The sequence below is a fragment of the Rhodococcus sp. HNM0569 genome (assembly GCF_012726205.1).
Taxonomy (GTDB): Bacteria; Actinomycetota; Actinomycetes; order Mycobacteriales; family Mycobacteriaceae; genus Rhodococcus_F.
In genome coordinates this window covers 56,663-261,894 of record NZ_JAASAE010000007.1, presented here as the reverse complement: position 1 = coordinate 261,894, position 205,232 = coordinate 56,663, and the positions used below count along the sequence as shown (strand labels likewise).

193 protein-coding genes, 5 tRNA genes, 1 other RNA gene and 2 pseudogenes (1 of these 201 cut by a window edge) are annotated in these 205,232 nt (G+C 69.0%); 110 read left to right on the top strand and 91 right to left on the bottom strand.

Going from position 1 to position 205,232, the window contains the following annotated elements:
- The coding region (locus HCA44_RS20785; RefSeq protein ID WP_240945470.1) for a phosphopantetheine-binding protein at positions 1 to 1,262 on the top strand (1,262 nt) is incomplete at its 5' end.
- Positions 1,263 to 1,324: 62 nt separating this feature from the next.
- Positions 1,325 to 4,825 (top strand): bifunctional proline dehydrogenase/L-glutamate gamma-semialdehyde dehydrogenase, encoded by a 3,501-nt coding sequence (locus HCA44_RS12495; RefSeq protein ID WP_169648869.1) that lies wholly within the window; start codon positions 1,325 to 1,327, stop codon positions 4,823 to 4,825.
- Positions 4,826 to 4,838: 13 nt separating this feature from the next.
- On the opposite strand, the gene HCA44_RS12490 is transcribed toward HCA44_RS12495, so the two are convergent.
- Positions 4,839 to 5,423 (bottom strand): TetR/AcrR family transcriptional regulator, encoded by a 585-nt coding sequence (locus HCA44_RS12490; RefSeq protein ID WP_169648868.1) that lies wholly within the window; start codon positions 5,421 to 5,423, stop codon positions 4,839 to 4,841.
- Between the two features lie 92 nt (positions 5,424 to 5,515).
- Here HCA44_RS12490 and HCA44_RS12485 point away from each other — a divergent pair, with 92 nt between their 5' ends.
- The 6 genes and pseudogenes from HCA44_RS12485 to HCA44_RS12460 form a co-directional block, all read left to right on the top strand.
- Entirely contained in the window at positions 5,516 to 6,526 is a 1,011-nt protein-coding gene (locus tag HCA44_RS12485) for an ABC transporter permease (protein ID WP_346764696.1), read from the top strand.
- Between the two features lie 59 nt (positions 6,527 to 6,585).
- On the top strand, positions 6,586 to 7,104 hold the full coding sequence (locus HCA44_RS12480) for a hypothetical protein (protein ID WP_169648867.1): 519 nt from the start codon (positions 6,586 to 6,588) through the stop codon (positions 7,102 to 7,104).
- Positions 7,105 to 7,274: 170 nt separating this feature from the next.
- The gene (locus HCA44_RS12475; RefSeq protein ID WP_169648866.1) at positions 7,275 to 8,681 is read left to right on the top strand and encodes a PepSY-associated TM helix domain-containing protein; all 1,407 of its coding nucleotides are present in this window, start codon (positions 7,275 to 7,277) and stop codon (positions 8,679 to 8,681) included.
- On the top strand, positions 8,678 to 9,190 hold the full coding sequence (locus HCA44_RS12470) for a copper chaperone PCu(A)C (RefSeq protein WP_169648865.1): 513 nt from the start codon (positions 8,678 to 8,680) through the stop codon (positions 9,188 to 9,190). Before HCA44_RS12475 ends, HCA44_RS12470 begins: the two co-directional genes overlap by 4 nt.
- The gene (locus HCA44_RS12465) at positions 9,183 to 10,385 is read left to right on the top strand and encodes a Dyp-type peroxidase (protein ID WP_169648864.1); all 1,203 of its coding nucleotides are present in this window, start codon (positions 9,183 to 9,185) and stop codon (positions 10,383 to 10,385) included. The genes HCA44_RS12470 and HCA44_RS12465 overlap by 8 nt, the downstream gene beginning before the upstream one ends.
- Positions 10,386 to 10,387: 2 nt before the next feature.
- Positions 10,388 to 10,844 (top strand): annotated as a pseudogene (locus HCA44_RS12460) (enoyl-CoA hydratase/isomerase family protein); the annotation flags it as partial.
- 50 nt (positions 10,845 to 10,894) lie between these two features.
- Here HCA44_RS12460 and HCA44_RS12455 read toward each other — a convergent pair.
- From HCA44_RS12455 to rfbA, 4 genes are all read right to left on the bottom strand, one after another.
- Entirely contained in the window at positions 10,895 to 11,971 is a 1,077-nt protein-coding gene (locus HCA44_RS12455) for a trypsin-like peptidase domain-containing protein (protein ID WP_169648863.1), read from the bottom strand.
- A gap of 14 nt (positions 11,972 to 11,985) precedes the next feature.
- Positions 11,986 to 12,393, bottom strand: coding sequence for a PPOX class F420-dependent oxidoreductase (locus tag HCA44_RS12450; RefSeq protein ID WP_169648862.1), 408 nt, complete (start codon positions 12,391 to 12,393; stop codon positions 11,986 to 11,988).
- 147 nt (positions 12,394 to 12,540) lie between these two features.
- Entirely contained in the window at positions 12,541 to 13,131 is a 591-nt protein-coding gene (gene rfbC / locus HCA44_RS12445; RefSeq protein ID WP_169648861.1) for a dTDP-4-dehydrorhamnose 3,5-epimerase, read from the bottom strand.
- Positions 13,132 to 13,133: 2 nt separating this feature from the next.
- A complete protein-coding gene (gene rfbA / locus HCA44_RS12440; protein WP_169648860.1) occupies positions 13,134 to 14,009 on the bottom strand; it encodes a glucose-1-phosphate thymidylyltransferase RfbA in 876 nt (291 codons plus the stop codon).
- A gap of 84 nt (positions 14,010 to 14,093) precedes the next feature.
- On the opposite strand from rfbA, the gene rfbB reads away from it, so the two are divergent.
- Complete coding sequence (gene rfbB, locus HCA44_RS12435) at positions 14,094 to 15,101, top strand: dTDP-glucose 4,6-dehydratase (protein WP_169648859.1); 1,008 nt, start codon at positions 14,094 to 14,096, stop codon at positions 15,099 to 15,101.
- Here the strand turns inward: rfbB and HCA44_RS12430 are convergent.
- The 4 genes from HCA44_RS12430 to HCA44_RS12415 form a co-directional block, all read right to left on the bottom strand.
- Complete coding sequence (locus HCA44_RS12430) at positions 15,088 to 16,620, bottom strand: glycosyltransferase family 39 protein (protein ID WP_169648858.1); 1,533 nt, start codon at positions 16,618 to 16,620, stop codon at positions 15,088 to 15,090. The two genes, rfbB and HCA44_RS12430, sit on opposite strands and share 14 nt — an antisense overlap.
- Before the next feature lie 4 nt (positions 16,621 to 16,624).
- A complete protein-coding gene (locus HCA44_RS12425; protein ID WP_206038039.1) occupies positions 16,625 to 18,184 on the bottom strand; it encodes a hypothetical protein in 1,560 nt (519 codons plus the stop codon).
- A gap of 65 nt (positions 18,185 to 18,249) precedes the next feature.
- Positions 18,250 to 19,281, bottom strand: a complete 1,032-nt coding sequence (locus HCA44_RS12420; protein WP_346764695.1) for a lysylphosphatidylglycerol synthase transmembrane domain-containing protein — start codon at positions 19,279 to 19,281, stop codon at positions 18,250 to 18,252.
- 55 nt (positions 19,282 to 19,336) lie between these two features.
- On the bottom strand, positions 19,337 to 20,041 hold the full coding sequence (locus HCA44_RS12415; protein WP_169648898.1) for an acyl-ACP--UDP-N- acetylglucosamine O-acyltransferase: 705 nt from the start codon (positions 20,039 to 20,041) through the stop codon (positions 19,337 to 19,339).
- A gap of 107 nt (positions 20,042 to 20,148) precedes the next feature.
- Here HCA44_RS12415 and HCA44_RS12410 point away from each other — a divergent pair, with 107 nt between their 5' ends.
- Together HCA44_RS12410 and HCA44_RS12405 are read left to right on the top strand one after the other, a co-directional pair.
- The gene (locus tag HCA44_RS12410) at positions 20,149 to 21,249 is read left to right on the top strand and encodes a DegT/DnrJ/EryC1/StrS family aminotransferase (protein ID WP_169648857.1); all 1,101 of its coding nucleotides are present in this window, start codon (positions 20,149 to 20,151) and stop codon (positions 21,247 to 21,249) included.
- A complete protein-coding gene (locus HCA44_RS12405; RefSeq protein WP_169648856.1) occupies positions 21,246 to 22,232 on the top strand; it encodes a Gfo/Idh/MocA family oxidoreductase in 987 nt (328 codons plus the stop codon). Before HCA44_RS12410 ends, HCA44_RS12405 begins: the two co-directional genes overlap by 4 nt.
- A 27-nt stretch (positions 22,233 to 22,259) precedes the next feature.
- Here the strand turns inward: HCA44_RS12405 and HCA44_RS12400 are convergent, their stop codons facing one another.
- Positions 22,260 to 24,509 carry a hypothetical protein gene (locus tag HCA44_RS12400; protein ID WP_346764694.1) on the bottom strand — a complete coding sequence of 750 codons (2,250 nt, stop codon included), beginning with the start codon at positions 24,507 to 24,509 and terminating at the stop codon, positions 22,260 to 22,262.
- A gap of 120 nt (positions 24,510 to 24,629) precedes the next feature.
- On the opposite strand from HCA44_RS12400, the gene HCA44_RS12395 reads away from it, so the two are divergent.
- Together HCA44_RS12395 and HCA44_RS12390 are read left to right on the top strand one after the other, a co-directional pair.
- Entirely contained in the window at positions 24,630 to 25,439 is an 810-nt protein-coding gene (locus HCA44_RS12395; protein WP_169648855.1) for a glycosyltransferase, read from the top strand.
- Positions 25,440 to 25,574: 135 nt separating this feature from the next.
- Positions 25,575 to 27,476: a glycosyltransferase gene (locus HCA44_RS12390; protein ID WP_169648854.1), complete on the top strand. Its 1,902-nt coding sequence runs from the start codon at positions 25,575 to 25,577 to the stop codon at positions 27,474 to 27,476.
- 15 nt (positions 27,477 to 27,491) lie between these two features.
- Here the strand turns inward: HCA44_RS12390 and HCA44_RS12385 are convergent, their stop codons facing one another.
- Positions 27,492 to 28,367: a TylF/MycF/NovP-related O-methyltransferase gene (locus tag HCA44_RS12385; RefSeq protein WP_169648853.1), complete on the bottom strand. Its 876-nt coding sequence runs from the start codon at positions 28,365 to 28,367 to the stop codon at positions 27,492 to 27,494.
- Positions 28,307 to 29,281, bottom strand: coding sequence for a DMT family transporter (locus HCA44_RS12380; protein WP_346764693.1), 975 nt, complete (start codon positions 29,279 to 29,281; stop codon positions 28,307 to 28,309). The genes HCA44_RS12385 and HCA44_RS12380 overlap by 61 nt, the downstream gene beginning before the upstream one ends.
- Before the next feature lie 46 nt (positions 29,282 to 29,327).
- Here HCA44_RS12380 and HCA44_RS12375 point away from each other — a divergent pair, with 46 nt between their 5' ends.
- On the top strand, positions 29,328 to 30,734 hold the full coding sequence (locus HCA44_RS12375; RefSeq protein WP_169648851.1) for a PLP-dependent aminotransferase family protein: 1,407 nt from the start codon (positions 29,328 to 29,330) through the stop codon (positions 30,732 to 30,734).
- A gap of 4 nt (positions 30,735 to 30,738) precedes the next feature.
- Here the strand turns inward: HCA44_RS12375 and HCA44_RS12370 are convergent, their stop codons facing one another.
- A complete protein-coding gene (locus HCA44_RS12370; protein WP_169648850.1) occupies positions 30,739 to 31,359 on the bottom strand; it encodes a TetR/AcrR family transcriptional regulator in 621 nt (206 codons plus the stop codon).
- Between the two features lie 84 nt (positions 31,360 to 31,443).
- On the opposite strand from HCA44_RS12370, the gene HCA44_RS12365 reads away from it, so the two are divergent.
- Both HCA44_RS12365 and HCA44_RS12360 read left to right on the top strand, forming a co-directional pair.
- Entirely contained in the window at positions 31,444 to 32,289 is an 846-nt protein-coding gene (locus HCA44_RS12365; RefSeq protein WP_169648849.1) for an alpha/beta hydrolase, read from the top strand.
- 104 nt (positions 32,290 to 32,393) lie between these two features.
- Positions 32,394 to 33,653, top strand: coding sequence for a hypothetical protein (locus tag HCA44_RS12360; RefSeq protein ID WP_169648848.1), 1,260 nt, complete (start codon positions 32,394 to 32,396; stop codon positions 33,651 to 33,653).
- A 34-nt stretch (positions 33,654 to 33,687) separates the two neighbouring features.
- On the opposite strand, the gene HCA44_RS12355 is transcribed toward HCA44_RS12360, so the two are convergent.
- A complete protein-coding gene (locus HCA44_RS12355) occupies positions 33,688 to 34,275 on the bottom strand; it encodes a M15 family metallopeptidase (RefSeq protein WP_169648847.1) in 588 nt (195 codons plus the stop codon).
- A gap of 87 nt (positions 34,276 to 34,362) precedes the next feature.
- On the opposite strand from HCA44_RS12355, the gene HCA44_RS12350 reads away from it, so the two are divergent.
- The 3 genes from HCA44_RS12350 (at position 34,363) to HCA44_RS12340 (ending at position 37,100) form a co-directional block, all read left to right on the top strand.
- Positions 34,363 to 35,040 carry a response regulator transcription factor gene (locus tag HCA44_RS12350; protein WP_169648846.1) on the top strand — a complete coding sequence of 226 codons (678 nt, stop codon included), beginning with the start codon at positions 34,363 to 34,365 and terminating at the stop codon, positions 35,038 to 35,040.
- Between the two features lie 10 nt (positions 35,041 to 35,050).
- Complete coding sequence (locus tag HCA44_RS12345) at positions 35,051 to 36,121, top strand: HAMP domain-containing sensor histidine kinase (protein WP_206038037.1); 1,071 nt, start codon at positions 35,051 to 35,053, stop codon at positions 36,119 to 36,121.
- Between the two features lie 103 nt (positions 36,122 to 36,224).
- Positions 36,225 to 37,100, top strand: a complete 876-nt coding sequence (locus tag HCA44_RS12340) for an AraC family transcriptional regulator (protein ID WP_169648844.1) — start codon at positions 36,225 to 36,227, stop codon at positions 37,098 to 37,100.
- A gap of 19 nt (positions 37,101 to 37,119) precedes the next feature.
- Here HCA44_RS12340 and HCA44_RS12335 read toward each other — a convergent pair whose 3' ends face one another.
- The 4 genes from HCA44_RS12335 to HCA44_RS12320 form a co-directional block, all read right to left on the bottom strand.
- On the bottom strand, positions 37,120 to 38,031 hold the full coding sequence (locus HCA44_RS12335) for a glycosyltransferase family 2 protein (RefSeq protein WP_169648896.1): 912 nt from the start codon (positions 38,029 to 38,031) through the stop codon (positions 37,120 to 37,122).
- 26 nt (positions 38,032 to 38,057) lie between these two features.
- Complete coding sequence (locus HCA44_RS12330) at positions 38,058 to 38,873, bottom strand: ABC transporter ATP-binding protein (protein ID WP_169648843.1); 816 nt, start codon at positions 38,871 to 38,873, stop codon at positions 38,058 to 38,060.
- Positions 38,874 to 38,882: 9 nt separating this feature from the next.
- The gene (locus HCA44_RS12325) at positions 38,883 to 39,755 is read right to left on the bottom strand and encodes an ABC transporter permease (RefSeq protein ID WP_169648842.1); all 873 of its coding nucleotides are present in this window, start codon (positions 39,753 to 39,755) and stop codon (positions 38,883 to 38,885) included.
- Positions 39,756 to 39,827: 72 nt separating this feature from the next.
- A complete protein-coding gene (locus HCA44_RS12320; RefSeq protein WP_169648841.1) occupies positions 39,828 to 40,394 on the bottom strand; it encodes a bacterial proteasome activator family protein in 567 nt (188 codons plus the stop codon).
- A gap of 141 nt (positions 40,395 to 40,535) precedes the next feature.
- Here HCA44_RS12320 and HCA44_RS12315 point away from each other — a divergent pair, with 141 nt between their 5' ends.
- A complete protein-coding gene (locus HCA44_RS12315; RefSeq protein WP_169648840.1) occupies positions 40,536 to 41,738 on the top strand; it encodes a cysteine desulfurase-like protein in 1,203 nt (400 codons plus the stop codon).
- Positions 41,739 to 41,744: 6 nt separating this feature from the next.
- Here the strand turns inward: HCA44_RS12315 and HCA44_RS12310 are convergent, their stop codons facing one another.
- Positions 41,745 to 42,734, bottom strand: a complete 990-nt coding sequence (locus tag HCA44_RS12310; protein ID WP_169648839.1) for an NAD(P)H-quinone oxidoreductase — start codon at positions 42,732 to 42,734, stop codon at positions 41,745 to 41,747.
- Between the two features lie 189 nt (positions 42,735 to 42,923).
- On the opposite strand from HCA44_RS12310, the gene HCA44_RS12305 reads away from it, so the two are divergent.
- On the top strand, positions 42,924 to 43,328 hold the full coding sequence (locus HCA44_RS12305) for a MarR family transcriptional regulator (protein ID WP_169648895.1): 405 nt from the start codon (positions 42,924 to 42,926) through the stop codon (positions 43,326 to 43,328).
- 53 nt (positions 43,329 to 43,381) lie between these two features.
- Positions 43,382 to 43,469: transfer RNA gene (locus HCA44_RS12300), tRNA-Ser, on the top strand.
- A gap of 55 nt (positions 43,470 to 43,524) precedes the next feature.
- Here HCA44_RS12300 and HCA44_RS12295 read toward each other — a convergent pair.
- Positions 43,525 to 43,701 (bottom strand): hypothetical protein, encoded by a 177-nt coding sequence (locus HCA44_RS12295; RefSeq protein ID WP_169648838.1) that lies wholly within the window; start codon positions 43,699 to 43,701, stop codon positions 43,525 to 43,527.
- A 262-nt stretch (positions 43,702 to 43,963) separates the two neighbouring features.
- On the opposite strand from HCA44_RS12295, the gene HCA44_RS12290 reads away from it, so the two are divergent.
- Complete coding sequence (locus tag HCA44_RS12290; RefSeq protein ID WP_169648837.1) at positions 43,964 to 44,986, top strand: alpha/beta hydrolase family protein; 1,023 nt, start codon at positions 43,964 to 43,966, stop codon at positions 44,984 to 44,986.
- Between the two features lie 4 nt (positions 44,987 to 44,990).
- On the opposite strand, the gene HCA44_RS12285 is transcribed toward HCA44_RS12290, so the two are convergent.
- The gene (locus tag HCA44_RS12285) at positions 44,991 to 46,715 is read right to left on the bottom strand and encodes a bifunctional UDP-sugar hydrolase/5'-nucleotidase (protein WP_346764692.1); all 1,725 of its coding nucleotides are present in this window, start codon (positions 46,713 to 46,715) and stop codon (positions 44,991 to 44,993) included.
- Between the two features lie 190 nt (positions 46,716 to 46,905).
- Positions 46,906 to 47,976 (bottom strand): histidinol-phosphate transaminase, encoded by a 1,071-nt coding sequence (gene hisC / locus HCA44_RS12280; protein WP_169648836.1) that lies wholly within the window; start codon positions 47,974 to 47,976, stop codon positions 46,906 to 46,908.
- Positions 47,977 to 48,113: 137 nt separating this feature from the next.
- Between hisC and HCA44_RS12275 the strand changes: the two genes are divergently transcribed.
- From HCA44_RS12275 to HCA44_RS12250, 6 genes are all read left to right on the top strand, one after another.
- Positions 48,114 to 48,836: a dienelactone hydrolase family protein gene (locus HCA44_RS12275; protein WP_169648835.1), complete on the top strand. Its 723-nt coding sequence runs from the start codon at positions 48,114 to 48,116 to the stop codon at positions 48,834 to 48,836.
- A gap of 97 nt (positions 48,837 to 48,933) precedes the next feature.
- Positions 48,934 to 49,025: transfer RNA gene (locus HCA44_RS12270), tRNA-Ser, on the top strand.
- Positions 49,026 to 49,070: 45 nt separating this feature from the next.
- Positions 49,071 to 49,143, top strand: a tRNA-Arg gene (locus HCA44_RS12265).
- 229 nt (positions 49,144 to 49,372) lie between these two features.
- A complete protein-coding gene (locus HCA44_RS12260; RefSeq protein ID WP_169648834.1) occupies positions 49,373 to 50,965 on the top strand; it encodes an FMN-binding glutamate synthase family protein in 1,593 nt (530 codons plus the stop codon).
- A gap of 118 nt (positions 50,966 to 51,083) precedes the next feature.
- Complete coding sequence (locus tag HCA44_RS12255; RefSeq protein WP_169648833.1) at positions 51,084 to 51,764, top strand: HemK2/MTQ2 family protein methyltransferase; 681 nt, start codon at positions 51,084 to 51,086, stop codon at positions 51,762 to 51,764.
- Positions 51,761 to 51,976 (top strand): CDGSH iron-sulfur domain-containing protein, encoded by a 216-nt coding sequence (locus tag HCA44_RS12250; RefSeq protein ID WP_169648832.1) that lies wholly within the window; start codon positions 51,761 to 51,763, stop codon positions 51,974 to 51,976. Before HCA44_RS12255 ends, HCA44_RS12250 begins: the two co-directional genes overlap by 4 nt.
- A 3-nt stretch (positions 51,977 to 51,979) precedes the next feature.
- Here the strand turns inward: HCA44_RS12250 and HCA44_RS12245 are convergent, their stop codons facing one another.
- The 4 genes from HCA44_RS12245 to HCA44_RS12230 all read right to left on the bottom strand — a co-directional run bounded on the left by HCA44_RS12245 (position 51,980) and on the right by HCA44_RS12230 (position 54,501).
- Positions 51,980 to 52,981 (bottom strand): iron-containing redox enzyme family protein, encoded by a 1,002-nt coding sequence (locus tag HCA44_RS12245; protein ID WP_346764691.1) that lies wholly within the window; start codon positions 52,979 to 52,981, stop codon positions 51,980 to 51,982.
- Between the two features lies 1 nt (position 52,982).
- Entirely contained in the window at positions 52,983 to 53,291 is a 309-nt protein-coding gene (locus HCA44_RS12240) for a hypothetical protein (protein WP_169648830.1), read from the bottom strand.
- A 44-nt stretch (positions 53,292 to 53,335) separates the two neighbouring features.
- Complete coding sequence (locus tag HCA44_RS12235; protein ID WP_169648829.1) at positions 53,336 to 53,542, bottom strand: hypothetical protein; 207 nt, start codon at positions 53,540 to 53,542, stop codon at positions 53,336 to 53,338.
- A gap of 119 nt (positions 53,543 to 53,661) precedes the next feature.
- On the bottom strand, positions 53,662 to 54,501 hold the full coding sequence (locus HCA44_RS12230; protein ID WP_169648828.1) for a sigma-70 family RNA polymerase sigma factor: 840 nt from the start codon (positions 54,499 to 54,501) through the stop codon (positions 53,662 to 53,664).
- A gap of 150 nt (positions 54,502 to 54,651) precedes the next feature.
- Between HCA44_RS12230 and HCA44_RS12225 the strand changes: the two genes are divergently transcribed.
- The gene (locus tag HCA44_RS12225; RefSeq protein ID WP_169648827.1) at positions 54,652 to 55,323 is read left to right on the top strand and encodes a GAP family protein; all 672 of its coding nucleotides are present in this window, start codon (positions 54,652 to 54,654) and stop codon (positions 55,321 to 55,323) included.
- A gap of 456 nt (positions 55,324 to 55,779) precedes the next feature.
- Complete coding sequence (locus HCA44_RS12220; protein WP_169648826.1) at positions 55,780 to 56,079, top strand: hypothetical protein; 300 nt, start codon at positions 55,780 to 55,782, stop codon at positions 56,077 to 56,079.
- A gap of 66 nt (positions 56,080 to 56,145) precedes the next feature.
- On the opposite strand, the gene HCA44_RS12215 is transcribed toward HCA44_RS12220, so the two are convergent.
- From HCA44_RS12215 to dcm, 3 genes are read right to left on the bottom strand one after another with little or no spacing between them, the layout of a single operon-like run.
- Positions 56,146 to 57,195 carry an NAD(P)-dependent alcohol dehydrogenase gene (locus tag HCA44_RS12215; protein WP_169648825.1) on the bottom strand — a complete coding sequence of 350 codons (1,050 nt, stop codon included), beginning with the start codon at positions 57,193 to 57,195 and terminating at the stop codon, positions 56,146 to 56,148.
- A gap of 60 nt (positions 57,196 to 57,255) precedes the next feature.
- Positions 57,256 to 57,678 (bottom strand): very short patch repair endonuclease, encoded by a 423-nt coding sequence (locus HCA44_RS12210; protein WP_169648824.1) that lies wholly within the window; start codon positions 57,676 to 57,678, stop codon positions 57,256 to 57,258.
- 12 nt (positions 57,679 to 57,690) lie between these two features.
- Entirely contained in the window at positions 57,691 to 58,836 is a 1,146-nt protein-coding gene (dcm, locus tag HCA44_RS12205) for a DNA (cytosine-5-)-methyltransferase (protein WP_169648893.1), read from the bottom strand.
- Between the two features lie 202 nt (positions 58,837 to 59,038).
- Between dcm and HCA44_RS12200 the strand changes: the two genes are divergently transcribed.
- From HCA44_RS12200 to ppk2, 3 genes are all read left to right on the top strand, one after another.
- On the top strand, positions 59,039 to 60,640 hold the full coding sequence (locus HCA44_RS12200; protein ID WP_169648823.1) for a sodium:proton antiporter: 1,602 nt from the start codon (positions 59,039 to 59,041) through the stop codon (positions 60,638 to 60,640).
- Between the two features lie 67 nt (positions 60,641 to 60,707).
- Positions 60,708 to 61,295: a putative glycolipid-binding domain-containing protein gene (locus tag HCA44_RS12195; RefSeq protein WP_169648822.1), complete on the top strand. Its 588-nt coding sequence runs from the start codon at positions 60,708 to 60,710 to the stop codon at positions 61,293 to 61,295.
- Between the two features lie 57 nt (positions 61,296 to 61,352).
- A complete protein-coding gene (gene ppk2 / locus HCA44_RS12190; protein WP_169648821.1) occupies positions 61,353 to 62,357 on the top strand; it encodes a polyphosphate kinase 2 in 1,005 nt (334 codons plus the stop codon).
- 15 nt (positions 62,358 to 62,372) lie between these two features.
- Here ppk2 and HCA44_RS12185 read toward each other — a convergent pair whose 3' ends face one another.
- Positions 62,373 to 63,353 carry a prephenate dehydrogenase gene (locus HCA44_RS12185; RefSeq protein ID WP_169648820.1) on the bottom strand — a complete coding sequence of 327 codons (981 nt, stop codon included), beginning with the start codon at positions 63,351 to 63,353 and terminating at the stop codon, positions 62,373 to 62,375.
- A gap of 49 nt (positions 63,354 to 63,402) precedes the next feature.
- Between HCA44_RS12185 and HCA44_RS12180 the strand changes: the two genes are divergently transcribed.
- The 5 genes from HCA44_RS12180 to HCA44_RS12160 all read left to right on the top strand — a co-directional run bounded on the left by HCA44_RS12180 (position 63,403) and on the right by HCA44_RS12160 (position 65,335).
- Positions 63,403 to 63,918, top strand: coding sequence for a tRNA adenosine deaminase-associated protein (locus HCA44_RS12180; RefSeq protein ID WP_169648819.1), 516 nt, complete (start codon positions 63,403 to 63,405; stop codon positions 63,916 to 63,918).
- A gap of 13 nt (positions 63,919 to 63,931) precedes the next feature.
- A complete protein-coding gene (locus HCA44_RS12175) occupies positions 63,932 to 64,393 on the top strand; it encodes a nucleoside deaminase (protein ID WP_169648818.1) in 462 nt (153 codons plus the stop codon).
- 89 nt (positions 64,394 to 64,482) lie between these two features.
- A complete protein-coding gene (locus HCA44_RS12170; protein ID WP_169648817.1) occupies positions 64,483 to 64,674 on the top strand; it encodes a CsbD family protein in 192 nt (63 codons plus the stop codon).
- A 66-nt stretch (positions 64,675 to 64,740) separates the two neighbouring features.
- A tRNA-Ser gene (locus tag HCA44_RS12165) sits at positions 64,741 to 64,831 on the top strand.
- A gap of 156 nt (positions 64,832 to 64,987) precedes the next feature.
- Positions 64,988 to 65,335 (top strand): hypothetical protein, encoded by a 348-nt coding sequence (locus HCA44_RS12160; RefSeq protein WP_206038036.1) that lies wholly within the window; start codon positions 64,988 to 64,990, stop codon positions 65,333 to 65,335.
- Between the two features lie 60 nt (positions 65,336 to 65,395).
- Here HCA44_RS12160 and HCA44_RS12155 read toward each other — a convergent pair whose 3' ends face one another.
- Positions 65,396 to 66,001 carry a PepSY domain-containing protein gene (locus HCA44_RS12155; RefSeq protein WP_169648815.1) on the bottom strand — a complete coding sequence of 202 codons (606 nt, stop codon included), beginning with the start codon at positions 65,999 to 66,001 and terminating at the stop codon, positions 65,396 to 65,398.
- Between the two features lie 220 nt (positions 66,002 to 66,221).
- On the opposite strand from HCA44_RS12155, the gene HCA44_RS12150 reads away from it, so the two are divergent.
- Positions 66,222 to 67,331: a type I restriction enzyme HsdR N-terminal domain-containing protein gene (locus HCA44_RS12150; protein WP_169648814.1), complete on the top strand. Its 1,110-nt coding sequence runs from the start codon at positions 66,222 to 66,224 to the stop codon at positions 67,329 to 67,331.
- A 73-nt stretch (positions 67,332 to 67,404) separates the two neighbouring features.
- Here the strand turns inward: HCA44_RS12150 and HCA44_RS21020 are convergent, their stop codons facing one another.
- The 3 genes from HCA44_RS21020 to HCA44_RS12135 are packed head-to-tail and all read right to left on the bottom strand — an operon-like array spanning position 67,405 to position 72,471.
- Positions 67,405 to 68,913 (bottom strand): siderophore-interacting protein, encoded by a 1,509-nt coding sequence (locus HCA44_RS21020; protein WP_240945468.1) that lies wholly within the window; start codon positions 68,911 to 68,913, stop codon positions 67,405 to 67,407.
- Between the two features lie 7 nt (positions 68,914 to 68,920).
- Positions 68,921 to 70,672 carry an ABC transporter ATP-binding protein gene (locus HCA44_RS12140; RefSeq protein WP_169648813.1) on the bottom strand — a complete coding sequence of 584 codons (1,752 nt, stop codon included), beginning with the start codon at positions 70,670 to 70,672 and terminating at the stop codon, positions 68,921 to 68,923.
- Entirely contained in the window at positions 70,672 to 72,471 is a 1,800-nt protein-coding gene (locus tag HCA44_RS12135) for an ABC transporter ATP-binding protein (protein WP_169648812.1), read from the bottom strand. Before HCA44_RS12135 ends, HCA44_RS12140 begins: the two co-directional genes overlap by 1 nt.
- 120 nt (positions 72,472 to 72,591) lie before the next feature.
- On the opposite strand from HCA44_RS12135, the gene HCA44_RS12130 reads away from it, so the two are divergent.
- Both HCA44_RS12130 and HCA44_RS12125 read left to right on the top strand, forming a co-directional pair.
- On the top strand, positions 72,592 to 73,590 hold the full coding sequence (locus HCA44_RS12130) for an ABC transporter substrate-binding protein (protein ID WP_169648811.1): 999 nt from the start codon (positions 72,592 to 72,594) through the stop codon (positions 73,588 to 73,590).
- Between the two features lie 185 nt (positions 73,591 to 73,775).
- Positions 73,776 to 74,051, top strand: a complete 276-nt coding sequence (locus HCA44_RS12125; protein ID WP_169648810.1) for a Rho termination factor N-terminal domain-containing protein — start codon at positions 73,776 to 73,778, stop codon at positions 74,049 to 74,051.
- A 20-nt stretch (positions 74,052 to 74,071) separates the two neighbouring features.
- Here HCA44_RS12125 and HCA44_RS12120 read toward each other — a convergent pair whose 3' ends face one another.
- On the bottom strand, positions 74,072 to 74,362 hold the full coding sequence (locus tag HCA44_RS12120) for a hypothetical protein (protein ID WP_169648809.1): 291 nt from the start codon (positions 74,360 to 74,362) through the stop codon (positions 74,072 to 74,074).
- Positions 74,363 to 74,394: 32 nt separating this feature from the next.
- Here HCA44_RS12120 and HCA44_RS12115 point away from each other — a divergent pair, with 32 nt between their 5' ends.
- The 13 genes from HCA44_RS12115 (at position 74,395) to HCA44_RS12055 (ending at position 88,802) form a co-directional block, all read left to right on the top strand.
- Positions 74,395 to 74,871 carry a PPOX class F420-dependent oxidoreductase gene (locus HCA44_RS12115; protein WP_169648808.1) on the top strand — a complete coding sequence of 159 codons (477 nt, stop codon included), beginning with the start codon at positions 74,395 to 74,397 and terminating at the stop codon, positions 74,869 to 74,871.
- Positions 74,872 to 74,971: 100 nt separating this feature from the next.
- Positions 74,972 to 77,755, top strand: a complete 2,784-nt coding sequence (locus tag HCA44_RS12110; RefSeq protein ID WP_169648807.1) for a DUF4040 family protein — start codon at positions 74,972 to 74,974, stop codon at positions 77,753 to 77,755.
- The gene (locus tag HCA44_RS12105; RefSeq protein ID WP_169648806.1) at positions 77,752 to 78,102 is read left to right on the top strand and encodes a cation:proton antiporter subunit C; all 351 of its coding nucleotides are present in this window, start codon (positions 77,752 to 77,754) and stop codon (positions 78,100 to 78,102) included. The genes HCA44_RS12110 and HCA44_RS12105 overlap by 4 nt, the downstream gene beginning before the upstream one ends.
- Positions 78,099 to 79,634, top strand: a complete 1,536-nt coding sequence (locus HCA44_RS12100) for a monovalent cation/H+ antiporter subunit D family protein (protein ID WP_169648805.1) — start codon at positions 78,099 to 78,101, stop codon at positions 79,632 to 79,634. Before HCA44_RS12105 ends, HCA44_RS12100 begins: the two co-directional genes overlap by 4 nt.
- Positions 79,631 to 80,014 carry a Na+/H+ antiporter subunit E gene (locus HCA44_RS12095; RefSeq protein ID WP_169648804.1) on the top strand — a complete coding sequence of 128 codons (384 nt, stop codon included), beginning with the start codon at positions 79,631 to 79,633 and terminating at the stop codon, positions 80,012 to 80,014. The genes HCA44_RS12100 and HCA44_RS12095 overlap by 4 nt, the downstream gene beginning before the upstream one ends.
- The gene (locus HCA44_RS12090; RefSeq protein WP_346764690.1) at positions 80,011 to 80,271 is read left to right on the top strand and encodes a monovalent cation/H+ antiporter complex subunit F; all 261 of its coding nucleotides are present in this window, start codon (positions 80,011 to 80,013) and stop codon (positions 80,269 to 80,271) included. Before HCA44_RS12095 ends, HCA44_RS12090 begins: the two co-directional genes overlap by 4 nt.
- On the top strand, positions 80,268 to 80,582 hold the full coding sequence (gene mnhG / locus HCA44_RS12085) for a monovalent cation/H(+) antiporter subunit G (RefSeq protein ID WP_169648803.1): 315 nt from the start codon (positions 80,268 to 80,270) through the stop codon (positions 80,580 to 80,582). The genes HCA44_RS12090 and mnhG overlap by 4 nt, the downstream gene beginning before the upstream one ends.
- Positions 80,583 to 80,654: 72 nt before the next feature.
- Complete coding sequence (locus HCA44_RS12080) at positions 80,655 to 81,338, top strand: YceI family protein (protein ID WP_169648802.1); 684 nt, start codon at positions 80,655 to 80,657, stop codon at positions 81,336 to 81,338.
- 55 nt (positions 81,339 to 81,393) lie between these two features.
- The gene (locus HCA44_RS12075; protein ID WP_169648801.1) at positions 81,394 to 81,849 is read left to right on the top strand and encodes an Rrf2 family transcriptional regulator; all 456 of its coding nucleotides are present in this window, start codon (positions 81,394 to 81,396) and stop codon (positions 81,847 to 81,849) included.
- A 195-nt stretch (positions 81,850 to 82,044) separates the two neighbouring features.
- Positions 82,045 to 82,632: a TetR/AcrR family transcriptional regulator gene (locus HCA44_RS12070; RefSeq protein ID WP_206038071.1), complete on the top strand. Its 588-nt coding sequence runs from the start codon at positions 82,045 to 82,047 to the stop codon at positions 82,630 to 82,632.
- Between the two features lie 54 nt (positions 82,633 to 82,686).
- Entirely contained in the window at positions 82,687 to 85,026 is a 2,340-nt protein-coding gene (locus HCA44_RS12065; RefSeq protein ID WP_169648799.1) for an MMPL family transporter, read from the top strand.
- Positions 85,027 to 85,155: 129 nt separating this feature from the next.
- Positions 85,156 to 86,889 carry an ABC transporter ATP-binding protein gene (locus tag HCA44_RS12060; RefSeq protein ID WP_169648890.1) on the top strand — a complete coding sequence of 578 codons (1,734 nt, stop codon included), beginning with the start codon at positions 85,156 to 85,158 and terminating at the stop codon, positions 86,887 to 86,889.
- A complete protein-coding gene (locus tag HCA44_RS12055; protein WP_169648798.1) occupies positions 86,886 to 88,802 on the top strand; it encodes an ABC transporter ATP-binding protein in 1,917 nt (638 codons plus the stop codon). Before HCA44_RS12060 ends, HCA44_RS12055 begins: the two co-directional genes overlap by 4 nt.
- A gap of 21 nt (positions 88,803 to 88,823) precedes the next feature.
- On the opposite strand, the gene HCA44_RS12050 is transcribed toward HCA44_RS12055, so the two are convergent.
- A complete protein-coding gene (locus HCA44_RS12050; protein WP_206038034.1) occupies positions 88,824 to 89,519 on the bottom strand; it encodes a TetR/AcrR family transcriptional regulator in 696 nt (231 codons plus the stop codon).
- Positions 89,520 to 89,600: 81 nt separating this feature from the next.
- Here HCA44_RS12050 and HCA44_RS12045 point away from each other — a divergent pair, with 81 nt between their 5' ends.
- The 5 genes from HCA44_RS12045 to HCA44_RS12025 all read left to right on the top strand — a co-directional run bounded on the left by HCA44_RS12045 (position 89,601) and on the right by HCA44_RS12025 (position 95,570).
- Positions 89,601 to 90,506 (top strand): alpha/beta fold hydrolase, encoded by a 906-nt coding sequence (locus HCA44_RS12045; protein WP_169648797.1) that lies wholly within the window; start codon positions 89,601 to 89,603, stop codon positions 90,504 to 90,506.
- Positions 90,507 to 90,531: 25 nt separating this feature from the next.
- On the top strand, positions 90,532 to 91,080 hold the full coding sequence (locus tag HCA44_RS12040) for a TetR/AcrR family transcriptional regulator (protein WP_169648796.1): 549 nt from the start codon (positions 90,532 to 90,534) through the stop codon (positions 91,078 to 91,080).
- 168 nt (positions 91,081 to 91,248) lie between these two features.
- A complete protein-coding gene (locus HCA44_RS12035) occupies positions 91,249 to 92,856 on the top strand; it encodes a GMC oxidoreductase (RefSeq protein WP_169648795.1) in 1,608 nt (535 codons plus the stop codon).
- Positions 92,856 to 94,172: a lipase family protein gene (locus tag HCA44_RS12030; protein WP_169648794.1), complete on the top strand. Its 1,317-nt coding sequence runs from the start codon at positions 92,856 to 92,858 to the stop codon at positions 94,170 to 94,172. The genes HCA44_RS12035 and HCA44_RS12030 overlap by 1 nt, the downstream gene beginning before the upstream one ends.
- A 111-nt stretch (positions 94,173 to 94,283) precedes the next feature.
- Entirely contained in the window at positions 94,284 to 95,570 is a 1,287-nt protein-coding gene (locus tag HCA44_RS12025; protein WP_169648793.1) for a hemolysin family protein, read from the top strand.
- On the opposite strand, the gene HCA44_RS12020 is transcribed toward HCA44_RS12025, so the two are convergent.
- Together HCA44_RS12020 and HCA44_RS12015 are read right to left on the bottom strand one after the other, a co-directional pair.
- Entirely contained in the window at positions 95,545 to 98,340 is a 2,796-nt protein-coding gene (locus HCA44_RS12020; protein ID WP_169648792.1) for a cation-transporting P-type ATPase, read from the bottom strand. The genes HCA44_RS12025 and HCA44_RS12020 overlap by 26 nt on opposite strands.
- Before the next feature lie 46 nt (positions 98,341 to 98,386).
- Positions 98,387 to 98,764 carry a nuclear transport factor 2 family protein gene (locus tag HCA44_RS12015; protein WP_169648791.1) on the bottom strand — a complete coding sequence of 126 codons (378 nt, stop codon included), beginning with the start codon at positions 98,762 to 98,764 and terminating at the stop codon, positions 98,387 to 98,389.
- Positions 98,765 to 98,841: 77 nt separating this feature from the next.
- On the opposite strand from HCA44_RS12015, the gene tgt reads away from it, so the two are divergent.
- On the top strand, positions 98,842 to 100,086 hold the full coding sequence (tgt, locus tag HCA44_RS12010; RefSeq protein WP_169648790.1) for a tRNA guanosine(34) transglycosylase Tgt: 1,245 nt from the start codon (positions 98,842 to 98,844) through the stop codon (positions 100,084 to 100,086).
- Positions 100,087 to 100,092: 6 nt separating this feature from the next.
- On the opposite strand, the gene HCA44_RS12005 is transcribed toward tgt, so the two are convergent.
- The 9 genes from HCA44_RS12005 to HCA44_RS11965 form a co-directional block, all read right to left on the bottom strand.
- Positions 100,093 to 100,818 (bottom strand): queuosine precursor transporter, encoded by a 726-nt coding sequence (locus HCA44_RS12005; protein ID WP_346764689.1) that lies wholly within the window; start codon positions 100,816 to 100,818, stop codon positions 100,093 to 100,095.
- A 154-nt stretch (positions 100,819 to 100,972) separates the two neighbouring features.
- Positions 100,973 to 101,704 (bottom strand): RDD family protein, encoded by a 732-nt coding sequence (locus HCA44_RS12000; protein WP_169648788.1) that lies wholly within the window; start codon positions 101,702 to 101,704, stop codon positions 100,973 to 100,975.
- A 153-nt stretch (positions 101,705 to 101,857) separates the two neighbouring features.
- Positions 101,858 to 102,835: a hypothetical protein gene (locus tag HCA44_RS11995; protein WP_169648787.1), complete on the bottom strand. Its 978-nt coding sequence runs from the start codon at positions 102,833 to 102,835 to the stop codon at positions 101,858 to 101,860.
- A gap of 108 nt (positions 102,836 to 102,943) precedes the next feature.
- Positions 102,944 to 103,861: a tRNA glutamyl-Q(34) synthetase GluQRS gene (gene gluQRS, locus HCA44_RS11990; RefSeq protein WP_169648786.1), complete on the bottom strand. Its 918-nt coding sequence runs from the start codon at positions 103,859 to 103,861 to the stop codon at positions 102,944 to 102,946.
- Positions 103,858 to 104,466, bottom strand: a complete 609-nt coding sequence (locus HCA44_RS11985) for a TetR/AcrR family transcriptional regulator (protein WP_169648785.1) — start codon at positions 104,464 to 104,466, stop codon at positions 103,858 to 103,860. The genes gluQRS and HCA44_RS11985 overlap by 4 nt, the downstream gene beginning before the upstream one ends.
- Positions 104,467 to 104,562: 96 nt before the next feature.
- A complete protein-coding gene (locus HCA44_RS11980) occupies positions 104,563 to 106,302 on the bottom strand; it encodes a sodium:proton antiporter (RefSeq protein ID WP_169648784.1) in 1,740 nt (579 codons plus the stop codon).
- A 37-nt stretch (positions 106,303 to 106,339) separates the two neighbouring features.
- Positions 106,340 to 107,434: a metallophosphoesterase gene (locus HCA44_RS11975; protein ID WP_346764688.1), complete on the bottom strand. Its 1,095-nt coding sequence runs from the start codon at positions 107,432 to 107,434 to the stop codon at positions 106,340 to 106,342.
- A gap of 413 nt (positions 107,435 to 107,847) precedes the next feature.
- Complete coding sequence (locus tag HCA44_RS11970) at positions 107,848 to 108,429, bottom strand: TIGR03086 family metal-binding protein (RefSeq protein WP_169648783.1); 582 nt, start codon at positions 108,427 to 108,429, stop codon at positions 107,848 to 107,850.
- A 51-nt stretch (positions 108,430 to 108,480) separates the two neighbouring features.
- Positions 108,481 to 109,257, bottom strand: a complete 777-nt coding sequence (locus HCA44_RS11965) for a helix-turn-helix domain-containing protein (RefSeq protein ID WP_169648782.1) — start codon at positions 109,255 to 109,257, stop codon at positions 108,481 to 108,483.
- Positions 109,258 to 109,443: 186 nt separating this feature from the next.
- Between HCA44_RS11965 and HCA44_RS11960 the strand changes: the two genes are divergently transcribed.
- Entirely contained in the window at positions 109,444 to 109,962 is a 519-nt protein-coding gene (locus tag HCA44_RS11960) for a hypothetical protein (protein ID WP_169648781.1), read from the top strand.
- 43 nt (positions 109,963 to 110,005) lie between these two features.
- Here HCA44_RS11960 and HCA44_RS11955 read toward each other — a convergent pair whose 3' ends face one another.
- A complete protein-coding gene (locus HCA44_RS11955; RefSeq protein ID WP_346764687.1) occupies positions 110,006 to 110,587 on the bottom strand; it encodes a TetR/AcrR family transcriptional regulator in 582 nt (193 codons plus the stop codon).
- A 131-nt stretch (positions 110,588 to 110,718) separates the two neighbouring features.
- Here HCA44_RS11955 and HCA44_RS11950 point away from each other — a divergent pair, with 131 nt between their 5' ends.
- The 13 genes from HCA44_RS11950 (at position 110,719) to HCA44_RS11890 (ending at position 124,657) form a co-directional block, all read left to right on the top strand.
- Entirely contained in the window at positions 110,719 to 111,303 is a 585-nt protein-coding gene (locus HCA44_RS11950) for a MaoC family dehydratase N-terminal domain-containing protein (protein ID WP_169648780.1), read from the top strand.
- Positions 111,300 to 111,722, top strand: coding sequence for a Zn-ribbon domain-containing OB-fold protein (locus HCA44_RS11945; RefSeq protein ID WP_169648779.1), 423 nt, complete (start codon positions 111,300 to 111,302; stop codon positions 111,720 to 111,722). The genes HCA44_RS11950 and HCA44_RS11945 overlap by 4 nt, the downstream gene beginning before the upstream one ends.
- The gene (locus tag HCA44_RS11940; protein WP_169648778.1) at positions 111,719 to 112,129 is read left to right on the top strand and encodes a MaoC/PaaZ C-terminal domain-containing protein; all 411 of its coding nucleotides are present in this window, start codon (positions 111,719 to 111,721) and stop codon (positions 112,127 to 112,129) included. Before HCA44_RS11945 ends, HCA44_RS11940 begins: the two co-directional genes overlap by 4 nt.
- Positions 112,126 to 113,322 (top strand): lipid-transfer protein, encoded by a 1,197-nt coding sequence (locus HCA44_RS11935; RefSeq protein WP_169648777.1) that lies wholly within the window; start codon positions 112,126 to 112,128, stop codon positions 113,320 to 113,322. The genes HCA44_RS11940 and HCA44_RS11935 overlap by 4 nt, the downstream gene beginning before the upstream one ends.
- A 59-nt stretch (positions 113,323 to 113,381) precedes the next feature.
- Positions 113,382 to 114,587 (top strand): DegT/DnrJ/EryC1/StrS family aminotransferase, encoded by a 1,206-nt coding sequence (locus HCA44_RS11930; protein WP_169648776.1) that lies wholly within the window; start codon positions 113,382 to 113,384, stop codon positions 114,585 to 114,587.
- An 8-nt stretch (positions 114,588 to 114,595) separates the two neighbouring features.
- Positions 114,596 to 115,432: an SDR family NAD(P)-dependent oxidoreductase gene (locus HCA44_RS11925; RefSeq protein ID WP_169648775.1), complete on the top strand. Its 837-nt coding sequence runs from the start codon at positions 114,596 to 114,598 to the stop codon at positions 115,430 to 115,432.
- Positions 115,429 to 116,565, top strand: a complete 1,137-nt coding sequence (locus HCA44_RS11920; protein ID WP_169648774.1) for a steroid 3-ketoacyl-CoA thiolase — start codon at positions 115,429 to 115,431, stop codon at positions 116,563 to 116,565. The genes HCA44_RS11925 and HCA44_RS11920 overlap by 4 nt, the downstream gene beginning before the upstream one ends.
- Positions 116,565 to 118,766 (top strand): acyl-CoA dehydrogenase, encoded by a 2,202-nt coding sequence (locus HCA44_RS11915; RefSeq protein WP_169648773.1) that lies wholly within the window; start codon positions 116,565 to 116,567, stop codon positions 118,764 to 118,766. Before HCA44_RS11920 ends, HCA44_RS11915 begins: the two co-directional genes overlap by 1 nt.
- Positions 118,767 to 118,795: 29 nt before the next feature.
- Positions 118,796 to 120,007 carry an acyl-CoA dehydrogenase family protein gene (locus tag HCA44_RS11910; RefSeq protein WP_169648772.1) on the top strand — a complete coding sequence of 404 codons (1,212 nt, stop codon included), beginning with the start codon at positions 118,796 to 118,798 and terminating at the stop codon, positions 120,005 to 120,007.
- Between the two features lie 2 nt (positions 120,008 to 120,009).
- Positions 120,010 to 121,140, top strand: coding sequence for an acyl-CoA dehydrogenase family protein (locus HCA44_RS11905; protein WP_169648771.1), 1,131 nt, complete (start codon positions 120,010 to 120,012; stop codon positions 121,138 to 121,140).
- On the top strand, positions 121,137 to 122,819 hold the full coding sequence (locus HCA44_RS11900) for a class I adenylate-forming enzyme family protein (RefSeq protein WP_169648770.1): 1,683 nt from the start codon (positions 121,137 to 121,139) through the stop codon (positions 122,817 to 122,819). Before HCA44_RS11905 ends, HCA44_RS11900 begins: the two co-directional genes overlap by 4 nt.
- A 19-nt stretch (positions 122,820 to 122,838) precedes the next feature.
- Positions 122,839 to 123,762: an SDR family NAD(P)-dependent oxidoreductase gene (locus tag HCA44_RS11895; protein WP_169648769.1), complete on the top strand. Its 924-nt coding sequence runs from the start codon at positions 122,839 to 122,841 to the stop codon at positions 123,760 to 123,762.
- Between the two features lie 85 nt (positions 123,763 to 123,847).
- Positions 123,848 to 124,657 carry a helix-turn-helix domain-containing protein gene (locus HCA44_RS11890; RefSeq protein WP_240945467.1) on the top strand — a complete coding sequence of 270 codons (810 nt, stop codon included), beginning with the start codon at positions 123,848 to 123,850 and terminating at the stop codon, positions 124,655 to 124,657.
- 105 nt (positions 124,658 to 124,762) lie between these two features.
- Here HCA44_RS11890 and HCA44_RS11885 read toward each other — a convergent pair.
- Together HCA44_RS11885 and HCA44_RS11880 are read right to left on the bottom strand one after the other, a co-directional pair.
- Positions 124,763 to 124,847: transfer RNA gene (locus tag HCA44_RS11885), tRNA-Ser, on the bottom strand.
- A gap of 72 nt (positions 124,848 to 124,919) precedes the next feature.
- Complete coding sequence (locus HCA44_RS11880; protein ID WP_240945466.1) at positions 124,920 to 125,468, bottom strand: DUF3558 domain-containing protein; 549 nt, start codon at positions 125,466 to 125,468, stop codon at positions 124,920 to 124,922.
- A 142-nt stretch (positions 125,469 to 125,610) separates the two neighbouring features.
- On the opposite strand from HCA44_RS11880, the gene ffs reads away from it, so the two are divergent.
- An RNA gene (gene ffs / locus HCA44_RS11875) (signal recognition particle sRNA small type) lies at positions 125,611 to 125,707 on the top strand.
- 43 nt (positions 125,708 to 125,750) lie between these two features.
- Positions 125,751 to 127,037 carry an aminotransferase class I/II-fold pyridoxal phosphate-dependent enzyme gene (locus HCA44_RS11870; protein WP_169648768.1) on the top strand — a complete coding sequence of 429 codons (1,287 nt, stop codon included), beginning with the start codon at positions 125,751 to 125,753 and terminating at the stop codon, positions 127,035 to 127,037.
- A 130-nt stretch (positions 127,038 to 127,167) separates the two neighbouring features.
- Here HCA44_RS11870 and HCA44_RS11865 read toward each other — a convergent pair whose 3' ends face one another.
- Positions 127,168 to 127,758 (bottom strand): TetR/AcrR family transcriptional regulator, encoded by a 591-nt coding sequence (locus HCA44_RS11865; RefSeq protein ID WP_169648767.1) that lies wholly within the window; start codon positions 127,756 to 127,758, stop codon positions 127,168 to 127,170.
- A gap of 134 nt (positions 127,759 to 127,892) precedes the next feature.
- Between HCA44_RS11865 and zapE the strand changes: the two genes are divergently transcribed.
- The 3 genes from zapE to HCA44_RS11850 are packed head-to-tail and all read left to right on the top strand — an operon-like array spanning position 127,893 to position 130,715.
- Positions 127,893 to 128,870, top strand: a complete 978-nt coding sequence (gene zapE, locus HCA44_RS11860) for a cell division protein ZapE (RefSeq protein WP_169648766.1) — start codon at positions 127,893 to 127,895, stop codon at positions 128,868 to 128,870.
- A gap of 40 nt (positions 128,871 to 128,910) precedes the next feature.
- Positions 128,911 to 129,519 (top strand): WHG domain-containing protein, encoded by a 609-nt coding sequence (locus tag HCA44_RS11855; protein ID WP_346764686.1) that lies wholly within the window; start codon positions 128,911 to 128,913, stop codon positions 129,517 to 129,519.
- Positions 129,520 to 129,563: 44 nt separating this feature from the next.
- Positions 129,564 to 130,715: an SGNH/GDSL hydrolase family protein gene (locus HCA44_RS11850; protein ID WP_240945485.1), complete on the top strand. Its 1,152-nt coding sequence runs from the start codon at positions 129,564 to 129,566 to the stop codon at positions 130,713 to 130,715.
- A gap of 4 nt (positions 130,716 to 130,719) precedes the next feature.
- Here the strand turns inward: HCA44_RS11850 and fepB are convergent, their stop codons facing one another.
- The gene (fepB, locus tag HCA44_RS11845; RefSeq protein WP_169648763.1) at positions 130,720 to 131,727 is read right to left on the bottom strand and encodes a Fe2+-enterobactin ABC transporter substrate-binding protein; all 1,008 of its coding nucleotides are present in this window, start codon (positions 131,725 to 131,727) and stop codon (positions 130,720 to 130,722) included.
- Positions 131,728 to 131,776: 49 nt separating this feature from the next.
- Here fepB and fes point away from each other — a divergent pair, with 49 nt between their 5' ends.
- A complete protein-coding gene (fes, locus tag HCA44_RS11840; protein ID WP_169648762.1) occupies positions 131,777 to 133,108 on the top strand; it encodes an enterochelin esterase in 1,332 nt (443 codons plus the stop codon).
- Between the two features lie 4 nt (positions 133,109 to 133,112).
- Entirely contained in the window at positions 133,113 to 133,727 is a 615-nt protein-coding gene (locus HCA44_RS11835) for an HhH-GPD-type base excision DNA repair protein (protein WP_169648761.1), read from the top strand.
- Positions 133,728 to 133,736: 9 nt separating this feature from the next.
- Here HCA44_RS11835 and HCA44_RS11830 read toward each other — a convergent pair whose 3' ends face one another.
- From HCA44_RS11830 to hpnC, 8 genes are read right to left on the bottom strand one after another with little or no spacing between them, the layout of a single operon-like run.
- On the bottom strand, positions 133,737 to 135,557 hold the full coding sequence (locus HCA44_RS11830; protein WP_206038064.1) for a 1-deoxy-D-xylulose-5-phosphate synthase: 1,821 nt from the start codon (positions 135,555 to 135,557) through the stop codon (positions 133,737 to 133,739).
- Between the two features lie 11 nt (positions 135,558 to 135,568).
- The gene (gene hpnH, locus HCA44_RS11825) at positions 135,569 to 136,573 is read right to left on the bottom strand and encodes an adenosyl-hopene transferase HpnH (RefSeq protein ID WP_169648759.1); all 1,005 of its coding nucleotides are present in this window, start codon (positions 136,571 to 136,573) and stop codon (positions 135,569 to 135,571) included.
- A gap of 1 nt (position 136,574) precedes the next feature.
- Positions 136,575 to 138,059 (bottom strand): 4-hydroxy-3-methylbut-2-enyl diphosphate reductase, encoded by a 1,485-nt coding sequence (gene ispH / locus HCA44_RS11820; protein WP_169648758.1) that lies wholly within the window; start codon positions 138,057 to 138,059, stop codon positions 136,575 to 136,577.
- The gene (gene shc, locus HCA44_RS11815) at positions 138,056 to 139,960 is read right to left on the bottom strand and encodes a squalene--hopene cyclase (RefSeq protein ID WP_169648757.1); all 1,905 of its coding nucleotides are present in this window, start codon (positions 139,958 to 139,960) and stop codon (positions 138,056 to 138,058) included. The genes ispH and shc overlap by 4 nt, the downstream gene beginning before the upstream one ends.
- A 34-nt stretch (positions 139,961 to 139,994) precedes the next feature.
- Positions 139,995 to 141,017, bottom strand: coding sequence for a polyprenyl synthetase family protein (locus HCA44_RS11810; protein ID WP_169648756.1), 1,023 nt, complete (start codon positions 141,015 to 141,017; stop codon positions 139,995 to 139,997).
- On the bottom strand, positions 141,014 to 142,378 hold the full coding sequence (gene hpnE / locus HCA44_RS11805) for a hydroxysqualene dehydroxylase HpnE (protein WP_169648755.1): 1,365 nt from the start codon (positions 142,376 to 142,378) through the stop codon (positions 141,014 to 141,016). Before hpnE ends, HCA44_RS11810 begins: the two co-directional genes overlap by 4 nt.
- Positions 142,375 to 143,259, bottom strand: a complete 885-nt coding sequence (gene hpnD, locus HCA44_RS11800) for a presqualene diphosphate synthase HpnD (protein WP_169648754.1) — start codon at positions 143,257 to 143,259, stop codon at positions 142,375 to 142,377. The genes hpnE and hpnD overlap by 4 nt, the downstream gene beginning before the upstream one ends.
- A complete protein-coding gene (gene hpnC, locus HCA44_RS11795) occupies positions 143,256 to 144,170 on the bottom strand; it encodes a squalene synthase HpnC (RefSeq protein WP_169648753.1) in 915 nt (304 codons plus the stop codon). Before hpnC ends, hpnD begins: the two co-directional genes overlap by 4 nt.
- A 128-nt stretch (positions 144,171 to 144,298) precedes the next feature.
- On the opposite strand from hpnC, the gene HCA44_RS21260 reads away from it, so the two are divergent.
- On the top strand, positions 144,299 to 145,495 hold the full coding sequence (locus tag HCA44_RS21260; protein ID WP_206038032.1) for a helix-turn-helix domain-containing protein: 1,197 nt from the start codon (positions 144,299 to 144,301) through the stop codon (positions 145,493 to 145,495).
- On the opposite strand, the gene HCA44_RS11785 is transcribed toward HCA44_RS21260, so the two are convergent.
- Complete coding sequence (locus HCA44_RS11785) at positions 145,408 to 147,492, bottom strand: phosphatase PAP2 family protein (protein ID WP_169648752.1); 2,085 nt, start codon at positions 147,490 to 147,492, stop codon at positions 145,408 to 145,410. The genes HCA44_RS21260 and HCA44_RS11785 overlap by 88 nt on opposite strands.
- A 140-nt stretch (positions 147,493 to 147,632) precedes the next feature.
- Between HCA44_RS11785 and HCA44_RS11780 the strand changes: the two genes are divergently transcribed.
- Both HCA44_RS11780 and HCA44_RS11775 read left to right on the top strand, forming a co-directional pair.
- Positions 147,633 to 148,079 carry a MaoC family dehydratase N-terminal domain-containing protein gene (locus HCA44_RS11780; protein WP_169648751.1) on the top strand — a complete coding sequence of 149 codons (447 nt, stop codon included), beginning with the start codon at positions 147,633 to 147,635 and terminating at the stop codon, positions 148,077 to 148,079.
- Positions 148,076 to 148,507 carry a MaoC/PaaZ C-terminal domain-containing protein gene (locus HCA44_RS11775; RefSeq protein ID WP_169648750.1) on the top strand — a complete coding sequence of 144 codons (432 nt, stop codon included), beginning with the start codon at positions 148,076 to 148,078 and terminating at the stop codon, positions 148,505 to 148,507. Before HCA44_RS11780 ends, HCA44_RS11775 begins: the two co-directional genes overlap by 4 nt.
- Positions 148,508 to 148,564: 57 nt before the next feature.
- On the opposite strand, the gene HCA44_RS11770 is transcribed toward HCA44_RS11775, so the two are convergent.
- The 3 genes from HCA44_RS11770 to HCA44_RS11760 form a co-directional block, all read right to left on the bottom strand.
- A complete protein-coding gene (locus HCA44_RS11770; RefSeq protein WP_206038030.1) occupies positions 148,565 to 149,269 on the bottom strand; it encodes a VC0807 family protein in 705 nt (234 codons plus the stop codon).
- A 73-nt stretch (positions 149,270 to 149,342) separates the two neighbouring features.
- Entirely contained in the window at positions 149,343 to 150,254 is a 912-nt protein-coding gene (locus HCA44_RS11765; protein ID WP_169648749.1) for a DMT family transporter, read from the bottom strand.
- Complete coding sequence (locus HCA44_RS11760) at positions 150,251 to 151,063, bottom strand: SDR family NAD(P)-dependent oxidoreductase (protein WP_169648748.1); 813 nt, start codon at positions 151,061 to 151,063, stop codon at positions 150,251 to 150,253. The genes HCA44_RS11765 and HCA44_RS11760 overlap by 4 nt, the downstream gene beginning before the upstream one ends.
- A 159-nt stretch (positions 151,064 to 151,222) precedes the next feature.
- Here HCA44_RS11760 and HCA44_RS11755 point away from each other — a divergent pair, with 159 nt between their 5' ends.
- From HCA44_RS11755 to HCA44_RS11740, 4 genes are all read left to right on the top strand, one after another.
- Positions 151,223 to 153,610, top strand: a complete 2,388-nt coding sequence (locus HCA44_RS11755) for a DNA polymerase III subunit gamma and tau (RefSeq protein ID WP_169648747.1) — start codon at positions 151,223 to 151,225, stop codon at positions 153,608 to 153,610.
- 283 nt (positions 153,611 to 153,893) lie between these two features.
- Positions 153,894 to 155,108, top strand: coding sequence for an acetyl-CoA C-acetyltransferase (locus HCA44_RS11750; protein ID WP_169648746.1), 1,215 nt, complete (start codon positions 153,894 to 153,896; stop codon positions 155,106 to 155,108).
- A gap of 36 nt (positions 155,109 to 155,144) precedes the next feature.
- Positions 155,145 to 157,298, top strand: coding sequence for a 3-hydroxyacyl-CoA dehydrogenase NAD-binding domain-containing protein (locus HCA44_RS11745; protein ID WP_169648745.1), 2,154 nt, complete (start codon positions 155,145 to 155,147; stop codon positions 157,296 to 157,298).
- Positions 157,299 to 157,513: 215 nt separating this feature from the next.
- On the top strand, positions 157,514 to 158,020 hold the full coding sequence (locus HCA44_RS11740; RefSeq protein ID WP_169648744.1) for a nuclear transport factor 2 family protein: 507 nt from the start codon (positions 157,514 to 157,516) through the stop codon (positions 158,018 to 158,020).
- Positions 158,021 to 158,041: 21 nt separating this feature from the next.
- Here HCA44_RS11740 and HCA44_RS11735 read toward each other — a convergent pair whose 3' ends face one another.
- Both HCA44_RS11735 and HCA44_RS11730 read right to left on the bottom strand, forming a co-directional pair.
- Positions 158,042 to 159,349, bottom strand: coding sequence for a class I SAM-dependent methyltransferase (locus tag HCA44_RS11735; RefSeq protein WP_169648743.1), 1,308 nt, complete (start codon positions 159,347 to 159,349; stop codon positions 158,042 to 158,044).
- On the bottom strand, positions 159,346 to 160,749 hold the full coding sequence (locus HCA44_RS11730; RefSeq protein ID WP_346764697.1) for an FAD-binding oxidoreductase: 1,404 nt from the start codon (positions 160,747 to 160,749) through the stop codon (positions 159,346 to 159,348). The genes HCA44_RS11735 and HCA44_RS11730 overlap by 4 nt, the downstream gene beginning before the upstream one ends.
- A 320-nt stretch (positions 160,750 to 161,069) precedes the next feature.
- On the opposite strand from HCA44_RS11730, the gene HCA44_RS11725 reads away from it, so the two are divergent.
- The 8 genes from HCA44_RS11725 to HCA44_RS11690 all read left to right on the top strand — a co-directional run bounded on the left by HCA44_RS11725 (position 161,070) and on the right by HCA44_RS11690 (position 167,363).
- Positions 161,070 to 161,504 (top strand): SRPBCC family protein, encoded by a 435-nt coding sequence (locus HCA44_RS11725; protein WP_169648742.1) that lies wholly within the window; start codon positions 161,070 to 161,072, stop codon positions 161,502 to 161,504.
- A 72-nt stretch (positions 161,505 to 161,576) separates the two neighbouring features.
- The gene (locus HCA44_RS11720) at positions 161,577 to 161,915 is read left to right on the top strand and encodes a YbaB/EbfC family nucleoid-associated protein (protein WP_169648741.1); all 339 of its coding nucleotides are present in this window, start codon (positions 161,577 to 161,579) and stop codon (positions 161,913 to 161,915) included.
- A 9-nt stretch (positions 161,916 to 161,924) separates the two neighbouring features.
- Positions 161,925 to 162,533 (top strand): recombination mediator RecR, encoded by a 609-nt coding sequence (gene recR / locus HCA44_RS11715; protein WP_169648740.1) that lies wholly within the window; start codon positions 161,925 to 161,927, stop codon positions 162,531 to 162,533.
- On the top strand, positions 162,530 to 163,087 hold the full coding sequence (locus HCA44_RS11710; RefSeq protein WP_169648739.1) for a TetR family transcriptional regulator: 558 nt from the start codon (positions 162,530 to 162,532) through the stop codon (positions 163,085 to 163,087). Before recR ends, HCA44_RS11710 begins: the two co-directional genes overlap by 4 nt.
- A 93-nt stretch (positions 163,088 to 163,180) precedes the next feature.
- Positions 163,181 to 164,614, top strand: coding sequence for an MFS transporter (locus tag HCA44_RS11705; protein ID WP_169648882.1), 1,434 nt, complete (start codon positions 163,181 to 163,183; stop codon positions 164,612 to 164,614).
- 57 nt (positions 164,615 to 164,671) lie between these two features.
- Positions 164,672 to 165,625 carry a calcium/sodium antiporter gene (locus tag HCA44_RS11700; RefSeq protein ID WP_169648738.1) on the top strand — a complete coding sequence of 318 codons (954 nt, stop codon included), beginning with the start codon at positions 164,672 to 164,674 and terminating at the stop codon, positions 165,623 to 165,625.
- Positions 165,626 to 165,704: 79 nt separating this feature from the next.
- The gene (locus tag HCA44_RS11695; protein ID WP_169648737.1) at positions 165,705 to 166,307 is read left to right on the top strand and encodes a TetR/AcrR family transcriptional regulator; all 603 of its coding nucleotides are present in this window, start codon (positions 165,705 to 165,707) and stop codon (positions 166,305 to 166,307) included.
- Between the two features lie 48 nt (positions 166,308 to 166,355).
- Entirely contained in the window at positions 166,356 to 167,363 is a 1,008-nt protein-coding gene (locus HCA44_RS11690; protein ID WP_169648736.1) for a zinc-binding alcohol dehydrogenase family protein, read from the top strand.
- 295 nt (positions 167,364 to 167,658) lie between these two features.
- Here HCA44_RS11690 and HCA44_RS11685 read toward each other — a convergent pair whose 3' ends face one another.
- The 8 genes from HCA44_RS11685 to HCA44_RS11650 form a co-directional block, all read right to left on the bottom strand.
- The gene (locus tag HCA44_RS11685) at positions 167,659 to 168,834 is read right to left on the bottom strand and encodes a pyridoxal phosphate-dependent aminotransferase (RefSeq protein WP_169648735.1); all 1,176 of its coding nucleotides are present in this window, start codon (positions 168,832 to 168,834) and stop codon (positions 167,659 to 167,661) included.
- Positions 168,835 to 168,853: 19 nt separating this feature from the next.
- Positions 168,854 to 170,341, bottom strand: a complete 1,488-nt coding sequence (locus HCA44_RS11680; protein ID WP_169648734.1) for an aldehyde dehydrogenase — start codon at positions 170,339 to 170,341, stop codon at positions 168,854 to 168,856.
- Between the two features lies 1 nt (position 170,342).
- A complete protein-coding gene (locus HCA44_RS11675; RefSeq protein ID WP_169648733.1) occupies positions 170,343 to 171,518 on the bottom strand; it encodes an MFS transporter in 1,176 nt (391 codons plus the stop codon).
- Positions 171,515 to 171,970, bottom strand: a complete 456-nt coding sequence (locus HCA44_RS11670; protein WP_169648881.1) for a YbhB/YbcL family Raf kinase inhibitor-like protein — start codon at positions 171,968 to 171,970, stop codon at positions 171,515 to 171,517. The genes HCA44_RS11675 and HCA44_RS11670 overlap by 4 nt, the downstream gene beginning before the upstream one ends.
- A gap of 82 nt (positions 171,971 to 172,052) precedes the next feature.
- Positions 172,053 to 173,246 (bottom strand): putative PEP-binding protein, encoded by a 1,194-nt coding sequence (locus HCA44_RS11665; RefSeq protein ID WP_169648732.1) that lies wholly within the window; start codon positions 173,244 to 173,246, stop codon positions 172,053 to 172,055.
- Positions 173,243 to 174,358 (bottom strand): hypothetical protein, encoded by a 1,116-nt coding sequence (locus HCA44_RS11660; protein WP_169648731.1) that lies wholly within the window; start codon positions 174,356 to 174,358, stop codon positions 173,243 to 173,245. The genes HCA44_RS11665 and HCA44_RS11660 overlap by 4 nt, the downstream gene beginning before the upstream one ends.
- Positions 174,359 to 174,425: 67 nt before the next feature.
- On the bottom strand, positions 174,426 to 175,148 hold the full coding sequence (locus HCA44_RS11655; protein WP_169648730.1) for a Sua5/YciO/YrdC/YwlC family protein: 723 nt from the start codon (positions 175,146 to 175,148) through the stop codon (positions 174,426 to 174,428).
- A gap of 649 nt (positions 175,149 to 175,797) precedes the next feature.
- Complete coding sequence (locus HCA44_RS11650; RefSeq protein ID WP_169648729.1) at positions 175,798 to 176,271, bottom strand: ArsI/CadI family heavy metal resistance metalloenzyme; 474 nt, start codon at positions 176,269 to 176,271, stop codon at positions 175,798 to 175,800.
- Between the two features lie 95 nt (positions 176,272 to 176,366).
- Here HCA44_RS11650 and HCA44_RS11645 point away from each other — a divergent pair, with 95 nt between their 5' ends.
- Positions 176,367 to 176,726, top strand: a complete 360-nt coding sequence (locus HCA44_RS11645; RefSeq protein ID WP_169648728.1) for an Rv2640c family ArsR-like transcriptional regulator — start codon at positions 176,367 to 176,369, stop codon at positions 176,724 to 176,726.
- Between the two features lie 13 nt (positions 176,727 to 176,739).
- Here HCA44_RS11645 and HCA44_RS11640 read toward each other — a convergent pair whose 3' ends face one another.
- Genes HCA44_RS11640 through HCA44_RS11630 form a run of 3 tightly spaced genes read right to left on the bottom strand, consistent with a single transcriptional unit; the run spans position 176,740 to position 179,681 of the window.
- Positions 176,740 to 177,459, bottom strand: a complete 720-nt coding sequence (locus HCA44_RS11640) for a glutamine amidotransferase (RefSeq protein ID WP_169648727.1) — start codon at positions 177,457 to 177,459, stop codon at positions 176,740 to 176,742.
- Entirely contained in the window at positions 177,452 to 178,729 is a 1,278-nt protein-coding gene (locus tag HCA44_RS11635) for a MurT ligase domain-containing protein (RefSeq protein ID WP_346764685.1), read from the bottom strand. Before HCA44_RS11635 ends, HCA44_RS11640 begins: the two co-directional genes overlap by 8 nt.
- The gene (locus HCA44_RS11630; RefSeq protein WP_169648725.1) at positions 178,716 to 179,681 is read right to left on the bottom strand and encodes an EamA family transporter; all 966 of its coding nucleotides are present in this window, start codon (positions 179,679 to 179,681) and stop codon (positions 178,716 to 178,718) included. The genes HCA44_RS11635 and HCA44_RS11630 overlap by 14 nt, the downstream gene beginning before the upstream one ends.
- A gap of 73 nt (positions 179,682 to 179,754) precedes the next feature.
- Here HCA44_RS11630 and HCA44_RS11625 point away from each other — a divergent pair, with 73 nt between their 5' ends.
- The gene (locus HCA44_RS11625) at positions 179,755 to 180,645 is read left to right on the top strand and encodes a LysR family transcriptional regulator (RefSeq protein WP_169648724.1); all 891 of its coding nucleotides are present in this window, start codon (positions 179,755 to 179,757) and stop codon (positions 180,643 to 180,645) included.
- Between the two features lie 12 nt (positions 180,646 to 180,657).
- Here the strand turns inward: HCA44_RS11625 and HCA44_RS11620 are convergent, their stop codons facing one another.
- A complete protein-coding gene (locus HCA44_RS11620) occupies positions 180,658 to 181,068 on the bottom strand; it encodes an SHOCT domain-containing protein (protein WP_169648723.1) in 411 nt (136 codons plus the stop codon).
- Between the two features lie 118 nt (positions 181,069 to 181,186).
- On the opposite strand from HCA44_RS11620, the gene HCA44_RS11615 reads away from it, so the two are divergent.
- On the top strand, positions 181,187 to 182,782 hold the full coding sequence (locus HCA44_RS11615; protein ID WP_169648722.1) for an acetyl-CoA acetyltransferase: 1,596 nt from the start codon (positions 181,187 to 181,189) through the stop codon (positions 182,780 to 182,782).
- A 133-nt stretch (positions 182,783 to 182,915) separates the two neighbouring features.
- Here HCA44_RS11615 and HCA44_RS11610 read toward each other — a convergent pair whose 3' ends face one another.
- Both HCA44_RS11610 and HCA44_RS11605 read right to left on the bottom strand, forming a co-directional pair.
- The gene (locus HCA44_RS11610) at positions 182,916 to 183,560 is read right to left on the bottom strand and encodes a response regulator transcription factor (RefSeq protein ID WP_169648880.1); all 645 of its coding nucleotides are present in this window, start codon (positions 183,558 to 183,560) and stop codon (positions 182,916 to 182,918) included.
- A gap of 11 nt (positions 183,561 to 183,571) precedes the next feature.
- Positions 183,572 to 184,906: a sensor histidine kinase gene (locus tag HCA44_RS11605; RefSeq protein ID WP_169648721.1), complete on the bottom strand. Its 1,335-nt coding sequence runs from the start codon at positions 184,904 to 184,906 to the stop codon at positions 183,572 to 183,574.
- A gap of 133 nt (positions 184,907 to 185,039) precedes the next feature.
- On the opposite strand from HCA44_RS11605, the gene HCA44_RS11600 reads away from it, so the two are divergent.
- From HCA44_RS11600 to HCA44_RS11590, 3 genes are read left to right on the top strand one after another with little or no spacing between them, the layout of a single operon-like run.
- Entirely contained in the window at positions 185,040 to 185,927 is an 888-nt protein-coding gene (locus HCA44_RS11600; protein WP_169648720.1) for an ABC transporter ATP-binding protein, read from the top strand.
- A complete protein-coding gene (locus tag HCA44_RS11595) occupies positions 185,924 to 187,471 on the top strand; it encodes a hypothetical protein (RefSeq protein WP_169648719.1) in 1,548 nt (515 codons plus the stop codon). The genes HCA44_RS11600 and HCA44_RS11595 overlap by 4 nt, the downstream gene beginning before the upstream one ends.
- Positions 187,472 to 187,508: 37 nt before the next feature.
- The gene (locus HCA44_RS11590; RefSeq protein ID WP_169648718.1) at positions 187,509 to 188,102 is read left to right on the top strand and encodes a hypothetical protein; all 594 of its coding nucleotides are present in this window, start codon (positions 187,509 to 187,511) and stop codon (positions 188,100 to 188,102) included.
- A 135-nt stretch (positions 188,103 to 188,237) separates the two neighbouring features.
- On the opposite strand, the gene HCA44_RS11585 is transcribed toward HCA44_RS11590, so the two are convergent.
- The 3 genes and pseudogenes from HCA44_RS11585 to leuA form a co-directional block, all read right to left on the bottom strand.
- Entirely contained in the window at positions 188,238 to 188,381 is a 144-nt protein-coding gene (locus HCA44_RS11585; protein WP_169648717.1) for a hypothetical protein, read from the bottom strand.
- A 53-nt stretch (positions 188,382 to 188,434) separates the two neighbouring features.
- Positions 188,435 to 188,542 (bottom strand): annotated as a pseudogene (locus tag HCA44_RS11580) (transposase); the annotation flags it as partial.
- Between the two features lie 140 nt (positions 188,543 to 188,682).
- A complete protein-coding gene (leuA, locus tag HCA44_RS11575; protein ID WP_169648716.1) occupies positions 188,683 to 190,491 on the bottom strand; it encodes a 2-isopropylmalate synthase in 1,809 nt (602 codons plus the stop codon).
- A 293-nt stretch (positions 190,492 to 190,784) separates the two neighbouring features.
- Between leuA and HCA44_RS11570 the strand changes: the two genes are divergently transcribed.
- Positions 190,785 to 191,162 (top strand): hypothetical protein, encoded by a 378-nt coding sequence (locus HCA44_RS11570; RefSeq protein ID WP_169648879.1) that lies wholly within the window; start codon positions 190,785 to 190,787, stop codon positions 191,160 to 191,162.
- Between the two features lie 52 nt (positions 191,163 to 191,214).
- Here HCA44_RS11570 and HCA44_RS11565 read toward each other — a convergent pair whose 3' ends face one another.
- A complete protein-coding gene (locus HCA44_RS11565) occupies positions 191,215 to 192,366 on the bottom strand; it encodes a low temperature requirement protein A (RefSeq protein ID WP_169648878.1) in 1,152 nt (383 codons plus the stop codon).
- 209 nt (positions 192,367 to 192,575) lie between these two features.
- On the opposite strand from HCA44_RS11565, the gene HCA44_RS11560 reads away from it, so the two are divergent.
- Complete coding sequence (locus HCA44_RS11560; protein ID WP_169648715.1) at positions 192,576 to 193,046, top strand: hypothetical protein; 471 nt, start codon at positions 192,576 to 192,578, stop codon at positions 193,044 to 193,046.
- A 31-nt stretch (positions 193,047 to 193,077) separates the two neighbouring features.
- Here HCA44_RS11560 and HCA44_RS11555 read toward each other — a convergent pair whose 3' ends face one another.
- From HCA44_RS11555 to HCA44_RS11545, 3 genes are read right to left on the bottom strand one after another with little or no spacing between them, the layout of a single operon-like run.
- Positions 193,078 to 193,692, bottom strand: coding sequence for a class I SAM-dependent methyltransferase (locus HCA44_RS11555; RefSeq protein ID WP_169648714.1), 615 nt, complete (start codon positions 193,690 to 193,692; stop codon positions 193,078 to 193,080).
- Between the two features lie 50 nt (positions 193,693 to 193,742).
- Entirely contained in the window at positions 193,743 to 194,213 is a 471-nt protein-coding gene (locus HCA44_RS11550) for a carboxymuconolactone decarboxylase family protein (protein WP_346764684.1), read from the bottom strand.
- Positions 194,210 to 194,551 carry a GNAT family N-acetyltransferase gene (locus HCA44_RS11545; RefSeq protein ID WP_169648713.1) on the bottom strand — a complete coding sequence of 114 codons (342 nt, stop codon included), beginning with the start codon at positions 194,549 to 194,551 and terminating at the stop codon, positions 194,210 to 194,212. Before HCA44_RS11545 ends, HCA44_RS11550 begins: the two co-directional genes overlap by 4 nt.
- Before the next feature lie 130 nt (positions 194,552 to 194,681).
- Here HCA44_RS11545 and HCA44_RS11540 point away from each other — a divergent pair, with 130 nt between their 5' ends.
- Complete coding sequence (locus HCA44_RS11540; RefSeq protein WP_169648712.1) at positions 194,682 to 195,521, top strand: LLM class flavin-dependent oxidoreductase; 840 nt, start codon at positions 194,682 to 194,684, stop codon at positions 195,519 to 195,521.
- Between the two features lie 3 nt (positions 195,522 to 195,524).
- On the opposite strand, the gene HCA44_RS11535 is transcribed toward HCA44_RS11540, so the two are convergent.
- From HCA44_RS11535 to HCA44_RS11520, 4 genes are all read right to left on the bottom strand, one after another.
- Positions 195,525 to 197,138, bottom strand: coding sequence for an acyl-CoA synthetase (locus HCA44_RS11535; protein ID WP_169648711.1), 1,614 nt, complete (start codon positions 197,136 to 197,138; stop codon positions 195,525 to 195,527).
- 205 nt (positions 197,139 to 197,343) lie between these two features.
- Positions 197,344 to 198,780 (bottom strand): hypothetical protein, encoded by a 1,437-nt coding sequence (locus HCA44_RS11530; RefSeq protein ID WP_346764683.1) that lies wholly within the window; start codon positions 198,778 to 198,780, stop codon positions 197,344 to 197,346.
- Positions 198,777 to 200,723, bottom strand: a complete 1,947-nt coding sequence (locus tag HCA44_RS11525) for a CocE/NonD family hydrolase (RefSeq protein WP_240945477.1) — start codon at positions 200,721 to 200,723, stop codon at positions 198,777 to 198,779. Before HCA44_RS11525 ends, HCA44_RS11530 begins: the two co-directional genes overlap by 4 nt.
- Before the next feature lie 245 nt (positions 200,724 to 200,968).
- On the bottom strand, positions 200,969 to 201,343 hold the full coding sequence (locus HCA44_RS11520; protein ID WP_169648709.1) for a hypothetical protein: 375 nt from the start codon (positions 201,341 to 201,343) through the stop codon (positions 200,969 to 200,971).
- Positions 201,344 to 201,448: 105 nt separating this feature from the next.
- On the opposite strand from HCA44_RS11520, the gene HCA44_RS11515 reads away from it, so the two are divergent.
- The 4 genes from HCA44_RS11515 to cynS all read left to right on the top strand — a co-directional run.
- Positions 201,449 to 202,318, top strand: a complete 870-nt coding sequence (locus tag HCA44_RS11515) for a hypothetical protein (RefSeq protein WP_169648708.1) — start codon at positions 201,449 to 201,451, stop codon at positions 202,316 to 202,318.
- A 354-nt stretch (positions 202,319 to 202,672) separates the two neighbouring features.
- Positions 202,673 to 203,938 carry an aspartate kinase gene (locus tag HCA44_RS11510; RefSeq protein WP_169648707.1) on the top strand — a complete coding sequence of 422 codons (1,266 nt, stop codon included), beginning with the start codon at positions 202,673 to 202,675 and terminating at the stop codon, positions 203,936 to 203,938.
- A gap of 3 nt (positions 203,939 to 203,941) precedes the next feature.
- Complete coding sequence (locus tag HCA44_RS11505) at positions 203,942 to 204,982, top strand: aspartate-semialdehyde dehydrogenase (RefSeq protein ID WP_169648706.1); 1,041 nt, start codon at positions 203,942 to 203,944, stop codon at positions 204,980 to 204,982.
- Between the two features lie 104 nt (positions 204,983 to 205,086).
- A protein-coding gene (gene cynS, locus HCA44_RS11500) for a cyanase (protein WP_169648705.1) crosses the window boundary here: on the top strand, positions 205,087 to 205,232 show its beginning. It continues 298 nt past the right edge of the window; 146 of the gene's 444 nt are visible here — the first part of the coding sequence; its start codon is at positions 205,087 to 205,089; its stop codon lies beyond the right edge, outside the window.

Sequence of the window (205,232 nt, the reverse complement as noted above, 5' to 3'; positions counted from 1 at the left end):
GTCTGGGGGTGGAGTCGGATTTCTTCGCGCTCGGCGGCGACAGCATCGTGTCGATGACCCTCGTGCGCCGCGCGGCGAAGCGAGGAATCACCTTCACGGCCCGGGATGTCTTCGAACACCGCACGATCGGTGCGCTCGCAGCGCACGCCGTCGTCGACACCGACGCGGCGGAACCGGATTCCGCCCACGCCGACGCAGCCCGAACCGAAGCCGATCAGGATCCTGTCGACGTGGCTCCGTGGCCGCTGGTGCACCGCGCGCGGCGGTCCGGTGTCGATCCGTCGAGTCTCGTTCTCACCGAGTCGGTTCCGGTCCCGGATGGGCTCGACCCGGACACCGTGGCGCAGCGACTCGCGGCCGTCGTCGAGGCGACACCGGCGCTACGCGTGCGCGTCACCCCGAAGAGCCGCCTGCGGTGGAAGGTCGAGGTGTGCCCGCCCGGGGCGGCGCCCGCACCCGGCCGGCTCGACTCCGTGTCCGTCGCGGACGCTCTCGACGTGACGGAGGCGCGCACCGTCGCCTTCGCGCTGCGCGACGGTGAGTTGATCCTCGCGGCACACGGGCTGTGCCTCGATCGGTGGTCTCTTCACGAGCTCGCCGTCGCCGTGGCTGCCGGTACCGAGCCGTTCGCCTCGACAGCGGGTGTGGTCGAGGTGGGGGCGCGCCTCGACGAGTCGGCGCGCAGCGACGACGCCGACACTCACGCCCGCGAGTACGCCGACACCGTCGCGCAGTTCCCGTCACGCGACGACGGCTCTGCCGCCGTGCCGGAGCGCACCCAGCACTGGGAGCGAACACTGACGGACGTGCCGGTCGAGCCCGGCGCGGTGCGCGACGTCGTCGTACACGCGTTGTCGGAGGCCGTCCACCCCGGCGCGATCGATGTCGAGGTCGACCTCCGGCCGCTCGCGGCAGGCGACGGGGCGGCGGGTGCGTGGACTGCGTCGGCGCCGGTCCCGGTCGCCGGTGACGCATGGTTTCCGCTCGTCGGGTTCGGCAACTCGACGGGCCGGAAACTGCTCGGCAAGATGCCGTCGGCGTCGGCGTTCGTGACCCGCGCGTACGGCGAACAGGTGGATGCGACGCGGCGTGAGGGCGTCGAGTCGCTGTATCCCGTGGTCGTGCGCTACACGGTGCCGGGCGGGGAGAGCGTGGGCAGGCGGAGCGTGCGGTTCGACGTGTTCGGCCCCGCGACACTCGACGGCGACGCGCTGCTCGACCGGGTCGCAGGCGAACTGGGCGCGCCGGTCGCCGTTCGCTGACACGGCGCGGTCGGACGGGCACAATCGGTGAGGTAGGCGCTCACCGAACGGAGGGCCCCGTCATGACGCGAACCGGCGAGGGCGTCGTCACACCACTGACTGCCGACGACGAGCTGGCAGTCGAGGTCGTCGCGCTCGTCCGCCGGTGGCTCGTGCAGGCCGCGGAGCTTCCGGTCGACCGGTCGGCCGCGCGCCTGTCGGACATGCTGCGCGATCCCGACGGGCTCGCGTTCACCGTCGCGTTCGTCGACGACGTCATCCGGCCCGAGGATCCCGCCGTCGCCGCGCGGGCGCTCGCGCGCCTCGGCGCCCAGCCGCCCGCATTCCTGCCACCGACACTGCGCACCGCGCTCCGCACCGGAGCGTTGGCGGGACGCGTCGCGCCCGCACTCGTCGTGCCCGTGGTGCGGCGGGTTCTGCGGGGGCTGGTCGGGCATCTCGTCGTCGACGCGACCGATGCACGGCTCGCGAAGTCGATCCGAGCGCTCACCCGCCGAGGCGACGCCGCCGCGCCGGTGCGCCTCAACGTGAACCTGCTGGGTGAGGCCGTACTCGGCGACGGCGAGGCGGCGCGTCGGCTCGACGGCACCGTCCGGCTGCTCGCCCGGCCCGATGTCGACTACGTGTCGATCAAGGTGTCCGCGACTGTCGCGCCGCACTCGCCGTGGGCGTTCGACGAGGCCGTCGAGGACGTCACCCGCCGTCTCGCACCGCTGTACGAGCTCGCGGCCGCGTCGGACCCGCCCAAGTTCGTCAACCTCGACATGGAGGAATACCACGACCTCGATCTGACCGTCGCGGTGTTCACCGCGCTGCTCGACCGGCCCGAGTTCGCCGGTCTCGGTGCCGGAATCGTGCTGCAGGCGTACCTTCCGGATTCGCTCGGCGCGCTGATGCGACTGCAGGAGTGGGCACGCGAGCGTCGGGCGCGCGGCGGCGCTCCGATCAAGGTGCGGCTCGTGAAGGGGGCGAACCTGCCGATGGAGCACGTCGAGGCCGCGGTCCGCGGCTGGCCCCTCGCCACGTGGAACACGAAGCAGGACACCGACACCCATTACAAACGCCTCCTCGACCGCGCAATCCGGCCGGAGCACGTCGACGCCGTCCGGGTGGGCGTCGCGGGCCACAATCTGTTCGACGTCGCTCTCGGACGCATCCTCGCCCGTCGTCGCGGCGTCGAGCATGCCGTCGACTTCGAGATGCTGCTCGGGATGGCGCAGAACCAGGCCGACGTCGTGCGGAGAGACGTGGGCGGCCTGTTGCTGTACACGCCGGTGGTGCATCCGGGCGAATTCGACGTCGCGATCTCGTATCTCGTGCGGCGGCTCGAAGAGGGCGCGAGTACCGACAACTACATGTCGGCTGCGTTCGATCTCGCACCGAGCGGCGGACCGGGCGACGACGTCCTGTTCGAGCGCGAACGCGATCGGTTCCTGTGTTCGCTGCGCGGACTCAACGGTGGCCCGGTGCCCGACAGTCATCGCGTCCAGGACCGCCGCGCCGAACTTCCGGTGCTTGCCGAACGGTTCGCCAACATCCCCGACACCGATCCGTCCACTCCGGGCAATCGTGCGTGGGCCGCGTCGGTACTCGCCGCGGCGCGCACGTCCGAACGCGGCGCGGATCTCGTCGAGTCGTCCACCCTCGACACGCGTGCCGATCTCGACACGCTGCTCGACGCGGCCCGGGCTACGGGCGCCGCATGGGCAGCGGTACCGAACCGGGAGCGGGCCGACGTACTTCGGCGGTGCTCGAGCGAATTGCAGCGCCGCCGTGGGGAGCTCGCCGAGGTCATGGCCGCCGAATGCGGCAAGACGCTCGACCAGTCCGACCCCGAGGTGTCGGAGGCTGCGGATTTCGCGTCGTACTACGCCGAGTGCGCCGATCGGCTCGGCGATGTCGACGGCGCCCGGCCGGTGCCGCGTGCGCTCACCGTCGTCACGCCGCCGTGGAACTTTCCCGTCGCGATACCCGCCGGCGGCGTGCTCGCCGCGCTCGCGGCGGGTTCCGCGGTGATCCTCAAACCCGCACCGCAGGCGAAGCGGTGCGGCTCGCTGGTCGCCGACGCCTTGTGGGCCGCGGGCGTGCCGCGCTCGGTGCTCACGCTGCTGCACGTCGACGAGGCGGGGCTCGGCCGGGCACTCGTGTCCGACCCCCGCGTCGACCAGGTGATCCTCACCGGGGCCTACGACACCGCGGCGACATTCCGCTCGCTGCGGCCCGATCTGCGCCTGCTCGCCGAAACCAGTGGCAAGAACGCGATCGTCGTCGCCCCGAGCGCCGACATGGATCTCGCGGTGCGCGACGTCGTTGCGTCGGCATTCGGTCACGCGGGCCAGAAGTGTTCGGCCGCATCGCTCGTCGTGCTGGTCGGCGAAGCGGCGCGCTCGCGGCGGTTCCGCGACCAGCTGGTCGACGCCACCGGTTCGCTGGTCGTCGGCCCGGCCACCGACCCGCGCAGCCGGATGGGACCGCTGATCGAACCCCCGTCGGGCACACTCGCAAGCGTCCTCCACCGTGAGCACTCGAGGAGTCCAGAGACTCGCACAGTGCTCACAGGGGCGAGGTGGCTGGTTCGGCCACGGCAGCTGAGTGACGACGGACGCCTGTGGTCGCCGGGAATCCTCGACGGCGTCCGGCCGGGTTCGGAGTTCCACCGCACCGAATACTTCGGCCCCGTGCTCGGCATCATGACGGCCGACGACCTGCCCGCCGCGGTCGATCTCGTGAACCAGGTCGAGTACGGGCTCACATCGGGCCTGCACACACTCGACGCGGCCGACATCGCGTACTGGGTCGAGCACGTGGAGGCGGGCAACCTGTATGTCAACCGGGGGATCACCGGTGCGATCGTGCGCCGCCAGCCGTTCGGGGGATGGAAGAAGTCGTCGGTCGGGCCGGGCGCCAAGGCCGGTGGGCCCCAGTACGTTCGTGCGCTGACCGGTTGGTCGAGCGCCCCGGCTCGGGCGCAGGTCGAGCCGGACGAGTTCACCCGCGACATCCTCGCCGCCGCGCCGGCCGACGGCCTCGACAGCGGCTTCCTCTCCCGTGCGCTCGCGAGCGACCAGGTCGCGTGGCGCCGCGAGTTCGGGGTCTGCCGCGACGTGTCCGCTCTCGACGTCGAGCGCAACGTCTTCCGCTACCTCCCGGTTCCCGTCACGGTCCGTGCGTGCACGGGTACGAGCGCCGCGTCGGTGCTGCGGGTCGTCGCCGCGGGCGTGCGCGCGGGCTCCCCCGTCACGGTGTCGGTCGCCGACCCGCTCCCGCGTGCAGTCGCCGACCTGCTGAGCGGCCACGCAGTGTCGGTCACGACCGAGGACGACGGTCGATGGCGCGCGCGGCTCCGCGCTGCCGACGGCGGCCGCGTGCGCGTGCTCGGCGGCGACCGACGCACCTTCGCCCACGACACCGGCGGCGACGTCGCCTTCGCGCTGTACGACGGCGAGGTCACCGAGGCAGGCGACATCGAAATGCTGCCGTTCCTGCGGGAGCAGGCAGTGAGCATGACGGCGCACAGATTCGGCACCCTCGACCGGCTCACCGAAGGGATCCTCGACACCTGACCGTGCGGCGCCCTCAGGGGCGCAGCCCGCGGAGGTATACGTCGACGAGCCAGCGTTCGTGCTCTTCGGCGCCCGGGAACTCGTCGGCGTCGAAGGGTGGTGCGTCCAGGTCGACGGGGAGCGGCCGGGTGATGCGTGCGAGGCCGAGCTGGAAGTGGACGGGCGTCACGTCGTCGCGCGCGAGTCCGCGTTGCTTCGCCAGGGCGAGCACCGAGTCGACGGCCGCGAGCATGTCTGCGCGCACGCGTCCCAACGTCTCGAGCTCGGTGCCGGCCGGCTGCGCGCCCGCAGCCTCGGCGATGAACACGCCGGGACGCAGCGCAGCGAGAGCGCGCACGCACGACTCCCACCACTCGATCGGGTGCGTGTCCGCGCGAGCGGCGTGCTCACTCGTGATGGCCACGATGCGGTCGCGGGCGTCGACGGCGAGCGCGTACAGCAGATCCTCACGGGTGGGGAAGTGCCGGTAGAGGGTCGCGATGCCCACTCCCGCTTCCTCCGCGATGGCGGTCAGCGACGCTCCTGCGCCCTGCGCCGCGATGAGCCGTCGTGCCGCCGCGACCACGGCCGCTCGGTTGGCTCGCGCGTCGGCTCGCACAGGTCCTCCTACAAGAACGTGGTTGAGGGCATCTAAACGGAGTATTACACTCCGAATGAAACGGAGCCAATCCCTCCACTCAGGAGTTTCCCGTGACCGATTCGACGTCCGACCCCACCACCGACCGTCCGTCGCCGACACCCGTACGGGACATGCGCAAGCTGGTCGGGATCGTCCTCGGCCTCACCGTGGCGCTGGGGCTGATGCTGCTGGCATTTGCGACGCCCGCGATCCACTCGGGGCCGCACGACGTGCCGCTCGCGGTGTCCGGGCCCGAGCCCGCGGTGGCGCGACTCACCACGATGCTGGACGAGCAGCGGCCGGGTGCATTCGTGGTGACCCCCTACGCGTATGCAGACGACGTGACCGCCGCGATCGAGAAGCGCGACGCGGTCGGTGGCGTGTCCGTCACGCCGGACGGCGTCACGGTGCAGACCGCCTCCGCTGCGGGCGCGCCCTACGCGACCCTGCTGCAGGGTGTCGGATCCGCGCTTGCAGCGCAGGGGCAGAACGTGACCTACGTCGACGTCGTTCCGCTCACCGCCGACGACCCGACCGGCGCCGGTCTGAGTGCCCTTGCACTGCCACTTGCATTCGGCGGACTGGCGTCGGCCGTCGGGCTCGTCACCGCCTTCCGGCACAGTCGCGGTCTGCGGGTGGCGGGGGCGATCGGCTTCGCGGTCGTCGCAGGCATCGCGGTGACCGCGGTCCTGCAGTTCTGGCTCGGCACCCTCGACGGCCCTTTCTGGTCCACTGCCGCCGCCTTCGCGCTCGGCATCGGTGCGATCTCGCTCGCGGTACTCGGGCTCGAATCATTGCTCGGCTACCCGGGACTCGGGCTCGGCGCCGTCGTCATGATGTTCGTCGCCAATCCGCTCTCCGGTATCGCGACCGGACCGGCGTGGCTTCCGCAGCCGTGGGGTGAGATCGGGCAGTTCCTCCCGATCGGTGCCGCCGGCACCGCCATCCGGTCCGCGGCGTTCTTCGACGGCGGCGCCGGACGTGCGGTGGTCGTGCTCGCGGTCTGGGCTGCGGCAGGTATCGCGCTGGTCGGTATCTCGGCGGTGCGTGCGTCGCGTCGTGCGACTGCTGGTCCGTCGTGATCCCGATCATCTACTACGCCCCGTAGAAGAGGCCGGTCGCGGCGGGTAGAGTGCGCGCCATGACGGCGACGACGGACGTGGCTGCGCGGGTGCGTGGCGCTTCGGTCGGTGCGCTGTCCGGCGCGGTCACAGTGGCCGCGCACGGCGCAGGCGGCGGAGCGGTTCCCTCGGACGGCCCGCTCGCACTCCTGGTCGCCGTGTGCGCCGGGGCGGGCATGGTCGCAGGCTCGTCGCGGTCGACCCTGCGGGCGTTGATGCTCGTACTCGCCGTCGCCCAACTCGTCGGCCACGCCGTCCTCACGTTCGCCGACACCCACCAGCACGGCTCCGGAATCGACGGCCGCATGATCGCGGCCCACACCGTCGCCGTCGCCGTCGGCGCGTGGGTGATCCGCGGAGCCGAGCGCGGTCTCCGCGTCGCGGCGTCCGCGGTTCGGCGCATCGTCCCGACGGTCTGGATCCTCGTCGCCGACGACGAGGCCGTCCCGGCTCCCGAACCCGTGCGCCGAGTGCGCTTTTCGACGCGTCTGCTCGACCTGTCCGGTCGTGGCACACGCGGACCACCGCTCGTGGCCTGACGCAGACACACCGCCGTGCGCGCCGTCGCGCGTGCCGGTGAGCTGCGTCCTCACTTCCCACTCACGCGGGCGCGATCGTCGAATGCCCGTGTGCCACATCGCCGACGCCCGGGCGACGCGCATCGCCGCGAGGCCGGGTCGTCGTGTGCCGACACGAAGCGAGTACCCACGTGCCCGTCACCGAGAACAGTGCCGTCGTCGACGGCTCCCCGCCGCGCGAGCGGCCACCCGTCCAGGCAGGCAGTCTCCGGCCGCTGATCCTGCGCCTGCACTTCTACGCCGGAGTCCTCGTCGCTCCGTTCATCGTGATCGCCACGATCAGCGGCGGCCTGTACGCGCTCGCGCCGAGCATCGAGCAGGTCGTCTACCGTGAGTATCTGCACGTCGACGCCACCGGACCCGCGGTTCCGGTCGCCGAACAGATCGCCGCGGCGCAGGCCGCCCGGCCCGACCTGACACTCGACGCCGTGCAGCCCGCCGGCGACCCCGGCGAGACGACCCGTGTCCTGTTCACCGATCCGGCACTCGGCGACTCCGAGCGTCGTGCCGTGTTCGTCGACCCGGTGCACGGCCGCGCGATCGGCGATCTCACCGTCTACGGATCGTCGAACGCGCTGCCGATGCGGACCTGGATCGGCCAGCTCCATCGCAGCCTGCACCTCGGCGAACCAGGACGGCTCTACAGCGAACTCGCCGCGTCGTGGCTGTGGGTCGTCGCGCTCGGCGGCCTCTACCTGTGGATCGAGCGATACCGCACGACGAAGCGCACGCGCCGTGCCCACCTGCTCACCGTAGACCGCACACGCGCCGGCCGGGACCGCACGGTGAGCCGGCACGGCGCGCTCGGTGCCTGGCTCGTCGCGGGGCTCCTGTTCCTGTCCGCCACCGGCCTGACCTGGTCGGCCCATGCCGGTGCGAATGTGACCGCGCTCAGGTCTGCGCTGAACTGGACCACACCCGCGGTGACCGCCACCGCCGCCGAGCACGCCGACCACGCGGGCAGTGAGACGCACCGCGATACGGTCGCACCCGACGTCACCCGCGTCGACGACGTCCTCGAGGTCGCGCGGGCACACGGCGTCGACGGCAAGGTCGAGGTGACTCTCCCCGCCGCGCACGGCGACGCGTTCGTCGTGCAGCAGACGCGGCAACCATGGGTGATGTCGAACAATGCGATCGCGATCGACAGCGGCGGCACGGTGACCGACACGTCCTGGTTCGCGGATTGGCCGCTCGCGGCGAAGCTTTCGGCGTGGGGAGTCCAGGCGCACATGGGCACGTTGTTCGGTCTGCCGAACCAGCTCGCGCTGGCCGCGCTCGCCGCTGCGCTCACGGCGGTGGTCGTGTGCGGCTACGTCATGTGGTGGCAACGACGAGGCGACCGCACGGTCGGTCGCGCACCTGCGCGGGGCGCGCTCCGCAGGATTCACCCCGCGACCGCCGTCGTCGTGCTCGTGCTCGCCGCCGCGGTCGGATGGTTCGTCCCGCTACTCGGGGCGAGCCTGCTCCTCTTCCTCGTCGTCGACCTCGCTGTCGCGACGGTACGGCGGCGCACTCACGGAAAGCAGATCTCATGAAAGCCCGTACTCGTCTCGTCTCGACGGCCGTCGCGTCGTTCGCCGCGCTCACCCTCGGCAGCTGTGCGCCGGATGCCTCTTCCGCACAGTCGGATTCGCTCGTGGTGCGTGAGCAGTGGGTCAAGGCCGCCGGATCCGGGGCCACTGCGGCGTTCGCCGAATTGCAGAACACCGGTGACGACGACGTCCGCATCGTCGGGGCGTCGTCGCCCGCCGCAGGCCACGTCGAACTGCACGAGGTGGCCGACGACGGCAGCGGCACCCCGGTCATGCGGGAGAAGGACGGAGGTTTCGTCGTGCCCGCGGGCGAAACCCACCTTCTCGCACCGGGGGCCGATCACGTGATGCTGATGGACGTCACGTCGGTCTCGAGCCCGGGGGTCGACGTCGAGCTCACTCTCGAGTTCGAGGACGGCTCGCGGGTCACATTCACCGCACAGGCCCGCGATTTCGCGGGCGCGCAGGAACACTACGCGCCCGCCGCGTCGACCCCGTCGCACGGTGGCTGACCAGCATGCCGGCCGCGTGAGCAGGCGGCACCTCCTACGCGGAGGTGCCGCCGTGCTGGGCGCTGCCGGAATCGGTGCGGTGGCGGGCCGTGCCTCCGATGCGGAGCCGCAGGTGCTCGGCAAGGACGTCGTGGGTTGGGGCGGTGCGCACCAGGCCGGCATCGAGACCGATCCGCCTCAGGCGCACGCCGCTTTCGTGGCGCTGGATCTGCTTCCCCACGTGGGTCGTCCGGAGTTGGCGGGGATCATGAAAGTCTGGACCGACGACATCGCGCGGCTCACCTCCGGCCGCCCGGCGCTCGGCGACACCGAGCCCGAACTCGCGGCGAGTCCCGCCCGGCTCACCGTCACGATCGGTTACGGGCCGGGTCTGTTCGCCGCGAGCGGCCTCGTGCACCGTGCTCCCACGTGGCTCGCGCCGCTGCCACCGTTCGGGATCGACCGACTCGATCCGGCGTTCACGGGCGGCGACCTGCTGTTGCAGGTGTGTGCCGACGACGCCGTTGCCGTCGCGCACGCGGTGCGGGTGCTGACGAAGAATGTGCGCTCGCTTGCCGCCGTCAGGTGGGCGCAACGTGGGTTCCGCAGTGCCCGTGGGACGCAGTCGCCCGGAACGACGATGCGTAACCTCATGGGGCAGCTGGACGGCACGGTCAACCCTGCGCCCGGCACGACCGACTTCGACGCGCTCGTGTGGGACGACGGTGCGGACCAGTCGTGGATGGCCGGTGGAACGTCGATGGTGTTGCGGCGCATACGTATCGAACTCGACACGTGGGACGAACTGGATCGCCCCGCGCGCGAAGTGGTGATGGGAAGGCGTCTCGATACGGGGGCGCCGCTCACCGGCGCAAGGGAATTCGACGAGGCCGACTTCGGCGCCGTCGACGGCTACGGCATACCCGTCATCTCGCCGACCGCGCACATCGCACGCGCCCACCACGCACACCCCGGGGAGCGAATCTTCCGTCGTGCCTACAACTACGACGATCCACCCCTGCCGGGCGAGACGTCGAACAGCGGACTGCTGTTCGCATCCTTCCAGCGCGACGTCACGGCCCAGTTCGTCCCCATCCAGCGCCGTCTCGACGAGATGGACGCACTCAACGAATGGACCACCCCGGTCGGATCGGCCGTGTTCGCGATCCCGCCGGGCACCGTCGACGGGTTCGTCGGTGAGGGGTTGCTGGGCTGACGGCCAACGGCGATCGCGCCGAATGGTACGTCGGACGCGTCCAAGCGCTGTTCGCTCGCATCCTCACCTTCCCGCTGCCCACCATCGCCGCGGTCAACGGTCACGCTTTCGGCGCCGGCGCCATGCTGGCCATCGCGCACGACTACCGCGTCATGCGTGAGGACCGCGGCTACTACTGCTTCCCCGAGGTCGACATCGACATCCCCTTCACCCCCGGAATGGCCGCGCTCATCCAAGCCAAGCTCAGCCCCCAGACTGCGGGTCACCGCGATGACCACCGGTCACCGCTTCAACGGACCCGATGCACTGGCTGCCGGACTCGTCGACGCCACCGCCACCGAAACCGAGGTGCTCGCCACCGCCGTCGCCCGGCTCACGCCCATCCTCGGCAAGAACCCCGGCACTCTCGCCGCCATCAAGAACACCATGTACAGCGCCGCCACGTCGGCCCTGCGCTGACACCGTGCGCACCGAGGAGGGCCGTCCCGGTGCCCGCGGCTGCGGGAGGGTCAGTTCGGTGGGCCCTCGGCCAAGGTCAGTCGTGCTGTACGGCTCGCGCCTGCCTCGTCGATCCAGCCCAGCGTCACGGCGTCGCCGGGCGCGAGAAGGTTGAGCCGGCTCCGCATCTCGTCCGAGGTGCGTACCGCGGCGCCGTCGAAGGTCGTCACGACATCGCCGATCCGCAGGCCTGCCCCGTCGGCTGGACTGTCGAAGGACACCCAACGCACCTCGGCGCCCCGTCGCGTGTCGCGCACCGTCACGCCGAGTACGGGAGTCGGCCCCACGTGCACGGTGTCGGTACTCACGCCCGCGTTCACCACGTCGAGCACCTCGAGGGCGTCTTCGACCGGCACCGCGTACGAACGTGGCGGTCCCTCTTGGGGTCTCGCGGGATCGGCCGCCGCATTGCCCGCGGTGTTGATGCCCACCACGGTGCCGTCCTCCGTCACGAGCGGACCACCCGAATCGCCGGGGCGGACCGGCGCGTCCACTTCGATCAGCCCGCCCAACCGGTTGACGGTGCCGTCGATGCTGCTGCGCGCCACGATGCGCTGATCGAGGTCGATCACCGTGCCGCGCACGGTGGCCGCCCTGCCGGTGCCCTCCGCATTGCCCACCGCGGTCACGGACTCGCCGCCCTGCAGCGCCGCGTCGGGTCCGAGCGAGAGCGTCGGCATGTTCTGCGCGTCGCGCAAGCGCACCACCGCGATGTCACGCGTGCGGTCGTAGCCGAGTACGTCGACTGGGTAACGCGCGCCCGTGCCCTGATGGGTTGCCGAGATCGTTCGTCCGCCGCTCACGACATGGTGATTCGTGAGCACGAGGCCGTCCGGGCTGAGGACCACACCGGTGCCCGCCGTCTGTGCCGACGGCGTCTGGGAGTCGATCATCACGATCCCGTCCTTGACCTGTGCTTCCAGCGTCGCCGGGTCGAGAACCGCAGGTGGGGCGCTCGCCGGGCTCGCCTCGGCGACCGCCGGGCCGCCGTCGGGTGCGGTGGTGTCGGCGAGCGGCGGGGCGGCGAGCAGCAGCGTGCCCGCCGTGACGACGAGCGCGAACAGCGCCGAGAAGCTGTAGGACCGCATGCGTGCGCCCCCGGTCAGTCCTGTTTCAGGGCACCCCAACCGTGCCAGGTCTCGATCTCGATCCACGCGGACACGCGCGGCCGGTCGCGTACCGCGTACGGCTTGCCCGTGTAGTGGACGGCGATGCGGTCGATGTCCGCCAGGTCGGTGTCGTCCACCAGTTCGGTGACGCGCCCCTGGACACTCAGATGGGTGATCCAGTTGTCGGGGTCGAGCGCAGTGAGGCTCACCCGCGGGTCGTGCCGGAGGTAGGCGAGCCGCCGTCGCGCCGCGTCCATGTTGACGAGGATCCGATTGCCTTCGTACATGTACCACGTGGCCACCGACACCGGCTGCCCGTCGGGGCGCACGGTCGTGATGGTCGCGTAGTTGGGGCGTTTCAGCATCTCGACGGCGTCGGGCGGCAGCGGCGGCTTCGGCACGGCGGCCCCTCCTTCCCGCACCGGTGGCGCCCGGACGAGCATCCGCACGCAGGCCCGACGCGATCGCTCTCGGCAGGTCTGTCCTCGGTGGTCACGCTACCGAGCGCGCGGGCTCCGCCGGGGTGGTTCGCGCAAACGCGCCGAACGTCACCCGCGGTGGTACACGGGCAACACGCCCGAGTGCAGGGCATCGCCCAAACGAGGTGCAGCCGAGTCCTTCTCGGACAGCTGGTAGTCGAGCGGCGATCCGTCGCGTGCACGGGTGGGCCAGTCGATGCCGAGCTCGGGATCGAACGGATGCACGCCGTGGTCGATCGACGGTGCGTACTCGATCGAGCACAGGTACATGACGGTCGAGCCGTCCTCGAGCGACAGGATCGCGTGCCCCAGCCCGGGCGAGAGGTACACGGCGCGGCGGTCGGCGTCGTCGATGAGCACCGAATCCCACGTGCCGTAGGTGGGCGACCCGACCCGCAGGTCGACGACGACATCGAGGAATGCGCCCTTGACGCAGGTCACGTACTTCGCCTGCCCCGGGGGAGTCTCGGTGAAGTGGATGCCGCGCAGCACGCCCGCCGCGGACACCGAACAGTTGGCCTGTTCGAGCGCGAGCTTGTGCCCGACGCGCGCCTCGAACTCGGTGCCCTTGAACCATTCGAGGAACACGCCGCGGTCGTCGCCGTGCTGGACGGGGGTGAACTCGAACGCACCCGCGATCGACAGTTCCCGGATGTGCATGGTCAGTCGTCCTTCCCGCGCAGCAGGATCTCGCGCAGGTAGCTGCCGTAGCCGGACTTGCCGAGGCGGTCGGCGTGCGCGGCGAGGTCGTCGTCGGTGATGAATCCGCGCCGCCACGCGACCTCTTCGGGGGCGCCGATCTTGAGGCCTTGCCGCTGTTCGATGGTGCGGACGAAGTTGGACGCCTCGAGCAGCGAGTCGAAGGTGCCGGTGTCGAGCCATGCGGTGCCGCGCGGCAGCACCTCGACCTGCAGCCTGCCCTGTTCGAGGTAGGTGCGGTTGACGTCGGTGATCTCGTATTCGCCGCGGTCGGACGGGCGCAGCGACTTGGCGATCTCGACGACGTCGTTGTCGTAGAAGTACAGGCCCGGGATCGAGTAGTTCGACTTCGGTGTGGCGGGCTTCTCCTCGAGGGAGACGGCGCGGCCGGTGTCGTCGAACTCGACGACGCCGTACGCGGACGGGTCCGACACCCTGTACGCGAACACCGCGCCACCGTCGATCTGTTCGAAACGCGAGAGCTGGGTGCCGAGGCCGGGGCCGTAGAAGATGTTGTCGCCGAGCACGAGGGCCGCGGCGTCGTGGCCGATGTGTTCGGCGCCGAGTACGAAGGCCTGCGCGAGGCCGTTCGGTTCGTGCTGCACGGCGTAGGTGATCGACACGCCGAACTGCGAGCCGTCGCCGAGCAGCCGCATGAACGCTTCGGCGTCGTGCGGCGTGGTGACCACCAGGACGTCGCGGATGCCGGCGAGCATGAGCGTCGACAGCGGGTAGTAGATCATCGGCTTGTCGTAGACGGGCAGCAGCTGCTTGCTCACTCCGAGAGTGATCGGGTGCAGCCGGGAGCCCGTCCCACCGGCCAGAATGATTCCACGCATGCGCGAATCTTCCTGCACTCCGTAGGAGACTGTCCAACCGGGGTTCGGTACTGTGGCGCTCTTCGAGCGGTCGAGAGGATGGTTGTGAAGGTACTGGTCACCGGCGGTGCCGGGTTCATCGGCGCGAACTTCGTCGCGCAGACCGTCGCCGAACGCCCGGATGCGCGGGTCACGGTGCTCGACGCGCTCACCTACGCGGGCAGCCGCGACTCGCTCGCGCCGGTCGCCGACCGCGTCGAGTTCGTGCACGGCGACATCGCCGACGCCGATCTGGTGGACCGGTTGGTGCGCGAGAGCGACCTGGTGGTGCATTTCGCTGCCGAGTCGCACAACGACAACTCGCTCGCCGACCCGACGCCGTTCGTGCACACGAACGTAGTGGGCACGTTCACCCTGCTCGAGGCGGTGCGCCGGCACGACGTGCGGTATCACCACATCTCGACCGACGAGGTGTACGGGGATCTCGAGCTCGACGACCCGGCGCGCTTCACCGAGGCCACCGCGTACAACCCGTCGAGTCCGTATTCGTCGACGAAGGCGTCGAGCGACCTGCTGGTGCGGGCGTGGGTGCGCTCGTTCGGGGTGCGGGCGACGCTGTCGAACTGTTCGAACAACTACGGCCCGTACCAGCATGTGGAGAAGTTCATTCCGCGGCAGATCACGAACCTGATCGACGGGCATCGTCCGCGGCTGTACGGCGGGGGCCGCAATGTGCGGGACTGGATCCACGTCGACGACCACAACCGGGCGGTGTGGACGATCGTCGACAAGGGCGAGCTGGGCCGCACGTACCTGATCGGTGCGGACGGGGAGAAGAACAACCGCGAGGTCGTCGAGACGCTGCTCGAGATCTTCGGTCGCGACCGCGGCGATCTCGACTTCGTCACCGACCGTCCGGGGCACGACCTGCGTTACGCGATCGACGCGACGCCGTTGCGCACCGAGCTCGGGTGGGAGCCGCGCTACCGCGACTTCCGCGCCGGGCTGGAGGCGACGGTGCGCTGGTACCGCGACCACGAGGCGTGGTGGCGTCCGCACAAGGACGCCGTCGAAGCCAAGTACGCGCAGGTCGAACGCGTCACCGGGGAGTAGCTGCCACCCCGGCCAGTCGATAGACGGCGCTGACGTTGAGCAGCCACACGTGGTCGACGCGGTAGCCGACGTGCTCGATCGCGTGCAGCAGCTCGGAGTCCTGCGCGCCGTGTGAACCGTCGGTGACGAGCCATACCGTGGGGCAGCCGCGGGCCGCGTCCGCGACGTCCACCGGCGGTGTCCACGCGTCCCACAGCTGGTCGAGTTCCGCGCCCGAACGGTTGCGCGAGACGTCGACGAGGTCGTCGACCGCGTCGGGATCGGTCACGGCGATCACGCGCATCGGCGCCGGATTCCACCCGTTGCTTCCGTCGTAGGCGACGCAGTCGCCCGCCGCGGCGTGGTCGGCGAGTACCTGCGCGGTCTGCGCGTAGTCCATGCCGTACTTCGCGTACGGTCCGCGCTGTTCGAGGTACTGCGGCAGCGACGCGGCGGCGAGGGCGACGAGCAGTGCCGCCGTGGTGGCCGCCCGGCCGCGCCGGCCGCCTACGCGGGCGGCGATCCACACGACGCACTGGCCGACGAGCAGCGCGAACGCGGGCGCGGTGTAGGTGAAGTAGCGCCCGAGGTAGACGTCGTGGTCGACAGCCGAGTAGACGAGGATCGCCGCGGGCCCGAGCACGATCCACGGCAGCGTCACGGCGAGGACGCGCGCGGACCCGCGCGCACCGAATCCGCACACGGCACCGCCGACCAGCACGAGCGCCGTGACGATCGCCGGGGCGAGCGCGTCGTCGAAGTACTGGTCGAGCAGTACCAGACTCCAGTTGTCCGGGTCGGTGCCGGAGATCCAGTCGATCTGTGACGACTGGCCTGCGGCGACCGCGAGCACCGGTGCCGCGAGACCCACTCCGACCGCGCCCGCGACGGCGAACGCCGGCAGCGCGCGCCGCGCGCCGCGCGTGCACGCGAGCAGCACGAGATGCGCGGGCAGCAGGAATGCCGTGTACACGAAGAACGTGATCGACACGGCCGTGACCAGTGCATACAGGATCCAGTCGGCTGCATTGCGCCGCCGCGACGCGGCGATCACGAGCACCGTCAGCCACACGGCGAGCGCCGCCGACAGCGCGTACTGACGGGCCTCGATGCCCGCGAACGTCATGCGCGGCAGGATCGCGAGGCACACCGCGGCGACCCAGCCGACGCGACGGCTCGCGACCTGTTTGCCGAGGACGACGACGCCCGCGGCCGCGGCCGCCGTCGCGATCAGGCTCGGCAGCCGCACCCAGAATTCGGTGAGCGGCACGACCAGCAGCCAGAAGTGCATCGCGAGGTAGTACGCGCCGTGCACCCCGTCGACCTGGCCGAGCAGTCCGAACAGGTCGGCGACCGAGCGGTCGGCCGCGCTGAGCGTCGCGGCTTCGTCGTGCCACAGCGACGGCGTGCCGACCCGCCACCCGACGACGACGAAGGTGAAGGAGAACGCGGCGAGCGGGTCGAGCCAGCGCGCCGACCGGTCGACTGCCTGCGCCGCCCGGCGCCGAAGTGTCTGCGCGTCGCCGCGCGAGGGCGTCACGGCGTCACGGCGCAGCGGGCAGCGGGGTCAGCACGAGATGACCCGCGCCGCGCCCTTCGGAGTACACGTCCCAGGACGTCTCGCCCGGAACGCTCGGCGCGGGAGCCGCGCCGTTGCCGTAGGAGAGGGCGTAACCGGGCACGAGGGGCGCGCGCTCGTAGTCGAGGAATGCGTAGTTCGCGCGCAGCAGCACCCGGGCGAGCCCGTCCGTCTCGGCGAGCCGCGGCTGCAGTCGCTCCGCGACGACGATGCCGCGGTCGGAGAACTCGTCGACGATGTGGCACTCGCAGTAGTAGGCGAGCGCGCCGATCTCGCCGGGGGACCGCACGGGCACGTCGCCCACGATCGCACCGACCTCGCGGCCCACCCGCTCGTAGTCGGCGGCGGACGCCCAGTTGCCGAACACCGGCGGCGACGTCCACGGAACACCGCGTTCGACGGTGAACCACGCCGTGCCCGCGCCCGCGGCGACCAGTGCGGCGCCCGTGACGGCGGCGAGCGGTCGGAACCAGCGACTCGCGACCGGGGTGCACCAGTACCCGGCGGCCAGTGCGGCGAACGCGGACAGTGTGGTGAGCGGCGTGACGTAGTACCAGTGGTACGGCACGGTGTCGAGGACGACATAGGCCGCGTAGTACGCGACGCCCGCGACGCCGAGGCCCAGCAGCGGGCCGGGCAGCGCGCCGTGCCGGCGCAGCACGCCCGCGACGGAGGCGACGACGAGGGCGACGACCCCCAGGACCGCGGGCCCGAACGCCGCGACGGTCATCCACGGATCGCCGTGGAAGAACATGATCGGCCCGTCGAGATAGCCGTACCCCCCGACGTCGGACGCCTGGCCCTGCTTGATGAGGAAGGTGTCCGGGATCGCCGATCCGAGTGCGAGCCAGCTGAACAGGTACCACGGGACGGTCACCGCGGCGAAGGCAGCGGCGGTGCGCACCAGCGCGTGCCGGATGGCGGGGGTGAAGAGCGCGAGCACGACGACCACGACGGCGAGGTCGAGTCGTACGAGCACGGCGGCGCCCGCCGCGACGCCGAACAGCAGGGGCCTGCGTTCGAGGCCCGCGCTGACGACGACGAGCACAACCGCCGGAATCAGCAGGACCTCGAGCCCGAGCGCCGAGGTGACGAACGGGTTGAGAATCACCAGCACCGCCGCGCCCGCGGCCCACCACACCGTGATGCCGAGGGTGCGGATGATGCGTGCGAGGGCCCACCCGACGACCGCGGCCGACACGATGCACGCGAGGGCGAGCGCGACGAGCGGGTCTCCCGGCCCCCACACGCGGGTGACGAGGGTGAGCAGTGCCAGGGTCAGGACGTTGAGCGGGGATGTCGAGGTGTTGGCGGTGAGGCCTTCGACGATCGACCACTCGCCGTGCAGCGCGAGGTTTCGTGCCGCGGACAGGCTGATGTATGCGTCGTCGGTGAGGCTCGTGCGGGCGACGAGGAAGGCCGCGAGCCCGAGAAGCGCGCCGAGGACGGTGACGAGCGGTACGCGCAGGTCGCGGCGCGTCGCGCCGGCGCCTGGGGTAGCCGCAACGGCGGCATTGGTGAGCATCGCAGGTCATCCTAGAGCGATGCCGGATACTGCGCGCGAGGCGTCCGGGCGACGTGTCGGTGCTGCTAGCCGGACTCGGGTCGCAGGGCGGGAGCCGCCCGCGAGCGTTCGTGGACCAACGCGTTACGCAGGCCACGCGAGCCGGACACCGCGGCGGTGACGCCGGCAGCCACCTCGCACAGCGTGAACACGAGGCGCGAGGCGAGGGCGAGCCCGAGCGCCGGGCCGCTGCCGGTGAACGGCGTGAGCGCGGCGACGACGACGGCCTCGCGCACACCGATGCCGGACGGGGCGACGAACACGAGCACGCCTGCACACATGCCGAGGGCGAGGGCGCCGATGCACTGCGGGATCGACGACAATCGCACCCCGTCGACGCTCGACACGAGCAGCCACAGGTGAATGCCGTACAGCACCCAGCTGACGGCGCACCACGCGAGCGCGAGCCCGATCTTGTGCATCGTGAGCGGGTGTTCGAGTGGCGGGCGGCGCAGCACGCGCAGTACGAGGTCGACGAGGCGCGTGAGGATCGGCGGGTACGCGCACACGAGTGAGATCGGCACGAGCACGAGGACGCCGATCGCGGCGGCCCGCGAGACGTCGAACAGTGCGGGCAACCCCAGCAGGCCGACGACGAGCGCGGCGGTCGTGCTGAGCCCGACGGTGACGAGGACGGCGACGAACCCGGCCGCCCGCGAGACGCCCGCGCGGCGCACGAGTTCGGTCTGCAACACGAACGCCCACACGCTGCCCGGCAGGTACTTGCCGAGCTGCCCGACGAGATAGCAGCGCGCGGCGTCGAACGCGGGGATCGGGTATCCGATCGCACCGAGCGCGTGCTGCCATGCCCGCACCGCGGCGCCCATCCCGACGAATACGCACGCCGCCGACATCAGCAGCGCCCACAGTTGCAGGCTCGTGATCGTGTCGCGGACCGCCGTCCACTGCGCCCGAACCGCGACCGCGACGGCGACGACGATCGCGAGCGTCACGAGCACCCGCACGGCGCGCGCGAGCAGGACGCGTCGCCGGGCGCCTGCGACGCGTTCCACCGGCGGGTGCGACTGCACGTCTCCGGAGTCCGATCGGGTGCTCACCAGATCGACGCTAGCGGCGCGCGTGTGCCGCGCGTCCGGAAACGGCGATCTGGTCTCAGGCGAGGAGAGGTTTGGTGGCGCGCGACTGCCACCAGTCGAACTCCTCGGCCAGCGACGGCGGCAGCGTGCCGTCGCCCGCGTAGAACCGTTCGGCGAGCGCGATGTCGTCCGCGGGGATGCCCGCGCGTTCCATTCCGACGCGGTTGAGGCCGTGCACGTCGGCCGGGTTGCCGTATGCCTTCGCGAACGGCGGGACGTCCTTCGTGACGACCGAGTTCATGCCGATCATCGCGCGCGACCCGATCACGCGACGCTGATGGATGACCGTGTTGATACCGAGGGTGACGCCTTCGCCGAGGGTGACGTGGCCGCCGAAGGTGGTGGACGGCGCGACGGTGCAGCCCGGCCCGGTCTGCACGTCGTGGCCTACCGACGTGCCGTTCATGATGAACGCGCCCGGTCCGATGACGGTGGGTCGCTCGCCGCCTTGGTGGACGGTGGTGTGTTCGCGCAGCACCGAGCCCGCGCCCACCACCACACCCTGGTGTGGGCTCGCCTCCGTCCACGTCGGCGGGTGCACCTTGCCGATCCACTCGGGTGGCTGGCCGAGCGTGCAGTGCGGTCCGATCCAGCAGTCGTCGCCGATCTCGAGCGGCCCGGTGAGTACGGCGTACGGGCCGATCGACACTCGGCTCCCGATGCGCACGTCGTCGCCCACGACGACCGTCGGGTGGATGTGCGAGTTCGGGCCGCCAGACATGAATGTCACCAATCCCTCCAAGACAGGGTCCGGTTCGTGGTTACGTCTTCTTACGCGATTCGCGGCAGCGCGGCCGGTTCGGATCAATGTATCGGAGGAACAATCAGGTGATACCGATCTCGAAGATCTCGTTCGGTGAGGACGTCGAAGCCGAGGTCCTCGACACTCTGCGGTCCGGCCGTGTCGCGCAGGGTCCCAAGGTGGAGCGGCTCGAAGAAGGGTTCGCCGAGCTCGTCGGGGTGCGGCACGCGATCGCGGTCACGAGCGGCACGACGGCGCTCGTCGCGGCGTTGCGCGTGCAGGATCTGCAGCCGGGGGACGAGGTGCTGACGTCGCCGTTCACCTTCGTCGCGACGCTCAACGCGATCCTCGACGCCGGCGCGACGGCACGCTTCGCCGACGTCGGCGAGCACGACTTCTGTCTCGATCCCGCGTCGGTCGGGCAGCGCGTCGGCGAGCGCACGAAGGTGCTGCTGCCGGTGCACCTGTACGGGCAGGCCGCCGACATGGGCGCGCTCACCGCGCTCGCCACCGAGCACGACGCCACGATCGTCGAGGATGCCGCACAGGCGCACGGCGCGACGTTCGAGGGCCGCGGAGTCGGCGGGTTCGGGCTCGGGTGTTTCTCGATGTACGCGACGAAGAACCTCACGACCGGCGAGGGCGGCAGGCTCACGACGGACGACGACGAGCTCGCGCAGCGCCTGCGCACGCTGCGCAACCAGGGCATGCGCGAACGCTATGTGTACGACATGGCGGGGCAGAACTACCGCATGACCGATCTGCAGGCGTCGCTCGGTCTCCCGCAGCTTCCGGTGTACCGCGAGCAGGTCGAGGCGCGCCGCCGCAACGCGAAGATGCTCGGCGAGGGACTCGGCGACGTCGCGGGGCTCACGCTGCCCGGCGAGTTGCCCGGCCGCGGGCACGTGTGGCACCAGTACACGCTGCTGTTGCGCGACGACGCACCCGTCGACCGCGAGGAGTTCGTGGCGCGGCTCGGTGAACGCGGCGTCGGCAGCGGTGTGTACTACCCGCGGCTCGTCCACGACTACGACGTCTTCCGTGCCCATCCGCGGGTGGTCGCCGATCCCACGCCGGTCGCCGAGTCGATCGCGCAACGTTGCGTGAGCATCCCGGTGCACGCCGCGCTCTCCCAGTCCGACGTCGACCACATCGTGCAATCCGTACGCGAGGTGATGAGCCCATGACCACATCGACGGCCGCAACGCGTCACGCACCGACCCGGTTCGCGCTCATGGGAACCGGCAAGATGGGATCGCTGCATGCGCGCGTCCTCGCGCAGCATCCCGGTACCGAACTGGTCCGCGTCGTGGAACCCCGCGAAACGCAGGGCCGCGAGATCGCCGAACGCTTCGGTGCGTCATGGCAACCCGACTTCGACGGCCTCGACGACGTCGACGCGGTGGTGGTCGCCGCGACCACACCGGCGCACCACGAGCTCGCGGCGCGCATTCTCGAGCGCGGCAAGCCGGTGCTCGTGGAGAAGCCGCTCGCCGCCACGTACTCGCAGACGAAGGATCTGGTGAAAAGGTCCGAGGCCGCCGACGTGCCGGTGATGTGCGGGCTGCTCGAACGGTTCAACCCCGCGGTGCGCACGGCGCGCGAGTTCGTCGGTGACGTGTGGCAGATCAACGGAACCCGCCACTCGCCGTTCGTGTCCCGCATCCCGACCGGCGTCGCCACCGATCTGCTGATCCACGACGTCGACCTCGCGATCGGCTTCGTCCACGGTGATCTCGCAGGTGCGAAGGGCAACTTCGGGTATTTCCACGACACGTCGATCGAGGGGCACGCGGAGGACTGCGCCGAGGCCGTGTTGCGCTTCGCGACCGGCGCCGTCGCGACCATCTCGGCGAGCCGCATCAGCCAGCGCAAGGTGCGCTCGCTTTCGCTGCTCGAGCCCGAGCGGCTCATCGAGATCGACCTGCTGCGCCGCGACATCACGGTGTACCGGCACGTCGACGACGACGTCCCGGCCGACCGCGACGGCTACAGCCAGCAGACCGTCATCGAGATCCCCACCATCCGGTACAGCGAGGAGCCGCTGGCAGCGCAACTGTCGCACTTCCTGGGCCTCGTCGACGGCAGCGCCGACGCCGACGCCGAACGCGCCTCGATCCTGCCGCCGCATCGCGTCGTGCACGATGTCACGATGTCGGCGGGTGGGTGAACCGTCGGGGCACCGTAAACGGTTGCGCTAGCGGGCAGTTCGCCGGCTCCGTCCGCGCCACGACAGCACACCCGAGCCGGCGCCGACGACCACCATCACTGCCGCGGCCAGCGCGAATGCGGCGCCCGAGAGGCGTTGCCGTGGCGGAGTGAAGTGTAGTTCGACCTCGTGTTCTCCTGGTGGAACGGTGATTTCGAGCAGACCGTGCCAGCCTTCCACTGCGGGGATCGGGGTGCCGTCGACGGTGGCGGTGTAGCCGGGCCACGCGAGCCGTGCGAGGCGCACGGCCCCGCCGTCGCCGCGCACGTGCAGCGTCTCGGTGGTCGTGTCGTTCTCCGCCGCGTCCACGGTCACTCCCGGCGCGGTGTGCGCGACGTCGCCGGGCAGCGGTAACGGGTCGTCGCGCACGAGGACGGTGCGCACGTCGTCCCGTTCGAGCACCGACCATCCCTCGGGCGCGGGCTCCTCGTCGACCTCGGGGACCAGTTCGTGCTGCACGACGAGCGTCGAAACCCGCAGGTAGTCGACGAGCGGGATGTCGATGTCGGGGTTGACCGGCTCCCACAGCGCGGGATACAGCTCGGCGCACACCTCGCCGCGATAGTCCATGCACAGCGCGGTCTGGGACGTGAGGAACCCGATCCCGCTGTAGGTGTTGATCGACGCCTCGACGGGGGTCGACATGATCTCGTTGCCGAACAGCAGCCGCCCCGACGACAGGTCGCTCGGTGCGGCGAGTTCGCGGTCGGCGAGTTGCAGCACCGTGCCGCGGTAGCCGGACGTCGCGTCGGCGAGGGTGTCGGTGCTCGACGGGTCAGGCCCGCCGCTCGAGTCGGTGTCCTTCGTGAGCGAGTAGACCTGGCCCGCGGTGACCGCGACGGTGACGGCGACGGCGACGGCGGCGAGGCCACCGGGGCCCCACGCACGCGCGGCGAAGTATGCGGCGACACAGCCCAGCGCGACACCGAGCGCGAACAGTGCGTGCCGCCCGACGATCTCGGGCGTCGCCGACCACGCGAGATAGAAGCCGAGGGCGATCGTCGCGGCGCTGAGGGCCGCGCGCACGCGGACCCGGTCGCGCGCGAGACCGAGCGACACCGCGAGTGCGAGCCACACCATCAGCGCCAGGTAGAGGTACTCGACGAGCCGGATCGGCCACCGGAACATCCCGATGTCGGACGGGCCGAAGGTGAACACGAAGAACACGAGCGTCACGACCGCGAGACCGACGAGCGCGCGTCCGCGGCCGCGCCGGAAGGACGGCGAGCGCACGAGCCTGCCGAGGCGATCCCAGCGCAGCCACGGCAGCAGCGGCAGCACGAACCACGCCAGGTACAGCGACGGCAGCACCTCGACCGCCCCGCCGAACGTCATGATGACGGGCAGATGGCTGGGACTGCTCATCGACGCGAGCCCGCCGATCTGCGGCTGCAGGAAGGTGTTGTTCGTGATCCCGGTCGAGTCGGCGCGGGTGGTCACGTCGACGCTCAGATACAGCGGAAGGAAGGTGGCGAGGGCCGCGGTGCCCGCGCACGCGCCGGTCACGACCAGCAGCACGAGCCGCCGGACCCGGCGCCGCGTCGCGAGTTCGATCGCGAGCCCGAGCAGCACGATCACGGCACCGAGCGCCGCGTACGGATTGCCCATCGACACGGTGAGCGCGCCGATCACGAAGGTCGTGAACGGGTTGGCGCGGCCGTGCGCGAGCCGCAGCGCCGACCACCAGAACAGGGTGACCCACGCGACGGCCATCATCCCGGACGGCCAGCCGCCCGCCTCGTAGAACAAGGTGAAGCCGCTGAACGGCATCGCGAAGGCGGCGACGACGGACGGCAGCCTGCGGGCGCCGTACTCGCGGCACAGCAGGTAGGTGGCGGCCGCGAAGAGGGCGAGGAACTCGGTCATCACGACGAACGCCGCGACCGACAGATTCTCGAACCACGACGTCAGGATGTAGTTCGCCAGGTTGACCGGGTTGTAGAGGCCGTACGCGGCTTCGCCCGCGTAGTTGCCGCCCACCCACGCGTCGGGGTCGAGGACGAGCCAGTTGCCGTCGCGCAGCTCGGTTCCCAGGTGGTACCACGACGGAATGAACGACTCGAGCATGTCGCCGCTGTAGTAGAAGCTGTCGTGGATCAGCCGCGGCACGCACGCCGCGATCGCGGTGCCGAGCGCAACGCACACGGCCACAATCCATTCCGGCAGCCGGCGGCGGCGACTGCGCCGCGACGGACGCTGGATCGGCGGGCCGGTCCGCCGCACCTCGGTGGACGTCACGTGTGGACCATACGAGATCCGGCTCCGCCCTACAGGCGATATCGCACACCGCCCACGGGCACACGACGGCGGTGGCATGATCCGAGACGGCAGTCGGTGTCGAGGTGTCGGGAGACCGGAGTGGCGGCGAACTCGGATCGAGCGCGATCGGATCACGAACACGAAGACCGTCCTGCGCTCACCGTCGTCGTGCCCGCGCACAACTCCGCAGACGTGATCGACGACACCGTCGAGCGGCTGTGGCAGCACCTGGACGGGCGGCGCGCCGAGATCATCGCCGGCCCCTGGGCCGAAATCGTCGTCGTCGAGAACGGGTCGACCGACGACACCGCGGAACGCTGCGCGCACCTCGCGTCCCGCGCCCCCGGCACGTGCCCGGTGCGGGTGCTGTCGAGTCCCAAGGGGATGGGCAATGCGCTCCGCGCCGGCATCGAGGCGAGCCGGGGCGGCGTCGTCGTGCTGACGGCCGACGACCTGCCGTTCGGTTTCGACGACCTCGACGCGTTCGACGCGCTGGCGGCGTCGCCGGGCGGGGCGCCCGCGGTGCTGATCGGCTCGAAGGCCCACCCCGAGTCGCGGGTCGACCGCGACCGACTGCGGCGGGTGCTCACGCGGGGTTTCGCGATGCTGCGCCGCATCGTCCTCGGCATGCGGACGGGCGACCCCCAGGGCACGTTGATCGTCGACGGTGCGCTCGCCCGTGAACTGGCGCCGCAGCTCGTCGAGCCCGGGTTCCTCTTCACCACCGAGCTCGTCTACCTGGCCGAACAGCGTGGAATCCGGCCCGTCGAGGTGCCGGTACGGCTGCGCGGCGATCACGGCGCGCACGGGTCACGGGTGTCGGTGGGTGACGTCGCCGACATGGGCGCCGGGCTGCTGCGACTGCGTGCGCGACATCGTGGTGGGCAGCTACCGCCTCGGGTCGCGTAACGGTTTCGATTCCGTAGCCAAGATCGGCGTCTCGCCGAGCGTGCAGCCCGCCATTGGTAGCCTCGGTTCATTCCATCGCCGCCGCAGGGCGCGGCACAACAGGAGAATCGGACGATCCGCGAGGAGAACAACCACATGAGCAAGCCTGCGCCGGTGCAACCCGTCGAGGAGACGACTGCCGCCGTCCGCAGCGCTCTCGTCGACCATGCCGCTCCCGAACGGTTCGTCGTCCACCGCGGTGTCTTCACCGGTCCCACGCCGCGCGTCAAGGACGACATGTACGCGCGCATCGTCAAGGGCAAGGCGCATCGTCAGCGGTTCACACTGCACCTCGAGAAGGGTGCGACGGTCGACACCGACACCTACTTCGGCCGGTTCGCGGCGAGCTACTTCCAGCGGTGGACGACGGTCACGGACGTGCAGGTCCGCTTCCGCCACGACACCGCCGGTCCCGCGCGTGTGCTGCTGCGCGCCTCCGACTCGTTCGGCAGCGTCCGCACCGTGTCGACCGCCGACTTCGACGGTGCGGGCGAGTGCGTTCTCGACGCGACCCTCGACACCTTCCTCGACGGCGGTTCGCTGTGGGTCGAGTTCACGGCGATCGACGCCCCCCTCGACATCAGCGATCTCGCGTGGACAGTCGACGCGCCCGAGGTCGTGCGGCCCGCCGCCATCGCCATCTGCACGTTCAACCGCGCCGACGACTGCACCGACACACTCGCCTCGATCGCAGGCGACGACGTCCTCGCCTCCACCGTCGACGCCGTCTACGTCGTCGATCAAGGCACCGACCACGTGTCCGACCGTCCGCTGTTCAACCGCGTCGCGCAGTCGCTGGGCGACAAGCTCGTCTACCTCCGCCAGCCCAATCTCGGTGGCGCGGGCGGTTTCACGCGCGGCATGTACGAGGTGTCCGCCGTCAACGACCGGGCGAACGTCATCCTGATGGACGACGACATCCTGTGCGAGCCCGAGTCGATCCTGCGAATGAACGCGTTCGCGAATCTCACGCCCGAGCCCACGCTCGTCGGCGCGCAGATGCTGTATCTGATGAACCCGGATCGGCTGCACGTCAGCGCCGAGGAAGCCGACCTGTCGAAGCTCAAGGCCGGTCGGTGGGCCGTCGGTGCGCGCGCCAACGCCAACATGGTCAAGAAGCGTCAAGACAAGCGTGTCGACGCCGGATACAACGCGTGGTGGTCGTGCCTGATCCCGGCCGAGGTGATCTCGAAGATCGGTCTGCCGCTGCCGCTGTTCTTCCAGTGGGACGACATCGAATACGGCATCCGCGCACGCGCGGCCGGGTATGTCACCGTCACGCTGCCCAATGCCGGTGTGTGGCATGCGGACTTCCACTGGAAGGACCGTGACGACTGGGCGAAGTACTTCAGCATCCGCAACTCGCTCATCGCCGCCGCGCTGCACAGCGACATCGAGCCGAAGGCGATGGGTAAGCTGCTCGCGCGCGAGATCTCGCAGTACGTCGTGTCCATGCAGTACGGCTTGGCGTACACCATGATTCGCGGAATCGAGGACTTCCTCGCCGGGCCCGACGTCCTCGTCGACGGCGGCCAGTCGGTGCTGAAGTCGATCCGCGACGAGCGCAGCCGGTTCCCCGAGACCGTCAAGCACGCACCGGGTGACCTGCCGGGTATCCGCGGCGCCGACCTCGTCGTGCGCCCTGCCGGATTCCCGCCCCGCAAGGACCGTCTCGACCTCGTCCTCGCGAAGCGCGTCGCCTTCCAGCTGGCCGGCCGCACCCGCCGCGAGATCGCCAGCATCCCTGCCGCCGAGGCGCAATGGTGGCACGTGTCGCTCTTCGAGACGGCCGTCGTCACCGACGCGTCGCAGTCCGGTGTGCGCATCCGGCGGCGCGACGTGGCGCAGGCCAAGGAACTCGGCGAGCGCACCGCGCGGCTGATCAAGCGATTCCGCGACGAGGTGGGCGCGGTGTCGGGCCGTTACCGTGCCGCGGTCCCACAGCTCACGAGCCGCGACAACTGGGCCCGGCTGTACGGGCTGGACGAGAGCGAGTAGCAGGCCGGCCGTCCGTCAGGAGATGCGGACGACCACCTGCTCGTTGTCCGCCGCGTAGCCGAGGTACTCGAATGCCACCCCGGTCTTCTCGGCGAACTCGCTCCACGCGAGGAACTCGTGCCGTTGCCAGCCGGGGAAGTTGAAGAACTCGTCCATCAGCACGATCGAGCCGGTCTGCAGGCGTGGCCCGACGAGTTCGAGGACGGTGCGTGTCGACGAGTACAGGTCGGCGTCGAGGTGCAGGAACGCGACCGGCTCGGGATGTTCGTCGAGGAAGTCCGGCAGGGTTTCTTCGAACAGGCCCGCGACGATGCCCGCACCCGGGATCTCGGGAATCTCGTCCTGGGCGAACACGCCCTCCTCGAAGCCGGTGCGCCACGTCTCGGGCAGCCCGGTGAACACGTCGAAGCCGTAGACGGGGAGCGTCGGTGCCAGGGTCTGGGCGACGACGTCGAGGGTGGCACCGGACGCGACACCGAATTCGAGCGCGAGACCGACGACACTCACCTCGCGCAGCGCGAACTCGAGCGCGTCGCGCGGGTTCGCGAAGCGTTCCGCGGTGGGCATGTGCTCGGCGACGAACGCCGCGGTCTGCTCGGTCGCCAGCCGGTCGGCTGCTGCCGTGATGTCGCGCCGCTCGCGGTACTCGACGCCGAGCACCTCGGCGCGCATGTCGTCGACCGCGGCGTGCGCCTCCGCGAGTTCGCCGCGCGCGGCCGCGAGAGTCCTTAGCGTGCGGGCCAATTCCGTCTCGACGGTGTCGAGCCGTGCGACCAGATCGTCGTGTCGATCCTGCGCTTCCTCGCGCGCGCGGATCTCGGAATCGTGGATCACTTCGGCGACGGCCCGCTGCACTCGCAGCCGCGCCCCGGCGCGGAGACGCTCGAACATGCACTCAAGGTACCGGCGGGTGTGTCCGGAGTGTGTGACTTCGCCGAATCACCGTGTGTCACGCGTGCGGTCACCGCCGCCGCAGCGCACGCGACGACACCGAGCGCGCCGACCACGACCGACGCCCCGATCGTTTCGTGCAGAACGAGGGCCGACCAGGTGATCGTCATGACGGGCTGCAGCAACTGGATCTGGCCGACGGTGGCGACGGGACCGATCGCGAGCCCGCGGTACCACGCGAAGAAGCCGAGGAACATGCTGACGAGCGCGAGATACGCGAAGGACGCCCATTCGGTGCCCGTCGCGTGGCGCGGCACGCCGGCGGCGGCCGTCACGAGCAGCATGGCGGGCAGCGACACGACGAGGGCCCAGCAGATCGTCTGCCACGAGCCGAGGGTCCGCGACAGTACGCCACCCTCCGCGTAGCCGAATGCGGCGGCGACGACGGCCGCGACGAGCAGCAGATCCGCCGCGCCTGGTCGCTCGACACCCCCCGACGACGCGGTCACGAACAGGGTGACGACGAGGGCTCCTGCCGTCGCCGCGACCCAGAACAGCGGCGAGGGCCGCTCCCCGCCGCGGACGACGGCGACGATCGCGGTGGCTGCGGGCAGGATGCCGATCACCACCGCGGCGTGGGAGGCAGGCACCGACGTCAGGGCGAACGAGGTGAACAACGGGAAGCCGGCGACGACTCCGAGTGCCACGACGACGACGCCGAGCCACTGACGGCCGCGGGGGAGTGGGCTGCGGGTGACGGCGAGCAGGGCCGCCGCCGCAGCGCCCGCGACGACGGCACGGCCACCGGCGACGAACAGGGGTGTCATACCGCCCGTCGCGATGCGGGTGAACGGGACGGTGAACGAGAACGCCAGCACGCCGAGGAAGCCCCACCCGAGTCCGGCCGGTGTCACCGATAGCGGAAGGCTTCGGGGAGCGATAGCGCTATTATTGTCTTTCATGAACAACGATAGCAGTGCGGCGCGTGTGGCGGGCTCGGTGCGCGCATGGATCGCGAGCAATCCATCGGCCACCACGCTGCCGTCGACGCGCACGCTCGCCCGCGAGCACGGCGTCGGGCCGGTGACCGTCCAGCACGCCGTGCAGCTGCTGGTAGCCGACGGAGTCGTCGAAACCAAGCCGGGCGCGGGTACTTTCGTCGTTCGCGCGGAGCCGCGCCGCACGGGCGACGTGTCGTGGCAGTCCACCGCACTCGGGCCGTCTCCCGCCGTCGACTTTCCGGGTTCGGGAGTCCGTTCGGTCCCGGACGGCACCACCGCACTGCACACCGGCTACCCGTCCCCGGCACTGCTCCCGGGCGCGCTCGTTCGTTCGGCGCTGCAGCGCGTCGCCCGCGAGCCGGACGCGTATCTCGGATCCTCGGCCCCCGCAGGCGAACCGGCGCTGCGCTCGTGGTTCGCGCGCGAACTCGACCGCGGTGGCCCGGGCGGGCTGTTCGACGCCGACGACGTCGTCGTGACATCGGGTGGGCAGGCGGCGATCTCGGCGGTGCTGCGGGCGCTGACGGCGCCGGGCGACACGATCGTGATGGAGTCGCCGACGTACTGGGGTGCGATCGCCGCGGCCCGCGCGCAGGGCCTGCGCATCGTCCCGGTCGCCCGCAGCCGCGACGGCATCGACCCCGCCGACCTCGACGCCGCGCTCACCATGCACGACGCGCGGGTGTTCTACGCGCAGCCGACCTACGCCAATCCGACCGGCTCGGTGTGGACCGCGGACGTGCGGGCGGGCGTGCGTGACGTGCTGGTGCGTCGCAAGGCGTTCATGCTCGAGGACGACTGGGCACGCGATCTGTTTCTCGGTGCGCAACCGCCGCCCCCGATGGCGGCTGGCGACGTGGACGGCCACATCCTGTACGTACGATCGCTGACCAAGAGCGTGTCGCCGTCGGTCCGGGTCGCGGCGCTCGTGTCCCGGGGGCCGGTGCTCGCGCGCATCCGCGCGACCCGCTGGGTCGGTGAGCTCCTCGTTCCGCGACTGACCCAGCGCATCGCCCTCGACGTGGTGTCGAGCGCCGGTTGGGCACGGGGCGGCGCTGGCCTACGCCGCGGTCTGCGCGCGCGCCGTGACGCGCTCGTGTCGGCGGTGCGCGATGCATCTCACCTCACCGTGGAGGCCGTCCCGGACGGCGGGGTGGGCCTGTGGGTCGCGCTGCCGAAGCGCGTCGACCCTGCCGAGCTGACCGCGGTGTGCCTCGATCGGGGCGTCGCGCTCTCGCCCGGACACGAATGGTTCCCGGCCGAGCAGCCGGGGCCGTTCGTGCGGCTGGCGTTCGCGGGAGAATCCGAGGATCGCTACGTCGAGGCCGTCCAGGTCGTGGAAGACGCGGTGCGCGAATCGATGTGAGCGTTCACCCGTCACGCATCGCGGCTGCGAGGAGCGTGACGGATCGCCCTGCCGCGAGGATCGGTTCGGGATCGCGCATCGCGCGGGCGAGCACGAACGCGCCTTCGAGCGCGCACACCACCGCCGTCGCGAGATCACGTGCACTGTCCGGGTCGTCGACGACCACACGGCACCACGCCGCCAGGACGTCGAGCCACGACGCGAATACATCCGCCGTGGCCTGCCGCAGCGGCTCGTTGGTGCTGGCGACCTCGAGCGCCACGGTCGCGATGGGGCACGCGTCGGCGTAGTCGGTGAGGGCGATGTCGACGGCCGCCTGCTCGAACGCGGCGCCGAGCGCGTCGACCGGATCGTCCGGGCCGCCGTCGAGCAGTGCCAGCACCATCGCGCCGTATGCGGCGCCGCCGGTGCGGACGACCTCCTCGGTGAGTGCGTCCTTGCCGTCGAAGAAGTGATAGATCGAGCCGACGCGGGCGCGGGATTCGGCGGCGATCTGCTTCAGACCGGTTCCGGTGTAGCCCTGCCGGCGGAACAGCGCGGCGGCCGCCGTGAGGATGCGCTCGCGCGTGCCCGTGCCGTTGGATTCGCCGCTGCCGTTGGATTCCCCGCCGCCGTTCGAATTCACCGTAACCCCTTCCGCTCGCACCCGTCGTCATGGTAAGCCTGATTTGAGTGATCGTTCAAACCGCACGATCCTGGAGGTACCCGAATGCCCACCGTCGAACTGGCCGCGGGACCGATCGACTACGTCGACACGGGCGGCGACGGCCCGGTGCTCGTGTTCACGCACGGCTTCCCGATGAATCATCTTCAGTGGCGCAAGGTCGTTCCATTGCTGACCGGGATGCGCTGCGTGCTGCCGACACTGCCCCTCGGCGCACACCACACGGCGATGCGCCCCGGCACCGACCTGTCCCAGGGCGGGCAGGCGCACATCCTCGCCGACTTCCTCGACGCCCTCGATCTGCACGACGTGACACTCGTGATGAACGACTGGGGCGGACCGCAATTCGTCGTCGCCTTCGATCGCGCGCAGCGTATCGGCCGCATGGTCTTCGTGGCGTGCGAGGCGTTCGACAACTTCCCGCCGGGCCCCGCGCGGCCTGCTGCGGCGCTCATGCGTGTCCCGGGCGGCGCGTGGTTGCAGACCCAGATGCTGCGGACGTCGCTGTTCCGGCATCACCCCAAGGCGTGGGGAGCGATGAGTAACAACAGGATCCCCGAGGACGTACTCGACTCGTGGTTCACCCCCGCTCTTCACGACTCCGCGATCCGTCACGACCTCGCGACCTTCGCAACCGGCGCCCCGGACCGGGAGACACTGCTCGAATGGGGTTCCGCGCTCGGCACATTCGACCGGCCCGCCCTCGTGGTGTGGGCCGAGGACGACCGCATGATGCCGGCCGATCACGGCCGCCGGCTCGCCGAACTGCTACCGCAGGGCCGTCTGGTGACGGTCGCCGACTCCGCCACCCTCGTGCCGGAGGACCAGCCCGACGAACTCGCCCGCATCCTCGGCGAATTCGTGCGTCAGGATGCCCCTGCGGGGCGGTGACCCGGCGCGTCGCGCGCCGGAAGTTCCGTCCGGAATGGATATCCTCACGCAACCACGCCGCGCCTGGTGCGGGGTGGAGAAGGGGAGATCGGGGTGGCGGACGGGTGAGACGGACGGCCGGTGCGGCGCTGGTGGCGGGCGGGATCGCCGCGGGCAGCGCGGCCGCGGACCCGGGCGAGGCGAGAGGCGCGTCGCTCGACTCCGCGTGGTTCGACCACCTGACGAGCAGCACCGCAGGCGGGGTCTTCGCGGCGGTCCTCGGTTTCACGTGCGCGCTCGTGCTCACCCGGACACGTCCGACGGTCGGTGTCGGGCTGTGCGGGGCGGCCGCGCTCGTCGTCGCTGCGCTCCCACTCTCCGGCACTGCGACGTTCGTGCTGAGCATCGTCGGTGCCGGTCTGGTGCTGGGTGCCCTCGCGCGGCTCGCGACCGGACCCGCCGTCCGGGCGGATCAGGCGCACCTGGTCGCCGGTGTGCTGATCGGCGTCCTGTGCGCACCGCTCGTGTCGTGGGCTGCAGACTTTCCGGTACCGCGTCGGTACGCCGATTATCTCGATGAGGCGAGCGCACTCGAACCGTCGTGGTGGTTGCTGATCTGGGCGCTGCTCGCGGTGGCGGCGCTCGCGACTGCGGCGAACAGACGCGAGTTCGCCGTCGACGCCGCACGATCGGGCACCGTCGACGGCCGGGCCGCGATCATCGGAATCGCCGCGCCGCTGGTCGCTCTCGGGCTCTACGTGTGGTTCGTCGAGGCCGTCACGGGCGCGTCCGGTCTCCTCGCCGAGCCGTTGCCGTCGCAGTGGCTGGGCTATGTGCTCGCCGCGGCCGTCGCCGCCGTGGCGGTGTGGGTACCCGGGCGGGTCGGGGCGGTCGTCGTGCTCGCGGTCGCTCTCCTCGCCGCGAGGTCCGTGCTCGGTAGCTGGACACCGAACTCGTTGTGGTGGTTGCTCGTTCCGATCGCCGGAGTCGGTGTCGGTGCGTGGGCCGGATACGCTCGGCCGAACTCGCGGGCCGCGTTCGCCGTGGTGGTCCTGTGCGCGGCGGCGGGCCTGCTGCGTGAGCCTCCGCTCGACAATGTGCAGGCGATCGTCGCGATGATCGTGTTCCCCGCCGCTGCCGCCTACGCGATCGCCTCGGTACTGCCCACCGCGCCCACCACGCTGACCACCGCGCTCGCGGTCCCGTTCGCGACCGCGGCCGCCGTCGGCAACACGTTCGGGTGGACGGCCTGGAACGGCGAATCACCGCAGTGGGCGTTCGTGCCCCACCAGTCCGGCTGGTGGCAGTGGGTCGCGGTCGGCGCCCTGCTGGTCGTGTGTGCGCTCGCCCTGCACCTCGTGCGCCGACGGCCCGTGCCCGAGTGAACCGAGCGCGCTACGTTCACCTCGGGTGGCCTGGTCACTGCATACGTGGGTCCCGGGTGGGGTCGGCGTACATGTGGGGGCAGCGGTAGCCGACGGCGTCGGGGCGCAGCTCGAAGTGCCACGGCTCGTTGGTGTAGATCTGGCACAGGCCGTGCCCTGCCCCGTGCCGGGCGAGCCACGCCGCGGCGTCGGCAGGTCCGATGTCGACCGCGTCGCCCGACACATGAGCAGACGTCTCGGGGGTGGCGACCCAGCGGGCAGCTGCGGCATTCGACCCGTACTCGGCTACCGCTTCGCGGAGGAGCTGATCCTGATACTCCGGGGACCGCCACCCGCTGTTGACGTGGAACTCGATGCCCTGCTCGGCGGCGGCGTCCGCTGCGTCACGCAACGCCCCGATCAGCTCGGGGTCCAGATTGCCCACCCCGGCGTATTCGTCGTCGAAGACCGTCACGCCGACCGGGAGGTCCCCGTCGGCACCGTGCTCGGCGTCGCTGTACGGAGCAGGCAACGGTACCGATCGACAGGCCTGGATCGCGACGAGCCCGACGACGACGGCCAGGCCGAGCGCGGCGGCTCGGGAAGCTGTGCGGACCGTCCCCCGTGTTGCGGTTCTGTTCATGCCGCCAGTCAAGGCAGCGTGCTGTTGCGAGGGTGTAAGCACTTTTCCATACGCAGGCGATATCCCTTCGCTCCTACGATGGAGGGCATGCGAGTGTTGGTCGTCGAGGACGAGCCGTACATGGCCGAGGCGGTCCGCGACGGACTACGCCTCGCCGCGATCGCCGCGGACATCGCAGGCGACGGCGACACCGCATTGGAGATGCTGAGCGTCAACGCGTACGACATCGCGGTGCTGGACCGCGACATTCCCGGGCCTTCCGGCGACCAGGTCGCCGAACACATCGTCGCGTCGGGAAGCGGAATGCCGATCCTGATGCTCACGGCGGCCGACCGGCTCGACGACAAGACCTCCGGCTTCGAGCTCGGCGCGGACGACTACCTCACCAAGCCGTTCGAGCTGCAGGAACTAGTGCTCCGATTGAGAGCGCTGGACCGCAGACGGGCTCACAACAGGCCCCCGATCAGGGAACTCGCCGGCGTGCGGCTCGATCCGTTCCGCCGTGAGGTCTACCGGGACGGCCGGTACGTTGCGCTCACCCGAAAGCAGTTCGCGGTGCTCGAGGTGCTGCTGGCCGCAGAAGGCGGTGTCATCAGCTCCGAAGAGATCCTCGAGCGGGCCTGGGACGAGAACGCGGATCCGTTCACGAATGCCGTACGGATCACGGTGTCCGCGTTGCGTAAACGGCTCGGCGAACCGTGGTTGATCGCGACGGTTCCCGGCGTCGGTTATCGCATCGACACCGAGGTAGCCGAGAGTGGATAGAAGACCTGGGTTGAGCGTTCGGCTCAAACTCACCTTCAGTTACGCAGGCTTTCTCCTGCTGGCGGGCACCGTACTGCTCGGGGCCTTCGCGGTGTTCCTGGGCGACTACCGGGAGCGGGCGCAGGACGCGGGCAAGGTGGTCATCGCGCCGTCGGGGCCCGAGTTGCTTCGTGAGTTCGCGCCGCTCGCGGCGGGCGCAATCGTGTTCCTGCTGGTCTTCGGTCTCGCAGGAGGGTGGCTTCTCGCCGGGCGGGTGCTCGCGCCGATGAGTCGCATCACCGATGCCACCCGCGCGGCGGCACGAGGGTCGCTGTCACACCGCATCGAATTGGACGGGCGCCAGGACGAGTTCCGCGAGCTGGCCGATGCGTTCGACGCCATGCTCGCGCGCCTCGAAGCGCATGTCGTCGAGCAGCAACGCTTCGCCGCCAACGCCTCACACGAACTTCGTACCCCACTCGCGATCACCCAGGCACTGCTCGACGTCGGCCGCAACGATCCGAACCGGGAAGACAGCGAGCTCGACGAAAGGCTGCGCGCCGTCAATGCTCGCGCAATCGATCTGACGGAAGCGTTGCTCCTTCTCGGCCGCGTCGACCGGCAATCCTTCGCCCGCGAGGAAGTCGATTTGTCGCTCGTCGCGGAAGAGGCCGTCGAAACCCTGTTTCCACTCGCTGCGAAACACGGCGTCGCCGTCGACACCGTCGGGGACGTCACCCCGGTCCTCGGTTCGCACGCGCTCCTGCTGCAGTTGACGACGAACCTCGTGCACAACGCGATCGTCCACAACGTGCCCGACGGCACCGTCCGGATCGGAACCTCCATGGACTCGGTGGGGGCCGTGCTCAGAATCGAGAACACCGGCGATCGGCTCGATCCCCACGTGGTCGCCACCCTCACCGAGCCGTTCCAGCGCGGCACCGAACGGGTCCGCAGCGATCACGTGGGCGCCGGGCTCGGTTTGGCGATTGCCAAGAGCATCACCGAAGCACACGAGGGAACGCTGTCACTCGGTCCACGGGCGGAGGGCGGGCTGTGCGTCACCGTCCGACTGCCGCCGCTCACCCGGCGGGCGTCGTAGGGGCTCTCGCCGCGGGCGGCCGACCGGTTCGGCACCGGAAGTGTCGGGCGGCAGCGTCTCCGGACGGGAAGCATGGACGACGTCGGAAAGGGAGGAGTCGCCCGTGCTGGAGCGGTTGAACGACGCGATCGATGTGCTCGAGGCAGCGCTGGCCCGCGGTGAAGAGCCGGACCTGAGCAGGGCATATCGGGTGTCGGGCACGTCCGAACACCATTTTCGCCGGATGTTCGCGTCGCTGGCAGGCATGCCGATCTCGGTGTACGTGCGACGACGGCGGCTCACGCTGGCCGCGCGCGATGTCGTCGACGGAGACATGAGCCTGCTCGACGTCGCGGTGCGGCACGGCTACGGGTCCACCGAGGCGTTCAACAGGGCGTTCAGGTCGGTGCACGGTGTCACCGCGGGGCAGGCCCGACGCGAGGACACCCGCTTGGTGTCCCAGCCGCGCATCTCCTTCCAGTTGGTCGTCGAAGGGAGCACGAGCATGCAGTACCGGATCGTCCGCAAGGAGGGCTTCTCGATCGTCGGTCGCAAGACCAGGGTGCCGTTGGTGCATGTCGGCCCGAACGACGCGATCGTGGAGTTCGAGCGAAGCCTGGACCCGGAGGTCAGGGCCGTGGTGTCGTCGTTGTCGGACCAGGAACCGCACGGTGCGGTGGCCGTCACCGACGCCGTCGACGACTCCCGGGCGGAGGGCACCGAACTGGACTACTGGCATGCGGCCGCCACCTGGGCGTCCGCGCCGGAGGGCTTGGACACCCTCGAGGTGCCCGCGGGGACCTGGGTCGTCTTCACCACGTCCGGGCGGTACCCCGAGGCGATGCAGAACATGTGGCGCGACGCGTACGGCGACTGGTTTCCGTCGAACCCGTGGCGCACACGCCCGGGCCCGGAGATGCTGCGGACGACGTTCGTCGACGAAGGGCACGCGGAGGCGGAACTGTGGCTGCCGGTGGAGGCGGACGGTTCGCCGGAGTGAACTGCTCGGGTGGGCCCGACTAGCGTTCGAAGCGCTCGCGTCGACCGAGCCGCCGCAGGCGGACCCACTCGAGCAGGCCCTTCGGGTCGCGGCGGGTCACGAGGAAGTACCAGCCGAAGCGCACCCATTCCTGGGGCAGCAGCCTGCGCAGGCCGGGCTGCGACAGCAGGTAGCCGCGGTTGCGGTAGGTGAAGAACCGTTTGGTGTCGTTGTCCGGGTACTGCGTGTGCATGCGGCCGCCGAGGATCGGCTTGAACTCGTCGGCGCCGTCGGGATGCAGGTACGCCGTCGTGAGGCACGTGCCGAACGGCAGCCCCGAGCGCACGAGCCTGCGGTGCACCTCCACCTCGTCGCCGCGCACGAACAGCCGCAGGTCCGGCACTCCCACCGCGTCGATCGTCGACGCACGGAACAGCGCGCCGTTGAACAGCGACGCGATGCCCGGCAACAGGTTCTCGTTCGGATCGTCGGCGTCGGTGAACAGTTCGGACCGCAGGCGCCGCCACACGACGCCGCGGCGCAGCGGGAACGCGAGCCGGTCCGGATCGGCGATGTCCGCGACGACCGGGGACACCTCGGCGAGCCGGTGCTCGCGCGCACACGCCAGGAGGGTCGCGAGCACGTCGGGTCCCTCGGGGCGACCGTCGTCGTCGGCGAGCCACACCCAGTCTGCGCCGAGCGACAGCGCGTACAGGATGCCGAGCGCGAAACCGCCTGCGCCGCCGAGATTGTGCTTGGAACCGAGATAAGTGGCAGGCACGTCCGCGCCGTCGACGAGTGCACGCACCGCGTCCTCGTCGCCGTTGTCGACGACCACGAGATGGTCGAGCGGGCGGGACTGTGTCGCGAGGACCTTCAGCGACTCCGCGAGCAGTTCGCGGCGCTTGTGGGTGACGACGACGCCGACGATCGTGCCTGCCCCGTCGTTCACAGCCCCGTCCCGTGCGGCGCCGTCGCTCACGCGGCGCCGTCCTGCCGCGCGTCCTCGCGCTTCATGTCGGCGATGGTGCGCGCGACCTGCTTGGCGGCGTCCTTGCCTTCGTACGCACCGACGACCTCTTCGATGCCACCGGTCATCCGGATCTGTCCGTGATCGATCCACATGGCGCTCTCGCACAGTTGCGCGAGGAACTCGTTGGAGTGCGACGCGAACACGAGGATGCCGGACCGTTCGACGAGCGCCTGCAAACGGGTGCGAGCCTTCTTCATGAACTCTGCGTCGACCGCGCCGATGCCCTCGTCGAGCAGCAGGATCTCCGGGTCGATGCTCGTGACCACGCCCATCGCGACGCGCACCCGCATGCCGGTCGAGTAGGTGCGCAGCGGCATGTCGAGGTAGTCGCCGAGCTCGGTGAACTCGGCGATCTCGTCCATCTTCGCGAGCATCTGCTTGCGCGTCTGACCGAGGAACAGGCCGCGGATGATGATGTTCTCGTAGCCGGAGATCTCCGGGTCCATCCCCACGCCGAGGTCGAACACGGGCGCGACGCGGCCACGGATGGTCGCCGTGCCGCGGGTGGGTTCGTAGATTCCCGACAGCAGCCGCAGCAGCGTCGACTTGCCCGCGCCGTTGTGGCCGACGAGGCCGATGCGGTCGCCTTCCTTGAGCGACATCGTGATGTCGCGCAGCGCCTCGACGACGACGACGTCGGACGAGTTGCGGGAGATCGACCCCCCGGCCTTGCCGAGGAAGGCCTTCTTCAGCGACCGCGACTTGGCGTCGAAGATGGGAAAGTCGACGCACGCGTCGCGGGTTTCGATACTCACGCTCATAGGTGACTCCTAGACCCAGTATGCGACGCGGGAACGGTACTTGCGCAGCGCGAACAGCGCGAGCGTCCACCCCACGACGGTGATCGCGATGACGATGTACCAATGGTATTTCTGCTGGTCCGCGCCGATCATCGGCGCGCGGACGATGTCGAGGAAGTGGAACAGGGGGTTGATCTCGGCGATGCGGGCACGCTCGGCGATCTGCCCGCCCTGCGCCTCGAGGGCCTCGGTGGTCCACATGATGGGCGTGAGCACGAACAGCATCAGGGTGAGCGAGCTCAGGATCGGCGCGATGTCGCGGAAACGGGTGGCGACGATGCCGAACAGCAGCGACACCCACACCGCATTGAGCGCGATCAAGCCGAGGGCAGGTACCACCGCGATCGCCGTCCACGAGATCTCCCGCCACACCCCGAACGCGACGAGCAGGATGAAGTAGATCAGCAGGTTGTGCGCGAACAGGAGCGTCTGCCGCCACACGAGCCGATAGATGTGCACGCTCAGCGGAGCGGGGAGCTGCTTGATCAGCCCCTCGTTCGCGACGAACACCTCGGAACCTTCGAGGATGCTCGCGCTGATCACGTTCCACACGATCAGGCCGACGGTGACGTACGGCAGGAATTCCTTGAGCGGCATGTTCAGCAGCGCCGAGTACAGGATGCCGAAGGCGGTGGCCTGCAGACCCGTCGCGATCGTGATCCAGAACGGGCCGATGACCGACCGGCGGTAGCGCTGCTTGATGTCCTGCCAGCCGAGGCTCAGCCACAGTTCGCGTTGCGCGAAGCCGTCGCGGAGGTCCTTGAAGGCCCGGCGGAACGTCTGCGAATCGGACGCCGGAGGCTCGTCGCCCACCGGCGGACGTTCGATGGCTGAAGCTGACACGGAGACCGAGCCTACCGGTCCGCGCCGAAAGAGGGCCCGAGCCCGTCCCCGTGCCCTGGCGTCATGCGGGCATCACAGGTAGTTGCCGGTGCCCCCGCTCGGCCCCTGCATGGTGCCCGGTTGACCGGGCACGGCGATGCCGGGCGGAAGGGCGCCCTGACGCATGTGGTCGAGCTGGGCGCGCGCCGCCATCTGCTGCGCGAACAGCGCGGTCTGGATGCCGTGGAACAGGCCCTCCAGCCACCCGACGAGCTGCGCCTGTGCGACGCGGAGCTCGGCATCGGACGGTACGGAGTCGTCGGTGAACGGCAGCGCGAGCCGCTCGAGCTCTTCGCGCAGCTCGGGCGCGAGACCATCCTCGAGCTCCTTGATCGAACGCTGATGGATCTCCTTGAGCCGCGATCGGCTGGCATCGTCGAGCGGTGCGGACTTCACCTCGTCGAGCAGCTGCTTGATCATCGTGCCGACACGCATGACCTTGGCGGGCTGCTCGACCATCTCGGTGACCTTCTCCGAGTCGGTGCCCGGTCCGTCGTCCCCCTCGGAGTCCTTCGAGTGCGACTGCGGTCGGGCGTCCAACCGGGTGGGCTGTCCGTCGGGTCCGATCACGACGACATGTTCGTTGTCAGCATTGGTCATGTCTCCATCTTGACTGGTGTTGCACCTCACGCGTGAAGATCCGCCGCGATCGGCCCACACCGTGCGGCGATACGTTTCGCCGTTACCTGTAACGCGATCCTGACGCGCACCGAAAAGACGATGGGTCCTAGAGTGTCGGTCATGGCTTTCGACGTGGCTCGCGTACGGGGACTCATCCCGTCGCTGGGCGACGGCTGGATCCACCTCGATCCACAGGCCGGAATGCAGACTCCCGACGCGGTGTCGCGCGCCGTCTCCACGGCGTTCCGGGCGTCCGCCGCGAGCATCCACGGCAGGCACGTCTCCAACCGGCGCAGCGCCGCCGTGCTCGACGCGGCGCGCTCGGCGGTCGCTGATCTCGTGGGCGGCGATCCCGCGGGCGTCGTCCTCGGTCCCGACCGCGCGATCCTGCTGGGATGGCTCGCCGAATCGCTCAGCACCCGGCTCGGGCTCGGCACCGGCCTCGTGCTGTCGCGTCTCGACGAAGAGGCGAACGTCGCGCCGTGGCTGCGCATCGCCAACCGGTACGGCGCCGCGGTGCGCTGGGCGGAGGTCGACATCGAGACGTGCGAGCTGCCCAGCTGGCAGTTCGGCGAGCTCGTCACGTCCACCACGCGTCTCGTCGCGCTCACCGCCGCGTCGCCCATCGTGGGATCGGCGCCGGACGTGCGGGTCGCGGCCGACAAGGTGCACGATGTCGGCGGCATGGTGGTCGTCGACGCGGTCGGCGCGGCACCCTACGCGCACGTCGACATCGCCGAACTCGGCGCCGACATCGTCGCTGTCAACGCTCCGGCCTGGGGTGGGCCGCAGGTGGGCGCGCTCGTGTTCCGCGATCCCGCGCTGCTCGACCGCATCCCGTCGATGTCGCTCAACCCGTTCGCGCGTGGTCCCGAACGGCTCGAGGTGGGCGGCCACCAGTTCGCGCAGCTCGCCGGGCTCACGGCGTCGATCGACTTCCTCGCCGGCCTCGACGAAGGCGCGAACGGCTCGCGCCGCGAGCGGCTCGAGACGTCGATCAGCTCGCTGCAGCACTACCACGACGGCCTGTTCGACCATCTGATGAGCGCGCTCGGCCGACTCTCGCACGTCATGATCATCGGCCGCTCGCCGAGTCGCGTGCCGACCGTCAGCTTCACCGTCGACGGCGTGTCCGCCGACAAGGTCGCGTCGCACCTGGCCGACCGTCGCATCGCCACGGTCAGCGGCACACACGGTGGGTCGCGACTGCTCGACTCGCTCGGCGTCAACGACGAGGGTGGCGCCGTCACCGTCGGCCTCGCGCCCTACACGACGCGCTTCGAGATCGATCAGCTCGTCAACGAGGTCGCCGCTCTCGCGTGAGCCCGCTCAGCGCACGCGCAGCACCACCTTGCCCACCGAGTCGGGCGAGTCGAGCAACTCGTGTCCGCGCGGTGCTTCGGCGATGGGGAGTTCGGCGCTCACGACGGGAGCGACGAGACCCTGCTCGATCAGCGGCCACAACCGCGTGCGCACCTGTTCGACGATCTCGGCCTTGCTGTGCTCGCCGGTCACCGGGCGTCCACGCAGACCCGTCGCGAACACGTGCCCGCGCTTGAGGAGCAGCTTGCCGAGGTTCAACTCGCCCGTGCGGCCGCCCTGCATACCGATCACGGAGAGCCTGCCGTCGAACGCGAGCACGTCGAGGTTGCGGTCGAGGTACTTCGCGCCCATGTTGTCGAGCACGACGTCGGCGCCGTGCCCGTCGGTCGCGTTGCGCACCGCCTCGACGAAGTCGTCCTTCTTGTAGTCGATCAGGATGTCCGCGCCCAGTTCGCGGCATCGCTCGAGCTTCGACGGCGATCCCGCCGTGGTGGCGACGGTCGCGCCGAGCGCCTTGCCCACCTGGATCGCGTGGGTGCCGATCCCGCCCGCGCCACCGTGCACGAGCAGCACGTCGCCGTGCCCGAGACCCGCTTCCATCACGACGTTCGACCACACGGTGCACGCGACCTCGGGCAGCGCGGCGGCGGTCGCGACGTCCATGCCGTCGGGTACCGGCAGGACCTGCGCGGCCGGAACGACCACCTGTTCGGCGTACCCGCCGCCCGCGAGGAGCGCGCACACCTCGTCGCCGATCGACCATTGGGTGACGCCTTCGCCGAGCGCCGCGATCGTGCCCGAGCATTCGAGGCCGAGAACCTCGCTCGCGCCGGGCGGCGGCGGGTAGTTGCCCTGCCGCTGCAGGACGTCGGCGCGGTTGACGGCCGTCGCGACGACGTCGATGAGCACATGGCCCGGTGCGAGCTGTGGATCCGCGTGCTCGCGCCAGACCATGACGTCGGGTCCACCGGGTTCGGTCAGCGTGATCGCGTGCATGTGTTCGACCGTAGCGGACCGCACACCCGGCCCGCGGCGTGTGCCATCGCACGCTACTCGGCGGTAAGTCGAGCGGCGAAGGACACTATTGTGGTTCGAGTGCCGACACGTGACAGCGCTTCCGGGACCGCACGAGAGTCCGAGACCCCGTGGCTTTCGGACGACGAACAGCGCGCGTGGCGCTATTACATGGACGGCAGCCAACGCCTCATGGCCGCGCTCAACCGTGAACTGCAGGAAGCGCATCGACTCTCGTTCGCCGACTACCGCATTCTCGTGCTGCTCAGCGAGTCACCGGACGGCGCGTTGCGCATGAGCGATCTCGCCGACGGGGTGCTGTCGTCGCGCAGCAGGCTCACGCACCAGATCCGGCGGATGGAACGTGAGGACATGGTCGAGCGCGATTCGTGCGTCGAGGACGGCAGGGGAGTGCGCGCGCTCATCACCGAGGAGGGCAGGCGGCGCCTGGCGGAAGCCGCGCCGACCCATGTGCGTGGGGTGCGCACGTACCTGATCGACGTGCTCAACAAGAACCAGCTGCGCATGCTCGGCGACGTCTTCGAGCGGATCGACGCGGCGGTGGGCGAACGCTGACGCGGCGGCCCGGGTTCGCCGCCTCGTGTGCGCGGCGGTTACGATCGCGGTCTGGAAGCGTGGCAGAGCGGCCGAATGCACTCGCCTTGAAAGCGAGCGTACCGAGAGGTACCGGGGGTTCAAATCCCTCCGCTTCCGCCAACTCCCCGTGAGTACTTTGCGAGTCCAGGTACGCCTGAAACGCGCACAGCGGACGTCAGTGCCCGTCGTCGCGCCGCCGGTCCGTGTCGCCGAACGCGTCGCGCGGGGCGGGGTCGTCGAGCGGCCTCGGTCGCTCGTGCTCGTCGCGTGCGCGGATGACGCGGCCCAGCACCACGGCCACCGCGACGGAGAGAACCAGCCACCCGGCGATTCCCAGCGCGATCCACTGCATGACACCGATTATCCCCCGCGACGGCGATGCGGTGTCCACTTGCGTCCCCCGGAAGGTCCCGACCGTGCATCGGGCTTGTTCGGGAACCGGGCGCGACGAGGCAATTTGTGACCGGATCGAGTCTGCGCGCGCGTATTCGGGGACGGCTCACGAACGCCTCGGGCTGATCCGGCGGCAGCTGACCTGTACTGTGCAAGCGTCGTCAGGGGCCGCACCTACCGGGTCCATCGCCGTACACGTCAGGGAGAGAAGTCTGTTGAGAATGCGCCGATCGACGTGTACCGCCGCAGCGACGGCCTTGGTGCTGTCCCTTTCCGGGGCCGCCTACACCGCCACCGCGCAGCCCGCCGAGGCGCCGTCCGCATCGGACTCCGCGAAGCCCCGCACTGCCGCGAAGCCGCACATCGCGCGCATCGAAAAGCTCACGCCCACACGCACAGCGCTGTTCATCGAGTCCGTCGCGATGAAGCAGACGGTGCAGGTGCAGGTGCTGCACCCCGAGGGCAGCGCACCGCGTCCGTCGCTGTACCTGCTGGACGGTGTCGGAGCGGGCGAGGAATCGGATTACTCCGAAAGCACGTGGACGCTCAAGACGGACGCCGTCGACTTCTTCGCCGACAAGGACGTCAATGTCGTGATGCCGGTCGGCGGCACCGCCGGGTACTACACGGACTGGCTGCGTCCCGACCCCAAGCTCGGCCACTACCAATGGGAAACCTTCCTCACCGAGGAGTTGCCGCAGATCGTCGACGACGACTTCCACGGCAACGGCACGAACGCGGTGGCCGGCGTGTCGATGGGCGCCATGGGGGCGGCCAACCTCGCGACGCGCCACCCGTCGCTGTACGTCGGGCTCACGTCGTTCAGCGGTTGCCTCGACAACAGCGACCCGACTTCGCGCGACTCGGTGCGTGGCACCGTCGCCTACAAGGGCGGCGATCCCGCGAACATGTGGGGCGTCGACGGCGATCCTGCGTGGAACGCACACAACCCCACCGTCAATGCGGAAGCACTGCGCGGCAAGCAGGTCTACATCTCGACGGGCAACGGTGCGCCCGGTCCGTACGAGGCGGCGTCGGGCGGCGACGTGCTGTCGACGGTCGCCGTCGGTGGCCCGCTCGAAGCGGCGGCGAATGTGTGCACCAAGCTCTTCCAGTCCCGGCTCGACGAGCTCCGCATCCCCGCCACCGTCGTCTACCACCCGTACGGCACGCACTCGTGGCCGTACTGGCAGGACGAGATGCACCGTGCGTGGCCGGAAATTGCTGCGGCACTGAAGGTCTGACAAGTCAATCGATCAGCGTGATCCGGTCCCTCTCGGGCGGTCGGATCGGTGACGCCTTCGCGAGATAGTCGACGAACGCCGCGAGATCGGTTTCGGTGTTCGAATGATCAGTGGCGTAAGTGAATTCGGTGAACCCGTCGCCGCCGCGCGCGAGGAACCGGTTGATCGCGACGCGATAGGGCGCGTTCGGATCGATCTCGACGCCGTCGATCTCGACGTGGGAGATGCGCCCGCCGACCGGAGCGGATCGGTCGATCGAGTAGGTGAGCGAACGCGACGGCGCGAGGATGCGCTCGAGGAGCTGGCCGTCGTCGCGGGGCTGGAACTGCTGCTCGAGCACGCGCGTGAGCTGAGCCCCCGTCAGAGTGACGACGTCGAGGGGGTTGTCGAAGGGCTGCACGCGGTGCGCGGCTCCGTAGTCGACGATGCCGTCGGAGGACGGGGCGAGGTCGGCACGCAGACCGCCCGGGTTGGTGAGTGCGACCTGGGCGCCCAGCGCGTGCCCGGCGGCGAGTTGTGCGTCGGCCACCAGGTTGCCGAGCGCGGATTCGCCGGTCGACGACGGGGTACGCGTGATGGGCGATGCGGCGACGCCCACCGCCTGCCCACTGCGATCGGCCGTCATGCTCACGGCGCGGTCGGTGAGGGCGGCGGCCTCGACATCGGGTGAAATGTCGTGTGTGACTGTCTGATTGAAGCTCGTCGTCTGGTCGCGCACGATGTCGCGCGTCGCCCGGTCGAGCGTCACATCGGCCACCGAGATGCCGCGCCCCAGTGCGGCCGGGTTCATCACGGTGCGTGGATGGCCGTCCGGATCCGCGTAGGTGCAGTCGTAGCGATCGGCGTTGTCGGCGGTGAACACGATGTCGACGAGCGGCGACGCCTCGGTCGCGATCGTGTGGCCCGGCCCGGCGCGTTCGCCGCACGACGGCGCGTCGCCTGCCGCGTAGTCGTCGCCCTGGTGCAGCAACAGCACGATCGCGTGTACGCCGAGGAAGTCGAGCAGTCCCGCGGTGCGGTCGATGGTGGCGAGTTCGTCCGCGAAGCGCACCTGGTCGCGCACGCCGGGGCCGAGGGCGTCGCCGGTGTCGGCGGCGAGTGCGGACACGACACCCACCGGGATGCCGTCGACGTAATCGACCGAGAACGGCATCGTCGCGGGTATTCCGTTGGGCATCAGCATGTTCGACGACAGCAGTGGGAACTGCGCGCCGTCGAAGGTGGCGCCGAACCGGCACCCGTCGGACGGGTGACAGCCGCCGCTCTGCAGCCTGCGGAACTCGTCGATCCCCCGGTCGAGTTCGTGGTTGCCCACGCCCGATGCCGAGATGCCGAGGTGGTTGAGGAATTCGACGGTCGGCTCGTCGCGGAACATCGCAGATTCGAGTGGCGAGACTCCCCAGTTGTCGCCCACCGAGTACAGCAGCGAGTGTGCCGCCGAGTCGCGCAGTTGATCGACATACGCAGAGAGGTAGGCGGCGCCGCCCGCGGGGACGACCGCGCCGTTGGGTTCGGTGATCGCACTGCGGTCGCCGTCGGGCGGCGAGAGGGTGCCGTGCAGGTCGGCGATCGCGAGGAGCCGCACGGTCAGCTGGGAGTCCGACGCGGCGCGCTGGGGACCGGCCGCGGCGGGGCCTGCGGCGGCGAGCGTCAACAACGCGCATGCGGCGGTGGCGAGCGCGGCGCGGGCCGACAGGCGAACCCGTCGAACGCGGCCCCGACCGTGCACCCGTGCTCCCTTTCCACCCGCAGTAGCCGCCGTCTGCGGCGGACTCGACGAGTCTGGCAAGAAGAGGTCACGGTCCGTCTACCCACGCGTAACGGTCGGGTCTCGGTGCATCGACGCAGGTCACGGCTGCGGCGCAGGTCACAGTCGTGAGCACTGTGCGAGTCCCGGTACGCCTTTTTCGCGCACAGGGTCAGGCAGGCACTCCGGCGAGCGTGAGCGCCGCGTCGGTGCACGCGAACGCGACGAAGCGGTCGTTCTCGTGCGCGTCGCCCACCGTGACGCGCACCCCGTCGGTGCCGTACGGACGCAGCAGTAGTCCTTCTGCCTCCGCGGCAGCCGCATAGTCGGCCGAGCGGTCGCCGAGCGGCAGGTACACGAAGTTCGCGGCCGTCTGCGGCACGGTGTATCCGGCGGTCAGCAGGGCGTCGCGGACGCGGTCGCGTTCGGCGATCACGGCGTCGGTGCGGGCCAGCAACTCGTCCGTCGCCGCGAGCGACGCGAGCGCCGCGGCCTGCGCGAGGGTGCTGACCGCGAACGGGATGTGCACCTTGCCGAGAGTGGTCGCGATCGCCGGATCGGCGACGGCATAGCCGACGCGCACGCCGGCGAGGCCGTACGCCTTGGAGAACGTGCGCAGGACGACGACATTCGGGCGGTTGCGGAAGATCTCGATACCGTCGACGTCGGACCGGTTGTACTCGAAGTACGCCTCGTCGAGCGCCACGACGACGTGTTCGGGGACCTTCGCGAGGAAGTCGTCGATCTCGGCGCGCGTGAGGGACCGGCCCGTCGGGTTGTTCGGATTGCACACGAACACCACGCGGGTGCGGTCGGTGATCGCCGCCGCCATCGCGTCGAGGTCGTGCGCATAGTCGGCGGTGAGCGGCACCTTGACGGCCACCGCACCCGCGACCTGCGTCACCACCGGGTACGCCTCGAACGAGCGCCACGCGAACACGACCTCGTCGCCCGCATCGCACGTCGCCTGCACGAGTTCCTGGCACAGGCTCACCGAACCGCAGCCCACCGCGATGGTCGCGACGTCGACACCAAGGAAGTCGGCGAGCGCGGCCGGCAGCACCCGCGAGCCGTTGTCCGGGTACCGGTTGGCACCCGCCGCGGCGTCGGTGATCGCGTCGAGCACGCTGGGCAGCGGGCCGAGTGTCGTCTCGTTGCTCGCGAGCTTGATCGCGCCGGGAAAGTCACGTCCGGGGACGTAGGCGGGGATGGTCTCCAGATCGGGGCGCGTACGAGGAGTCACACGGCGATTATGCGCTCCGCCGCTGCACGCCCGGTGGGAGGCCTGTTCGAGACCTCCCAGGCAGTGGCGGTATCAGTGCGGTATCCGGTTGCGCGCAATCGGTGCGCGGCGCCCGCGGCCGGTGGCAGCATGAGTTTATGCCGGGGACCTTCACCGTGAATGTGCCGCTGCATCCGGAGAGTGCGGAGGCGGCGGTCGGCGACGCAGGCCGGATCCCGCTGACCGTCGCCGAGCCGGACGGCCGGCCGGTGCGGGGCGGCATCGTCGTGCTGCACGAGAGCCGCGCGTTCGGCGACGCGGTGCAGGACCTGCTGGGTTCGCTCGCCGCGGAGGGCTGGGTCGCCGTCGCGCCCGACCTGTTCCACAGCGCGAGTCCCACGGACGACGGCGTGTACGGCGACGACCTGTTCGCGGCCTTCGACGCGGCCTGCGCATGGGTGGCCGACCGGTACGGCATCGAGGCCGACCGCGTGGGTGTTCTCGGCTTCGACAACGCGGGTACCGGTGCGGTCACCGTCGCGGTGCATCGCCCGGTCGGGGCCGCGGTGAGCGTCGCCGCACGCGGCGTGCTCGAGCCGCTGTCGCCCGACGCGCCGCGTCTGGTCGATGCGGTGCGATCGCTGCGGTCGCCGTGGCTCGGCCTCTACGGCGACGACGACGCGGACTCGCCGCCCGATCACGTCGAGCAACTGCGCGATGCCGCGGCGGGGGCCGAGGTGGCCGCGCTCGTCGTGTCGTACCCGAGGCTGGTGCACCGGCGGTCGGAACCGTCGATCATCGCGGAACCGAACCCCGAGGACGAGACCGTCCTCGACGCGCAGGAACGCGTCTTCGAGTGGTTCGACGGCAACCTCCGCTGAGCACCCCGTTATGCGCTCTGACCACCCGTTTTGCCATTGGAGGGTAAACCTGTGTAATCTTTCCGCTCGGCGGTTCGAGAGAATCGAAACCCCCCAGGGAGGCGTGCCAGAGCGGCCGAATGGGACTCACTGCTAATGAGTTGTCCCCTTTGCGGGGGACCGGAGGTTCAAATCCTCTCGCCTCCGCCACGCCGGTCCAGCAATGGATCGGCGAGTGAAGAAAACTGAACACATGCGCCCGTAGCTCAACGGATAGAGCATCTGACTACGGATCAGAAGGTTAGGGGTTCGAATCCCTTCGGGCGCACATTCGAGAAGCCCCGGAGTTCGCGATATGCGATTCCGGGGCTTCTTCGTGCGTCGAACGGGCGGTTTTGCAGCCATCGCCCGAGTAGCTCTCTGCGAAACCGCCCGTTCGACGCGTCAGTGGCCTCGTCGCCGCCAGTGGACGCGGGCCGCAACAGCGCCGCCCCCGCCGATGCCCGGGGCTAACGTGGACGGCACGAGCCGGTGCGCACGCTGCTGGGAGGTGAGCGATGCTGCGCTTCGTCCCTGTCGGTGCCGTGGCGCTGGCGTTCATGGCGGCCTTGGTGGCAGCGCTCCTCGGCGGCTGGGGCTGGTGGCTCGTGGTCGCGGTGCTCGCATCGCTGCTCGCGGTGGGGGCGTACGACGTCGTGCAGACCCGGCACTCGGTGCTGCGGAACTATCCGGTGCTCGGGCACCTGCGATTCCTGCTCGAGCGGCTGCGTCCCGAGTTGCAGCAGTATTTCGTCGAGCGGGATGTCGACGGCCGCCCGTTCGATCGGGACGTCCGTACCGTCGTGTACGAGCGGGCGAAGAACATCCACGGCGAGCTGTCGTTCGGAACCGAACGCGACATAGGCGACGTCGGATACGAGTATCTCGTCCACTCGGCCGCACCCGTGCCGGAGCCCGACGACGCGCCGCGCGTCACGATCGGCGGCCCCGACTGCAGCAAGCCGTATTCGATGTCGCTGCTGAATGTGTCGTCGATGAGTTTCGGTGCGCTGTCGGGCAATGCGTTGCGCGCGCTCAACCGGGGCGCGGCGCTCGGCGGGTTCGCGCACGACACCGGGGAAGGCGGGCTGACGCCGCACCACCTCGACGGCGGCGGCGACATCGTGTGGGAGATCGGATCGGGTTATTTCGGCACCCGCACCGACGACGGCCGCTTCGATCCCGCGGTGTTCGAGTACAAGTCGGCGCACGAGCACGTCAAGGCGATCTCGATCAAACTCAGTCAGGGCGCGAAACCCGGAGTCGGCGGCGTTCTTCCGGCCGCGAAGGTGAGCGACGAGATCGCACGCTATCGCGGCGTACCCGCGCACGAGAAATGTGTCAGTCCCGCAGCGCATTCCGCATTCCACACACCGCGCGAGCTCGTGAGGTTCGTCGCGCGCTTGCGCGAGCTGTCCACCGGCAAGCCGGTCGGTTTCAAACTGTGTGTCGGCTCGCGCGTCGAATTCCTCGCGATCTGCAAAGCGATGCTCGAGGAAGGCACGACACCGGATTTCGTGATCGTCGACGGCGCGGAGGGCGGTACGGCCGCCGCGCCCCTCGAATACGAGGACAATGTGGGCCTGCCGCTCACCGACGGCCTCATGACGGTGCACAACGCGCTTGTCGCGACCGGTCTACGCGACCGCATCACGATCGGTGCGAGCGGCAAGGTGGCCACCGGCACGGACATCGTCAAACGGCTGATCCAGGGCGCCGACTACACCAACTCGGCCCGCGCGATGATGATGGCCGTCGGCTGCATCCAGGCGCAACGGTGCCACACCAACACGTGCCCGGTGGGCGTCGCGACGCAGGACCCGCGGCGCGCCCGCGCCCTCGACGTCGACGACAAGTCGGTCCGCGCGTACCGGTACCACGAGAACACGGTGCGTCAGGCGGTGCAGATCATGGCGTCGATGGGCGTGAGCGATCCCGCGACGCTGACGACGGACATGCTGCGCAAGAAGATCGACCCGACGACCATCCGCTCCTACACCGAACTCTACGAATGGCTCGAGCCCGGCGCCCTGCTGGCCGACCCACCCGCGAGTTGGCAAGCCGACTGGCTTGCCGCGTCGCCCGACTCGTTCCGGCCGGGTGCCGTGTAGTGGGCCGGTTTCGCGAGATCGTCCGTCGGGTACCTCCCCGAGCGTTCCAGCCCACCCGCAGTTCCAACCCACCGCACTCGCATGCCGTGCCAGTATCGAGAGCGGAGACGGGAGAGACATGCTGCGAATCCCCCAGGGCCGAGTGCCCCTGATGCGACTTCCCGGAGTGTATCGGCCGCAAGACGATACGCAGCTGATGCGCGACGCGATCTCGGCGCATTCGGTGCCACCCGATGCCCGCGTGATCGACCTGTGCACCGGGACCGGCGCGTTGGCGATCCATGCCGCCCAGTGCGGCGCCGAGAGTGTGACGGCCGTCGACGTCTCGCGCCGGGCGGTGGCGACGGCACGCCTCAACGCGCGCCTCGCGAACACGTCGATCGACGTCCGGCGTGGCGATCTCACCGAACCCGTCGCGGGTAACCGCTACCACCTCGTCGTCTCCAATCCGCCTTATGTGCCCGCGGTGCGCGACCGCCTGCCTGCAGCCGGCAGGCAGCGGGCGTGGGACGCGGGCGTGGACGGCCGTGCCCTGCTCGATCGGGTGTGTGCTGCCGCGGCCGACCTGCTCGAACCCGGCGGCACGGTCCTCGTCGCGCAGTCGGCGCTCAGTGACGTCGAGAAGACCCTGGTGATGCTCGAGGAGCACGGCCTGCGTGCCGACGTCCGGTTGCGCCGCGAGATCCCGTTCGGACCGGTGCTGTCGAGCAGGAGAGGAATGCTCGAGAACCGTGGATTCCTCGACGCCGGCCAGACGACCGAGGAGATCGTGGTGGTCGGCGGGGTGCGTCCGGCATGAGCCCGCAGCGCGACTGCCGCCGTGTGCGACTGGTTCCCGGTGGACCGGCGCTCATCGACGGGCCGGTCGAGATCGTCACCGAGGACGGCGCCACGGTCCGCTCGGACCGGTTCACCGTCGCGATGTGCCGCTGCAAGCGCAGCGGCATCTATCCGTTGTGCGACACGAGTCATCGTCGACGGAAGCCGGTGGAGCGCAGCGAGGGCGGCTAGCGTTCACACGCCGACCGGCGCAGGGAGAAGGGAACTTTCGGCGCGCCGCCAGCTGCCGATCAGCCGATCGGCGAGCCGTTGCTCGAGCAGTTCGGTTGCCTCGATCCCGAATACGACGTCCGGCTCGAGATGCGGCTCGCGCGCGAGCAGATCTCCGACGACGTCATGTCGCACGATCTGCTCGTGCACCGCGTCGGCTTCGACGTGTTCGGCGTAGAAGTGCACGCATGCGTCGGGTGCCGACATGCGTTGCAGCGCTTCGACCATCGTGCGTGATCCGGGCGACGACGTGGTCTCGACGTCGGCGAAATGCCCGACGAGAGCGCCGCGCAGCGACCGGTGCAGTCCGCACATCGACATGAAGTTCACGATCGCGAGCGGCTCGGCCGGCACCCGGTCGAGATAGGCGAGGTAGCCGTCGTCGAGGCCGGCCGCGGCCATGAGGTCGGCGAACAGCTGCGCGTGCATGCGGTCGCCGCGGCCGCCGCCGAACTCGTCGAACTCGACAGCCACCATCGCGGCCTTGGCATTGCCTTGCAGGCGTGGGATGACCCACGCGTGCGGATCGGCCTCCTTGAGGTGGTACAGCGAACGGTGCGCGAACGTCTCGCGCATCTGCTCCCACGTGCCCTCGGCGCGCAGATGACCGCCCAGCCCGCCCGGTGACGGGGACACGTAGGTGAGCGCGGCGAGCGCGGCGTCGGCGTCCCTGCCGCCGGGCACGTGCGCGCGCAGGTCCTCCAGGAACGCCTGTTCCAGGTGGTGCCGGAATGCGAGCAGTGCCGGGGCCCACTCCCACGCGTCGTCGACGTCGGTGAAACCGCGGTAGTGCAGCTCGTACGCGCAGTACAACGCCGAATGCAGGTCCTCGGGGTCGAGCGCACCACGCTCGACGACCCGCACGTCCGGCCCGGGAGATGCCTCCGGGGATCGGCGCAGCGCGTCGAACAGCGCCTCGCCTGCCGGCCCGCGCGCGGAGGGCAACGGCACGGACACGGCGCTCACGTCACCCCTCCTCGCCCCGCGGGTTGGGGGCATCGTCGCGCTCGGCGTCGACCTCCACGGTGACGTCGGGGGAGTCCGGCGTGTACACGATCGTCGACGCGCGCTTGCGGCGTCGTCCGTCGACGAACACGGCGATCGTGACCACTGCGAACACGAGTGTGACGATTCCCGCGATCAGGCTCCACCCCTCGTAACCGCCCGCGAGGGCGACGAGGAAGACGCCCGCCGCCGCGACGGTGACGAGCACGAGCACGAGCGTCAGGAAGCTCTCCGCGGCCTTGGCGCGGCCGCGTTCTCCTCGGTCCGTCATGGGGACTCCTTTCGTGCCGTGTGGTGCGCAGGAGGCGATTTCGATCAGTCGGGGGTGCCTTCGGTGTCGTCGAAGAAGGACCAGCCGCTGTCCCCTCCGGCCGCATCGTCGCTGCGGACTTCCATGCGCCAGCCGAGTTCGGTGTTGTCGGCGCGGACGTCGACGAACCAGGCGTGCGCGTCCTCGGCGCTGGTGATCTCGCGTGTCTCGACGACCGTTCCGGTCGGATCGATCACTCGGTATTCGGCCATCACTACCTCCTCGATGGGTGGTTGTCGTGCCGGCGCGGCGGTGTGGATCGCCGTGCACCCTCCAGTGTGCCCCGGATCCGGCTCGCCGTGGGCCGGGCGCACGCGAATGTCGGCAGCCGCTATGTGCTTTCGCGTCCGTCGGCGATGTCCGTCGCATCGGGCGCGAGCGCCGAGCGCATCTCGGACAGCGACGACCGCAACTCGCGCGAGATCTGCATCTGCGAGCATCCGACGCGTTTCGCGATCTGCGACTGGGTCAGATCCTCGACGAATCGGAGGTACACGATCTTCTTGCGTTGCGGCGTGAGCGTGCGGATCGCGTGCTGCAGCATGACGCGCGATTCGGCGTCGATCGTGTCGTGCGCGTCGTCCGCGATCGTGTCGCCCACCGGGGTCGGCGAATCGACGTGTGCGGGGGTGTCGAGCGACTCGACGCGGTACGTGTCGCACGCCAGCAGCAGGTCCGACGTCTCGTCGTGCGGCATGCCGAGGTGCTCGGCGAGCTCGGAGACGCGCGGCGCGCGGCCGAGCTCGTTGCACAGCGTGTCGACGGCCCGGCCGACTCGCGCGTGCATGTCGCGCACGTGCCGGCTGACGTGCACGGGCCAGGTGCAGTCCCGGAAGAACCTGCGGATCTCGCCGCGGATGGTGGGGACCGCGTACGCGACGAAGGGGGTGCCCTGGCTCGTGTCGAACCGGAGCACCGCCTGCACGAGGCCCAGATAGGCGACCTGACGCAGTTCCTCGGCCGACTGGCCGCGTCCCGCGTATCCCATCGCGATGCGGTCGGACAGCGGCAGGGCGCACTCGACGGCGTTCCGGAACGCGGCGCTGCCGAGCCGGTGCTCACGAGGTACCGCGGCCAGAGCTTCCAGAGCGGCGTCGATGACGGCACCCTCCTCGTCGTGGCGCCGTCCGCGCGGCGCTGCCAGGGTGACACCACGTGTCGTATCGGCCACAGGCTCACTCCTTCCGTTGCGGGTGTGTCGGAAGAGAACAGCTGTCGTCTCGCGTGGTAGCAGGCCCGATCAACGGCCTCCGTTCCGACGGTAGACCGCTCGTGGGCGCCCGTGGGGTGGCGCAGGCGAGCCCGCTAGGGTTGCCGCATTGTGGTGGCTCTGCTGGTGGCGTTGCTCGGCTTCGCATTCCTCGATTCGCTCGATGTGCTGCTGGTCGGCGTCACGGTCGCGGTCGTGTACGACGCCCGCGCGGCGCGCCGTTCCGCGGTGCCGCGTGCTCTCGCGTTCCTCGGCGGCGTGTTCGTCTCCACCACGACCTTCGGCATCCTCACGGTGCTCGGTCTCGGGTTCCTGTCCGACTGGTTCGGCTTCACGCTCACCGACGCGACCCGCTATCGCGGTGAGCTCGCGATCGGCGTGGTGCTCGTGGTGCTCGCGTTGCTGCCGTCCGGCAGCCGGACGCCACCGGAATGGGCGACGCGGATGCGCTCGAAGCCGTGGGTGCTCGCGGCCGCGGGCGCGGTCATCGGCATCGTGCAGGCGCCGACGGCGGTGCCTTATCTGGCGGGCCTCGCGTTGCTGTCGACTCAGCGACCGGTGCTGTGGCCACTGATCGTCGTCGTGTACTGCGCTCTCGCGCTGATTCCGCCGGTCCTCGTCCTCGTGTTGTCGACGCGGCGCACGCGCGGCGCGGTGCGCCGCTATCTCGCGGTGGTGCGCGTGTTCACGCGGTACGGCCCGCGGGCGGTGCGTGTGATCTTCTTTGTGATCGGCGCGCTGCTCGTCGTCGACGCGCTCGTCCACCACACCGCCGTGTGGTGACCTTCGGAGCTGACGACGGGCGCCGCGCGCGACACGCGGGTTCGTAACGGTGCGGGCGCAGGCGGCGTGTCGCCGGAAGCATTCCGGTCACGAGCGCTCGACGCGAAACACGCATGTAGCGGCGGGTTTCCGGTGCTCCATGACGGCCGCCGCGTGGCGCCGGCGAGTGCGCAACGGTACGGTAACGAAAGGGTGTCGGCCCAACTCTGTGAATGTTGACAGTCCTTGCGTGTGCCCCTCGGCGATCGGCGTGCGGACGTGTTCAATCTGTGGTCGGGGTGGGAATCGAAGTCCGAAGCGGGGAGCAAACCGAACCGGGTGCCGGTGTCCGCGATCTCGTGCGGCCGCCGCGCCTTTGCGGAGGAATCGTCGAATGTCTTTGTCAGTATCGGTACGGCCGCGTCCGTCCACGTACGCCGAACGGTCGTTCACTTCTCGCGGGCGGTGGTCGTCGTGATGAGCACCGCGATAGCCGTGAGCCTCACGGTGGGCACCTTGGTCATGGCTGTCGCGACGCTGGTCGCCACGCCGCGTGGGCGCTGGAGCGCCGGCGAAGCGGCGGCGCGGGCCGACGGCACCACGGGCCCGATCTTCCAGTCGGTGTGCGTGATGGACACCCGCGAGCTCGAGATGCTCGTCGAATCGCTGTTCGCCCGCGAACGCGAGCTGAGGGCGAGCGATCAGGTGGAGGCAGCCCGCGAGGTCGGCGTCCACAAGTTCATCTGCATTTCCGAACTGCGCTCGCGTCGCGCCTGACGCCCACGCACCGGCGCCGTCCTCGACGGGGACGGCGCCGCCTTGTGAGAAGTCACGAGTGCCCGTTTACGGCACGATCACCGCGCGACCACGCAGCTCGTTCGCCGAGAGCCTGCGATACGCCTCCGGGGCGTCGTCCAGCGAGAACGTCTCGGTCGCGACGTCGAGAACGCCCTCGTGGGCGAGTGCGATCAGCTCGATCAGCTCGGGCCTGCTGCCCCAGTACGGGGTGCGCGCGGCCACCTCGTAGGGCTGTCCGAAGAAGCCGATCCGGGCGTGTGCGACGCCGTCGCCGATACCCACGATCGTGACGTCGCCCTGCGTGCCCACGACGCCGAGCGCGGTGTCGATCGTGGGCTGGTAGCCGACGAAGTCGAACACCGCGCGTGCACCCGCCGGGCCGGTGATCTTGCGGACCGCCTCGACCGCATTGGCGTCGGACAACACTGCCTCGTGTGCGCCCACCGACTTCGCGAACTCGAGCTTCTCCTCGGTGACGTCGAGCGCGATCACCCGCGCGGGCGTCAGATGGCGCAGCAACTGGATCGCGACGTGGCCGAGGCCGCCGGAGCCGATCACGACGACGTCGGTGCCCGCCACGATCTTCGGCAGCGACAGCTTGATCGCGTGGTACGGCGTCAGGCCCGCGTCGGTGAGCGGCACCGTCGCGACCGGGTCGAGGTCGCCGATCGGCACGAGATGCCGAGGCGAGTCGACGATCATGTACTCGGCCATCGCGCCGGGCGAGCCCAGGCCGGGCGGGTAGATGCCCAGGTCCGCCGCGCGCGAGCAGTAGTTCTCGAGGCCCTGGGCGCAGAACCAGCACGTGCCGCAGCCCCACGGTCCGTAGACGACGACATTCGCACCCACCTCGATGCCCGCGACGCCCTCGGTGCCCTCACCGAGTTCGACGACCCGCCCGGCGCCTTCGTGGCCCAGTGTCATCGGGAGCGGATACGGGAACTGGCCTTCCGGCGCCTTGAGGACGAAGTCGTCGGAATGGCACGCGCCGGCGGCGGTGACCTGCAGCAGCACCTGGCCCGGTCCGGGCTTCGGCTTGTCGATCTCCACGATCTCCGGGGGCTCGCCCACCTTGCGGTACTGCAGTGCCTTCATGCTCAGCCCTTCCCGTTCGGGGATCCTGTCCCGATCACGGATACCCCCCAGGTCTGCAGTTCATGCGTCGGCTGCTTCTCCGGTGCCGCGCACGGCGGCCTCGACGCGATCGGCGGCGCCCTGCGGCGCCTCGTGCTCCCACACGCGGACGACCTGCCAGCCCTGCTCACGCAGCCGCGCATCCGTGTCGCGGTCGCGCGTGACATTCGCCGCGAGCTTGTCGGTCCACCACTGCGCGTTGTTCTTGGGGTGCGTCGCGTGCTGCGGGCAGCTGTGCCAGAAACAGCCGTCGACGAACACCGCGACCTTGCGTCCGGGGAAGACGACGTCCGCGCGCCTGCGCACACCCCGGATCGGCGCGCGGTCGACGAAATAGCGCAGCCCCCGGCGGTGCAGTTCGCGGCGGAGGGCGACCTCGGGCGCGGTGTCGCGGCGGCGCTGACGCGCCATGCGCGCGCTCGTGGCGGGGTCGGTGGACGGCATGCGGCGCCCCCGCTACGCGGCCGCTTCCGGGAAGCCGCCCATCCGCGCGAGGTGGCTCTCGACGTCGTCGATGAAGCCGGGCGCGAAACGGAGATTGCCCATGCGGGCGCGCTTGAGGAAGCCGGCCGTCGCGCGCGCCGACAGCAGTCGCGCATCCCCGAGGAAACCCGCGAGGTCTTCGTACGGTTCCTGCACGGGCCACGTCGACGTGTGCACGCGGAAGGCGACCCGGTCGCGGCCCCACGCCGCGCTCGGCCACGGATCGCCCGGCGCGAGCGGCGACTGGTAGTCGGCGGTGAACTCGCGCGGCGCGTCGAGCCGCGAACCCACCCAGCTCGCCATGCGCACGCTCACGGCGTTGCCCACGAGCTTCCAGCGGTGCCCCGCGCGCAGGCCGCCGTCGGTGGTCGCGGGCAGCGTCCATTCGGGGTCGAAGCCCTGCAGCCGCTCGGCGCCGACAATGCCGGGAGTGACGATCTCGCCCGACGGCAGACGCACCGCGGGCGGGCTCGCGATGCCGACCGACGAACCGCCTTTGAGGGTCGGGACGGCGTTGACGGCCCAGCCGAGCCCGCGGGTGCCCTCGGTCCAGTAGAAGCCGCACGGGTGATCGGCGGCGTCGCCCTCGGGCCGTTCCCCCGCGTCCTCGCCGAACAGCACCGTGCGCGGATCGTCGGTGCGCGACGCGAGCATCAGCACCCGCTGACGCCGCTGCGGCAGGCCGAACGCGCGCGCGTCGACCACCCGGTACGCCCACGCGTAGCCGAGGTCTTCCAGCGCGGACGTGATGTGCCGCATCGCCGCGCCGCGGCCGAGTTGCAGCATGAACGGCACGTTCTCGATCAGCAGCCAGCGCGGGCCCTTCTTGCGCCGCACGAGCCGGAACACCTCGTCGACGAGGCTCGAGCGCGTGCCCGTGATGCCCGCGGTGCGGCCCGCCTGCGACAGGTCCTGGCACGGGAACCCGGCCGCGACCAGGTCGATCGAGCCGGGCAGCGACCGCAGCCGCGTCACATCGGTGTGCAGGGGGGTGTCGGCGAACCGGTTGCGCAGCACCGCCTGCGCGCCGGGGTCGATCTCGCACAGCAGTTCCGTGGTCCACCCGTGGTCGCGGAGGCCGAGCTCGAGTCCGCCGATGCCGGCGAACAAGCCCACCATGCTCCCGGTCGACGTCACGGCACCCTCTCTCACGAACCGATGGGCCATTCCCCAATCGGGAATTGAACGTTACTCGAGAATCGGGCCGTTCCCGACCACGACCCGCGACGCGGCGGGCACCGATCGCCGGATTGTCCGGATGTGAAAAGCTCGTCCGGCGGTCGACCTGCGTGGGAGGACGCGGGACAGGAGGGAAACGCCAGTGGATCAGCTTCTCGTGGTGATCGGGCTCATGCTCGTCACGGTGCTCGTCGTCGGTCTCGGCGACCGGTTCGACGTGCCGTGGCCGGTGCTGCTCACGCTCGTCGCGGGCGCCGCGGCGTTCCTGCCGGGCATCCCGCACGTCGCCCTCGAACCCGAGCTGATCCTCCCGATCTTCCTGCCGCCGCTGTTGTGGGCGCTCGCGCGCCGCACGTCGTGGTCGATGTTCCGCGCGCACTGGCAGGTCATCGCATTCCACTCCATCGGTCTCGTCGTGCTCACCACGGTCGCCGTCACGTGGACCGCGTGGATCCTGCTGCCCGGCATCGCCGTGGCCGCCGCGATCGCGATCGGCGCGATGGCCGCACCGCCCGACCCGGTCGCCGTCGAGGCCGTCGCCGAGCCCGTCGGCATCCCGCGCCGCATCGTCAGCGCACTGCAGACCGAAGGCCTGTTCAACGACGCGGCCGCGCTCGTCGCATTCCAGGCGGCGATCGCCGCAACCGTCGCAGGCCGCGACGTCGACTACGGGCTCGAAGGGCTCGAGTTCCTCTACACCGCGGGCGCCGCGGTCGTGCTGGGCTTCGTCGCGGGCTGGCTCGCGAACTGGGTCACCGTGCACATCGTCGACGGCATCGGCCGGGCCGGCTTCACGCTCGTCGTGCCGTTCGTCGTCTACCTGCTCGCCGAGGAGATCCACGCGTCGGGCGTCATCGCGGTCGTCATCGCGGCGGTGCAGGTCGCGTCGTCCGAGGCGGCGCTCGACCCCGAGGACCGGCTCGCGTCGTCGTCCTTCTGGGGTGTCGCCGAACTGATGGTGACGGGGCTCGCGTTCGGGCTCATCGGCCTCGACTTCCGGCAGATCATCGAGGATGCGGGCGCCGACGTGTGGACCATGGTCTGGCACGGCGTGATCGTCGGGCTCGTGCTGCTGGCCGTGCGATTCGTGTGGATGTGGCTCACGAGCGTGTACCTGCGCAAACGCGGCGACGGCACCGCGGCGCCCGCGTCGATGCGGGAGGTGGTCGTGATGACGTGGTGCGGCATGCGCGGTCTCGTCACGCTGGCGCTCGCGCTCAGCCTCCCCGCGGATTTCCCGTACCGGTCGGAGGCGGTGGTGATCGCGGCGATGGTGCTCGTGATGAGCATGATCCTGCCGGGCCTGACGCTGCCGTGGCTCGTGCGCACACTCGGCGTCTCCGATGTCGCCGACGCCGAGGCGAAGGCCGAGGCGGGCCTCGCGCACCGGGCCCGCACCGCCGCCCTCGGCGTCGTCGCGGGCGCGTCGGATTCGCTGCCGCCCGAGGTCGTCACGCGCGTGCGCGCGCTGTACGAGCGGATGACCGACGAAGACCACGTCGCGCACGGCGACCCCGAGGGAAGGGCGGGCGATCACACCCAGGAGTACAACGAGCACGTGCAGGCGCTCGTGCGCAGGCGCCGCGAGATGCTCGAACTCCAGCAGTCCGCGCTCGAAGCGGCACGGGCCGAGGTGGTGCGGGCCCGCAGCGAACGCGGCCAGGATCCGCAGGTGGCCGATCGCGTCCTGGAACGGCTCGACCGCCTCGCGTCCGCGAACGACACCTTCACGGCGCGGCACTGACGACACACGTGCCTGTATCGGCGGCCCGGCCCCACGCACGGGCTCGGGTTCGCATACCGTAGAGCAGGTGAGCATCCCAGCCCCCGGTGCCCCGAACTTTCCCGCCGTCCTGACCTGGCGGGCCCACACGGTGCCGCGTATGGAGTCGGTCCGCGTCCAGCTCGTCGGCAAGCGCATCAAAGCCGCGGGCCGCATCATCGGTGCCGAGAGCAGCGAGCACCCCGCGTTCAGCGCGTCCTACGACCTGGTCACCGACGAGGCGGGCGTCACGCGCAGGCTCTCGTTGCGGCTCGCCGTCGCGGCGGGCGAACGGCAGATGTCGATCAGCCGCGACGAAGAGGGCACGTGGATGGTCGAGAACGGCGCCAACCACCAGCGCTCACGGTTCGACGGCGCGCTCGACGTCGACGTCGTGCTCAGCCCGTTGTTCAACACGCTGCCCATCCGGCGCCTCGGCCTGCACGAGCAGTCCGAGGACGTCCAGGTGCCCGTCGTCTACGTCAACCTGCTCGACCTGCGCGTCGAGGGTGCAGCGCTCACCTACAGCAGCGGCGCCGACGGCATCCACGTCCTGTCGCCCGTGTCGAGTTCGTCGGTCACGGTCGACTCGGCGGGCTTCGTCGTCGACTACCCGGGCTTGGCCCAGCGCATCTGACCCCACCGGTCCGCGAATCACCTCGGCCGGTGACGCGGCCCCGGTAGTCTCGTGGCGATGAGCGGATCGTCACGTGCGCGCGGAGGCAAGCCCGATCGCGGAGACAAGCCCGATTTCGAGATGGCGACGCCCGAGCAGATCGACGTCACGCCCGAGATCGACGAGATCGGCGAGCTGCTGCGCAAGAAGGGCCCGAAACGTTCCGACGACGGGCCCGAAGCGCCGTGGCGGCAGGGCTATCCGTACGACACCAGGATGAGCAGGCGCCAGTACGAGCGGCGCAAGCGCGCATTGCAGATCGAGATGCTCAAGCTGCAGGCGTGGGTCAAGGAGCACGGCGAGAAGATCGTCCTGATCTTCGAAGGTCGCGACGCGGCGGGCAAGGGCGGTGCCATCAAGAGGTTCACCGAGCATCTCAATCCCCGCGGTGCGCGCGTCGTCGCGCTCGAGAAGCCCACCGAACGCGAACGCACCCAGTGGTACTTCCAGCGATACGTCGCGCACCTGCCCGCAGCCGGGGAGATCGTGTTGATGGACCGCTCGTGGTACAACCGGGCAGGCGTCGAACGCGTCATGGGTTACTGCACACCCAGCGAATATCTCGAATTCACGCGCTCGGCACCGGAGTTCGAGCGCATGCTCGTCAACTCCGGCATCCACCTGATCAAGTTCTGGTTCTCGGTGGGCCGCGAAGAACAGCATGCGCGTTTCCTCGCGCGCAGCACCGATCCCGTCAAGCAGTGGAAGCTCTCGCCCACCGACCTCGCGTCGCTCGACAAGTGGGACGAGTACACCGACGCCAAGGACGCGATGCTGTTCTACACCGACACCCCCCATGCGCCGTGGACGATCGTGAAGTCCAACGACAAGAAGCGGTCCCGGCTCGAGGCGATGCGCTGGGTGCTCGACCAGTTCGCCTACACCAACAAGGATCAGCGCGTGGTCGGCACGCCCGATCCGCTCATCATCGGCTCACCCGACACCGTCTACGACGAGGGCGAGCGGCCGATGAACCGGTTCCCCGACCTGTCGCTCGAGGTACGCAGGCACGCCGGATCCTGACGGGAACGGCCTCGTTCACAGGCGGCGGATGCGCCCGCCGCGCCTGCCTGCATCCTGGAGTCGCTTGGCCCAGTCGTCGCTGCCGGGTTCGATGCCGACGATCTCCCAGTGGGTCTGTTCGTCGTAGCGCCCTCGGGCGGCGTGCCCGGCGTCGACCAGATCGGCGACGCTGGCCTCGGCGTCGAGACTCGCGCGGGTGGCGGTGAGCAGCGCGAGTGCTTCGTCGAGCGCCACGAGCAGGGCGTCCCTGTTCCCCTCGCACATCGCGCGCACGAGGGTCGGCGAGCTGCCGGCGACACGGGTGCCGTCGCGGAACGAGCCCGCCGCGAGGCCGAGTGCCAGCGGGCCGCCCGCGTCGCCCGTCACGGCGAGGGTCTCGGCCAGCAGGTGTGGCAGGTGCGAGATGCGGGCGACGACGCTGTCGTGTTCGACCGGTTCGGCGGGCACGACGACGGCGCCGCAGTCGAGGGCGAGTTGCGCGACCTGCCGCCAGATGTGCGGGTCGACGTCGTGCCGCGTGTCGACCACCCACACGGCCTCGCGGAACAGGTTGACCGACCCGACGGTCCAGCCCGACGCGGACGTCCCCGCCATCGGATGCCCGCCGACATATTTCGGCGACATGCCGTGCGCGGAAACTGCTTCGAGCACTGCCGCTTTCACGCTCACGACGTCGGTGATGGGGCAGCTGGGCGCGTACTCGGCGATGGCGTCGAGGGTCGCGTCGACCGCGGGCATCGGCACGGCGATCACGATGAGCGCAGACTCCGCTTCGGCGCGCCCGAGCACGGCCCTCAGGTCGGTGCTCGCATCGAATCCGTCCTCACGTGCGGCCGCCGCGGTGGCGTCCGAACGGTTGTAGCCCCAGCCCTTTCGCCCGGCGCGGACCGCGGCGCGCAGTAGTGATCCGCCGATCAGGCCGAGTCCGAGGACGCAGACGGGAGGGGTGGTGGAAGCGACGGAACGCGGATTCGACACGGCTTCAGGTTGACACATTCGGTGATCGACTTCATCAACTGCCGTCCCGGCGGCTACCGTTGCGCCCATGAGTGCACAACGGGCGGGTCGCGAAGACGAACTGGACGGGTTCGCGGTCGCAGTCGTGTTCGAGGACAGCCGCTGGAAGGTCAAGGCTCTCGGTGCCCGTGCGCTGGACGGTCTGGAGAACGCCGAACGCGAACTGCTGGGCCTGCGCAGCCCGGGGGCATTCTTCGGCCTGCTCGACGTCGACGAGGAGTTCTTCGTCATCGTGCGCCCTGCTCCCGGAGGCACGCGGCTGCTGTTGTCGGACGCCACGGCGGCCGTCGACTACGACATCGCCGCGGACGTCCTCGAACGCCTCAACGTCGACATCCCCGATCTGGACCCGGACGAGATCGACGACACCGAGCCGTGGGAGGAAGGCGACCTGACCATCCTCGCCGACCTCGGCCTGCCGGAGCCCGTGCTCGCGGTCATCGTCGGCGACACCGATCTGTACCCCGACGAGCAGTTCTCCATGATCGCGCAGCGGCTCGGGTTCGACGCCGAACTGTCGGCCGTGCTCGACGCGCAGGAGTGAGGTCGGCGCGCCGATGAGCCGCGACGACGAGCGCATGATCCGTGCCGCGATCGCTGCCGCGCGCACCGCCGACGACGCCGACGTCCCCGTCGGGGCGGTCGTGTTCGACGAGTTCGGCACCGAACTCGCCCGCGCCGCGAACGCTCGCGAACAGTACGGCGATCCCACCGCGCACGCCGAGATCCTCGCGCTGCGGGAGGCTGCGCGTCGTCACGGCGACGGGTGGCGTCTGGAAAACGCGACCCTCGCCGTCACTCTCGAGCCGTGCACGATGTGCGCGGGCGCCCTCGTCCTCGCGCGCGTCGACCGCGTCGTGTTCGGGGCGTGGGAGCCGAAGACGGGGGCCGTCGGGTCGCTGTGGGACGTCGTGCGCGACCGGCGGCTCGTGCACCGGCCCAAGGTCCGCGGCGGCGTCCTCGAAGACGAGTGCGCCGCGCTGCTCGAAGAGTTCTTCTGGAGCCATCGGGGCGCGTGAGTTTCGTGCACGTCTGCGCGGATCGTGGTTGCCTGGAAAGTGGCCACCGACGATCCGTCGACATGCCACCGACGATCAGGAGGACTCGTATGGGACTCGACGACAAGGCGCAGAACAAGGCCGACGACGTGGCGGGCAAGGCCAAGGAGGCCGTCGGCAGCGCAACGGACGACAAAGACCTCGAGAACGAGGGCAAGGGCGACCAGGTGAAGTCGTCGGTGAAGGATGCCGGCGAGAAGATCAAGGACGCTGCACGCGACGCCAAGGACAAGCTGTCCTGACCCGCTCCCAGGCCCTCTGACCAGCCGATTTCGAGGAACGGCCTGCCACCTGGTAATTTTTGTTGCGGTGGCGTGTCCGAGCGGCCTAAGGAGCACGCCTCGAAAGCGTGTGACGGGTAACCCCCGTCCGAGGGTTCGAATCCCTCCGCCACCGCCAAGAGTCCCTCACCTGTTTCGGCAGGTGGGGGACTTTTCTTTGTGCACGCCCCCTCGTGAGCACTTTGCGAGTCCAGGTACGCCGGTTTCACGCACGGTGGCCGGCGTCGCTGAGCACCCACCAGAAGGAGTGGCATCACTGTGGAAGGGTGACGCAGTGCTGCACACCGTCCTCACCCTCTTGTTCTTCCTGTCGGCAGGTGTGTCCGCGTTGGCCGCCTACACGGGCATGAGGGGGTGGGCCACGTGCCCGGACAAGGGTTATCGCACACCGGCGAGGGTCCGGGACGATCCCGAGCTCGCGAGGGCCGCCAACCGGCTCGTCGCCCACTGGTGCGCCGTCTCCTCGGTGATGGCCCTGGTCCCGGCGTTCACGTTTCTCGCCCAGGACCTGTCAGCGTTCTCCACCGACCCCAGTACGCGAATGCTCGTCGCCACGGCCGGGTACGCACTGGTGGTCACCGCGGTCGGCGGGTATCCGTTCGCGCGCATCCGCCGGTGGTGACTGCGACCCACTCCTCGTGAGCACTTTGCGAGTCCAGGTACGCCGGTTTCGCGCACGGTGCTACCCGCCGCCGGTTCCGAGGATCTCACCGGTGCGTGCGTCCACGCGGTAGGTGACGTCGATGCCGTCGTCGCGTATCAGCTCCACCTGCCAGACGACTACGCCGGAGTGGTCGGTGTCGATCTCCATCTCGTCGAATTGCGCGCCGGGCTCCCGCTCGCCCGCGGCGCGCAGCGCGTCGGCCGCGTCGACGGTGGCGGAATCGAGCTTCGCGATGTCGTCGCTGGGGTTGTCCACCTGTCGCTGCGAACGCACGTTCTCGCCGTCGGCGTCGACCAACACCTGGAACTCGTCGGCTCCCGACGCGACCGCAGTGTCGAACACCGATTCGGTGCCCTCCTCCTCCCGTTCGAGATCGAACGGACGCCCCTCGGACACCGCGCCCGCCGCGGTGCGCAGTGCGGCGATCGCGTCGTCGACGGAGGTGCCGTCGTTCGGGATGGCAGCGGTGCTCGACGTGGGGGTACCGGCCCCCGACGGGGCGCCGGGTTTCGTGCCGGACAGCGTGCCACCGGTCGAATCGGAGCTGTCGTCACCGCACGCCACGAGTGCGAGCAGCGCGCACCCGGCGACCACGATGCTCGCCGACGACCGCTTGACCCTCATGTGTCCTCCCACGTGTTTCTCGGACGGGTACCCGGAAAGTCGGGAGTGAATCGGCCGACTTCCGAACCCGCAACACCCGGCCGTCCACATGTCGTTTGCTGTCTGGCAATGAGCAGCAAGCATCTCAGCAAAAACGTTGGAAAAAGTGATCTTTGAGGTCTGGTGGAAGTTGCTGGAAAGATGCTTGAATACGCTAACCGATCAGGAGGGTGGTGGGTCCATGGGTTTCGCCGAAAGCCTCAATGCGCTCGCATCGAAGGTTCGTGAAAAGAAGTCGGAGATCGAGACCGAGGAGGCGACGAAGAACGCGTTCATCATGCCCTTCATCTCGTCGGTGCTCGGCTACGACGTCTTCGATCCCGCCGAAGTTGTACCGGAATTCGTTGCGGATGTGGGGGTGAAGAAAGGCGAGAAGATCGACTATGCCGTCAAGAAGGACGGGGGCGTGCAGATCCTGGTCGAGTGCAAGAAGGTGGGTGAGCCGCTGAACGTCCACCACGCATCGCAGTTGTTCCGGTACTTCGCCGTCACTTCGGCCCGTATCGCGGTGCTCACGAACGGACAGGTGTACCAGGTGTACACCGACGGCGATGCTCCCAACCGGATGGACGAGAAGCCGTTCCTCGTTTTCGATCTTCTGGACATGGACAGAACTCTTGTTCCGGAGTTGCAGAAGCTGTCCAAGGAGTCGTTCGATCTCGATTCGGTGGTCAGCGCAGCCGAAGAACTCAAGTACATAGGCATGATCAAGCGGGTGCTGGCGGGTGAGGTGAAGGAGCCGTCCGACGAGTGGGTTCGCTTCTTCACATCACGTGTCTACGAGGGCAAGGCGACTCAGCGCGTCGTCGACCAATTCCGTGGTCTGGTAGCGAAAGCATCCACGCAGTACATCGGTGACCAGGTCAACGACCGTTTGAAGAATGCTCTGGGCGGCGAAGCGCCCGCCGTGATCGCGGATACCGCCGTAGCGCCGCAGCCGGAATCACAAGTCGGTCCGGACACCGAGATCGCCCTGGAGGTCGATTCCGACGTGGTGACGACCGAAGAAGAGCTCGAGGGCTTCAACATCGTTCGGGCGATCGGCGTGTCAGAAGTGGCCCCCGATCGCATCGTTCACCGCGATGCCAAAAGCTACTTCGCGGTTCTTCTCGACGACAACAATCGCAAGCCGATCATTCGCCTCCACCTGAACGGGAAGAGCACGAAGTTCGTGACCGTGTTCGAGGAGGGCGACCGGACGGGCGTCCGGCGCGACATCGCGACGGTCGTAGACATCTACCAGTTCGCCGACCAGATCAGGAAAACGATTCGCGGCTACATCGACGAGTAGGTTCCGAGGTGCGAGCGCAAACGGGTCCCTGTGCGCGAAAAAGGCGTACAGGGACTCGTTAAGTGCTCACGGGTCAGTCGTCCTCGTCGACGGCGTGGTGATCGTGATCGGCGGCGCCGCGTCGCCAGTACCCGTCGACCTTGACCTGTCCCTTGGGGAGGCCGAGTTCGCGAGTGAGATAGCGCCGGATCGGCTTGAGCGAGCCCGCTTCGCCTGCCACCCAGGCGAACACTTCGCCGTCGAGGAAGTCGGCGGCACGGACGGCGTCGTCGAGCAGCGTCGTGGTACCGGGTTCGGAGGTCCCGCGGTGCAGGTAGGTGACGGTGGCTCCGGGACGGCCGGACAGGTCGATCTCGGACGAGGCGTCGGCCACCTCGGCGAAGGCCAGCACCTGCTTGTCCGCGGGCAACTCCTCGAGCCACCGGGACAGCGCGGGCAGGGCGGTCTCGTCGGCCGCAAGCAGGTACCAGTCGTAGTCCGCCGGATACTTGTGCGAGCCGCGCGGCCCGAGCACACCGACGCGGTCACCGGGCTCGGCGGCCGCGGCCCAGTTGCCTGCGATGCCGTGCGTGTGCAGCACGAAGTCGAGCGTGAGTTCGAGTGCGTCGGCGTCGAATGCGCGGATCGTGTAGTCGCGCGACTGCGGGCGCGGCGCACCGGGGACGAGGCGCATGCCGTCCGGTCCGATCTCGGGCATCGTGATCTCGCCGGTCTCGGCGTCGGGGAAGAACAGTTTCACGTGGTCGTCGGGCGCCATCGTGAGGAAGGGGAACCCCTCGAGATCGCTGCCGCCGAGGACGACGCGGCGCATCGTCGGCGTCAGGCTCTCGGCGCGCACGACCTCGAGGCGACGCGGCTTCAGGTCGTACATCACGATTTCGACTTCGCCCCTGGCGGCGGGTCGGGTTTCGGGTGCCGTCGATTCGGTCATGCGATCTCTGGTCCTTTCGTAGTGCAATGCGAAGCCGTCCAACAGGATTCGTAGTTGACGGTCGAAATGCTGCCGGGGATGGTGGGCGCGGTCTCGCTCGACATCGGCCGAGGCGCGGCCGAGCACCGCGAGCCGCGCCTCGAGTGCCGCCTCGGCGCTCGGCAGACACGCTTGTGCGATCAGGAAGCCGTACTCTGCTGCCGTCGCGGCGATCGTGGACACGACGCTACGCGCGTCCGCGAGTTCGAAGCCGGCATCCACCAACCGCAACGCGACCCACTCGTTGCGCTGCACCGACGCGATCGACAGCCGGCGGCTGGCCGACCACGCCGAGAACAGTCCCGAGTGTCGTTCGTAGAGTCCCCAGCGGATGTCGCACTCCTCTTCGAGGAAGCGGCGCCAGCCCGCGGCGGGATCGGGACGCCGGGTGCGCGCAATGACGAGATCGATCGCCCCGACGACGATGTCGTCGAGTCCCTCGACGTGCCGGTACAGCGACGCGGTCGAACAGCCGAGGTCGTCGGCGATGCCGGTGATCGACACGACGCCGCCGGCGGCGACGGCGGCCGCGAGGATCGATTCGCGCGACAGGCGAGGCTTGGGGCCGGGTTTGCGCCGCGCGGGCCGGGTCACGACCGCCTCGCGATCCATCCGACCGTCACCCCGCGACCTGTGCCGAGCCGTTGCCGATGCGCCACGTGCGCGCCTGTTCCTGTTCGCGCCAGAACGCCGCATAGCGCCCGTCGGCAGCGAGGAGCGCGTCGTGTGTGCCGGATTCGGCGACACGTCCGGACTCGACGAAGCAGATGAGGTCGGCGCCCGCCACCGTGCCGAGCCGATGCGCGATCATGAGGACGGTGCGGCCGCGCGTGAGTTCGTCGATCGCGGCCTGCACTGCGGCCTCGCTGTCGCCGTCGAGGGCCGACGTCGGTTCGTCGAGCAGCACGACCGGCGCATCGCTCAGGAATGCGCGGGCCAGCGAGACACGTTGGCGCTCACCGCCGGACAGTGCGGCACCGTGCTCGCCGACACGCGTGTCCCACCCGTCGGGGAGTCGCGCGACGATCTCGTCGACGCGGGCGTGGCGTGCGGCGCGTGCGAGCGCGTCGTCGTCGGCCGCCGGATCCGCGACGAGGACGTTCTCGCGGATGGTGCCGTCGAACAGGTACACGTCCTGGAACACCATCGAGATGCGCGACATCAGGTCGTCGCTGCTCATGTCGCGCACGTCGACGTCGCCGAGGCACACGCTCCCGGCGTCGACGTCCCAGAACCGCGCGACCAGGCGCGCGAGCGTCGTCTTGCCGGAACCGGACGGGCCGACGACCGCGCACGTCGTGCCCGCGGGGACGTGCAGCGACACCGAGTCGAGGACCGCACGTTCGCGGGTGTACCCGAAGGACACGTCGTCGAAGGTCAGCGACGAGTCGCGCGGTGGTGCGTGCGGCGGCGACGGCACTGCCAGCGGCGGCGTCGCGAGCAACTCCTCGACCTCGCCGAGCGTGCGTTCGGCGGCCCAGATGACGCTGCCGCTACGGCCGAGCGCGGCGAGCGCATCGACCAGCAGCGCCGAGAACAGCACGACGCACACCGCGGCGGCCGTGGTCGTCGCGCCGTCCTCGGCTCGGGTGACGGCGACGAGCAGCACCGCGGTGGAGAAGAACGCACAGCCGACGACGAATGCGGACACTCCGACGATCGCGCCACGGAAGTACGCCGACGCGCCCTTGCGGACCTGCACGAGAGCGTCGACGAGTTCGGTGTTCGCGTCGCCGACGCGTCCGTGCGCGCGCAACACCGGTTGGTTCTGCGCGAATTCGACGAGCTGGCCGTTGATGCGGTCGGAGGCGGCGTCGCCCGTGACGGTCGCGCCGCGCAGCATCCGGACCGCGAGCCGGTAGAGCAGCGCGACGAACGCGAGGCCGACCGCGCCTACGAGTGCGGTCGGCAGATCGACGATCGCGAGCACGATCCACAGCGCCGCGCCGAGCGCGACGGCACGCAGGTTGATCGAGACGACGCCGTTGATCGTGAGCGACAACGCGTCGGCGGCATCCGACAGCAGCCGGGTGAGCCGGTCCTGATTCGCGGGGCCGAACCACCCGAGCGGCAGCGTGGTGGCGTGGTCGGTGACCTTGCGTTGCAGCACCGAGACGGCGGCGCTGGTGACAGCGCGCCGGCGTGCGTTGACGATCGTCTGCACCACGATCGACGCCGCGACGATCACGACGAGCAGCGCCGTCCACAACCACACGCGTGGAAACCGTTCGGCGAGCAGGTCGGTGACGAGAGGCACGAGCATCGCCAGGCCGACGGCCTCGAGCACGGCGGTGCCCGCGGTCGCGGCGAACGCGCCGCGCACGCGCGCGGCAGGCCCTTCGCCGACGACGACTGCCAGGGCGCGGAGCATCAGCACACTCCTTCACGGTCGGAAACGGCGGTGTGGGCCAGGTCGGGAGAAGCCTCACCCTGCTCCCACTGCCGTGCGTACCTGCCCCCGGCGGCCATCAGCTCGTCGTGGGTGCCGCGTTCGACGACGCGTCCGGCGTCGAGCACGACGATCGAGTCCGCATCGGCGACGGTCGCGAGCCGGTGTGCGATCACGAGCACCGTCTTGTCGCGCGCCAGGTCCGAGACCGCTTGCTGCACGCGAGCTTCCGACTCCGGGTCGGCAGCGGACGTCGGCTCGTCGAGGACCAGGACGGGCGCGTCCGCGAGGATCGCGCGCGCGATCGAGATGCGTTGGGCCTCGCCGCCGGAGAACGACACGTCGACACCGACCACGGCGTCGTATCCGCGGGGCTCGGCGGCGATCCGGTCGTGGATGCGTGCGGCCTTCGCAGCGGCGACGACGCGGTCGTCGCTCGCGTCGGGGTCGGCGAGCCGGATGTTGTCGGCGACCGAGCGGCGGAGCAGCCGCACGTCCTGGAACACGAAGCCGACCGTGCGGTACAGCTCGGCGGGGTCGAGATCGCGCACGTCGACGCCGTTCACCGTGATCGCGCCGGCGTCGACGTCCCAGAACCGCGGCAGCAGACGCGCGGTGGTCGACTTGCCGGAGCCCGAACGTCCGACGAGCGCGGTGATCGTGCCGGGCCGCAGTTCGAGGTCGACGCCGTCGAGGACCCTGGCGTCGGGGGAGTAGCCGAATCCGACGCCGTCGTAGCGCACGGTGACGCCGCCCTCGGTGGGGACGGTCGAGCCGCCCGCGGTGAGTTCGGGTTCGGCGAACACGCGCGCGACGGCGTCGGCGGTGGTGCGGCCGCGGCGCACGAGATTGCGCAGCGTCGGCACGAGCCACACCGAGCGCGACACGGTCCACGACAGCAGCAGGAACGGGATCAGGTCGATCGGCTCCGTGACACCGAGCGCGACGAGCCCGACACCGCACGCGGTGGTCCACGCGAGCATGAACGACCACGACGCGAGCACCGTGGGGGCTCGTGACGCGCGGTCGCGGGCGTCCTCGCGCGCGGCGTACGTGGCGGCGTACGCGTCGACGGCGGTGTCGACGCGACGGCCGGCGCCTGCGGTCTGCCCGAAGACCTTCCACACCGCCATGCCCTGGCCGAGTTCGGTGACGCGTTCGCTGAGCAGGCGGGCCGCGTCGCGATGGGCGGCTTCGGCTTCGGGCTCGCCCGGCCGCCCGCGCATCAGCAGCACGGTCGCGATGACGACGGGCACGACCATCGCGACGGCGAGCAGCGGAGCGACCCACGCGAGGTAGGCGAGCGCGAGGACGGACACGGTGAAGAACCGCGGCGCGAGCGGGATGCCTTCGCCGACGAGCCCGGTGAAGCCGCCGACGTCGCCCGCGACCATGCGGCGCAGCGCGCCCGCACTCGTGTGCGAGAACCAGCCCATCGGGACGCGCGTGAGGTGCGCGACGAGGCGACGGCGCGTGTCGAACTCGACCGCGCGTGCGGACGCGAAGCTGGTGGCGAACGACACGGCGTGGACGAGCGGCACGCCGAACCACGAGGCGACGGCCGCGATCACCCAGCCCCACGGTGTGGGATCGCCCGCGGCGAGTGCGCGGACCACCTCCGCTACCGCGACGAGGGCGAGGACGACGCCGAACCCGCACACGACCTGCAGTGCACCGGCGAACACGAGTCGCCCGCGTACCGGACGGAGCAGCCCCGCGAGCGCGGAACCCCCGGGCGATTCGTGCACGTCACGGGGTGCCTGCCCTGCGGGAAGTGACATCGAAAGCGGATCTCTTTCCTCTCGGGGCATCGATAAGGTAAACCTTACTCAATTGCGAATCAGTGTCGCAATTGTCGCGGCTCGTGCTCGCGGCATGTTCACCAACCCCGAGAAGGACCCATGTCTCCCTCACGCCCAGGCCGCAGGCTTCGCCGCGGCATGATCGCCCTCACCGCCGGGCTCGCGCTCGCGCTCACCGGTTGCAGCTCGTCCGACAGCGGTAGCGACGCGTCGACCGACACGTCCGCGGCCGACCGCACGGTCACCGACAGCGTCGGTGAAGTGGTGATCCCCGCCGACGCCGAGCGCATCGTCACGGTGCACCACATCGCGACGCAGCCGCTGATCAACCTGGGTGTCGTTCCGGTGGGCCGAGGCAAGGTCAAGGAGACCGACGTGGCGCCCGAGACGTGGGAGAAGATCAAGGACGTGCCCGTCGTGTCCGACGGCGCGTCGCCCAACGTGGAGCAGGTCGCGCAGCTGCAGCCCGACCTGATCATCGCGCACAACCGCATCGACGAGGCCGCGCTGAACTCGATGCGCGAGATCGCCCCGGTGCTCGTGATCGACATCGCCGGCCCGGGCCGCGCCGACTGGCAGGGCCGCGTGCACCTCGTCGCGGAGGCGCTCGGCAAGGAAGACGTCTTCGACGATCTCGTCGCGAAGTACGACGCACGTGCCGAGGAGGTCGCGAACGAGCATCGCGACGTGCTCGGCCGCGAGAAGTTCTCGCTGGTCGGTTCGTGGAATCCGGGTGTCTTCTCGGCGTACGGCTCGCAGAGCCACTTCGGCAGCGTCTTCGCCAAGGCGGGAGCGACCATCTCGCCCGCCGAGGAAGCGGCCACCGCGGACATCCCCGAGTTCGAGCTCGAGACGAGCACCGAACGCATGCCCGAACTCCTCGACGGCACCGTGCTGCTGCACGTCACCGACCTGCGCGGTCAGCCCAACGCCCAGCTCGCGACCGTGATGGCCGAGCCGATCTTCCAGTCGGTGCCCGCGGTGCAGGCCGATCGCGTCTTCCCCGGCGGCAAGGACACCGTCGGTGGTTTCGAGGACGCCAACTACAACCTCGACCAGTTCGACCAGGTGCTGACGCAGCTCGAATCACAGCAGTAGTCACGCACGCATGCGGCGGTGGACGGCTCAGCCGTCCACCGCCGCAGTGCAACGGAATGCCGAGGTGCGCACCGGCGCCGCGAATCGGGTGGTCACCTTGCCGCGGATCGATCCCCCGCAGTGCCGTCGCTGTGGCAGTCTCGGAGAGGGAAACTGCCCGTCGACGCACGGAAAAGGGGGTTGTCATGCCCACGAGTGGAAGCAACGACGAACCGCAGTTGAAAGATCAGGAAATGTACGAGGAATTGCGCAAAGAGGGCAATTCGAAGGAGAAGGCGGCGCGCATCTCGAATGCCGCGGCCGCGCGCGGCCGGTCGAATGTCGGCAAGTCGGGCGGCGAGTCCGGCTCGTACGAGGACTGGACGGTGGACGAACTGAAGGACCGCGCCAAGGAACTCGGCATCACCGGTTACTCGGATCTGAAAAAGGACGAGCTGATCGACGAGTTGCGCAACCACTGACAGTGGTCACTCGGCGCACTTCACCGGTGCACGAACGCGAAGTACGCGTCGCGGTCCGAGCCGGCCAGGTCGCTGTCGGCGGCGGTGTGGACGAATGCGAGCCGCTCGTCGTCGAAGATCGCGAACCAGTCGTCCCACGTGAGGTGTTCGATGTCTTCCGTGGGCGCACCGCCCGTGAAATCGAGGCGCAGCACGCCACCCGGGCCGCTCGCTTCGGCGGCGGGCACGCGGGCCGGGAAGCCGTCGTTGCTCTCGACCCAGCGGCGGATCGCGTCGTGATCCGTCGTCGTGACGCGCTCGTTCTCGGCCATGGTCACCGAATCTACCGTGAGAAGGAGCCCCGATGGCGCGAGTAGCAACCACCACCCGAGTCGGTCTCGAAGACCTGCTCGACTTCCTCCGCCCCCGTCACCGCATGATCCTGTCGACGCGACGCGCCGACGGATCGCCGCAGATGTCTCCGGTGTCCGGAGGTGTCGACGCGGACGGCCGGATCGTGATCTCGTCGTACCCCGAGCGGGCGAAGACCCGCAATGCGCGGGCGCGTCCACACGTCGACGTCCTCGTGCTGTCGGACGACTTCGACGCCGGGTGGGTGCAGATCTCCGGCACCGCCGAGATATTGGATGCACTCGACAGCGACGCCGACCCGTCGGTGCTCGACGCGTTCGAGGAGTACTACCGCTCGATCGCGGGTGAGCATCCGGACTGGGCGGAGTACCGTCAGGCGATGGTCGACCAGAAGAAGTCGCTGCTGCGGATCGAGCCGCAGTCCTGGGGTCCGATCGCGACCGGAGGATTCCCCCCGCGCGACAGCTGAGATCCCGCCCTGCCTCGTCGGATCAGGGCGACTGTAGGGTGAGCAACGGTGTGCCGGGAAGTCTGGTCGGCGGGTAATCGTCGACGGCTGAGGGGGACATGTGGTCCTGGTCTGGGTGCTTCTGGCGCTGGTAGCGTGCGCTGCGGTCGCGCCGGTGCTCGACCGGTGGGTCGGGCGCCTGACCGGCTGGGTGCTGGCCGGGGTCTTCGTGGTGCTCGGCGCGGTCCTGGCCGTGACGGTGGTTCCGGACTTGCAGGACGACGGCGTCCGCACGGTGAGCCTGCCGTGGATCCCGTCGGCCGGGATCGAGTTCTCGTTCCGGCTCGACGGCACCGCACTGCTCTTCCTGGTGCTGGTCATCGGCGTCGGCGCCTTGGTCATGGCCTATTCGGCCGGCTACTTCTCGCGCGGTCGTCACGGCAGCTTCTACGTCCTGATGTCGCTGTTCGCCGCGGCGATGTTCGGTCTCGTCCTCGCCGACGACATCGTGTTACTCGCAGTCTTCTGGGAGTTCACCACAATCTGCTCGTTCCTGCTCATCGGCAGATCGGGCGCCTACGCGGCGCCGCCGGCGGTCCGGACTTTCCTACTCACCGGCGCCGGCGGTCTCGCGCTGATCGCCGCAGTCGCCGTCATGTGGGCCTTCACCGGCACCACCAGCCTCAGCGCCATCCTCGCCGACCCGGTCTGGCATGAGAACAACGCGTTTTCCACTGCGGTGGCGGTGCTGATCATTCTCGCGGTTTTCACGAAATCGGCGCAGTTCCCGTTCCACTACTGGCTTCCCGACGCGATGGCCGCGGCGACACCGGTCAGCGCGTACCTGCACGCGGCCGCGATGGTGAAGGCAGGCATCTACCTGCTCATGCGCTTCTCGCCGGCGCTCAGCAGCAATACCGTCTGGCAGTCCACGCTCATCGCCGGTGGTTTGCTGACCGCCGTCATCGGTGCTGTTTTCGCCCTGCAGCGGCACGATCTGAAAGAACTGCTGGCGTACTCGACCGTGAGTCAGTTGGGCTTCCTGGTCGCGGTGATCGGAGTGGGGACCCCCACCGCGCTCGCTGCTGCCGGTGTGCACACTCTTGCCCACGCACTGTTCAAGGCGACGTTGTTCATGCTGGTCGGTGTGATCGATCGCGAGGTCGGTAGTCGCGACATCAGGGAGATGACCGGGTTGTGGCGGGTCATGCCGTTCACCGCGGTCCTGGCCGGGCTGTCGGCGGCGTCGATGGCAGGTCTGCCGCCCCTGCTCGGCTTCGTGTCCAAGGAAAACCTGTTCGGCGCCTACCTGGAGGCGCCGGGTCCTGCATGGGTGGGCCCCGCGGTCGGTGCCGTCGCGGTGGGGGCGGCTGTACTGACGTTCGCGTACTCCTTCCGCATCGTGTACGGCGCGTTCGGTGGGCCTACCGAACAGGTGCGCCTGTACGAGCAGAGGTCGATAGGATTCCGCCTCCCGGCCGCGGTCTCGTCGCTCGCCGGCCTCGTCCTGGGACTGCGGTCGGACTGGCTGGCACCGCTCGTCGACCGGATCGCGCTGGACACGCAGGGCGCGATCGGACACGTTCATCTGACGCTCTGGTACGGGTTCACTCCTGCATTGTGGATGTCCGTGATCACCATCGGACTCGGCGTCGTCGCCTTCTGGCAGCGCAGCCGGATCGACCGCCTGCTGGACCGCCGGCTGTTCCCGGTGGAGGGAACCCGTATGTTCGAGGCGGTCCTGACCGGATCGCGCTTCGCGGGTGGCTTCGTGGCGGACTACTCCCGTTCCCAGTCTCCGACACGGCACCTCGCCGCACCGCTGGTCGTCCTGGTGCTGGCCGGCGTGGCGATCGTCTCGACCGGCGTCGACGTTCCCCCTGTCGCCGGGGCGATCACCCGGCCGATCGACTGGCTCTTCCTGCTGTTGATCGCGGCGGGCGTGCTGGGCACGGTGATGATCCCGTCGCGTCTGGGGGCGCTGGCCGTCGTCGGCATCGTCGGCTTCTCCGTGGCTCTGGTGTTCTTCGAGCTCGGGGCCCCCGACGTCGGGCTCACTCAGATGCTGGTGGAAGTGCTCACCGTGGTGGTCGCCGTACTGGTGCTCCGCAGGCTGCCCCGCCGGTTCCGGAAGCCGTCGCAGATGCGGCGCTGGAGCGCGGCGGCGTTCGCCGTCGTCGCGGGCGTCGCGGCCTTCGCTGCCGTTTATCTCCTGACGGGTCGCCGGGATCGGTCGCCCGCGGCCGAATACTTCCTCACACAGACGGAGGACACCACCGGCGCGACGAACATCGTCAATTCGATCCTCGTCGACTTCCGTGCTCTGGACACGCTCGGCGAGTTGACCGTCCTCGGCGTCGCGGGCTTCATCGTTGTCGCGGTGCTGGACTCGTCGGATCTGCTGCCCACCCGCGCCCACCACGGTGGTGCCGCTCGTCGCGCGGTCGTCGATCCGACGGACAATTCCGTGCTCGCACGCACGGTCGGTCGCTGGGTGACGCCGGTACTGATCGTGCTCTCCGCATACCTGTTCTTGCGCGGACACTACGACCCCGGCGGCGGGTTCATCGCGGCGCTCGTCGGCGGCGCCGCATTCGCGCTCGCCTACTTGGCTGCGCCCAGCTCCGACCAGGCACCGATCAAGCTGCCGTATATCGGCTTGATCTGTGCGGGTGTCGCGGTCGCCACCGTGACCGGACTGCTCGGGTTCGTCGACGGTGGCTTCCTCACGCCGCTGCACGCGGAAATCCCGCTGCCGTGGGGTGGCTACTACCACTTCACCACTGCGATGGTGTTCGACGTCGGCGTGTACCTCGCCGTCATCGGCGTGATCCTGACATCGCTGAACAGGCTCGGCACGGACCCGACACCCGACCGCGAGGAGAACAGGGCGGTGTCCGCATGAGTATTGCCGTGATGATCGGTGTCCTTGTCGCCGGTGGCGTCTACCTGATTCTCCAGCGTGGAATGGTGCGGATCGTGTTCGGCTTCGTGCTGATCAGCCACGCAGCCAACCTGACTCTGATGGTGACCGGGGTGACCGCGAACCGTGACGCTCCGCTGCTTCACCTCTCCGACATCGCGAACATGGCCGATCCGTTGCCGCACGCATTCACGTTGACCGCCATCGTCATCTCGTTCGCGATCACCGTGTACATGCTCACTCTTGCCGCCGTGCGTCGCGGCCGGAGCACCGATGACGACACCGGCGACGACGAGGCCGACGCCGACGAGCAGGAGGAGCAGAGATGACGGAAACGTTCCTGCCTTTGGCCGTCGCGGTTCCGCTCTTGGCGGCCGCGGCCGCTGCCGCCACCGGCCGCGCTCTCGTGCGCACGATGCTGTTGATCGTGGTCGAGGCACTGGCTGCGGTGTTCGGAATTCTCCTCGTGATCGCGACATGGGACGGCGTCGTGTTGTCCGCCCAGGTCGGGCTGTGGGCGACGGGGATCGCGATCCCCTTCGTCGCCGACACCTTCGCCGCGGTGATGATCACGCTGACTGCGTTGTTGGGTCTGGTGTGCTCCGCCTACGGCATCGCTGCCGGTGACGGCGTCAACCGATACTTCAGCCCGCTCGTTCTGGTGCTGTCCGGTGGCGTGTTCGGCGCTCTGCTCACCGGTGATCTGTTCAATCTGTTCGTGTTCATCGAAGTGATGATCATGCCGTCGTACGGCTTGATTGCGGTCTTCGGTGGCCGCAAGCGACTCACCGCCGGACGTCTGTACGTGACCACCAACCTGCTCACGTCGACGATCTTCCTGTTCGGTGTCGGACTCGTGTATGGAACCGCAGGTACCGTCAACCTCGCCGAACTTGCCGGCGCCGCCCAAGAGGACGGCGCCGTCGCGGCCGGTGCCGCGGTGGTGCTGATCGCCCTGTCGGTGAAGGCGGCGACGATCCCGGTGCACGGATGGCTCACCAACAGCTACCCGCACGCGTCACCGGCGGTTCGCGCGTTGTTCTCCGGGCTGCACACCAAGGTCGCGGTGTATGCCGTCTACCGCATCTACTCGGTGGTGTTCGACGGCGACCGCACTTATCTGTGGATCTTCGTCGTGGTCGCGTGCATCACGATGACGCTCGGCGTGCTCGGTGGGATGGGCGAGCAGCGGGCGGGCCAGATCCTCGGCTTCCACATGGTCAGCCAGATGGGATACATCGTGCTCGGCGTCGGCCTGTTCGGTCCGATCGGCCTGGCGGCAGGCATCGCCTATCTGCTTCACCACATGGTGGTGAAGGCGGCGCTGTTCATGACGACCGGCGCCGTGCAGATCACCTACGGCTCCGACGAACTCGGCAAGGTTCGCGGACTCGCCCGCCGTGAGCCCTGGCTGGCGGTGGCGTTCTTCGGCGCGGCCCTGTCTGCGGCGGGTCTGCCGATCTTCTCCGGATTCGTGGCCAAACTCCTGATCACTCGTGCCGCCGTACTCGACGGCCAGTACGCTGCGGCCGGAATCGGTATCGCGGTCAGCTTCTTCACCCTGGTGCTCATGGTCACGATCTGGCGGAACATGTTCATGGGCACCTACACTCCGGTCTCGTCGCCCGAGTCCGCGACCGGCTCGCCGGAGGATTCCCGGCGCGTCGCGGTCCAAGAGAAGACCGATTCGCAGCCGAAGGCGGCTCGGCGCGTCCCGTGGATGCTCGTTGCTCCCCCTCTCCTGCTGACGCTCGTCTCGTTCGCGCTCGGCGTGGGGGCCGAAGGATTCCTCACGCTCGCCGACCAGGCTGCGGCCGGACTGGTCGACACCAGCGCCTACGTCGAGGCGGTGCGCGGATGACCTGGTTGACGTGGCCTCTGCGGCTGATCGGATTTGCCGGCTACTTCCTGTGGCTGCTGGTGAAATCCAATGCCGAGGTAATCACCGACGTGGTGACTCCGGCCGGTCGAATGGCGGCGGGCATCGCAAAGGTCCCGGTTCGGTGCCGCACGAACCTCGAGATCACGATGCTCGCAAACCTCATCTCCCTGACGCCGGGCACACTCACCCTTGCGGTGCATACCGGCGACGAGCCTGCGCTGTACGTGCACGGGATGTATGCGCCCGACCCGGACGAGTTCCGTGCGGAGATTCACGAGCTCGAAGACAGGATGCTGCACGCGATGCGCCGCGACGGTGATGGCGGAGCTCGTCGCGCTCCGAGATCGGAGGCACTGTGAACACTGTTGTCTGGATCGTCCTCGCGGTCGTCGCGCTGACGATGCTGCCCGCTGCGCACCGAATCCTGAAGGGGCCCACCGACGCCGATCGGGGTGCGGCCGCCGACATGATCTTCTTCGCCTTCGTCGGTGCGCTGGCGGTTCTCGGTCTGCAGATGGTGGAGGGACTGGTATTCGACTTGATGCTGATTGCGAGCGTGGTCGGCTTCCTGTCCACCATGTCCCTTGCGCGACTGATCACGAGGGGGCAGCGATGACAGTCGTCGGAACGGTCCTGTTGGTGCTCGGTGCGCTCGTTTTCGCGGCGGGCGCGATCGGTTTGGTACGCCTGCCCGACATGTACTCGCGCGTCAGTGCCATCACCACCGCGTCCGGTCTCGGCATCTCGCTGATCATCATCGGGGTGCTGTTCCTGGACCCGGGCTGGGGCAATGCCGTCAAGGCGCTCGCGGCGGTGGTGATCAACCTTGCGACTTCCGCGGTCGGAGGCAACGCGATCGGGCGTGCCGGGTACCTCGCGGGTGCGCCGTTGAGCGATCGCACCCGCTACGACGAGCTCGCGCGCTGAGCCGCAGCGGCCCAGCCTGGAGAGTCCCGCATTACCGGTTCAACGCCGCCCGGTGGGCCATAGGCTGGATTCATGAGCAGGCTCTGGTGGCTGATCGGAGCGGTGGTGGCGGTGCTCGCCGTCGCGGTGGTCGGCCCGTGGGCATACGACGAGTACGTCGCAGGCGAGGACGACTCGGCGTTCACGCTGTCGGATCCGGCTACCGAGCTGCCCGCGAACGCCCCGCCCGGCAGCTGGCCGGTCACGCACGGCACCGGAATCGACCAGACGGCGGCGGGCTACACGGTGCACGAAACGCTTGTGGGCGCGCAGTCCACGGTTTCGGGCAGTACCGGCGAGGTCACGGGGTGGGCTCTCGTCAACGGCGATATTGTGCGTAATGGCGAAGTGCACGTGAAGGTTTCGGGCATCCGCACCGATTCGGCGCAGCGCGACGAGTACTTCGCGAACACGCTGATGCGTGCACCCGACTTCCCCGACGCGTTGTTCGCGCTCGTCGAACCCGTCGACATCTCGAGCGTGCCCGCCGACGGCGCGCTCGGAACCGTCACGACGCGAGGCGAATTGACGCTCAAGGGGCAGACGGTTCCGGTTACGGTCAACATGCAGGTGCGCAAGGAGCCCGCGGGACTGATCGTTGCCGCGAACGTGCCGGTGTGGTGGCGCGATTTCGGCATCGAACCGCCGTCGCTCGGTTTCGTGAGCGTCGCGCCCAACGGAACCCTCGATTTCGTCGTCAACTTCGCGCGGCGGTGAGGGTGCGACGGCAATGCGCTTGTCAGCATCCCTGTCGACACGGTAGGGATTGGCGGTGCACATCACTGCCCGCGTGGACTACGCCGTCCGGGCTCTCGTCGAACTCGCGGCGGCGGCGCCCGAACCGCGGAAGGCCGACGCGGTCGCCAAGGCGCAGCACGTGCCGTTCAAGTTCTTGGAGACGGTCCTGTCGGATCTGCGACGCGGCGAGCTCGTGCGGAGCAGGCGCGGCCCGGACGGTGGCTACTGGCTCGCGCGGCCGGCGGAGCAGATCAGCGTCGCCGACGTCATCCGCACCGTGGAGGGGCCGTTGGCGTCGGTGCGGGGTGAGCGGCCGGAGGACGTGACGTACGACGCACCCGCCGAGCGGCTCGTCGACGTGTGGATCGCGGTGCGCGTGAACCTGCGTGCGGTGCTCGAGAACGTCAGCGTCGCCGACATCGCGTCGGGCGCGCTGCCGGAGTTCGTGTCGACGCTCATTGCCGACCCGGGCGCGTGGAAACGTCGGTAGGCTGGAGTTCGGCAGGCGGCCGCGTGACCTGGGCAACATTCGTGCCGCTGGTGTGGGAGATCCCATAAACTTTCCCTCCTCTGAAAAATTTCAGAGTGCTGCAACTTCAGTACGCTCGACACAGTGGACGCACCTTCCCGACTCTTCGACTGCCAGAAGGCGGTCGCCGATCACCTCCGTGACAAGAAGACCGGTCTGCGTGACAAGAAGAAGGCCGCGACGCGCGCCGCGCTGAGCGAGGCGACGGTGCGGCTCTCGCGTCAGTTCGGAATCGACCATGTCACCGCCGACGCCATCGCGGCCGAGGCGGGCGTGTCGACCCGGACCTTCCACAACTATTTCTCCAACAAGGAGGAAGCGGTTCTCACCGCGCTGGAGGACAACGTGCGGAGCTGGGTGGACACGCTGCGTGCACGCCCGGCAGACGAGCCGATCTGGGATTCGATCGAGGCGGTCGTGGTCGACATGCTCAACGACCCCGAGAAGCGGATAGACGAAACCGTCGACATGCTGCAGGGCCTGCAGTCGTCGCCGGTGCTGCTGGCCAAGCAGACCGACGAGTTGCAGAGCCGGATCTCGCGGCTGCTCGGCGAAGCCATCGCCGAGCGCACCGGCACGAACGCCGAGACCGACCTGTATCCGCATGTCCTCCACCACGCGGTCGGCGGCGCCTGCAAGGCGGCGCTCGACCTGTGGATCAGCGGCCGCTCCGGGGCCTCGGGCCCGGACGAACTGGTCCGCCGGGCATTCGCTCAGCTCAAGAGCGGACTGCCGCAGCCGTAGCGCTCCCGCGTCACGGCACAGCACTGAAGGAACACGAAACACCGAGGAGCCTGCATGGCCACCTATCTCTATCGGATCGGCAGATTCGCCTTTCGGCGAAAAGGCCTGGTCCTGACCGCATGGCTCGCCATCCTCGTGCTGGTGGGCGTCGGGGCGGCGACGCTGTCCGGGCCGACGAAGGACTCGTTCGAGATCCCCGGCACACCCGCGCAGCAGGCGCAGGACCTGATGGCCGAGCGCTTCCCGGAAGCGGCCGGAAGTGACCCCATGAACGCCCTGTCGGCGCGATTCGTGTTCGAGGCGCCGGACGGGCAGACACTCGACACCCCCGAGAACCTCGCTGCGATGGACGCCGTGCTCGACAACGTGCGCCACATCGACCAGGTGTCCGACGCCGCTCAGGTCCCGCCGACCGAAACTGGTCCTCCCGGGGCGCTGGTCAACCCGGTCGTCGGCGCTGAGCAGCTCACCGCGATGGCGGACGCGACCGCCGAGCAGTCCGGAACGCCGGCCGACGTCGCGCTGGACAATGCGAACGCCCTGTCGCCGCTCAACTCCGACAAGACCGTCGGTTACGTCGAGGTGCCCTTCGACGGCGAATGGGCCGACGTCACGCCCGAACTGCGTGACCAGGTCAAGGCCGCCGCACAGCCGGGCACCGACGCGGGGTTGAACGTACAGCTCAGTGGCTCGGTCGCGCAGGAAGCGGAGATGCCCGGTGGCACCGCCGAGCTGATCGGTATCGCCATCGCGGCTGTCGTCCTCGTCATCACCTTCGGTGCGCTCGTCGCCGCGGGCCTCCCGCTGATCACCGCGATCATCGGTATCGCGATCGGCAGCATGGGCATCACGATCGCCACCGGCTTCACCGATCTCAGCTCGATGACGCCGACGCTCGCGATCATGATCGGTCTCGCCGTCGCGATCGACTACTCGCTGTTCATCGTGTCCCGCTACAAACACGAGATCACCGTCACCGACGACCGCTCCGAGGCCGCGGGACGTGCCGTCGGCACCGCCGGTTCGGCGGTCGTGTTCGCGGGCCTCACGGTCATCATCGCGCTCACCGCACTGCGCGTCGTCGGCATCCCGTTCCTGTCGGACATGGGCGCCGCGGCCGCCTTCACGGTGCTCATCGCGGTGCTGATCGCCCTGACGCTGCTGCCCGCGCTCCTCGGCCTGTTCGGCAAGAAGGCCTTCGCGGGTCGGGTGAAATTCCTGTCCGGCCGCGATCCCGAGGACCCGAATGCCAAGCCGGGCTTCGCGGCGCGCTACATCGGGAAGGTCGTCGAGCGGCCGCTGATCCCGCTCGTCGGCGGCGTCGTGGTGCTCGCACTGCTCGCACTGCCCGCGATGGGGCTCAAGCTCGCGCTGCCCACCGAGGCGACCGGCGACCCCGCGACCAGTTCGCGGCAGGCGTACGACCTCGTGTCCGACGGCTTCGGTCCCGGCAAGAACGGGCCGCTGCTCGTCGTCGTCGACGCGCAGGACGCCTCGGTGCCCGCCGAGCAGGCGTTCGCCGAGGTCAACCAGATGATCTCCGCCGAGGAGGACGTCGTCAACGCGCAGGTCATCGGCGTCAACGAGGCAGGCGACACCGCGCAGATCATGGTGACGCCCGCCAGCGGGCCGACCGACGACGCCACGATCGACGTCGTGCACAGCATCCGCGACGCGGAGTCCGGACTGAACGACAGCATCGGCGTCTCGTACGGAGTCACCGGCCAGACGGCGATGGAGCTCGACGTGTCCGAGACGCTGCAGGACGCGCTCGTGCCGTACCTCGCCGTGGTCATCGGTCTGGCGTTCGTGCTGCTGATGCTCGTGTTCCGTTCGATCCTGGTGCCGCTCACCGCGACCCTCGGCTTCTTGCTGAGTGTGCTCGCGACGTTCGGTGCGACCGTCGCGATCTTCCAGGAGGGCTGGCTGGGCCTCATCACCAATCCGCAGCCGATCGTGAGCTTCATGCCGATCTTCCTGATCGGTGTCGTGTTCGGCCTCGCGATGGACTACCAGGTGTTCCTGGTGACCCGTATGCGTGAGGAGTACGTGCACGGCTCCGATGCGAAGGCCGCGGTCACGTCGGGCTTCACGCACGGCGCCCGCGTCGTCACGGCGGCGGCGATCATCATGATGTCGGTGTTCGCGGCGTTCATCTTCGAGTCGGACACGCTGATCAAGTCGATGGGCTTCGCCCTCGCCGCGGCGGTGTTCTTCGACGCCTTCCTCGTCCGCATGGTGATCATCCCGTCGGTGATGGCGCTGCTCGGCGACAAGGCGTGGTGGCTGCCGAAGTGGCTCGACCGGATCATGCCGAATGTCGACATCGAAGGCGAGAAGCTGCGCAAGCAGCTGCCCGCCGAGGAAACCCGGAGCGACGTCCCGGTCGGCTGACCGTCTCGCACCACCGCGACAGGCCCTTCCCGACAAATCGGGAGGGGCCTGTCGTGTGTTGGGAAAACCCGGTGCTCGCAGGCGCCCGACGCGGGTAGTTTCGATCACCATGAGCATGCGACGGTGCCGATGCTGATCCCCCTGCTGACGCGCTTCCTGCGGAACTATCGCGGGCCGCTGCTGGGCGTGCTGGTGTTCCAGCTCGTCGCGACCGGCGCGGCGCTGTACCTGCCGAGCCTCAACGCCGACCTGATCGACAAGGGCGTCACGCAGGGCGACACCGGATACATCATGACGGCGGGCGGGCGCATGCTCGCGGTCACGCTCGTGCAGATCGTGTGCTCGATCGGCTCGGTGTACTTCGGTGCGCGCGCCGCGATGGGCTTCGGCCGCGACGTGCGCGACGCCCTCGTCGCACGCGTCGGCGCGTTCTCGGCCCGCGAGATCGGCCAGTTCGGTGCGCCGTCGCTCATCACCCGCAACACCAACGACGTGCAGCAGGTGCAGATGCTCGTCGTGATGAGCTGCACGATCCTCGTGATGGCGCCCATCATGTGCATCGGCGGGATCGTGATGGCGATCCGTCAGGACGCGGGTCTCGCGCTCGTCCTCGCGGTCACCGTGCCGGTCCTCGCGATCGCGATGGCCGTCGTCATCGCGAAGATGATTCCCGCCTTCCGGCAGATGCAGCAGCGCATCGACGGCGTCAACCGCGTACTGCGCGAACAGATCACCGGCATCCGCGTCGTGCGGGCGTTCGTGCGTGAGCCGCTCGAACATCGCCGTTTCGACGCAGCCAACGACGCACTCACCGACACCGCACTGCGCGTCGGCAGGTTGTCGGCGCTCATGTTCCCCACCGTCATGGGCATTGCGAATGTCACGAGCGTCGCGGTCATCTGGTTCGGCGGCCACCGCATCGACACCGGATCGATGCAGGTGGGTGCCCTCACCGCGATGCTCGCGTACATCATGCAGATCCTGATGTCGGTCATGATGGCGTCGTTCATCGCGATGATGGCGCCGCGCGCCGCGGTGTGCGCCGACCGGATCGGCGAGGTCCTCGGCGCCGTGCCCACCGTCGCCCAGCCCGACGACGCGGTGCGCACCCTCGACGCGCCGGGAGTCGTCGAGTTCCGAGGCGCCGAATTCAAGTTCCCCGGCGCCGATCAACCCGTGTTGCGCGACATCACCTTTCGCGCCGAACCGGGCAAGACCACGGCGATCGTCGGCGGCACGGGCGCGGGCAAGACGACGCTGATCAACTTGGTGCCCAGACTCATGGACGTCACCGCGGGCGCCGTGCTCGTGTCTCACACGGACGTGCGTCGCCTCGACCTCGACCTGCTGCGTGCCGGTATCGGTCTCGTGCCGCAGCGGCCGTACCTGTTCAGCGGCACCGTCGCGAGCAACCTGCGCTACGGCGACCCCGACGCGACCGACGAACATCTATGGCACGCGCTCGAAGTCGCGCAGGCGGCCGACTTCGTACGACGGATGCCCGAAGGGCTCGACACCCCGATCGCGCAGGGCGGCACGACCGTCTCGGGCGGCCAGCGGCAACGGCTCGCGATCGCGCGGGCCCTCGTGCGGCGGCCGTCGATCTACCTGTTCGACGACTCGTTCTCGGCACTCGATCTCGCGACCGACGCACGGTTGCGCGCCGCCCTCGCACCCGAGACGCGCGACGCGACGGTGATCGTGGTCGCACAACGCGTGTCCACGATCGTCGACGCCGAACAGATCGTCGTCCTCGAGGACGGCGAGATCGTCGGCAAGGGCACACACCGCGAACTGCTCGACACGTGCCCGTGTTACGTCGAGATCGTCGAGTCCCAGCGCTCGGTACAGGAGGTGTCGTGACGCGTCCGGGAGGGGGCGGTCCGCCGGGGACACCGCCCACACAGAAGCCGAAGGCGTTGTGGCCGTCGACGAAACGCCTGCTCGGCCGGTTGCGGCCGCATCGGGTCGGCCTCGTCGCGGTGTTGCTGTCGACCGTCGCGTCGGTCACGTTGCTCGCGATCGCACCGCGGCTGCTCGGCCAGGGCACCAACATCATCTTCGACGGCGTCGTGGGTGCGCAGCTGCCCGACGGGCTCACCAAGGACGAGGCCGTCGCGGGCCTGCGCGAAAGCGGCCGGGGCCAGATGGCGGACATGGTGTCCGGCATGGCCGTCGTGCCCGGGCAGGGCATCGACTTCGGGGCGCTCGGCCGGCTGCTGCTTCTGGTGCTCGTGCTGTATCTCCTGTCGTCGGTGTTCGCGTGGCTCGCGGCGTACGTCCTCAACATCGTGGTGCAGGCCGTCATCCGCCGGTTGCGCACCGAGGTCGAACGCAAGATCCACCGGCTCCCGTTGCGGTACTTCGATTCCCACTCGCGTGGCGATCTGCTCAGCCGCGTCACCAACGACATCGACAATCTGTCGCAGGCGATGCAGCAGACGATGAGCCAGCTCATCCAGTCGGTCTTCACGGTCGTCGCGATCCTGATCGTCATGCTGCTCATCTCGCCGCTGCTCGCGCTCATCGCCGTGCTCACGGTGCCGGTGTCGATCGTCGTCACCGCGGTCATCGCACGACGGTCGAAGCGGCACTTCGTCAACCAGTGGCGGTCCACCGGGCTCGTCAACGGCCAGGTCGAGGAGGCGTACTCGGGGCACGAGATCGTCACCGCCTTCGGCCGCACCCAGCAGGTCCGCGAGCGTTTCGCCGCCGAGAACGACCGCCTGTACCAGTCGAGCTATCGCGCGCAGTTCGTGTCGGGTCTCGTGATGCCGGCGATCATGTTCCTCGGCAACCTCAACTACGTCGCGGTCGCCGTCATCGGCGGGATGCGCGTCGCGTCGGGCACCATGAGCCTCGGCGACGTGCAGGCATTCATCCAGTACTCGCGCCAGTTCACGCAGCCGCTGTCGCAGATCGGGTCGATGGTCAACCTGCTGCAGTCCGGCGTCGCGTCGGCCGAGCGCGTGTTCGCTGTGCTCGACGAGGACGAGGAAGTGCCCGATCGGGCGGACGCGCGTACGCCGCGCGAGCACAAGGGCCGCGTCGTGTTCGACCACGTCACCTTCCGCTACGACCCCGACGTGCCGCTCATCGAAGGCCTGTCGCTCGTCGCGGAGCCCGGGCAGATGGTGGCCATCGTCGGGCCGACGGGCGCGGGCAAGACCACGCTCGTCAACCTGATCCTGCGGTTCTACGAACTCGACGCCGGTCGCATCACGCTCGACGGCGTCGACATCAGCGACATGACCCGAGACGACCTGCGCTCGCGCATCGGCATGGTGTTGCAGGACGCGTGGCTGTTCGGCGGCACGATCCGAGACAACATCGCGTACGGCAATCCGGACGCCACCGAGGACGACATCCACGAGGCCGCGCGGGTGAGCTTCGTCGACCGGTTCGTGCACTCGCTGCCCGACGGCTACGACACCGTGATCGACGAGGAAGGCGGCAACATCAGTGCGGGCGAGAAGCAGCTCGTCACGATCGCGCGAGCTTTCCTCGCCAAGCCGTCGCTGCTGATCCTCGACGAGGCGACGAGCTCGGTCGACACCCGCACCGAACTGCTCGTCCAGCAGGCCACCGCGGCGCTGCGCACGGACCGCACGAGTTTCGTGATCGCGCACCGGCTCTCGACCATCCGCGAGGCCGACCTGATCGTCGTGATGGAACACGGGCAGATCGTCGAGAAGGGCAGCCACGACGAACTGCTCGCCGTCAAGGGCGCGTACTTCCGGCTCTACAACAGTCAGTTCGTCGGGGCGGACGTATAACCGAGGCGTCGATCTCGGGGGTCAATCGGTGGTGAGCATCCCGCGGAGGACTCGCCGCACGACGGTCTCGAACAGGTCGCCGGCACGGGCGTCGACACCGTCCGAGGGGGTGATCGCGGCGGCGAGACAGGGATGTGCGCCCGCACCGACGACCCTGCCCAGATATGCAGCTTGCGCAGCATGTCGGCCTGCCGTGCCGTCGCCGATCTCGGTGCGAGCGAACTGCTGGACGAGGGTGTTCAGCACGGCGATCACCTGCAGCTTCGCCGGGCCCGGCAGATCGGCATCGGCCATCGCTCGGAGCGCGAACTCGAGGTAGTCGATGCCGCGCGGGCCGACGCGCAGGGCTTCGACGGGTATCGCCAGCAGCCATGAGCGCCGCACGTGGACGGCTTTCGCGCGACGTGCGAGTGCAACGAGATCGTCGATCACCGTGCCGGACAGGGGAACGTCGAGGTCGATCTCGCCTGCCGCCGCATCGACCATGAGGTCGAACACCTCGTCGTGGCTGGTCACGTAGCGGTACAGCGCGGACTGGCTCATCCCGAGTGCCTTGGCGATCCGGCGAGTGGAAACAGCGGGCAATCCGCCTTCCTCGGCAAGGTCGATCGCGACAGCAGCGATGTCCGCCAAACCGAAAGTCGGTGCGGGTCCGCGGGTGCCGTGCGGACGCTCCCACACGGTCGTGGCAGGTCGGTCCTGTTCGGACGGCGTCACTTGCGATGCCCTTCTGTCCGTCGTCTGGTCGTCCGGTCTACAGTAGAACTGCGTTCGGTGAACTCTGTATTGGAGGCAGGTATGTCAGGCGACGAGACATGGGGCCCGCGGCGCTGGGCGGTGAATGGGCCGGTGCGGCTCGCGTTCGATCGCTACCAGCCGGGATCCGACGGTGAACCGCTGCTCGTCGCCACCGGCCTCGGCGTCGACCGTCACGCCGTCCCCGCCGGCTTCTGCAGGCAACTGGCCGAGTACGGGTTCGCCGTCGCCCGGTACGACCAGCGCGACGGCGGCGAATCGACGCACCTTCCGCCCGTCCGCACTCGGAATCCCGTCGCCGCACTGGCCGCCCGCCGGGGCGAGGCGTATACCGCCGAAGACATGGCCGACGACGCGCTCGCCGTCCTCGACGAGCTGGGTTGGGCTTCGGCACACGTTCTCGGCGTCTCCCTCGGAGGAGCTCTCATGCAGCGTGTCGCCCTGCGCCGCCCCGAACGGGTGCGCACTCTCACCACGATTGCCGCCGTGCCCGGGGACGTCACCGGTCTCCGCACCTTTCGGTTCATCCGGTTGCGCACGCTCGCGAAGCTGGCGCGCGGAAAGTACCCGGACACCCGCCAAGGCGCTGTCGACGCGGGCGTTGCGGTAGCCCGGTTGCTGGCCTCTCCGCGCCGACGCTTCGACGAGGCTCCGGTTCGCGCCGCGCTCGAGGCACGCCCCGATCCGGGAGTGCACGACGGCGCCGCGCAGAGTCGGCAGATCGGTGCCCAGTGGAACGGCCGTCCGATCAGTGCGATCACGCGTCCGACGCTCGTGGTGCACGGTGAAGACGATCCGTTGATCAAGACACGGGCCGCGCACGTCATCGCGGCCGAGATCGCCGGCTCGCGCACTCTCGTGTTGCCCGGTGTCGGCCACGACCTGCCCGAGCACGCGTGGCAGCCGCTCGCGCGGGCGATCCGGGAGCTTGCCGACGCGCACGCGTAAGGGCCGATGCGGCGATAATGGCCCGGTGCGATCGCGAACGAAGGTGCTGGAGGCGACCAAGGAGGTCGTCGTGTCCGAGGGCTTCGCGGGGGTCACGATCGCGGCCGTCGCGAAGCGTGCGGGTGTCACCCGTCAGACCGTGTACTCGATCTTCGGCACGCGCGAGGACCTCGTATCGCAGGCGATGGTCGACCACCTCGGGGGCGTCGTCGCGTGCTTCCACACGCGCTTGGCCGAGACGGCGACGCCCGCGGAGTACGTCGTGGAACTGATCGTCGAATGCCGACGCATATTCCGCACCGATCCGCTGCTCGGGGCGTTGCTGCGGGCAGGCACGGGCAACCCGGTCTTCGACGCGGGCGCACTCGAACGCGCGCATGTCGTGGGTCTCGAACTGCTCGCGCCGCTGCGCACGCGCTTCCCGGGGACTGCCCCGCGGCTCGACGACATCGTCGAACTCTGCGTGCATCTCGGCTGGTCGGTGGTGTGTTTCGGTGACCACGAGTCGCGCAGCGACGACGACCTGCGGGCCTTTCTCCACCGCTGGATCGGTCCCGCATTCGCGAACCGGTGATCGGCGCCTTGTGACACATCACGACGCTCGGTGTGAAGATTGACACTCTCGTTGGATCTGTCTAGTTTTTGCTCCCGTTGGGCAGAACAGTTCTCGCGACGAGCCGGGGCCGTCCTGCAACCGTGACGTCGCGATGCGTCCCGACGCGTCGCCGGGAGGGGCAAGTGCGTGCCGAGCATCAGTCGTAGGGCATTCCTGAGCGGTGTCGCCGCGGGCGGGGTCGCAGCAACGGGCATCGCGCTGGGGTCGGGCGCCGCGGCGCATGCGGCACCCGTCGGTGCGCGGGTCCGCCAGGTCCCGGTCACCCGCCAGGACCACCGCGTCGTCGTGATCGGCTCGGGCTTCGGCGGCGGCGTCAGCGCGCTGCGATTTGCTCAGGCGGGCGTGCCCGTCGTGGTGCTCGAGCGCGGCATCCGGTGGCCGTCCGGTCCCGATGCCGACACCTTCCCGAGCGCGTCGGCCCCCGACAAGCGCGCGCTGTGGTGCCGCTCCAATCCGCAGCTGTTCGGTCGTCCCGTCGCCTTCGACCCGTACCCGGGCCTGTTCGAGGCGGTCGTCGGAGACAACATGACGGCGATGTGTGCGGCAGGCCTCGGCGGCGGATCACTCGTCTACCAGGGCATGTCGCTGCAGCCTTCCGAAGAAGTGTTCGCGCAGTGGTTTCCCGGCGAGATCGACTGGGCCACCATGGACAGCGAGTACTACCCGCGGGTCTCGCGCATGCTCGGCCTCGAGGTCGCGCCGGACGAGCTCGTCGAGTCGCCCAACTACCAGCCGGCCCGCGTTTTCGCGCGCCGCGTCCGCGACGCCGGGCTACCGCTCGAGAAGATCCCGATGCCGATCGACTGGGACTACGCGCTCGCCGAACTCCGCGGCGAGATGGCGCCGTCGTACACCAACGGCGACTGCGCGATCGGAGTCAACAACGGCGGCAAGAACTCGGTGGATGTCACCTACCTCGCACAAGCCGAGGCGACCGGCCTCGTCGACGTCCGCACGTGCCACGAGGTGCGTGCCGTCGAACGCGCCGCCGACGGCCGGTGGGTCGTGCACGTCGACCGCATCGACATGACCGGTGCCGTGGTCGAGAACCTGATCCTCACGACCGGTGCGCTCGTGATGGCCGCAGGCAGCGTCAACACCACCAAGCTCCTGGTCCGGGCCGCCGCGACCGGCGCGATCCCCGACCTGCCCGACCGGCTCGGCGAAGGCTGGGGCACCAATGCCGACCGCATCTACGTGTGGTCCGATCCCACCGAGCCGTTCGGTGTCGAACAGGGCGGGCCCGTCGTCTACGGCAGCCTCAACTGGTCGGACCCCGCTACGGCGCACACGGTCATCCAGGCGTCGATCCCGTCGATGTCGCTCGACATGCACAGCACGATGCTCGTCGGCTACGGCGTCAGCAACGGCCGCGGCAGCATTCGCTACGACGCGGGCGCCGACCAGGGCGTCATCGCGTGGCCTCGCGAGGGCGATGACGCGATCCAGGACGGCAGCATCGGACCCACCGCCCAGGCGATCGTGGGACCGACGGGGATGCTCACCGACACCAACAAGATCGTGCCGTCGACGTGGCATCCACTCGGCGGAGCCAACATGGGCGACGTGTGCGACGTCGACGGACGCGTGCACGGCCAGCGCGGTCTGTACGTCCTCGACGGTGCGCTCATGCCTGGCAACACAGCCGCGTGCAATCCGTCGATGACGATCGCCGCGGTGGCTGAGCGCGCGCTGGACAACCTGGTGCGCACCGATGTGGGGAGGACGATCTGATGAGCGCCACCAAATTCCGGAGGGGGGTCGTGGCGGCCGCGGCATGCTGTGTCGCGGTCGCCACGGCGAGTACGGCAGGTGCCGCACCCGCGCCCGAAGCTGTCGACACGGTCGTCGACGGCTTCCACCGGCCGCCCGCGAGCCTGCCCGCCGAGCCGGGCGCAGTGGTGAAGACCGAGCCGATCGACGCGCTCGCCGTCGCGCCCGGGTCCGATGGCGCGTGGCCCGCGTCTGCGCAGCAGGTCATGTTCACCTCACGGACGCAGGACGACGAACCGGTTGCTGTCACCGGCACATTCGTCGATTCGACCGGCCCGTGGAACGGCCCGGGGGAGCGGCCGACCGTCGTCATCGCACCGGGCACGACCGGCCAGGCCGACCACTGCGCGCCGTCGGCCGCGTTCGCGAACGGCATGTACGCGACGACGACGCCCGAGCCGTCGTTCTCGGTCAACCAGGAGGCCGTGTCCGCGAGCCGCTGGTCGCAGCTCGGGGCGCGGGTGTTCCTCACCGACTACATCGGGCTCGGTACACCCGGCATCCACACGTACGCCAACCGCGCCGAGACGGGCCACGCCGTGCTCGACGCCGCACGCGCCGCGAACGACATCGCCGGGGACAGCGACGCGCCCGTGCTGCTGTGGGGTTATTCGCAGGGCGGCGGCGCCACGGCCGCCGCGGCCGAGCTGGCGCCGTCGTACGCCCCGGATGTGAACCTGAAGGGCGTGTGGGCAGGTGCCCCGGTCGCGGATCTGACGTCGGTGCTGGGGCAGGTCGACGGCACCCTGATCGGCGGCGTCATCGGCTACGCGCTCAACGGATTCGTCGACCGCAATCCGGAGCTGCGCGCACGCGTCGACCAGATCGTCACGCCGGAAGGCCGCGCGACACTGGACCGGCTTGCCACCGGATGCATCGGCGACGTCATCCTGAAGCAGCCGTTCCTGAACACCAGCGACCTCACGGTCGACGGCCGCAGCATGCTCGACTGGCTCGGCGAGATTCCCGAGGCCGGACCGGTTCTCGCGGACCAGAAGATCGGCAAGCGGGTGCCCACCGCGCCCGTGCTGATCACGAACGGCGTCAACGACGACACGATCCCGTACGAGCAGTCGCGTCGCCTCGCCGACGACTGGTGCGGTCAGGGCGGCGACATCACGTTCGACACCAACGACATGCCGGCGATCGCGCCCGGGCTCACGATTCCCGACCACTTCGGGCCGCAGATCGTCGACGCCTACGCGCAGGACAAGGTGATGCCGTTCCTGCTGGAGTCGCTCTCCGGAGAGCACGCCGACGGGTGCCGCATCGGCTGAGCCGCACCCGGCGGGCCGCACCGCCACCCTTCGGTCGCGATGTCACATTGTGTGCGGTGGATGCACACAATGTGACATCGTGCCCGCTCGGGCCTGCACTAGATTCACGCTATGGACACCGAGACGCTCGTCAACATCGCGCTCGTCCTGGTATTCGTCCTGATCGGAGGCGTGTTCGCGGGTACCGAGCTGGCCATGGTGTCGCTGCGCGAAAGCCAGATCAAGCAGTTCGAAGGCGAAGGTTCGCGCGGCGAGAAGCTGGCCGCGCTCGCACGTAATCCCAACCGCTTCCTGTCGGCGGTGCAGATCGGCGTCACCCTCGCAGGCTTCTTCTCGGCGGCGTACGGTGCCTCGACGATCGCTCCGGACCTCGCCCCGATCCTGTCGGGTTGGGGACTGTCGGAGTCGGCCGCGGACACGGTCGCCTTTCTGGTGCTGACGCTGATCATCGCGTACCTGTCGCTCGTGCTCGGCGAGCTCGTGCCCAAACGGCTCGCGATGCAGCGCGCGGTCGGCTTCGCGAGGCTGCTCGGGCCGCCGCTGGGCGCGTTCGCCAACCTGATGCGCCCCGTCATCTGGTTCCTGTCGGTGTCGACGAATGCCGTCGTGCGTCTTCTCGGCGGCGATCCCGAGGCGAAGACCGAGGAGATGAGCGCCGACGAACTCGCGTACGCGGTGGGTGATACGCAGGGCCTCGCGTACGGCAGCCGCGCGATCCTCACGGACGTGCTCGGTGCGGGCGACCGGTCGCTGCGCGAGGTGATGAGACCGCGCACCGAGGTGTTCTTCCTCGACGCGGACGCCACGCTCGACGACGCCCGCGAGACCGTGCACGACCTCGCGTACTCGCGGTACCCGGTGATCGGCGAATCCGTCGACGACGTCGTTGGATTCGTGCACATCCGGGATCTGCTCGACAGCCCGACCAGCGGCGCGGTGCGCGAGGTCGTACGCCCGATCCTCGCGTTGCCGCTCACCAATCGCGTGCTCGAGACGCTGTCGATGATGCGCCGCGGAAACCACCACATCACGCTCGTACTCGACGAATACGGCGGCACCGCGGGCATCGTGACGCTCGAGGACATCGTCGAAGAAGTCGTCGGCGAGATCTACGACGAGTACGACTCCCGCATCGAGCCCGAGGACGCGGTGGTGCGCAGCGGCGACACGATTCGGGTGGACGGCGGGCTGATCCTGCAGGAGTTCGCGCGCGTCACCGGAATCGAACTGCCCGAAGGAGATTACGAAACCGTCGCGGGTTTCGTGCTCGACCGGCTCGGCCGCATCCCCGACGCAGGCGACGTCGTCGACATCCGCGGCTACCGCCTCGAGGTTCTCGACGTCACGCGGCGCCGCGTCGGGCACATCCTGCTCAGGCCGCGACCCGAGGAGCAGTAGCTTCCGAACGTCGGTGGTACGCACGCATGATCGCCTTGCGGATCTCCTCGACCCACAACACCGACGACGCGACGGCCACCGCGAACAGCCACTCGTTGCCGCTCAGTGCAGTGGTGTCGAACAGCGACTCGAAGAAGCCCACGTTGACCACCGCGATCTGCAGCAGCACGACGCCCGTGAGGGCGATCCAGATGGTGTGATTGGTGAAGGTCTGCATCGAGAACACCGATGCCGTGTCCGAGCGCACGTTGAGCAGGTTGAACACCTGGTAGAACACGAACGTCGTGAACGCGAGAGTGGTCGCGAACAGCGGATCGGTTGCGCTGTCGGGGAAGACGTCGTCAGCGAACTCGAGGACCAGGATCGTGCCGGTGGCCATCACGACGCCGAAAGCCAGGATCCGGCCGAGGCGGAAGCGGTTGAGCAGCGGCTCGTTCGGCGGGCGCGGCGGTTTGCGCATCGTGTCCCGTTCGGTGGGGTCGACGCCGAGGGCGAGCGCGGGTGGTCCGTCCATGATGATGTTGACCCACAGGATCTGCAGCGCCGTGAACGGCGCGCCGCCGGCCAGCCCCAGCACGCCCGCGGTGAGGAAGATCAGCACGAAACCCCATGCAGTGGTGAGCTGGAACTTCACGAACTTGAGGATGTTCGCGTAGATGCCGCGGCCCTCTTCTACGGCCGCGACGATCGTGGCGAAGTTGTCGTCCGTGAGGATCATCTTCGCGGCGCCCTTGGACACGTCGGTGCCGGTGATGCCCATCGCGATACCGATGTCGGCCTGCTTGAGGGCGGGCGCGTCGTTGACGCCGTCGCCCGTCATCGCGACCACCTCGCCGTCGGCCTGCAGGGCTTTGACGTACCGGATCTTGTGTTCGGGGGCGACGCGGGCGAGCACGCCGTAATGGGCGGCACGCGTGCGCAGTTCGTCGTCGTCGACGTCGTCGAGTGCGCTGCCCGACACCGACTCGCCGCTGATACCGAGGTCGTGTGCGATGGCCGAGGCGGTGGTGAGGTGGTCGCCGGTGATCATGTGGACGCGAATGCCCGCGGCGTCCGCCACCGCGATCGCGTCCTTCGCCTCGGGGCGCGGAGGGTCGAGGATGCCGACGATCGCGTACACCGTCAGCTCCTGCACGCTCTCCTCGAGCACCGACTGGCCCGCGGGCAGCTCGCCCGTGAACGTGCGTCCCGCGATCATCAACGTCCGAAGGCCGTCCGACGCAAGCTCTTCGACGACGCCCATGATGCGATCGCGGTCGGCGTCGCCGAGCGGCCTGGTACCGCCGTCCTCGGTGCGCATCGACGTGGCGCGGGCGAGCAGCACGCCCGGCGCACCCTTGGCGTAGCAGCGGATGCCGTTCTCGCCGCCCGCGTTGGTCGTGCGGTGGAAGGTCGCCATGAACTTGTAGTCGGAGTCGAACGGGACCTCCGCGATACGCGGATGCGTGCGCCGCGCGCCCCCGACGTCGATGCCGCCCTTCTCCGCGAGCACGACGAGCGCGCCCTCGGTGGGGTCGCCGACGAGCGTGCCGTCGGCCACCGACGCGTCGTTGCACAGCGACATCGCGAGAAAGGTGCGCCGCAGATCCGGAATGGGCCGGTCGTCGGTGGCGAGCAGCTTGCCGTCGGTGCCGTAGCCCTCGCCCGTGATGCGAAAGGCGTGGCCGTCGGTTTCGAGGCGGCGCACGGTCATCTCGTTGAGGGTGAGGGTGCCGGTCTTGTCGGTCGCGATCTGCGTCGTGCTACCGAGCGTCTCGACCGCCGACAGCTGTTTGATGATCGCGCCCTGCTTCGCGAGGCGCGACGCACCCATCGCGAGGGTGAACGCGACGACGGCGGTGAGCCCCTCCGGGATCGTCGCGACCGCGAGGGACACCGCGGTGATGAGCAGCTCCGACCACGACTGGCCGCGCAGCAGACCGAGGACGAACACGATGACGACCACGACGAGCGCGACGACGGTGAGGAAACCCGCGAGCTGGTCGATGCGGCGTTGCAACGGCGTCTTGTCGGTGCCCGCGCCGCCGAGGAGTGTCGCGATCGTGCCGATCTGCGTCCCCATGCCGGTGCCGGTGACGACCATCGTCGCGCGGCCCCGCGTCACCTCGGTGTTCATGAACAGCATGTTGGTGCGGTCGCCGATCGGCGGATCCACCTCGTCGAGCGTCTCGACCGTCTTGTCGACGGGCTGTGATTCGCCGGTGAGTGCCGACTCGGCGACCTGCAGCCGCGCGGCCTCGAGCACGCGGCCGTCGGCGGGCACCGCGTCGCCCGCCTCGAGTAGCACGATGTCGCCCGGCACGAGATCGACCCGGTCTATCTCCTGTTCGCGCCCGTCGCGACGCACGCGCGAATGCGCGACGGACAGATCTCGCAGCGCCTGCAGGCTCGACTCGGCGCGGCTCTCCTGCACGTAGTTGAGGATCGTGTTGAGCGTGATGACCGCGAGGATGACGACCGGCGTTTCCCATTCGTGCGAGACGGCGGCGCTGACGACCGCGGCGATCACCAGCACGATCGTCATCTTGTCGGCCAGCAGCTGCGCCACCTTGCGCCATGCAGGCACCCGGCCCGCCTCCGCGAGGCGGTTGAGTCCGTACTCGGACAACCGGCGCTCCACCTGCGCCGCGCCCAACCCGCGGGCAGGGTCCACGTCGAACCGCTGCGCGACGTCGTCGGCAGAGTGGAGGTACCAGGCTTCGCGAGGTTCGGTGGCCTCGGGAGATTCCGGGGCCCGTGTCGACCTACCGGACTGTTCTGGGTCGGCCACGCATCACTCCTTCGATCGGTGCGGCGGAATCACCCCCGTCGCGGCGTCAGCCTTCCCAGAGGTCCTTCTCGCTCAGTCCCGTGTCCTCGAGTGCGTCGGTGAGCGTCGGATGCCGGAACACCGACACCACCTGGTCGTCGACCACGCGGAACGCGAGCGCACCCGCACTGTCCGGGTGGTCCTCGGTGCCCCACGTCTCGGTTTCCTCCACCACGACGATGCCGTCGTACTCGAACATGCGGCCCGACTCGAGGGTGAGTCCGCCTTCGGCGGCCCAGTCGCGCAGCGTGTCGAGGCCCTGGTAGGCGCCGCTCGCGTCGCCGATCGCGATGTCGGTGCTCGACAGATCGAGCAGCGTGCCGATGTCGTTCGCGTTCACCGCGTCCTGCCAGGCCAGGACCGTCGCGATCTCGGAGATGCTCATGCCGTAACGCTAGCGCCGAATCACAATTCGGACAGGCGAAGCGAACTGCGGGTTTCGCCGCGTGACAAGATGCACGGGTGACCGATCCCGCTCCACCTGCTCCCGCCGACCCCTTCTTCACCGTCGGGACCAGGCTCGAGGACCGGCCGGGCCGCACCGGCGTCATCCACACCCCGCACGGCGACATCCGGACTCCGTCGTTCGTCGCGGTCGGGACCAAGGCCACGGTCAAGGCCGTCCTGCCGGAGTCGATGAAGGAACTCGGCGCGCAGTCGCTGCTCGCGAACGCCTACCACCTGTACCTGCAGCCGGGCCCCGACATCGTCGACGAGGCGGGCGGGCTGGGCAGGTTCATGAACTGGGACGGGCCGACCTTCACCGACAGCGGCGGCTTCCAGGTCATGTCGCTCGGTGTCGGATTCAAGAAGGTCCTCGCGATGGAGGCCGTCGGTGTGCGTTCCGACGACGTCATCGCGAAAGGAAAAGAACGTCTCGCCACCGTCGACGACGACGGCGTCACCTTCAAGTCGCACCTCGACGGCTCGCGGCATCGGTTCACCCCGGAAGTGTCGATGCAGATCCAGCATCAGCTCGGCGCCGACATCATCTTCGCGTTCGACGAGCTCACCACGCTCATGAACACGCGCGGTTACCAGGAGCAGTCGGTCGAACGCACGCAGGCGTGGGCGGTGCGGTGCATCGCCGAACACGAGAAACTCACCGCCGAGCGTGCGCATCGCCCCTACCAGGCTCTGTTCGGCGTCGTGCAGGGCGCGCAGTACGAAGACCTGCGCAGGCAGGCGTGCCGCGGTCTCGAGTCGATCGTCGGCGAGACCGGCCGCGGATTCGACGGCTACGGCATCGGCGGCGCGCTCGAGAAACAGAACCTCGGCACCATCGTCGGCTGGTGCACCGACGAACTGCCCGAGCACAAGCCGCGGCACCTGCTCGGCATCAGCGAGCCCGACGACTTCTTCACCGCCGTCGAGAACGGAGCCGACACGTTCGACTGCGTCAACCCGTCGCGTGTGGCCCGCAACGCCGCGATCTACCACCCCGACGGCCGGTTCAACATCAACACCAGCCGTTTCCGGCGCGACTTCACACCCATCGACGACACGTGCGACTGCTACACGTGCCGTCACTACACCCGCGCCTACCTCCACCACCTGTTCAAGGCGAAGGAGATGCTCGCCGCGACACTGTGCACGATCCACAACGAACGCTTCACGGTGCGGCTCGTCGACGACATCCGCGCCTCGATCGAGCAGGGCCGATTCGACGAGTTCAAAGCCGAGATGCTGGGACGCTTCTACCGCTGAACCCGCTCAGGCGGGGTTGTACGTCGGTTCGTGCTTCTTGACGTACGCGATCACACGGTAGGTCACCGGCAGCACGACGATCTCCACGAGCGTCTTCCACACGAACCCGACCACCACGTAGTTCACGAAGTCGTCCCACGTCGAGATGCCGATCGCGCCCGCCGCGATCGAGCAGAAGATCAGCGTGTCCGCGATCTCGCCCACCACGGTCGACCCGATGAGCCGCGCCCACAGGTGCTTCTCCTTGGTGCGCTCCTTGATGAGCACGAGAGTCGCGGAATTGAGCAGCTGACCGACGAGATAACCCGCGAGGCCTGCCGCGAGGAGCCGCGGATACACACCGACGACGGTGCGCAGCGCCTCCTGGTTCTCGTAGAACTCGGCCGACGGCAACTCCACCAGGATCCAGAAGCACAGTGCGGCGAGGATCAGCGCGCCGAAACCGAGGTAGATCGCGCGTCGCGCGGCTTTGAAGCCGTACACCTCGCTCAGCACGTCGCCCAGGATGTACGCGAGCGGAAACAGGAAGAACCCGCCGTCGGTGATGATCGGCAGGATCTGGACAGGGCCGAGCGAGAGATCCTCGCCGGGGAAGAAAGCGACGCCCTTCGTGGCGCAGATGTTGGAGATCAACAGCGTCGCGGTGAACAGGGCCACCAGGATGGGGTAGTAGCTGCGGCCTACGTGCGCGAACGTGGCGTGCTCGCGGTCGGTGTCGTGCGGTGCGCTCACGCCCGCCATCCAAGCATCAGACCGCGCTGCCGCGCGAATCCGGGCATCAGACCGCGCTGCCGCGCGCCATCCAAGCATCAGACCGCGCTGCCGCGCGAATCCGGGCACCCGCTGCCCGACGGCGCGCATCCGGTGCGCACCGCCGGGCACGTCGTCACGCCTGGGTGACCTGTGTGCCGCCTGCGAAGCGGTCGTGCAGTCCCTGCTTGGTGGGCGACTGGCTGATCGTCACCGCGATCACGATGTACAGGATCGTCACGACGATGTTGCCGATCACGCCGAGGGCCGGGACCAGTCCGAGCAACGCCACCAGGTAGAACGCATTGCGCTGCAGCGACTGCTGAGGCGTCGGATTCTCACCGTTCGGGCCGGTGACGCTCAACCCCATGACCTGCTTGCCGAGGGTCGCGCCGCGCGAGGTCTCGAGCGCGACGAAGTAGGCGACCGGCACCAGCGCGGTCAGCAGCGCGGCGATCGCGACGCCTGCATACGACCCGCCGGTGGCGATGACGATCAAGCCGCCGACGATGCCGCTGGGCAGGCCGGTGATCAGACCGTCGATGAAACGTGCGACGAAGCGCTTGCCGAGGTCGGCGGGACGGCGGCCGAACTGCTGATCGAACTGCGGCGGCATCGAGAACTGTTGCGTCATGCCCGGCCCGTACCCGGGCGGGGTGCCGTACTGCTGCCCGCCCTGCGGCTGGCTCGGGTACTGCGGGTACGGGGACTGCTGGTTCTGGTACTGCGGCTGTGGTGCCTGCGCGCCGAACTGCGGCTGGCCCCCGTACTGCTGGTCACCGTACGGCTGCTGTCCGTACGGTGCGGTCCCCCCGGACTGCGGCGTCTGCTGATGGCTCTGGTTTGGATCGAACCCACCCGTGGTCATCTTTTCCCCTCGGTTTCCAGTCGCCCGTGTCTCGAACGACAACCGTGCACTCTACGCAGACAGATCACATCTGCACGAGTGCACGGTCGTCGTTCGGCCGGGCGGTGTGGGAAAACGATTGTGCCGTGAGGAAAGAGGACCGAATCAGCCGGTTCAGTCGGGGACCGACACGTAACGGCCGGTGACGACGCGGTACGCGTAGGTCGACGCGATGAGTGTGACCGGCACGGTGACGAGCAGGCCGATCAGCAGCAGGATCGCGCCGGCGATGTTGAGCAGCACCAGCACGGCGGCGAGCCCGAGCAAGGGGCCGAAGTGGCTCCAGATGGTGCGGAAGCTCGACCGGATCGCGGTGAGCGCGTCCTGGTTCTGGTCCATCACGAATTGCACTGTCCACCAGGACAGGAACACCAGCACGATGCCGGGGATGACGAAGACGAAGAAGCCGATCGTCGTCATGATGCCGACCAGGAAGCACGCGAGGATGACGGCACCGACGTTGTTGAACTGGAAGAACGACCCGATGTTCGGGCGGTTGCCGTCGAGCTCGAACAGTGCGCCGCGCACCAGTGCAGCCTGGATGAGCCAGCCCACGATGGTGGTGACGAGGGCGCCCACGATGCCCCAGAAGGTGTACGACGCCGTGACGGCCGCCGACCAGTCACTGGTGTCGGCCTCACCGTTCGGGAAAACCAGTGCGAGGATCGCCTGGATCACGAATGCGATCAACAGGATGCCGACCCACACCGTCCAGTTCTTGCCGAACTTCTTGAAGCCGTAGCTCACTGCCGCGCCGACGCCCAGCTGAGGCGAGTTCATCTGTGCCGCAGGCCCGGCACCGTACTCGCCCGAAATGGGCGGGGGCGGTGGGTAGTTGCCGGGGGGAGGTGGATATCCGCCGGGCGGCGGTACGTTCCCGCCGGGAGGGGGCGGGTAGTTGCCCGGTGGCGGGGGATATCCGCCGGGCGGGGGAGTGCTGCCGGCGGGTGGGGGTGGCGGGTAGCCGCTCTCCGAACCGGGGCCACCCTGTTGCGGTTCGCCGCCGGGCCGATTGCCGCCTTCCGGCCCGTTGCTGCCGCGGGGCTGGTTGCCTTCGCTCTTGTCGTCTGGGTCGAAACCGCCGGTGGTCATGTGGATCTCCTCGGTCGAGACGAGCGCGCATGATTCCTGTGCACACAGGCTACGTGCGGAGAGCGTTGTTCCGGGGAGAATCGGGGCGCGCGTACCGCGGACGCGAATTCAGGGGTGTGCTCGGCCCGCGGTGACCTCGGCGCCGACCACCCACGGGTCGCGGGGAAGCCGAGTGGGATCGAAACGTGCCCGCAGGTCCTCCGCCGACACCGACTCACCCTCGCTCGCGAGGCCGAGCGACCGTGCGAGCAGCGTGACGACCTCCGCGGGAGTGCGGCCCAGTGACCGCTGGTCGGCGAGGGTGACGGCGCCGTCGCGCTTCGCGAGTCGTCTGCCGTCGGGGCCCAGTGCGAGCGGCACGTGCGCGTACGTCGGAGCCGACAGCCCGAGGATGCTCGCGAGGAAGGCCTGCCTGGGCGCCGACGACAGCAGGTCGTCGCCGCGGACCACCTGGTCGATTCCCTGATCGGCGTCGTCGACGACGACAGCGAGGTTGTAGGCGGGTGTGCCGTCGTTGCGGCGCAGCACGAGATCGTCCACCACGCCGGTGAATTCGCCGTGCAGCAGGTCGTGCACCGTGAACGAGTGGGCATCGGAACGTAGTCGCAGCGCCGGTGGCCTGCCGGCCGCGATGCGCTCGGCCCGTTCGGCGGCGGTGAGGTCGCGGCACGTCCCCGGGTACGCGCCCTGCGGCGCGTGCGGCGCCGACGCGGCCTCGAGAATCTCCCGCCGCGTGCAGAAGCACTTGTAGACGAGACCCCGGTCGCGCAGCCGGTCGATCGCGGCGTCGTAGAGCGCCACGCGTTCGCTCTGGTGGACGACGGGCCCGTCCCACGTGAGACCGAGCGCCCGCAGGTCGTCGAGCTGACGCTCTTCGGCGCCGGGGCGGACGCGGTCGAGGTCGTCGACGCGCAGGACGAAGGTGCGGCCGGAGGTGCGGGCGAACAGCCATGCGAGCAGCGCGGTGCGCAGATTTCCCAGGTGCAGGTCGCCCGACGGGCTTGGCGCGAAGCGGCCCGCCGTCAACTGGCGAGCTCGATCGTGCGGGCGCCGCCCCGCGGGCCGCGCACGGCGAGTTCGATCTGGTGGTCGAGTGCGTGCCGCAGGTAGTCGTGCGAGTGCGGCGGCGTGCCCGACAGGGCGTCGAGCGCGAGCCCCTCGACCGCGCCGAGCAGCAGCGCGGCGCTGATCTCGACCTCGTCGGCGCCCAACTCGAGGAGATACGCGGACACGCGGCTGCGCAGCGCGAACATCGCACCTCGGCGGATCTCGGCGAGCGACACAGACGTGACGGCGCGCACCGCGAACGCGGTGCGCACGTGCGCCTCGCGCGTGCGGCGCTCGTCGAGCGGCAGCAGCTCGCCGAGCAGTGCGGTGAGACCGGTGCGGGCATCGGTGTCGTCGGGCAGGTCCGCGACGTGGTGCAGCAGGCGGTCGAGCAGCCCGCGCAGCGTGTAGTCGAGCATCGCGTCCTTGGTCGCGAAGTGATGCTGAACGGCGCCGATCGACACCCCTGCACGCTTCGCCACTTCCCGCACGCTCGCGTTGTCCAGCCCCTGCTCGGCAGCGACGTCGAACACTGCCGTGGCCAGCTGTTCAGGACTGGTGGAGGAGTAGCGGCGCGCCGTCATGCCGAAGACCTTATATGTGTATGGACGAAGGTCTCCACGCTCCCCCCGTGAGTGAAACAAGCGTGCGGAGACTCGCAAAGTGCTCACAGGGGGAGTTCAGTCGTCGTCCTGCGACGCGCGTACCTGCATGCCGATCTGCACCGAGTCGAGCCGGCGTAGCGCACGGGCGAGTGCCTGCGAGCTGTAGGTGCCGACGTCGCGGAGCCGGAGCAGTTCGCGGCGCTCGTTGTCGATCAGGTCCGCGAACAGGTCACGAAGCTCGGCCACTTCCGCGTGGGTGCCCGCATCCTCCGGGATCTCGTCCGCACGCGCCCCGACCCGTTCCGACACCCGCGCGACGACGTCGGGCGAATACGCGGAGCCGTCGGCTCTGCGCAGCGACGGGTCGTCGAGCCGGGCACGGGCGAGGTCCGCGAGATGCCTGCGCAGCTCGCGGTCGTCGTCGGGGGCTCCGTTGCCTGCGTCGGCGAGGCCGAGGCGGCGCACGAGTCGCCGGAGTGTGCCGCCCTGCACGATCAGCGTGCCGGCCGCGACGACGAATGCGACGAGGATGAGCACCGAGCGTTGGGTCGTATCGGGTGGCAGGGATTGCGCCGCGGCGAGCGTGACGGCGCCGCGCATCCCCGCCCACAACAGCACGACGCCCTCGCGCGGGCCGAGCGCCTGCTGGGTGAGGTAGTCGATATCCGAGATGCGTTGTGACGTGCGTATCCGGGCATGGCGCAGCCGCTTCCGGTAGGCGTCGTGGACGCGCTCGTCGGCGCCGTCCGCGGGCTTGCGGAAGGTCCCGCGGTCGAGGTCGGCGCGTATCTCTTCGAGCTTCTCGCGTACGACGGGGCCGCGCCGGGCGCGCCGGGCGAGGAGCCACAGCGACACCGTGATGAACGCCGCCCGCACCGCCAGGACGAGCAGCGCCGTCACACCACCCAAGCCGAGTGCGAGCCACAGGCTGCCGTGCTGATCGCGGACGTCCTCGACGAGCGCGTAGAGCTCGACGCCCATCACGAGGAACACCGTGCCCTCGAGCAGCATCTCGATAGTGCGCCACACGATGCGTTCGTTGATGCGGTCTTCGGCCCTGAGGTATCGCGGGGAGCCGTGCCCTGTCACGAGACCCGCGGTGACGGCCGCGACCAGGCCCGATGCGCCGAGATGTTCGGCGGGTGCGAACGCCACGAACGGCACGACGAAGGACACCGCGACACTCGCCGGTGCCTCCGAAAGTTTGCTCCGGACCAGCAGATTGACGCGGCCCACCGCGAAACCGATCGCCACCGCGACGACCACCGCGAACACGAAGTCCCCGGCGACACCCCACAGCGACACCGCCCCCGCGGTCGCCGCCACCGCCGAGCGCAGCAGCACCAGCGCCGACGCGTCGTTGAGCAGGCTTTCCCCTTCGAGCACCGTGACGACCCGCGGTGAAACGCCGGACTTGCGGACGATCGCCGTCGCGACCGCGTCCGTGGGGCTCACGATGGCACCGAGCGCGATGCCGGTGGCGAGGCCCACGTCGGGCACGAGGAAGTGGATCGTGTACCCGACGACGAGCGCCGACACCACGACGAGGATCACCGAGAACGCCGAGATCGTGCGGAAATCGCGCCGGAAGTCCATCGTCGGCATGTTCACGGCCGACGAATACAGCAGCGGAGGAAGCAGTCCCGCGAGAATCCATTCCGGGTCGACATCCACCTCGGGGACGAACGGCAGGAACCCGATCGCGACGCCTGCCGCGACGAGCAGCAGCGGCGCGGCGACGCCCACGCGCGGCGCGAACGCCGTGACCGCGACGATCACCAGGACACCGATCGTGCTGATCACCATGACGTCCATCGGCCACCACCCTTCCCGCGGACCGCCCGCCGCCTGCTCACGAGCCCGCCATCACCGCGCGGGGCAGATCGCCCCGCAACTGCACCGGTGCGACGAACTCCCCGTCGTCCGCGCCGTAGCGGCGCTGTGGGTCGTAGTCTTCGACGGCGAAGCTGTCGAGCGCAGGCGAATGCGTGTCGACCGCGACCCGCCCGCCGTCCAGGTCGAACTGCAACAGCCGTTGGAAGTCGGCGCGCCGTTCGCCGTCGACGAGGAAGCCCTGGTAGTCGGCGAGCATCTCGACGACGCGGCGGTCGGTGCCGGGAATCGGTCGATCGGTGACGGTCGTCTGCCCGTCGACGTGCCCGGAGAGCACCATCACGACCGACTCGTAGGGCACCACGAGGCGGTTCCAGATCTGTTGCCCCGCGCTGCCGGTGTCGCCGAATCCGCTCATGCGGAGCCGTCCGTCGTCGTCGAGGTAGTAGTGGGCTCCGATGACGACATTGCGGTCGGGATAGCGGTCGAGGACGTCTTCGGCCCAGCGCAGCACGTGCTCGGGTGGGTTGAATCCGATGCTCAACATGAGGAATTCGGCATCCGCGAGCTCGACGAGATCGAAGTGCGCGAAATTGTCGTCGGGGGCGACCGAGCCACCCCACCACGGCCGGGAATCGAACTCGTGCGGTCCGAAGTACTCGTTGAAGAGCGCGTTGTTCTCGTCGTGCATGCCGGGAACGAGTCGCCCCGCGACGTTCCACTTGTTGTCGTGATTGCCCGGTAGAACGCCGAACGGCACGCCCGCGTTCGTGAGTGTCGACATCGCGTCGTGGGCGAGCGCGAACTCGCGACGCGCGGCATCGTCGGTGCCGTTCAAGCGGATCCACGACTGGATCAGGTCGCCCGTGTGCATCACGTAGTCGATCTTGCGGTCGGCGGCGTTGTCCGCGGTCCACCGCGTCATGCCCGTGAACAGTTCGGGGGCGCGCTGCGCGAGGTACTGCGTGTCCGTCATGTGCAACAGTGCGGCGTCGTACGTGCCGGGATCGGCGAACGCGCGGTCCGGCTCGGACGCGAAGACGTCGTGCGCGCGTGGCTCGTCGATCACGAGCACCTGAAGCGCCTCACCGTCGGTGGCGACGGTGCCCGACAACGTGATCNGTGTAGAGAGCGAGATCGTTGAGGTTGACCGACCTGCCGTGCCACGAGATCTCGACGGGGCCGGGCGCGTCGGCGAGTGCGAGGTCGTATCGCACGTAAGGATATTCGTCGAAACGACGACTGGTCGACGAGTTCCCGCCGTACTCGTGTTCGGCGGCGGTGACCGGCACCTGTGTCGTCGTCCCCGCTGCCGCGACGACGCTCTCGATCGGGACCGAAGCCGACACGCCCTCGCCCGGCGCGGACCGCGACACGGCGGTGGCCGCGGCAGGCGGCGAGTTCGGGATCTCGGGCGCGCATCCAGTGGCGGCCACGAGAACGAGCGCGACCGCGGCCACCGGGGATGCCGTCGCGCTCGCCCTCGCCTCCGCCATGCGCCGACACTACAAGCGCACGCGGCTTCCGTCAGGCAGTCCTGCCGAGGTAGGCGAGAACGCGTGTCTGCAGGTCGGCGCCCTCTCGTGTCGAGATCTCGGGACCGCATACGCCGTCCATGCGGATGTTGTCGCCCATCACGCCGCGCAGCGAATCGATCCATTCGAGGTCCGCGTCGTCGATCGTGTCGTCGATGCCCGCGCCGTGCGCGACGTCCCAGCCGTGGACGACGAGATCGAAACAGTAGAAATTCGCGATCGTGTCGCCGAGCGTCGTCCGGCCGAAGTGCCCGTCGTACTCGCGGGCCGCGTGCTCGGGGTCGTCGAGGACGGCCTGCATCGCGTCGCGCGTCTCGCGCCATGCCGCGACCGGGTCGGTGTCGGGGGACGTGGCGTCGGGCAGGGCGAGACCGACGACGGTGACGATGTAATGCTGCGTGTCGACGACATGCCGCACGACGTCGCGCACCGTCCACTCACTGCACGGCGACTGGTTGTCCCACGCGTCCGCGGGGACCGCCTCGACACGGTCGGTGAATTTCGCGGCAAGTGTGCGGTAGCGGCCGGGGGCGTTCAGGGCGGCTGGTGAGCCGACGGATTCGGTGGAGTTCATGGGGTCGAGTGTCGTCGGCCATGTCGGCGAACGCTTGAACAAAACCGACACTCACGCAACGTGCTCGCGGCGCGTGGCCGCGACCGCCGAGCCGACACCGTGCCAGTGGGGCGCCTCGCTCGCCAGCAGGGCGCTGGGCGTCATGCCCGCGATGCGCCTGCAGTCGCGCGCGAGATGGGCCTGATCGCTGTATCCGGCGACATACGACAGGTCGGCGAGCGTGGCGTGCGGCTGCGCCCCGGCCGACGCCATGAACCGCTGCAGACGCAGGATGCCGCGCAGCGTCGCCGGGCCGTACCCGAAGAGGTCGTGGCAGCGGCGCTGCAGTCGGCGCTCGGTGAGCGCGTGCGCCTCCGCGAGCGCACCGACCGTCCAGTTGCGCGTCGCGAGTGCCGTCCGGACGCTCGCCGCGAGTGGATCGTCGCCGCGCGTGTGCCAGTGCCGCACCGCGTGCTCGAAGTGCGTGATGCGCTCCGCGGGGGTCGTGGCGTTGTCGAGCCGATCGGTGAGCCTGCGCGCGACGGCCGACCCGAGAACGTCGTCGACGCCCACCCGGACGTCGGTGATGTCCGACGTGCGCACGTCGAGCGCCGCGGCCGCGACCCCCGGCCGGAAACGCACCCCGACCGCTTCGGTGCCGGGCGGCAGCGCGAACGACCACGCCGTGGTCTCGGGCCCGCACACCCGCAGACCGACCCCGCGGATCCATAGGACATCGACGCACCCGTCGGGAACCAGCAGGTGCGTGCCCTCGGTGGCGGCCGTCCACGTGCACACGAGCGCGTCGTGCAGATCGGGAGCGGCCGGGGCCGGCCGATACCAGCTCATGATGCCGAGCGTAGGCGCGCACCCCGACACGGCGCGGCATGTCGCGCGCTGCGGCAGCCGGTGGGACCTGCGAAAGCGCTGCGGCAGGTAGCCGCGGAGGAGTGCACTGGAACACAGAGTGTGGGGCGGGCCCGGACCGCCCCGGTGCGCCAGCGCGCGCCAGGTCGAGTGCGGAAGGAGCGCGTCATGTCGACAAGGCAGAGGCTGCGGAACTCGTCGCTCGTGGCGGTCGCGGCGGCGGGACTCGTGTGCGCCGGGTGCGCGTACGACATCTCGTCGGGTGCGAAGCCCGAACCGACCACGGCGCCGACGTCACCGCCCGCGCCCGTCGGGCAACCCGTCGTCCAGGTCGGCGACTCGGCCTTGGGCCCGGTCGAGACCGACTCACAGGGATTCACGCTCTACGCGCAACTGGAGGACGAGGCGGCGCCGGCGCCGCCGGGCGACTGCAACGACGTGTGCCGACGCTCGTGGGTGCCGGTCACGTCCGCGACCGAAGACCCCGCGACAGCCGGACTGACCGGTGCGGCCGTCGACACCGTGCGCCTCGACGACGGCGGCTATCAGGTGGTCGTCAACGGGATGGCGCTGTACCGCAACCGGCTCGACGACGCCGCAGGGGAAACCAACGGGCAGGGCGCCGAGGAACATTGGTGGGCGCTGGATCCGTCGGGAACGCCGATCCTCACGACGCTCGACGAGTGAACACGACGAGAGCGGACCGCTCGATCGCTGAGGCTGGGGCCCGCTATCGGGGGAGGAAGCCGTCGAAGAACAACGTGGTCAGCAGTTCGGCGAAGTCGTCGGTGCTGTAGTCGTCGCGCCCCGGCCAGTGCATGGTGGCCCAGAGAGAGTCGCGCACGGCCCGGTAGAAGATCTCCACCGGCAGATCCGACCGGAAGGTGCCGTCCGCGACACCGGCGTGCAATGCGTCGATCCAGTAGCTGCGCACCTCGCGGGACGCGGTGTCCACGGCGTCGAGTAGTCCGTGCTCGCGCAGGTACTGCCGATCGTGCTGGTAGATGGCCGTCGGATGGGGATGGGAGTCGATCACGAGCAGCGTCTGACGGATCAGGCCGCGGATCGTCTCCCGCGGCGAACGGGACCGCTCGACCACCTCGCCGAACCTGCGGTGGATGTCCGACATGTACCCCGCCAGGATCTCCTGTACCAGCGCGTCCTTGCTGCGGAAATAGTGATAGAGACTGCCCGAGAACACGCCGGCGCGCTCGCCGATCTCCCGGACCGACGTCGCCCCCACTCCCTTTTCTGCGAACAACTCGGCCGCCAGGGTCATGATCTCGTTGCGTCGACCAGGCGTGCGAACCACATGTTCCTCCTCGATTGAGCGAAAGCTGTTCGGACGTTCGCTGGTCCAACCCAATGGGACTTGGGCACCACCGCGGTCGCCGCCCGCCCTAATTTACTTTGCCAAGCGCTTGCTCAAGAAGGGTGGTTGGAGTGCAGACCTTGGAACAGCAGCTCGAGCGGTTCGTCGGGCAGGAGGCCGAACCGCCGCGCGTGGCCCGGTACGCAGTCAACGAGGCGATGATCCGCAACTGGGTCGAGGCGCACGACGACGTCAACCCGGTCTACGTCGACGGCGAGGCCGCTCGCGCCACCGGCCGTGAGGACGTGATCTGCCCGCCGGCCATGATCTCGACCTGGGTGATGTCGGGATACCGGCGCTGGCGGGAGGTACACCGCCTGCGTGCGGAGAAGGCAGTCGAGGATTGCGCCTACTCCCGGCTGCTGGCATTGCTCGACGAGGAGGGATTCACCTCGGTCGTCGCCACCGATGTCGAGCAGGACTATCACCGCGAACTCGTGCCCGGTGACCACGTCACCGCGCGCTTCACCCTCGAGTCGATCTCCCCGTTCAAGCGCACCGCGCTCGGGGAGGGGTGCTTCCTGACGCTCCACAAGTCGTACGAGAACCAGCACGGCGACCTCGTCGCCGAGGAGCGCTTCCGGCTGCTCCGCTTCCGGCCCAGGACCGGCGAGAACGAGCAGACCACCGACACCGACACGAAGGAGGACGCGTGAGCACCGCGGTACCCAGGCTGATCATCACGCAGGACAACAAGTTCTGGTTCGACGCGGCGCGGGACGGCCGGCTCGAGATCCAGCGCTGCAGCGACTGCGACACCCTGCGCCACCCGCCGGCTCCGGCGTGCCCGGCCTGCCGGTCCTTCTCCTGGAACACCGTCGAGTCCACGCGCCGCGGCACCCTGCACAGCTGGACGGTCGTGCACCACCCGAAGGACCCGGCGTTCGACTACCCGCTCGCGGTCGGGCTGATCGACCTCGAGGAAGGCATCCGGCTCGTCGCGGACATCGCAGGCGTCGACCACGACGACCTGGAACTCGGCATGGAGCTCGAGGTCGGCTTCGCGGAACACGCACACGGCGACGTCCTGCCGCAGCTTCGTCGGCCCGCAGCGGAACAGGGGAGCGCCGAATGAACCTGTCGGACTGCGTGATCGGCACACAGCTTCCTGCGCTGGACATCCCGCTCGACCGCACCACCATCGTGGCGACCGCGATGGCGTCGCAGGACTTCGAGGACGTGCACCACGACCCCGGCGCCGCGAAGAAGCGGGGTACACCGGACATCTTCATGAGCATCAACTCGACGAACGGCTTCGTCGACCGGTTCGTCACGGACTGGGCCGGTCCGGCATCGCGGATCCGGCGGGTCTCGCTGCGCCTGGGTGTGCCGAACTTCCCCGGCGACACCATGCGGATGACCGGTGAAGTCTCCGCCGTCGACGGCGACGCCGTCACGATCGAGGTCACCGGCCGTAACAAGCGGGGCGCGCACGTGACCGCCCAGGTCGTCGTCGCGCCGTACGAAGGAGGAACACGATGAGCGCCAAGGGATTTTCGCGGGGCTTCTCACGCGGGGCCGCCATCGCAGGCATCGGCGCCACCGAGTTCTCCAAGGACTCCGGGCGCAGCGAATGGCAGTTGGCGTGCGAGTCGGTCGTCGCCGCGCTCGCCGACGCCCGGATCGGTGTCGAGGAAGTCGACGGTTTCGCGCTGTTCACGATGGAGACCAACCCCGAGATCGCCGTGGCCCGCGCGCTGGGGATCCCGCAGCTGAAGTTCTTCAGCCGGATCCCGCACGGCGGTGGCGGCGCGTGTGCCCCGGTGCAGCAGGCCGCGCTCGCGGTCTCGAGCGGAGTCGCGGACGTCGTGGTGGTCTACCGGGCCTTCAACGAGCGCTCGGGACACCGCTTCGGCGCCGGCCCACCGCCCTTCGCGTACACGGCCAACACCGACCAGGAATACCGCAACTGGATCAACCCGTACGGATTGCTCACGCCCGCACAGCAAGAGGCATTCCTCGCGCGCCGCTACATGCACAAGTACGGCGCGACCAGCGCCGATTTCGGGCAGATCTCGGTGCTCTCGCGCAAGCACGCGGCGAACAATCCGAAGGCCTGGTTCTACGAGCGCCCGATCACCATCGAAGACCACCAGAACTCGAAGATGATCGCCGACCCGCTGCGGCTGCTCGACTGCTGCCAGGAATCCGACGGCGGTCAGGCGCTGGTCGTCGTCAGCGCCGAGCGCGCCCGCGACCTCCCGCACCCGCCCGCGATCGTCTCCGGTGCGGCACAGGGCGTCGGCCCCCAGCAGATCTCGATGAGCAGCTACTACCGTGACGACATCGACGAGATGCCCGAGGTCGAGCTGGTGGCGCAGCAGCTGTGGAGCCAGGCCGGGATCGGGCCCGGCGACGTCGACGCCGCGATCCTCTACGACGCGTTCACCCCGATGGTGCTGCTCCAGTTGGAGGAGTACGGCTTCTGCGGCCGCGGCGAGGCGAAGGACTTCATCGCCGACGGCAACCTGGAACTGGACGGCCGGCTGCCGATCAACACCAACGGCGGCCAGCTCGGCGAGGGGTACATCCACGGTGTCAACGGCATCGCCGAGGGTGTGCGCCTGATCCGCGGCACCTCGGTGAACCAGCCCGCCAAGACCCTCGACAACGTGCTCGTCACCGGTGGCTCGCCGGTGCCGCACAGCGCGATCGTGCTGTCCGCCGACCGCTGAGTGAGATTTGCGACAGTCGCTGAGCGACAACACTTTCCCACAGAAGAAGGCAAACCGATATGACCGAACGCATCACCTACGCCCGCGCCACCCACGGTGAGGAAGAGATCCAGGCCGTCGTCGACGTGCTCCGCAGCGGCCACCAGGGCCTGCGGATCGGCAAGAACGTCTTCGAGCTCGAGCGCCGTGTTCCGGAGCTGACCGGCAAGAAGTTCGGCGTCATGTGCAACTCGGGGTCCTCGGGCCTGTACCTCGCCGTCGAATTGCTCGACCTGCCCAGGGGCACCGAGGTGATCACCTCGCCGCTGACCTTCTCGACGGACGTCGCGCCGATCGTGCGGGCAGGCCTCGTCCCGGTGTTCGTCGACGTCGAACCGAACACCTTCAACGTCGACGTGAGCAAGATCGAGGCGATGGTCACCGAGAAGACCGGTGCCATCTTGATCCCGAATCTCGCGGGCAACTGTCCGGACTGGGACGCGATCCGCGAGATCGCCGACCGGCACGGGCTCGCCGTCGTCGAGGACACCTGCGACGCTCTCGGCCCCACCCTGCGCGGAACCCCCACGGGCGCACGGGCCGACATCAGCGTGACCAGCTTCTCGATGGCGCACATCATCACCTGCGCCGGTACCGGCGGCATGGTCATGATGGACGACGAGAGACTGCGCGATCGGGCATTGCTGCTGCGCCGCTGGGGCCGTCGTTCCGAGCCGAACCTCTTCGGCAACGGCACGGGCCGCGTCTTCCGCGAGGACCTGGACGGCGTCGACTACGACAACGACTTCATCTTCGATCTCGTGCCGTGGAACTTCGAGCCGTCCGAGCTCGGTGCCTCCTACGGCGTCGTGCAGCTGAACAAGCTGAGCCAGAACTACGAGCGGCGCAAGAAGACCTTCGCCGCATACACGGCGGCCTACGGCGCGCATCCCGAGTTCTTCACCACCCCGGTGGAGACCGACGGGCTCGACACCGCGTGGCTGTGCTACCCGGTGATGGTGAACGCCGACGCGCCCTTCTCCCGCAGCGACCTGCAGGAGTTCATCGAGGGCGAAGGCATCGACACGCGAACGGTGTGGAGCGGCAACATCACTCGGCACCCGATGATGCGCGGCGTCGAGCACCGCGTGCCCGCCGAGGGTCTCCCCGAGGCGGACGCCGTCTTCGAGCGGGGCATGACGCTCGGCATGAGCCACGGCCTGAACGACGACGAGGTCGCGCGCATCGGCAAGGCCGTCGACGACTTCGCGAAGAAGTGGAAGTGAGTTCGCCGATGTCTCGATTCACCGGGCTGCGCGCCGTGGTCACCGGTGCCAGCCGTGGCATCGGTGCAGGCGTGGCGGAGCGACTCGCTGCCGAAGGCGCCGACCTGCTCCTGGTGGCGCGCACCCTCGAGAGTCACCCGTCGTTGCCGGGCAGCCTCACCGAGACGGCGCAACGGCTCGCGCGTCACGGAACCCGGGTGGAGGTGCTCGCCGCGAACCTGGGCGACGAGCAGGACCGCGCCCGGATCGTCCCCGAGGCGATCGATCGGCTCGGCGGCCCCGTCGACATCCTGGTCAACAACGCAGCCGCGGCGATCTACCAGCCGCTCGCGGACTTCCCGCTGCGCCGCCGACGTCTGACCTTCGAGGTCAACGTCCACGCGCCGCTCGACCTGATGCAGGCGGTGATCCCCGGCATGCGCGAGGCCGGCCGCGGCTGGATCGTGAACATCACCAGCGCCAGCTCGCGGCTCTTCGACGGGCCCCCGTTCGAGTTGGTGCCGCCCGGAACGGATCTCGCGGTCTACGCGGCGTCGAAGGCGGCGCTGAGCCGGATCTCCAACGGCATGGCGGCGGAACTGTGCGACGACGCCATCCGCGTCAACGCGGTCCAGCCGAAGGCAGCAGTGCTCAGCGAGGGCGCGGCGCGGCTCGTCGGCGACACGATCCGTCCCGATCAGGTCGAGGCACTCGAGGAGATGGTGGAGGCCGTCACCACGCTGTGCGCGGCGCCCGAGCAGCTCACCGGCCGAGTCTGCGCCAGTCTCGATCTGATCGACGAGCTGGGTGTGCAGGTCCGCGGCCTCGACAACCGTCCCTGGAGTCGACTGGAGGCACGAGCATGAAACCGGTGATCGTGGATGCGGCACGCACCCCGTTCGGCAAGCGTGAGGGCTGGGTGTCCGGGCTGCACGCGGCCGAACTGCTGGGGCTCGCCCAGCGGGGCGTGCTCGACCGCCTCGACCTGGACCCCTCGCTGGTGGAGCAGGCGATCGGTGGCTGTGTCACCCCGATCGGCGAGCAGTACGGGAACATCACCCGTACCTCGTGGATGCATGCGGGCCTGCCCGCCGAGACCGGTGCGACGACGATCGACGCGCAGTGCAGCACCGCCCTGCAGTCGACGATGCTCGTCGCCGGCCAGATTGCGCTTGGCACCCTCGAGATCGGCATGGCCTGCGGGGTCGAGCTGATGTCGCGCGTGCCGCTGACCGCGAAGGTCGGCGTCGGGCTCGGCACGCCGCGCCCGTCGAGCTGGTCGCTCGACATGCCCGACCAGTACACCGGCGCTGACCGCATCGCCCGCGACCGCGGCTTCACCCGCGAGGACCTCGACGCCTTCGGCCTACGGTCCCAGCAGCGCGCCCGCGTGGCGTGGGACGAGGGCCGGTTCGACCGGCAGCTGATCCCGGTGACCGTGCCCAGCGCAGACGGCGACACGATGATCACCCGCGACCAGGGCCTGCGCGAGACCAGCACAGAGGCGCTCGCTCGCCTCCGGACGGTCAAGGAGGACGGCCTGCACACCGCGGGCACCTCGTCCCAGGTGTCGGACGGCGCAGGCGCCGCCGTGCTGATGAGTGAGGACCGCGCACGGGCTCTCGGGTTCGCGTCACGGGCCCGGTTGCTGGCCCAGTGCGTGATCGGCGGCGACACCGAGTATCTGCTGGACGGTCCCCAGGCCGCGGCGCAGCAGCTCTTCGACCGCACCGGCATGACCGTCGGCGACATCGACCTGTTCGAGGTCAACGAGGCGTTCGCGTCGGTCCCGATGTCGTTCGCACAGGTCCATGACATCGACCCGGACACCCTCAACGTCAACGGCGGCGCGATCGCGATCGGTCACCCCGCCGGGGCCACGGGCATCCGCCTGCTCGCCACCGCCGTCGACGAACTCGAGCGCCGCGACGAGCAGGTCGCCATGATCGCGATCTGCGCCTCGGCGGCGACGTCCTGCCTGATCCTGGAGCGTTGCTGATGCCCATTCCACTCGACGACGACCATCGCGCACTCGCCGATGCGGTAGCCGGTCTGGCCGCCCGATACGCGCCTCTCGAGAAGACCCGGGCCGCGTTCGCCGACCTCGCCGTCGGCAAGACACCCGACGTGTGGGGCGAACTGGTCGCGACGGGGCTGCACGCCCTCCACCTGCCGGAGCATCACGGGGGCTCGGCGGCAGGACTGACCGAGCTGGCCGTCGTGGCGGAGCAACTCGGCAACGCGCTGGTGCCCGGGCCGTGGCTGCCGACCGTGATCACCAGTTCGGTGCTCGCCGCGCTACCCACCGAGGGGCCGGTCGCGGGACTGCTCGACGAGTTCGGCGCGGGCGCCACGGGCGCGGTCGTCGCAGGCCCCGGGCTCGTCGCGACGACCGCCGACGCGGGGTGGACGGTCGCGGGGACCTCGGGGCCGGTGCTCGGCCTGCCCGGTGCGGACCGGGTGATCGTCCGGGCCGATCTGGGCGGCGAGCCGCTGTGGTTCCACCTGACGCCCTCGGGCGCCGAGGTGGACATCGCCGACGGAGTCGACCTGACGAGGCCGGTCGGGATGCTCCGGCTGGACGGCCACGTCGTCGAACCCGGGGCGATGCTGCCGGCACCCGATGCGGACCGGCTGGACCTGGTGGTCAACGCCCTGCTCGCGGCCGAAGCCGCGGGCGTGTGCTCGTGGGCGCTGCACACCGCGGTCGAGTATGTGCGCAACCGAGTGCAGTTCGACCGCCCGATCGGCAGCTTCCAGGCCGTGCAGCACAAGGCCGCAATGATGCTGGTTCGCACCGAAACTGCGTGTGCGGCAGCGTGGGACGCCGCTCGGGCGGCGGAGCAGCCGGCCGACCAGCAGCGGCTCGCCGCGGCACAGGCCGCGCTGACGGCCCTGCCCGCCGGTGTCGACGTCGCCTACGAATGCGTCACCCTCCTCGGCGGCGTCGGGTTCACCTGGGAGCACGACGCCCACCTGTACTGGCGTCGCGCGGTCGGCATCGCGTCGGCCGCCGGGCCCGAGGACGGCTGGGCACGCCGGCTCGGCGACGCCGCGCTCACCGGCACCCGCGACTACTCGTTCGTCGGCGAGCAGGCGCTGCCCGAACTGCGCGCGCGGGTCGCCGCGGTGCTCGACGAGGCGGTGGCGCTGCCCGACGACGCCGTCCGCAGCGACGGGTGGGCCCCGGAGCGTGGCGGCTCCCGCCGCGCACGGCTCGCCGAGACCGGGCTGGTCGCGCCGCACTACCCGGCGCCCTACGGGCTGGGCGCGGGCCCTGAGGAACAGGCGGTGATCGCCGACGAGTTCGCTCGGCGCGGGTTCGCGCAGCCGACCACCGTCATCGGCGAGTGGGTGCTGCCCACCCTGCTCGTCCACGGCACCGAGGAGCAGCGGCAACGGTTCATCGGTCCGACCCTGCGTGGCGAGATCGTGTGGTGCCAGCTGTTCAGCGAGCCCGGTGCGGGGTCCGACCTGGCGAGCCTGGTCACCCGCGCCCGCAAGGTCGAGGGCGGCTGGTCGCTGAGCGGCCAGAAGGTCTGGACGTCGATGGCGCACGAGGCGGACTGGGCGGTGTGCCTGGCTCGCACCGACCGCGACGTGCCGAAGCACCGCGGGCTGTCGTACTTCCTGGTGGACATGCGCAGTGAGGGCGTCGACGTGCGCCCGCTGCGGCAGGCGACGGGCCGTTCGGAGTTCAACGAGGTGTTCCTCGACGACGTCTTCGTGCCCGACGCATGCCTCGTCGCGGAGCCGGGCGACGGCTGGCGGCTGGCGGTCACGACCCTGTCGAACGAGCGGCTGAACATGGGGGCCACGCTGTCCCACGGTTCGGCTGCACGAGTACGGGAGCTGATCGAGTCCGGCCGGTGCGCCGCGCAGCGGGACGACGCGATCCGCGTCCTCGGCCACAACACCGGTCGCGAGATGGCCCTGTCTGCGCTCAACCTGCGCAGCGTGCTGGGCCGGATGTCGAATCTGGACGTGGGAGCGGAGATCAGCGTGCAGAAGGTGTTCAGCGCGATCGCCCAGCGCGACGGTTCGCGCGCGCTGGTGTCGTTGCTCGGCCCGGCCGGAACAACCCTCGACGGCGGTCATGTCGTCGACTACATCGGCCTGCCCGCAGTGCTTTTCGGTGGCGGCACCATCGAGATCCAGCTCAACGTCATCGCTCAGCGCGTGCTGGGCCTGCCGCGCTGAGCCACCACCGACAAAACCGAGGAGACCACATGCAACCCGAGTTGTCCGAGAAGTCGCGACGGCTACGCACCGAACTGCGGGAGTACTTCGCGCGCACCATCGACGACGAGGACCGACGCGCCCTCGTCGACCAGACGGAGGGCGGCCCCGTCTTCGACCGCATCCTGCGCCGGATGGGCGCCGACGGCTGGCTCGGCCTCGGCTGGCCGGAGGAATACGGCGGCCGCGGTGAGGATCCCGAAGCGCTGTACGTGTTCTACGACGAGGTGATCCGCGCCGGTGCGCCGCTCTCGCTCGTCACGCTCAACACCGTCGCACCGGCGTTGATGAAGCACGGCACGCAGGAGCAGAAGGACTACTTTCTGCCGAAGATCCTCACCGGCGAGCTGATCTTCGCCATCGGCTACACCGAGCCGAGCGCCGGTACCGATCTCGCGTCGCTGCAGACGCGGGCACGGATCGACGGCGACGAACTCGTCGTCAACGGCAACAAGATCTTCACCAGCGCAGGTGTTTTCGCCGACTGGATCTGGCTGGCCGTGCGCACCGACCCGGATGCGCCTCGGCACAAGGGCATTTCGGTCGTTCTGGTGCCGACCTCGGCGCCGGGCTTCTCCGTCACCGAGATCCACACGGTCGGCGGCATCAGTACCTCCGCGACGTATTACGAGGACGTGCGGGTGCCGATCGGCAACATCGTCGGGACGTTGAACGAGGGCTGGGGCCTGATCACGAACCAGCTCAACCACGAGCGGGTCGCGCTCGCCGCACGGGGCGGGATCGCGAACGAACTCTACGACGCGGTTCTCGAATGGGCGCAGCACGAGCCGGTCGGCCCGGGCGTGCTCTACGACATGCCGTGGGTGCGCAGCACCCTGGCCGAGGTGTATGCGTTGCTGAGCGCCGCCGACCTGATCAACCTGCGGCTGGTCGCCGACGTCGCGGCCAACACCCTGGGTGGAGGCGATTCGGCGGCCGCCAAGATCCTCGGCACCGAGGCCGTCGTGACCGCGTACGGGCGGCTGCAGGAGGTGCTGGGCGCCAAGGGGCTGCTTCGACCGGGCAGTGCGGGCGCGCCGGTCGAGGGACGCGTCGAAACCCTCGCCCGCCGGGCACAGAACAACACCTTCGGCGGCGGGACCAACGAGGTGATGCGCGAGATCGTCGCGAGCAAGTGTCTCGGCATGACACTTTCCGCCCGCCGACGCCCCGAGGCTCAGAAGACCGAAGTGAGGAACTGACAATGGATTTCGCGCGCAATGAGGACCTCGAGGCGATAGCCGGCCTGGCCGGCCAGATCTTCGGCTCACTCGCCGAGCCGGAGCGGGTGGTGCAGGTCGAGACCGGCGAGAACGGCTTCGACCGCACACTGTGGACGACCCTGGCGGAGTCCGGTCTGCTCGGGATCGCCCTGCCCGAGTCGGTCGGCGGTGCCGAGCAGGGCATGCTCGGTCTGGTGGCCCTGCTCGAGGAGCAGGGCAAACGGGTGGCCCCGGTCCCGCTGTGGCCGGTACTCGCAGGCGCCGCGCTGCCGCTCGCGCACTTCGGCAGCGAGGACCAGATCTCGCGCTGGCTGCCCGGACTGGTCGAAGGGACCTCGCTGCTGATCGCGGCGTTCGAAACCGCTCCGGGGCAGGACATTCCGGTGCTCGCCCTCCGCAAGGGCGACACTCTCGTCGTCAGCGGAGAGATCGCCGCCGTGCCCTCGGCGGCCGTGGCCGACGGCATCGTCATGCCGGTTCGCTGCGAAGACGGCTCGGTCGTGGTGGCAGTGGTCCCCACCGGCGCAGCCGGACTCACCGTGATCCCGCTGGACGTGACCAGCCACGAGAGTGCAGGCGTGGTGCGCTTCGACGAGGTCGAGATCCCGGTCACCGATCAGCTGGCCGGCGACGGCGACGAGATCACGGCATGGGTCCGTCGGCGCCTGCGCATCGCCGTCGCCGCACTGCAACTGGGGGTCTGCGAGGAGGCGCTGCGGATGACCGCGGCCTACACCTCCGAGCGGGTGCAGTTCGGCCGGCCGCTGTCGACCAACCAGGCGGTCGCCGTCCGGGCCGCCGATGCCTATCTCGACACCGAGTCGATCCGGCTCACGACGCAGCGTGCCGCGTGGCTGCTCGACGAGGGCCGCGAAGACGAGGCGGAATCGGCGAGCCTGGTGGCGAAGTGGTGGGCGGCGCGCGGCGGTCTGCGGGTGGTGCACGCGACGCAGCATCTGCACGGCGGCATCGGCGCCGACGTCGACTACCCGATCCACCGCTACTTCCTCTGGGGCCGGCAGTGCGCGTTCACCCTCGGCAGCGCCGATGCCGTCGCCGCGGAGCTCGGCGCGCAGCTCCACACGGCGCCGCCGATCGGCGCTCCGACGTGAGCCGGGGCCGTGACGAGATCGTCGCCCGGCTCACCGCCCCAGGGCAGCCGTTCGAGATCCGCTACGAGGACGTGCACGGCCGGTCGCTCGAGGTCTTCGCGCACCGGCACCGCTGCCTCGGTGACCTGGTGCGGGCCTCGCGCGATCACGGCGAGAACGAGTACCTGGTCACCGAGAGCGCGCGGTGGACGTATGCCGAACACCACGAGGCGGTGGCAGCGCTCGCGACCGCGCTGCGTGAGCGGTACGGCGTTGCGGAGGGCGACCGGGTCGCGCTGTGCGCCGCCAACTCCGCGGAGTGGATCATCGCGTTCTGGGCGGCGGTCTCGATCGGCGCGATCGCCGTCGGGGTGAACGCCATGTGGGCCGGAGCGGAGATCGGATACGGGATCGCCCTGACTGAACCGGCAGTGCTGATCGCCGATCGGGCGCGGTCCGAACGTGCAGGGCCACAATCTATCCCGGTTCTGTCGATCGAAACCGATGTACCGGAGCTGGTCGCCGAGTACCGCGGTGCGCCGCTTCCGGACGTGGAGGTGGGCGAGGACGCCCCGGCGGTCATCCTGTTCACCAGCGGCACCACCGGCCGGCCCAAGGCGGCGACGCACTCGCACCGTAACGTGCTGGCGGCCGTCTGGTTCCACCTGCTGAACGACGCGGTCTCCACGGAGTCGGGACAGCCCCCGAGCGACCGGCGGTACCTGCTCGTGTCCCCGCTGTTCCACATCGCGTCCCTGCACAATCTCGCGGTCGTCCGGCTCGCAGTCGGGGACACCGCGGTCCTCTACCAGGGCAAGTTCGAGATCCACGCGGTCCTGCGGCTCATCGAGCGGGAACGGGTGACGAACTGGGGCGCGGTGCCCACGATGCTCTCCCGGCTGGTCGACACCGACCTGTCGGGATACGACCTCGACTCGCTGCGGACCGTCTCGATCAGCAGCGCGCCGTCGTCCCCGACGCTCAAGGCGCGGTTCCGGGACGCGCTGCCCGCGGCGGCGGGCTCGTTCGGGACGAGCTACGGCCTCACCGAGTCCTCGACCGCGGCCACACTGGCGTCGCCGGCCGAGTTGCTCGCGGACCCGGACACGGTCGGCCGTCCGGTCCCGACGATGCGCGTCGAGGTGCGGGACGCGTCGGGCGAGCGGGTCCCCGACGGCACCGAGGGCGAGATCTGGCTGCGCGGCCCGCAGGTGATGCTCGGGTACTGGGGAGATAGCAGTGCCGACGAGGCCTCGAGCACCCCGGACGGCTGGTTCCGGACCGGCGACCTCGGTGTCTTCTCCGGTGGGTACCTGCGCATGGCGAGCCGGCGTTCGGACCTGATCCTGCGCGGCGGGGAGAACGTCTATCCGGCCGAAGTCGAGAACCGGCTGGCGCTCCATCCCGATGTGCGCGAGTGCCTCGTGGTCGGGGTGTCGGACGAGGACATGGGCCAGGCGGTCGCGGCGGTCGTCGTCGTCCGCCCCGGGTCGGCGCTGACCGAGCAGGAGCTGCACGGCCACGTGGTCGCCGCGCTCGCGCGCTACAAGGTGCCGACGCGCTGGGTGATCGGCACCGAGGCGTTGCCGCGCAACGCCACCGGCAAGGTCGACCGGCGCCGCGTGACGGAGCACGTCGCCGGCGACGGCGCGCAGTCCTCGTGTGGGCCGACGCGGGAGCCGTCGGCACAGTTCGGATGACAGGAGTGACGGAGTGACGATGAACGACACCGATCTGACCGGCCGCACCGCGGTGGTCACCGGCGCGGGCGCCGGGTTGGGGCGCAGCGAGGCGCTCGCCCTCGCTGCCGGCGGAGCGAACGTGGTGGTCAACGACCTCGGTGACGGTGCGGACGGGGTGGTCGCCGAGATCGAGGCAGCGGGCGGTCGTGCGATCGCGATCCGGGGCGATGTCGGCCGGTGGGCGCTCGGACAGGAGCTGGTCGGCGCGGCCGTCGACGCCTTCGGATCGCTGGACATCGTCGTCAACAACGCCGGGATCACCAGGGACGCAATGCTGTTCAACATGACCGAGCAGGGCTGGGATGACGTGATCCGGGTCCATCTGAAGGGCCATGCCGCGCTCTCACAGGCCGCCGCCGCGCACTGGCGCGCTGCGTCGAAGTCGGCGGGTGGTCCGGTGTACGGCCGGATCGTCAACACGACCTCGGAGGCGTTCTTGTTGGGCGGACCGGGGCAGGCGAATTACGCCGCCGCGAAATCGGGCATCGTCGCGCTGACGCTCGCCGCCGCGCGCGGGCTCTCCCGCTACGGCGTCACCGCGAACGCGATCGCGCCACGCGCCCGGACGGACATGACGGCGCAGGTGTTCGAGGCGGACCCACGCGGCACCGGGCTGGACATCCTCGCGCCCGAACGTGTGGCGACGTTCGTCCGCTACCTCGCGTCCCCCGGTGCTGCCGCGGTCAACGGGCAGGTCTTCGTCGTCTACGGCGACATGGTGGCGCTGATGGCGCCCCCGACCGTCGAGCGCACGTTCGTGGCCGCCGACGGGGTGTTCACCGCCGACGAACTCGACGACCGGGTGTCGACCTACTTCGCGGAGCGAGGTGCCGCCCGGACTTTCGCCGCCGACGGCGTCGCGGCACTGGACACGACGGGTGTGGGCACCACGGCCGGCTGACGGCCCGTGGTACTGGATCGGAAGGCGGTACACGCGTAAACTTCGGCACCAAGCAAGTGCTAGGTAAAGAAGGGAGCGGGTCGCGATGACGACAATGCAGACGGACGCGGTCGTATCGGAGTCGTCGTCGCGTGTGCCCCGCCCGAGCGTGGTCGAACGCTTGACGCAGATCCTCGACGTCTTCGCGGGCAACGAACTGCACCCTCTGCGACTCGAGGACATCGCCCGCAAGAGCGGGCTGCCGCGATCGACCGCCTTCCGCCTGCTGACCCAGCTGGTCGACCTGCACTGGCTCGAGCACACGTCGCGGGGCTACCGCCTGGGAATCCGGTTGCAGGGAGTCGGCGGCGGCGCCGACGGTCACACCGAGTTGCGCGCGGCGGCGTCGGGGATTCTCAACGAGGTGCACCTGCGGACCGGGGCCGTCGCCCACCTCACCGTCCTCGAGGGACGCACCGTGCACTTCCTGGACAAGGTCGGCGGCGCCGCCAGCAGCCGGGTCCCGTCGCAGGTGGCGGCGCGAATGCCCGCGGCGAGCGTGGTCAGCGGTCGCGCGCTGCTCGCCTGCCTGGCTCCCGAACGCGTCGACGTACTCATGTCCCTTGGGCCCGATCCCACCGGCGACGCCGACCTGTCGGCGCTGCACGCGCAGCTGAGCCGGATTCGGCAGCGCCGCGGGATCGCCTTCGCGCCCGGCGAGAAGTGCCCGCTGCGGATCAGTGCGGTCGCGGCCCCGGTCATCGGGCCCGACGGGGCGGTGGGGGCGGTGTCGGTGGCCAGCTGTGGCGTTGTCGAGCTCGGCATGCTGGCGCCGCTGGTCTTCTCGGCGGCGCGGCACATCGCCCGGACGCTCTTCCCGGGGCGCCGGCAGAACCGCCTGCTGGCGGTCAGGTAGCCCGGTCAGGTAGTCGCTGACAGGCGGACCGACGCCCGAGCGGTCCCGCTGTACGGGCCGGACACGACGAAGCCCCCGATCCGAAGATCGGGGGCTTCGTCAGCGCGGAGGATAGGGGATTTGAACCCCTGAGGGCGTTAACCCAACCCGCGTTCCAGGCGAGCGCCATAGGCCACTAGGCGAATCCTCCGCGTCGGAGCATACCGAACGATCGAGGGGGAGCGCTAAACGTGCTGGTCTCGTGCCTTTTCGGGTGGCAGTTCTATGCCTCCCACGACAGATTCGTCAGGGCCTGTTCGGCGCTGGGCGCCACCCGGTCGCACGACGTGTCCGGGTTGACGATCGCGTCGATACCGAACTTGGTCTCGATCGACAGGGTGCCCGAGTCGTCGGTCGCGAACTCGACGACACATTGGTATTTGTTCTCGCCGATCACCTTGCCCTCGCGACCCGCGGCGGTGATCGACCGCAGCGGGTCGTGCGACTGCGGCGCCGAGGTCAGGGTGACCGTGACGGTGTTGAAGCTGTCCGCCTCACCCCAGCGGCAGGCATTGCGTCCCGACGACTCGAGTGGGGCCGATGCCGGCAACGCGCCCGGGAAGAGCGGGGTCAGCGTCGAGTCGTCGACGAGCGTGCACGGGTCTGCCGTGTCCCACTTGGCGGCGTCTGCGGACTCGCCGTCGCTGCCGCTCGCATTGCCGCACGCGGCGAGGGACGCCGCTGCTGCCAGGGCCCCTGCACCCGCTGCGAGCCTCGTGAGCAGTCGCGGTGCAGAAGGTCCTGCCTCGATCGATGTGGTCTTGATTTTCATGCACGAACCCCTTGCCCGACGACCCAGAACTTCGGGGGGCGACGTTAACACCGGCTCGCAGCGCGGGCGTGCGCCGTCTCGGTGGCGGTGCAGCGGTGGAAGGGGCGGCTCGGCGCGTTCGGTGCGTCCCGTCTACACTCGTTGATGGATCCCGCGCGGCGCGCATCCTGTGAACTCCCCCAGGGCCGGAAGGCAGCAAGGGTCAACGGGCTCTGCCGGGTGCGCGGGGTCCCCTTACTTCCTGCTCCTAACCCGACCGACGTCGGTGAAAGGCCGTTCCGGATGCCCAGCCAAACCCAGTACGGGTTGATGAGCCCAGAGGAACTCCGCTCCGAGAACGAGCGCCAACAAGCGAAGTACTCGCAACTCCAGGCCGAGAAACTCGCTCTCGATCTCACGCGTGGCAAGCCGTCGCCGGAACAACTCGATCTGTCGGACGGGCTGCTGTCGCTTCCCGGTTCGGGCGAATACCGCGACGACGCCGGCACCGACACGCGCAACTACGGCGGCCTCACGGGCCTGCCCGAACTGCGCGCGATCTTCGGCGAGCTCCTCGGCATCCCGGTGTCGAACATCTTCGCGCAGGGCAACGCCAGCCTCGAGATCATGTACGACACCGTCGTCTTCTCGCTGCTGCACGGCACTCCCGATTCGGAGACACCGTGGGGTCGCGAGCCGATCAAGTTCCTGTGCCCGGTGCCCGGGTACGACCGGCACTTCGCACTCACCGAGAACCTCGGCATCGAGATGATCCCGGTGCCGCTGCTGCCCGACGGACCCGACCTGGTCACCGTCACGCGACTCGTGGCCGAGGATCCGCAGATCAAGGGCCTGTGGGCGATCCCGAACTACTCGAACCCCACCGGGGCCGTGTACTCGGAGGAGGTCGTGCGGACGCTCGCGACGATGCCCACCGCAGCGCCCGATTTCCGGCTGTACTGGGACAATGCGTACGCCGTCCACCCGGTCGTCGGGCCCATCGCGCCGTCCTACGACGTGCTGGGCATGGCCGCCGCCGCGGGTGTGCCGAACCGGCCGCTCGTGTTCGCGTCGACGTCGAAGATCACGTTCGCGGGCGCGGGCGTGAGCTTCCTCGCCTCGTCGGACGCGAACCTGGCGTGGTACCAGAACCATCTCGGGAAGAAGAGCATCGGCCCGGACAAGGTGAACCAGCTGCGGCATGCACGCTTCTTCGGCGACGCCGACGGCGTGCGCGCCCACATGGAGAAGCACCGCGAGATCCTCGCGCCCAAGTTCGCTCTCGTGCTGCGCATCCTCGAGGATCGGCTGGGTTCGTCGAAGGTCGCGTCGTGGACGGAACCCAAGGGCGGCTACTTCATCAGCCTCGACGTTCTCGACGGCACGGCGCGTCGTGTCATCGAGCTCGCGAAGAACGCGGGCATTTCGCTCACTGCGGCCGGCTCGGCCTTCCCGTACTCGAAGGATCCGCACGACCGCAACATCCGGCTCGCCCCGAGCTTCCCGTCGCTCGACGACCTGGAGAAGTCGATGGACGGTGTCGCGACGTGCGTGCTGCTCGCGGCCAGTGAGGCACTGCTCGCACGCTGAGTCGAGCGTTTCCGCGCACCGCTGCAACTCGGCGGGCAGCGGGTCTCTGCCTGCACCCACAGCCTGGCCTTCCCTGGTCGGCTCGGCACCATCTCCTGCTGCTCATGCGCCGACGGCTTCGCGGCCGTATCTATCCGTCGCTTCGGGTGAGCGCCGCGAGCCACAGCGCAATCGTGGCCTGTAACGCGCCGGAAGAAGGCGGCTCAGAGCCTCGTGAGCCTGCGGTGTACTGAAACACCAGGCCTTCGAGCAGGCCGATCAGGTCGTGGGCGGCGAGTTCCGGGGTCGACGAGCCCAGTGCATCCATGAGTTCGCACGCGGGCGTTGGGGAGAAGAGGCAGGCGCCGAGGCGAACTCGAAGTTCGTCGTCCTTCGCGGCGTCGGTCACGAGCGCGTAGCGCGCCAGCAGGTCGCGGCGCCGCTCGGCGAACAGGGCCTCCAGGTAGCCGGCAATGAAGTGGGCCGCCTCGTCGGCGGAGGCAGGCGGTTGCGAGGGAACGGTGGCCGCGAACCGCTCGGCGGATGTTCGCGTCAGGTGGGTGACCGCAGCGGACACCAAGGCGTGCCGGGTTCGGTAGTAATACGAGGTCGAGCCGCGGGGGAGTGCGAGTCGGGTATCTATCGCCTGGTGTGTGAGTGCGTGGTTGCCGCCTTCGGCCGCGAGATCGAGCGCGGCCTCGCAGATGAGGCCGCGACGTGAGCTGCGCTGCTGCCGCGGCATGACGCCTCCTTTCCGGTCCGCCGAGATCTACGACACGACGGCGTCGATCTGAAACTCTACATTGCTAGAGTTTCGTCATGCGCTGGCAACGACGACGTGGGCGTGCACGACCGGTGCCCACCGTGGACCGCGGAATGCTGGAGAGCGCAGCGACGGATGCGGGCTTCGTTCTCGACGCCGCGCAGCGCCGCGCCGTGGATGCGCTGAGCGCGGTGGACGCGGGGGTGTACGCGTGGGGGCCGCCCGGACGCGGCAAGAGTTGGCTGATGGCGGCGTACTTCGCGGCGTTGCCCACCGAGCGGAAACTTCGCGTGCACTTCCACGCCTTCTTTCGTGATCTGCACGCGGCAATCCGGGAGTGCGGCAACGATATCGAGGCGGCATTGGACAGTCTCGTCGGTGACGCCGATGTCGTGTGCTTCGACGAGTTCCATGTGCACGACCCCGCCGACGCCAAGTTCATCGCGCGGCTGATGCCCGTGCTCTACGCGCGTAGTGCGCGGGTGATCCTCACATCGAACTATCCGCCGCGCTCGTTGCTGCCGAATCCGTTGTTTCATGCCGACTTCGTGCCCACCATCGAGTTGATCGAGCGTATGTCGGCGGTCGTCGCCGTCGACGGGCCGGTCGACTACCGGACGCGCTCGCGGCACGAGGACGGCTTTGCCGCGGGCTGGTGGGTGGCGCCAGGGACGGCGGAGCAACTGGCAGCGCTGAGCCTCGTGCGGCCGCCGCAGAATCGATGCGAAACGCTATTCCCTGCAGGGCATCCCGTGCGAATCCGGGGTGCCGAGGGTCGGCGCCTGTGGGTCGATTTCGCCGACCTCTGTGGTGGCACGACTGCCCCGGTGGACTATCTCGCCCTCGCCGAGGGCTTCTCGTCGTGGGTGATCGACGGCATTCCGGATCTGCGATCCGCCGGTCGCGAACCGGCTCAGCGATTCGCGAATGTCGTCGACGTGTTGTGCGACCGGGGTGTGACGCCGGTGCTCGTCGCAGCTACGACCCTCGCTCGGGCCACCGCAGGTGGCGCAATACCGATCGACGCGGCACGCATCGTGAGCCGGCTCGGCCAGCTTCGGGAGGTTGGCACGGAGACGCCTTTCCTATAACCTTTAGCTAGTTGGCGATCTTCCTTAGGGAGCTGGTGTGGTGCGTGCGGGTCTGACGACCGATCGGGTCGTGCGAGCGGCCGCCGAGCTGGCCGACGACATCGGGTTCGACGCCGTCACCCTGTCCGAGGTCGCGCGACGGTTCGGAGTCAGGGTTGCGAGCCTGTACTCCCATGTCGCGAGCCTGCACGATCTGCGCAGCAGGATCGCCGTGCTCGCGCTTGCGGAGGTTGCCGCACGTGCGTCGGACGCCGTCGCCGGGCGGTCCGGCAAGGAAGCGCTCGTCGGCCTCGCCGATGTCTACCGCGACTACGCGGGCGCACATCCGGGCCGATACGCCGCCATGCAGTATCGGCTCGATCCGGAAGTCGCGGTGGCGAGTGCAGGGCCCGCGCTGGCGAATCTCACGCGCGCAGTACTGCGCGGATACGACATCGCCGAACCCGATGCGACACACGCGGTTCGGCTACTGGGGAGCGTGTTCCACGGCTACGTGTCACTGGAGGGCAGTGGCGGATTCGCGCACAGCATGCCCGACAGCAGTGAATCGTGGGCACGCAGCCTGGACGCGCTCGACGCGCTGCTCCGCAACTGGCCGACGCAGGCCACGACGACAACAGACAGCACTACCCGATGGGAATCCTCGTGACAGACCTCGCAACCGTTTCCGGCACCGTGCCGATTTCGCCCGACATGGTCCGTGGCGCCGTCGAGCTCGAACACACCGAGCGCGGACTTCTGCCCCATCGCCTGCCGGCCCGGGCGCGGGCGCAGTATCACGACGACCGGCTGGCAGCGGCGGAGACGCAGCCCGCCGGGGTGCGCGTGGTGTTCCGAACGTCGGCGACGTCCGTCGAACTCGACGTTATCGCCACCAAGCAGGTCTATCCGGGAGCGCCGCCGCGGCCCGACGGCGTGTACGACCTCGTCGTCGATGGGCGGCTCGTCGGGCAGGCGAGCGCCGAGAGCGGCGATGTGGTCACGATCGACATGGCCACAGGGCACGGCGACCGCACCGAGGGTGCGCCCGAGACCCTGCGGTTCGACGGCCTGCCGGGTGAGGACAAGGAAGTCCAGATCTGGTTGCCGCACAACGAACGTACGGAACTCGTCGGGTTGCGTGCCGACGCGCCGATCGCGCAGGCACTCGAGTCCGGCCGACCGCGCTGGCTGCATCACGGCAGTTCCATCAGTCAAGGCTCCAATGCCGTCAGCCCCACCGGCACGTGGCTCGTGACCGCCGCCATGGAAGGCGCGGTCGATCCGGTCAATCTGGGCTTCTCGGGGAGTGCACTGCTCGATCCGTTCGTGGCGCGCGCAATGCGTGACATTCCGGCCGACGTCGTGAGCGTCGCGATCGGAATCAACGTCGTCAATGCCGATCTCATGCGCCGCCGGGCGTTCGGGCCCGCGGTGCACGGTTTCCTCGACACCCTGCGCGACGGCCACCCCGACACGCCCCTGCTGATCGTCTCGCCCATCCAGTGCCCGATCCACGAGGACACGCCGGGTCCTGGCGCGTTCGACCTGGACGCGCTGCGCGCGGGCACCGTCCGGTTCCGTGCGACGGGCGATCCCGACGAGATCAGGGACGGCAAGCTCACCCTGAGCATCGTGCGCGACGAACTCGCGAGCATCGTCGCGCAGCGTGCGGTGGACGATCCTCGACTGTTCCATCTCGACGGCCGGGAGCTGTACGGCGAGAGCGACTACGCCAGGTTGCCGCTGCCCGACGAGCTGCATCCGGACGCCGAAACCCACCGGCTGATGGGAGAACGCTTCGCGCGGTTGGTGTTCGACGACAACGGCCCGCTCGCGATGCGAGCGGGCCGTCCGGGGCGGTGACGCGTCAGGTGAGCACGTCGACCACGCGGTCGATCATGTCGCTCGCCGAGTAGTAGTCGAGCCGGAAGCTGGTGGTGCCGAGGGCGTACACGTGGCCGGCGACGACCGACGGCGTCTCGCGCAGGGTCGCGTCGGAGAGCAGACGTTCGGCAGCGTCGTCCTCGGCGGCGATGACGAAGGTGGTGTTGCCGGGTAGTGCGCGCGACAGGTTCTCCTGAGCCACCGACACGATGTCGGAGCGCTTGCCCATCGCTCCGCCGGGGCCGGCGGCGGCGATCTCGGCGGGCAGCTCGGCCGTCGTCAGACCCAGCCGGGCCAGCAGTTCGCCCTGCGCCGACTCCGCGGTGAAGATCTTCGACTCCTTCGGCGAGTTGTACGTCAGGGTGTTGACCGGGTTCGCGCTGGAGAGCACCTCGGGGCCGAGGGCTTCCTTGGCCTTGTCGATCTTGTCGTCGAACGACGCGAGCAGGTCGTCTGCCTGCTGCTCGGCGCCGATGGCCGCCGCGACCTGCTCCGTGGTTTCCTCCCACGACTTGTCGTCGTACCGCACCACCACGACGGGCGCGATCTTGCTGAGCACGTCGTACTGGTCGAGAGCCGAGTCGGCTCCGCTGGCCGAGACGAAGATCAGGTCGGGTTCCGCGGCCGTGATCGCCTCGACATTCGGCTGTCCCTGATAAAGCACGTCGAGGTTGCGATCGGTCGCGACGTCAGCCCACTGTGTGAACAGGCCGCGGTCGTCGGTCACCGTGGACGGCGGCTGCGCGGCGGTGCCTGCCAGCGGCGCGTCGAGCGCGAGCAGGCTGCCGGTGAGGGTGACGCTGGTCGACACGATACGTTCGGGCTGCTGCTCGATGGTGATGTCGCCGCGCTCGGTCGACACCGTGCGCGGCCAGTCTCCGGTCGAGGTGGAAACCGCGGTGTCGTCCGCGGACTCGTCGGACGACGAGCATGCGGCGACACCGCCGGCGAGAGTGAGTGCGGCGAGAACCGCGATTGTCCTACGAAGCATCGACGTGCTCCCTTTCTGGGATCAAGATAAACAAGCTTAGGCTAACTTAATGTCCGAATCGGGAGGTGACGAGGTGGCCGACAATGCAGCGCCGGGCCGACAGCGTGCGAGACGAGTGCGAGTGCCGGGGCCGGAACGCAGGACCGCGACGTCCCCGCTGATCGCAAGCCTGGACGCGTCGGATCCCGACGGGATCCGACGGACCATCGCCGCGACCGGTGGCCCGATCGCCGAACCGTCGGATCGCCCGGACTCGGTCTTCGCGACGTTCTGCTGGTGGGACCCGGACGGCGACGAGTCGACGTCGTCGACGCGCTGCGTCTACCTCGACGCGAACGGGATCACCGACCGTGCCCGCCCCGAGCGCGCCGCCCTCACGAGGCTGCCGTCGACACCACTGTGGCACGTGTCGATCGAGGTGCCCGCGCGGTGGCGTGGCGCGTACCGTTTCCTGCCGCGGCGTGACGAGCTCGCTCCGCCGGCGTCGGGCGGGCCCGGCTGGCAGTGGTGGCGTGATGTGCTCTCCGCCGCGGTCGTCGACCCGTTCAACAGCGACCGTTTGGCGCGTGCGGAATGGCCCGGTTCGGTCGCGGCGATGCCCGCGGCGCCCGAGCAGCGGTGGTGGACGCCGTCGGTGGGGCAGGGGCGGCTGTGGCGTGAGCAGTGGACGCTCGCCGGGATCGACCGGGCGGTGTGGCTGTACGAGCCGGCGGGCGCCCAGGTGACAGCCGACCGGCCCGTCGCGATCCTGTTCGACGGGCGCACGTGGGCCGTCGAGAACCCGATCCTCGCCGGGCTCGACCGGGTCGCCGCACATGTCGGCACGTCGCCGCTCGTCGTGATGATCGACAGCGTCGACACCGACGTGCGGATGCGTGAACTGGGGTGCGACGACCGGTTCGCACATGCCGTGACCGACGAGCTGCTGCCCGCCCTGCGTCGTCGCTTCGGCGTGACGGCCGATCCCGCGCGCACCGTCGTCGCCGGGTCGAGCCTCGGCGGTCTCGCAGCGGCCTACCTCACGGCGACGCGGCCCGACGACATCGGCGTCGGGGTGAGTCTGTCGGGCTCGTTCTGGTGGCCCGGCAACGGTCCAGGAGGGTCGTTCCAGCAGGTGGTGAAGGGCGGCACAGGCCGGTTCTTCCTCGCGCCCGGCGAACTCGAGTGGATGCTTCTCGACGAGAACCGCGAGGTCGACACGTTGCTGCGCGCGCACGGCCACGACGTGCACTACGCCGAGTTCTGTGGTGGGCACGACGTCGTGCAGTGGCGCGAGCAGATCCTCGCGGGCCTGGCGTGGGCGCTCGCCCCCGTGCGTGAAACAGGCGTACCTGGACTCGCAAAGTACTCACGAGCGACGGAGGAGCACGTGGGAGGATGAGCGCATGGCTGTGACGCTGCACCTCGCCGGAAACCGGACCGCGGACGCGCTGCTCGAACGTGATCCGCTCGCGCTTTTGCTGGGTATGTTGCTCGACCAGCAGGTCCCGATGGAGACCGCGTTCGCCGGCCCCGAGAAGATCGCCTCGCGCATGAGCGTGGGTGACGGGGTACTCGACGCCGCGAGTATCGCCGACACCGATCCCGAACAGTTCGCGGCGCTGTGCGCGACGCCCCCCGCGGTGCACCGGTTCCCGGGGTCGATGGCCGGGCGCATCCAGTCGCTGTGCCGCACGATCGTCGACGAGTACGACGGCGACGCGTCGCGCATCTGGACCGACGGCGACCCGGACGGGAAGCAGGTGTTGAAGAGGCTGAAGGCATTGCCGGGATACGGCGATCAGAAGGCGCGCATCTTCCTGGCGTTGCTGGGCAAGCAGATCGGGGTCTCTCCTGCCGGCTGGCGCGAGGCGGCCGGTGCCTATGGAGACGACGGCGCGCGCCGGTCGATCGCCGACGTCGTCGACGACACGACGCTGCTCGAGGTGCGCGAGTTCAAGAAGGCCGCCAAAGCGAAGGCGGCACAGGAGAAGGCAGCGAAAGCACAGGGCAAGAGCTGAGCCGGGTCCTCAGCGGCGCGGGAACCCGGTCGCGGGCGACGGCAGACGCAGTCCCGGCCACGCCACGTGCGCGGACGCGTCCGGCTCGCGTCGGGTGCGTGCGTAGCGGGCGGCGATGCTCGAGCACAGTCCGGCCGCGTCGAGCCCGTGCAGACGATGTACGTCCGACCGTTCCCGGGCCTCGACGAATCCGTCGGCCAGTCCGAGCGTGAGCAGCGGTGTCGTGCGGCCGAGGGTGCGCAGGCTACGGGCGAGCGCGTCGCCGAAGCCGCCCGGCACGGCGTTGTCCTCCACGGTCACGACGAGCCGGAAGCGAGCCGCCGCGCGGGTGAGCGCCGGATCGACGGGCACGATCCACATCGGGTCGGCCACCGCGGTGGGGATGCCTTCCGCGCGCAGCAGCGCGGCGGCGTCGAGTGCGGCGTGGGCGAGTGGGCCGACCGGAAGGATCAGCACCTCCCGTGCCGGGTCGGGTGGCGTCAGCAGATCGGCCGAGCCCAGCGTTCCGTAGGTCGGAATCTGCTCGGGTGTCCGGCCGCTCGGGTAGCGCACGGCGGTCGGCCCGCGTCGCTCGGCGACGGCGTCCGCGAGCAGGCTGCGCAGTCGCACCGCATCCCGAGGCGCGGCGACGCGCATGCCCGGGATCTGGCCCAGCATCGACACGTCCCACATCCCGTGGTGAGACGGCCCGTCGACGCCGGTGATTCCGGCGCGGTCGAGCACGAAGGTCACCGGAAGCCGGTGCAGCGCAACGTCCATCAACAGCTGGTCGAACGCGCGGTTGAGGAAGGTCGCGTACAGCGCGACGACAGGGTCGAGTCCCGCCATCGCGAGGCCCGCCGCCGACGTGACGGCATGCTGTTCGGCGATGCCGGCGTCGAACACGCGGTCCGGGAAGGCCTGCGCGAAGGAGAACAATCCGGTGGGACGCAGCATCGCGGCAGTGACCGCGACGAGACGCTCGTTGTGCGCGCCGAGTTCGGTGAGCTCGACACCGAAGACGTCGGTCCATGCCGGGTCGGCGGCCTTCTTCGTGCCGCGTGTCCGGGGCCGGACGGTGTGCATACAGTCGGCTTCGTCGTTCTCGGCAGGCCGGTAGCCCGCGCCCTTGACCGTGAGGCAGTGCACGACGACCGGACCGGAGTGCTCGCGCGCAGCAGCGAACGCATCTTCGAGCGCTTCTGCGTCGTGGCCGTCGACCGGCCCGACATAGCCGAAGCCCAAGGTGGCGAACAGATTCGAGTCGGCGGTACCTTCACGCAATGCGCGCAGGTGTGCCGCGACCGCACCGACCGTGGGTGAATACGAACGGCCGTTGTCGTTGACCACGACGACCACGGGGCAACCCGACACCCCGATGTTGTTGAGCGCCTCCCAGCACATTCCACCGGTGAGTGCGCCGTCGCCGACCACCGCCACCGCGCGGCGTGTCGGGTCGCCCAGCCGGAACCCCTTGGCAAGGCCGTCGACGTACGACAGTGCGGCCGATGCGTGCGAGTTCTCGACGTGGTCGTGCGGGCTCTCGGCACGTGCGGGATAGCCGGAAAGGCCTTCCGCGCCACGCAACCGGTCGAGAAGGTGCGCACGGCCGGTGAGCATCTTGTGCACATAGGACTGGTGCCCCGTGTCCCACACGATCGCGTCGCGCGGCGACTCGAACACGCGGTGGAGCGCGATGGTCAGCTCGACGACACCCAGATTGGGGCCGAGATGCCCACCGCGGTCGACGACTGTTCCGACGAGTGCCGACCGGATCTCGTCGGCGAGGGCGGGCAGCTCGGCCCTCGGCAAGCGGCGCAGGTCGTCGGGGCCGCGCAGCTCGCCGAGCAGGCCGCCCGCGGTCATGACGAGACCGCGGCGCGCAGGGTCTCCCGCAGTGAACCGAGCGTCGCGACGACGGCCGTCGGCTCGTATCCGCAGTGGGCCATGCAGTTCGAGCAGCGGTCGTCCTTGCCACGCCCGTACGCGTCCCAGTCGGTGTCGTCGATCAGCTCCCGGTAGGTGTCGACGTACCCGTCCTCGAGCAGGTAGCAGGGCTTCTGCCAGCCCTTGATCGAGTAGGACGGCACCGCCCACGCCGTGCAGTCGAAATCCCGTTTGCCTTCGAGGAAGTCGAGGAACAGCGGGGAGTGGTTGAGCCGCCACTTCTTGCGCCTGCCGTCGGCGAACGACTTGCGGAACAGCTCGCGGGTCTGCTCGACACCGAGCCAGTGCTCCTGGTCGGGCGCCTTCTCGTAGGCGAAGCCGGGCGAGATCTGCATGTTGTCGACCTTCAGGTCGTCGTTGAGGAAGTCGAGGACGTCGATCACGTCCTGCGGAGTGTCGGTGTCGAAGAAGGTCGTGTTCGTCATGACCCGGAAGCCCGCCGCCTGGGCCTGTTTGATCGCGTCGACGGCCTGATCGAAGACCCCTTCCTTCGACACGGACGCGTCGTGCCGCTCCCGGAGCCCGTCGATGTGCACCATGAACGCGAAATTGCGGTGCGGCGTGAACCGGTGCAGATGCTTGGGCAGCAGTACGGCATTGGTGCACAGGAAGACGATCTTCTTCTTGTCGAGCAGGCGCTGCACGATCTCGTCGATCTGCTTGTGCATGAGCGGTTCGCCGCCCGCGATCGACACCATGGGGGCGCCGCACTCGTCGATCGCCCCGACCGCCTGCTCGACGGGCATGCGCTGCTTGAGGACCGACGCGGGGTGCGCGATCTTGCCGCAGCCGGCGCACGCGAGGTTGCACGCGAACAGAGGTTCGAGCTCGACGATGATGGGGTACTTCTCGCGACGCAGCATCTTCTGCTTGAACAGGTAGGTGCCGAGCCGAAGTGTCTGGTGCCAGGGCATGTCCATGTCAGCTCACCTCTCGGGGGACTGTGAATCGAACGTCTTCGTCTACCGTGTGGACCTCGCGGACGGTGGTCGTACCGAGCCCGGAGAAACACCGGACCAGCTCGTCCACGAGCCGCGGGGGCGCGGATGCTCCCGCGGTGATACCGATCCGTTCGGTGCCCGCGAGCCACGCCAGGTCGACGGACTTCGCGTCGTCGACGAGATGCGCCGGGGTGCCGCACTTCTCGGAAACCTCCACCAGCCGGAGCGAGTTGGAGGAGTTCTGCGAACCGAGCACGAGAACGAGGTCGGATTCGCGGGCCACCGCGCGGATCGCCGACTGGCGATTGGTGGTGGCGTAGCAGATGTCGTCGCGCCGCGGCGCGGACAGCGACGGAAAGCGCTGCCGCAGTACAGCGGCCGTCTCCTCGGCCTCGTCGACCGAGAGTGTCGTCTGCATGACGTACGACACGCGTTCCGGATCGGGCACGGTGACCTGCTCGGCCGCCTTCGGATCGGCGACCACCACGACATTGTCGGCGGCCTCGCCGCGGGTGCCCTCGACCTCTTCGTGGTCCTCGTGCCCGATGAGGAACACCGTCGAACCACGCGATGCGAACCGCTTGACCTCGGTGTGCACCTTCGCGACGAGCGGGCACGTCGCATCGACGACGCGCAGGTCGCGTTCGGCCGCGGCCGCGCGCACGGCAGGGGACACGCCGTGCGCGGCGAACACGACCAGCGCACCGGGCGGGATCTCGTCCACTTCTTCGACGAAGACCGCGCCACGCTCTTCGAGATCATGTACGACATGCGCATTGTGCACGATCTGGCGACGCACGTAGACCGGCGCACCGAACCGTTCGAGTGCGATCTCGACCGTGTCGATCGCGCGTTCGACACCCGCACAGAACGAGCGTGGCGAGGCGAGCAGCACCTCTCGATCACCGGTCGCGGCGGCCCACTGGTCGAAGGCCGGGGCGGCCGCGCGCAGGGTCCGCAGTGCGGAGACGCCGCGCAGTGCGGTGCCCGGGTGTACCAGGGGCGCGTCGGGCCCGTCGACGATCGCGCGGACCGCGACGGTGCCGCCTGCGGGCGCGTGCGCCGCGAGATAACCCGACTCGGTGTCGACGGCGACGGCACCGCCCTCGGCCGCGGAGACGCGTGCGGACCCGTCGACCACGGCGGGCGCCGACAGCAGCGGGCCCGTGCGCACCGGGAGCCCGAGCCGCTCGAGCGCGCCGTACACGAACGGTGCCGCGTGGCTCGCGTAGGTCTCGCCCGCGGTCGTGCGAATCTCGCTCGCCACCAGCAGTTCTCCAGGAGAGAGTGTCGCGCCGAGTGCCCCGCCGACGCCCGCGACGAGGATCGGCCCGTCGGCATCGCACCGCCCCGAGGGGCCGCGACCGGTGCGCTGCATCGGCGCGCCGAGCGACCCGCGCAGCGCATAGTGTTCGGCGCGCAGCGGTGTGCACACGACGCCGGGAGGTGCGGCCGCGCGTGTCATGTGCGGTCCTCGAGGTATCGGCCGAGCGCCCACATCGGGAACACCTGCCGGTACAGGTGGTAGTTGATGTAGAAGTCGCCCGGGAATCCGGTGCCGGTGAAGTACTCCTCGTCCCAGTGGCCGTCGGGCCGTTGGGTCCGGACCAGCCACGCGATGCCGCGTTCGACGGCGGCGGACCGCTCGCCTGCGGCGAGCAGCGCGACGAGCGCCCAGCCGGTCTGCGACGCCGTGGATTCGCCGCGTCCGGACCACGCCGAGTCGACGTACGAGCGCATGTCCTCGCCCCACCCGCCGTCGTCGTTCTGGTGCTCTTCGAGCCACCGCACGGCCCGGCGGATCGACAGGTCGTCGGTCCCGACGCCTGCCGCGACGAGCGCGGGGACCGCGGCGGCGGTGCCGTAGATGTAGTTGGTGCCCCAACGGCCGAACCACGAGCCGTCGGGTTCCTGGTTGTCCCGCAGCCACGTCACACCACGCGCGACCCGGCCCGCGTGCGCGGGACCCTCGCCTGCGAGCATCTCGACGACGTGCGCCGTGACGTCGGCCGACGGCGGATCGATCACGGCACCGAAATCGCAGAAGGGCAGCTTCGTCGGGACGGTGCTCGTGTTGTCGGCGTCGAACGCGCCCCATCCGCCGTCCTTCGACTGCATGCCTGCGGTCCACGCGACGGCGCGCTCGAGCGCGCCGTCCAACCGTGCGGAATCCGAGTGCCGGATGCGCCGTAGCGCGAGGACGATCTCGGCGGTGTCGTCGGTGTCGGGGTAGATGTCGTTCGCGAATTCGAACGCCCAGCCGCCCGACGGCACGTCGGGCCGGCGCACCTTCCAGTCGCCGTCGCTCGTGATCTGCTCGTCCAGCAGCCAGTCGGTCGCGGTGCGCAGTGCCGGATCGTCGGCGGGTACCCCGGAGTCGAGCAGCGCGGCCACCGACAGCGCGGTGTCCCACACGGGCGACTGGCACGCTTCGAGCCGCCGCGTCGGGCCCTCGGGGCCGTCCGCGTACAGCACGAAGCCTTCGAGGCCGTCGAGCGCCGCCCGTAGTGCCGGATGATCCAGCGGATAGCCCATGAGGTGCAGCGCGAGAATCGAATACACCCATGGCGGCTGGATGCCGCCCCACCCGCCGTCGGCTTCCTGCCGCGCGAGGATCCACTCGGTCGCCTGCTTCATCGCGAGCGTGCGCAGCGGCCCGACCGGGTGCTTCGCGTATCCGTGCAGCACCTTGTCGAGACGCTGGAAGAAGCCCGACGCCGTGCGGGGCGAGTCGAGTGCGGGCGCCGGACGGCCGGATCGCAACTCGTCGATGCCGAACGGCAACGGGCGCACCGGCTTGACCGTGCCGACGATCGTGAGCGGCACGATCGTCTGGCGCGCCCAGCAGCCCCAGTCGTAGATGTTCAGCGGGGCCCACTTGGGCAGGAACATGATCTCGGGCGGCATCTCCGGGCAGTCGTCCCACGACCACAACCCGAACAGCGACAACCAGATCCGCGTGAACACGCGCGTCGACTCGATGCCGCCGTTCGCGAGCACGAACTCGGCCGCGGCCTTCATGTGCGGTGCGTCCGGCTCGTCGCCCGCGAGCCGCAACGCCACCCAGGCCTCGACGGTCGTCGAGATCTCGCCCGGGCCGCCGTGGAAGGTGGCCCATGTTCCGTCTTCGCGTTGCTGCGAACGGATCCAGCGTGCCGCGGGTTCGGTGACCTCCTGGCTCGAAATGCCGAGGAAGGCGCGCATCATCAAGTCCTCGGCGTCCATCGTGACGTTGGTGTCGAGATCGCCTTTCCACCACCCGGTGCCGTCCTGACGGCCGCGCAACCACGTGATAGCACGGTCGAGCGCGGCCTCGGCAGGCGTCGCCTCCAGGTCGTCGGGCGCGCGATCGGCTGTCGTCGTCATGCAATCCTCCTGTCGGGTAGGCGAACTCGATATCTCAGGCGTCGCGCTCCACGATGAAGCGGGCCAGGGACTTCAGGTGAGCGACCGGCTCGGACGCGAGGGACGCCGACGCGAGCGCCGCGTCGGCGGCGTCGATGCGGCGCCTGGCCTCGGCCTCGGTCCACGCCCGGCCGCCACCCGCCTCGACGAGTGCCGCGACCTCGGCCAGTTCCGCGTCGTCGGCACGATCGGCGCGCGTGCCGTCCGCCAGCCACGCCGCGAGCTCGCGACCGTGCTCGCCGCCGTTGTCGATCGTCCACGTGATCGGCAGCGACTTCTTACGTGAGCGCAGGTCGGAGAACACGGGTTTGCCGGTGACGTCCGGCAGGCCCCAGATACCGAGCAGGTCGTCGACCAACTGGAACGCGAGGCCGACGTGCGCGCCGTAGGCGGACAGCGCGGCGCGCGTGGCCGTGGGTGCGCCAGCGAGGACGGCGCCGATCGCGGCGCTCGCAGCCAGCAACGAGCCGGTCTTGGCGGACGCCATGTCGAGGCACTCCGCGAGCGACACGTCGTCGCGTTGCTCGAACGCGGTGTCCTGGACCTGACCGCGGATGAGTTCGCGCGTCGCGGTGGTGACGACCGAACCCGCGTCGGAGGCGAACTCGGAACCGCTGTCGAGGAGCACCTCGTGCGCGAGCGAGAGCATCGCGTCGCCCGCGAGCACCGCGGTCGCGTCGCCCCAGAGTGCCCACACCGTGGTGCGGTGACGACGCCGCGTGTCCCGATCCATCAGGTCGTCGTGTACGAGCGAGAAGTTGTGGATCAGTTCGACGGCCACCGCGCCCGGCAGCGCGTCCGCAGGCGTGCCACCCGCCGCTTCGGCGGCGAGCATCGCGAGCCCCGGGCGTACGGCCTTGCCGCCGTTGCCCGCCAGCGGCGTCCCCGTCTCGTCGCACCACCCGAAGTGGTACGACACGACCATGCGCGTGTGCGGGTCGAGCCGCGAGACGGCCGCGCGGAGCGCGGGAGTCACCAGTTCGCGGCTGCGGCCCAGTGTTTCGAGCGTCGCGGTCATGCTGCCTCCCTCGTGTCACTGTCCCGGGCGTCCTCGAGTAGCGCGTCGGCGGCGGCATCGCCGCTGCGCACAGCGCTTTCCATGGTTGCGGGCCAGCCCGTCGCGGTCCACGCGCCCGCGACGTACAGGCCCGGCGCGCGCGTGCGATTGCCCGGCCGAAGCCGCGCGGTGCCGGGCGCTGCGCGGAAGGTCGCCTCGCGTTCGCGGGTGACGAAGAACTCGTGCACGTGCGCGTCGCGCAGCCGGGGCAGGACGGCCTGCAGCTGGGGTGCGAAGTGTGTGCGCAGCGCGGCAGTCGGGGCATCGACGAACTCGTCGGCAGCCGAGACGGACACCGCGAGGTACTGCCCGGACGTCAGCGACGACTGGTCGGTGCGATCGAACACCCACTGCACGTCGCTGCCCGCGGTTGCCACGAACGGCGTGTCGAGGACGCGGCGGTCGGTGACGACGTGCAGGTTGACGATCGGGGAGACACCGAGTTCGCGCGACCAGCCCGCAGGCACGTCGAGCGCGCCGTGGGGCACGAGCGATTCGGTGACGGCAGGCGGGGCCGCGACCACCACGTCGTCGACGTCTTCGCGGCCGTCGTCGGTGACGACCGTCCAGCCGGAGCCGACCGGGTGCAGTGCGCGCACCTTGCTGCGGGTGTGCACGTCGGCGCCCGCATCGGCAAGCGCCGAACCCGCGGCGTCGCCGTGCAGTTGCTGCAAAGGCACACGCGCCCACCCAATGTCGCCGCCAGCGCGGTCGGTGAGCATCCCGATCTGGAACACCGTGGCGGCGAGCGCGAGCGACGCGTCGTCGGCGCGGACGTTGAGGGTTGCGACACCCACGAGATCCCACAGCGACCCGACCGCTGCGGGATCCTGGCCGCGGCTGCGCAGCCACCGGCCGAACGACAGATCGTCGGTACGAGGGTCGTCGCGGTCGACGGCACGCAGCGCGAGCGCGGCACGCACGAAACGCGCACGATCGAGCGTGGTGAGCCACGGGTAACGCGCCAGCGATGCCGCGAGATGCAGCGGCGCGGGCATCCGTCCACGACGCAGCCGCGCCTCGGCGGTGTCGCTGCGCACCGGGATGTCTAGCCGGTCCTGAAGAGTCGTCAGCTCGGTGACGCCGAGCCGGTCGAGGAACGCGCGGTAGGACGTGCAGCAGCGCAGGAAGACGTGCTGCCCGTTGTCGACCCACAGCTCGCCGCGCCGGAACGACGAGGTGAGCCCGCCGAGCCGTGGTTTCGCCTCGTGCAGCGTGACGGCGGCGCCTGCGTCGGCGAGACGCAGCGCCGCGGTGAGCCCCGCGAGTCCGCCGCCCACGACGGCGACGCGCCGCGGGCCTGCGACTCCGCCGGGCGTCACAGGGCCGCCCTGGTGAGTGCGGTGGCCGCGACCCGGGCCTTCTCGATGCCCGACAGCGACAGCCTCCGGTCGTAGACGCACGCGGGCGAGTCGTGGATGCGCACCAGCAGGTGCCGGTAGATTCCGGCCATCGCGAGAGTGCACGCGGCGCTGCGCTTGTCGAGGTGCGGAATCAGTCGCAGTCCCAGCGAATACCAGTCCTGTGCGCGCGTAGCCGAGAAGCGCAGCAGCGCCGCGAGGCCGCCGTCCGGGTCGTCGAGTTCGCCGTTCTCGTCGACGGCGAGCCGCACGCCGAACCGGTCGAGTTCGTCCTGCGGCAGGTACACGCGGCCGTTCATGAGGTCTTCGCGCACGTCGCGCAGAATGTTGGTCTGTTGCAGGGCGATCCCGAGCTGATCGGCGTATCGGGACGCACGCGGGTCGAGGCCGCCGTCGCGACCGTTTCCCGCGTCGTCGCTGCCGAAGATCGCGAGACACAGCCGTCCGACGGCGCCCGCGACACGGCGGCAGTACAGGACGAGTTCGGGGAAGGTCGCGTAGGTGACCTCGTCGAGGTCCATCTGCACGCCGTCGATGAGTTCGCCGAAGGCCGAGATCGGGATCGGATACCGCCGAGCCGCGTCGCCGACCGCGGCGAGCACCGGGTCGGGCGAATCGGTCAGGGTGTCGAGCGATTTGCGGACGCCTGCGAGGTCGGTGACCTTCTGCGCGGGCGGCAGGTCGCCGTCGCCGATGTCGTCGATGCGCCGCGCGAGCGCATACACCGCGCACAGCGCGGACCGCTTGGGCGGTGGCAGCAGCCGGATGCCGTAGTAGAAGTTCTTGGCCTCGGTGCGGGTCACGTCCTCCGCGGTGCGGTATGCGTCGTCGATCGTGGTCATGCGACAGCCTCTTTCGCGCTCGGCGGACGTAACGACAGTGCGCACGCTGATCGGAATACGTCGCGTTTGCGGGTGATCGCCTCGATCCCGAGCACGTCGCCGCCGGTGCGTCTCAGGCCGTGTGCGGCGGCGCGCCCGCCCGCGACGTAGCCGGCGACGGCGACGCGCGCCCAGCCACGCAACATGCCCACGAGCGGCGCGCCGGACTCGAGCAGTTCCGACGCGCGGTCGATCTCGAAGCGCATCAACCGCCGCACAGCGTCGTTCGCGTGCGCCGCGTCGAGGTCGGTGCCGGTGACGCCGAACCGCACCATGTCCTCGCGCGGCAGGTAGACGCGGCCCGCCCGCCGGTCCTCGGCGACGTCCTGCCAGTGTTCGAGCAGTTGCAGTGCGCGGCACACGGTGTCGGACAGTGCGCGTGCCGGTGGTGTGTCCTGGTCGAACACCGCAAGGACCAGCCGTCCGATCGGATCCGCCGACAGCGTGCAGTAGCCGATCAACTCGTCGAACGTGTCGTACGTGTGGGTGTGCTGGTCCGCGAGGTTCGCGTCGATCAGTCGGTCGAACGGTGTCGCCTCGAGCTCGTGTGCGCGCACCGTGGGGACGAGCGACCGCAGCACGGCGCGGCGCGGTGTCCGGCCCGCCCAGACGCGGTGCAGGTCGGTGCGGAAGTCGGCGAGTGCGGCCGTGCGGTCGCCCGGTGCGCTGTCGCCCAGCTCGTCGATCGTGCGCGCGACGGCGTACACCGCGCGCAGGTCGGCGCGCACGGACCGGGGGAGCACGCGCAGCGCGACGGGAAAGTTCTCCGCGTGCGCGAGCTGGTCCAGCGTGGCGGTGCTCGGCTCGCGGCCGTCGCCGCGCCCCGGCGTCGTGTTCTGCACACGCGGGGACTCGAAACCGCTGAAGGGCATGCTCGCTATTCTCCCGCCGCAATTCGTGTGAAATCTGCAACGACGCGAGTAGTTCTCCATCCCCGAATTTGTCATTTCGGAACAAGTTCCGGGAGAACGGTGCGGGTGAATGGTGTATTGCTGTAAAGGTGACCGACGCCGACACAGCGCGGATCGACACCGAACTCGACGCGCTCGAGCAGGCTCTCAACGGCCGACTTCCCCGGTTACTGGTGGAAGTCGGTGATCTGCTGCGGCCCGATTGGCCCGATTACGCCGAATTTCTCGACGAGAACAACATCGATGTCGCCGAGGCCGCGAATGTGTTCATCCACCGGTTGCGTGTCGTCGCCGCGCGGGCGTTGGCGCACCTCGAACCCGAGTCGCTCGAGGCCGAACCGACCGCGCAACTCGTGTTCGAACAGATCGGCCGGATGCAGTGGGTGCACGGACGCGAGTTGACGGAACTGCTGTCGGCCTATCAGGTGGGGGCGCGGACGGCGTGGCGGCAGGTCTCCGACACGGCGCTCGAGATGCACTTGCAGTCGGACGTGCTCGCGGCGCTCGCCGAAGCGGTGTTCGTGTTCGTCGACCAACTCTCCTCCGCGTCTGCCCACGGATACGTGCTCGAGCAGTCCGAATCGAGCGCGGAACGTGAGCGGCTGCGGCGCGAGCTGTCGGATCTGCTGCTGTCGAGCCGATCGGACACGCTCGCGGTGCAGTCGGCGGCCGAGCGTGCGCGCTGGCCGCTGCCGCAGGAGGCGGCACTCGTGCTCGTCGATCCCTCGGATCTCGCGGCGCGCGCGATCGTCGAACGCCTCGACTACCGGTGCCTGCCGGTGCGGCAGTCGGCGATGTACGGGGCGATCGTGCCCGGTCCGCTCACCCCGGTCCGCGCCGAACAGATCAGTCGCATGCTGCGCGGCGCGAATGCCGTCGTGGGACACACGGTTCCGCTCGACAAGCTGCCCGCGAGCACTCGGATCCCGCAGAGTGCGATGGAACTCCAGGGACGCGGCCTGCTGCGCGGCGACCCGCTGTTCGTGCACGATCACCTCGACACGATCATCGTCCACCGCGACGGCCGCATCATCGCGGCGCTGCGCGAACAGATCCTCGCGCCGCTCGACGGGCTGCCCGCGGGCACACGGAACAGGCTCGTCGAGACGCTTGCGTCGTGGTTGCGGAACATGGGCGACCGGCACGCCGTCGCCGACGAGTTGTTCATCCACCCGCAGACGGTGCGCTATCGAGTCACTCAGTTGCGCAAGTACTTCGGTTCGGCGCTCGACTCCCCGCGGGAGAGGGCCCGCATGTTGCTCGCACTCGAGTGGGGCCCCGAGTAGCCGACGCCTGCCTGCGCTCCCTCGTCGGCGAGTGCGTCGACCACGTCGCTCATCGCCGCCGTCAGGGCCGTGGCGTCGAGGACGTGCCCGTCCACCGCGAGGCCGATACCGAGTTCGCCGTTCCAGCTGAGGGCGCCGAGCGCGAGCGGTGCGTCCGGTGCGAGCGGCAGGATCGGCACCACCCGGTCGAGCGGTGCGTCCATGAACGTCATCGGCACCGTCGGGCCCGGCATGTTCGACACGACGGCCTGCAGGAACGACGGCCCGTACACGGTGCGCGCGAACCAGCGTTGTACAGGCACGGGTAGCGCGGCGAGGACGTGCGCCATCACGAAGCGTGACGCGAGCGCACGCGTGGGCGTGCGCAGTCGCGTGCTCACGCGGGAGATGCGGGCGAGCCGCTCGCGCACCGGCATGTCGCCGAGCGGCAGATCGAGCATGACCGCCGCCGTGACATTGCCCTCCGCGGCGGAGTCGGGTTCGCGCAACATGATCGGTACCGACGCGCGCATCTTGCCGCGCAGCGACGACTCCGCGAACTCCGGATGCGTGCGCTCGACGGCTTCGGCGACGACGGTCAGCACGACGTCGGTGACGCGCGCACCGTTGCTCTTCGCGATCGCACGCACCGACGCGAGGTCGAGTGCGGCGGTCGAGAATCCGCGCGCCGCCGACCCCGGCGGGAGTTTCGCGGCGGGCTTGCCGTCGGTTGCGAGCTGCGCGAGCCCGGCGACGGTCGCGGCCGCGGTCTTCAGCGCTCCGGGGCCGGCATGGCCGCTCGGCAGCTCGATGCGCGGTCGCAGCAACTCCATCGCCTGCACGACCGTGCCGATGCCGTCGGCGACGCAGTGGTGCACGAGGAAAGCGAGTCCGGTTCGTCCGGGCGAGATCTCGCGCACGAGCACGATGCGCCACAGTGGCCGGTCGAGCGGCAGCCGCTCGGCGGCGAGATCAGCGATTGCCCGGGACAGCGCCGCCGACGCGTGCTCGACACCGTTCTTCTCGCCGGGGTCGGTCGCCGTGCGTTCGGTGACATGCCAGGTCCAGTCGATGTCGTCGGCCGCGACCCAGCGTGGTCGACGCCACGTGGTGAGCGGTGCGAGCTGCTGCGTGAACCGCGGAAGGTTGCCCAGCTGGTCGCGCACGTGCGCGCGCACCTCGTCGACCGTGGGGGAGCCGGTACCGGTGGGTGCGAGCACCACCATGCCGCCGACATGCTGCGGCGCGGTGTCCGACTCGACGTGCAGGAAGAACGCGTCGGCCGACGGCACGCGCGCGGCGCGTCGTCGCCCGTGGTGCCAGTCGACGAGCGCGACGCTCGCCCACACGAACGGGACAGCCGCGACCGCGTCGACGAGATAGTGGTTGGCGGTCACGACGATCACGAGCACCGTGATCGCGACGTGGATCGCACTGACGATCTGCACCGTGATGCCGCGCGAGAGCCGCGCGAGGACGACGCTGACCCACAACGCCCACGCGACGTGCAGTGACGGCATCGCCGCGAGCTGATTGGCATGCGACACCAGCGGCGAGCCCCACGACCCGACGGTCGCACCCTGCGCGACGGTGTCGACGTAGCCGAGCTCGGGCAGCAGCCGCGGCGGTGTGACCGGGAACAGCGCGAAGCACGCGATCGAGAGGAGGTTGAGCACGATGAACGAGCTGCGTGCGCGGCGATAGTCGTCGGGATGTTTGACGTAGAGCCACGCGAGCAGCAGGAACGCGCTCAGTACGTACGTGAACGCGTACTCGTAGTTCGCGAGCACGGTCAGCAGTGCATGCGGCTCCATCCATTCGTTGAGGGCCTTCTCGACGTCGATGTGCAGCCACTGTTCGAAGTGCAGCAGCGCCTCGGCGTTGCGATCGGCGACCGCTCGCCTGCCGGGACCGGCGAGCAGTTCCACCAGCAGATAGACCGCGAATACCGCGAGGCCGGCGGCGAGCTCACGCCCGATCGGGGGGCGCGTCGCCGGTCGATCCGTGTCGACGCTCACGCGTCTGTCATAGCACCTACGGGATCGGTTCCGCGCCGCAATCGCCGCTGCGCGCTGCGCACCGTGTGCTGCGTCGCAGTATGCGGGGGTTGAGTGCCTGGTCGGCCGTCGCGCGGCTACGCTGGCCGACCGTGCCTGTCGTGAATCCTCAGATCGTCGGTCGCGTGTTCACCGACCCCAGCCGTTATGCCGTGGGGCGGGAGAAGGTGGCCGAGTTCGCGCGCGCCGTGTCCGCGACGTCCGACATCCACTTCGACGTCGATGCGGCCCGCGCCGCGGGGCATCGTGATGTGGTCGCGCCGCCGACGTTCGTCAAGGTCGTCCAGACCGAGGCCGTGCACGCGCTCGTGTCCGATCCCGACAGCGGCATCGACCTCACGCGGCACGTGCCGGTGCACACCACGGAGAAGCTCGAGTTCTCGCGGCACGTCGTCGCCGGCGACGAACTCGCGACGACCATCACCGTCAGCGGTGTCAGCGAACGCGGCGGCGTGTCCTTCATGAACCTCGTCAGCGACGTCCACGACCAGGCAGGCGAGCACGTCGTCACGGTCACGTCGTCGCTCCTGATCGGAGAACAGCAATGACTGCCGTGCTCGACACCGACCTGGATGGCCTGTCGAAAGGCGACATCGTGCTCGACACGTCGGTCCGCGTGACGCGCGAGAGTCTCGTGCGGTACGCGGGCGCGGCGATCGACTTCAACCCGATCCACTTCAGCGACCGCGCCGCCGCGGACGCGGGGCTGCCCGGTGTGCTGGCGCACGGGATGCTGACCGCGGCGCTCGCCTTGCAGGCCGTCGTCGACTGGGCGGGCGGCGACTCCACGGTCGTCCGCGCCTACGAGACACGCTTCACGCGTCCCGTCGTCGTGCCGGACGGCACCGGCGTCGAACTGTTCGTGACCGGCAAGGTGGGTCTCGTGGCCGACGACGCGCTACGCGTCGATCTCACGGTCAAGGCGGACGGCGCGACGGTGCTCGGCAAGACGCAGGTCACGCTCGCCCGCTCGTGAGCACTTCACGAGTCTCCGTACGCCTTTTTCGCGCACGGGGACTTCGCGCACGGGGGCTCAGCCGAGCCGGAAGCTGATCCCCGGCATCCGCCGCAGCCTGCTCCAGCCCCACCACGTGCACACGCCGATCGTGACGATGGTGAGCCCGGTGCTCAGGATGCCGCGTGACAGCAGTCCCGCGTCGAGACCGAAGTGCAGGCTGCCGACGCTCATCCCGGCGTCGATGAGCCGCGACGCGCCCCACAACAGTGCGACCTGTACGAACATCTTGCGGATGCGATGGTCGCCGAACAGATGTGCGGGTAGCGACACGAAGTCCTGCGCGAGCCGCGCGGTGACGGGTTTGCCGACGAGCGCGCTGCCGATGAACAGTGCCGCCATGAACAGCGACCCCGCGATCGGCTGGAACAGATACACGTAGACGCTCGAGAACGCCAGGGCGACCGACGTGCGGCCGACGAGCATGCCGACCGCCAGCAGCAGGGTGCCCGGCACTCGCTGGCGCAGGCTCAGTCGCACGCTGACGGTGAGCGCGCACCACGCCAGGACGGCGACCAACCCCCAGAACTGACCGACGGTGTTGCTGCACGCGTACAGCAACAGGGTGGGCACGACGACCGTCTCGAGCAGGAGCCGCGCACCGCGCAGCAGCGTCGGGCGTAGTCTGCCGAGCTCGATCACATGGTGGTGGTGATGGTCGTGGCGCAGGGACGGAAGCAGGTGCGGGCTCGTGTGAGCCTCGTCGGCCGCGTCATGAGGCATGCACTCCACTATGGCATCGAATCGGCGCATTCCACCGTGTGTGCAGTGAGCGTTTGCTGTGAGAACGACGCGGTCACGCACGTTCGTGGCTCTGCTCACCCGGCGGGGTGGGCGCGAATACCATTTCCGTGCTGCGTGCGTGTGCGAGTCCCGTCACACCGATCACGATCAGGACGCCCGACGCGGCGATCGCGGCGAGTTCGTGCGGCGCGGTGGGCGCGGGCACGTCGAACGCCATCATGCCGATCACGAAACTCGCGAGTGGATTGGTGACGCTCATGGCGGCGACGGCCGACGGCAGCGCCCCGCTCGCGAACGCGAGTTGTTCGAGGACGAGGCCGCTGAGCGTCGACACCGCGAGCGCATAGCCGGGCCAGTCGACCGCGGTGGCCGCGACCCCGCGTCCCACGAGGTCGTCGATCGTCATCTTCATGAACACCGCGCTCATCGCGAAGCACAATCCCGCGCCCACCGCGACGAGGCTGCTCGCGATGTGCGGCGGGACGACGCGCCCGATCGCCACCAGGATCACGATCAGCCCGATCGCGCACGCCGCCGCCAACAGGACGAGCGGACGCAGCGGCTGGCCGGTGAGCGGTGCCGCACGCTCCGACGTGAGCAGCAGCGCGAGCCCACCGCACACGGCGATCGCCGACGCCCAGTCGCGCATCGACGGCCACTGGCGTCGCTCGGCGGACGCGAGTGGCAGGGCGAACAGCAACTGCGTCGACATGAACGGCTGCACCACGGCGACCGAGCCGAGGTTGAGCGCGGCGGCCTGCGTACCGAACCCGAGCAGGTTGGTGACCCAACCCGACAGCCATGTCCTGCTGCGCACGAGCCGCCGCAGCAGTCGCGCGACACCCGACGCGGCGTTGAGTGTCGCAGGCGACTCGACGGCGACGCGGGCCGCGCGTTGCTGGAGGAACGCCGCGAGCGCGAACAGGAATGCCGCCGCGAGGCTCAGGACGACGACGAGGATCACTGCGCGTCGGCCCCGTCACGACCCCCGCCGTCCCCTCGGCTGCGGATCCGGACCGGTTCGCCGAACCGCGTCGCGAGGTAGCGGTACGGGCCAGGCGCGAGCGCCCGTACCGCGGGTGCCAGGCGCAGCCACCGCGGCACCCACTCTTCCGCGCGACCGCCCTCGACGACCCGCACGATCGCGTCGGCGACGCGATCGGGTGGCACGGGTGCGGGGAACGCGCGGTCGTAGCGCCGTCCACGGTGGTCGAAGAATCCGGTGTCGACGGCGCCCGGGACGACGACGCCGACGCTCACGCCGGTGCCGGCGGTCTCGGCGCGCAGGCTCTCGGCGAAGACGTCGACGCCCGCCTTTGCGGCCGAGTACACGGCCTCGCCCGCCACGCCGGTGCGGCCCGCGATCGACGACACGAAGCACACGGCGCCGTGCCCGCGATGCACCATCGCGGGCACGAGGGCGTGGGTGAGTTCGATCGACGCGACGAGATCGAGTTCGAGCAGAGATCGCACGTGCGCGACGGACATGTCGGGCAGCGGGCCCGACCACCCGGCGCCCGCATTGGCGACCAGGATGTCGACGCGGCCGCGTGCCGCGAGCGCGTGCTCGACGACGGCGTGGCGTCCGGCGGGGTCGGCGAGGTCGCCGAGGATCGCGGTGCCGTGCACGTGGGCCGCGACCGCGCGGGTGCGTTCGGCGTCGCGGCCGTGCACGAGGACGTGGGCGCCACGCGCCGCGAGGCGGTCCGCGACCGCAGCACCGATGCCCGCGGAGGCGCCGGTCACGAGCGCGACGGACCCGCTCAGCTGCACGTCCGCCTCGCACCACGACTCAGCACGTGTTCACACTAACGGCTGTGCCCACCGGTTTCCGGTGGTTGTCGCGCACTCGTACGGTCCGCGTACACGCGCGTGCCCCGGGACCCCTCACGGCCTCGATCGGTGTCGCCACCCGCCGGTAGGCTGTCGCCCGTGGCCCTGTACCGAAAGTATCGACCCGCGTCGTTTGCCGAGGTTGTCGGGCAGGAGCATGTCACCGAGCCGCTCAGCACCGCGCTCGATGCGGGCCGCATCAACCATGCGTACCTGTTCTCCGGGCCGCGTGGGTGCGGCAAGACGTCGTCGGCGCGCATCCTGGCGCGTTCGCTCAATTGCGAACAGGGGCCCACGTCCACGCCGTGCGGTGCGTGCAAGTCGTGTGTCGCACTCGGCCCGGGCGGCGCGGGCAATCTCGACGTCACCGAGCTCGACGCCGCGAGTCACGGCGGCGTCGACGACACGCGTGAGCTGCGCGATCGCGCGTTCTACGCGCCCGCAGAGTCGCGCTATCGCGTGTTCATCGTCGACGAGGCGCACATGGTCACCACGGCCGGCTTCAACGCGCTGCTCAAGATCGTCGAGGAGCCGCCCGAGCACCTCATCTTCGTGTTCGCCACCACCGAGCCGGAGAAGGTGCTGCCCACCATCCGGTCGCGCACGCACCACTACCCGTTCCGCCTGCTCGCGCCGACGGTCATGCGCGGGCTGCTCGAGCGCGTGTGCGCACAGGAGAGCGTCCAGGTCGAGGACGCCGTGTATCCGCTGGTCATCCGCGCGGGCGGTGGTTCGCCGCGCGACTCGCTCAGCATTCTCGACCAGCTGCTCGCCGGTGCCGACGACCGCGGGGTCACCTATCCACGCGCACTCGCGCTGCTCGGGGTCACCGACGTCGCGCTCATCGACGACGCCGTCGATGCCCTCGCGGCCCACGACGGCGCTGCGCTGTTCGGCACGGTCGACCGCGTCGTCGAGGCGGGACACGATCCGCGCCGCTTCGCGTCCGATCTGCTCGAGCGGCTGCGCGACCTGATCCTGATGCGGGCCGTGCCCGACGCCCCCGAGCGTGGCCTCGTCGACGCGCCGGGCGGCACTCTCGAACGCATGCGTGGGCAGGCCGAGAGCATCGGGGCGGGCACGCTCACGCGTTACGCCGAGGTGGTGCACGCGGGCCTCGGCGAGATGCGTGGGGCCACCGCGCCGCGCCTGCTGCTCGAGGTGTTGTGTGCGCGCATGCTGCTTCCGGCCGCGTCCGACGGCGAAGCCGCGCTGCTGCAACGTCTCGAACGCGTCGAACGCGGTGTGGTCGATGGTGGTGCGTCCGCGCCTGCGCGTGGCGACGGCCCCGGCGCGCCGGGGGCCCCCGTGCCGTCCGGCGAGCCCGAGCCCGCACCCAAGTATCAACGGCCGTCGCAGCGCCGCGCGCACGAAGCCGCGGCGCCTGCCGCTGCCGCGCCTGCCGTCGAGCCCGCACCCGCGGCACCGGACCCCATCGCGCCCGAACCTGCCGCGCCCGAACCGGCTGTGTCCGAACCGGCGGCTGCCACGCCGGTCGAGGCGCCGACGGCCCCCGAGCCGACCGAACCGACCGAACCGACCGAACCGACCGAACCGGCGCCGGTACCGGTCGTTGCCGATCCTGTCCACAGTGATCCAGAACCTGGTGCCGTGGAACAGGTTTCGGGTCCGGGCTCGGTCTCGACGCCGAGTCCGGTCGCGGGCGAGGTCGCCGAGAGTGTGCCGATCGAGAACGAACCAGCCGCGGTCGCCGAGTCCGACACCGCGCCGGAGCCCGAGGTGGCGCCGGAGGCCGAATCCGTTGCGCCGCAGCAGCCTGCGGGCCCGACGGCCGACGACGTCCGGTCGCGCTGGAACGAGATCCGCGACAAGGTCGGCGAACGCAACAAGATCCTTCCGGCGATGCTGTCGGCGGCCACGGTCGCGGACGTGAGTGGCTCGAACATCACGCTCGCGCATCCCGTTCCGTCGCTCGGTGCACGCATCGCGTCGCCGCACAATGCGCAGGTGCTGGCCGGTGTGCTCGGTGAGATGTTCGGTGGCACCTGGGAAATCGAATTCGGTTCGGCCCCGCCGCCGGCCGCCGCGCCGCCCCCGGTGGCGCCCAAGAAGCCCGCGGCGCAGCCCCGCTATTCGCGGCCCAGCCGCCAGGGAGCGGGAGGCGCGCCCGCCGACGAGCAGTCCACGGGTGCAGCGGCGGGCACCGGCCCGGCGCACCCCCGTCCCGGAGCCGACGGGTCGGCACACCGGGGGCAGGCGCGTACCGGGCCCTCCGGCGTGCCCGCCGACCCGTACGGCGACCTCGACATCCCGCCGCCCGAGGCCCCCGACTATCCCGACGACCCGGGCCCGGCGCCGCACGACGAGCCGTCGGTCCCGCGGTCGCTCGAATCGACGCCCGAGGACGAGGAAGAGATGTTCGCCGAGGCGGCCCAGCCCGCCGACCCGTCGACCCGTCGCGATCCCGACGAGGTCGCCGAGGAACTGCTGCGCGACGTGCTCGGTGCGCGCCGAATCGACGGCTGACCGAGCCGGTCGACTCCACCCGTGCGACCGACTGATCGCTCCGGTCACGATCCTCGATCACTTCGGTCCTTCCAGCGCCTTTGCCGCGGGTTCTATGGTGAACGGTGCCGGGCGACGGTCCCGCACGGGCGACGGCCCCTACGCCGCGGCGCGGGCACGGTCGGCGCCCTTCGCACACGGCCCCGTGCGTCAGGTCGGCGCGACCGAGACGCGACAACAGGTCGGACAGAACAGGCCGAGACGTCACCAGGCCAGGACGAACACCAGGAAGGAACACTGCACAGTGACCACAGAGGCATTCATCTACGAAGCCATTCGCACCCCGCGTGGCCGTGGGAAGGCGACTGGCTCGCTGCACTCGGTCAAGCCGATCTCGCTGGTCACCGGCCTGATCGACGAGCTGCGTGTGCGGTTCCCCGATCTCGACGAGGACCGCATCTCCGACATCATCCTCGGTGTCGTCTCGCCCATCGGCGACCAGGGCGCCGACATCGCGCGCACCGCGGTCACGGCCGCGGGCCTGCCCGACACGGTCGGCGGCGTCCAGATCAACCGGTTCTGCGCGTCCGGCCTCGAGGCCGTGAACATGGCGGCGCAGAAGGTCCGCTCCGGCTGGGACGAGCTCGTCGTCGCGGGCGGTGTCGAGTCGATGTCGCGCGTCAAGATGGGTTCCGACGGCGGCGCGTGGATGCTCGACCCCGAGACGAACTACAACAGCTACCTCGTGCCGCAGGGCATCTCGGCCGACCTCATCGCCACCATCGAGGGCTTCTCGCGTGAGGACGTCGACGCGTACGCGGCGCGCTCGCAGGACCTCGCGGCCAAGGCGTGGGCAGGCGGCTACTTCGCGAAGTCGGTCGTGCCGGTCAAGGACCTCAACGGCCTCACCGTTCTCGACCAGGACGAGCACATGCGTCCGGGCACCACCGTCGAGAGCCTGTCGGGCCTGCAGCCGTCGTTCGCGGGCATCGGCGACTTCGGCGGCTTCGACGCCGTCGCGCAGCAGAAGTACCACTGGGTCGAGAAGATCGACCACGTCCACCACGGCGGCAACAGCTCGGGCATCGTCGACGGCGCGGCTCTCGTGCTCGTCGGCTCGGAGCAGGCGGGCAAGGACATGGGGCTGACGCCGCGTGCCCGCATCGTCGCGACCGCCACGTCGGGCGCCGATTCGACCATCATGCTCACCGGCCCCACCCCCGCGGCGCACAAGGCACTCGCGGCGGCCGGTCTCACGGTCGACGACATCGACCTCTTCGAGATCAACGAGGCGTTCGCGTCGGTCGTCCTGAAGTTCCAGAAGGACCTGAAGATCCCGGACGAGAAGCTCAACGTCAACGGCGGCGCCATCGCGATGGGCCACCCGCTCGGCGCCACGGGCGCCATGATCACCGGCACGATGGTCGACGAGCTCGAGCGCCGCGACGCGCGCTACGCCCTCGTCACGCTGTGCATCGGCGGCGGCATGGGTGTCGCCACCATCATCGAGCGCGTCTGACGTCCCTCCCCATCTGATTCAGGAGAAATCGAAGCTGTGAGCGAGAAGAACATCATCAACTGGGAGCAGGACGAAGACGGCATCGTCGTGCTCACGATGGACGACCCGAGCCAGAGCGCCAACACCATGAACGAGGCGTACATCTCGTCCATGAAGGAAACCGTCGACCGGCTCGAGGCGGAGAAGGACAGCATCACGGGCGTCGTGCTGACGTCGGCGAAGAAGACGTTCTTCGCCGGTGGCGACCTCAACATGCTCATCCAGGTGCAGCCGGAGGACGCGCAGCAGGCGTTCGACCTCGGTCAGTCGATCAAGGCCGACCTGCGTCGCCTCGAGACTCTCGGCAAGCCGGTCGTCGCCGCGATCAACGGCGCCGCCCTCGGCGGTGGCCTCGAGATCGCGCTCGCGACGCACCATCGCATCGCGGCCGACGTCAAGGGCAGCAAGATCGGCCTGCCCGAGTCGTCGCTCGGCCTGCTGCCCGGTGGCGGCGGCGTCGTGCGCACCGTACGTCTGCTCGGCATCCAGGCCGCGCTCATGCAGGTGCTCCTGCAGGGCCAGCAGCGGGTGCCGTCGAAGGCCAAGGAAGCCGGCCTGATCGACGACCTCGTCTCGACCGTCGAAGAGCTGCTGCCCGCCGCCAAGGCGTGGATCAAGGCCAACCCCGAGGCTGCGCAGCCGTGGGACAAGAAGGGCTACAAGATCCCCGGCGGAACGCCGTCGAGCCCGGCCTTCGCCGCGAACCTCCCCGCATTCCCGGCCAACCTGCGCAAGCAGCTCAAGGGCCAGCCGATGGAGGCGCCGCTCGCCATCATGGCCGCGGCCGTCGAGGGTTCGCAGGTCGACTTCGAGTCGGCGCAGACCATCGAGTCGCGCTACTTCACCAAGCTGGTCACGGGCCAGACCGCGAAGAACATGACGCAGGCGTTCTTCTTCGACCTGCAGGCCATCAACTCGGGTGCCTCGCGCCCCGCGGGCATCGACAAGACCCCGATCAAGAAGGTGGGCGTGCTCGGCGCGGGCATGATGGGCGCCGGTATCGCCTATGTGTCCGCGAAGGCCGGCTTCGAGGTCGTCCTCAAGGACGTCTCGCTCGAGGCCGCCGAGAAGGGCAAGGGCTACTCCGAGGGCATCGAGAAGAAGGCCCTCGCGAAGGGGCGCACCACCGAGGAGAAGAGCAAGGAGCTGCTCGGCCGCATCAAGCCGACCGCCGATCCGGCCGACCTCGCGGGCGTCGACTTCGTGGTCGAGGCCGTCTTCGAGTCGCAGGACCTCAAGCACAAGGTCTTCCAGGAGATCGAGGACATCGTCGAGCCCAACGCGCTCCTCGGGTCCAACACCTCGACGCTGCCGATCACGGGTCTCGCGACCGGTGTCAAGCGTCAGGAAGACTTCATCGGCATCCACTTCTTCTCGCCGGTCGACAAGATGCCGCTCGTCGAGATCATCCGCGGCGAGAAGACGTCGGACGAGGCGCTCGCGCGCGTGTTCGACTACGTGCAGGCGATCAAGAAGACGCCGATCGTCGTCACCGACTCGCGTGGCTTCTTCACCTCGCGTGTCATCGGCACGTTCATCAACGAGGCCATCATGATGCTCGGCGAGGGCATCGATCCGTCGACGATCGAGCAGGCGGGCGCGCAGGCCGGCTACCCGGCGTCGCCGCTGCAGCTGTCGGACGAGCTCACGCTCACGCTGATGCAGAAGATCCGCAAGGCCACCGCCGAGGCACTCGAGGCCGAGGGCAAGGAGATTCCGGCCGACCCGGCAGGCGACGTCATCAACGCGATGGTCGACAAGTTCGACCGTCCGTCGAAGGCCGCAGGCAAGGGCTTCTACGACTACGCCGACGGCAAGCGCACCGGTCTGTGGTCGGGTCTGCGCGAGGCGTTCGGTACCAAGACCGAACTCGACGTGCCGTTCCACGATCTCGTCGAGCGCATGCTGTTCATCGAGGCGATCGAGACGCAGAAGTGCTTCGACGAGGGCGTGCTCCTCACCAGCGCCGACGCGAACATCGGCTCGATCTTCGGCATCGGCTTCCCGGCGTGGACGGGCGGCGTGCACCAGTACGTCGTCGGCTACGAGGGCCCGGCAGGCAAGGGCAAGGAAGGCTTCGTCAAGCGCGCCGAGGAACTGGCCGCGAAGTACGGCGAGCGCTTCGCCCCGCCCGCGTCGCTGAAGAACTGACGTCCCGGCCCCGATCGGGCCGGTAGCCGAACCGCCGGTACAACAGTGTGCCGGTCACGGCACACCGAATGCCCCTTCTTCTCCTATCCGGAGAGGGAGGGGCATTCGTCGTCGCTCCCGGCGGATGGGACGGGTGTGGGCCGCGGCGAGCCGGAGACCGATAGCGTGACCGGGCGACCGAGTGTCGAGACCCCGCCGAGCTTCGAGGAGTGCCCGTGAGCGACGACAGTGCAGCCACCCGGACCGCCGCAGGCCTCGCGGCACGGCTCGACCGTCTGGAGGCGGAAGAGGCCGTCAAGGCACTCAAACACCGTTACCTACGCGCGTGCGACGCGAAGGACGCCGCGACCTTTCGTGCGTGCTTCATCCGGCAGGGTGCGTCGATCGACTACGGCGCGTTGGGTGCGTTCGACGACGCGGACGCGATCGCCGCGGTGTTCGAACGGATCGCGCTGCACAAGGTGGACGGCAAGCACGTCGTGCTCGACATGCACCACGGCATCCATCCCTCGATCACGATCCACTCGCCGACGACCGCGTCCGGGCAGTGGACGCTCGCGTTCCGTCAGGTGAACCTGACCCAGGGCACCGAGACGGTCATGTCGGGTGAGTACGCCGACGAGTACGTCGTCGAGGACGGCGAGTGGAAGATGTCCCGGTGCCACTTCACGCGGCTCTGGTCGATCACTCGCTCCCTCGACGACGCAGTCGTCGAACAGTAAGGCCGGCAGGCTCTTCCGCTGTCAGCCCTTCCACCAGGGGCGCAGCGGCACGGCTGCGCCTCCGCGGTCGTCCAGCTTGACCGCGAGCACCTGGTGCAGCTGCACGACATTGGTCTCGAAGCCGAGCCGCGAACCGGCCATGTACAGGCCCCACACCCGGGCCGTGCCGATGCCGACCTCGTCGACCGCGGCGTCCCAGTTCTCGACGAGATTGGCGCACCAGTCGCGCAGCGTGAGTGCGTAATGCTCGCGGAGATTCTCCTCGTGCCGCACCTCGAGGCCGACGTTCTGGATCTCGGTGATGATGCGGCCGGACCCGGTGAGCTCGCCGTCGGGGAACACGTAGCGGTCGATGAATCCGCCCGCTCCTGCGCGAGTGTTGTTGCCGGGGCGCGTGATGCAGTGGTTCAGCAGCCGCCCGCCGCTGCGCAGCTTGCTCTCGAGGAACGAGAAGTACGACGGGTAGTTCTGCACACCGATGTGCTCGGTGAGGCCGATGGACGAGATCGCGTCGAAGCCGGTCTCGGGGATGTCGCGGTAGTCGCTGTAGCGGACTTCGGCGAGCTCGCCCAGGCCCTCCTCGGCGATGGCTTTCTGCGCCCATTCGGCCTGTTCCCGGGAGAGCGTGGCACCGATGACCTTGACTCCGCGGCGCGCGGCGTAGCGCACCATGCCGCCCCAGCCGCAACCGATGTCGAGAAGCCGGTCGCCTTCCTGCAGGCCGAGCTTGTCGAACACCAGGCGGTACTTGTTGTCCTGGGCGGTCTCGAGGCTCGCGTCGGCGTCCGGATAGCACGCACACGTGTACGTCATCGACGGGCCGAGCACGTACTCGTAGAAGGTGTTCGACACGTCGTAGTGGTGGTGGATCGCCTCGGCGTCGCGAGTCTTGGAGTGCCGCAACCCTTCCGCGACGCGCCGCCAGCGCGGCAGGTGCTCCTGCGGCGGGGGAGCGATGGGGCGCAGCAGTTCCCAGCCGAGCGACCGGGTGATGGCGGCGAGGGCACGCGCCGACGGGCGGTGCAGGTTCATCGTCGCCATCAGCTTCAGCATCTCGTACGGGTCGCCCGGGTGGACGCCGCGCGCCTCGAGGTCGCCCGAGATGTAGGCGCGGGCCATGCCGAGATCGCCCGGCGCGGTGGCGAGATAGGTGGTGCCGCGCTCGGAGTTGAGGTGCAGTCCGTACTGCGAGTCCTCGGGGCCGGTCGCACTGCCGTCGTATGCGGTGAAGCGCATCGGAACCTGGCCGTCGGACAGGAGATCGAGGATCTCGGCGAGCGCCAGCTTGGAGTCTTTGGAGTCTTTGCGCGATTTGTCGATGATGCTCATCGCCGTTGTACCGCCTTCGAGAAGAGGTCCAGTAATCGGGATTCGGGGTCGTATCGGTTCTTCAGTTCCGAATATCGATCGCCTCCGTAGTAGAGGCGTTCGAAGTCTTCGCGCGAGTAGTACGCGTCGGAGTAGAGCGACTTGTGTCCGTCGAAGCCGGCGACGGTGTCCTCGATCAACCGGTTCGCGGCGCCTTCGGATGCGCCCGGGGTGATCGGAACCGACGACCAGAAACCGACATTGACGTACGTGCGCTTCGGTTCGAGCGGGTACAGGGGCCAGGGCCGTTGTGCCGACGCACCCGCGGGAGCGGGTTCGCGAAGTCGCAGCGGGCACAGCCACAGCGGTTCGATGGGGATCTCGCGCAGGAACCAGTGCACGAAATCGGCGGTGCGCTCGAGGGGCACCTCGACGTCCTGGACGACGCGTTCGCGCGGGGGATTGCCCTTGCACGCTTCTAGTCGGTCGGCGACGTCGTACCGGTGGTCGATCGCGATGAGCTTCCAGTAGAAGCTGCTGCGCAGCAGCTTCTTCGGCCAGAACCGTCGTACCTTCGGGTTCTGGGCGCCGAACGCGCGCGAGCACCAGAACCAATCGGTGTCCCAGCGCCACAGGTAGTCGCGGATCGTGAGGCGGTCGGTCTTCGGATGGTTGACCGACTCGTGCTGGAGTGAACGGTAGTAGATGTCGCGGCCGGTGTAGTCGCTCACCGGACCCGGCTCGGACGTCTGCCGCCCGAGCGTGAGATAGCACTCGTCGGCGGTGAAGACGACGCCGTCGAGGTAGTCGACGCGCTCGCCGTCGTACTCCTTGTCGGTCACGATGCGGTCCATCGTGGACTGCAGGTCCTCGAGCGACGTGAATCGCACGTGCCGCAGCGCGACGTACGGCTCGACGCGTTCGAGCTGGATGCGCAACCGGACCGAATATCCGAGCGTCCCGTAGGAATTGGGGAAGCCCCAGAACAGATCGGCGTTCTCGCCGTCCGGGCGTGCGGTGAGGATCTCGCCGTCGCCGGTGAGCACGTCGATCTCGAGCACCGACTCGTGCGGCAGGCCGTTGCGGAAGGACGTGGACTCGATACCGAGGCCGGTGACCGCGCCGCCCAGCGTGATGGTCTTGAGCTGCGGCACGACGAGCGGCGCGAGGCCGAACGGGAGGGTGGCGTCGACGAGTTCTTCGAACGTGCACATGCCCTGGACGTCGGCGGTGCGGGCGACCGGGTCGACCGACACGACCCCGGTGAGCCCGGACACGTCGAGGCCGGGGGCGCTGGTGCCCGCGCGGGCGCGGAACAGATTGGACGTCTTCTTCGCGAGCCGCACGGTCGCGTCGGTGGGAATCGCACGGTACGACGCGAGGAGCCGGTCGACGCCCGCGCGGTGCGCATGCGCACCCACGAGACGTCCGCGACGACGGTCGTGCGCGGGGCGGACGACGTCGAGCAGGATGTCGATCAATCCGGAGGATGCCACGATGCTGACGCTAGCCCTCGCCGCCGGTTCGGGCGAGCGATATCCCCCGCTCGACGTGTCGTCGTGGAGTTCTGCTTACATGACGAGGAGGCGTATCCTCGTCCGGGTCGTGATGCAGTTCACACGGCGCGCGCGTGTTCGTCCGCGTGTGCGGGAACAGGCAAGATGGCGGGTGGCGGTCGCCGGACGGCGGCCGCGCAGATTCCGGGAACCGGAACTCCGTGCAACCGAGAGGACGTCCGCCTGTGGGACAGGTCAGCGCCAGCAATTCCCTCGACTTCGACGCGGCACCCGAGCGTGTGCTCGAGGCTCTCGCCGACTACGAGACCGTTCGCCCCCGGATCCTGCCGGACCAGTACCTCGGCTACAAGGTGGTCGAAGGCGGGCAGGGTAACGGCACGGTCGTCGAGTGGGTCCTCAAGGCGACCGAGAAGCGTTCGCGCAATGTGCTCGCCGACGTGACGGTGTCGAGCGACACGATCACCGAGACCGACCGCAACTCGTCGATGGTCACGAAGTACCGCGTCGCGCCGCGTGGCAGCGGCTCGGTCGTCACCGTCACCACCACGTGGAACGGCGCGGGCGGCATCGGCGGCTTCTTCGAGGGGCTGTTCGCGCCGATCGGGCTCAAGAAGATCCAGGGCAGCGTGCTCGCCAACCTGCAGCGAGAGCTCAGCTGACGCGCAACCGCTGATCGAGTGGGCGACGCCCACGCGACTACCCTGGTGACACACGTGGACGAAAGGATCTTCATGCAACCTGGTGGACAGCCCGACATGTCGCAGCTCCTCGCGCAGGCGCAGCAGATGCAGCAGCAGCTGATGAGCGCGCAGCAGGAGATCGCCGCGACCGAGGTCTCCGGCCAGGCCGGCGGCGGCCTGGTGACGGCCACCGTCAAGGGCACCGGCGAGGTCGTGGGCGTCACGATCGATCCCAAGGTCGTCGATCCCGAGGACGTCGAGACGCTGCAGGATCTCGTGGTCGGCGCGATCGCCGACGCGTCGTCCAAGGCGCAGTCGGTGGCCGCCGACAAGCTCGGTCCGCTCGCAGGCGGCATGGGCGGCGGCATCCCGGGTCTGCCCGGGTTCTAGAGGCGCACGGTGTACGAGGGTCCGGTCCAGGATCTGATCGACGAGCTCGGCAAGCTCCCGGGCGTGGGGCCCAAGAGCGCGCAGCGCATCGCGTTCCATCTGCTCGGCGTCGAGCCGCCCGAGATCGATCGGCTGCTGGGCGCACTGCAGAAGGTGCGTGACGGCGTGCAGTTCTGCGTCGTGTGCGGCACGGTCGCGGCCGAACGCGAGTGCCGCATCTGCGCCGATCCGCGCCGCGACCGCACCCTCGTGTGCGTCGTCGAGGAACCCAAGGACGTGCAGGCGGTCGAGCGCACCCGCGAGTTCAAGGGGCTCTACCACGTGCTCGGGGGTGCGCTCGACCCGCTCGCGGGCGTCGGGCCGGATCAACTGCGTATCCGTGAGCTGCTCACCCGGATCGGCAACCAGGAGGACGGCGTCGACGTCGCGGAGGTCATCATCGCGACCGATCCGAACACCGTCGGTGAGGCCACCGCGACCTACCTGTCGCGCATGCTCCGCGATTTCCCGGGGCTGAAGGTCACGCGCCTCGCGTCCGGTCTGCCGATGGGCGGCGACATCGAGTTCGCCGACGAACTCACGCTCGGCCGCGCCCTCGCGGGACGGCGCGCGCTGTGACCGTCGAGGGTGGCAAGCGCACCCGCGAACAGACGCGGGCGTTGATCCTCGACGCCGCGGGCCGCGCGTTCGGTTCGCGCCCCTACGCGGAGATCACCCTCAAGGAGATCGCCGAGGAGGCGGGCGTCAGCGCACCGCTCATCATCAAGTACTTCGGGTCGAAGGAGCAGCTGTTCGACCAGCTCGTCGACTTCACGGTGGCCGCCGAGCGCGTGTTCGAGGCGCCCCTGGAGCGGCTGGGCGAGCACATGGTGACGTTGTTCGCCCGGCCCAAGGAACCGCACCAGCCGTTGTCGATGAGCATCCTGTTCATGAGCGGTGGCAGTGAGGAGAGCAGCAGCAAGCTGCGCGCCAACTACTCGGCGCAGATGATCGACGCGCTGGCCGAGCGGCTGCCGGGGCCCGATGCGCGGCTCCGGGCCGAGCTGGCGATGTCGATGATGACGGGTCTCGCGGTGATGCGCCGTCGCATGCTGCGCGAGTACGCGACGGGCACCCCGGAGGAGGTCGTCGCGCGTTACGCGCCTGTGCTGCAGCAGTTGCTCGACGGCTGAACCCCGCGTCGGTTTGCGAGGTGAACACGCGTTCACCTATGGTTGGTGAACGTCTGTTTACCAACCATGTCCGATTCGTCCGCAGGGGAGAAGATGACGCTCGCGCCGGAACGCCGAGAGGCACCCGCGCGCGCCGCGTCACGCTTCGTGTTCCCCATCCTCGCCGTCGGCGGGATCTTCCAGGCCGTCATGCAGACGGTCATGGTTCCGCTCCTGCCGAGCATGCCCGCGCTCACCGGCTCGACCGTCACCGCCGCGTCGTGGCTCATCACCACCACGCTCCTCGTCGGTGCGGTCGTCACGCCCATCTTCGGCAGGCTCGCCGACATGTACGGCAAGAAGCGCATGCTGCTCGTCGCCTTCGTCGCGATGACCTGCGGTTCGCTGGCATGTGCGCTCTCCGCCGACATCGGCGTCCTCATCGCCGCCCGTGCGCTGCAGGGTGCAGGTGCCGCCGTGATCCCCATCGGCATCTCGATCCTGCGCGACGAACTGCCGGCCGCGAAGGTCAATCGCGCCATCGCGACGCTCAGTTCCACGCTCGGTGTCGGCACCGCGTTCGGCGTCCCGTTCGCGGCCGTCGTCGTCGAATACGCCAACTGGCACATGGTCTTCTGGATCACGAGTGCGCTGGGCGTCCTGCTCGCGGTCGCGACGGGTGTGTGCATCGCCGAATCGCCGATTCGCACCGGCGGCCGGTTCGACGGCGTCGGCGCCGTCGGGCTGTCGGCCGCGCTCGTCGCGCTGCTCGTGCCCGTCACCCAGGGCAGCACGTGGGGGTGGACGAGCCCCGCGGTGCTGTCGATGCTCGCGTCGTCACTGCTGCTGTTCGTGGTGTGGGGCATCCAGCAGTTGCGCACACGCGACGCGCTCGTCGACCTGCGCGCGTCGGTGCGCCGGGCCGTGTTGCTGCCTCACCTCGTCGCGCTGTTCGTCGGGTTCGCCTTCTACGGCAATGCGCTCGTCACCACCCAGATGCTGCAGGCGCCCACCACCGCAGACGGCCCCGGCTACGGGCTCTCGATCCTCGCGGCCGCGCTGTGCCAGTTGCCGCTCAGCATCGCGATGATCGTGTTCTCGCAAGTCGGTGCGCGCATCTCCGAGAGGTGGGGTCCGAAGGCGACGATGCTGACCGGCGCGGTCGGGCTCGTCGTCGGATACGGCATCCACATGATCACCGACAAGCCGCTCGCAGGTGTCGTCGCCGCCCTCGCAGTCACCGCGATCGGCACCGCGCTCGCCTACAGCACGCTGCCGTTGCTGCTCATTCCGGTCGTGCCGCAGACACAGATGGCCGCCGCGAACGGCGTCAACGTCCTGCTGCGCACGATGGGCACGACACTGTGCAGCGCCGTGGTCGCCTCCACACTCGCGGCGCACGCGGGCGGCAACGGGTTCGTCCTCGCGTACGCGGTGTGCGCGGTCCTCGCGGTCGTCGTGTTCGTGGCGTCGCTCGCGATCCCCGGGATGCCGCGTGCAGTCGCCGGCCGCGGGCAGGCCGACGCGTCGGACGTCCTGCCCGCCTGACCGACTCGCGGCGCCGGATGCGCTGCGCGGGGGTGCCCCGGGCGTTAGCGTCGTCTCGTGCCGTCCGTGGTCGCCGTCGTGCTCGGTCTCGTCACGCTGGTCGGTGGCGCCGAGGTGCTCACACGCAGCGGGTCGCGGCTCGCGGCGGCCCTCGGAGTGAGCCCGATGCTGATCGGCCTTACGATCGTGTCGCTCGGCACCAGTGCGCCCGAACTCGCGGTCGGCGTCGACTCGGCCCTCTCGGGGCACGGCGGGCTCGCGGTCGGCAACATCGTGGGCACCAACATCGTCAACATCCTGCTGATCCTGGGCGGCAGCGCCGCGGTGCGCGCGATCGTGTTCGACACGCGCACACTGCGTCTCGACCTCCCGGTGATGGCCGTCGCGGCAGTGCTGTTGTGGGCGCTGAGCCTCGACGGCGTGCTCGGTGCGGCCGAAGGCGTCGTGCTGCTGGTCGTCGCCGTCGTCTACACGGCGCTGCTCGTGCGCACCGGACGCAGCGAATCGGCTGCCGTGCGCGCGGAATACGCGGGCGAGTTCGCGCCACACCGCCGCACCGCGGTCGACGGGGTGCTGCTCGTGATCGGCCTCGCGTTCGTCGTGGTCGGCGCCGACATGCTCGTCGCGGGTGCCACGGACCTCGCGCGCGCGTTCGAGGTGTCCGACGCCGTCATCGGCCTCACGGTCGTCGCCATCGGCACGTCCGCCCCCGAGTTGGTGACGACGCTCGTCTCGACGCTGCGCGGCGACCGCGACATCGCCGTCGGCAACCTCCTCGGCTCGAGCATCTACAACATCGTCGCGATCCTGGGCATCACGCTCGTCGTGGCGCGCGACGGTGTCGAGATCCCCGACGACGTGGTGCGCGTGCACCTGCCGATCATGGTCGCGGCGGCGCTGGTCTGTGTCCCCGCCTTCCTCACCGGCCGTCGCATCGCGCGCGGCGAGGGCACCGTGTTCTTCCTCGCATACTGCGTGTACCTGGGCGCGTTGATCGCGGGCCAGATGTGACCTATCGCTGTGATAGCGTCGGCGCTGGTCCAGCGCGAATCGAGTGAGCAGCGCGAAATCCGGTCGAGGAAAGCGGAAAGTGGCACGCAGACGGGGATGGGGCGGGAGCCCGCCTGCCGACGACGCCGAGGCGTCGCGGCGCATCGTCGCCACCGCGGTCGACCTCATCTCGCGCACCGGTTCGCAGATCGGCATCGCCGACGTCGCCGAATCGCTCGGTGTCATCCGCCAGACGGTCTATCGATACTTCCCGAGCGCCGATGCCCTGATGCGCGCCGCGGGCATCGCGTCCGTCGATGCCTTCCTCGACCGGCTCGCGCGGCACGTGCACGGGCTCACCGATCCCGTCGAGGCGATGACCGAGGCCGTGATCTTCACGCTCGACGAGGTGCGCCGCACACCGCATCTCGGATTGTTGCTGTCGGGCCCCGATCCGCACACCGACAGCCTCACGTCCGCCGAGGCCCGCGAGTTCGGTGTCACCATGATCCGGCGTTTCGACGTCGACTGGGCACAGCACGGCTACGACGAGGAGTCGCTGCGTGATCTGGTCGAGTTCGTGCTGCGCACGATGCAGTCCTTCTTCGTCTCGCCCGGATCACCGGCCCGCGACGACGCCGGCATGCGCGCATATCTGACCCGCTGGATGGGTCCGGCGATCGCGGCGCAGGAACGCGGTTGAGACTGCGATTGCGCGCGGACGCCCGGGTGCGCTGCGTACGGTCGACTCATGAGCACCGCTTCGACCCGCGCCGTCGCCGCCCTCACTCCCGGTCCGGTGGACGCCCCGGACTCGTTCCGGGAGATCGATCTGCCGCTCGCGCCTCTCGGGCCGCACGATCTGCTCGTCGAGGTGCGTGCGGTGTCGGTCAATCCGGTCGACACCAAGCGTCGCACCGGTTTCGACGCGGCCGACGGGCCGCTCGTGCTCGGCTACGACGCCGCCGGGATCGTCGTCGAGGCCGGCCAGGACGTCCGGTCGTTCTCCGTCGGCGACGAGGTGTGGTACGCGGGTTCGATTGCGCGGCCGGGCAGCAACGCCGACCGGCAGGTAGTCGACGAGCGCATCGTCGGTCGTAAACCGAGTTCGCTCACCTTCGCCGAGGCCGCCGCGATGCCGCTCACCACGATCACCGCGTGGGAGGCGCTGTTCGAGAGGCTGCGGGTCACGTCGACGGATACGGGAACGCTGCTCGTGATGGGCGGTGGCGGGGGCACCGGCACGATGATGATTCAGCTCGCCCGCCAGCTGACCGGGCTCACCGTGATCGCGACCGCGTCGCGGGATGCGTCCCGCACCCTCGCCGACGACATGGGGGCGCATCGCGTGATCGACCACCGCGGGCTCGGCGACGAGCTGACGCGCGTCGCGCCGGACGGCCTCGACTACGTGTTCTCGAACCACTCCGCGGGCAACATCGAGACCTACGCGGAGCACCTGAAGGTGCGTGGCGCGGTCGTCGCGATCGACGACGCGTCGGGCCTCGACATGACGCCTTTCAAACGCAAGAGCCAGACCTGGATGTGGGAGTACATGTTCACCGAACCGCTGTACGCGCCCGAGGGCGCGACCCAGCATGCGCTGTTGAGCCGAGCGGCCGACCTCGTCGATCGAGGAGTGTTGCGCACCAACATCACCGAGACACTGTCGCCGTTGAACGCCGACACGATCCGCGAAGCACACGCGATGGTCGAGACCGGCTCGATGGTGGGCAAGGTGGTCGTGGAGAGGGTATGACTCTCGCCCCGGCGCGCGTCGGACCATCAGCATCGACGGCGAGCGGGCGGTTTCGCAGATTTCTACTCGCGTGATGCTCTTGAAACCGCCCGCTCGGCGAGCCGAATTGTCCTACGTCCTTACCGAGAACCTGATCGCGACGAAGCCGATCAGCGCTGTTGATGTGCGGAGTCGGTAGTAGCTGCTCATGTGTCTCAACGCCGGACCGGGCAGTGCGCTCACGCGTGACCAGGAACCAACACACACGAAATGGCGTGGTTAGGACACAAGCTACCTTCGCTCCGCTTGCAAGCTGTCATGTCAGCGCTTTGACGATCCGACGCAACCCCGCGTCGAGTTGGTTGTCAGCTAGGGCATAGCTCAAGCGAAGATGACCGGAGAATCCGAAGGCCTCGCCTGGAACGACCGCGACCCGCGCCTCATCCACTAGGCGCATCGCGAGGTCCTGGGTGGAAGCTGCACCACACCGTTGGGCTGCATCACGCACATCGGGGAACACATAGAATGCGCCGTCGGGCTCGGTAAGGCGGATTCCGGGAATCGACTGCAGGACTTCCGTTATCAGGGCACGTCGATGCCGGAACGACTCCAGCATGTCCTTCGCGGCGTCTTGCGGGCCTTGGAGAGCTGCGGTTGCCGCCGCCTGGGCCACATTGCTGACATTCGAGGCCATGTGGCTTTGCAGACGCGCAGCACCTCGGATGAATTCTTCGTCAGCGAGCAGCCAACCCACTCGCCAGCCAGTCATCGAATAGGTTTTCGATACGCCGTCCACGACAACTAGCCTCGAATAGCCAGGGCAGCCGAGAGCACGCATCGTCGGGATCGTGCCAGTCCCGTAGTAGAGCTTCCGATAGATCTCGTCGGACAGGATCCACATTTCACGCTCTTTAGCCCAATCGAACACCTCACGCGTGTGCTCGGCATCAGCGACCGCACCGGACGGGTTGGACGGCGAACACCACACGATTGCCTTTGTCCGGTCGGTGACAACGCCTTCGAGGTCGGCTACAGATGGCAGGTTGCCGGGCGTCGCGCTCGAACTGACCGGTACGGCGGACCCGCCGAAGAACCCGATCAGCTCTGGGTAGGTGGTCCAATACGGCGCTGGCAGGAGGACCTCATCGCCGGTCTCTACTATGCCCGCGAGGGCGGAGAAGATCGCCTGCTTCGCACCGTTCGCGATGAGCACGTTGTCTGCGCCGATCAAATGGTTGCCCACAGTGGCGTTGCTGTCGGCGGCCACCGCGGACCGCAGCTCCGGCAGGCCAGCAGCGGGGCTGTACTTCTGTATCCGGCTCTCAGACGCTGCACGAATTGCGGCCTCGACGACGTTTGTGGGTGTGTCGAAGTCTGGTTCTCCGGCTGCGAAGCTGACGACATCGATGCCCGCTTCGCGCATGGCTTTTGCACGGGCGTCGACGGTTAGGGTCGCTGACGGCTGGATCGTGCGAATTCTACTGCTGATCATCTGCTGAAGAACCTTATCGTTATCGTGCTCGGGGGTTGAACGGGTCGCGGATACCGAGTCCTTGGTCGACCCAGACCGATTTGGTCTCGGTGTAGGAGTCGAGGCATTGATAGCCGTTCTCCCGACCGACCCCGCTCATTCCGATGCCGCCGAATGGCACGTTGTAGGCGACTTTACGGTAGTTGTTCACCCACACCGTCCCCGCCCGGAGTTGGCTCGCCATGCGGTCCGAGCGAGCACGATCCGAGGTCCAGACTCCCGCAGCAAGACCAAAGCGGGTGTCGTTCGCGAGCGAGATAGCCTCGTCCTCGTCATCGAAGGGCATGACACACGCTACAGGTCCGAATACCTCCTCCTGGAAGATCGGCATGTCGGGTGTTACGTCCGACAACACTGTCGGACGGTAGTACAAACCGTTCGGGAACTGCTCGACCTGTGCGCGACATCCTCCCGCTCGCAACGTCGCTCCTGCTGCCACTGCGGCGTCGACCATCGTCTCGATCTTGCTCAGCTGCGCTGCACTGGCGATCGGTCCCATATCAGTGGTGTCGTCGAACGGATCGCCCACGCGCATCCTGTCTGCGGTCTCGACGAGTCGTTCGAGAAAGACGGGAAGGGCACGAGACTCTACAAGTATTCGCGAGCCCGCCATGCAGGTCTGACCTGATGCACCGAATATTCCGGCCAATGTGCCGCGGATTGCTTGCTCGTGGTCGGCGTCGGCGAAGACCACGTTGGCACTCTTTCCGCCGAGTTCCAGTGATACGCGCCGAAGCCCGATCGCGGCCGCGCGCGCGATCTGCTCGCCCGCAGCCGACGATCCAGTGAATGCCACCTTGGCCACCGCACGGTTCTCGACCAGATACTGGCCAGGCCCGGCGGCGCCGGTCACCACATTGACGACGCCCGGCGGCAGACCGGCCTGCGTGGCCAGTTCAGCGAGTCGCAGAGTCGACAGGGGTGTGATCTCGGACGGCTTGATCACGACCACGTTGCCGACTGCGAGCGCGGGCCCGAGCTTCCAGAGCAGCAGATTCAACGGTGAGTTCCAGGGTGTGATCGCAGCGACCACGCCGAGCGGTACCCGCTCGGTGTGGACTCGCATTCCACCGATAGGCGGCTCAACAACGTATCCGCATGGCATACGGAGCAAGCTGGCGTAATAGCGCAGGTGATCGCCGAATAGCTTTGCCTGACCGGCCATCTCTTTGAGAAGTTTGCCGTTCTCGCGAACCTGTAGCTCCGCCAGTTCGTCCGCATGCTCATCGAGCAGTGCGGCGAAGTTCATCAGGTGCTCGGCGCGCTCACCCGCGGTCGTCGCCTGCCACGCTGTGAAGACAGTTTGTGCCACCGCCACAGCCTGGGAGACATCCTCACGGCTCGCACTGGACAGAGTGAGTAGATCCTCACCGCTCCAGGGACTGCGGACGACGACGCCCGGACCAGTCCCATGGACCCGTTTGCCATCGATGAAACATCCAGGTGCCCGCTGCTCGTAGTCGGTCATCTCAGATGGTTCCTCTCGTGGCCCGCTCGGTTCTGCTTCGACGAATCAGCGCCGCGATTTCAGCACAAGCCAGCCCGAACACGAGCAGTAGGGCCAATGTGGAAATTTCGAAGTCGACCAGGCCGGTGACGACCAAGCCGGCCAGAGCACCGCCGACGAAAAGCGAACAGGTGAAGACAGCCACGGCTACCGGAACCGCCCTTCGTGCGCCGACGACAACCTGCTGGATCGACGCAGGAACTGTCAGGGTCGCTCCGATCGTCGCCAGCGAGAGTGCAGCGAGCACGTGACTATCAGCGAACAGCACCACTACGGCACCGCTGAGCGTGAGCACCAAGCCTAACGTTCTGCGAAGGTCGGCCGGGCGCCGAACGATGTGTTTCGCCAGTGCAAGCAAGGTGAGAACAATCGTCAACACGACCACCAGTGACGCTATCGAGTGCGGGCTCTGCTGAGCGAGTCCGTTCGCGGTGACGAACGTCGCCATGGTCAAGGCACCGCATCCTGCGCTGAATGCCACTTCCGAACCGGTCAGCTCAATTGCGACGAGTCGATATGGATGGACAGGGCCCCGTTGTCCAGCCGCGATCCCGGACTGAAGGAAGCCGATCCCAGCCGCGCCCAACAGCAACGCGCCGTAGACCACAACGCCGGTACGCCATCCGACAGTTGAGGCGAGGCCGTGGGAGGCCAGACCGGCGACGCCGGCCGAACCGAGCAGCCCGAATGCCATGGCCGAGTTAGCGAATAGGATCTTCTCCTTGGGGACCCGCTGGACCGAGGCCACGAATGCTGCCGGCGGGAAGCCGCCCAATACCAGACCCTCGGCAAATCGCAGTCCCAAGAGGAGCGAGATATCTGGCGCGCAGGCGGTGACGATACTGAGTAGACCACCGAGGGCCAAACTTGCGACGAGTACCTGGCGGGCGCCCAGTCTTCCCGCCAGCGAGCCCAACACGATCATCCCCAGCGCATATCCGCCTGCGAACAGCGGCATTCCGAGTCCGGCTTCGTCGCCGAAACGCTCCTTCAGCTGAGGAAGAAACGCAAGGTAGCCGAACAGTTGACCAGTAGCGAGCGTGGCTGCGACAGCGAGGAGCACGCAAAAGCCCGCGACGGGCCTGACCGACGTCGGAACGGGCGCAACGGTGCGCCCTATCGAGAGGTCGGCGTTCACGCGGTGGCCTCGTAGGTCACCATCGACTCGCCCCGCGCCACTTCGTGCAGCCAGATGCTGAAGCCGAGAAACGCGGGACTGGCATCCGCCGACAGTTCGAGCGCAGGCACATCGAGAGCATGCACGCGAAAGTAGTACCGGTGAGGACCGTGTCCGGGCGGAGGCGCGGCACCGACATAGCCCAGGAATCCCGCATCGTTGCGGACCTCCTTGGCCCCGGCAGGCTTCGCACTCGACCCGGTGGCTCCGGCGTTCTGCGCCAGCTCCGTGCAATCGGCAGGAACATCGAAGATTCCCCAGTGCCAGAACCCCGAACCGGTCGGAGCATCAGGGTCGTACACAGTTACCGCATAGGAGGCAACGTCTACACCATGGGGAGCAGACCAGGTCAAGCGAGGGGAAACATCGTCTCCACCCGCGCCAAGAGCACCACTGAGATGTACCCCCTCCATGACAAACCGTCCCGAATCCGACCCGATTCGGACATCAATAGTTTTACTCACCCAACAACTCCTTCATTCATCTATCAATAGGTCAGTTCCAGTTCGGAGCTTTGGATGCAGACAGGCGGGTCACAGACATGAGTTCCTCCGCACGGGCAGAGGAGATCAGCTCGGTGACACCGGCCTGGATCAGCTCAGTCATCAGAGTCTCGTCACGGCGGACATCTCCGCAGACGAACATACGGACTCGGTGAATCGCGGCCTGGTCGACAATCCGTCGAAGCAGTCTGATGTTGGCCGGGCTGTTGGGGGTCACCTTCAGCGCGGAGTTGTTGCGATCCACCCCGTTGTACAAAGCGAAGAGGTCCGATGTGCCGATACCCAGGAAATCGACTCGGGAACTGCCGAACAGCCCGTCAAGGCAGTCAGCGATCGCCGGAACCTCCAACGTGAAGCCGAGACCCACCTGTTCCAGATCAATTCCTGCCTCGTCGACCAGCGCAACGAAATCCCGGTATTCTTCAACGGTCGACACGAAAGGTGCACAGATTTCGACTTCGAGATCGCTCTGCTCTTGGAACCGTCGGATGGCGTTCAGTTCCGAAACCCACCGGTCCATGACCCGCGGGCCTCGCAAGCCCATGTCAGGATTTGTCTCCGACGAAACGTCAACACCCATCTCGGCCAGTTCGGCGGTGGTCGGATCCGAGAGTACGCACCGAATCGATGTCCAATGCTGCTGACCGACAGCGACCAGGCGTTCGAGGAGGAATTCCTCGATCCGTGCTGGGTTGTTGTAGGCGGAACTTTCCTCACTGAACAGCTGAAACAGGCAGAATTTGAACCTGAAGTATCCGAGTGATGTGATTCCGTACCGCTGATACGATTGCAGATTTCGATCATTCATCACGGAGCAGATAGCACTGATCGGTACACCATCTTCGACAACGGTCAAACCGCTGGAGTCGATGAGGCACCGGCCCGCGCCATTGCCGATTGCTTCGGCATCGGCGTGTACAACGAGCCCGATGCCGGCTTCGTGCAGCATCTTCCGGGCGTGATCGGCGAAGTCCTCTTCGTGCACGATCACTGCGCCGATGGACTGGGAATCCAGAATTCGGTTGACGAGGGCGAAGTCAAGGCGTGAAGTGAACAGGACACAATTGTTGTTCCCGATCGATTCCTCGACCGAGCTGACGACGGCGCCGACCAGCGGAACTTCCGGTGCGATTACTACGAGCCCGCGAAATCGCTCTTCGAAGAGCGGTTCGATCTGAATAGTCATGATCCCCCGTTGAGATGTGAATCGATTACAGTGACGTTGTCACCGCCGAGCACTCGGTCGATAGCATCGAGAATGGCTGCGCAGTATCCGCGTGTGTTGTGCACAAACCCCTGTAGCACGACTTCGCTGATGTCGCCGAGTTGCTGTACGCGCATATGGTGTTTTGTCGCCACTAGCACTGTCGAGGTGTGCAGCGACGAATAGGCTCGTGATCCGATCGGCGAGTCAGAAACGTGCAATAGCGCCGGTTCCCGGTCGGCCAGTGCACGAGCGGCCTGTTCGATACCTGCCCGATCGACGTCGGGGTGACGGACGAAGAACCGCTGTACCTGGTAGCCCGGGGGCTGGGTCAACACACGAAGGGAGACGGCGTTGTACGACGTTGCGGGAGCGAATCGCCCCATCGAGTCCGCCACTTGCGAGGTGCCGGGCCGCAAGTTGTCACGAGCGTCCTCGGTACGCGAGCCGACTCGTTTGGTGCCGAAGCTCGATGACGCTGTGTCGGGATGCACGATGTCGACCTCGCTGTGCACCAAGACGTCGGTGACCGGCATCCCGCGTGATGAGCAGTAGTCTGCGAGGACTCGCAGCCCGGTCGTCCAGCCCACGCATTGGCAGCTTCCCATCGCGTAGCTGCCTGTCGGTAGGCGCTCGGTGGTTGCACGGGCGAGCTGGAAGTGCTTTGGGTCTGCGGTGAGCAAGGATGGATACAAGGCTGGAAGGTTCGCGTTCTCGGCAACGCCCACCACGATGTCGGCGATTGCCTCGAGTCTTGCGAGGTGTTCTTGTGACCGGACGTGTCGGCGGCTGGTCGCAAGAATCGCGAGATCGAAGTGACCGAGCTGCTCCAGGTCGTCCTCGAAAGCTTGAAAGTGGATCCGGAAAATCGCGCTGTCGATCTGGATCGTCGATTTACTCGGGTCGGTAACGACTCGGCCGATCAGCTGTGGATTGGAGAGTACGAGGCGCGCAACCAGTTCCTGCAGTGAGTTTCCGACGAGTGTTCGGCCGTCATCGGTGTCGATGGGATTGGTGAGGACATCAGTGATCGGGTGATCGGCACCCGCGGTGGCCGACAGATATAGGAGATTAGAACCGATGTCGGCACCCATACCAACGAGCAGAATCCGTGCCTCCATCACATCGCCCGCATAGCGTGTGGCAGGAGTTGCAGCACCATCACAGCTGCACCTCGCCCATGCGTTGGGTCAGCACGTTCTTGTAGGCACTCGGATCGGTGACCAGGGTTGGGAACATAGACTGTAGACGACTTGTCGCAAAGCGACCCGGACGTACCAGATGTGGTGGATCGAAGGAGAAGTCCACGACTGTATTGCTCTGGAACGGACCCGATGCGTCATCCCATACGATGGGGCCGCCGTCGATGACAAGGTCGGCGTGGCGACCGAGGTCGTCAATTGCCTGTTCGCGGGTGACTTGCGGTCCACCGGTCCCTGAAATGTTGGACGAGGTCAATGCGATCGGGCCGAAGTCGCGTCCGATCTCGAACATCGGACTGATTCCGTGGCAGAAGAGTCCGACCGTGGGAGCCCCCATTGTCATCTGCTCAGGGAATTTGTGCGCGGCCGGCGCCTTGAAGAAGACGGTGGTCGTCATCCCAAGCAGGAGTTCGGAGATGGTTTGATCGGAGAATTCCGGAGGAATTTCAGCATAGGTTCGAGCTTCGCCGGGATCGCCGATTCCCAATGTAAGAGGCCCGAATTTTGTCCGTTCCTTCATCTCGAAAATGCGCGCGATTGCCGTAGCGCTCGTTGCGGAGCAGAACACTCCGTAATTTGTCACGCTGGGCGCGACAATCACGCCATCGTTTTTGAGCAGATCGACGGCGTATGCCCGGGTTTCCGCGTCGTATAGCCGGATGTTGAACACATTTCCCCCCATTGTTCATATGATTCGAGATTGCTTGCTATTTCCAGTCGTGAATGCGCGAGCCATGGCAGGCAGCTTGTGTCGTTTGATCTGGTTGAATCTGCGATCAGGCGACCGTATGCGCGTCGAGATGTTGGCCTTGTTAAGGCGACGCTGCTGCAGCGTATTTATCGAACCCCCCGGTTCATTGCCCGTTAGTTCAGCTCATTCGACTGAAGCGAAGAAACGCTATATGCAACCTTATTGCCAGCGCAACGCCGGGGGCGGTGACGTGCGCCACAATTTCATATTTTGACCCTCGACTTCCAAGGCGGTAGAAGGGGTGCGAGCGGGCGCCCGCAACTGAGATCTGATCCCGGTTGATATATCCGTTTTGACTGGATCGTCCAATTGGATCGAGAGTCGAGCCGAGACCGGCCTCGATGGCACCATTACTCGATCGGTTTGATGCGGATCCCACCACGAGAATATGTGAGGGATCCCTACGAAGTCGGCCGCGGAACGGTCGCGGTGTTCCCGTACGAGGGTCGCAATTCCGTGCATCGCCTGAATGGTGGGCAAGCATCGACAGCGAGCGGGCGGTTTCGCAGATTTCTACTCGCGTGATGCTCTTGAAACCGCCCGCTCGGCGAGCCGATGACGCCGGAGCTGTCCTGATCGGTCAACAGCAGCTGTTCTCGGCGGACTCGTCGGCAGCCGACGCGGTGCCGCAACACACGCCGGCCGTGGTCTGCGGGCCGTCGAGGTGCTGGGGGCTCGATCCGAACGTGTCGGAGTCGGCGAGGACGGTGTAGACCTCCCAGTTCTCGTCGTCCGGACCGGTCACCCACACCTTGTCCTGTGTCGCGAAGCAGCACGTGGTGCCGATTTCCTCCTCGGTGAACATGCCCTCGTCGGTCAATCGGGCGATCTCGGCGTGCACCTCGTCGCTCGACTCGACCTCGACGCCGAGATGGTTGAGCGTGCCCCCCTTGCCGGGATTCTCGAGCAGGACGAGCTTGAGTGGCGGCTCGGCGATGGCGAAGTTGGCGTAGCCGGGTCGCATTTTCGCGGGCTGGGTGGCGAAGAGCTTCGAGTAGAACGCGACCGCGTGCTCCAGGTCGTCGACGTTGAGGGCGAGTTGTGCGCGTGACATGAGAACCAACCTTTGCGATATACGTCGAACTAGTGACAGTCGGTAGCCTGCCACCTTTTCGGCATAAGTCAAGATCGATGGGTATGGTCGGAACCATGCCGAAAACGCTCCCCGCGGTCGACGTGTCCGGGCCGATCTGCTGTGCGCCCGTCTCCGCGGCGCCCATGAGCGACGACGCCGCCCTCGAGCTTGCGCTGCGCCTCAAAGCGCTCGCCGACCCGACGCGTGTCAAGCTCATGTCGATTCTGCTCACCACGACGGACGGCGCGGTGTGTACGTGCGATCTCGCGATCGGGGTGGGTCTCGGCGAATCGACGGTCAGCCACCACCTGGCGCAACTCCGCAAGGCCGGGATGGTCGAATCCGAACGCCGGGGTATGAACGTCCATCATCGCGCACGCGGCGAGGCACTCGACGCGCTGCGCGTCGTGCTCGATCCGAACTGCTGCCGTTGACCGGTCGAAATCATCAGGCGCGCAGTCGTTCCCTGCGCAGCTTGTCCACCTCGGGCAGCTCGAGCGGTTCGAGTGCGTCGACACCGAGCGCGCGAGCCAGCAGGTAGTCGGCCAGTTCGGGATTGCGTGCGAGGACGGGGCCGTGCATGTAGGTGCCGAGGACCGAGCCCTGCACGACGCCCTCGACGGGCTCACCCGCGCCGTTGCCGACGCCGCTGCGCACACGCGCCAGCGGTCGGGCACCGGAGCCGAGCGTGGTTCCGCCCCGGTGGTTTTCGAATCCGGTGAGCGGCTGGGTCAGTCCGTCGAGAGTGGGTGTGGTGGTCACCTCGCCGATCGCGCGGACGTCCTGCGGCGCCGTCGTGGCGTCGAACAACGAGATGCCGTCGACGCGTTCGCCGTTCGACGTCTCGTACCAGTGTCCGAGTACCTGGATCGCCGCGCAGATGGCGAGCACGGGGACTCCCCGCGCGGCGGCTTCCTGCAGCCCCGGATAGCGCGTGAGGTGACGCGTCGCGAGGCGCTGCGCATAGTCTTCGGCGCCGCCGAGCGTGTAGAGGTCGAGCGACGACGGCACCGGGTCGTTCAGAGTGATCTCGACGATCTCGGTGTCGTAGCCGCGCATGCGCAGCCGTTGCCGCAGCACCAGTGCGTTGCCGCCGTCGCCGTAGGTGCCCATGACGTCGGGCAGCACGAGCCCGATCCGGACCGCCGAGTCGCGTGCTTCAGGCATTGCGCACCTCCCGTGCGATCGCAGTGTTGAGGTCGCGGAAGGCGGTGTAGTTGGCGAGCACCTCGACGCGCCCCGGCGGGCACGACGCGATGGCCTTCAACGGATCCGCTTCGAGGGTGTGGTCGACGCCCGCATACGTGAGCCGCACCGCGAGGTCGGTGCCGCGTTCGCCTGCCGCAACGACTTTCGTGTTCTCGAAGTGTTCGAACCGCACATCCCACAGCCACGACAGGTCTTCGCCGTCGGGCACCTGCCCGTTGACGGCGATCACGAGGCCGTCGGCGTCGGGGTCGATCATCGCGAGGGCTTCCTGCCACCCGGCGGGGTTCTTGGCGAGCAGCATGTGCACCGAGTGCGGGCCGACCTCGACGGTGCTGTACCGGCCTGCGACTTCCTGCACGGTGGACGCGGCGGCCACCGCGCCGTGCGGATCGGCGCCCATTGCGGCGGCAGCCGCGACGGCCTGCGCGGCATTGCCGCGGTTCGCCTTGCCCGGCAACGCGAGTTTCAGCGGCGCGGTGAAACCATCCGGGCCGTAGAGTGTGTCGTCGTCGAGCCACCAGTCCGGCTGTGGCCGTACGAGATCGCCCGCCTCGCACCGCCACGTCTCGCCGTCCCACAGGATCGGTTCGCCGTCGCGCGGGCAACTCGCGGCGTCGCTCGCCCAACCGCCGCCTGCAGCGACCCAGACGACATTCTTCGCGTCGTAGGCGGCCGAGGCCACGAGGACGTCGTCGCAGTTGGCGACGATCGTGGCGTCGGGATGCGCGTCGACGCACGCACGCAGCTTGCGTTCGATCATGTTGATCTCGCCGACGCGGTCGAGCTGGTCGCGGCTGAGATTGAGCAGCACGAGCACTTCGGGTTCGACGGCGTCCGCGACGTGCGGGACGTGCAGTTCGTCGACCTCGAGCGCCGCGATCGGCGCACCGATGCGCGCCTGCAGCGCGGCGACGATGCCCGCGTCCATGTTGGCGCCGTCGGCCTGCGTCGCCACCTCTCCGAGGGTCGCGAGAGCGGCGGCGGTCATCCGCGTCGTGGTGGATTTGCCGTTGGTGCCCGTGACGATCGCGGTTCGCCTGCCGCGGCCGAGCTGGGTCAGCATGTCGGGCGCGATGCGCAGGGCGACGAGGCCGCCGATCATCGACCCGTTGCCGCGGCCCGCGGTGCGCGACGCCCACGACGCGGCGGCCGCGGCGCGCAGCGCGAGCCGCGCGCGCAGACCGAGTTCCACGTGGTGCCGGGTGCGTGCTGGACTACTGGTTCCCACGGGGCGAGTCTGGCACAGCCCCGGAGCCGACGCCCACCTGCACCACATCGCCGAGCGCGGGCCCCGCGCCGACCGGCGCAGGTGCGATGTGCCTGCGTGTGCGTGGTGTGGCGGCCGTCGCACCGACGATCACGACGACGGCACCCGCGAGTGCGAGCAGCGACGGCCGCTCGCCCAGCACGGCCCACGCCGCCGCGATGCCGACGACCGGCACGAGCAGTGAGAACGGGGCGACCGAACTCGCGGGGTAGCGGCTCATGAGCGCGGTCCACAGCCCCGAGCCGACGATCGTCGCGATCACCGCGGTGTACGCGAGGCCTGCCAGCGCGGGCCACGCGTCGAATGCGGTCGTGACGGAACGCCCGATCGCCCTGGGGCCCTCGACGGCGACCGAGACCGCCAGCATCGGCAGCGGTGGCACGACACACATCCACAGCATCAACCGCATCGGCTGCGACGACGCTGCCTGCCGGTTCGCGAGGTTGCCGAACGCCCACGACAGTCCCGCGAGGAGAGTGAGGAGCACCGGCACGAGCGCGGCGTGGTGCGCGCGGTCCCAGCCGATGAGCGCCATCCCGGCCACCGCGACGCACAGCCCGGCCACCTGTGCGGCGCTGAGGTGCTCGCGAAGCAGGAGCGCACCCAGCACGACGGTGAACGGCGCCGACGACTGCAGCACGACCGACGCGAGCCCGGTCGGCATCCCGGCGTCCATAGCCCAGAACAGGAACGCGAACTGGCCGACGCCGAATCCGAGGCCGTAGCCGACGAGCCAGCGCGTCGGGACGTCGGGCCGCGGGACGAACAGCACGACCGGCACCGCGATCACGAGGAACCGCAGTGCCGCGAAGAAGAACGGCGGGAAGTGGTCGAGGCCCGCGCGGAGCGCGAGGAAGTTCAGTCCCCACAGCACGACGACGGTGAGGGCGAGCGTCCGGTCGCGAGCAGTCATGGAGCCCATCGTCGGCTGCTCGAACGATCCAGGACAAGCGAATATAGATGGACCATTCGTGTAGTTTTACTTCATGAATGTCGAGCGGTTGCGCATCCTGCGTGAGCTCGCCGACCGCGGCACCGTCGCGGCCGTCGCCGCGGCACTGCAGATGACGCCGTCGGCGGTGTCTCAGCAGCTCAAGGTGCTCGGCCGCGAAGCAGGCATCGCGTTGCTCGAGCCGGACGGACGTCGCCTTCGGCTCACCGATGCGGGGCGTGCGCTCGTGCTGCGGGCCGACGAGGTGCTCGCCGCGGTCGAGCGTGCGGGGGCCGAGATGGCCGCGTACCGGGGTTCGCCGTACGGCAGGGTGCGCGCCGCGTTGTTCCCCTCCGGCGCGGCGCTGTTGCTGCCCGCGGTGCTCACCGACCTCGACGGCAGTGGCGTGGACCTCGAGGCGAGGGACGAGGACGTGCCCGCGTCGGCCGTACCCGAATTGCTCGCCGACTACGACGTCGTGCTCACCCACCGCGACGAGTACGCGGCGGACAGCTCGTCGGCGCGCGTGCGCGCGGAGGCGCTCATGCGCGAACCCATCGACTTGATCCTCCCGCCCGGGCACGCACTTGCGCAGCAGGACTCGGTGCGTCTCGAGCAGCTCGCGGACGAGAGCTGGATCAGTGTGCGTGGCGGGTTTCCGGTCGACGACGTCCTGTTGTCGGTGGCCGCCGCCACCGGGGTGCAGCCGCGGGTCGTGCACCGTATCAACGACTTCCGCATCATCGAGGAACTCGTCGCCGCGGCGCACGGGGTTGCGCTGCTGCCGCGGCACTCGGTGACGAATCCGGGAGTTGCCGTCCGCACGCTCGCAGGCGTGCGCGCCGCACGCATATACGAACTCGCCCGACGGCCGGAATCCGATCGGATCCCCGCCGTCGGGCGAGTGCTGCAGGCGTTCCGGACGGCGGTCGCCCGGGTGCGCTGACGCGGGGCCGCGTCAGCTGCTGGGATGCGCGGTCTTGCGCAAGGCGTGTGCCTTGAGCGACTCGAACTCCTCGCGCGAGATCGCGCCCGAGTCGAGAAGCTCCTTGGCATTGGCGATCTCGCTGGTGGGTGTCGTGCCGGCCACCTCCCGGATGTACGAATCCTGCGCGGCCTGAATCTGTTTCGCGTCCTTCTCGGCGCGCTCCGCCATGCCGCGGCCCTTGACGATCAGATACACGAGGGCGGTGAGCAACGGGAGGATGAACAGGAAGATCACCCACACCGCCTTCGCCCAGCCCGACGACTCCTTGTCGCGGAACAGGTCGGTGATGATCGACCACAGCACGATCAGATAGGCGACGAAGGCGAAGATCACGATGATCAGCCACAGGTAGTCCCAGAACGAGTCGAGGTACGTGTCCATGGTGCCGAATATGGCACGTGCGTGCGTCCCACGAAGCAGAACGGCGAAAATCCGCGATCACTGCTGTTGTCGTCGGCCGCTACACTCCCGCCAGCAGCAGTCGTGGGAGGAGTTGGGCATGACCTCGGTATCCGATATCGACCCCCGGACACCCGTCGTGGTGGGCGTCGGGCAGTTCAGCGAGCGGGTCGAGGACCCTGGCTATCGGGCGCTGTCGTCGGTCGATCTGGCCGCGCACGCGGTGCGTGAGGCCCTGTCCGACACGGGTGCGGACGCGGCCGCGGTGGCGTCGGCGGTCGACACCGTAGCCGGTGTTCGGCAGTTCGAGATCTCGGTCCCGGGCCTTCCGGCGCCGCTGGGCAAATCGAACAACTTTCCGCGCTCGGTCGCGCAGCGTGTGGGGACGCAGCCGGCGCGGGCGATCCTCGAGGTCGTCGGCGGGCAGGGACCGCAGCATCTGGTCACCGAACTCGCGTCGGCCATTGCCCACGGCGACGGCCGCGTCGCCGTCGTGTTCGGTTCGGAAGCGATTTCGACGGCCCGGCATTTCGCGGCGGCCTCGGACAAGCCGGACTTCGACGAGACGGTCGACGGCGACCTCGAGGACCGCGGGCACGGCATCGAAGGACTCATGACGGAGGCGGCGTTCAAGCACGGCCTCGTCGACATGCCGAGCCAGTACGCGCTGATCGAGAACGCGCGACGCGCGCGACTGGGCGTGGACCGTGCCGAGTACGCGCGGTCGATGGGCGAGCTGTTCGCACCGTTCACGCGCGTCGCTGCGCGCAATCCGCACTCGTCGGCACCCACCGAGCGCACCGCCGAAGAACTCACGACGCCCTCCGACCGCAACCGTCCGATCACCGACCCGTACACGCGGTTCGTCGTGGCGCGCGACCAGGTGAACCAGGGCGCGGCGGTCATCGTGACCTCCGTCGAGGCGGCGCGCGAACTCGGTGTGCCGCAGGAGAAGTGGGTCTTCCTGCACGGTCACGCCGACCTCCGCGAACGCGATCTCTTCGATCGGCAGGACATGTCGTCGGGCCCGGCGTCGGTGATGGCGGCGCGACACGCTCTCGAGGTTGCGGGCCTGCAGCCGTCGCAGCTCACGACACTCGACCTGTACAGCTGCTTTCCGATCGCGGTGTCGAACATCGCCGACAGCCTCGAACTCTCCGCGGACGACCCGCGCGGCCTCACCGTCACCGGCGGCCTGCCGTTCTTCGGCGGCGCGGGCAACAACTACTCGATGCACGCGATCGCCGAGACCGTCGCACTGTGCCGCAGCCGCCCCGGCGCATTCGGATTCGTCGGTGCCAACGGCGGCACGATGTCCAAGTACTCCGCAGGCATCTATTCCACGACTCCGGCTCCGTGGCGCACCGACCGCAGCGACGCATTGCAGGCCGAGGTCGACGCGTGGCCCGCGGTGCCCAATGTCGACCGGGCCGACGGCTGGGCGACGATCGAGACCTACACGGTCAAGCACGACCGCAGTGGTGCCCGCACTGGCATCGTCGTCGGCCGCCTCGACGACACGCACGAGCGGTTCGTCGCGCTCGGCACCGACGAGGACGACGAGATCCTCACGCTGCTCACCACGGGCGAGCCGATCGGAAAGCGCGTCTACGTCCGGTCGTTCGACCACGGCAACCGCGTCGCGACCTCCGACGCCCGCATGGACGAGTTGCACGCGGCGCAGGCCGCGAACTGACGAAGCGGGCCGGCGAACGCAGGTCAGGACCCGGGATCGGATGTCATCGCCGACTCGTCTGCGCACCCGCAGGCGAGCCCCGGGCGGTAGGCCGGAGCTCGACACATCGGATGATTCGGGCGTCGGATGTGTCTCAGTCGAGCTCGTCGCGACGTAGATACGCGAGCACGGCCAACACCCGACGATTCGTGTCGTCGGTCGGCGGCAGCACCAGTTTGTCGAAGATGTTGCCGACATGCTTGCCCACCGCCGATTCGGTGATGAACAACTGTGCCGCGATCGCCGCATTCGAGTGCCCCTCGGCGATCGAGGCGAGCACCTCGCGTTCGCGCGGCGACAACTGTGCCAAGGGATCCCGCCGGCGCCGGAACAATTGCTGGACGACCATGGGATCGATCACTGTGCCACCGGCAACCACCTGGCGCAGAGTGGAGACGAACTCCTCGACATCGACCACGCGATCCTTGAGCAGATAACCGACGCGCCCGCCGTCTGCCCCCAGAAGCTCGTCGGCGTAACTCAATTCGACGTACTGGCTCAGCGCGACCACGGCGAGCTCAGGGTAGGCTCGCCGCAATTCCACTGCCGCGCGCAAACCCTCGTCGGTGAACCCCGGAGGCATCCGCACATCGGTGACGACGAGGTCCGGACGATGCTCGGCGACAGCCGATTCCAATGCCACGGCATCCGGTACCGACGCCACGACCTCGAACCCGAACCGCTCGAGCATCGCGGCGAGACTCTCGCGCAGCAGTGCGCCGTCCTCGGCGAGGACCATTCGCACGGCGGTCAGTTCTCGATCCACGGCAACTCCACTCGGACAACGGTGGGCCCGCCGGGCGGGCTGGACAGCAGCATTCTGCCGTCCACCGCAGCGACCCGGTCGGCCAGGCCCGTCAGGCCGCTACCCTGCTCCGGATCCGCGCCGCCACAGCCGTCGTCCACGACCTCGACGACCAGCAGATCCCCGGCGCGCCGGGCTGTCACGTCGACTGCCGTCGCATCCGCATGTTTGGCGATGTTGTTGAGCGCCTCGACCACCACGAAATAGGCTGCGACCTCGACGTCCGGCGCCGGACGCGGCGAGATCTCCGCGGTGACGGCGACCGGGACGACGAAGTCCTCGGTCAGCTCACGTAGGGCGTCGGGTAGGCCGCGGTCGGTGAGCACCCTGGGGTGGATTCCCCGAATGAGTTGCCGCAGTTCCGCCATCAGGTCCTTGGCCTGGTCATGCGCCTGCGACACACTCTTCGCGGCGGCGGAATCCGGTGGGAGGTCGAGTTTGGCCATACCCAACTGCAGAGTGAGGTTGACGAGCAACGACTGCGCGCCGTCATGCAGGTCTCGCTCGATCCTGCGGCGTTCCGCCTCGAAGGCATCGACCAGTCGGGCCCGGGACCGTGACACCTCGACGAGCCGAGCGCGAAGCGCGTCCGGATCGTCGCCGCACAGCAACGACCGGGCGAGCGCGCCGTGCAGTCCCGCGATCAGAGCAATCACGTACGGAACCGTCGGCAGCAGAAGCAGACCTGCGATCGCGTAGGGGACAGCCTGATCGACCGAGGTGATCTGGCTGAACCCGAGCGCCACCGCCTCGTTACCGTCACCCACCACCAGGGGGCTGACCACCATCACGACGATGAGCCCGACGATCACCGCGGCCAGGAGCAACAACGCGGGAACCAAGGTGAGCAGCAGGACTGCGTAGCCGAGCTCCCTCCATGTCGCGGCCTCGGCGTAGCGGGTGCGCACCCACGGCCACAGACCCGCGGCGTGAGGAGTGCGGTGCGCCGAGAGCGCCCGATCGCTGCTCACCAGACGCAGCCGCAGACGTTCCAGAGTCGCCAGCGGTATCGCCACCAACGGGCCGAGCCCGAACACCAGCACCACGCCGAGAACGCCGAGGAACAACACCCTTCCGAGCGGTTGCGGATACATGCCGTCGCCAGCCCACACGATCAGGACCAACCACGGGACGCAGAACACGGCGAACGGCAGCGCCACCGCGCACACCACCGGGACAGTGGTCAGCAGATAGCCGAGCGAGCGCCACAGCCACCCCGTCAGCAGGAAGCGTCGTCGTGTGATCGCGGCGAGCACCGTGGTCGGTTCAACAGAGGACACTCGAGTGAGCCTATCGACGCGGCCGCTGCTTCAGGATGAGGCGGAGTGCAGCCGAAAGGTGGTGCTGGCACCACCTTCGATCCACCGCGTGGACCCAGTGACCGCACCACCGGTGGAATGGTCGGCTGTAGTCATGCAACTCGAGCTGAACAAGGTCACCAAGACCTATCGAGGTAAACAGGCCGTCACCGACGTCAGTATGCGGATCGGGCCCGGAGTTCTCGGACTCCTCGGACCCAACGGAGCCGGTAAGTCGTCGCTGATGCGGATTCTCTCCACGATCACCCGGCCGACCTCCGGAACGGTCACCTGGAACGGCACCGACATCGCCGCCCGGCCGGAGCCGCTCCGCCGTGTCCTCGGCTACCTCCCACAGGATTTCGGTGTCTACCCGAATCTCAGCGCCCGGGAGTTCCTCCGGTATCTCGCCGCAGTCAAGGGACTGAGCACGCGGTCTGCCAAGGAGCGAGTCGACGAACTGCTCGAACTCGTCAACCTCACCGACACCGGATCGCGTCCGGTAGGCAAGTTCTCCGGTGGCATGCGCCAGCGTGTCGGGATCGCGCAGGCGCTGCTGAGCGACCCCGAGCTTCTCGTCGTCGACGAACCGACGGTCGGGCTGGATCCTGAGGAGCGCATGCGGTTCCGCAACCTGCTGGGAGATCTGTCGTCCGACCGGATCGTCATCCTGTCCACCCACATCGTGTCGGACATCGAAGCCATCGCCGACGACATCGCGGTCCTCACCGCCGGCGAACTGCGTCGGCGCGGCACCCCCGAGGAACTCCTCCGTTCCGCAGACGGTCTGGTGTGGGAAGCGGTCGTCCCCATCGATGCAGTGGCCGACATCCGGCAGCGAGCGACCATCACCCGCACCGTCCGAACATCACAGGGCGTGCGTGTTCGTGCGGTCGCGCATACGCCTCCGGTTCCGAGTGCACGTCCTGTCGAACCCGACCTCGAAGACGCGTATGTCAGTGCGGTCCATACCCCGATCGCACCTGCCGGGGTGACCCGATGACCACTGCGGTTGCTGCCGTCGCGATGGCAGATTTCCGGGATCGTGCGCGGCGCCCCGCGTTCCTGGTGACGGTGCTCGGCGCTGTCGCCCTCGGCTATGTTGCCGTCCCACCTGTCTCCGCCACATACGCGATGGTCAAAGTCGGATCGTTCCGGGGACTGTACGACAGCGCGTACATCGGCATGTTGCTTGCCATGATCGGCAGCCTGTGGTTGCCGCTGTTCGGGTTCTACGTCGTCCGCAGCTGTATCGCGCGCGACATCTCCACCGGCGTAGGCGAAATGCTGTCCGCCTCCCCGTTGCGCACGCCGACGTATCTGCTGGGCAAGTATCTGAGTAACCTGATGGTGCTCGCGGCGATGGCTGCCGCACTTGCCCTGATCGCACCCGTGATGCAGCTTCTCCGCGGAGAATCCACGAGCCTCGACATGACGGCGCTCTGGCTTCCGATCGTCCTGTTCTGTCTTCCGGTACTGACCGTGGCGGCAGCAGCCGCCGTTGTCTTCGAGACGATTCCGCTCTTGCGCGGTGGGGCGGGAAACATCCTGTGGTTCTTCGTCTATCCGTCGATGTTCCTTGCTGGGATCCCGCTGATCTACGCATCGACAACCGCGGGGTTCCAGGCCGACCTGGCCGCGCAGCACCCCGGCATGGACGACGAGATCTCGATCGGCCTCACCGCGGAACCCGGTGCGCTCGGGCAGTTCACGTGGTCCGGAATGGACTTCGACCCGGCCCTTGCCGCAGCCGGCGTGGGATTGATCGCGGCATCGACGCTCGTCGCCGTCATGCCGTCGTTCTGGTTCACTCGGTTCGATCCGTCACGGCTGCAGACTTCCCTATCGAGGACTTCCACCCAGCCGCCCTCCGCAACACCGGAACCGTCGGCTACACCAGCATTTTCACGAACCGTACGAGGACTGTCCCCGGCCGAGCGTGGACACGCGTTCGTGGGCCTGTTGATCGGCGAGGTGCGGATCCATCTCGGAAGTGTGTCGCGGTGGTGGTGGCTCACGCTCGCGATCGTGACGGTCGCAGCCCTGGCGGCTCCCGCTGACCGCGTCGGCACCGCACTGCTCTTCGCGTGGTTGCTGCCCGTGCTGCTGTGGTCGCGTCTCGGCACGCTCAGCTACGAGCAGGGCGGCGACCCGCTTGTGGAGTGCGGTATCTCGCCGCGCATCCGTCTCATCGCCGAGTGGGGTGCAGGCGTGCTCATTGCGGCCGTCGCCGGTGTGGGCCCCCTGGTGAAGATGCTCCTTGCACCGGATTCGACCGGAGTAGCTGCGTGGGTTGCGGGTGCCGCGTTGATCCCCGCCCTTGCGATGCTGATCGGGTCGATCGGACGAGACGCACGTGTATTCCAGGCGGTCTATCTGGCGATCTGGTACGCCGTTCTCAACGGGGTCGCGGCCGTCGACGTCATGGGCGTGCTCCGCACCGACGGGTCGCTCAGTGGCCCGTCTCCACTGTTCTCCCTCGGCATCAGCGCTGTGTTGGTCGCCGCCTCCCTACTCGTACTGGAGATTCGTCATGCCCGCCGTTGAAAACCTGCCTCGGAAATACCTTCTCTCTACCGGTGTCGTGACACTGGCACTCTCGACGCTTGTACTCACCGGATGCACCGCCGGTTCCACGAGTCAGGAACAGTGGAGCGACACCTACAGCGGCGCGTTCACCTCCGTCACACTCGATCTCGATGACGCGGGCGCGAAACAACTCGGTGTCACCACCGCGTCGCTGAGCGCACAGGTGATCGGCTCCGACCGCGACGACATCGAGATCCGACGCACCGTGGAGTTCACCGACGGCGACAAGCCCGAGGAGAGCATCGACACCGACGCGTCCGGTCTGACGATCAGCACGCGGTGCCCCGACAGGTTCGCCGTCGGCAGCCCCACCTGCGTCGCCCGCTACGAGATCTTCGTCCCCTACGGCACCGTCATCCACGGAAACTCCAAGTTCGGCGATCTGACGGTGACCGACACCCGTGCCGCCGTCGACCTTGATTCCCGCTACGGTGACGTCGCATTGGTCGTGGGCCCGGGCAGTTACGCGGTCGACGCCGTGTCCGCAACGGGGGCGAGCACCGTCGAGGTGCCACAGGATCCCGCCGGCATCCCGGTGCGCCTACGGTCCGGAGATGGCGCCGTCTCCGCAACGACGGACCCTCGCTGAGACGAGAGCGAAGTACCCAGAGTGAATGCAAACCTCGCAGGGACGGTTACTACCAGGCAGCCGTTTGGGTTCGAATCGCCCCGGGTTCGATGGAGGCTCGGCTGGTTGGTTCCGACCACTGCCGGGACCGGGCTCTCACCGTAGCTGGCAACCGTGCGGGTCGACCAGTAGGCGCGGAGCGATCTGGACGGCCGTACCGCGCAGGGGCGCGCAGATCGGATCGACTCCGTGTTCGTCGCGATGCGTCGCGACGAACTCCACGATCAACGCTGTTGGCATGGGTAACTCCCGCGTGCGGGAGACGATCTCGGCCGCGAAAAGGCAGAGGCCTGCGTGTGGGGCATGGTGCGGGCGGCGTCGGCGATGATGAACGCGTCGGGGGCATCGGTTTTCGCCTGACCGAGATACAGGTCGGCGACGCGGCGCATCGACAGCCCCGGGAAGATACGCGACGTCGTGGCATCGATGCCACCGAGCTCGGCGGGCACCACCCCCGGATCATTCGAGACAGGGGAAAGAAGTCATACCGAACCTTCTTCGTAGTCCCGCGGTGCGGGACTACGAAGAAGGTGACGGGGGCTCAGTGTGCGCGGTTGACCGCCGACACGACCGCGCGCAGCGACGCGGTGGTGATCGACGTCGCGATGCCGACACCCCACACGGTCTTCGTGCCGCCCTCGGCCGTGGTGACCGCGGCCTCGACGTACGCAGCGGCCTGCGCGTCGTCGCCTGCCGACATCGCGTGCTCGGAGTAGTCGAGCACCCGCACGTCGAACCCGACGGTGCCCAGGGCGTCGACGAACGCCGCCAGCGGGCCGTTGCCGTCGCCGGAGATCTCGTGCTCTTTGCCGTCGACCTTGACGATCGCGGTGATCGAGTCGGTGCCGCCGTCGACCTCGGCCGCGGTGACCTTCTGCTTCATGCGCTCGAGCGGCGTGACCGGGGCCAGGTACTCCTCGGAGAAGATGTCCCACATCTCCTTCGGCGAGATCTCGCCGCCTTCGCCGTCGGTGACCTTCTGCACCGACTGCGAGAACTCGATCTGCAGGCGACGCGGCAGTGCCAGTCCGTGATCGGACTTCATGACGTACGCGACGCCGCCCTTGCCGGACTGCGAGTTGACGCGGATGACCGCCTCGTACGTGCGTCCGACGTCCTTCGGGTCGATCGGCAGGTAGGGAACCTCCCACACGATGTCGTCGACGTCGGAATCCTGCTCGTCGGCGGCGGCCTTCATCGCGTCGAGGCCCTTGTTGATCGCGTCCTGGTGGCTGCCCGAGAACGCCGTGTAGACGAGGTCGCCGCCGTACGGGTGACGCTCGGCCACCGGCAGCTGGTTGCAGTACTCGACGGTGCGGCGGATCTCGTCGATGTTCGAGAAGTCGATCTGCGGGTCGACGCCGCGCGTGAACATGTTCAGGCCCAGCGTCACCAGGCACACATTGCCGGTGCGCTCGCCGTTGCCGAACAGGCAGCCTTCGATGCGGTCGGCGCCCGCCTGGTAGCCCAGTTCGGCGGCGGCGACGCCGGTGCCGCGGTCGTTGTGCGGGTGCAGCGACAGGATGATCGAGTCGCGGCGGGCCAGGTTGCGGTGCATCCACTCGATCGAATCGGCGTACACATTGGGCGTCGCCATCTCGACGGTCGCCGGCAGGTTCAGGATCACCGGGTTGTCCGGCGTCGGCTGCAGGATCTCGGTGACCGCGTCGCACACGTCCTTCGCGTACGACAGTTCGGTGCCTGTGTACGACTCGGGGGAGTATTCCCAGCGCCAGTTGGTCTCGGGGTACTTCTTCGCTTCCTCGAGCACCAGCTGCGCGGCGTCGGTGGCGATCTTCTTCACGGCGGCCTTGTCGGCCCGGAACACGACACGACGCTGGAGGACGGACGTCGAGTTGTAGAAGTGCACGATGACGTTCTTCGCGCCCTGGCACGCCTCGAAGGTGCGCGCGATCAGCTCGGGGCGCGACTGGGTCAGCACCTGGATCGTGACGTCGTCGGGAATCGCGCCGTCCTCGACGATCTCGCGCACGAAGTCGAAGTCCGTCTGGCTCGCGGACGGGAAGCCGACTTCGATCTCCTTGTAGCCCATGCGGACCAGCAGGTCGAACATGCGCCGCTTGCGCGCCGGGCTCATCGGGTCGATCAGTGCCTGGTTGCCGTCGCGCAGATCTACGGCGCACCACTGCGGGGCGCGGTCGATGACCTTGTCCGGCCACGTGCGGTCGGGCAGCGTGATCTGCTCGACTTCCTCGGCGAACGGGCGGTACCGGAAGGCCGGCATCGACGAGTTCTTCTGGGTGTTCCACGCGGGCTGGTCGGCGGGCGCGGGCTTTGCGGGCGTGGTGACGGTGCGAGAACCGGACGTGAACGCGTCAGCAGGGGACATGTGGTGATCTCCATCGAGTGCGAGTTGCTCGGAAATTCGGGTCTGGTGAGCCCACGAAACCGAGGCGACCGGCGCGCTCGAACCCCGCGACGGGTGGCCGGTCTTGATCAGACCCCGTCGCGGCACCCAAGAAGGAGAGCGCGCTGCATGTCACCATCGTACGGCACGCGAACGAGCTCGTTCCATCGGGGAGGCGCCGGACCTGCGCGAAGCGTGCATTCCGGACCGATCTCTGCTGCACTGGTCGGGTGACGTCCCCCACATCGGAACCCCACGGCACGCCGCGCGACGGCATGGCCCGCGACGATACGGCGCCGGACCCGCAGATCGCGGTCGCCCGCAGCTATCTCGACGCGCTCCTGAGTCACGACGGCAATTCGGTGCCCATCGCGCCGAACGCGGTGCGTTACGAGGTGGGCCTCAAGACCGCCGTGTCGGGCCGTCACCTGCGGCGCAGCCTGTCACGTGGGCCGCAGTTCCACCTCGTGCGGGCGATCCGCGAGGTCGCATGGACCCGCGACGGCGACGACACCGTGGTCGCGGACTATCTGCTCGATGCGGGTGCGTTCGGCCGCACCCTCGTCACCGTGCGCGTGCTGGAACGGTTCCGCGTTCCGCGCGACGACCTGCGCATCCATCGCATCGACGCGAAGATCCGGCTCGCGCGCTGACCTTCTGGTCACCGGCAGGCGTTTCGGCATGTGCCTTCGAGGCCCCTGCCGGTCACTCCCGCCCGTGCCGGACCTCGGTGCGACGCTCGTCGAGCGTCACCATCTCGAACGAGATGAGAGCCACCAGCACCGAGGCGAGGATCCCGAGCGAGGCGAGCGCGGGAACGTGCCACACCAGCGGCACGAGCGCTACCAGTAGCGCGGCCGTCGCGACGCGCTGCACGGGGAGGTGTGACCGTGTTCCGTACGCCTTGAACACGGACAGCGCGAGCAGGTACAGCGCCGATCCGCCGTAGAGGGACACGAGCGGCCAACCCTCTAGCGGGTCGGACAGCGAGTAGTGACTGTTGTCGCCGACGTAGTGCAGCACGATCTTCAGGCCGAGCGACATCATGACGATGCCGATCACCATCGGCAGGTGCAGGAAGCTGTAGCAGTTGCGGGCGATCTTGATCAGTCGCGTGCCCCTCGCGCGCTGCGCGGCCTGCTCGACGGCAAGGGACGTGACGTCGAAGTACGACCACCACATCATCGCCGACACGATCAGGCCGAGTGCGCATCCCACGATCACCGCCCACGACACCGGCACCGCCGCCACGCCGATGCCGATCGCGACGATCGACTCGCCGAGAGCGACGATCACGATGACGCCGTGGCGTTCGGCGAAATGGCTCACCGAGCGCAGGCGCCAGCCCTCTCCGCCGAGGAAGGTTCCCAGATAGTCGCCTGCGAGCGCGACGAACCACAGGGCCGTCTGCGGCCACCCGTCGAGCTGCGACGCAGTGACGAGAGCGACCGTCCCCACCGCCATGCTCGGCGCGAACCGCATGAGTTGCCTGCGTAATTGGGGATCGTCGTGGCTGAGGAACCAGAAGAACACGAGGTGTACGAGCCGGACCACGAAGTACGCGAGGGCGAACACGAGCGGCCCGTCGAGCCCACCGGGCAGGTCGTCGAACGCTTCGGGGATCGTGATGGCGGCGATGAACATCGCACCCATGCCGGTGAACATGACGACGCGCACGATGCCCTCGTCCGCCCGTACGAGATTGCCGAGCCACGCGTAGCCGACCCAGCTCCACCACAGCACCGCCATCGCGAGCACGCCGTGCAGGATGTTGCGGCCGTCGGGCTCGTCGGCCATGAGATCGGTGACGCGCGTGACCGCGAAGACGAAGACCAGGTCGAAGAACAGCTCGAGCATCGACACCGAGGCGCGTTCGTCGAGCGGCTGCGGTCGCAGTCGCCCGCCGAGGATCGAGCGTCGTGAGTGCACGTCGTCATCGTGCCAGCGCACCAGCGTCGCGTGGCCGGGTTTTGGGTCGACGCGGCACGCGGGAACCTTCGCAGGTGGGCGCGCATCTCACTTTCGAGACGGTGGGACGCCCGGTCCCACCGCGGAAAGGAACTGTCATGAACGACAACCCGCTCGCCGACCTCGGAATCGACCTGTCCGGCCTCCTCGCCGATCCCGCCGCCACCGTGCAGGCGTCGTCGGACTCGGTGAACATCGGACTCGAGTCCGCGGCCTCCGCCGCGATCGGCGGTGGTCTCGAGGTGGAACTCGGGGCGACGGAAGGCATTCCGTACCTGAGTGTGGAGGGAGAGGGCGGCGTCGTCGCCGAGGGCGCCGTCGCCGCGGAGGGCAGTTACGACTCCGCCGACGTCGCGTCGGGCCCGGCGGGCACCTCCGTCGCCGTCGATTCGGTGGACGGTGCCATCGCGGGGTACGGCGGTGTCGAGGCGGGCGGAGCATTCGACGTGGACGTGTACGGCGTTCCCGGCGGGGGAGCCGGCCTCGACGTCGACGTCGCCGCCGACTACGCCGCCGAGACCGACTTCGGCGTCGAAGGCAGCCACGACCACTACGACATCGGCATGTGACGGGCCCTCGGCGCAAATAAAGAGTCTCGGCTCAGCGAACTGCGACGCCCAGCGACAGCGCACCCATGATCCTGGGTGTGCCGTCCTGGTAGAAGACGTCGAGGTCGCGGAGTTCGAAGCCTGCGGAATCGAGCAGGGAAGGGATGTCGCGGGTGAGGTGGCAGCCGCCGGCGACGGCCTTCTGGACGGGCTCGAACCGGTGCTGCCACCGCTGCACCTTGGTGTCGGGGGCCAGGCCGTGCTCGACGAAATGCAGCGTGCCACCCGGCGCGAGGACCCGCCGCACCTCACGCAGAGCGGTCTCGACGTCAGGAATGGTGCACATCGTCCACGTCGAGACCGCGCTGTCGAAGCTGTTGTCGGGGAACGGAAGTGACTGTCCGTCGAGGCCGGACCGAACGACCGGCACGGAGGTGTCGGCGAGACGATCGGTGGCGAGCTTCCAGCCGAGGTCGGACGGCTCGACGGCGGCCACGTCGTCGACGGTCCGAGGATAGAACGGTACGTTCAGCCCCGACCCGAACCCGACCTCGAGCACCCGCCCGCGAAGTCCCGCACACACCCGGTCACGCAGCGGTTCGAGGAGCGCGATACCGCACGTCTTGTTCACCAGGCGAGGAACGATGTGGTCTCCGTACCAGCCCATGCGGACCTCCCTTGGCTGTGCTCTTTTCAGCAGTGCACGGGCCGACTCCGTCAGCGGCCGCCGCGTTCGCGCACGCGGTGGCCGCTGAGGATCGACACCCGGTTGTACGCGTTGATGGTGACGGCCGCCCACACGAGCACCGAGATCTGGTCGTCGTCCAAGTGACGGCGCAGCGGCGCGTAGGCGGCATCGTCGAGATGCGCGTCCGCGACGAGCGTGACGGTCTCGGCGATCTCCAGCGCGGCCTGCTCGCGCGGCGTGAACAAGTCGACCTCACGCCACGCAGGCAGCACCGCCAGCCGCTGCTCGGTCTCGCCCGCCTCGTAAGCCTTCACCGAGTGCAGGTCGAGGCAGTAGGCACACCGATTGATCTGGGACACGCGGACGTTCACGAGCTCGAGCAACCGGCGGTCGAGGCCGGCCTCCTCGGCCGCGGTACGCACCTGCGCGACGACACCGGCCATCGCGCGGAAGATCGCGGGCGATTGCCGGTCGACCGCGACCCGGAACGGTGCGGTCACGAGCGGGAGTCCGCCACCGCCGCGTGGTGCGCCTCGGTGACGGGCTCCACGTCGCCGGTGAAGTCGGGATGCTTGTCCAGCCACGACGCGACGAACTCGCACACGGGCACGATGCGTTCGCCCGAGCGGGCGGTGTCGGTGAGGGCGTACTCGACGAGCGTGCCGCCGAGCCCGCGGCCGCCGAACTGTTCGCCGATCTCGGTGTGGAAGAAGATGCGTTCGCGGCCCCGGTCGGTGTCGCGCTCGACGTAGTCGGCGACTCCCGCCAGTTCGGCGCCCACCCGCACCTCGTAACGGTTCTGGTCGGCCGCGTTCGTCACGTTCGTGGTGTCGGTCATGTGCCCACTATGCCGCACTCGAATCGCCACCGGGGCGGATGGCGCGACGCCGATCCTTCCCGGCGGAGCACCCGGAAAACGCATGATGGAGAGGCACGGCACGAGCATCGGGCAGGACAGGAGCAGACACATGGCACACCCGTCGCCGCAGTTCGGATACTTCCTCGACCCGTCCGCCGGCGCGGCACACGCGACCCTCGACACCGCATCGCTGCTCGACGAGGTCGGCTTCGACGTGATCGGCATCCAGGACCATCCGTACCAGGCGCGTTTCCTCGACACGTGGACGCTGCTGTCGGCGATCGGCGCGCGCACCCATCGCATCCGCTTGTTCCCGGACGTCGCGTGCCTGCCGCTGCGTCCGCCCGCGGTGCTCGCGAAGTCGGTCGCGAGCCTCGACGTCCTCACGGGCGGCCGCGTCGAACTCGGGCTCGGGGCCGGGGCGTTCTGGGACGCGATCGCCGCGATGGGCGGACCTCGGCGCAGGCCGGGGGAGGCGCGTCGCGCGCTGGTGGAGGCGGTCGAGATCATCCGGCTCATGTGGAGCGGGCAGCGCGCCGTCACCTACGAGGGCGACTTCTACACGGTCAAGGGAGTGCACCCCGGCCCGGTGCCCGCGCACCGAGTGGGCGTGTGGCTCGGCGCGTACGGCCCGAAGATGCTCGACTTCGTCGGCGCGCACGCCGACGGCTGGGTGCCGTCGCTCGGCTACGTCGACGACGACAGTCTGCGCGAGGCGGGAGCCCGCATCGACGCGGCGGCCGAGCGCGCGGGCCGCGATCCCGCGAGCATTCGCCGCGTCCTCAATGTCGGCGACCTCGCCCGCGAGCCGGACCTCGACGCACGCCTGATCGGGTTCGTGCGCGAGCACCGCATCGACACATTCCTGTTCGACGGCCCGGGCGACGAGGCGTCACTGCGACGCCTCGCCGACACCGTGCTGCCGCGTGTGCGGGATGCGCTCGTGTAACCGCTACGCGTGGTCGGCGGCCACCGACTTCGCCCACCGGTAGTCGGCCTTGCCCGCGGGGGTGCGCCGCACCTCGTCGACCACGACCAGTGTGCGCGGAATCTTGTAGCCCGCCAGGTGCTCCCGGCAGTGCTGCTGCACGTCGTCGAGCGTGAGGGCGTCCGCGCCGGGATAGGCCGCGACGACGGCCGCGACGCGCTGTCCCATCCGCTCGTCCGGTACCGGCACGACGAGCGCATCCGCCACGACCGGGTGCGCGTGCAGCACCGCCTCGACCTCCTCCGCGAACACCTTCTCGCCGCCGGTGTTGATGCACTGCGAGCCGCGGCCGAGGAACACGATCGTGCCGTCCTCCTCGACGGTGCCCATGTCGCCGAGGATCGAGACGCGCGTGCCGTCCTCGCGGGTGGGGAACGTGCGCGCGGTCTTGTCGGGGTCGTTGTAGTAGCCGAGCGGGATGTTGCCGACTCGGGCGATGTACCCGATCTCGTCGGAACCGGGCGGGATCGGGTCGAGACGTTCGTTCACGAGCACGAGGTTCGGCGACGCCGGCATCCGCAGGTTGCCATCGGCGTCGATGTCGAATGCGCCGTCGTTGCCCGATTCGGAGGCGCCGAAGTTGTCGCGCAGCAGCAGTTCGGGTTTGACCGCGAGCATCCGTTCGCGCACGCCGACCGACCACACGGCCCCGCCCGACGTGATCGAGTACAGCGAGCTGAGATCGACGTCGCCCTTGCGCCTTTCCATCTCGTCGACGAGCGGGACGCCCATCGCGTCGCCCACGATCAGGACGACCTGCAGTGATTCCTTCTCGATCGTGTCGACGACGCGCGCCGCATCGAAGCCGCGCATGAGGACGACGCGGCAGCCGAGGAAGAAGAACGTGAACAGCGAATAGCTCGCGGCGCCGTGCATGAGCGGAGCCGCGATCAGGAACGACAGCGGCGGAAACTCCTTGGCGCCGTTGGCGCAGTCCTGCAGGTCCTTGCGCGGGCCCTCACCGTACGGATTGCCGCCGGAGAGCGGCTTGCGGAAGAAGTCGTCGTGCCGCCACATGACTCCCTTGGGGTAGCCCGTGGTGCCGCCGGTGTAGAGCACGTACAGGTCGTCGCCGCTGCGTTCGGGGAACCCTGCGGTGGCGGGAAGTTCCGCTGCGTCGGCGAACTCGGTGACGGTCATGTCGTGCGCGGCGGCTGCCGTGCGCAGCTCGTCGGTGACGTCACCGACGACGAACACCGCGCGCAGCTTCGGGCAGCGGGGGAGCAACCCGGCCAGCGTGCGCTGGTGCTCCGGGTTCTCGACGACGACCCCGACCGAGTCCGAGTTGGTGAAGATGTACTCGAGCTCGCTCGGCGTGTACCGGTAGTTGACGTTGATCGGGACCGCGCGGATCTTGACGAGCCCCAGCAGCGACGTGACGTGCTCGACGCTGTTCTCGAGGTACAGCGCGACGTGGTCGCCCGCCTCGATGCCCGCTCCCGCGAGCAGCCGGCCCGCCTGGTTCGCGGCACCGTCGAGCTCGGCATAGGTGAGGTGTTGCCCCTCGTACGTGAGCGCGACCCGTTCGGGCACCGCCGCCGCGACGCTCTCGAAGACGTCCGCCAGATTGAACTGCATCGAATCCCCTCCAGTCCGTGCCGGCAGCCGCCGTCACCTGTGATGTGCATCACTCATGAAGAGAGTGAGCACATTCGACTCGGTGCGCAACCGCAGTTTCTACTCACTGGGACCGAAATGTCCGAATCTCCCCGGGGTGCCGGGAAATGTGGGCCGGGCGTACCGGGAATGCGCTGCGGCGGGCTGCACCGTCACCGGGAGGCCGTCACGGGCCGACTCGGACGATCCCGGTGACCGTGCCCTGCAGGTAGTCGCCGCCGGTCGTGATCAGGCCCGACATCTGGAGGGTGTCGTGGGCGGTGGTGCCGGGCAGGGGCGTCGCGCCGATCGTGTGGCCCGTCTCGGGATCGACCACGGTGAAGTCGAAACCGTCGATCGGTGACGTGGTGTCGGCTCCCCGCCGGGTGACCGTGTAGAGAAGCCCGTCCGCCAGCGACACGTGCGGCACCGCGGAACTGCGCAACGGGCTGTTCCACTCGACGCCGCACACCCCGTTGCCGACTCGGACCCGGGTCGCGCCGCCCCGGAAGGGCGCCGACTCGGGCACCGAGGGGCCCGCGTCCGCGGGCATCGCGGGATAGGGATAACCGTGAGTCGATGCCACGATCACGGTGTCACCGTAGGCGATCGGCGAGTTCTCGCTGCCCGGGCCACCCTCGGTGAGGACGGGTGTGGTGCAGACCGGCTCGCCGGACTCGCTGTCGAAGACCTGCAACGAGACCGCATACTCTGCCTGCTGGTCGGTGGCCCATTTTTCGTCTGCATTGTCGACGATCGTGAGATACCGCGAGTCCGGTCCGAAGTAGGTGGGTGTCGAGCCGGTGCCCCAGCTCAGCTGGCCCGGTTTGCGGGCGCTGCCGCGGTCGTACGGCGCCCTCCAGTCGACGACCACGCTGCCGTCCTCACCCGTGTCGAGTTGGTACAGCGCGTGGGTGGTCGCTACCGCGACCCCATGCGACGACGCCGAGATACTGTTCGCGACCCCTTCACCGAGCAGCCGCGTCCGGGCGCCGCCGTCGCGTGCGACGTAGCCGGCGACGCCGCCTGCCGTCGCGAACCACACATTCCCGGTGGTGTCCGGGACGAGGCCGCTGACGCTGTCCCCGTCCGGGATCGCGCCGCGCAGATCGGTTGCCTCGTCGACCGACAGGCGCCAACCGTCGTCGTCGCGGTGGTGCCCGATCCGCAGCAGCGTGCGCGTGCCGTCCACGATGACCAGGCGGTCGGCGTCGTCCAGGTAGGCGTAGACGCCGCCCAGCAGTCCGCCCACCGCGAGCGGCATCCGGGCGAGCTCGGCTGTCGGTGCAGCGAGCGGGCCGCCACGCATCTGTTCGGGATCGAGCAGGTACACCGTGGGCGCCCGGCCCGCGATCGCAGTGCACAGCGCGACGACGAGCCCGTCCGACGTTTCGAGCACTGTCGAGCATGCGGCACCCAGCGGGAGGACGGTGACCTGCTGCGGCGACGCACCGGGACCGGCGAGGGGGGTGGTGTCGCTCGACGCCGCGTCGCCGTGCATCGTCGACGTGCCCGGTGCGCCCAGGAAATCGTCGGGACCGGTGGGTGCGGCCTGCGCAGGAAGGGCCGACGCGACGGCGACCGCGAGCACGGACAGTGCCGTGACGACACGCACAGCACTCACCGTGCAGGCACCAGCGGCACGGAGACGAAGCTCGGTGCTTCCTGATCGAGCACCAGATGTTGCGGCTTCAGCTCCGATTCGTTGAGCAGCGGACGCAACAGCATCCCCTTCGGGAAGTTGGACGCGAACACGTCGATCCGCAGTCGATGCCCCGGCTGGAGGATCGCGTCGGTCGCGAGCAAGCCCACGTCGAGCGCCGTGCGCTCGCCCGGCACGATCGGCTGGCGGCTGTCGAGAGTGAGCGTGTAGAACGGATCGACCATGTCGCCGTTCGGCGCTCGTGTGCTGCGCGATTCGTCGACCGCGCGGAGCGACGACGTGAGCTGGCCCGACGTGAGGGCCGTCGACGTCCCGTCGGGCGCGACGTCGTTGAGGGTCGCGGTCCAGTAGCCGTCGGTCGCGTCGAGCATGGTTTCCAGATGCAGGTTGACCGGTCCGGAGATCGCTGTGGGCTCGGTGACCGGCGCGCCCGTGAAGGTGAGGGCGTTCGTCTCGGCGATGCGAGAGTCCTTGCCGCACGCGTCGAATGCCGCGAGTAGCCCCGCCGTCTGCTGCGCCGCATCGCGCGAGCACAGGGTCGTGAGCCCGGGAGCGAGTGTCAGGGTCGTCGGATCGCCGGTCGGCTCGTCGGTGAGCGAGCCGTCGTGCACGGACTGCGCGGTGCCGCTGGCCTGAGGAGACAGATACAGGCGGCGGTACTCGGCGGCGGGATCCGGGAAGTCGGTGCGTGTGATCCAGTCGCCGCCCTGCTGGAAGTTGGTGATCGGGCCGAAGTCCGCGATGTCCGTTCCCGCGAGGCTGTCGTCGATTCCCTTGAGCCACTTGTCGAACCATGCACGCTGCAGGGCGTCGAGCCGCGGCGGTGCGCCTTCCTGGCCGAGGCCCGACCCTGCGCTCACGTGATACCACTCGCCCATCAAGAGCTGCTTCTCGCCGGGCGGCAGCGGAATTGCGTTGTAGATGCGGGGTTCGGAGTTGGTGAACAGATCGTGCCAGCCGCCGACGACGAACGTCGGGATGTCGATGCGGCTCGGATCGCCCTGCCAGTCGGTGCGGATCGAACTCCCGTCTTCCAGGAGGGCCACCATGTGGGGCGGGATCTCGTCGATCGTCGGTGTGGTGAGTGCTGCCGCGATGAGATCGAAGAACACCGCCGGATTCTCGACGCGCGACGCGAGCCAGGCCCAGTCGAAGGTGCCGTTCGCGAGCGACGACAGATCGGGAACGAACTTGAGCCCGTTGACCCCCGCGAGCCACGGCGGCAGGAAGCCGATGCCGAGGCCGCCGCCGGGGGCGATGATGTCGCGCAACAGGTCGCTGCCGGGGACGACCGGGAAGATCGCGTCGAGATGTTCGGGGCGCTTCTCGGCCGCCTGCAACTGGTTGATCCCCGAGTAGGACGCACCGGACATGCCGACCTTGCCGTCGGACCACGGCTGCGCCGCGGCCCAGTCGATCGTCTCGACGGTGTCCTGCTGTTCGCGGTCCTGGAAGACCTGCCACGTGCCCTGCGAGAAACCGGTGCCGCGCACGTCGGCCACCACCTGCGCGTATCCGCTGCGGATCAGGTCGCGGTCGATCGAGAAGTTGCGGGCGAAGCCGCCGTCGAGGGCGTTGACGAGATCGGCGAGACCCGTGAACGGAGTGCCGGTCAGATCGAACCGCCCGGCGAGCGACATCAGCGCATCGGACATCCCCGGCACCGACATCCCCGAGTCCGCGAGCGTCGTCACGAGTTTCGTGTACGGCGTCATGTTGAGGATTGTCGGCATCGGGGTGTCGATCGGTGCGCCGTTCGCGTCGGCCGGGCGATAGACATTGGCCTTCAGCACGGTGCCGTCACTCATCGTGATCGGCACGTCCCACTCGATGTGCACCTGTGGGTACTGCGCGGGAGCGGGGGGCTCGCCGGGTTGTGCGTGCGCCGCGGGCGCGCAGAGCATGGCGCACACACACGCCACGACGGCGAGGGGAGCCATCCGGCTCAACCCCCTGCTACGACCCGTACGGGCGAGGCAGGTGCGTGCCCCGCGAGCGAAAGAAATACGTAGAGAAGACAACCCCGACCCCCACCGGCTCACTGTGAGGGCCGTCACCCCCACGTGTCGGGGTGGACTGTACGACACGCCGCGGCGCGTATCAATGATCCGCGGCTGTCCGGGATGTCCGCCCTCAGGGTTTCAGGCCGTCAGGGATTTCCGGCTGTGTGGGGGACCGCAGTATCGGTTCCGGCCGGGGTGATGCTCTCGGCGGGGACGGCGGGGCGGGGCGCGTGTTCGCCGAGAACGTGGACGAAGGCGGGCGGGACTACCGTGCCGTCGATGCGCAGGGTGCCCCCGTGGTTGACCGCGCGTCTGGACACTCGGCCCAGTACGACGGCCTTGCCGCCGGGCTCGACGACGACGGTCTGGACGTCGCCGCGCAGCAGCAACTCTCCACCCCGCTCGACGACGACGGTGCCGGGGAACTCGCCCGCAACCTCGACGAACTGGCCGTCGTGCACGGTGAGGGACCGAAGGGGTGAGGCGCGCGGAAAACAGGACGCGCGGTCGGTATTGTGCATGGCCCCGATGCTAAAGGGCGAAGTGTGCCGCGCGCCATAGCCCGCGCGGTGGGAACTGGACCGTGCACTACTGTTCGGGCTTCCGAAAGACGCGAGGGGGACGCGATGGGGCGGGCGGTAATGGTTCTCGCGACGGCGGCGTGCGCCGTGGCGGGAGGGTGTGCGACCACCAGCGACGGCAGCGCGTACGCGGCAGGGGCCGGGTCTGGGTACGTGACGGCGGCGCCGCAGCCCTCGAGCGACGTCCTGCGCCTGCTCGATCCGTGCGCGCTGCTCGACGAAGCCACGCTCACCGACGCCGGCCGAGTCGCACAGTTCGGCGCCGCGGTGCAGCTGTCGGTGTGTTCCGCGCTGGTCGACACGGGTGAGGTCCTCACCCGCATCGAGCTGTCGATCTCGCCCAGCACCTACGCCGATCCTGCACCGAATCTCGCGACAGGCACATGCGAGCGCACCTTCGCGGTGCCCGGCTCGCCGCGTCCGGCGTCGGTGCGTGTGGCCGATCGCGCAGGCGTCGACGCATGCCCGCTCGCCGAGACGCTCGTGGGCGACGCGGCCGCGGCGCTCGTCGCGGGCGTGCCGCAGCGGGGCGCCGACGACCCGGTGGCCGTCGATCCATGCGAGTTCCTCGCCGGCGACACCGCCACGCGTCCCAGCGGCCCCGACGCCGCGCGGCCCAGCAGCCCCGACGTCACGCGGCCCCGGCCCTACGCGTGCCAGGCCGGCGACCTCACCGTCGAGTACTCCCTGCGGCAGGTGGGCAGTCGTGCTCTGCTCGACGACGCTGTCGTGTCAGCGGGCACCTGCCGGTGGACGCACCGCGTCGGCGACGACATCGACGTCACACGCGACGCCGCGGAGCTCGACGACTTCACCCTCGCGCTGGGCCGTGCCCATCCCGTCGTCACGGTCTCGGCGCCTGAGTGCGCTGGGACCGAGGCGCCTGCACAGGCCGTCGCGAAACGGTTCCCGTGACACCGGGACGGGAAGCGTCTGCGAGACCGGCGAGGGAACCGTCCGACTGGTACAGCGACGGACATCACGTCACGACGCGCACCGCACCCGCGCACGGTGGGTGGACAATGCGCCGCGACACGTAGTCGCCACTGTTCACACGGGCAATCGCGGCACCGCGGGGGCCCCGCCCGGCGAGCCGGCGCGCAGTGCCGGAAACCTTGTCTCCGGGTGGTCGCCGACGCCCTCGCTTCCCGGTTTTCGTGGCCCTCTCGGTAAGCTCGGCATCTGGACCAGCAATTTTCGTCGAACTAATTCGTCGATCAGTCGAACTATTTCGCCGACCATTTGTCTTCGACCTGGAGGTAGAAAAGCGTGGCTCTCGTCGTCCAGAAGTACGGCGGATCCTCGGTCGCCACGGCCGAGCGGATCCGCAGGGTCGCTGAACGGATCGTCGAGACCAAGAAAGCCGGCAACGACGTCGTCGTAGTGGTCTCGGCAATGGGTGACACCACCGACGAACTGCTCGATCTGGCGCAGCAGGTCTCGCCGGCCCCGCCCGCTCGCGAAATGGACATGCTCCTCACGTCCGGCGAGCGCATCTCGAACTCGCTCGTCGCGATGGCGATCCATTCGCTCGGCGCCGAGGCCCGGTCGTTCACCGGCTCGCAGGCCGGTGTCATCACCACCGGTAGTCACGGCAACGCCAAGATCATCGACGTCACACCCGGTCGTGTGCAGAGCGCGCTCGACGACGGCTCGATCGTGCTCGTCGCCGGTTTCCAAGGCGTCAGTCAGGACAGCAAGGACATCACGACGCTCGGACGCGGCGGCTCCGACACCACCGCCGTCGCCCTCGCGGCCGCGCTGAACGCCGACGTGTGCGAGATCTACACGGACGTCGACGGCGTCTACAGTGCCGATCCCCGCATCGTCAAGGACGCCCAGCGGCTCGAGAAGGTCTCGTTCGAGGAGATGCTCGAGCTCGCCGCGTGCGGCGCCAAGGTGCTCATGCTGCGCTGCGTCGAATACGCGCGCCGCTACAACGTGCCCGTGCACGTTCGCTCGTCGTACACCACCAAGCCCGGCACCATCGTGTCCGGATCGATGGAGGACATCCCCATGGAAGAGGCCCTGATCACCGGCGTCGCGCACGATCGCAGCGAAGCGAAGATCACGATCGTCGGCCTGCCGGACACCCCCGGCTACGCCGCGCAGATCTTCCGCGCCGTCGCCGAGGCCGAGATCAACATCGACATGGTGTTGCAGAACATCTCGAAGGTCGAGACCGGCAAGACCGACATCACCTTCACGTTGCCGAAGACCGACGGTCCCCGTGCGGTCGAGATGCTCAGCAAGCTGCAGGACAAGATCGGCTTCAGCCAGGTGCTCTACGACGATCTGATCGGCAAGGTCTCGCTCGTCGGTGCGGGCATGCGCAGCCACCCGGGCGTCACGGCCACGTTCTGCGAGGCACTCGCGAACGCGGGCATCAACATCGATCTGATCTCGACGTCGGAGATCCGCATCTCGGTTCTCGTCGACGACACCGAACTCGACGACGCGGTGCGCGCGATCCACGCGGCGTTCGAACTCGGCGGCGAAGAAGAAGCCGTCGTCCACGCCGGAACGGGGCGATAAGCCATGACCACTCTCGCTGTCGTAGGTGCCACCGGTCAGGTCGGCATCGTCATGCGCACGCTCCTCGAGGAGCGGGACTTCCCGGCGGACAAGGTGCGCTTCTTCGCGTCGGCGCGCTCGGCGGGCAAGAAGCTGCCGTTCCGTGGCGAGGAGATCGTCGTGGAAGATGCCGCCGCGACGTCCGACGAGGATCTGAAGGGCATCGACATCGCGCTGTTCTCGGCCGGTGCGACCCTCTCACGCGAGCAGGCGCCGCGATTCGCTGCGGCCGGTGCGGTCGTCGTCGACAACTCGTCGGCGTGGCGCAAGGATCCCGAGGTCCCGCTCGTCGTGAGCGAGGTCAACCCCGAGGCGACGAAGAACCCGCCCAAGGGCATCATCGCGAACCCGAACTGCACCACGATGGCCGCGATGCCGGTCCTCAAGGCACTGCACGACGAGGCCGGCCTGCAGCGGCTCATCGTGTCGAGCTACCAGGCTGTGTCCGGCTCGGGACTCGCGGGCGTCGAGGAACTGCTCGGCGAGACGCGCGCCGTCATCGACGATGCCGAGAAGCTCGTGCACGACGGCAGCGCCGTCGACTTCCCGCCGCCGAACAAGTACGTCGCGCCCATCGCGTTCAACGTGCTGCCGATGGCGGGCTCGCTCGTCGACGACGGCAGCGGGGAGACGGACGAGGACCAGAAGCTGCGCAACGAGTCGCGCAAGATCCTCGGTCTGCCCGACCTGCTGGTGTCCGGCACGTGTGTGCGCGTGCCGGTCGTGACGGGCCACGCACTGTCGATCAACGCCGAGTTCGAGAAGCCGCTGTCGGTCGAGCGTGCGCAGGATCTCCTGAAGGCCGCGCCGGGTGTCACGCTCGTCGACGTGCCGACGCCGCTCGAAGCCGCGGGCAAGGACCCGTCGCTCGTGGGTCGCATCCGGCAGGATCCGGGCGTGCCCGAGGGTCGTGGACTCGCACTCTTCGTCGCGGGTGACAACCTGCGGAAGGGCGCTGCGCTCAACACGATTCAGATCGCCGAGGTTCTGCTCGGCAACCGCTGACCGTCCCTCGTGAGCACTTGACGAGTCCAGAGACTCGTCAAGTGCTCACAGGGGGGGGTGTGCTTGCGCTGCGGAATCCCTGGTTTCCCGGCGACAATGAAGCGATGATCGACAAAATCGAAGCCGGACAGATCGTCGCGCGCGCCCGCTTCCGGTCCGGGAAAACGTGGCAGGAGCTCGCCGACGCGATCGGCAAGCCACCCGTGTGGACCACGGCCGCGCTGCTCGGGCAGCATCCGATGACCAGCGA

Bases quoted from the DNA above. Each gene is read 5' to 3' on its own strand.
- HCA44_RS12495 (WP_169648869.1), top strand. From the start codon at position 1,325: ATGACGCGAACCGGCGAGGGCGTCGTCACACCACTGACTGCCGACGAC.
- HCA44_RS12480 (WP_169648867.1), top strand. From the start codon at position 6,586: ATGACGGCGACGACGGACGTGGCTGCGCGGGTGCGTGGCGCTTCGGTC.
- HCA44_RS12470 (WP_169648865.1), top strand. From the start codon at position 8,678: ATGAAAGCCCGTACTCGTCTCGTCTCGACGGCCGTCGCGTCGTTCGCC.
- HCA44_RS12455 (WP_169648863.1), bottom strand. From the start codon at position 11,971: ATGCGGTCCTACAGCTTCTCGGCGCTGTTCGCGCTCGTCGTCACGGCG.
- rfbC (WP_169648861.1), bottom strand. From the start codon at position 13,131: ATGCACATCCGGGAACTGTCGATCGCGGGTGCGTTCGAGTTCACCCCC.
- rfbA (WP_169648860.1), bottom strand. From the start codon at position 14,009: ATGCGTGGAATCATTCTGGCCGGTGGGACGGGCTCCCGGCTGCACCCG.
- HCA44_RS12425 (WP_206038039.1), bottom strand. From the start codon at position 18,184: ATGCTCACCAATGCCGCCGTTGCGGCTACCCCAGGCGCCGGCGCGACG.
- HCA44_RS12415 (WP_169648898.1), bottom strand. From the start codon at position 20,041: ATGTCTGGCGGCCCGAACTCGCACATCCACCCGACGGTCGTCGTGGGC.
- HCA44_RS12405 (WP_169648856.1), top strand. From the start codon at position 21,246: ATGACCACATCGACGGCCGCAACGCGTCACGCACCGACCCGGTTCGCG.
- HCA44_RS12390 (WP_169648854.1), top strand. From the start codon at position 25,575: ATGAGCAAGCCTGCGCCGGTGCAACCCGTCGAGGAGACGACTGCCGCC.
- HCA44_RS12385 (WP_169648853.1), bottom strand. From the start codon at position 28,367: ATGTTCGAGCGTCTCCGCGCCGGGGCGCGGCTGCGAGTGCAGCGGGCC.
- HCA44_RS12375 (WP_169648851.1), top strand. From the start codon at position 29,328: ATGAACAACGATAGCAGTGCGGCGCGTGTGGCGGGCTCGGTGCGCGCA.
- HCA44_RS12365 (WP_169648849.1), top strand. From the start codon at position 31,444: ATGCCCACCGTCGAACTGGCCGCGGGACCGATCGACTACGTCGACACG.
- HCA44_RS12355 (WP_169648847.1), bottom strand. From the start codon at position 34,275: ATGAACAGAACCGCAACACGGGGGACGGTCCGCACAGCTTCCCGAGCC.
- HCA44_RS12350 (WP_169648846.1), top strand. From the start codon at position 34,363: ATGCGAGTGTTGGTCGTCGAGGACGAGCCGTACATGGCCGAGGCGGTC.
- HCA44_RS12330 (WP_169648843.1), bottom strand. From the start codon at position 38,873: ATGAGCGTGAGTATCGAAACCCGCGACGCGTGCGTCGACTTTCCCATC.
- HCA44_RS12320 (WP_169648841.1), bottom strand. From the start codon at position 40,394: ATGACCAATGCTGACAACGAACATGTCGTCGTGATCGGACCCGACGGA.
- HCA44_RS12315 (WP_169648840.1), top strand. From the start codon at position 40,536: ATGGCTTTCGACGTGGCTCGCGTACGGGGACTCATCCCGTCGCTGGGC.
- HCA44_RS12310 (WP_169648839.1), bottom strand. From the start codon at position 42,734: ATGCACGCGATCACGCTGACCGAACCCGGTGGACCCGACGTCATGGTC.
- HCA44_RS12305 (WP_169648895.1), top strand. From the start codon at position 42,924: ATGGACGGCAGCCAACGCCTCATGGCCGCGCTCAACCGTGAACTGCAG.
- HCA44_RS12295 (WP_169648838.1), bottom strand. From the start codon at position 43,701: ATGCAGTGGATCGCGCTGGGAATCGCCGGGTGGCTGGTTCTCTCCGTC.
- HCA44_RS12290 (WP_169648837.1), top strand. From the start codon at position 43,964: ATGCGCCGATCGACGTGTACCGCCGCAGCGACGGCCTTGGTGCTGTCC.
- HCA44_RS12275 (WP_169648835.1), top strand. From the start codon at position 48,114: ATGCCGGGGACCTTCACCGTGAATGTGCCGCTGCATCCGGAGAGTGCG.
- HCA44_RS12260 (WP_169648834.1), top strand. From the start codon at position 49,373: ATGCTGCGCTTCGTCCCTGTCGGTGCCGTGGCGCTGGCGTTCATGGCG.
- HCA44_RS12255 (WP_169648833.1), top strand. From the start codon at position 51,084: ATGCTGCGAATCCCCCAGGGCCGAGTGCCCCTGATGCGACTTCCCGGA.
- HCA44_RS12250 (WP_169648832.1), top strand. From the start codon at position 51,761: ATGAGCCCGCAGCGCGACTGCCGCCGTGTGCGACTGGTTCCCGGTGGA.
- HCA44_RS12240 (WP_169648830.1), bottom strand. From the start codon at position 53,291: ATGACGGACCGAGGAGAACGCGGCCGCGCCAAGGCCGCGGAGAGCTTC.
- HCA44_RS12235 (WP_169648829.1), bottom strand. From the start codon at position 53,542: ATGGCCGAATACCGAGTGATCGATCCGACCGGAACGGTCGTCGAGACA.
- HCA44_RS12220 (WP_169648826.1), top strand. From the start codon at position 55,780: ATGAGCACCGCGATAGCCGTGAGCCTCACGGTGGGCACCTTGGTCATG.
- HCA44_RS12215 (WP_169648825.1), bottom strand. From the start codon at position 57,195: ATGAAGGCACTGCAGTACCGCAAGGTGGGCGAGCCCCCGGAGATCGTG.
- HCA44_RS12210 (WP_169648824.1), bottom strand. From the start codon at position 57,678: ATGCCGTCCACCGACCCCGCCACGAGCGCGCGCATGGCGCGTCAGCGC.
- dcm (WP_169648893.1), bottom strand. From the start codon at position 58,836: ATGGTGGGCTTGTTCGCCGGCATCGGCGGACTCGAGCTCGGCCTCCGC.
- ppk2 (WP_169648821.1), top strand. From the start codon at position 61,353: ATGAGCGGATCGTCACGTGCGCGCGGAGGCAAGCCCGATCGCGGAGAC.
- HCA44_RS12185 (WP_169648820.1), bottom strand. From the start codon at position 63,353: ATGTGTCAACCTGAAGCCGTGTCGAATCCGCGTTCCGTCGCTTCCACC.
- HCA44_RS12180 (WP_169648819.1), top strand. From the start codon at position 63,403: ATGAGTGCACAACGGGCGGGTCGCGAAGACGAACTGGACGGGTTCGCG.
- HCA44_RS12175 (WP_169648818.1), top strand. From the start codon at position 63,932: ATGAGCCGCGACGACGAGCGCATGATCCGTGCCGCGATCGCTGCCGCG.
- HCA44_RS12170 (WP_169648817.1), top strand. From the start codon at position 64,483: ATGGGACTCGACGACAAGGCGCAGAACAAGGCCGACGACGTGGCGGGC.
- HCA44_RS12155 (WP_169648815.1), bottom strand. From the start codon at position 66,001: ATGAGGGTCAAGCGGTCGTCGGCGAGCATCGTGGTCGCCGGGTGCGCG.
- HCA44_RS12150 (WP_169648814.1), top strand. From the start codon at position 66,222: ATGGGTTTCGCCGAAAGCCTCAATGCGCTCGCATCGAAGGTTCGTGAA.
- HCA44_RS21020 (WP_240945468.1), bottom strand. From the start codon at position 68,913: ATGGATCGCGAGGCGGTCGTGACCCGGCCCGCGCGGCGCAAACCCGGC.
- HCA44_RS12140 (WP_169648813.1), bottom strand. From the start codon at position 70,672: ATGCTCCGCGCCCTGGCAGTCGTCGTCGGCGAAGGGCCTGCCGCGCGC.
- HCA44_RS12135 (WP_169648812.1), bottom strand. From the start codon at position 72,471: ATGTCACTTCCCGCAGGGCAGGCACCCCGTGACGTGCACGAATCGCCC.
- HCA44_RS12130 (WP_169648811.1), top strand. From the start codon at position 72,592: ATGTCTCCCTCACGCCCAGGCCGCAGGCTTCGCCGCGGCATGATCGCC.
- HCA44_RS12125 (WP_169648810.1), top strand. From the start codon at position 73,776: ATGCCCACGAGTGGAAGCAACGACGAACCGCAGTTGAAAGATCAGGAA.
- HCA44_RS12120 (WP_169648809.1), bottom strand. From the start codon at position 74,362: ATGGCCGAGAACGAGCGCGTCACGACGACGGATCACGACGCGATCCGC.
- HCA44_RS12115 (WP_169648808.1), top strand. From the start codon at position 74,395: ATGGCGCGAGTAGCAACCACCACCCGAGTCGGTCTCGAAGACCTGCTC.
- HCA44_RS12105 (WP_169648806.1), top strand. From the start codon at position 77,752: ATGAGTATTGCCGTGATGATCGGTGTCCTTGTCGCCGGTGGCGTCTAC.
- HCA44_RS12100 (WP_169648805.1), top strand. From the start codon at position 78,099: ATGACGGAAACGTTCCTGCCTTTGGCCGTCGCGGTTCCGCTCTTGGCG.
- HCA44_RS12095 (WP_169648804.1), top strand. From the start codon at position 79,631: ATGACCTGGTTGACGTGGCCTCTGCGGCTGATCGGATTTGCCGGCTAC.
- mnhG (WP_169648803.1), top strand. From the start codon at position 80,268: ATGACAGTCGTCGGAACGGTCCTGTTGGTGCTCGGTGCGCTCGTTTTC.
- HCA44_RS12080 (WP_169648802.1), top strand. From the start codon at position 80,655: ATGAGCAGGCTCTGGTGGCTGATCGGAGCGGTGGTGGCGGTGCTCGCC.
- HCA44_RS12065 (WP_169648799.1), top strand. From the start codon at position 82,687: ATGGCCACCTATCTCTATCGGATCGGCAGATTCGCCTTTCGGCGAAAA.
- HCA44_RS12060 (WP_169648890.1), top strand. From the start codon at position 85,156: ATGCTGATCCCCCTGCTGACGCGCTTCCTGCGGAACTATCGCGGGCCG.
- HCA44_RS12045 (WP_169648797.1), top strand. From the start codon at position 89,601: ATGTCAGGCGACGAGACATGGGGCCCGCGGCGCTGGGCGGTGAATGGG.
- HCA44_RS12030 (WP_169648794.1), top strand. From the start codon at position 92,856: ATGAGCGCCACCAAATTCCGGAGGGGGGTCGTGGCGGCCGCGGCATGC.
- HCA44_RS12025 (WP_169648793.1), top strand. From the start codon at position 94,284: ATGGACACCGAGACGCTCGTCAACATCGCGCTCGTCCTGGTATTCGTC.
- HCA44_RS12015 (WP_169648791.1), bottom strand. From the start codon at position 98,764: ATGAGCATCTCCGAGATCGCGACGGTCCTGGCCTGGCAGGACGCGGTG.
- HCA44_RS12000 (WP_169648788.1), bottom strand. From the start codon at position 101,704: ATGACCACGGGTGGGTTCGATCCAAACCAGAGCCATCAGCAGACGCCG.
- HCA44_RS11995 (WP_169648787.1), bottom strand. From the start codon at position 102,835: ATGACCACCGGCGGTTTCGACCCAGACGACAAGAGCGAAGGCAACCAG.
- HCA44_RS11985 (WP_169648785.1), bottom strand. From the start codon at position 104,466: ATGACGGCGCGCCGCTACTCCTCCACCAGTCCTGAACAGCTGGCCACG.
- HCA44_RS11980 (WP_169648784.1), bottom strand. From the start codon at position 106,302: ATGGACGTCATGGTGATCAGCACGATCGGTGTCCTGGTGATCGTCGCG.
- HCA44_RS11970 (WP_169648783.1), bottom strand. From the start codon at position 108,429: ATGAACTCCACCGAATCCGTCGGCTCACCAGCCGCCCTGAACGCCCCC.
- HCA44_RS11965 (WP_169648782.1), bottom strand. From the start codon at position 109,257: ATGAGCTGGTATCGGCCGGCCCCGGCCGCTCCCGATCTGCACGACGCG.
- HCA44_RS11960 (WP_169648781.1), top strand. From the start codon at position 109,444: ATGTCGACAAGGCAGAGGCTGCGGAACTCGTCGCTCGTGGCGGTCGCG.
- HCA44_RS11940 (WP_169648778.1), top strand. From the start codon at position 111,719: ATGAACCTGTCGGACTGCGTGATCGGCACACAGCTTCCTGCGCTGGAC.
- HCA44_RS11935 (WP_169648777.1), top strand. From the start codon at position 112,126: ATGAGCGCCAAGGGATTTTCGCGGGGCTTCTCACGCGGGGCCGCCATC.
- HCA44_RS11930 (WP_169648776.1), top strand. From the start codon at position 113,382: ATGACCGAACGCATCACCTACGCCCGCGCCACCCACGGTGAGGAAGAG.
- HCA44_RS11925 (WP_169648775.1), top strand. From the start codon at position 114,596: ATGTCTCGATTCACCGGGCTGCGCGCCGTGGTCACCGGTGCCAGCCGT.
- HCA44_RS11920 (WP_169648774.1), top strand. From the start codon at position 115,429: ATGAAACCGGTGATCGTGGATGCGGCACGCACCCCGTTCGGCAAGCGT.
- HCA44_RS11915 (WP_169648773.1), top strand. From the start codon at position 116,565: ATGCCCATTCCACTCGACGACGACCATCGCGCACTCGCCGATGCGGTA.
- HCA44_RS11910 (WP_169648772.1), top strand. From the start codon at position 118,796: ATGCAACCCGAGTTGTCCGAGAAGTCGCGACGGCTACGCACCGAACTG.
- HCA44_RS11905 (WP_169648771.1), top strand. From the start codon at position 120,010: ATGGATTTCGCGCGCAATGAGGACCTCGAGGCGATAGCCGGCCTGGCC.
- HCA44_RS11895 (WP_169648769.1), top strand. From the start codon at position 122,839: ATGAACGACACCGATCTGACCGGCCGCACCGCGGTGGTCACCGGCGCG.
- HCA44_RS11890 (WP_240945467.1), top strand. From the start codon at position 123,848: ATGACGACAATGCAGACGGACGCGGTCGTATCGGAGTCGTCGTCGCGT.
- HCA44_RS11880 (WP_240945466.1), bottom strand. From the start codon at position 125,468: ATGAAAATCAAGACCACATCGATCGAGGCAGGACCTTCTGCACCGCGA.
- HCA44_RS11870 (WP_169648768.1), top strand. From the start codon at position 125,751: ATGCCCAGCCAAACCCAGTACGGGTTGATGAGCCCAGAGGAACTCCGC.
- HCA44_RS11865 (WP_169648767.1), bottom strand. From the start codon at position 127,758: ATGCCGCGGCAGCAGCGCAGCTCACGTCGCGGCCTCATCTGCGAGGCC.
- zapE (WP_169648766.1), top strand. From the start codon at position 127,893: ATGCTGGAGAGCGCAGCGACGGATGCGGGCTTCGTTCTCGACGCCGCG.
- HCA44_RS11850 (WP_240945485.1), top strand. From the start codon at position 129,564: ATGGTCCGTGGCGCCGTCGAGCTCGAACACACCGAGCGCGGACTTCTG.
- fepB (WP_169648763.1), bottom strand. From the start codon at position 131,727: ATGCTTCGTAGGACAATCGCGGTTCTCGCCGCACTCACTCTCGCCGGC.
- fes (WP_169648762.1), top strand. From the start codon at position 131,777: ATGTCCGAATCGGGAGGTGACGAGGTGGCCGACAATGCAGCGCCGGGC.
- HCA44_RS11835 (WP_169648761.1), top strand. From the start codon at position 133,113: ATGGCTGTGACGCTGCACCTCGCCGGAAACCGGACCGCGGACGCGCTG.
- hpnH (WP_169648759.1), bottom strand. From the start codon at position 136,573: ATGGACATGCCCTGGCACCAGACACTTCGGCTCGGCACCTACCTGTTC.
- ispH (WP_169648758.1), bottom strand. From the start codon at position 138,059: ATGACACGCGCGGCCGCACCTCCCGGCGTCGTGTGCACACCGCTGCGC.
- shc (WP_169648757.1), bottom strand. From the start codon at position 139,960: ATGACGACGACAGCCGATCGCGCGCCCGACGACCTGGAGGCGACGCCT.
- HCA44_RS11810 (WP_169648756.1), bottom strand. From the start codon at position 141,017: ATGACCGCGACGCTCGAAACACTGGGCCGCAGCCGCGAACTGGTGACT.
- hpnD (WP_169648754.1), bottom strand. From the start codon at position 143,259: ATGACCACGATCGACGACGCATACCGCACCGCGGAGGACGTGACCCGC.
- hpnC (WP_169648753.1), bottom strand. From the start codon at position 144,170: ATGCCCTTCAGCGGTTTCGAGTCCCCGCGTGTGCAGAACACGACGCCG.
- HCA44_RS11775 (WP_169648750.1), top strand. From the start codon at position 148,076: ATGACTGCCGTGCTCGACACCGACCTGGATGGCCTGTCGAAAGGCGAC.
- HCA44_RS11770 (WP_206038030.1), bottom strand. From the start codon at position 149,269: ATGCCTCATGACGCGGCCGACGAGGCTCACACGAGCCCGCACCTGCTT.
- HCA44_RS11735 (WP_169648743.1), bottom strand. From the start codon at position 159,349: ATGAGCATCATCGACAAATCGCGCAAAGACTCCAAAGACTCCAAGCTG.
- HCA44_RS11720 (WP_169648741.1), top strand. From the start codon at position 161,577: ATGCAACCTGGTGGACAGCCCGACATGTCGCAGCTCCTCGCGCAGGCG.
- HCA44_RS11705 (WP_169648882.1), top strand. From the start codon at position 163,181: ATGACGCTCGCGCCGGAACGCCGAGAGGCACCCGCGCGCGCCGCGTCA.
- HCA44_RS11690 (WP_169648736.1), top strand. From the start codon at position 166,356: ATGAGCACCGCTTCGACCCGCGCCGTCGCCGCCCTCACTCCCGGTCCG.
- HCA44_RS11685 (WP_169648735.1), bottom strand. From the start codon at position 168,834: ATGATCAGCAGTAGAATTCGCACGATCCAGCCGTCAGCGACCCTAACC.
- HCA44_RS11680 (WP_169648734.1), bottom strand. From the start codon at position 170,341: ATGACCGACTACGAGCAGCGGGCACCTGGATGTTTCATCGATGGCAAA.
- HCA44_RS11670 (WP_169648881.1), bottom strand. From the start codon at position 171,970: ATGGAGGGGGTACATCTCAGTGGTGCTCTTGGCGCGGGTGGAGACGAT.
- HCA44_RS11665 (WP_169648732.1), bottom strand. From the start codon at position 173,246: ATGACTATTCAGATCGAACCGCTCTTCGAAGAGCGATTTCGCGGGCTC.
- HCA44_RS11660 (WP_169648731.1), bottom strand. From the start codon at position 174,358: ATGGGTGCCGACATCGGTTCTAATCTCCTATATCTGTCGGCCACCGCG.
- HCA44_RS11655 (WP_169648730.1), bottom strand. From the start codon at position 175,148: ATGGGGGGAAATGTGTTCAACATCCGGCTATACGACGCGGAAACCCGG.
- HCA44_RS11650 (WP_169648729.1), bottom strand. From the start codon at position 176,271: ATGTCACGCGCACAACTCGCCCTCAACGTCGACGACCTGGAGCACGCG.
- HCA44_RS11645 (WP_169648728.1), top strand. From the start codon at position 176,367: ATGCCGAAAACGCTCCCCGCGGTCGACGTGTCCGGGCCGATCTGCTGT.
- HCA44_RS11640 (WP_169648727.1), bottom strand. From the start codon at position 177,459: ATGCCTGAAGCACGCGACTCGGCGGTCCGGATCGGGCTCGTGCTGCCC.
- HCA44_RS11630 (WP_169648725.1), bottom strand. From the start codon at position 179,681: ATGACTGCTCGCGACCGGACGCTCGCCCTCACCGTCGTCGTGCTGTGG.
- HCA44_RS11625 (WP_169648724.1), top strand. From the start codon at position 179,755: ATGAATGTCGAGCGGTTGCGCATCCTGCGTGAGCTCGCCGACCGCGGC.
- HCA44_RS11620 (WP_169648723.1), bottom strand. From the start codon at position 181,068: ATGGACACGTACCTCGACTCGTTCTGGGACTACCTGTGGCTGATCATC.
- HCA44_RS11615 (WP_169648722.1), top strand. From the start codon at position 181,187: ATGACCTCGGTATCCGATATCGACCCCCGGACACCCGTCGTGGTGGGC.
- HCA44_RS11610 (WP_169648880.1), bottom strand. From the start codon at position 183,560: ATGGTCCTCGCCGAGGACGGCGCACTGCTGCGCGAGAGTCTCGCCGCG.
- HCA44_RS11600 (WP_169648720.1), top strand. From the start codon at position 185,040: ATGCAACTCGAGCTGAACAAGGTCACCAAGACCTATCGAGGTAAACAG.
- HCA44_RS11595 (WP_169648719.1), top strand. From the start codon at position 185,924: ATGACCACTGCGGTTGCTGCCGTCGCGATGGCAGATTTCCGGGATCGT.
- HCA44_RS11585 (WP_169648717.1), bottom strand. From the start codon at position 188,381: ATGCCAACAGCGTTGATCGTGGAGTTCGTCGCGACGCATCGCGACGAA.
- leuA (WP_169648716.1), bottom strand. From the start codon at position 190,491: ATGTCCCCTGCTGACGCGTTCACGTCCGGTTCTCGCACCGTCACCACG.
- HCA44_RS11570 (WP_169648879.1), top strand. From the start codon at position 190,785: ATGGCCCGCGACGATACGGCGCCGGACCCGCAGATCGCGGTCGCCCGC.
- HCA44_RS11565 (WP_169648878.1), bottom strand. From the start codon at position 192,366: ATGCTCGAGCTGTTCTTCGACCTGGTCTTCGTCTTCGCGGTCACGCGC.
- HCA44_RS11560 (WP_169648715.1), top strand. From the start codon at position 192,576: ATGAACGACAACCCGCTCGCCGACCTCGGAATCGACCTGTCCGGCCTC.
- HCA44_RS11555 (WP_169648714.1), bottom strand. From the start codon at position 193,692: ATGGGCTGGTACGGAGACCACATCGTTCCTCGCCTGGTGAACAAGACG.
- HCA44_RS11545 (WP_169648713.1), bottom strand. From the start codon at position 194,551: ATGACCGACACCACGAACGTGACGAACGCGGCCGACCAGAACCGTTAC.
- HCA44_RS11540 (WP_169648712.1), top strand. From the start codon at position 194,682: ATGGCACACCCGTCGCCGCAGTTCGGATACTTCCTCGACCCGTCCGCC.
- HCA44_RS11535 (WP_169648711.1), bottom strand. From the start codon at position 197,138: ATGCAGTTCAATCTGGCGGACGTCTTCGAGAGCGTCGCGGCGGCGGTG.
- HCA44_RS11525 (WP_240945477.1), bottom strand. From the start codon at position 200,723: ATGCTCTGCGCGCCCGCGGCGCACGCACAACCCGGCGAGCCCCCCGCT.
- HCA44_RS11520 (WP_169648709.1), bottom strand. From the start codon at position 201,343: ATGCACAATACCGACCGCGCGTCCTGTTTTCCGCGCGCCTCACCCCTT.
- HCA44_RS11515 (WP_169648708.1), top strand. From the start codon at position 201,449: ATGGGGCGGGCGGTAATGGTTCTCGCGACGGCGGCGTGCGCCGTGGCG.
- HCA44_RS11505 (WP_169648706.1), top strand. From the start codon at position 203,942: ATGACCACTCTCGCTGTCGTAGGTGCCACCGGTCAGGTCGGCATCGTC.